The organism is Arthrobacter monumenti, assembly GCF_054511255.1.
This window is the reverse complement of the sequence record NZ_JBTNCY010000003.1, coordinates 55707-286392: the sequence shown is the minus strand read 5'-3', so window position 1 is coordinate 286392 and position 230686 is coordinate 55707. Positions and strand designations below refer to the sequence as shown.

The following is a 230686-nucleotide window of genomic DNA, read 5'->3' as shown; positions in this document are numbered from 1 at the left end:
GCGGTATCTGCAGCAGCGATGCATCCGTCTGCGGCTCCCCATAGGCCTGCGTGAATGAATTGAGTTCCTTGTTGAAGCCACGCTCCATGATCTCGTCACGCAGCGCGTCCACGAGCTTCTGCCACCTCTCCGCCGGCCCCCTCAGGCCATGTTCGCGAACCGCCCGGACGCCGCGGTCGAGCGCAGCCCACATCATCACCCGGGAATGCGTAAAGTACTTCTGCGGTCCACGCATCTCCCAGATGCCGTGGTCCTTGTCGTCGAAGTGTTTCTCCAGGTAGCCAAGCATCGCCCGCTGCAACGGCCAGGAGAAGTTGTCCTCCTTTACGCCGGCATTGCGCAGCTTCTCCAGCGAGACCATGACCTCGCCGACCACATCCGCCTGGTACTGGCTGACCGCCCCGTTCCCGACCCTGACCGGCGTCGACTCTTCATAACCGGACAGGTGTGCCAGTTCCTTCTCCGGCAGGTTCCGTCCGCCGTCAATGGCGTACATAATCTGCAGGTCTTCGGGGTCACCGGCGACGGCGCGCAGCAGCCAGTTGCGCCACTTTTGCGCCTCGTCCTCGTAACCGTGGACCAGCATCGCCTCGAGGGTCAACGCCGCATCCCGCAGCCAGCAGAACCGGTAATCCCAGTTCCGTTCACCACCGAAATGCTCCGGCAACGACGTCGTCGGCGCCGCCACGATGCCGCCGGTATCCTCATGCGTGAGCGCCTTGAGCACCAGCAGGGAACGTTCGACGGCGCCGGCGTACGGTCCCTTCTGGGTGCAGTGAGAGGCCCAATCCTGCCAGAACCGGGTCGTCTCCTTGAGCGTCTTGTCCACGTCCGTCATGGTCGGAGGCTGGCGGTGCGAGGGGAACCAAATCAGTTCCAGATCAACCACTTCGCCGGGCTTCACTGTGAACTTGCCTTTGTGGGAGTGGCCGGACGGCTTCGGCAGGTAGTTTCCATGAATCACGAGCGCATCCGGACCTGCCATGGCCACGATCGCTTCGCCGTCGTGATTCGCCAGGTTTTCGTCCTGGTTCCGGATCCGCTGTACCCAAGGCAGAACGTCACCGTAGCCAAACCGGATACGGAACTCTGTTGCCATGGTGACCTCGCCCTCGAGGCCCTCAACCCGGCGGACCACCGAGGCCCTGCGGTCTCCCACCGGCATAAAGTCCGTGACCAGCGCCGCGCCATCCGGTGTTTCCCAGCGGCTCTGCAGCACGAACGTCGACTCGATATAACTCCATTCAGTCACCTTGCCGCCCTCGGCAGACAGCCGCCAGTGACCGTCGTCGTCATCACCAAGCAGCGAAGCGAAAACCGATTCCGAATCAAATCTCGGGAAACAAAGCCACTCGATGCTGCCCGTCCGGGACACCAAAGGCCCGGTATGCTGATCCGTCAGCAACGCATAATCCTCAATTGGTGATGCCATCTGTCCATCGTAATCACAATGCAGCTGCTGCCAACAGAGACCTCTGATCAAGAGTGGATAAAGCGCCGTCCTCCGCGCTACGCCGACGGCGGGACGAGCTCCGCGAACCGGTCCGCCGTGCGCGCGGGCCAGTCCGTTGTTACTTCCTGGACGCCGAGCTTGATGCACAGGTCCACGTCATCATCGCTGTTGACCGTCCAGACCCGGAACGTCAAGCCGGATTCGGTCCAGGCTGTTACCTGTTCCAGGTGCTGGCGGATGTATTCAATACCGGGACCTGCCATTCCCACGCGCTTGGCATCCAGGTTCAGCTGGCCCTCCACGAGCTTCTGCTGGGCAGCGAGCAGCTTGGTTGGCCCCGTGGGATCCACCATCCCGAGTGCCTTGGCGATCACCGACTCCTTCACATCCTCCAGCAGCTGGCAGACGAAACGCGGGGACACGCGCTCCAGCAACCGCTCGACGGAATCCGGATCGAAACTCATGAAGCTGAAGGAAATATTGCCCAGCATGCAGCTTTGCCCGTCCCAGCCCTCTGCCTCGAGCAGTTCAAACAGATTCGCCTCGAGTTCGGCGCCAAAAGGATCCGGATGCTTGCACTCGACGGCCAGCTTGATCCGTTTTCCATAGTCCCCGAGGATCTCGAGCAGTTGCAGCAGGGTCAGGAACTGGTCATCCGGCGTGCCGAACCCGGGCGGAATTTCAGCACCCTTCCAGGAGTGGAAATCCACCCGGCGCAGCTCCTCGAGGGTGTAATCGGCAACCTGGCCGGTGCCGTCGGAAGTCCTGTCGAGCTTGTGGTCATGGATCAGCACGAGCTCCCGGTCGCGGCTCAGATGGATGTCGCACTCCACCCCATCCGTACCTTCCGCTAGCGCCTGCAGGTAGGCGGCGCGGGTGTGCTCGGCGAACTGGCCGCTGGCCCCGCGGTGGGCATATACGACTGGCCGCACTGTTCCTCCTCTGCGGCGTTTACCACGCCGCGTCTCGATCACCTTGCGTTCACGCTACGCGATTGACACTCCACAGAGGTAGGGCCTGTCCACAGGATCGACGGCGGTGTCGGCACCGATTGGCAGGAACTGGTTAACTTACGGCTACGGGACTATTCGCTTGGAGGGCCCATGAACGCAGCATTCGACGACGGGAACGACGACGGCGGGCCGGCAACCGGCACCAGGACCATGGTGCCGCCGTCGTCCATCAGCCTGCCCACCGACGTCGAACGCGCTGCCGCACTGCGCCGGATGAAACTGTTGGCAACCCTATTGCTCGGCCTGATGGCCCTGATCTTCGTGGTCTCCTTCGCGCTTCAGGATGATTACCCCTGGATGCAGTACGTCCGCGCGGCAAGCGAAGGAGGCATGGTCGGTGCGATTGCCGACTGGTTCGCCGTAACGGCGCTGTTCAAGCATCCGATGGGACTGAAAATTCCCCACACCGCCATCATTCCCCGGCGGAAAGACGCGATCGGTGCGAGCCTGGGCGAATTTGTCGAGAGCAATTTCCTGTCCGAGGACGTGGTCCGCGCCAAACTGGCGACCGTCGGCGTAGCACAAGGGACGGGACGGTGGCTTGCTAAACCCGCCAATGCCGACCGGGTCGCCACTGAGGGTGCCGCTGCCATCCGCGGGGCGTTGCGGATTCTCGACGACGAGGCGGTTCAGGATGTCATCGAATCGATGGCGCGGAAGCACCTGCTCGACCCTCCCTGGGGACCTCCGGTCGGACGGATGGCGGCCCGCATTTTCGAGGACGGCCATCATCACCGGCTGATCGACCTGCTCATCGACCGGGCCGCGGACTGGGTCGCCGACAACTACGACACGGTCACGCACATTGTGTCCGACCGCTCCCCCTCATGGGTACCAGGTTTCGTCGACGGTGCCGTCGGCTACAAGGTGTACAACGAGATGCACCGCTTCGTCCTGGCCGTGCAGGCCGATCCTGAACATGAAGTCCGGCAGGCGATGGACAAGTATCTGAAGGAACTGGCCGAAGACCTGCAGCACGATCCGAAGGTGATCGCCCAGGCCGAAAGCATCAAGGGGCAGATACTGGACGATCCCCGCGTACGGGATCTGGCAGCCCGGACCTGGCTCACCATCAAGTCCGCATTGCTCGAGGCGATCGACGATCCCAGCAGCGAGCTGTGGATAAAGTTCACCGGAGCCGTTCGGGACTTCGGGCAGCGGCTGGCCACCGACGTCGCCCTTGCCGCCAAAGTGAACGGCTGGGTCAGCGACGGAGCGGGCTACCTGGTGCGGACGTACCGGCACGAAATCGCAGCTGTGATCAGTGAAACCGTCGAGCGCTGGGACGCGGATGAAACGTCCCGGAAGATCGAGCTTCAGGTGGGCAAGGATCTGCAGTTCATCCGGATCAACGGCACCGTGGTCGGTGCCCTCGCCGGGCTCGTGATCTTCACCCTGGCACATCTGGTCTTCGGCTGAGACACGAGCAACCCAAGGAAGTCGAACAAAATTATCCACAATCTCCCTAGCCAGCCCTTTTGATCGAATCTATATTCGGATAGACTGGATGCATGGACGTCACCGGCGAGCAGGGCAAAGTTGTGGGAGAACTGTATCCCGCTCCTGACCGGTACCTGCTCGGTCCGCACTACCTCCACCCTCGCGGTGAATGCACCTGGAAGTGCACCGGACGGCAGCTTTTCCAGCTTCAGGAACCGTCACACAGGGACCCGCTCGAAGAGGCGGCCTCAGCTGCAGAATCCTCCGTTGCCGAACGCATCTACCGCGAATACGCGAAGCGTATCGGCCACGAAGACGCCATCTCCGCCCTGGGAGATACAGCATGGATGCTGCCATGGTTCCGCGCCGAGAACACGCCAAAGAAGGCGCGGCTAAAGCGTAAAGCCCGAATGAAAGCCGCACTGCCGCCACGAAAGTACCTCAACCGGAAACGCACCGAACTGGACGGCAGCGGCACTGATACCAGCGGTGGCGCAGGAGTTGACTCCGATGGTCCCGGTCGGGCGCCGGATGCGGAGGCACTCAGCGACCGGGCCACACAATGGGCCGCCGCGACCGGAGCCGAGCTGGCCCCCATGATCGCTGACGTGGAACTCGCTTCCCTCGACGATGTCGAAACGATCGAGTACCTCAAAGCCGCCACCCGACTAGCAGCCTGGGCCGAGTCCCGCCGCATCGGTGCCATGCACCGGTTCACCGAACACCGGCCCAACATGGGAGACGAGTCCGGCAACTTTGAGGCTTTCAGCCGCTACGCCGGCGGTGAGATCTCCGCGGCCCTGAGCATCTCCCCCGGCAGTGGCAGGCACCAGCTGGGCCAATCCTGGTTTATCTACAAACATCTGCCCGCCTCCCACACGGCCTTGAGCGACGGCAAAATCAGCCTCGCCCACGCTCGAATGATCATGCAGAACTGCCCACCGGCCAACGCCGATGACACCGCCCGGTATGAACACGAACTTCTTGATCTCTGCGAAGGACTCAGCCCCGCCCAGCTCGACAAGCAAGCCATGCGGGTCAGCAACGACATCAATCCCACCAGCCTCGAAGACCGCCACCAGAGCGTCCGGAAAAGCCGCAAAGTCACCTTCACACCCCAGCCCGACGCGATGACCGAGATCTACGCCTACCTGCCAGCCGTCGAAGCGGCAGCCATCGAAGACAACCTCGAACGCATGGCCCGCTCCCTGCAAGGACCGGACGAGTTCCGCAACCACACACAACTCAAGGCCGACGTCTTCACCGACCTTCTCCTCGGGAAACAATCCGCCAACGGCACGGTCCCACGCGCCGAAGTCCTCATCACCATCCCGGCACTGACGCTGATGGGCCACTCGAACCAGCCAGGCGACCTGGAAGGCTATGGTCCCGTCCCCGCCGACGTCGCACGCCGCCTCGCCGGAGAATCCAAAAGCTGGTACCGGATCCTCACCGATCCCTTTACCGGATCAGTCCTCGCCTACGGACGCAAACACAAGAAACCACCCGCAGACTTGAAACGGCTGCTCCGTGCCCGCGACGGACACTGCAGATTCCCCGGCTGCAACCGAAGACCAGTCGGCTGCGATATCGATCACACCAAAGCCCGCGAAGACGGCGGACTCACCGACCACGATAACTGCGCCCACCTATGCAAAGCCCACCACAAGGCAAAACATGAAGGCGGATGGAAACTTGAACAACTCGATGCCGGCATCCTCCGCTGGACCGCGCCCACAGGCCACACCTACAAAACCAGACCCGACTACACCAGCAAACCACCCGAACCAGCCGCACTCACAGAACCCGGGAACGCACCACCGCCCTTCTAAGGACCGACCGCCTGCGGTTCATTCCGGTTTCCGGGCGCCCCGTTCCGATTCCGGCCCAGACGCATCGATCTCCTCCAGCAACTCTCCGGGGATTGTCTCAGGCAGCTGACCGAAGGCTTCCCGGGCGGAGGCAATAACCGATCGGCCCATCATTAGGTTGCCTGCACCGCCGACTACCGCACCGACGCCAAAGGGAATGGCGCGGCCGAGAAGGGCCGTACCCTGCTTGGCCAGCAGCTTGCGCATGAACTTCTTCCGGATCCGGGTCCCAATCGTCCTGACCATGCCCTTCGGGAGCCGCTCCCCGATCATCGGCCCCCATTGGGACATGACGTTGCCGCCGCGGCCGGATGCCTGTCCGGCGAAAGCGGTGACCAGCGTGCTTCCTTCCTCGCCGAGCATGATCGCCATGACCATCGTGCGGGCCCGTTCCGGATCTTCGAGCTGGACTCCGTGAAGTTCCGCGATGGACTGGGCGTAGAGGGCACTGGCTTCGAGGAACCCGACAGTGGCAGCGGCGGACAATGACAGCGAGGCAACAGTTCCAATACCCGGAACGACGGCGGTGGCCCCAACTGCCGCGCCGCCGCTTGCGACCGCGGCGAGATAGTCGCGTTCGAGTTTCTTGCTGATCTGCTCGGCGGAGGCGTACGGATAGCGGCGCCGGAGGCGGCGCAGGTTGGCGACCACCAGTGGCCGCTGCACCTCAACGGCGTTGTACATCATCCGGTAGAGGCCCGGCTTCGGGTTGCCCTTCTCGTCGAAGGCGGCTTCACTGGCAATCTTCATGGCCGGCTGGATCCGTTCACGTTTTGGCATCAACCCTCCTGCCGTCGTCGTTACTTCCCTTAACCCTAGGTCACGCTGCTGAGAGAACCCTTGCAGGATCCGGTTTCGGTTGCCGGCCGGTCGCTGGCAATAGCTATGCTCGGAATGTGGTTGAACCTGAACAGGCCCTGACGGGTGGCAACGCGACGGACGAGGTCGTAAGGATTGGCGACACTGTGCGCAAGCCGTGGCACTCCACAACGCCTGCAGTGCACCAGTTCCTCCGGGTGATGCGGGAGCAAGGCGTGGATGCGCCTCAGCCCTTGGGACAGGATGAGCACGGCCGGCAGGTGATGGAATTTGTGCCCGGAACGCTCGCGATAGAGATGCTGCCGCTCAACCCGCAGGACTTGCGGCGGGTAGGTGCCATGGTACGTCGTATCCACGACATCAGCACAGGATTTCCGGTTCCGGACATGGACGAATGGGATGTCCTGATACCCGCTGCTGACGCCGACCTTATGTGTCACAACGATCTTGCGCCGTGGAACCTCATCGTTGGTGAACGGTGGGTCTTCATAGATTGGGACGCTGCTGGACCAAGCACGCGGCTGTGGGATCTGGCCTACTCGGCACAGTCTTTCGCGCTCCTCGTCCAAGGTGAGCCGGTTGATGCTGCGGCAGCACGCTTGAGGGCTTTCATCGACGGATACGGCGCTGGGGACGAATTGCGCGCTGCCCTGCCTGCAGCAATGAGTGAGCGCACGGCCGCCATGCATCACATGCTGCAGTCAGCCAACGAGAACGATGTCCAACCGTGGGGCCGAATGTATGTCGAAGGGCACGGTACCCATTGGCGTGAAGCTGCCGAGTACGTTCAGCATCATCAAAGCGCGTGGGCCGCCGCACTTACCGCACCGTGACATTCCCAGTGCGGGACTACAGCTTTGCCAGCGTGTCATGGAGGTTCCAAAACATCGCCGGAGGCAGTGGTTCTCCCAACGCAGCTGCTTCCAGATAAGTCAGGTGCACACACCAACCCACGCGATACGAGGGAACCAATTCACCCAGACCTCGGTGCACTAGATGGAGCCTGGTCGCGCCTTCCTCGGCTTCGAGGCTGATCCGGACCACGGAAGCCGGCTCATCGGGAAAGTCCCAGGTGAATTCAACGGTTTGAGGCGGATCGCGATGTATCAGCGTCGAGCGGCACAGGTATCCGTCCCCATGGTCGATGACGACATGGTCAGCGGTGCCGAGGTCGCCGTCGATCACCGTCCCGAGCCACTGTGCGGCCAGCCCTGGATCAGTAATGGCGGCCCAGGTCTTGTCCAATTCACAGGCCACCCTCCACGAGAGGACAAGTGTGTCGTCGTCACTGGTGACCGCAATGAGAGGCATGGCGTAATCGTACTGTGGCAGACGAAAAAATTCTGAGACGATGGAACCGTTCAGTGGAGGAGGAAATCGATGGTTGGTAGATGGGTCTTCGCTGCCTCTGCCGCCCTCGTCCTTGCGCTGTCGGCGTGTGGTCCGACGTCGGAATCACCCACTCAGAGCAATGGCTCCAATGGCGCTTCGATGCCGGTCCAGGCGAATGCGGACAACAATGCGGCCGACGTCAGGTTCGCCCTGCTGATGGCCGAACATCACGAGCAGACCATCAAGCTCGCCGAGATCGTCCAGGAAAAGGAAAGCGTGAGCCAGGAGATCCAATCGCTGGCCCTGAAGATTATGTCCGTCCATGAACCCGAGCACGCCCAGCTCGAGGGCATGCTCAGAGCCTGGGGCCAGCTTGATGGCACGTCCGACAGTCAACGTTCCGAGGTTCCCGCAACTGTCGAGATGAAGGGTATGGCCGGACCCGAGCAGATCGAAGAACTCCGCGCAGCAAGCGGAGACGACGCCTCACGCCTGTTTTTGGAACTGCTGATCGCCCACCATGAGGCGACGATCAAGGTGGCGGAAGAGGAATTGGCCAAGGGCGGCAACGCGGAAGCAATGGCACTGGCGCGGACCATTGTCGAAACACAGCGCCAGGAGCTCGACCGGATCCGGACAATGTTGGACCGTCATTCCTCCTTTTAGCTGCCGGGGCAGCCCAGCTGCAGTTCCGTAACGCCGGGCCCAGCGCGCTTGCCGCAGCCGGAGTAAACTAGTAGCGTCCGTCAACTAAGCATGCTGACGAACAGCACGCGGCGGTTACCACTGGCTTAAGGAGTTTGTTGGTTATGAGAATCGGTTCATCCATTGCCCTGATAGCTATCGGCGCCATCCTTGCCTTCGCGGTTCAGGGCGTTGTCATCGACTTCGTCGATCTCACCATGGTCGGCTATATCCTGCTCGCACTCGGGATTTTGGGTCTGATCATCTCGATCATCTTGGCGGCAACCGGCGCGGACAGGCGCGTGACCCACACCCGATCCACTGTGGACCCGCGTACCGGCGAGCGCATCACCCGGAACGAAAGCCGCGACTCGGGGTTTTAGCACCATGTATGGAAAGGGGCCGGCATTGCTGCCGGCCCCTTTCGTTTGTCTTCGCCCATCTCCGCCAGGCTCCTCCGTCAGGGCAGCCCTGTCCGTCAGGTCAACCCTGCTAGAGCACGCTGTCCGAGAGGTGGTCCGGGGTGCCGAACCGGTGCGCCGTGATGGTGACGGCCTGCTCCCGCAGGAACGGCAGCAGCTCGATCCGCCCGGCCGGCGTTACCGGACCTGCGTAGATGGCTACATCCGGACGACCGCCGGTCTGCACGGCCAGCGCCTGAACGTCGCCGCCAATCAACCTGACCCGGACGCCGTCGAGGGTGCCCGCGGTGGTCAGCCACTCGTCGTCGTTCTCCACTGCAACCGCAATGCCGAGTCCGCCGAAGACTGACTGGACCGCTGCCGGCAACTCCAACGCTGTTGAAACGGTGAGGGCAGATCCGGCCAGGATTCCGGCCGCGGCCACGCGAAGCAGCTTGACCAGAGGCTCGCCTTCGGACAGACGGATCGTGACGGGAAGCGGACGGTAGCGGAACACATTCCGTTCGGCGCTGAGGCCGGTCACGTCCTTGGCTGTTCCGAACTCTCCGGCCCACGCGGCGGCGTCACTGCCCAGTGCCCGGCGCAGCAGCTCCGCGTCAGGCTCCGGAACGTCCGCACCGGAGTAAGCAACCGCCGTCAGCAATTCCTGCACATGCGCATTGTCGACGTCGGCTACCGGTCCTTCCAGCTCACCCGGCAGCCAGTTGCCCAGTCCGATCAGGTAGTTGGGACCGCCGGCCTTGGTTCCGGCGCCGACGGCGGACTTCTTCCACCCACCGAACGGCTGGCGCTGGACGATGGCGCCCGTGATGCTGCGGTTGACGTAGAGGTTTCCCGCCTCGATGCTGTCGAGCCAGACATTCAGTTCGCGGGCATCGAGCGAATGCAGTCCCGAGGTGAGGCCGTAATCGATCTGATTCTGGATCGCGATGGCCTCTTCGAGGGTTTCCGCGGTCATGACGCCCAGCACCGGTCCGAAAAATTCGGTCAGGTGGAAGTAGGATCCACGCTTAACGCCCATCCGGACTCCCGGGCTCCACAGGGCACCGGTTTCATCCAGTTGTTCCGGTTCAATGACCCAGGACTCCCCCTCCTGCAGGGTGGTCAGTGCCTCCAGCAGCTTGCCGTTGGCGGGTTCGATGATCGGCCCCATCTGGCTGGTCGGATCAACCGGGTAGCCGACCTTGATGGCCTTGACGGCGTCGATGAGTTGGTTCCGGAACCGAGGCGAATCGGCCACGGAGCCGACCAGGATCACCAGCGAGGCAGCTGAGCATTTTTGTCCGGCGTGCCCGAACGCGGAGTAGGCAACATCCTTGGCAGCAAGGTCGAAATCTGCACTCGGGGTGACGATGATGGCGTTCTTCCCCGAGGTCTCGGCCAGCAGCGGCAGGTCCGGGCGGAAGGAACGGAACAGCTCGGCTGTCTCGTAGCCACCGGTGAGGATGACGCGGTCGACCCGGGGATCGGAAACCAGCTGCCGGCCCAGGTCGCGGTTACCCAACTGAACCATGGCCAGCACCTCACGCGGCACTCCCGCTTCCCACAATGCTTCCACCATGACGGCGCCGCAGCGTCGTGCCTGCTTCGCAGGTTTGATGACGACGGCGGAACCGGCGGCGAGCGCTGCCAGGGTGGAGCCGGCGGGGATTGCCACCGGGAAGTTCCACGGAGGTGTCACCACCGTCAGCCGGGACGGCACGAAGGTGGCGCCGTCGACGTCGTCGAGCTCCCGGGCGCGCTCGGCGTAATAATGCGCGAAGTCGATTGCTTCACTGATTTCCGGGTCGGACTGGTCGATGGTCTTGCCGGTCTCGCTGGCCATCACCTCAACCAGCTGGCCCCGCCGGGCCGCGAGCGCATCGCCGGCGCGGTGCAGGATCTGCGCACGTTCGGCACCGGTCATCGCACCCCACGCAGTGCTGCTGTCGACGGCGGTGGCCACGATCCGCTCCAGCTCACCGGATTCGGTAATGGTGACAGCCGCGACGGTGTCTTCGCCGAGGGTGGAGCCCGGGACGCGTGCCAGGATTTCCCGCCCCCAGGCCCGGTTCGCGGGCAGGGACGGATCCGTGTCGGGGGTGTTGGTGAAGCCTTCGGTCGGCGCCGGTGCTTCCGGCTGGTTCCGGTCCTGCTGGCGATTCGGCGCTGGGATGGAATCATCCAGCTTATGCAGCGAAGCGAGGAAACGCCGCTGTTCCCGTTCGAACAGCGCTTCGTTTTCGGACAACTCGAACACCGCCGACATGAAGTTTTCCTGGCTCGCCCCCTCCTCCAGGCGCCGGATCAGGTAGGCGATGGCGACGTCGAACTCCTCCGGGCGCACCACCGGGGTGTAGAGAAGGAGACTGCCGACGTCGCGCTTGACGGCTTCGGCCTGGCCGGTGGCCATGCCGAGCAGCATTTCGAATTCGATCCCGTGCTGGACGCCGCGTTCCTTCGCCATCAGCCATGCATAGGCGATATCGAAGAGGTTGTGGCCGGCGACGCCGATCCGCACCGCGTCAACCCGGTCCGGCTGCAGGGAGTAGTTGATGATCCGCTTGTAGTTCGTGTCGGAGTCCTGCTTGGTGCCCCAGGTCGCCAGCGGCCAGTCATGCAGCGATGCCTCGACCTGCTCCATCGGCAGGTTGGCGCCCTTGACGACACGCACCTTAACGGAGGCTCCGCCTTCGGCACGCCGGGCCTGAGCCCATTCGGTCAGCTCGACCATCGCGGCCATGGAATCCGGCAGGTACGCCTGCAGCACAATGCCGGCTTCGAGATTCCGGAACTGCGGCTGCTCGAGGATCCGGGTGAAGACCGCGATGGTCATGTCCAGGTCCTTGTACTCTTCCATGTCCAGGTTGATGAACTTGGGATGCGGCGAATCTGCCGCCTGCTGGTACAGCGGGGTCAGGCTTTCCACCACATGCTCAACGGTTTCTTCGAAGGCCCACGCTGAATGCGGTGCAACCGTGGAGGAGACCTTGATGGAGACATAGTCGACGTCGTCGCGCGCCAGCAGCTTGTGCGTTCCCTCCAGCCGGCGGGCGGCCTCGCGTTCGCCGAGTACAACTTCACCCAGAAGGTTAATGTTCAGCCGCACGTCGTCCCTGCGGATTTTGGCGACGGCGGGTCCGAGTTTCGCATCCGAGGCGTCGACGATCAGGTGCCCGACCATTTTCCGCAGTACGCGCTGGGCGACCGGGATCACCAGATGCGGCAGGACCGGTGCGACGGCGCCGCCAAGCCTTACTGCCCCGCGCATGTACCAAGGCAGGAAGGCCGGAACCTTGGACGCCACCCGCTGAAGATTACGCGCGGCAACCTGCGGGTCTTCGGGCCGGATCACACCGTCCACGAAGCCAACTGTGAACTCCAGGCCGTTCGGATCTTTCAGCACTCCGGCCAGTTGCTTGGCCGAGGAATCGGCCGGGTACCGCGCACTTTCCGTCAACCAATGACGGACCAACTTGACGACGTCGTCCGCTGAATCCCGTTTCGATTCGCTGGTCAATTCGTTGCTCGGAAAGTTAGTCAGATCGACTGGGGTCGCGGTGGCCCCCTCAAGTGTGTTCGTCATTTTGTTGATTCTCGTCCTTATCCCGTGTAGTAGGTCTGTCTTGATCAGTATGGGGATAGAGTTCAATTAGATAAAGCGATCTTTTTTGACGGGTATTGGTCAGGTTTGTTGATGAATCGAAAGCCATGATGAATGTGCGCCGGCTCGCGCTTCTGCGCGAGCTGAAAATCCGCGGAACGCTCGCGGATGTGGCCGCCGCGCTGAACTTCAGTCCGTCGTCGGTTTCGCAGCAATTGACCCTCCTGGAGAGGGAAGCCGGCGTCGAACTGCTACGGAAAACCGGCCGCCGGGTCCAGCTGACTCCGCAGGCCGAGATCCTGATCGAACACACCGCGGAGCTCCTGAAAACGCTGGAGAAGGCGGAGTCCGACATCGCCGCGTCGTTGACGACCGTTACGGGGACCGTCCGCCTGGCGGTCTTCCAGTCAGCCGCCCTCGCCCTCATGCCCGGCGCCTTGACCGCCATGCAGGTGGCCTATCCCGATGTCCGGATTGAGATGATCCAGCGTGAACCGGAGACCGCCCTGCATGAAACCTGGGCGCGGGACTTCGACATGGTGATCGCCGAACAGTATCCCGGCCACGCCCCCGCCCACTATCCCGAGCTGGACCGGACCAAGCTCACCACGGACGCCATCCGGCTGGCCGCCCCGCCGGCATCGCTGGACGGGATCACTTCCGTGGATGATGCCAAGCACATGCCCTGGGTGATGGAACCACGCGGCGCGGCCTCCCGCCATTGGGCCGAACAGGCGTGCCGGCAGGCCGGATTCGAGCCGGACGTGCGGTTTGAGACGGCGGACCTGCAGGCGCAGATCCGCCTGGTGGAGTCGGGAAATGCCGTGGCCTTCATGCCGGATCTTGTCTGGTCGGGCAAGGAAACCACCTGCCAGCTGCTGCAGTTGCCGAGCGATCCAATCCGGACGATCTTTACGTCGGTCCGTCTCGCCAGTGCGCATCGCCCGGCGATTCTCGCCTTCCGTTCCGTGCTCGGTAAGACGGCCGAACTGGTCGGCCAGCAAAGCAGGATGGAGCTGCCCGATCTCGAAGCGTAGCGGAACGCGCCGGACCGCCGTCGGACATCAACACCCGGCCCGCGGTAATGCCGCTTTCCGCCGCGGATTTTGTACAGTGTAGCCATGGCACAGCAACGCCCCATCGGATTCTGGCTCACGCTCGTCGACGGATTGATCAACGAGCAGTTCGACAACACCGTGGAAGAACACGGCGTCACCCGCCGGCAATGGCAGATCATGAATGTCCTCGCGGAGAACCCATCCACCGCGGCGGAGCTCGACCAGGCGCTGGCGCCGTTTTTCGCCCAGGAAGATGGCGGCACTTCCGCGGAACACATCGAGGAGCTGATCGAAAGCGGCTGGGTCGCGGCCGACGGCGGGTACTACATCCTGACCGACCTCGGCCGGAAGAGCCTGGAGGCCTTGGGCGAAGTCGTGACCCGCAACCGGGACCACATCACCGAGGGTGTCTCCGAGGAAGAATACGCCGCCACGTTGGACGTCCTGCAGCGGATGGCGCGCAATCTCGGCTGGAGCGAGTAGCCGGGCGCAGTCAGCCGGCTGAAGCTGCCAAGGCGATTATCGACGTCGTGATGCTGAGTACCACTGTGGCGTGCGCCCACGTGTACTCCCCCAGCGTCAGGGTGAATTCCCGCAGCAGGGTCGCTGGCAAGAGTCCCGGTGCGGAGAGCGAGCCCACCACGGCGGCCTTCAAACCCATCCGGCGGCAGATTCCCGCCGTCCTCAGCACATGAAAATCGCTGGTGACAACGACGACGGCGCCGCTGGCAACGCTTGCGCCGGCGGTGGCCACGCTCCCACCACCGCCGGCCTCCGCCTCCAGCAACGATTTGGTGAACTTGATGTTCTGCCTTGTGGTGGCAGCTTTTTCTTCGAGGATCAGGCGCTCCTGAGGCACTCCTTTCGCAGCGAGGTAGCCGGCCATGGCGGCCGCCTCGCTTCGGGTTTCCGCCCTTCCCGGTCCGCCGGAGACGATCAGCAAAGGGCCGGCTCCAGGCTTCGTGGCTTCGCAAATGCTGCAAGCGGCGTCAAGCCTGTCGGCCAGCATGGGGGAAACATTCCCCCTGTTCAATGCCGAGCCCAATACGATCACGACTCCGGCTTTGGGCGGGTGGCGCGGCCTGGAGAAGAAGAGTGAGGAGACCAGGAACACGGCGAACGACACCAGCAGATAAGCGATGACGATAACCAGTCCTGTCGCGACCAGAGCCGGCCCAGGACGCCCGTCCAGAAGCAGAATAACGACGGCGGCGCTTGCCACTGCGAGCGCGGCACCGGTTCCCAGCGAGCGGGCTCTGGCCGGGCCCCTTCCGCGTCGCCTGCCGCTGCCCGTGCTGTTGCCGTTACGCTGGATGCCGCCGGGGCCCGATCTGTTGCCACTGCTGAGCCCACTTGCGACCAGCAGCACGATCAGCGCCAATACCGAGAGGGTGGCCGGACCCAATACGGTCAGCATGAGGAGACTGCCGAATATGGAGTCGAAAAGGGAACTCCCTGCCGGCCCGGAATACATCCAGAGGTTCAGTGGGATCAGGGCGGCAAACAGGAATGCCGCGTTGCCGGGATCGTGGCGGGCGCGGATCAGCCCTGCGGCGAACAGCGCGAGGAAGACCGCACCAAGGATCAGCAGAAACACGCTTCCAGCCTAGAACGCCTGACTGGTCCTGCTGTTAAGGGTGGGCCCCGTGGGGCTCGAACCCACGACCCACGGATTAAAAGTCCGATGCTCTACCAACTGAGCTAGAGGCCCCTCCAGTCTGTACACCACCGCGAGCGCTGCCGTAAGACCGAAACCACTTTATCGCATAAGAGCGAACAGTATCGACTCGCCCCATGGCGGGTGCGGACGGGCGCAAGGGCAGACATTTTTAGGTCCGAGGAGTAGAGTCGCGGCATGAGCGAAGACGTCAGTTCAAACGCACCGCGGCCGCATAAGCCGAAGCCGTTTGCGCCTGCCGACTTTGAGCCATTTGCCGGTGGCGCCGACCCCGCGCGCGTTTCCGAAGCTGCACATCTCGCGGCCCAGGCACTCGTGCACCACGGCCGGGCCAGTGACGATCCGGAGGTAACCGAACGGCTCGTCAAACTCGCCGACGAACAAGGTCTTGAAGCCGTCGCAGAGCTCTGGGCGGAAAGCCCTCCCCGATCCCTGCCGGGTGCGCTGTGGCGGCTGTACGCCCTGCGCACCGCCGCGCAGCAGAATCCGGAGCGAATCTCGGCCTATTTCACGGCCGGCAAGGATGTTGCACAGGTGTCCAACGTTGTTGCCGGGGTTGCGGAACCGCCCGGCGCCGAGGAAGTCAAAACGATGGCCAACACCATCCTCTCCGGCGCTTTCGAAGGAGATTTCGACGTCGCTCTGGAACGGTCGGCCGCATTCTGCCGGGTGGTCGCACTCGGCCAGGCGACCATGGCCGACGACTCCGAGATGTCCAACGAACACCGGGCGTCAAAGCTCACGCGCGAATCCCACCAGCTCGTGAAAACCGCCGAGGACCTGGAGCACGCCGCTGCATCATGGCGCCGCGGAGAACTCGACTAGAGTTTCCCGAAGCCTCTCGCTGGTCCCGTCAGGATCCGGGCTACTAAGGCGTTCTATCCCTGGAGATTGCGAAACCGTGCCCCATAATGGTCCGCCGGCAACCGCGATTCCCCACCCGTAATGGTCCCGCGGAACGTCTCAGCATCGGGAGTTCCCAGCAATCCGCGCCGGCGCAGTTCGGGCGAGACCAACCGCGCGAAGTCCGTCAGATCGGCTGGCCGCACTGCACTTGAAAGGTTGAACCCGTCGATATCGCCGACGTCCTGCCACCGTTCGAGCTCATCAGCGACCGTCCGGGCTGAACCGATAAGGACCGGCCCACGGCCGCCAATACCGATGAAGCGCGCCAGCTCGCGTGCCGTCCAGGTCCTTGATGGATCCATGGTTGTAAAAGCGGCGAGCGCGGACTGATTACCTTCGGTCTTGATGTATTCCAGCGGTGCGTCCAAATCCACGTCACTGAGGTCGACGCCGGTCCAGCCGGCGAACAAGGCCAGCGCCGCCTCCGCATCGATGTATTCGGAGTACTCGTTGAACTTCCCTTGCGCTTCTTCATCGGTTTCGGCCGTAATAACCGTTGCCATCGCGAAAATCTTGACGGCGTCCCGCTGCCGCCCGGACGATGCAAGTCCATCCCGCACAGAGTCCACCCATGTCCGGGTCATTTCCGGTGTGTAGCCGCTGAAGAAGATGGCTTCCGCATGCTTGGCGGCAAATTCCCTCCCGCGGGAGGACGCGCCAGCTTGGAACAGCAGCGGTGTGCGCTGGGGCGACGGCTCGACCAACGCAGGGCCGGGAACCTGGAACGCGCTGCCTTGATGGCCGATACCCCGGACTTTCTCCGGGTCGGTGTAGACATTGGCCTCGGTATCCACGGTGACTGCGTCGTCGTCGAACGACCCCTCCAGCAGCTTATAGACAACGTCCATGTATTCTTCGGCCCGGTCATAACGCTCGTCGTGCGGTATTTGTGCATTCAGTCCGAGGTTGCGGGCAGCGGAATCCTGGTAGGAGGTGACGATGTTCCATGCCACCCGTCCACCGGTCAGATGATCCAGGGTGCCCAGCCGCCGCGCCAGCAGATAGGGATGCTCGTAGGTCACCGAAGCCGTCACGCCGAATCCGATTCTGTGGGTCGCCTGCGCCAGGGCGGAGACCAGCAGCATCGGATCAAGCTGCGGAAACTGGATGCCACCGCGCACGGATTCCTCCGCGGAGCCGCCGAATACGTCGTACTGGCCCAGGATGTCGGCGAAGAAGATGCCGTGGAAGCCGCCTTCCTCCAGGGTTTGGGCCAGTGAGGTCCAATAATCCAGCTCGGTGTAGCGCCGGCCCTCATCCCGGTGATGCCGCCATAGCCCCGGGGATTGATGGGATGGCACGAGCATTTCGAAGGCGTTGAACAGCAGCGGTTTTGGCACGAAGGTGCGCTCCTTAGAATTTGTCGGGAAGGTTCTTGTCCTGCGCGTACTCCCGCGCCGGATCCTTGGCGGCTGCGGCGGCTACCGCCGACAACGCGGCCAGCAGAGTGATGTAAGCGCAAATCAGCCAAGGCCCGCCGTTACCGAGTTGCAGCAGCGACGCGGCGACGAAGGGCGTGAGTCCACCGCCGAGCACCGCACCAATCTGGTACCCGAGGGAAACGCCGCTGTAACGCACGTTCAGCGGGAACTGCTCGGCAAACCACGCCGCCTGGACCCCATACATCGAATCGTGCAGGATACTGACTCCAACAAACATCACCAGCGGCAGCAGGACGAGCGGTCCGTGGTCGAGGAACCAGAAGAATGGCCAAATAAAGATGCAGGTGGCAATCGCGCTGGTCAGGGCGATCCGCCGTCGTCCGATCTTGTCCGAGAGCCAGCCCCAGAACGGCCCCCCGGCCAGTCCGATGGCGGACACGATCAGGATGGATGTCAGGGCCGAACTGTTGTCCCCGCGGCGTTCGGCCAAATACCCGATCACGTAGACGGTCAGCAGAACGTAGAGCCCGATTTGTCCCAGGCGCAGGCCAATCGTTACCAGCACCGCCCGCGGGTGGTTCCGGAGGACTTCCCGCACCGGCGAGCGCTCGACCTTGTTCTGGCTCTGCAGCTGCCTGAATTCCGGCGCATCTTCAACACCAAGGCGGATGTACAGTCCGACGGCGACCAAGACAGCGCTCAGCAGGAAGGGAATGCGCCAGCCGAAGGCGCTGAACTGCTCGGTAGTGAACACCGCCTGACTGATCGCAAATGCCCCCGTGGCCAGCAACATGCCGGCGGACGAGCCGACCTGCGTGAAGCTGCCGAACAGCCCGCGCATCTTTCGTGGCGCGTGTTCGACGGACAGCAGTGCCGAGCCGCCCCATTCGGCACCGGCGGACAGTCCCTGCAGCAAACGCAGCAGCACCAGGCCGACGACGGCGGCAGTACCGGCAGTCGCATAGGTCGGCAAAACACCGATCAGCGTCGACGCGATGCCCATGGTCAGCAGCGAAAAGACCAGCAGCTTCTTGCGTCCGATCCGGTCTCCGAGGTGGCCGGAGATGATTCCGCCCAGCGGCCGGGCCAGGAAGCCGACGGCAAAAGTGGCGAACGAAGCCAAAATACCGGCGACAGGCGAAGATTCCGGGAAGAACTGCTGGTTAAAAATCAACGCCGAAGCCATGCCATAGAGGTAGAAGTCGTACCACTCAATGGTGGTTCCGACGAAAGCCGAAGAGAGCACGCGCTTGTTCTCACGCAATTGTGTCAGTCCGGACGGGCGCTCCTGCTCAAGGGCGGGTTGGTTCAACACCATGGAAGTTCCTTGCATCATCGGGCACTCCGCCACGGAAGCGCCGTACTTGCCGGCGGAGTCCTGTCGCTCCACACCGGCCGAATCCTCACCTGGGGCACCCCACTACAGCGTCAGAGGGTTGCCGTCCAACAAACCAGGGTTTTAGCGTTGGAGCTCTTGATTCTGCGTGTCACGCTATTTCGCTTGGATGGATGAGACAAACTCACAGGAGTAACACAACGCAACATGCGCTAACCGACGCTGCCGATGGCCCACAGCGACTGCGGGGTCGTTCCGTTGACCTCGAAGTCGCCAATCTGTTTGGCCTTGAACACAATCGGATTGTGTGTCGCGGCTGTCCGGGCATTGCGCCAGTGCCGGTCCAGTTGCTTGCTCCGGCTGGTCGCGGAGGCCCCTAAGGTGTCGAATAGCTGATCGGCGGCGTCGAGGGCCAGACGTGGCACCATCAGCTGGGCCTTGTCCACCGCCAGCTCGCCACGTTCGTAGCGTTGCTGGTCGGTGAGGTTACGACTGGGGTCCCGCGCGATATCCAGTTCCCGCGCCGCTTGCAGCACTATCGCCTCAGCGGCGAAGGCCTTCGCTGAAATCTGTCCGACCAATTGGAGAATGAGCGGGTCCTCGCGTACCGGAACGCCGGAGCCGGTATTGAATGTACGCTGACGACTCTCCACCAAGGACCGGGCATCGGCCAGGACGGCCCTCGCGATACCGGCCTCCACAGCCAGGATGATGAGTTGGAAGAAGGATTGCTCATGGCTGGTCTTGCGGCTGCGGTCGAGGACGTGGTCGTCCTCGACCTTGACGTTACGGAACGTCGTCGTGCCTGTCCCTGTCAACCGCTGGCCGAAGCCATCCCAATCGTCGTCGAGGAGGACGTTGGGGTCGGCGGTGCTGACCAGTGCGTAAACCCTTTCGTCCTGCCCCTCCACAGCAGCAGTGACCGCTATCCATTCCGAGAAGATGCTGCCGGTGCTGTAGTACTTCTGACCGTTAAGGGTCGGACCATCGTCGGTCTTGCTGATCAACGTATTCATTGTGCCCAGGGCGTTGCCGCCGCGTTCCGTCGAGGCGTTCCCGACGATTTGCCCCTTGACAATACGCGGATACCACACGTCCTTCACCCGATCCGGGGCAAAGCTCAATTGCTCAACGAAACCATAGTGCGAACGGTAGATATGGGCGACATTCGAGTCCGCCTGGGCCAATTCGATCAGCAACTGGATGAAATCGGTGAAGCTGACTCCAAATCCGTTGTGCTCCCGTGGCACGCGCAGTGCGCCAAAGCCAGCTGCGTTGAGCCTCTTGATGGAATCGAAGGGTAATTCCCGGCTTGCTTCGCGTTGCACCGCCCCGGCGGCGATCTCCTCGAAAATCGGCCGGAAGCGGTCTGCAAGCTCCTCGAAGTCAGTTGCTTCTCCGTCCGGAAACCTGCCGTACGCTGCTGCCATGATGATCCTTTCGCGGCACGGCACCCGCCGGCGGCCGGGAGAACGCCTGCGCGGCAGCCGAAATCTCCATCGGTCCTGGCGGTAGCACCGGCCTGTATAGGTGGTTGCTGCGGCTTCGTCGATCCAGGTCTCTCGGCCGCTCGGGATGGTAGCTCTCATTCGACACCATGGACTTCCCTGAAACGAAACCACTGCCGAAATTTCACGTAATGCTTCGCTGAACACGGGTAGCTGCCGGGCCGCCGCCGTCGGAAAACCGGGCTGAAAGGGCGGCGTGACTGCGTCTCATCGATACGGGTGGGCCGTTCCTGTTGACAGGGTTCGGTCGAAGTAGAAGACTGAAGGTGGTGTCGAACCGTGGCAGCCCCGGGCTCCAACTGATAGCCGCTTCGAGCGGCCTTCCGCCGAGAGGCGCTCCCGGTTCGACACCATTTTTATGCCCTTTCCGGCACTGAAGTAAAGTGGTGCCCGCAGACATTCTGCACGCGTGAGCCCGGCCCGTGGCACCATTTTTCGACAGGTGAAGGTGATGCAAGTGAAGTTACGCCTGTTTCCGCAGGAAAACGCCGGACTGGACCTTCTGTCACAAATGGCCTCCCAGCTGACCCTTGGCGTACAGACCCTATCGGAAATTCTCGGGGCGTCCACTGACGACTTCGAGCGGTTGGCCGAGCAGATGCACCAGCATGAAGCGAAGTCCACCGATCTGCACTACGCCCTGATGACCTCCATGCGCACCAGTTTCATCAATCCCTTGCCGCGCGAGGACATGTACGCGCTGTCGAGATACCTGAACGAGGCGATGGAAAAGCTCGACGGCGCGGCCGAACTGATAGCGCTGTACCGGCTGGACCGGCTCTCGGCCCGAGCCACCGAGCAGCTCGAGGTCATTGGCCGGCAGGCTGAATTGACCGTCCAGGCGATGCAGCAGCTCGGCGAGCTCGACGATCTTGAGGATTACTGGCTGGAAGTCCTGCGCCTTGCCAAACGCGCGGAACGGACCCACCGGATCTACGTGTTCGAGCTGCTCAAGGACCACAAAGCCACCCCCTACGCCCGGCGACGGGACGTGGCCAACCAACTGGTCGACGTCACCAAGGAGATGCGGCGTGTAGCCACGCATGTCGGCAGCATCATCGTCAAGGAATCGTAGGTGGAACTGTTCCTGCTGGTGCTGGTCGTCGGCTTTGCCGGCGCTTTTGCCTTCATCAACGGGTTCCACGACGTCTCAAATTCGGTCACGACGGCGGTCCGCACCAGGGCCTTGACCCCCACCATCGCGGTGTTGCTGGCTGCCATCTTCAACCTGGTTGGCGCCCTGCTGGGCACCACACTTGCCCTGTTGATCAGCGACGAATGGATCAGCCTGCCGTCCGGTGCGGAAGGGCTGGGCATCCTGTTGGCCGGGCTGGCCAGCGCCTGCCTCTGGGGTCTGGGTACCTGGTGGCGGGGGTACCCGTCGTCGTCGACGCACGCTTTGCTTGGAGGCCTGCTTGGCTCCGGTTTCGCCTCCACGCTGGTGGGCGGGAACCGGGTGGGGAATACCGACTTATGGCTGCAGATCGTCCTGCCGCTGCTGCTCTCCCCGGTGGTTGCCTTTGTGCTGGCCTTCCTGCTCGTCTACCCCATCACCTGGCTCGCCCGATACAGCCAACCACGCCGGATTAATCAGCGGTTCCGAATGGCCCAATCGGTCTCCGCTGCGGCGTTCGCCCTTGGACATGGCCTGCAGGACGGACAGCGTTCGATGGCGGTAATCCTGCTGGGATTGATGGCCGCCGGTTTCGCTTCGGGCAGTGGCATGCCGCTCTGGGTGCAGCTGTTCGCAGCGACAACGATGGCGGTCGGGACGCTCTTTGGCGGTTGGCGGATCGCCCATACCCTGGGGCGCAGGCTGGTCCGGATAGATCCCATGCGCGGCAGCGTTGCACAGGGTCTGGGGGCAGTAATGCTCTTCGTCGGCGCCATTGGTCTGCACATGCCGGTCTCGAGCACGCACACCGTCGGTTCAGCCATTGTCGGTGCCGGCGCCAATCAACGATTCGACTCAGTCCACGTTGTCCTGGTGCTGAAAGTCGTGGCCGTTTGGATCATGACCGCTGGCGCCACGGCGCTCATGGGCGGCATCTTTTTCCTCGCCCTGAATCCCATTTTGTAAGCTGAGCGGCAGGGCGGTCAGCGGCCGGTCTTGGGGGCGAAGAAACGGGCAATCAACCGCGCAGCAAGATTCAACAGCATCACCATAATGATCAGGATCAACGCCGCAGCCCACGCCCGCTGAGCACTCGGATCCGGATTCGACGGCGACGTCGGCGTCAAAATCTGCGTATAAATAAACGTCGGCAACGACGCCATCCACCCCGAAAACACATTGAAATTAATCGACGTCGCAAAACCCGCCGTCACCAAAATCGGAGCAGTCTCCCCCACCACCCGCGCAATCGCCAACGTCACACCCGAAGCAATACCCGAAATCGCCGTCGGAATAACCACCTTCATAATCGTCCGCCACTTACGCACCCCCAACGCATACGACGCCTCACGCAACTCATTAGGAACAATCTTCAACATTTCCTCAGTCGAACGAACCACAACCGGAATCATCAACACCGACAACGCCACCGCAGCCACAAAACCAGTCTTCGTCCCCGGCCCCACCACCACGGCAAAAAACGCCACAGCAAACAAACCAGCCACAATCGAAGGAATACCCGTCATCACATCAACAAACAACGTAATCGCCTTCGCCAACCGCGTCCCCTGCCCATACTCAACCAAATAAACCGCAGCCAACAACCCCACCGGAACCGAAATCAACGTCGTCCACAACGTAATCAACAACGTACCCACGATGGCGTGATAGGCACCGCCCAGGACAGCCGTTCCGTTGGCCATGCTGCTTTCGTCATGCTGGCCGGTGATTCCACTCATCGACGTCCAGAAGAGGTTCGACGTCAGCCCGGGCAGGCCGTTCTCCAGCACCGTCCAAAGGACCGAGATCAGCGGCAGGACCGCGATGATGAACGCCCCATAGACCAGGCAGGTCGCCATTCGGTCCTTGGCCTTGCGCGCTCCCTCGACCGTCCACGAGATCCCGGTCAGCCCGGTCACGAAGAACACAGCGGTCAGGACAGACCACCCAAGGATGCTGAAACCGGTAAGGGTCATCACGGCAGAGGCGATAATCAGCGCTGCTGCCAGCACGACCCACGGTGCGTAGTTCGGCAGCTGCCCTTTGGTCAGCCGTGATTTTGTGCGCGTCAGCGTCTGGTTAGCCATTTTGTTGCTCCATGAAAGTGGGCTGGAAAACAGCGCCAGGGTGCTGGCACTGTTTTCCGGCGGTGGTACGTAACTGCGGCACCGCCCGCCCGGTCAAGTCGGGCGGGCGGTGCCAGCGTAGGGATGAATGCGCGGTTTCCCGGCTGTGTGGTTAGCCGGCCGCCGAGATCGAGTCGATTGCCGCGGTTGCCTGCTCGCGCAGCGCCGGAGACAGCGGGGCGCTGCCTGCCGATTCGGAGGCGTCCTGCTGGCCCTGCTTGCTGACGACGTACTTGCCGAAGGCTTTCACGAGTCCGGCTGTGGTCACGTCCTCATACTCGCCGCAGTAGATCTGGTAGGAAATCAGGACGATCGGGTAGGCGCCGCTTTCAGTTGTGGTGCGGTCCAGTTCCAGCGCCATGTCGCTCTCCCCGCGGCCCTCGACCGGAGTTGCCGCCTCCACGGCCGCTGCCGCGGACTCGGAGCTCAACTCGACGTACTCCTCGCCCACTTTTACCTGGACTGTGCCCAGCTCGTCGTTGACGGCGGAAGCGTCGGCATAAGTAATCGCACCGGGAGTGTCCGTGACAACGCTGACGACGCCGGAGGTTCCCTTGGCGTTCTCACCACGGAGGTCGGCGGGCCAGTTGCCGTCGGCCTCGGTGGTCCAGACATCCGGGACGTTCTCGTGGAGGTAATCTGTAAAGTTCTCCGTGGTCCCGGAGTCATCCGACCGGTTGACCGGAGTGATCTCCAGGTCCGGCAGGTCCGCATCCGGATTCTGTTCCGCGATAGCGTCGTCGTTCCAGTTGGTGATTTCACCGGCGAAGATTTTTGCCATGGTTTCCGCGTCGAGCTTCAATTCCCCAACACCCGGCAGGTTATAGGCGACGGCGATCGGCGAAATGTAGGCCGGAACCTCGACGATGTCCTCGGAGCTGCACACCTCCGCAGCCTGGGCGATCTCGTCTTCCGTCATGTAAGAGTCCGAACCGGCGAAGTCAACGGCACCGGCGAGGAATGCCTCCCGGCCAGCACCGGAACCATCCGGCGAATACTGCAAGGTCACACCGGAGTGAATCCCAGCGAAACCGGCCTTCCAGGCGTCCATTGCCGCCTTCTGGGATGAGGCGCCGGAACCGCTCAGCGTTCCTGTGAGCGAAGAGCCTGCGGTAGCGCCCTCACCCTCGGGCGCGGTGCCGGTCGCGTTGTCTGTGCCGCAGGCTGAGAGAGCCAGTGCGCCTGCTGTGAGAACGGCCGCTGCGCGGCCATATCGGAGAGCCTTCACTTAGTTGGTGCCCCTTCCAAGGTCCCGTGGAAACGATGCACGGTTCTGCACCGGTCCAGCTTTGTTCGTACACCTTTGAAGGTATTGAGCCCAGGTAACGGAACCCTCGGGGACAGGAGAACAATGGGTGAACGGCAGCGGTACTTTCGGTTCCGCCCCGTGGTTACCGGCTGGCGCTTCGGATCACTGCCACGATGGCAGCGATGAGCAATCCCAGCAGGAGCACGACAAGGGTCACCGGCGCCAGGAGCAGGATTAAAACCACGCACAGGACCACGATCGCCTTGGTCTTGGTGCTCGCCCCGGACCACCCGGCTTTGAAGGCCGCCCATACCGGGTTCTTACCCGACAAACCCGCCTGCAGGGCTCCGAAACCGGCGTTCATCAGTGGACCACCACCGGCGGCGAGGTCCTCAAGCTTGTCCGCGGCCAGATCACCAAGCGTGCCCCCGGCGAGATCCCCAAGCTTGTCCACGATCTCGTCGACGTCGACCTTTTCCACTATCTCTTCGATCTTATTCAAAGCCGCCGTCGTGAGCCCGGATACCGACGCTTCAAGAAGCTGCTGTGCAGAGGCCTTGAGCACCTCGAACGCCTCACCGACCGAATCATCGATGCCTTGAGTGGATCGGTTCAAGGTTCCTTGTGCTGCCGCCATGAGTGCCACCTCGTCCTTATGACTCCACACGCCTGGAAGGCCGGCTTCCCGGGCGGATCCCGACAAACAGCCATACACAATGATCCCACCCAAAAGGATCCTTAGCCACTGGCTTGTGGCCCTGTTCGGGCAGCGGAGCGGCCCGTTTTTTAGCCGAAGCGGCCGGAAACGTAATCCTCTGTCGACTTTTCCTTCGGATTGTTGAAGATATCCGTGGTGTCCGAGTATTCGATCAAGCGGCCGGGCTCACCGGTGCCTGCAATATTGAAGAAAGCGGTCTTCTCCGAAACGCGCGCTGCCTGCTGCATATTGTGCGTGACGATGACGACGGTGTAGTTGTTCTTCAATTCGTCGATCAGATCCTCGACGGCGAGGGTCGAGATCGGGTCGAGGGCCGAACATGGTTCGTCCATCAGGATGACTTCGGGCTGGACGGCGATCGCGCGCGCGATACATAGACGCTGCTGCTGGCCGCCGGAGAGCCCCGACCCTGGCTTCTCCAGCCGGTCCTTCACTTCTTTCCAGAGGTTCGCGCCGGTGAGCGAGCGTTCAACGATGTTGTCCGCCTCAGCCTTGCCGATGCGCTTGTTATTGAGCTTGATTCCGGCCAGGACATTGTCCCTGATGGACATGGTGGGGAACGGATTGGGCCGCTGGAACACCATGCCGATCTGGCTTCGCACCGTAACCGGGTCGACGCCGGCACCGTACAGGTTGTCGCCGTCGAGAAGGACTTCGCCTTCCACCCGGGCACCCGGCAGTACCTCGTGCATCCGGTTCAGCGTCCGCAGGAACGTCGACTTACCGCAGCCTGAGGGGCCGATGAAGGCCGTCACCGACCGCGCCTCTATCCTGATATTGACATCCTCGACGGCCTTGAAGTTGCCATAGAAGACGTTCAGGTCTTTGACGTCGATGCGCTTGGACATGTAGTTCCTTTACTGGTTTGTTTCTTTGTAATGGCGCGGTCAGCGGCCGGTCTTGGGGGCGAAGAACCGGGCAATCAACCGCGCAGCAAGATTCAACAGCATCACCATAATGATCAGGATCAACGCCGCAGCCCACGCCCGCTGAGCACTCGGATCCGGATTCGACGGCGACGTCGGCGTCAAAATCTGCGTATAAATAAACGTCGGCAACGACGCCATCCACCCCGAAAACACATTGAAATTAATCGACGTCGCAAAACCCGCCGTCACCAAAATCGGAGCAGTCTCCCCCACCACCCGCGCAATCGCCAACGTCACACCCGAAGCAATACCCGAAATCGCCGTCGGAATAACCACCTTCATAATCGTCCGCCACTTACGCACCCCCAACGCATACGACGCCTCACGCAACTCATTAGGAACAATCTTCAACATTTCCTCAGTCGAACGAACCACAACCGGAATCATCAACACCGACAACGCCACCGCAGCCACAAAACCAGTCTTCGTCCCCGGCCCCACCACCACGGCAAAAAACGCCACAGCAAACAAACCAGCCACAATCGAAGGAATACCCGTCATCACATCAACAAACAACGTAATCGCCTTCGCCAACCGCGTCCCCTGCCCATACTCAACCAAATAAACCGCAGCCAACAACCCCACCGGAACCGAAATCAACGTCGTCCACAACGTAATCAACAACGTACCGATCAACGCGTGGTACGCCCCGCCGATTACCGGCGCAGGGCCTTCCGCGGCCAAGTCGTCGAAGTTTCCGGTGACGCCGTTCATGGAGTGGAACAGGAAATGCGGCGTCAGCCCCGGGATGCCGTTGACCAACACCGTCCAGAGAACCGAGATCAGCGGCAATAGTGCCACGAGGAATGAGCCGACCACCAGGCAGGTGGCGAGCTTGTCCTTGGCTTTGCGCGCACCCTCGACCAGCAGCGATGCGAGGGACAACCCAAGGACGAACAGCACTGCGGCGAGCACGCCCCAGCCGAACGCGTTGAAACCGATCAGTGTCATGATGGCGGCACTGAGAATCACAGCGGTTGCCAACACCACCCACGCGGCGTATGACGGCAGCTGGCCTTTGGTGAGGTTTGATTTCCTGCGGGTCATTGTCGTGTTTGTCATTAGTTTGCCCCCGAGAATTCCTTATGCCGGGTAATGACCCAGCGGGCGACCAGGTTCACCGCCAAGGTGATCACGAACAGCACCAGACCGGCTGCAACCAGCTCGCTCAGGCGCAGGCCGTAGGCCTCGGGGAAGTTCAATGCGATCTCTGCCGCGATAGTGGAGTTACCCGTTTGGATGAGGCTGGCAATCAGCGGACCGGTGGAAAGCACCAGGGCCACCGCCATGGTTTCGCCCAAGGCCCGGCCAAGGCCAAGCATGACTGCGCTGATAATTCCGGGCCGGCCGAACGGGAGAACGGCCATCTTGATCATTTCCCAACGGGTTGCACCAAGCGCCAAGGCTGCTTCCTCGTGGAGCTTGGGAGTTTGCAGGAAGATTTCGCGGGAAATGGACGTGATGATCGGAAGGACCATCACCGCCAGCACAATGCCCGCCGTGAGCATGGTCTTTCCTGTAGCCGACGCCGGCCCGGCGAAAATGGGAATCCAGCCGGCGTTTTGCGCCAGCCACTGATAAATCGGCTGGAGCTCGTCCGCGAGGAAGGTAATGCCCCACACACCGTAGATCACCGAAGGAATGGCCGCCAGCAGGTCGATGATGTAGCCCAAACCCTGCGCCAGCCTCTTCGGCGCGTAATGGGAGATGAACAGGGCCACTCCCAATGCGATTGGCGTGGCGATGACCAGCGCAATGGCGGCGGCCATGACTGTGCCCACGACGATAGGCCAGATGTAAGAGAGGAACCCGTCCCCGCCCGTGACTTCCTCGGGGTCGGCGTAGAACGCGGGCAGCGATTGGGCGAACAGGAACACTGCGACGCTGAACAGGACAGCGAGAATCAGGCAACCGGCAACCAGCGCGGAGGTGGAGAAAACCTTGTCACCGGTGCGCCCGGGCGCTCCGGATCCAATCAGTGAATTCTTGGACACGTCACAACCCTTCGCTCATCCCCATTCGTGTATGCCGCTGTGGCAGTATGCATTATTCGACCACCTTCACGGACTCGATGGCTTCCTTTGCCTGCTCCGCGAGCGGCCGGGGCAATGGCGCGCTGTCCGCCGCCTTCGCCGCGTCCTGCTGCCCCTCTTCGCTCAGCACGTAGGATTCAAACGCCTTCAGGAGTTCGACCGTCATTTCCGAGTCATATTCCGTGCAGACTATGTGGTAGGAAACCAGGACGATCGGATAGGCGCCCGACTCGTCAGTGGAGCGATCCAGTTCCAAGGCAATGTCGTGTTCGCCGCGTCCTTCAACCCGCGTCGCTGAATCCACGGCTTCAGCGGCGGCATCGGGTGAGACCGACACGTATTCATCCCCGACCTTGACGCTGAGGGTGGTCATGGAATCATCGACGGCTGAGTCGTCGGCGTAGGTAATGGCGCCTGGGGTGTTGGAGACGACCTTGACTACCCCCGAGTTTCCCTTGGCGTTCTCGCCCTGCAGTTTTGAGGGCCAGGTGCCGCCCGGGTCTTCCGGCCAGACTTCGGAAGCCGCGCTCGATAGGTAGTCGGTGAAGTTTTCCGTAGTTCCTGAGTCGTCACTGCGGTTCACGGCGGTGATCTTCAAGTCCGGGAGGTCTGCGTTGGGATTCTGCTTGGCAATCGCTTCATGCTGCCAATTATTGATCTCGTTCCGGAAAATCAACGCGATGGTCTTTGGGTCGAGTTTCAGATTCTCGACGCCGGGAACATTGAACGTTAGCGAGATGGGAGAAATATAGACCGGGATGTCAATGGCACCGCCAGGGCCACAGACTTCCTTGGAAAGCTCGATCTCTTCCTCGCTGAGGTACTCGTCCGAACCGGCGAAATCCGCAGCACCTGCCAGCAGGGCTCCACGTCCGGCACCTGAACCGTCGGGGGAGTATTGGACGGTCACACCGGGATGTTCCTTGGTGAATCCCGTCTTCCAAGCATTCATGGCTGCGGCCTGTGCCGAGGAGCCGACGCCTGTCAGGATTCCAGTCAATCCGTCACTGCCCGCATCCGGGTTGTCCGCCAAGGGCGTTTGTCCCGTTGGATTATCGGACCCGCAACCGGTGAGGACCAGAGTCGTGGCGGCCAATGCCGCCGCGGCGATGCGCAGGCGGAGTGCCTTCACAAACGTTGCCCCCTTCCAGGGAATAGCCAGAGAGTGCACGCGCAAGCACCCTCGACAACAGTGAATGACTTAAGTGAACGGGAGGTTAACGGTGCCGGGATAGCAGTTAACAATATTGTCGCCTCACGTGCGCAAGCCTACTAGATGAGGTAATGGGCGTTCCTGGACCGTAACGGTCAGGAGTTACTGCGATACCGGCGAAGGTACTGCAATAGAGTGAAAGCATGGCCTCACGCAGCTCCGGCGCCGCCGCACGGTCGGCAGCATTCCTGCGCCGCCGCGGCCGCGTTGGCCTGCACCGCAGCCGTAACTCGATCCTGCCGGCGGTGCAGATCACTGTCTGCAGCGTTGGCGCCTACGCTTTCGCGCAGTATGTGCTAGGCCACGAGGGCCCGCTGTTCGCAGCGACCTCCTCAATCATTGCACTGGGATTCTCACGTGATCCACGTCTGCGCCGCGTGCTGGAAGTCGCTATTGGCTGCACGTTGGGCATTGCCGTTGGCGATATGCTCCTGCATCTGCTGGGCGTCGGGATCTGGCAGGCCGCCGTCGTCCTCTTTCTTTCCATCCTGTTGGCCCGCTTCCTGGACAGCGGAACCATCTTCACCACGCAGCTGGGGCTGCAGTCGCTGTTGGTCGTGCTGCTGCCGGCGCCCGACGGCGGACCTTTCACCCGGAGTCTGGACGCCGTCGTCGGGGGTGTCTTTGCGCTGCTGATCACCATGCTTGTGCCCAGGGATCCAAGGCGGGAGCCAAAGATTAACGTCAAGGAGCTGCTCGATGAACTCAGCCGGGTGCTGCGCGAAACGGCCGAGGCGGTGACGCGCAGTGAGTCGACCCGGGCCTGGCATGCGTTGGTCCGCGCCCGCAGCTGCCAGCCGATGGTGGACCGGCTTAACGCCACCCTCCGGGCGTCGCATGAGGTGGCGACGATTTCCCCGGCCTACCGGCGGCACCGCGATGAGTTGAACCGGCTGGAAAAGTCCCTGCATTTCATCGATCTGGCGATCAGGAACAGCAGGGTCTTCAGCCGCCGGCTCGCCTCCGTCATCAACAACGCAGCGCTCACCGAAGAAGCCGTCGAGAGCCTCGGCGAGCTGATCGAGGATACCGCCTCCGCCGTCGATACACTCGCCACAGCACTCAGCGAGGTCGATGCCGGTTCCCGCGAAAGTTATCTGCGCAAGGCACGCAATGAGCTCGGTGCGGTGGGCACCATCCTGCATCCAAAAATGCTCGGCATTAAGCGGCTCGAAGGCGAAGGCCTGGTCTTGCTGTACCGGCCGATGATTATTGATCTGCTGGAGGCAACCGGGATGAGCCACGACCAGGCACGCCGCTACCTGCCGGAGCTGTAAGCGACTCCCGCAACAAGCTGTAATCCCCTGCACGCAGGAAGAGGCCCTCCGTAGTGGAGAGCCTCTTCATTGATCAGCGGTGGACTATGCGGCCTGGTCCACCGGGGCGCCTTCCTTCAGCACCTCGATCAGCGCTGCCGGACGGTTCGTGATGATTCCATCCACATCCAGCTCAGCCAGCTCGCGCATCCGCGCGGGATCGTCGACGGTGTAGGGCCACGTCTCCATCCCGAAATTGTGCACGGCCTCGACGAATTCCTCCGTGACCCGGTTGTGATTCGGATTGATCTGATCAGCCCAGGTCGACAATTCTGCGATCCGTTCCTCCGACGGCGGTCCGCCCAGCAGCCCGGCGGGCACGGCAGGTGCCAACTGGTTGAATGCCTCCATGAACTCCCAGTCGAAGGACTGGACAACCAGCCGGCCGGACCGGGCGTCGGCATTGAGCCAGCCCTCGCCCTCGAGTTCTGCAACAATCTCTTCGGCAATACCGGGATAGAGGCTGGGGCTCTTGACCTCCAGCAGCAGACCGGCGCGGCCATGCAGGGTATCCAGCACTTCCTGCAGAGTCGGCACCTGGGTCCCGGCGAATTCCGCGCCGAACCAGGAACCGGCATCAAGTGTACGGATTTCCGCCAAGGTAAAATCGCCGACATTCCAAGGCGCACGTTCCGGATACTTCTCCTCGACGTCGGTCGTCCGGCTCAGCGTCGTGTCGTGGATGACGACCAGTTCGCCGTCGCTGGTCAGCTGGACATCGATCTCGACGAAGTCTGACTTCAGATCAGCTCCGACGTCGACGGCCGGCAGCGTGTTCTCCGGAGCCAAGGCGGATGCGCCGCGGTGCGCGACGGTGGTGACGCGCTCGTCGTGGCTCGCATTGCTCTGGGATACCTGCGAAGTCTGGGCCACTGCCCCGGTGGCGCCGGCGGTGAGGGTTGCAGCCACCAGCAAGCCGGTGAGGGCCGCTCGTGGAGCGCCCCGCCTGCTGCTGCGCCGACGGGTGGTGTGGGACGGAATCATAGGTGAGCCTCCTGCATCGGATTGTTCAACTTGTAGTGCGTGACCTGCCACACTCTGGCGTCTGAAGGTGGCGGCAAGTTAACCGGCGCCGGACACCGGGATGAATTGCGCGTAACTTTGTCGGGGCCGTCGGTTAGCCTGATGGCATGAGCACCAAGACCCGTACAAAGACCTCCCGCGCGCCCGGCTACCGTTGCGGCGAATGCGGCTGGACAACCGTCAAGTGGGCCGGCCGCTGCGGCGAGTGCCAGGCCTGGGGCACTGTCGAAGAAATTGGGCAAGTGACGGCGCGTACGACGGCGGCGGTCTCCGTGGCGGCGCCGGCGCAGCGGATAGCCGACGTAGACGCGTCGACTGCCGCTTACCGTCCCACCGGCGTGGAGGAAATGGACCGTGTACTCGGTGGCGGACTGGTGCCCGGCGCGGTGATACTGGTCGCCGGAGAGCCGGGGGTGGGCAAATCCACCCTGTTGCTGGATGTGGCGGCCCGGGTGGCGAATTCCGGCAGTGATGTGCTGTACGTAACCGGGGAGGAATCGGCCGCCCAGGTGAAGCTGCGCGCGGACCGGATCGATGCCACCGCCGACACCCTCTATTTGACCGCTGAATCGGATCTGGGGACCGCGCTCGGGCATGTGGAGCAGCTCAAGCCAAAGCTGCTGATAGTCGACTCGGTCCAGACCTTGAGCAGTTCGGATGTGGAGGGGGCGGCCGGTGGCGTCACGCAGGTCCGGGAGGCAGCGGCGTCATTGATTGCCGCGGCAAAGAAGTACGATATGACTACCCTGCTGGTCGGACATGTAACCAAGGACGGTTCCATTGCCGGGCCGCGGCTGCTTGAGCACCTCGTTGATGTAGTGTGCCAGTTCGACGGCGAGCGGCACTCCCGGCTGCGGCTGCTGCGGGCGGCGAAGAACAGGTATGGTCCCACTGATGAGGTCGGTTGCTTCGATCTGACCGAGGGCGGCATTGTCGGCCTGGCGGATCCGAGCGGGCTGTTCCTGTCCCGGACTGCCGAACCTGTTTCGGGAACCTGCGTCACGGTTACGGTCGAGGGCAGGCGCCCGCTCGTGGCGGAAGTGCAGGCCCTCCTGGCGACGACGTCTAATTCGCAGCCCAGGCGGGCGACCAGCGGGTTGGATAGTTCCCGGGTCTCGATGCTGCTCGCGGTGCTCCAGCAGCGCGGCGGTTACGGCCTTGCCGGTGATGATTGCTACGTCGCGACGGTGGGCGGAATGAAGCTTAGCGAGCCGGCAATCGACCTGGCTGTGGCACTTTCGCTGGCCTCGGCAAAACGGAACACACCCCTGAAAGACCGGCTGATTGCTTTCGGGGAAGTCGGCCTCGCAGGTGAAGTCCGGCCGGTGCCGGGGGTAAACCAACGGATCCAGGAGGCTGCGCGGCTGGGCTTCAAGTTCGCCGTCGTTCCCAAGTCACCCAATGGTTGTGGTCCGATTCCCAAGGGCTTCACCGTCGCGGAGGTTTCCAATCTCCAGGAAGCCCTGAATCTGCTCCTGCCGCAAAGCGAGGAAAGGTCTGTCGTTACGCCAATCCATCGTTGATCGGCTAAATCTCCTGCAACCGCACTAGTATTGGCCCAAGCACTTGAAGCGGGTGGACGCCTGCGCGCAGGAAGGAATGGTCGATGGTACGTACGCCCGAGGACTCGCTGAGGACAACGCTAGCGCGCGTTGCTCCCGGAACGGAACTGCGGGACGGGCTGGAACGTATCCTGCGCGGCCGGACCGGCGCCTTGATTGTGCTGGGCCTGGACCGGACCGTTGAGTCGCTTTGTTCGGGCGGTTTCGACATCGGCATCGACTTCAATCCGACGAGATTGCGGGAACTGGCCAAGATGGACGGCGCGATCGTCTGCGACAAGGATGCCAGCCGGATCCTGCGGGCCGGCGTGCAGCTGGTCCCGGACCCGAGCATCGACACCCAGGAATCCGGAACGCGGCACCGGACGGCCGAACGGGTGGCCAAACAGACCGGCCTGCCGGTGATTTCGGTGAGCCAATCCATGCAGATCATTGCCATCTACGTGGACGGCCTGCGGCACGTGCTCGAAGGTTCCGAACCGGTGCTGGCCCGCGCCAATCAGGCCCTCGCCACGCTGGAGCGCTACCGTGCCCGGCTGGATCAGGTCACCAACTCACTTTCCGCTCTCGAAATTGAAGCGATGGTGACCGTCCGCGATGTTGCCATCACGCTGCAGCGCCAGGAAATGGTGCGCCGGATCGCCGAGGAAATCTCCCAGTACGTGCTCGAGTTGGGAGTGGACGGACGGTTGCTGTCGCTGCAGCTGGAAGAGCTTACAACGGGTCTTGGACCGGGCAGTGAAATGGTCATCAGGGATTACCGGGACCTTGGTGGGGAGGTCAGCGACGTCGATGCCGCCATGAACCGGCTGACCCAGCTCAGCTCGACGGACCTTATCGACCTGGGCAAGATCGCCAGTGTTGTCGGGTTTCAACCGGGAACCGATTCACTTGATGCAGTGGTCCAACCCCACGGCTACCGCTTGCTATCCAGCATCAAGGCGGTTCCGCGGGCAGTGGCAGACCGGCTCGTGGATCATTTCGGCGGTCTGCAGAATCTGATGGCCGCCAATATCGACGACCTCATGGCCGTGGATGGCATCGGCGAACAGCGGGCACGCACGGTCCGCGAAGGTCTCTCCCGGATTGCCGAGGCCAGCCTTCTCGACCGGTTCATGTAACCGTTCGGTCAGTTGAGCTTGAAGATCGTCTCTTCGCTCGTCCACTCGCCGATCTTGGTGACCAACATGTATGTGCCCGGCATCGGGTTCGCATCCACTGTGTCGCACCCCGGAGCGGTCCGGTTACGGTCCCAGATAAAGTTCGCCTTTTCGGACTGTCCCGGTTCCAACGTCTGGAAGTTGTCCGTACCATCAACCTGGCAGTCTGCCGAGGAGAAGATCCTGTCCTCACCGCTGGTGATCAGGAATTCCATTTCCGATGTTCCGAGATTGACCTTGCATTCCGACTCGCCCTCATTCGAGATGGTGAGGGTAAGCACCGGCTTTTCGTCGGGGGTGTAAACGGCCTTATCCGTCGAGGCACTGACGGCGATACTGCTTTCGTCGCAGGTGGAGTCGGCCGCGGCCTCAGTACTGGAGTCGGAAGCAGGCCCATCCTCCCCGTCCTCGTTCGCGGCGTCGTCGTCCTCTTTCGCCTTGGAGTCGTCGCTGTCCTTCGCCGCATTATCACCCTCGCCGGCCGCAGAGTCATCGTCCGTTCCGGCCGAAGCACCATCGCTGTCCTTCGCGGACGAGTCATCATTTGATGCCGGCGCCGGTTTAGGATCTGGTTTGGCTGCCTGTTGCTGACTTGCCTGTCCCGCCGCCCCCTCAGTGGTTGCGGCGCCGAACATGCTGGCAATAACGATGCCGCCTGCAACCAGGGCGGCGACCAGCAGGAGCGCGATAATGCCCGCCACAAGACGGCGCCGCCGATACACCGCCGGGCTGGGCCTGCGCATCGTTGGCGCACCGCCTGGACGGCCAGGTGCGGCGCCGGGACGCGGACCTGGATTGCCCGCTCCCGTATTCGACCTTGGTGTCATGCCTTAAGGCTAGGGAGAATACGACCGATGTCACCCGCACCACGCCGGTCAAGCACGATATGTTCCTTGCCTGCACCTAGAATTGATAACGGTGAAAAACGCAGTTCTACACGGGAAGATCCGTGAATGGTTTGCCCGCGAGGCGCGGGACCTCCCTTGGCGGCACCCCGGATGCACTGCCTGGGGCGTCCTGGTCAGTGAGTTCATGCTGCAGCAAACCCCGGTTGTACGGGTCCTGCCGCGGTGGCAGGAATGGATGGAACGTTGGCCCCGACCGGCGGATTTAGCGGCCGAGCCCAGCGGTGAAGCGGTGCGGGCGTGGGGACGGCTCGGATACCCCCGGCGCGCGCTCCGGCTGCATGGTGCCGCACTCGCGATCGTCGAACGCCATGACGGTGCAGTCCCCGGAAGCTACGATGAGTTGCTCCAGCTCCCGGGCGTCGGAACCTATACCGCCGGCGCGGTAGCCGCCTTCGCCTTCGGCCGCCGTGAGACGGTCGTCGATACCAACATCCGGCGGGTTCACGCCCGGCTCGTCACCGGTAACGCTTTGCCGGAACCGGCCCTGACTTCAACCGAAACGCGACTTGCCACATCCTTACTGCCCGGGGACAGTGCCGAATCGGTGACCTGGAACGCCGGGGTGATTGGGCGCCCTGGTTTGTACTGCGCGATCTCCCCAATGTGGACAATGCCCGCTGCAGGACGACTGCGCCTGGCTCGCCGCTGGACGTCCGGAACCGCACTATGTTCCCAAGGGCCAAGCGTGGGCCGGAACCGACAGGCAGGTACGGGGCGCAATGATGGCGGTGCTGCGGGCAGCCGATGCACCGGTGCTGGCTGATCTGCTGATGCGTCCGGCTGAAATCATGCTGACTCCGGAGCGCCACGGTGTTGGGCGGCATCTAGACAAGCTGCATGCGTTGAACGCGGACACCGCCCAGCTGGAACGTGCGCTGGCGGGACTGCTCAACGACAAGCTGGCCGAGCAGACCGACGCGGGAGTGCAACTGCCAGCTTAGCCTTCTGCACCTGCAGGCTCAGCCTGCTGCAGCTGACGACGCCCCCTGCCCGGGCTGATGCCCCGTGGCCCGCGTCCTTACAATTCCCCGAAACCGTCCGCTGCTTCTGCGAGTACGAAGTCGACGGCCTTTTGCGCCTCGGCACCGGAGGCGTGCACGCTCAGCGTCTGCCCCTGCTTCAGGCCAAGCGTCATCAGCAGCATGACTGATTTCGCATCCACGCCGTTGATCATGATGTCCGCATCCATCGGCGTCAATGCCTGGGCGAGGGCGGCCGCCGGACGCGCGTGCAGGCCCATTGGATTAATCAGTTCGAACTCCCCGGATGGTTCAGCGCCGGAGGTGGCGGCCGGTGCCGGTGTTGGCGCCGGTGGGATGGCCGTCTCGGCCGCCCGGGCCACCGCATCAAGTTCAGCGCCGGTCTGGGCAGAAACGGCGGCGGCTATTGCGCCTTCAACCAGAGGAACGCCGGGCAGGAGCCGGATCCGTTTTTGCTGGTCCTCGTCAAGGAATTCCAGCACCGACTCGGTTGTCATAACTGCCGAGCCAAGGTCGGTGAGGATCAGCAGGCCATCGCCCGAATCCGCGCTTTCGATTCCAGCCTGGATCTTCTCAAAGCTGGTGCCGATGCCGCCGTCGTCGGTTCCCCCGGCGGGTACCAGATCGACGTCGGAGGCCATTTGGGCAGCCAGTTCACAGATGCCCTCGGCTATTTTTTCGCTATGGGAAACGATCAGAAACCCTACGCTCACGCCTTGTCCGTCCCGCCGTTCCCGGTACCAGTCTGCTCAAGCGCGTCCACAGCGGCCTGCAGCAGCAAGGCGCTGGAGACCGCGCCCGGATCCCGGTGTCCGGCACTACGTTCGGCCAGGTAGCTGGCCCTGCCCTTGCGGGCCACCAGTGGATCGGTGGATTCTGCACCCGTCTGCGCAGACTGCGCCGCGGCTTTGAGCACCTCGGCCGCGCCTGCTCCGTTTCCCGCTGCTTCGGCCGCTGCGTCAACGGCCGGTGTCCAGGCGTCGATCATGGTCTTGTCGCCAACCTCGGCCTTGCCACGGGCGACGACACCGTCACGCGCAGCGGCGAGCGCTTCGGCCAGCTTGGCGCCATCGATCTCCTTGGCATCGCCGCAGGTGGTGGCCGCACGCAGATAGGCCGTACCGTAGAGCGGACCGGCTGCACCGCCGACCTTGGACATCAGCGTCATCGCAGCCAGTTTGAAGTAGGCACCGGGAGTGAACAGTGGCGACTCATCGAGCTTTTCCACTATCGCCGCGAATCCACGATCAAGGTTTTCGCCGTGGTCACCGTCGCCAATGGCACGGTCCAGATCGTTGAGTTCCTTGCGGTGTTCCGAGATAACCGCGGCGGCGGCACGCAGCCACGCATCGGCCCAGGCTGCATCAACAATTCCAGTCATACTCACACTCCCCAGCGCAGCGCGGCCGTGTGGACCGGTGAATCCCACAGTTCGGTCATTTCATCGTCGAGCCGCAGGATCGAAATCGAAGCTCCCTGCATCTCCAGGGCGGTGATGTAGTTACCCACCAGTGAACGTTCAACAGTTATGCCCTTGTCAGCCAGCACCTTCGCTGCGTGCCGGTAGGCGATATACAGCTCGCTGGCCGGGGTTCCGCCCATTCCATTGACGAAGAGCAGCACCTTCGCGCCGTCGTCGAGCTTCAGGTCACTGAGGACCGGCTCCAGCAAGCGGTCGACAATTCCGTCGGCGGGTTCCATCGCTATCCTGTGCCGCCCGGGTTCGCCGTGGATGCCGATTCCGATCTCCACCTCGTCCTCGCCGAGTTCGAAACTTGGCTCGCCGGCGTGCGGGACGGTGCAGGAGCTCAGAGCCACACCCATGCTGCGGACGTTGTCGTTGACCCGGTTTCCAATGGCAGTAACGGCATCGAGGTCATCACCACGCTCGGCGGCGGCTCCTGCGATCCGCTCCACCAAGACCGTTCCGCCGACCCCGCGCCTGCCGGCCGTGAACAACGAATCCTCGACGGCGACGTCGTCATTGACGAGCACCGTCCGGACCTCCACGCCTTCGGCCCCAGCCATCTCGGCGGCGGTTTCAAAGTTCAATACGTCGCCGGTGTAGTTCTTCACAATATGCACGACGCCGGCACCACCGTCGACTGCCATCGTCGCCGGGATGATCTGGTCGGGAGTCGGCGACGTGAACACTGGCCCCGGAACTGCGGCGTCGAGCATCCCCCGTCCGACGTATCCGGCATGCAGAGGCTCGTGGCCGCTGCCGCCACCGGAGACCAGTCCGACCTTGCCCTTCACGGGGGCATCCTTGCGGGTTATGTAGGCAGGGTCGGCATTGACTGTCACTAAGTCCTGATGGGCCATGCCGAACCCCTCAACGGACTCCGAGACCACCGATTTTGGATCATTGATGAGTTTCTTCATGCTGTTGCCACTCCCATCAGCTGCGTCGGATCAGCCCGATTGGGCTCACTCTTTAGAACCCTACTCTGCGGCTTCGTCGTTGCCCAGTGGCATTACATGACTGTGGAGGAGGGCTTCAACCCTCCTCCACACGTCCTTCTCAGCGCTTGTCGGTGCCGTCCTTGAACGTATCTTTCACGTCCTCGCCGACCTGTTTGGCATCGGCCTTGACCTGGTCCTTCTTGCCTTCTTGCTTCAGGCTTTCGTTGTCCGTGGCGCCGCCAACGCCTTCCTTAACTTTGCCTGTCGCCTGCTCGGCCTTGTTCTGTGCTTTATCGTCTGCACCCATGATGAAACCTGCTTTCTGCTCAAGTACCGCTCCCATCCAGAACCGGCCGCATCAACCTGATGCTAAGCGTACTTAGTTTATCACCGGCATGCGTCCATCGGCAGCGATCAAAGGTTGCGGATCATACGTGTATTGCCGAGCGTGTTAGGTTTCACCCGTGCCAGGTCGAGGAACTCGGCGACGCCTTCGTCCGTGGAGCGCAGCAATTCGGAGTAGACCTCTGGATCAACGGCGGCCTGGTTGGCCATCACCTCAAAGCCGTGCCGGGCGAAGAAGTCGACCTCGAAGGTCAGGCAAAAGACGCGCTTGACCCCGATGTCCCGGGCATCGGCGAGCAGTTGCTCGAGGAGGGCATGCCCTACCCCGCTGCCCGGCTTGTCGGTGACGAGTGTCCGGACCTCTGCGATGTCGTCCCACATGACGTGGAGGGCACCGCACCCAACGACGTTGCCGTCGTCGTCCTCCGCGACCCGGAACTGCTGGAGACTCTCAAAGTAGGCCACTGCCTCCTTCTCCAGCAGCACACGCTTATCCGCCAGCGGCGCGACGAGCCGCCGGATCTCCGCGACGTCGGAAGTTTGGGCGGGACGAAGTTTGAAAGAGCTCACGCCGCAAGTCTAAGCACGCCGGACCGGTCCTATAAACCGAGCTCCTTGGGCAGCTCTGTCTTTTCGCCGAGCAGGTGCTCGGCCAGGAAGCTGTGCACCACCGAGTACCAGATCTTCGCGTGCTGGGGAGTGAGGATCCAGTGGTTCTCATCCGGGTAATACAGGAACCGGTGCGGGGTCTCGCCATTCTCGTCAGCGGCCAGCGCCGACTTGGACAGCAGTTCGTACCAGAGCCGCAGGCCCTCGCCGATCGGCACCCGGTAGTCCTTGTCCCCGTGGATCACCAGCATGGGCGTACGGATGTTCTCCACATGCAGATGCGGAGAGTTCAGCCTCCCCCGCTCCGGTGTCATTTCCTTCTCCCAGAAGAAGGACGCGTCGGTCGTTGGACCGAACTGGTCAAGTGCCCACAGGCTGGCGTGGGTGACGATCGCCTTGAACCGGTCAGTGTGGCCGGCGACCCAGTTGGCCATGTAGCCGCCGAACGAGCCGCCCATGGCCGCCGTGCGGGTTTCATCGATGTCGGGACGCTGTTCCGTTTCATCCGTGATGGACATCAGGTCCGTGAACGGATTCTCGCCCCATTCACCCCAGCCGCGCTGGATGAACTCCTGCCCATAGCCGGTCGACAGAGCCGGATCCGGCAGCAGAACGGCATAGCCCTTGACGGTCATCAGCCAGGGACTCCAGCGCCACGTCCAGGCGTTCCAGGAACCAAGCGGCCCGCCGTGGATCCAGAGCAGCAGCGGCGCCGGATTGTCCGCAGCCGCGCCTTCGGGCAGCGCGAGCCAGGCACGGATCCTCGAACCATCCGCGGCTCGGGTTTCGACTTCCTCAAGCCTGCCTGGGATTTCAGGGCGTTCCACCGGCGCCGGCAGCCGGGAAACTTCCCCGCTGGCGATGTCGATCCGCACTGCCTCCGCCGGGTACAGATAAGAGCTGCGCAACGCGTAGGCAGTGGCGCCATCAGGGGAAACGGAGACGTCGGTATACGCGGCGTCGTCGTGCGTTATTTGGGTGACCTCGCCACCCCTGATGCTGACCGAGAACACCGGGGCGCGGCCGCCGTCGTCCGCTGTGACCAGGATCGCCGACCCGTCAGGGAGCCAGGCAGCAGGCGAGGCCCAGCGGTCCCATGAACTGGCAACGGGAAGGAGTTCACCGCCGGACAATGGGAGCAGATTGAGCTTGACTTGCGGAGCTGACTCGGCCGTGGATTCCGTTTGGCTGACAACGACGACGGTGCTGCTGTCCGGGCTGACGGGGCCCGGTTCGAAATTCATGCCCTCTTCGTCGAGAAGCACGGTTCGTTCACCGGTGGCCGTGTCGATCCGGACGAGGATGCTGCGCATATCGCCCTTGGCGAGTGGCTTGTTCATGCTGGCGATGATGGTGGAGCCATCCGGGATGACGACCGCGGTCGTCTCGCGCAGGGATTGGCCCGCACCGCCCGTGATGTTCCTGAGCCGGTGGGATGTCTCCGCCTCGGTGGTGCTGGGGCGGCTGTCGCCGGCATTGCGATCGGATTCGAGGGCGAAAATGTGCGTCTCGCCGGGTCCGATATCCGAATCCCAGAACCGCACCGGGTAGCCCGAATGCAGGATGGCGGCGACCTTATTGTCCTTGCGGCCGGACCGGAGTTTGGCGTCCGACTCCTCATCCGTTGAGCCGGGCAGAACCGGGGCGGTGACGAAAACACTGGACGTGTCCTTGGCTGCGAGAATGCCGCCCACTCCCCCGGCACGTGAGATGGCCACGCGGGCTTCACCGCCGCCGGCAGGAAGTTCCCACAGCGCGCTTACCGGCTCGGTTTCATCCTTCTCGGGATCGGGCCGCGCCGAGGTGAACAGCAAATTTCCAGTACCGGAGAAGGCAGCACCAGATTCGCCCTTGGCGCTGCGGGTCAGCCGCGTGGCGGGTTTTTCACCGGCCGGATCCAGTTCCCACAGCGCGGTTGCATACTCCGTGGATTTGGCTGAAATGGTGGTCACCGTGGTGACAAGGCGCTGTCCGTCCGGACTCAACGCCAGTCCGGAAATACGCGGCATGGCGATGTAATGATCCAGGTTATGGAACGGGGTTTCGGCAGATTCTGAGGTTCCGGCGGTGGAGGATCGCTCCGGCGCCAGCGATACGTCTGAGGTCATTGTTCAGTCTTATCACTGTCTGTGGGACAGTTCACAGTTGCTTCTCTGAGGGAGGAATTGCCGTTAACGGCGAAAGACCCCGCACCGAAGTGCGGGGTCTTTCCAAATTCCGCGGCCGTGTCCGTCCTGTCCGGGCCGGCTTCGGAGGTGGTTCTCTGGCCTACGAAGCCGGAATGGTGTCCGGAACCGCAGGGCTGGCGTTGCCTTCGAAAGTGAACTTCGCGTCGTCACCTTCGCCTTCCACGTCCACCACGACCACATCGCCGGCCTTGAGTTCGCCGAAGAGAATCTTCTCGGAGAGCTGGTCCTCGACCTCGCGTTGGATGGTGCGGCGCAGCGGGCGGGCGCCCATGGCCGGATCGTAGCCGCGGGTTGCGAGCAGCACCTTGGCCGCAGGCGTGAGCTCGATGCCCATGTCCTTGTCCTTGAGGCGCGACTCCAGCCGTGCGACGAACATGTCCACGATCTCGATGATCTGGTCCTGCGACAGCTGCGGGAAGACCACGACGTCGTCAACACGGTTGAGGAACTCCGGGCGGAAGTGCTGCTTGAGCTCATCCGTGACCTTCGCCCGCATCCGGTTGTACGAGGTCTGGGTGTTCGTCTCGGAGGCGAAACCGGTGGGGATGCCCTTCGAGATGTCCCTGGTGCCCAGGTTGGTGGTCATGATGATCACCGTGTTCTTGAAGTCGACCACGCGGCCCTGACTGTCGGTCAGGCGGCCGTCTTCGAGAATCTGCAGCAGCGAGTTGAAGATGTCCGCGTGGGCCTTCTCCACCTCGTCGAAGAGCACGACGGAGAACGGACGGCGGCGGACCTTCTCGGTCAGCTGTCCGCCTTCTTCGTAGCCAACATAGCCGGGGGGTGAACCGAAGAGCCGCGACACCGTGTGCTTCTCGGAGAACTCGGACATATCCAGCTGGATCAAGGCGTCTTCTTCGCCGAAGAGGAATTCGGCAAGGGCCTTGGCCAGCTCGGTCTTGCCGACGCCCGTCGGGCCGGCGAAGATGAATGAACCGCCGGGGCGCTTCGGGTCCTTCAGTCCTGCACGGGTGCGGCGGATCGCCTGGGACAGGGACTTGATGGCCTCGTCCTGGCCGACCACACGCTTGTGCAGCTCGTCCTCCATGTGCATCAGGCGCGAGGACTCTTCCTCGGTCAGCTTGAAGACAGGGATGCCGGTGGAGTTCGCGAGGACCTCTGCAATCAGTTCCTCGTCCACTTCCGAAATGTCGTCCATGCCGCCGGACTTCCAGTCGTGTTCCTTCTCGGCCCGCTCGGTCTGGAGCTTCTGCTCCTTGTCACGGAGCGAGGCAGCACCTTCGAAGTCCTGGGAGTCGATGGCCGACTCCTTTTCCTTCTTGACATTCGCGATCTTCTCGTCGATTTCCTTAAGCTCCGGCGGTGCCGTCATCCTGCGGATGCGCAGCCGGGCGCCGGCCTCGTCGATCAGGTCGATCGCCTTGTCCGGCAGGAACCGGTCGGAGACGTAGCGCTCGGACAGATTGGCGGCTGCGGCCAAAGCGGCATCCGTGATGGACACCCGGTGGTGCGCCTCGTAGCGGTCGCGGAGGCCCTTGAGGATCTCGATCGAATGGGCCACGGACGGCTCATTGACCTGGATCGGCTGGAACCGGCGCTCCAGCGCGGCATCCTTCTCAATGTGCTTGCGGTACTCGTCCAGCGTGGTGGCACCAATGGTCTGCAGTTCGCCGCGGGCCAGCATCGGCTTCAGGATGGAGGCCGCATCGATGGCGCCTTCGGCTGCGCCTGCCCCGACGAGGGTGTGGATCTCGTCGATGAACAGGATGATGTCCCCGCGGGTGCGGATCTCTTTCAGGACCTTCTTGAGCCGCTCTTCAAAGTCACCGCGGTAGCGTGAACCGGCAACCAGCGAACCGAGGTCCAGGGTGTAAAGCTGCTTGTCTTTCAGCGTCTCCGGAACGTCGCCGCGGACGATAGCCTGGGCCAGCCCTTCGACGACGGCGGTCTTACCAACGCCGGGCTCACCGATCAGCACGGGGTTGTTCTTGGTCCGGCGTGAGAGCACCTGCATCACGCGTTCCTGCTCATGCTCACGGCCGATCACCGGATCGAGCTTCGTTTCGCGGGCGGCCTGCGTCAGATTGCGGCCGAACTGGTCCAGGACCACGGAGCCGGCGGGAGTGCCTTCCTGCGGATTGCCCGCGGAGACCGGCTCCTTGCCCTGATAGCCCGACAGCAGCTGGATAACCTGCTGGCGGACGCGGCTCAGGTCGGCGCCGAGCTTCACCAGCACCTGTGCGGCAACGCCTTCGCCCTCACGGATAAGTCCCAGCAGGATGTGCTCGGTGCCAATGTAGTTATGGCCGAGCTGCAGGGCTTCACGCAGGGAAAGCTCCAGCACCTTTTTGGCGCGCGGAGTAAAGGGGATGTGCCCGGACGGAGCCTGCTGGCCCTGGCCGATAATCTCCTGCACCTGCTCGCGGACGGCCCCGAGTGAAATGCTCAGGGACTCCAGCGCCTTGGCTGCGACACCTTCGCCCTCGTGGATGAGACCGAGCAGTATGTGCTCGGTGCCGATGTAGTTGTGGTTGAGCATGCGGGCCTCTTCTTGGGCCAGCACGACAACACGTCGGGCTCGGTCGGTAAATCGTTCAAACATTGCGGCACACTCCTAGCTACTGCGTACTTTCGATGCTACGCACTAATCAGCATCTATGGGCATGTGTTCGCCGTGGGCGTGAGGGTCATGCCCAGAGCGAAACTGCGGGTACGACGACGGGCAGTACAGCAGTCGAAACGCCCGGTCTGCGGTTTATCCCCACAATTCTGCCGTTCAGGATTCAATTCAAAAACCCCGGCGGATATTCCGGCCGGGGTTTTTGAGATAGAGATTCAGGGATGGACTTTCAGTCCTGGCCCATGGCTTTGCGGTAAGCGTCCTGGATTTCCGACTGGACACGTCCACGGTCGCTGACTTTATAACCCTGCTCGCGGGCCCATTTACGAATTTCGGCTGCTTCCTGGTTCCTGGCCGGCGTCGAACCCCTGCCCCGCTGGACCCGGCCACTGGAACGGCGGGCTTTTGCGACGAATGGCCGGATTGCTTCCCGTAGTTTGTCCGCATTCTCCGCCGACAAATCAATTTCGTAATTCGCGCCGTCGAGACCAAAGCGAACCGTCTCTTCGGCGCTTCCACCATCCATGTCATCGACAAGGATGATCTTCACCTTCTGTGCCACCGTGGCTCCTCAATATCAAATACGAAATACGGACAAATGAAACAATGTATTTCGAGTATCGCGCATGCACTAATACTGAGTCAAAGGATTTCCTTATTGCTTTTTCCGGCTGGCTTCCTCTTCGGCCCGGGCCAGTGCCTCACGTTCAGAACGGTCGACGTTAAAAAGTGCCCGCATCACAAAGTAAAACAAGGTGCCGACGCCGGCGGAGGGGATCAGAACTGCTAGGTATTCCACGGTTCCAGTTTACTCCTTAGGGCAGGTTGACCGTTACGGTGTGGATTTTCACCGGCCGGTGCCTCTGCCCGGGTTCAGGTTTACTCCGGTTTCATCAACGGAAATAGAATGGTTTCCCTGATGCCTGCATTCGTAAACAACATCACCAAGCGGTCAATTCCAAGTCCGATGCCGCCCATCGGCGGAGCCCCGTATTCCAGCGCCCGCAGGAAATCTTCGTCCAGCTGCATGGCTTCCTCATCGCCAGCCGCTGCACGCCGCGACTGTTCGGTCAGCCTCTCCCGCTGGATGACCGGGTCGATCAATTCGGAGAATGCCGTTCCACGTTCCATGCCGCCAATGATCAGATCCCAGGCCTCAATCAAACGCGGGTCTTTCCGGTGCTGGCGGGCGAGCGGTTGTGCCGATGGCGGGTAGTCATACACGAATGTTGGTTGAATTAGATTCGGCTCAACAATTTCGCCAAAGAGTTCCAGGACGAGCTTTTCCGCGTCCCAGGCATCGTCAACACTAATCTCCAGCTTTTCGGCAATCTTCCGAAGCACATCGGCACTGGTTTCCGGCGTGATTTCCTCTCCCACGGCTTCGGAAAGACCCGGGTAGACAGAAAGCCACTGCCATTCACCGTCAAGGTTTATTTCACCCGCGGTGGTTTCAATAACCCGTGATCCCATCAGGTCGGCACAATTGACGATGATTTCCTGCATTCTTTCGGCCATCACAAACTGATCGCCATACGCCTCGTAACACTCCAGCATGGTGAATTCCGGACTATGCGTGGAATCAACGCCTTCATTCCGGAAAATCCGGCCAATTTCATACACCCGGTCAATTCCACCAACCACAGCACGCTTCAGATACAGCTCAAGCGCGATCCGCATGGTCATTTTCTGGTCGAAGGCATTGAGGTGTGTTTCGAAAGGACGCGCGGTTGCCCCGCCGTGGATCAACTGCAGCATCGGTGTTTCCACCTCGACATAGCCGTGGTTGTGCAGGGTATCCCTGACAGCGCGGGTGATCGCAGCGCGGGTGCGCACCATCTCGCGCGCCTCCTCGCGGACCATCAGATCGACGTACCGCTGGCGTACCCGGGTTTCCTCGCTGAGCTCCTTATGCAGGGTCGGCATCGGACGCAGGGACTTCGACGCCATCTGCCACGAATCGGCCATGATCGACAGCTCGCCGCGCTTGGAGCTGATCACTTCGCCGCGGACGAGGACGTGGTCGCCCAAGTCGACCAGTTCCTTCCAGTCCGCCAGCGACTGCTCGCCGACATTCGCCAGGCTGATCATGGCCTGCAGCCTCGTGCCGTCGCCTTCCTGCAGGGTCGCGAAGCAGAGCTTTCCGGTGTTGCGGACAAACACCACCCGGCCGGCCACGGCAGCCACGGTCCCGGTGCTGTCCCCTGCCTCGAGGTGTCCGTATTTCTCCCGGACCTCCCCCAGCGTGTGCGTCCGTTCGAGCACCACGGGGTACGGTTCCGCGCCCCGTTCCAGAAGGCGGGCACGCTTGTCGAGGCGGATTTGCATCTGCTCGGATACGTCACTGGCCATCGGTTGGGTACTCTTCTCCATGGGAGGGGCGCTTTTGTCGTTGCTCACGGTATTCAAGGTTAGCCGTTGAGGGCCTGCGGCACCCAAGCCGCCGGCGCCGGTGTGCCCAGCACCATATTGTCGATCAGGCGCACGGGCCCGACCCGGGCGGCGATCAACGCCAGCGCAGTACCGGTGAAAGGCGTGTGCCGGCAATTCTCGCCGAGCGGTTCAAGGGTGGCCGGATCCACCACGTCGAGGTAGTCCAGCTCGACCATCGGATGCGCCGCGACAAGATCGACCACCTCGTCCAGTTCGAGCGGTTCGTGCGCATCGGCCCGCTCCGCCAACGTCCGTAAAGCACCAAACAGGGTCAGGGCCGCGGTGCGCTCGTCCTGGTTGAGGAACCGGTTCCGGCTGGACAGAGCCAGCCCGTCCGCCGCCCGGACCGTTGGCACGGCAACGATGTCGACGTCGAAATTCAGGTCCGCGGCCATCCTCCGTACCAGGGTCAGCTGCTGGGCATCCTTTTGGCCAAAATACGCGCGGTAGGCGGTGGGCCCTGCGGCAGTCCGTGCCGGCATGCCGTAATGCAGCAGCTTGGCGACGACGGTCAGGGCACCGTCGAAATGTCCCGGCCGGAACGCCCCTTCGAACTTCTCCCCGAGGTCGCCCGCGCTGATCCGGACCATCGGCATGCCCTGCGGATAGACCTCCTCGACCGGCGGGGCGAAGACGACATCGACGCCGCACCGCTCCAGCAGCGCAACGTCGTCGTCGAAAGTCCGCGGGTAGCGCTCCAGGTCCGCGCCCTCGCCGAACTGCAGCGGATTCACAAAAATCGTGGCGACGACGACGTCGTTCTCCTTGCGTGCCGCCCGTGCCAGAGCCTCATGTCCTTCGTGCAGGGCGCCCATGGTGGGGACCAGCCCGAGGCTGGTGCCCATGGTCTCCTGCAGCAGCCGTCCGCTGGCAGCGTTCAACTCCGCCCGGGTCGTAACGACGAGCGGTTTTGGTTCAGTCATTGTTCTCCCGGCAGATCGAGCGCGCGGTTAATGTCTTTGGCTTGGGCCTCGGTCAGCAGCCCCCGGTTCACGGCCCGGGCGGCTGTCGCCTTGGCAAGCTCCCGGTAGGCTGCGCGGATGTCACTGGTTCCTGGCCCGGATTCCCTTTTCCGCAGTGCGCGCGAATGGGATTCGACCGTTCCGCTGTCACCGCGCGCAACCGGACCGGTGAGCGCACTTTCACCGGAAACCAGCGCATTCTCGAGGCTGGCCCGCAGCAAGGGTCCGAGCATCCGTGAAGGTTCTTCGACTCCAATTCCGCTGAGCAGCTCGGAGGACTGTGCGGCGAGCGTGACCAGGTAATTCGAGGAGTGTGCCAGCGCCGCGTGGTACAGCGGCCGGTCGGCCTCCTCGATGACCACGGGTTCGGCGCCCATTTCCACCACCAGTGCCTGGGCAACCGGAAGGATCGCCCTGTCCGCTGTGACGCCGAAGCTGCAGTCCGGAAGGCGGTTAAGATCCAGGCTCATGCCGGTGAATGTCATCGCCGGGTGCAAGGCCAGCGGCAATGCGCCCTTCGCCCGTGCCGGCGCGAGCACGCCGGTGCCGAACCGTCCGCTGGTGTGCGCAACGAGCTGGCCCTGCTGCCAGGCGCCGGTGGCCGCGAGGCCCTCAACCAGCTCCGGCAGGGCATCGTCCGGAACGGCGAGCAGGACCAGTTCGGCACGTTCGATGATGTCGGGGATTTCGAGAATGGGCACTCCGGGCAGCAGTGATTCAGCGCGGTCCCGGCTTGCCTCGGAGACGGCGGAAACTCCGACGACGGCATGTTCGGCAGCGCGCAGGGCGGCACCCAGGACTGCGCCAACTCTTCCGGCGCCGATGACTCCCACGCCGAGGCGCCCAGGTTTACGGCTTGCCATGGTCGGGCTCCTCTCCACGATCAACCTGCTCCAGCCAGTGTTCCGGCGGGCTGATCCGCCTGGCGCTGGCGGCGCGTTCGGCCTGTTCGTCGAAAAGCCGGCGCGCAGTATCCAGATCGGCATGCCAGATTTTCGCGCTGACCGGACCCGGAGTGGAATGCAGCACGACGTCGGCCAGCCCAAGCCGGCGGGTCAACGGACCTTGGTGCAACGCCAGGGACTGGGTCCGCTCATGCGGGACGACCTGCGCCTGTTTCCACATCCAACCGGACCGGCAGATCAACGCCGTGCGGGTGGCGAGGAAACCATTCCGCCGCCAGGACAACAGGGACAAAATGCGTCCACGCCGGGGCGTGGTGATGAACCCGCAATTCTGATCCTGGCCGGCGATGGCCGCCCCGAAGACCTCGAACGGTTCGTCGACGCCGGGGTCGGGCAGCACGAGCGCCAGCATCTGCATCACTTCATTAGACGTTCCGGCGGGCAACAGGGTGGTTCGGGCACCGCTGGCCTGGGTGTCCACCCCGTAACCGGCTACGTTGACCTGCATCTTGTACCACCCGGCAAAGCGCCACAGCGGCGACTGCACAATCCCGACAGCCTGGACCCGGCCCGGCGGCACGGTCTGCGCGCGGGTTTCCAGCAGCCCGTAGCGCAGCCGGATCCCGTCGGGGGAAATGGCGGCGCGGAAATTGAAGCTGTTGCTGAAGGTGGTCCAGTAGGCGGCGGCCATCGCGAACAGGAACGGCACCGCTCCGGCCAGCACCGCCCCCAACGCCAACGGCTCGTCCAGCACAAGCGACAGGACGGCCAGCGCGACGACGGCCACGAGCACGAAGATGGTGGTTCCGGACAGCAAAGTGGCGCCGATAATTCGCCGCGGCGGCAGTTCGAGCACGGGCTGCTCCGGCGCTTCCTCCACCTCATCGGGATGCTCCGGGTCCTGCTTGACTCCGGCCGCCCTGGCCAGAATGGTGGCCCGCAACAGCTGAGCGTCGGAAAGTTTGAGATAGCTCAGCCGCACGGCCGAACTTCCCGAGTCCGCCACCTCGAACTTGAGCTCTGCCAGCGAGAACAGCCGCGCGAGCAGAGGCTGGACGACGTCAATCGCCTGCACCCGGTCCAGCCGCGCCTGCCGGTGCTGGCGGAAGATCACACCGCTGTTGATCCGCACATGGTCGTTGGTGACCTGGTAACGGGTGAAGTACCAGGACAGGAAGAAGGACAACGCGAACAGCAGCGCGACAACAATTACCAGAACCACGAGGACCCAGAGCGGCAGGAATTGGCCTTCGGAGCCGAACTGCGGTGTACGCCCTTCCACGAGGAGGTCTTCGAAAATTCCCCGGCCGAAGATGACGATAACGGCGATGATTCCGATCCAGCCCTTGACCATGGGGGAAACCGGATGGACGCGGTGCCAGCTGTCTCCGGCGTCGGGATCCGTATATTCCTTGACCGGCAATTCGGTCATAGCCCTGCCAGCTTCGCTTCGCCGAGGGAGGACAGCTGTTCGCGCAGCCGGGCGGCTTCGGCCGCGGGCAGTCCGACAAGGGTGGCGTTCGTCGTCGGCGAGGCGGTGTGCAGCTTGAGCGAAGCCAGCCCAACGGCGCGCTCAATCGGACCGACGGAAATGTCCACGTACTGCATCCGCCCGTACGGAACCACCATCACGCGTTGGAAGAAAAGACCCTGCCGGATCAGCAGGTCCTCGTGCCGCTCCGCGTAACCGATGGCACGGACCTGGCGCGGAATCAGCAGCAGCCGCCAAATACCAATAATCAGTACGACGGCGGGAAGTCCCCACGCGATGAACGCCGGCAGTTGGAACCAGATACCCAGCAATTTGAGCACCAGCGGAATGGAGAAGATCGCCAAGGCAATCAGGAACCCGATCAGCCAGCCGATAATGCGCAGCATGATGAGTTTGTCCGAGACCCGTGTCCATTCGACATTGTCCGGATCGATCGGCTCGCGCGCCTGGCTACGCATATTCTCCCTCACCCTTGGTCTGCTGCTGGCCGCCGCCGCCGGACTCTTCCGTGTCCTCGGGCGGAATGCGGCAGAACCGCTCCACCACCAGTCCAATAATTATCATGATCAATCCACCGGCTGTCATGGCAAAGGCCGTCAGCCCGGTGGTGTGGTCCGAGCGGAACTGCCACAGCGGCAGCTGATCCACCAGAACTCCGACGTGCCAGCCCAGCAACAGCGAGCCGGCATAGGCGCAGGCGTGTGCCAGCACGAGCGTGCGCGCCGCGAGGATCAGGTTAAGCTGTCGTTTCCGTTTGCCCTGCCGCCAGCGCAGTACCCGGATTCCAAGGACGAGGGTGAAGCCGGCGATAATCGCCATGGTGAACAAGGAGCTCAACGGGAGCACCGGCGTCGGCCATCCGAACGAGGTCCCCAGGAAAGTGATGAGGTAGGCGGTCAGCGCCGCCGCGGCGGCGATCACGATCAGCCAACGGGTGCGGATGGTGTTCACACAGCCCCTTCAAACGGTTCCAGGCCCGCCAGGTCGTCGGCCTCCGCCGCGAGTTCGGCCACCGGGCGGCCGGCCAGGACGGCGCTGCCGTCCATCCATGCCCAGGGCTGCAGCACAAACGCGCGCTCGTGCGCCCGCGGATGCGGAAGAGTCAGCTCCGGAGCGTCCATTTCCAGATCGCCGTAGGTGATGATGTCGACGTCCAGGGTTCTTGGACCCCAGCGAACGGTGCGGGTCCGGTGATGCTTCGCCTCGACGGCCTGGCAATGCTCCAGCAGCGCATACGGCTCCAAATCTGTCTCGACCTCGATCACCATATTCAGATAATCCGGCTGCTCCGGTCCGCCCACGGCCTTGGTTTGCACCACCGGCGAGACCTCGCGCAGCCGCATGTGTGGATGATCCATCAAATCGGCGACGGCGTTCGCCAGGATGTCAATGCGTTCGCCCAAGTTGCTGCCCAGGGCCAGAATGACGCGGGTGTTCATGGCCGTTCCCGGTACACGGTTACGGATACGTCGGCAAAGGTCACTTCGATGGGTGCTTTGGGTTTATGCACGGTTACCTCCACGGCTCCTACCTCAAAGGTATCGAGAATGTGCGCCGCCGTCCGCTCCGCGAGTGTTTCAATCAGATTAAAGCGCTCGTCGGTGACGATGGCCTTCACATGTTCGGCGAGCTCACCGTAGTTTGTGGTGCGTTCAATGTCGTCGCTGGCCGCGGCCTGTGAAACATCGGTATACACCACGAGGTCGACGATAAACGGCTGCCCTGCACGCTTCTCATGCTCGAAAACCCCGTGGTATCCAATCGCGGCAATGCCGCTCAAGCGGATAATGTCAGGCCGCGGTACGCGCATTCAGTCGTCCTTGGCGCCGTTTTTGGGCCCGGCCCACGCGGCCGCGACCTTCACAGCGTCCAGGTTTGCTGCGACGTCGTGGACGCGGACGGCCCAGGCACCGTGGTGCACTGCAAGCGCGGAAACGGCCGCCGTCGCGTGGTCCCGTTCCTCAACTGGTGCTGCCTTGCCGGCGCTGATCAGCAAGGAGCCGATAAAGCGTTTCCGGGACGCGCCGACCAGCACCCGGTGGCCGAGTTCGTTGAACCGGTCCAGATTGCGGAGCAGTTCCCAGTTCTGTTCACCGTTCTTGGAAAAGCCGAGACCCGGGTCGACGATGATCTGCTCCGGCGGGACACCGGCGTCGTAGAATTTGCTCCGCACCGAGGTGATTTCCTCGATCACTTCCGTGGCGAGGGCGTCGTAGTCTGTGTGCTGGTCCATGGTCCCGGCATCGCCTCTGCGGTGCGTCAGGACATAGGGAACACCGCGTTCGGCAATGAGGGCCGGCATTTTCGGATCGAAGTTCAGACCCGAAATGTCGTTGACCATGGCCGCGCCGGCGTCGATCGCCTTGGCAGCGGTGGAGGCGTTCATGGTGTCGACGCTGACCAGGGCTCCGGCCTTAACCAGCGTGGCAACGACGGGAAGGATGCGTTTCTGTTCCTCCTCCTCGCTCACGCTGTCGGCGCCGGGACGGGTGGATTCGCCGCCGACGTCGATAATGTCCGCGCCGGCGTAGAACATCCGCAGGCCGTGCCCGATGGCGGAATCCAGGTCCTGGAACTGGCCGCCGTCGCTGAAGGAATCCGGGGTGACATTCAGGATGCCCATCACTACCGCGCGGTCGGTCGGCAGGTCCTCGTACTTGGCGGCCGGCCTCGGAGGGCGTACGACCGGCAGGGGCGAAGTGGCTGGCCCGGTACCGGGTGCTGCAGCGAGTGAATCCATGTGTTATTACCTTCCGAGTATCAAACTCATTGCTTCGGACCGGGTGGCGGGATCATGAAGCTGGCCCCGCACCGCCGAAGTCACTGTCTTGGCGCCGGGTTTGCGTACACCGCGCATGGACATGCACATATGTTCGCATTCGATCACCACGATTGCCCCGCGGGGGGCAAGGTTGGTCATGAGCGCATCCACGATCTGTGTGGTCAGCCGCTCCTGGACCTGCGGGCGGCGCGCATAAATCTCCACGAGCCTGGCCAGTTTACTCAGGCCGGTGACTTTGCCGTCATGGGAGGGAATGTAGCCGATATGCGCCGTCCCGTGGAAGGGCACCAGGTGATGTTCGCAGGTCGAATAGAAAGGAATGTCCTTGACCAGCACCATTTCCTGATGCTCCAGATCGAAGGTGGTGGCGAGCAGGTCCCCGGCGTCCTGGTGCAGACCGGCGAACATTTCCGTGTAGGCCTTGGCAACGCGGTTTGGCGTATCAACCAGGCCGCTGCGGTCTGGGTCCTCACCGATAGCGATCAGGATCTCCCGCACCGCCCGGGCGATCCGGGGCTGGTCCACGGGTGGGTTGCGGCTGTCGGCAGCCAGGCCGCCGGCAGGAACGTCGTCGTCGAAATCCATCACTATGAGAGTCTAACCGTCGCCGCCGCCGGTCCCTGAGGAACCGGCGGCCGGATGGCAGGTCTTAGCTGCCGGGCTGCGATCCGTCGCTGGAACCGGGACCGGAGCGCGGCGCATCATCACCGTGCGGCGGACGGGTGTCCGGCGGCGTCTCGCCCTGGCTCGGTCCGGCACCCGGCTGGCCGGTGGATTCGCCTGCCGGCGGGTCGTACGGCTGCGGCATGTTGGCGTTGGCGGCCTGGTCCTGCGGCGGCACGGTCACCGGGTCGGGTTCGCCGTCGGCCTGGGCCTGGGCGCGCTCGGCCGGGGTGATTACCGGCGGAATGTCCGAGACCGGGCGGCTGTCCTTGGAGAGCCAGACCTCGCGCAGGTCCCGCTTGCGGACATCCCGGAACAGGTCGGCGATCTCTGCCTGGTTCAGCGTCTCGCGCTCCAGCAGTTCCAGCGCCAGCCTGTCCAGTACGTCGCGGTTCTCGTTCAGGATGCCCCAGGCCTCGTCATGGGCGTTGTCGATCAAGCGGCGGACCTCTTCATCGACGACGGAAGCGAGCTCCTCGGAGTAGTTCCGCTCGTGGCTCATATCCCGGCCCATGAACGGTTCGCCGCCGCCGGATCCGAGCTGGACGGCGCCGATCTTCTCGCTCATGCCGTACTGGGTGATCATCTTGCGGGCCATGGACGTGGCCTTCTCGATGTCGTTGGAGGCACCGGTGGTCGGGTCGTGGAAGACGATCTCTTCCGCGACGCGGCCGCCCATGGCGTAGGCGAGCTGGTCGAGCAATTCGTTGCGGGTGGTGGAGTACTTATCGTCCGAGGGCAGCACCATGGTGTAACCGAGCGCTCGGCCGCGGGGAAGGATGGTGACCTTCGTGACGGGATCGGTATTGCGCAGGGCGGCGGCGACCAGGGCGTGTCCACCCTCGTGGTAAGCCGTGAGCTTCCGCTCGAGCTCTTTCATCACGCGGCTGCGCTTCTGCGGACCTGCGATCACACGGTCGATCGCCTCGTCCAGGGCACGGTCGTCGATCAGCTGGGCGTTGGACCGCGCGGTCAGCAGCGCGGCCTCGTTGAGCACGTTGGCCAGATCCGCACCGGTGAAGCCGGGGGTGCGCTTGGCCACCGAGCGCAGGTCGACGCCCTGGGCCATCGGCTTGCCCTTGGCGTGCACTTCCAGAATCTGCATACGGCCCTGCATGTCGGGGGCCTCAACGGTGATCTGGCGGTCGAACCGGCCCGGGCGCAGCAGTGCGGGGTCGAGGACGTCAGGCCGGTTGGTGGCGGCGATCAGGATCACGTTGGTCTTGACATCAAAACCGTCCATTTCGACCAGCAGCTGGTTCAACGTCTGCTCACGCTCGTCATTACCGCCGCCGACGCCGGCACCACGGTGGCGTCCGACGGCGTCGATCTCGTCAACAAAGATGATGGCCGGAGCGTTGGTCTTCGCCTGCTCGAACAGGTCGCGCACACGGGACGCACCGACACCGACGAACATCTCGACGAAGTCCGAACCGGAAATGGAGTAGAACGGAACGCCGGCCTCACCGGCAACGGCGCGGGCCAGCAGGGTTTTACCGGTTCCCGGAGGGCCGTAAAGGAGCACACCCTTGGGGATCTTGGCGCCGACCGCCTGGAATTTCTCCGGCTCCTGCAGGAAGTCCTTGATCTCATGCAGTTCTTCGACTGCCTCTTCGGCACCGGCCACATCGACGAAGGTCACCTGCGGCATGTCCTTGGAGATCAGCTTGGCCTTGGACTTGCCGAACTGCATCACCTTCGATCCGCCGCCCTGCATCCTGGAGAGCAGGAACCAGAAGATCAGGCCGAGGATCAGGATCGGCAGGACCAGTCCGAGGATGCTGGTGAACCAGTTGCTCTCCATCGGTTGGTCGGTGAAACCGTCGACGTCGGAGGAACTGACAGCCTCGACAACCTCGTCGCCGCGGGCGGTAACAAAGAAGAACTGAACGCTCTCGCCCATGTTCTCGCCGTCGACCACGTAGTCATCGCGCAGGGTCAGATCAACGCGTTGCTCGCCGTCGTAAATCTTCGCCTGCTCCACCCGGTCATCTTCGAGCATTTGCAGACCCACATTGGTGTCAACCCGCGTTGCCCCGCCCCCGGAGAAAGTGGGGAAAATGAACAGGAGTACGGCGACACCCAGCACGATCCAGATAACCGGACCTTTGAAGATTTTCTTGAAGTTCATTTGCTCAGGGCTGCGGCCCCGTCCCTCCTGGTAAAAAGTGCGTACATGTGCTCACGTGTACGCATCTAGCTATACACCGTTACCCATGACTCACGCATAGCTGAGCGCAATAGTTCCCTGAAAGCGTACAACCGGCGCGGCCATCGGCGCCCCGGGCCCTGGGAGTTACTCGTAGACGTGTGGGGCGAGGGTGCCGACGAAGTCCAGATTGCGGTACTTCTCCGCAAAATCCAACCCGTAGCCGACCACGAATTCGTTCGGGATGTCATAACCGACGTACTTAACGTCAATGTCGACCTTCGCGGCCTCGGGCTTGCGGAGCAGCGCGCAGATTTCCACCGACGCCGGTCCGCGCGAGAGCAGGTTGGTCTTGAGCCAGGACAGCGTCAGGCCGGAGTCGATGATGTCCTCGACGATCAGCACGTTCTTGCCGCTGAGGTCGGTGTCGAGGTCCTTGAGGATCCGCACCACACCGGAGGACTGGGTACCGGAACCGTACGAGGACACGGCCATCCAGTCCATGCTTACGTGGCTGTGCAGGGCCCGGGCCAGGTCAGCCATGATCATCACGGCACCTTTGAGCACCCCGACAATGAGCAGATCGCGGCCCTCGTAGTCCTCGTCGATCCGCGCGGCGAGCTCGGCCACCCGCTGCTGGATCTCTTCCTTGCTGTACAGAACGTGCTTGAGATCGTCCTGAACGTCGTGTGACTCCACGAATACTCCCGGTGTTTTCAGTAATGGTTGCGATAGCCGCCGCGTCTGGGTTCAGCGTTTGGCCATAAAGATAAGACTGCCATAGCCACGGCCCTGTGCGGGAACGGATTGGCGGTGGACCTGCCGGTGGACGTCCACCTTTCCGGCCAGCTGGACGGGTCCGGCGGATCCCCGGCGCTCCAGCAGCGACTCGACGGCATGGATCCGCTCGAGGCTGGGCCGGTCGGCGCCAAGTCCGACGGCGGCCAGGGCCAGCAGCCGGTGCCGCATCGCCGCGGGCTGCTGGCGCAGGTCGTTCTCGGGCAGCAGGATACGTTCCGGTTCGACGACGGCGAGCGCTCCGAAGAGTTCTGCACTGCGTTGGTCCAGGTAGTCGGCGTCCTCCGCCAGAATCGTCGCCGACCGGTGCAGGGCTTCAGCAATTCCGGGCCCGAGTTTTTCCTCCAGGAAGGGCAGCACCTCGGTCCGGACCTTTGACCGCTTGAACGCCGGATCCGCATTGGTCGGATCGTGCCATGGGTCCAGTCCCTCGGCGTCGCAGATGGCCTCCGTGTCCGCCCGGCGCAGCCCCAGGAAGGGGCGCAGGTAATGTCCGCGTTGTGCCGGAATACCCGACAGTGACCGCGTTCCGGACCCTCTGGCCAGTCCGAGCAGGACGCTTTCGGCCTGGTCGTCGAGCGTGTGGCCGAGCAGGACGGCCGCCGCCTGGTGGCGTTCGGCGGCGGAATCGAGGGCGCGGTAGCGGGCCTCACGGGCGGCGCCTTCGGGACCCAGATGCTCATCATCCACCGTCACCGGCACGACGTCGACCGGGTCCAGTCCCAGCTGGCGCAGCACATCGGCGGCCGCGGCGGCAACTTCCGCGCTGCCATCCTGCAGGCCATGATCGACGACGACGGCTCCCGCGGTGATGCTTCCCCGCCGGGCGAAAAAAGCGGTCACGGCGGCTAACGCGAGCGAGTCCGGGCCGCCGCTGCACGCCACCAACACCAGCGGCATTTCCAGCCGGGGAGCCTCGGCCGGGGAATCGACCGGAATTCCGGCAGACTTCAGCGCAGCCTTGAGCGCGTTGCGGCCGGTGCCGACGACGGGTGCGAGCCGCCGCCGTCGTCCATCAGCGCGGTACCCGGGGCGTCCGCCCACTCTCTAGAGCCCCATTCCTACAGGCCCATACGGGCGATCCACAGGTCCGCGTTGTGGATTTCCTTCTCGGTCGGCAGGCATTCCGCGCTGGCCCAGACCCGGTTGAAGCCTTCCATCCCGGCCTTGTCCACCACGGCACGGACAAAGCGTGCACCATCACTGTACTGGCGCATCTTGGCATCGAGGCCGAGCACGTGCCGGATCCACTTTTCGACGGCGCCGCGGTCCTTGCCACGGGCGTTGAAACGCTGCCGGATGGTTTTTACGGTCGGCACGATGTCCGGTCCGACGGCGTCCATCACCACATTTGCGTGGCCTTCGAGCAGGCTCATCACCGCCGTCAGGTGCGACAGAACCGCCTGATCCTCGGGGTCCTGGATGACGGAGAGCACTCCACCGGGGCCGGCCGGTTCATCCGACTCTCCATTTCCGGCGCTGACCGATCTGGCGGACTTGCCCAGACTCTTGGCGGCTGCGGCCAGCCGCTCGGCCAAGGTGTCCGCCTTGTCCATCAGACCCGAGGTAAGAAGCCCGATCTGCTCCCGCATGTGGTCCTTGAGCCATGGGGCGGCGGCGAACTGCACGCGGTGGGTCTGTTCGTGCAGGCAGACCCAGAGGCGGAAGTCCTGCGGGTCCACGTTCAGCTCGCGCTCCACCGAAATGATATTGGGAGCCACCAACAGCAACCGTCCGCCGGTGCCAAGCGCTCCGGTGGACGTGTCTGCGCCCCACGTGGCGAATGGATCGTACTGACCGAGGACCTTGCTGGAGAGGAAGGCAAGAATGCTGCCAAGCTGCGCGCCGGTGACTGTTCCGCCGAGGGCGGCGGTGGCGGCGGTGAGCTGATCCGCGCGGGTCCGCGCCAGTTCCTCCAACGTCGGCTGGAGCAGCGAACGGAAGCTTTGGGAGCTGGCCTTGGCCCAGGAAGCGCGGTCCACCACGAGCAACTCGGAGTCGCGCAGGTCGCGGGCGGCGTCGAGCTTCGTGATCTCGTGGACGTGCGCGACGGACTTGTCGGCTAGTTCACGCAGGTTTTCGACGGCGCTGGTGATCTCGGTGGACGTCATCTTCGGGCCGGCGGGGGTGAGCTTGGCAGCGGTATTGGCCGCAAGGTCCCAATTAACCAGGCTGGGGACTTTTGAGGACTTATTGGAATCCATAAAAGCCATGAGATCACACAACACTCGGAAGCCGCTGAAAGTGGCCGGCTCCTTTACTTGCCGCAACCGCAGCCGGCAAGAATGGCCGCAGCACGGTCCAGGGCATGTTCGTTGGCAAGGTTGACCGATCCCAGGTCGTTGCCGATGAAGGAGAAGACCAGCAGGCGCCGTTCGTCCGTGACCACATACCCGGACAGAGCGAGCACTTCATTCAACGTGCCCGTTTTCGCCCGTACCAAACCTGCACCGGCCAGCGCGGGGTCCTTCGTGTAACGATCGGACAGCGTTCCGGTCAGGCCGGCGATGGGAAGCCCGTCCCGTACGGCCGCCAGATCCGGGTCTTCGGTGTTCACGATGATCCGCAGCGTTGCCGCAAGCTGGGCAGTGCTGATCCGGTTGGCAGGGGAAAGACCACTCGAATCGGCCAGAGCGAGCCCACTCGTGTCCACGCCGAGGCCGGCGATGGTTTTCTCGATCGTTTTTGTGGATCCATCGAATGACGCCGGACGTCCCTTTGCCACTGCGGCCATCCGGCTCAGCGTCTCGGCCAGGTAATTGTCGGAGGTTTCCAGCATGAGTTCGACCTGCTCGCCGACAGTGGCGGATTGGACGGCCGCCGTTTCTTCGCCGACCTCGCCCGACGTCTTCCGGCTGACCCCTTCGGCCACCTTGATGCCTGCCTCTTTCCCGGCCTTCTGCAACGCAGCGGCAAACGTCCTGCCCGCGTGCAAAGCGGAGTCCTGCGGCCGCGCCCCATACCGTTCTGCCGGCGAATAACGTCCGGAATTCAACGCCATCGGGAAGATCGGCGCCACCTGCCCGGCTTGGAGGTCGCCCGCCAGCCAAACGTCCTCCGCGGGCCTGCCCGTGAACAAGGAATCGTCCACCTTAATGCTGATTTTCCCGGTAACGCCGGCCTGCACGAGGGACGCCACCGTCTCCTCGGCCAGCGTCGCCAGACCTGCGTGGCCCATAACGGCATCCGGATCGGACTCCCCCGCCGCCAGCAGCACATCGCCGCCACCGACCAGGATCAGCTCACGCGGATCTTCGCCCTGCACCACCCGGGTGCTGAACCGGTGCTCCGCACCGAGGGCGTTCAAGACCGTAACGGCGGTCAGCAGTTTGGTGTTCGACGCCGGCACCCGCGGCTGGTTCCCGCCGTCGTCGTAAAGCACTTTGCCGGTGAGCGCATCGACGACGACACCGGTGAAACCGCCCTCCGCGGCGGCAATCAATGCCTTATCCAGTCGTTTGGCGAGAACATCCCGTTCCGGCATAGGCGCAGTTTTGGACAGTTCGGTTACGGCTGTCATGGCGGACACTTCCGACGGCGGCCGCTGGGACTTGGGGATCTTTGGTTCGACGGCGGGAGCGTCAGGCTCGATCGCGTCGACGACCGCCGGCCCAAGGTAAAGCCCGACCGGAACCACCAGCGCCGCCAGTACCACCGCGAGCAGGACCCCGGTGAAGAATTTCCCCACGCTTCGCACTAGGCCCCGTTGCCGGAAATTGCGGAGGTCATGGCTTACGAATTCCTTGGTGTGCGAGACTCGAGTGCTGGATCTGAACTTAGGCACTATATCTTGGATAGTAGAGCGGCGTCTTCTCCGGCGCCGAATTCCAACGCCCACCACGCCTCAAAAGGAGCGCCCACATGAAGTTTGACATCACCATTGAGATTCCCAAGGGCTCGAAGGTTAAGTACGAGATCGATCATGAAACGCACCGGCTGCGCCTGGACCGCATCCTCTTCACCTCCATGCAGTACCCGGCGCACTACGGTTACATCGAAAACTCCCTCGGCGAGGACAATGATCCGCTGGACGCACTGATGCTGCTCGACGTCGACCTTGTTCCCGGCGTGCTGGTCGAAGTCCGGCCGGTTGGCGTCTTCAACATGACCGACGACGGCGGCGGCGACGCCAAGGTGCTGACCGTTCCGGTCGACCCCCGTTTCGACCACATCCAGGAACTCTCGGACGTATCGGACTTCGTGCTCGACGAGATCAAGCACTTCTTCACCAAGTACAAGGATCTGGAGCCAGGCAAGTGGGTGGAAGCCGCCGATTGGGAGGACCGCGCCGCCGCCGAGGCCGAGGTTGAGGCTTCCTTCAAGCGCTTCCACACCGAAGGCGACACGGCCGAGGAAGAAGAAGCACAGGGCCGCGAAACAGACGTCGACGCCGAGAACGCCACCGAGGACGTGCAGGGCCGCAACCGCTGAAATTCCTTGCTGCAAGGATTCAACTGAAGTATTGGAGGGCTTTCGACGATGAGTGAAACCCCGATCGAGTGGACCGACCGAGACATCGAAGCCGCCAGGGCCGTGCTGGCCGTCAGTGGCAACGATGAACAGTCATTGCCGACCCTGACCGACGAGGAGATCGTCGCGCTGGACGGCGTCGGGCGTGACCAGCTGGTGGCGCTGCCATTCCTTGAGGAGCACCAGGACCAGATCCAGCTCGCCGGCAACGTGGCGCTGCGGTCCCTGCTGGTCAAAGGCCTCGCCTATCCAGAAGTGGTGGAAGGCGAGGACGAACCGGCGAAGCTGAACGCCAGCGAGGACATCACCGGCATCATCACGCTGCGCCGGACGGGACAACGCCTTGTCGCCGCGGAGCGGACCACCGGCAACGGCAAATACTGGCTCTACGGTTACGTGCACGGCGATAACATCCTCGAAGAAGAAGTCAACGACGTCGGCATCCACACCTTCAGCGTCTATCCGGCGGAGGAGTTTGCGGACCGGTTGGCAATCCTGGCCGATCCAGCTGAGCAGACAACCGAAGACGGTGAAGGGGTGGAGTTAGACCAGGAGCAGTTCGAGGCCCGGGCCGCGGAACTGCTGGGCGATACCCGTGCGATCACGGTGGTGACGGGTATCGGGCAGGAAAGTGAGTCGGTGGACAACACGACTTTCTATGCCTCCACCGGGAACGTGCATGGCTTGGAAATCCGCCAGCAGGACGAGGAGACGCTTTACCGGATCGCCTCGGTCTCCCGGGATTCGATGATTTCCCGCCTGCAGATGGTGATTTCCGGCTCCGGAACGAAATAGCTTCCGCGGCGCCAACGCGCCAAACAACCTAAATCGGTTGTTTTCGCCGCTGCATTACCCATACTGGTGCTATGTATGTTGTCACCATGGACCAGCGCAATTCGCGCGACGTCGGTGACATGGTGCCGCAGCTGGTCCGCCAGCTGCGGCATATCCCTGCCGTGATCGAGTTCCAACGCTCGGTCAGCGATGAAGTGCAGGGCGTGACCATCGACGCGGCGGACGCCATCGACGCGGCCCTTTCCGCATTGCGCGGCGGCTCCTGGTCGGTGGGCATCGGTGTCGGCCGCGTGGACGATCCGCTGCCCGAAAAGATCGTCGAGGCCACCGGCTACGGAATGGTCTACTCCCGCCGGGCAGCCGAACGGGCGCTGAAGATCCACGACCAGGTTCCGCTGGCCGTTGAGGGGCTGGAGCGGGATCTGGCCGCCGAATCAGAGGCCGTGCTGCGCCTGCTGGGAAGGATTGTCGCGGTCCGCTCCCAGTCTGAATGGAACGTCGTCGACCTGATGATCCCCGGAGTGCGCGGGCAGCAGAAAGCCGTCGCCGCCGAACTCGGAATCACTCCACAGGCTGTCAGCAAGGCCGTGGTGCGTTCACTCTGGCAGGAAGAATGGGCCGCGCGGCCAGCCGCCGCCCGCCTGCTCGGCCTTCTCGACAGCCGGCGCGAAATCTTCGCCTGACCACCGGTCCTCGCCCTGGGCTGCCGGTCTCCTAACGCCTGGCTGCCGGACCCACCCCTGGCTACCGGTCCTCGTCAGGTTCCCGGCCCGCTCCTCCAAGTCCGACGTCGGTCTGCCGCTGCTGCTCGGGCATGCGCTCCCCGCCTTTTCCGGTGGCCAGCACACTGTGGTGCCGGGAGTACAGGAAGTAGACCACCAGTCCGATGACCATCCAGACGAAGAACCGCAGCCACGTGCCGCCGGTAAGGTTCAACATCAGGAAGAGACAGGCGGCGATGGCGAGAATCGGCAGCACCGGAACGAATGGAACCCGGAAAGAGCGGGGCAGGTCGGGCCGGGTGCGGCGAAGGATAATGACGCCGAGCGCGACCAGCAGGAAGGCGAACAGAGTCCCAATGTTGACGAGTTCGGCGAGCGTGGACAGCGGCACGAAAGTGGCCACGACGGCGATCACGGAACCGGCCAGAATAGTGAACCTGTAGGGAGTTCCGAATCTGGGATAAACCTTTCCCAGCCCGGCGGGCAGCAGCCTGTCGCGGCTCATGGCGAAGCCCACCCGGGTTTGCCCCAGCAGAAGAATCATTGACACGACGATCAGGCCGATACAGGCCCCGATGGCCACCAGGTTCCCCATCCACGTGACGCCGACAGAGGTGAAGGCCGTGGCCAGTGGAGCGCCGTCGGCCGGGTCGATATCCTCGTACGATTGCACGCCGGTGACTACCAGCGAGACGGCCATGTACAGCACGGTCACGATCGCCAGTGAACCGAGGATACCGATCGGCATATCACGTTGCGGATTGCGGGTTTCCTCGGCGGTGGTTGCCACGACGTCGAAGCCGATGAAGGCGAAGAAGACCAGGGACGCGGCAGCGAACACGCCTCCCCAGCCGTAGACGGTCGGTTCCAGTCCGAATATTGTCTCGACCAACGGAACGTCGAGCGCCCCGGCCTCGGAACCCACGGTCCCCTCGGCCGGAGGTACGAAGGGCTTCCAGTTGGCAACGTTGATGTAGAACATGCCGACAATGATGACGAGCAGCACCACGACTACCTTGATAGCCGTCACCACCTGGTTGATCCGGCTCGACAGTTTTATACCTGTTGACAATATGACGGTCAAGCCCACGATCAGCAGCCCTGCGGGAAGGTTCATCACGCCGGTCTCCACAGATGCGACTACCGGTGGTATCCCGAACGGTGTTCCTTCCAGCACCACCCCCAGATACTGGCTGAACGACGTCGCCAGTGCAGCGGCTCCGACCGTGAATTCGAGCACAAGGTCCCACCCGATGATGAACGCCACCAGTTCGCCAAGTGTTGCAAAAGAGAAAGTGTAGGCGCTGCCGGCAACCGGTACGGAAGAAGCAAGTTCGGCATAGCAGATAGCACTTAGGCCCGCCACGATCCCTGCTATCAGGAAAGATATCGCGATGGCGGGACCGCCGTTTGCCGCCGCGGCTTGACCCGTCAGCACGAAAATACCTGCACCGATGGACACGCCAAGGCCAAAAACGACCAGATCGAGGGCACCGAGGTTCTTCTTGAGCTGGTGCCCCGGCTCCTCGGTGTCCCGGATGGATTGTTCAATACTTTTGGTTCGAAAAACGCTCATGATGGCGCCCCTAATCAGTCCAAAAACATTTCCCTGGCACTGCAGTTCAATATTGAACTAATTGTAGGACGCATTGGCAATAATGGCGCTGGTAATTTCTTACCGTCTCAACGACTACAGCAGGCCGCGGAGGACCTTTGCTGCGCCGTCGTCGTATACCGAAGCGGTGACTTCAGAAGCAGCGTCGGCAACTTCCGCCGGCGCCTGCCCCATGGCTATGCCGCGGGCGGCCCAGCTGAGCATTTCGACGTCGTTGCGCCCGTCTCCGATGGCGACAGTCCGCGACGGGTCAATGTCCAGGTCCTGGCGGAGGTTCTCCAAGGCACTGGCCTTGGTGACGCCGGAGGCCGCGATATCGAGCCAGGCGGTCCAGCCCACCGAGTAAGTCACCCCGTCCAAACCGGCTGAATGAATAGCCCGGGCAAAATCGTCCGGTTCGGTTTCCGAGCTGAAAACGACGACGCGGACTGCGGTTGCCTCAAGCAGGGTGTTGAAGTCAACGGCCTTGGCCTCGATGCCGAAGCTGGCATCCTGGAACCGCTCCGTGGAGAGAAAATTTCCCTCGTTGTCCTCGAGCGCGTACTTGGCTGCCGGCAGTTTCTCGCGCAGTGCCATCAAGGCTCGTTTCGGATCGAATGTGACCCGCTTGAGCACCTCGTAACCGTCCGGCAGATCCATGTCGATCCGGAGAGTGACGCCGCCGTTGGAGCAGACGCTGTAGCCACTCGTCATCCCGATTTTCTGGATCACCGGCAGGGTAGCGTTCAGTGACCGCCCGGTGGCGATCATGACTTCATGCCCTGCCTCGACGACGGCCTGCGCCGCTTCGCGGACTTGCTCACTCATCCGGCCCTCGTGGTCGACGAGTGTGCCGTCCACATCCAGGGCTATGAGCTTCTTATTGTTGGTGGTCACGCGGGTTTTCTCTGCCCCCGTTCTCATCTGCGTCTTCGTCTGCAGGTCTTCGATGCCTGCCCTTGTATCTGTTGTCATCTACCAAGTGAATCAGACACTTTCCCGATTCGGTAGGATTTCGCTCACACAACGCGCCCCTACAGCACCGGAATGACCTCCACACCACCCATGTAAGGACGCAACGCTTCCGGCACAATGACGGAACCGTCGGGCTGCTGGTGCGTTTCCAGAATGGCGACCAGCCACCGGGTGGTGGCCATGGTTCCGTTGAGCGTCGCGACCGGGCGGGTGCCCTTCGTGGCGGCTCCATCCTCGGCGGGAATGCGTTCGCGGATGTTCAACCGGCGGGCCTGGAACGTGGTGCAGTTCGACGTCGAGGTCAGCTCCCGGTAGGCGCCCTGAGTGGGAACCCATGCCTCGCAATCGTATTTGCGCGCCGCGGAGGTTCCGAGATCCCCCGCGGCGGTGTGGATCACCCGGTAGGACAGTTCCGCCTTGGCCAGCATCTCCTCTTCCCACGCCAGCATCCGCTTGTGTTCCGCATCGGCATCTTCAAGCCGGACATACGAGAACATTTCGACTTTATTGAACTGGTGGACCCGGATGATGCCGCGGGTGTCCTTGCCATGCGAGCCGGCTTCGCGGCGGTAGCAGGAGGACCAGCCGGCATAGCGGGCCGGGCCGTTGGAGAGGTCGAGGATTTCATCCCCGTGGTAGCCGGCGAGCGCCACCTCCGAGGTTCCCACCAGGTATAGGTCGTCCTCTTCGAGGTGGTAGATCTCATCCGAATGCTCGCCGAGGAAGCCGGTGCCTGCCATGGTCTCCGGGCGGACCAACGTCGGCGTGATCATCGGCGTGAAGCCATGCGAGATTGCCTCGTCCAGGGCGAGCCGCAGCAAGGCTATCTCGAGACGCGCGACCATGCCCTTGAGGAAGTAGAACCGGGCGCCGGAAACCTTGGCGCCGCGTTCCATGTCGATCCCCCCGTTCAGCTCCCCAATCTGCAGATGGTCCTTCGGCTCGAATCCTTCGGCGCCGAAGTCCCGCGGTTCACCAACATGGCGCAGTGTCTCGAAGTCGTCCTCGCCTCCGGAAGGTACCCCGGACTCGATAACATTGGACACGCTGCGCACCAATGCGTCCTGCTCCGCCTTGGCCTGTTCCGACTCCGCCTGGGCGGTCTTTACCGAGGCCGCCAGTTCCTTGACCTCGGTCAACAGGGCCTGTCTCTCCCCGCCCTTGGCCGCCGCCACCTTCTTGCCGAAAGCGTTCTGCTCGGCACGCAGTGATTCGAACCGGTTTAGTGCCGAACGGCGGCTTGAGTCCGCGGCAATGATGGCATCAACAACCGACTCATCGGCCATACGGGCGCGTTGGGAAGCGCGGAAGAGTTCAGGGTTCTCGCGGAGTTCATTTACGTCGATCACTGTCCAAGACTATCGAATCGGGGCGGCGATTCCGCCGCGGACGATTGCCTGTGGATTCACAGCTGGGGTTCAGGGCCGGACGGCTATTGTTGTAGGACCATGGATACTTGGATTCTCGCGCTCATAGCGTGCGCCGTCGTCGTCATCGCAGCGGCCAGCTGGTACGGCGTGCGGAAGCTGCGCCAGCCCGAGCCTGATCCGGACCCGGCGGTGCGCTCACTGTCCTCCGACCGCGAAAAGCAACTTGTCGCCGTCGTCATAAATCCCATCAAGACCAACGCCGCCAGGGCCCGCAGGATCATCTCGCGGGAATGTGAGCTCGCGGGCTGGCCGGAACCAATGTTCCTGGAAACCACCAAGGATGACCCGGGCAAAGCGATGACCCAGGAAGCCCTGGGCCGGAAGGCCGACGTCGTTGTTGCCTGCGGTGGCGACGGCACCGTACGTGTGGTCGCCGAAGCCCTGGCCGACACTGATGTGACGCTCGGACTCGTGCCGCTCGGTACCGGCAATCTGCTCGCGCGGAACCTTGAAATGAATGTCACCGACCTGGATGGCAGTATTGCCACCGCCTTGTTCGGCGACGATCGCCTGATCGATACCGGCACGATCACGCTGGAAAGCTCCGAGACCGGAGAAAAAACCGAGCATGCGTTTCTGGTGATGGCCGGCGTCGGATTCGACGCCAAGATGGTCGCCGATACCCGGGACGACTTGAAGAAGAATGTCGGGTGGCTTGCCTACGGTGAATCGGGGGTCCGGCATCTGCCGGGGCGCCGGACCAAGGTCGGCATTTCGCTCGACGACGAACCTGAGCAGCAGCGGCGCGTCCGCAGCGTACTCTTCGGCAACTGCGGATTGCTGCCGGGAGGTATCGATTTCATTCCCAATGCGGTGATCGACGACGGAATTATGGACGTCGTCGTCATGAGTCCGCGCAGCGCCATTGGCTGGCTCGCCATGGCCGGGCAGGTACTCTTCAAACCACGGCGCCCGACCCCGGCCATCGCCTTTTACCGCGCCAAAAAGATCACCGTGCACTGCACCGATCCGATGGAAACCCAGCTGGACGGTGACCCGTCAGGACCGGTCACCTCCCTATCGGTGGAAGTGAACCGCGGCGCCCTGGCCGTGAGGGTTCACCGCAAAGGGAAACAGGGCCAGACGGAAGAGGTACTCAAGTCGGCCGTGGAAGACAAGGCCAGCTAAGCAAGCACCTTGCAATCAGGCCGTACCGATCAGGCTGTGGAACCACCCAGGTGTGCAGGGTCATCGCTGGCGTCGTCCGATGAGGATCCGCCTTCGTCGACATCGCCCATGGCCTCGTCCATCTGCGGCTCTTCGTCCGGAACCTGCTCCGACTTTGCCTCATCCGGGAAGACGCCTTGTGACTGCTCGCCGATCAGCGACTGCTCCTGGGCAAACCGGACGTCGTTGGCCTGGTCACCGGCATCGCCGACGCCGTCATCCAGGTCCGCCGCCATGCCGGGGTTCACGATCTCACCGTCGGTGTTCCCGCCTGAGGGCTGGTTCGGGTTTGGGGGATTAACGATCTTTCCGTCGCCCTGCTGCTGATCGTTCTGATTCTCGCTCATCACGTTCCCTTTCCTCGAAAATTCTGCAACTGCCTTTGGCGTTCAGCCTACTGAGTAGTGTCGCCATGCGAAAGCGCGCTGGAAACCACCGCGCCGTCGAATCAGTGCGAGCCTAGCAAATCGACCACGGAGCGCTCTGAGGACGGGTAACTCGCGATCGGAATCGTGCATCCGCCCATGTACAGGTCCACCACCCGCGGATCCACATACGACGACCGGGCAACCGCCATCGTATTGCCAAGATGCTCGGCAACTTCGCGCATCGCGGCCGTCACCGCCTTCTTCCGGGCCGTCCCACTCGCAGCTCCGGGATCGGCTGCAGCCAGGGACATGGCGGCCCGGACGGTCGCATGCCAGGTACGGAAATCTTTGGCGGTGAAGTTCCCTCTGGCCAGCATCGCGATGTAGGCATTCAGGCCGCGGCTTTCGATGGAATGCCAGCCGTCGCCGTTCCGGTAGGCCAGCGCATCCTCGCCCGCACCGCGCCGCAGCATCGGCTTGAGCGCTGCGGCGAGATCGGCGTCCGGCAGTTCCTCCTGCCACTGCTGTCCGCTCTTGGCCGGAAAATCGAAGCGGACAGTGTCGCCGGAGACGCTGATGTGGCTGCATCTGAGCGTCGTCAGTCCGAAGGAGCCGTTCTGGGTGGCATATTCGGCGTTGCCCACCCGCAGCACGCCGGTATCGATAATGCGTGCCGCGGCCGCGTAGGCCCGCTGCTGGGTCGGCTCCGGCTCCCTCAGCTGCCGGGTTACCGCGGCCCGGACGGGCGTCAGGCTCCTGCCCAGCTCCAGGGCGCGGTCGAATTTCTCCCGGTCCTTATGCTCGCACCACACCGGATGGTACATGTACTGGCGGCGGCCGGCGTCGTCGGTTCCAATGGCCTGGATATGCCCGTTGGGATGCGGGCAGATCCATACGTCCGTCCATGCCGGCGGGATAACGAGCTCCTTGATCCGGCGCAACTCGTCCCGGTCACGCAGGATCGATCCGTCCGGGTTCAGGTAGCTGAAGCCCTTGCCGCGCTTGCGTCTGGTGATTCCCGGCTTGTCAGGATGACTGCGCTTCAACCGCACCATCAGACAGTCCCCTGGTTACTCACCGCGCAGGACCGATTCCACCCAGGAGGACGCTTCGTGAAATGCCTCATCCCGGTGGTGCGGCGGCACGGACGGCGGCCGGCCATCGGCCCTTGGGTAGGACCCCAGGAACCGGATGGAGGGACTGATCCGGTGCAGGCCGGTTAGAGCATCCACCATTCTGGCGTCCCGGGCATGACCCTCGGCGTCGATACTGAAAAAGTAGTCGCCGAGGAATTGGCCGGTAGGCCGGGACTCGATGCGGCTGAGGTTGACGCCGCGGGCGGCAAATTGGTCAAGGATCTCCATCAGCGCGCCGGGATGGTCCTCCGGCAGCGGTATGACGAGGGTGGTCTTGTCCGAGCCGGTGGGCTCCGGAAGTGAACCCGGGCGGCTGACGAGGACGAACCGGGTGACAGCGCCGGTGTTGTCTTCGACGCCGTCTGCCAGGACATTCAGCCCGTGCCGTTCAGCGACGACATGGGAACAGATGGCGGCGTCGTAAGCCGCCCCCGAGGAGGCAGCGCCAGCTGGCAGCACCTGCCCTTCGCCGTCGAGCAGTCCCAAAGCTGCGGCAGCCGTGGACGATGACGGGACATATTCCACACCCGGAATGTTGGCATTCATCCAGTCCCGGCACTGTGCCCAGGCATGGGCATGGGTCGAAATGACATGGACGTCCCCGAGCGTGACCCCCGGCCGGGCCACGAGCACGAAGCTGATGGGCACCACCACCTCACGGACGATCCGCAATTCGGCACCCTCGGAAATGGCGTCGAGAGTTGCGCTGACGCCGCCCTCCACAGAATTCTCGATGGGAACCATAGCCGCCGCCGCCTCGCCGGAGCGAACGCGTTCCAGGGCGGCATTCACGCTCGACGACGGGAGACGATGGGCGGCATCAGCGCCGGGAACCTGGAGCAACGCGGTTTCCGTGAAAGTCCCCTCTGGACCGAGATAGGTGTAGACCGGAGATCCGTTAGGTGATTCAGCAGGCGTACCGCCGACTGACCGCGCCGCTTCCGTGTGGGAAGTGCTCATTTCACATACGGTTCTTCGCCGGTCTCCGAGACCATCGGCTTGTCCGCGTCCATCCAAGCGCCCATGCCGCCCGAAACATTGACGGCGCTGTAGCCATTATGCGCGAGCCACTGAGTCACCCGGCTGGAACGGCCACCGGTCCGGCAGATGACATGGAGGTCTTCGTCCGGGTCCAGTTCATCGATCCGCTCAGGAACCTCATCCACGGGAATATGTACGGCTCCGGCAATATGCCCGGCCTCCCATTCGTAGTCCTCGCGCACGTCCAGGATTCTGGTATTCTCGCTCAACTCGTTGACGCCGACGCTGGGTACGGATTCCATGAAAGGTGTCCTCCTAAATCAGGGCCCACGGACCCGGGTTGCTTCCTAAAAGCCTATAGTCTTCAGCTTAAGACCGACGGCCCAGCCGGCAATGTGACCGGCGGCGTAAATCCCTAAGAACCTCTGGAGGTACCGTTTTTGGCCGAAACAGGAACACAACTGCACGAACTGACGGCGCTTGCGTTACGCGACGCCATCCGGAACGGCGAGGTGGGTTCGCGCCAGGCCGTGTCACATTTCCTCGACCGGATCGAGCGCCTCAACCCCGAATATGGGGCCTTTATCTCCGTTACGGGCGATCAGGCACTGGCGGAAGCGGCCGCCGCCGACGAGCACCAGGCGAACGGTGGTGAACTGGGTCCGCTGCATGGCGTGCCACTGGCGTATAAGGATCTCACCGACGTCGCCGGCGCCGTCACAACACATGGCAGCGCGGCGGTCCCTCACCAGCGGGCGACGACGGACGGTCCACTGGCCGCGGTACTGCGCCGGGAGGGAGCCATCAGTCTGGGAAAGACGCAGGTCCCGGAGTTCGGCCTGACGAGCTACAGCGCGAACGGCATCGCGCCGCCGGCCCGGAATCCGCACGACAACACACTTAGCGCCGGCGGCTCATCGGGTGGCAGCGCCGCAGCGGTAGCGGCCGGCATGCTGCCCTTCGCACCGGGCAGCGACGGCGGCGGCTCGATTCGCATTCCCGCGGCAGCGACCGGCCTCGTGGGGCTGAAACCGAACCGTGGACGGGTTTCGGCGGGGTCCGGGCAAAACGACGCGGGCGGGTTCTCCGTCGCCGGGCCCTTGGCCAGGACGGCCGAAGATGCCGCGTTACTGCTCGACGCTATGGGGGATGACAGGAACCACCGCTCACTCAGTGCCGTGCCGCCGTCGTCCTCCTTCCTCTCCTCCACACTCCAGCGGGGTGGCAAATTCCGGATCGGCGTCAGCACCGCTTCACCTTTCGAGGAATATTTCCCTATTGCCCTGCAGCCGGAGGCGGAAGCTGCCCTGGAGCGCGGCGTCGAGCAGTTGACAGCTCTGGGGCACGACGTCGTTCCGGCCGAGATTAGTTATGACAAGCGGTACCCGGAGGCCTTCACGACGGTGTGGACATCGTCCGTGGCGGCCGCGCCCATTCCCGCTGAGCGCGAGCATGAGCTGATGCCGTTGACCCGGACGTACCGCAGCCGCGCACAGGCCCGCAGCGCCGTCGACCTGCTCGCCGCCGTCGACGTCCTCAAGCGCTTTGAGTGGGAGACGATTGCCCAATATTCCGCCTACGACATGATTCTCACGCCGGCGTTGGCGATGACACCGCGGCCGGTCGGATGGTACACGGAGGACCCGGACGAGGACTACAAGCGGCAGTGCCAGTACTGCCCCTTCAGTTCGATGGTCAACGTGGTCGGGCTGCCAGCCATCACGGCACCGGTCATGGTCACGCCGACGGGCCTGCCGATGGGAATCCAGCTGATCGGACGCCCCAGTGGTGAGGCCGAGTTATTGTCCGTGGTGGCCCAGCTGATGGACTAATGCCGCTTGCGGAATGTGATTAATTGGGCAGGCCCTCGATATGACAGAGCCGTCCGGCGAGTGCGAGTATGACAAATTGTGAATACTCCAGTTGAACCTACTCCACCCACACGTACGCACGCTGGAAGTGACCGGAACCCCTCGGGAAAGACCTTCTTTGGGCAGCCCGGCATGCTCGCCAATCTGTTCAGTGTTGAACTTTGGGAGCGCTTCTCCTACTACGGCATGCAGGTCGTTGTCCTGCTGTACATGTATTCCCAGGTCAGCGAAGGCGGCCTCGGAATCGATTTCAATATCGCTGCCGGTATCATCGGTGCCTACGGTGGCACTGTCTACCTCTCCACCATCCTTGGGGCGTGGGTCGCTGACCGCCTGATCGGTCCGGAACGGGTGCTCTTCTACAGCGCCATCACGATCATGTCCGGCCATATTGCCCTGGCAGTGCTGCCCGGCATATTGGGTCTGGCTATGGGTCTGATTCTCGTCGGCGTCGGAAGCGGTGGTTTGAAGGCCAGCGCCACGTCGCTGGTCGGCTCCCTGTACGACCGGACCGACGACCGCCGCGACGCCGGCTTCTCAATTTTCTATATGGCCGTCAATATCGGCGCCCTGTTCGGTCCGCTGCTCACCGGATTGACCCGCGACTATCTGGGATTCCATTTCGCCTTCGGTCTGGCCGCCGTCGGCATGGCCATTGGATTGTTGCAGTACGCGGCGACCCGCAAGAACCTTCCGGAGGAGGCGCACCGGGTGGCCAACCCGCTGCCGCGCAGCAAGATCAAGCGGGTGGGCGGCATCGCGATCGCCGGACTCGTCCTCATCATCCTGTCTGTGGTGTCGGGGCTGGTGAACCCGGCGAACCTGGCTGCGGTGGTAGCGGGGGTGGCAATTGTCGCCGCCGTGATCTACTTCGCCGTCATCCTGTCCAGCAAGGGAATCGACCACATCGAGCGCAGGCGGGTGTACTCTTTCATCCCGATGTTCATCGCCAGCGCGGCATTCTTCTCGCTGTTCCAGCAACAGTTCACGGTCGTGACTTTGTATGCTGACAAGCGCCTGGACCGGACCATCTTCGGCTGGCAGATGCCGATCGAGTGGGTGCAGTCGTTCAACCCGATCTTCATCATCCTGTTGGCGCCACTGTTCGCCCTCGCTTGGACAAAGCTCGGATCAAGGCAGCCGATCACCCCGCTCAAGTTCGCCATGGGGCTTGCCGTAATGGGTCTGGCCATCCTGGCCTTCATTCCGCTGGCAGGCGGCGGCCCCAACAGCACCCCGCTGATGGCGATCATCGGCATCCTTTTCCTGTTCACGATTGCCGAGCTGATGATTTCCCCGGTCGGGCTTTCGCTGTCCACAAAGCTGGCGCCGCGGATTTTCCAGACTCAGATGGTCGCACTGAACTATCTCTCGGTTTCGCTGGGAACGGCGTTGTCAGGTGTGCTGGCGGGTTTCTACGACCCCACCGATGAGATCCCCTACTTCAGCGTCATCGGAGTAGTCGCCGTCATCATGGCCGTCGCACTTGCCATGTCCGTGAAGCCCATCAAGAACCTGATGAGCGGCGTCCACTAAAACAAGGACAACCAGTACGACGGCGGCTGCCGCCGTTCCAGCGTTCCGCACGTTGGGGCGGTGGCAGTTTGACGTTTTGCACAAACTGCGTCGTATTCTGCCGCCACAGGGCCGATTCTGGCATGCTGGTGCTATGACAAGCCGTGCGGGCACAGTGGCCCTTCCCAGCGACCTGGTGGATCTGACGACACTGTTGGACGCCTATTATGACCTGCAGCCAAGCATGGATGATCCGGCGCAGCGCGTTGCCTTCGGCACATCCGGGCACCGTGGCTCCAGTACCAAGGTCTCGTTCAATGAGGCGCACATTGCCGCCATCACGCAGGCCATCGTGGAGTACCGGGCCTCGCAGGGGATCACCGGCCCGATCTTTATTGGCAAGGACACCCACGCGTTGTCCGAACCGGCCCAGAACACTGCCCTGGAGGTCCTGGCCGGCAACGGAATCCGCGTCCTGGCCGATGCCCGCCGCGGCTACACCCCGACTCCGGCGCTGTCGCACGCCATCCTCCGCTACAACCGCGGACCGGAAAAGCATGACGATGTCGCCGACGGGATCGTCGTCACGCCCAGTCACAATCCGCCAGGCGACGGAGGATTCAAGTACAACCCTCCGCACGGCGGTCCGGCGGACTCAGATGCCACCGGATGGATTGCCGACCGGGCCAATGAATTGCTTGAGGACGGGCTGCGCGGCGTCCGCCGCATGCAGCTGGCGAACGCGCTGGAGGCCGAAACCACAGGACGGTATGACTTTTTGGCTTCCTATGTCGATGACCTGCCGGCGGTACTGGACCTGGCAGCCATCGCCGGTTCCGGACTGCATATTGGCGCTGATCCGCTCGGCGGAGCAAGCGTGGATTACTGGGGTGAAATCGGCGAGCGCCACGGCTTGAACCTGACGGTGGTCAATCCGTCTATCGATCCGCAGTGGGCCTTCATGACACTCGACTGGGATGAAAAGATCCGGATGGACTGCTCCTCCCCCAATGCCATGGCCTCGCTGATCTCCCGGGCCGGCGAGTACGACATTGCCACCGGAAATGACGCCGACGCCGACCGGCATGGCATTGTCACTCCCGATGCCGGGCTGATGAATCCGAACCACTATCTGGCTGTGGCCATTGACTACCTGTACCGGAACCGGCCTGACTGGCCTGCCAGCGCCACGGTGGGAAAGACACTCGTTTCGTCATCGATCATCGACCGGGTCGCCGCGGGCCTCGGACGGGAACTGGTGGAAGTGCCGGTCGGATTCAAATGGTTCGTACCCGGGCTGCTGGACTCGTCCGGCGCCTTCGGCGGGGAAGAATCGGCCGGCGCATCGTTTCTGCGCCGGGATGGCGGAGTCTGGACCACGGACAAGGACGGCATCCTGCTCGCCCTGCTGGCATCCGAAATTACAGCCAGGACCGGCCGCACTCCATCCCAGCACTACGCCGGCCTCACAGACCAGTTCGGCGATCCGGTCTATGCGCGGATCGACGCTCCCGCAACCCGCGATCAAAAGGCCGCCCTGGGCAAGCTGTCGGCGGACCAGGTTACAGCCGACACCTTGGCCGGCGAACCGATCACGTCCAAGCTCACCGAGGCGCCGGGCAACGGTGCGGCGATTGGCGGGCTGAAGGTATCCACGGAGAACGCCTGGTTCGCCGCGCGGCCCTCGGGAACCGAGGATGTCTACAAGATCTATGCGGAATCATTTAAGGGAGCCGGGCATTTGAAGCAGGTCCAGGACGAGGCGAAGGCGCTCGTCGACGGCGTCATCTGAGAAAAGGTCCGTTAAACCGCCGACCCGGCCTGCGTCTTAACGCGGCCGGGTCAACTACCTATCACTCCCCACGCAACCCCCACATTGTGCGCCCCCCGGAAATTCAGGATGGCAAAACGCTATCATAAGAAACCGTCGCGGCGGTATGTTTTTAGGGAAACCGCTTCGTCCGGAAGAAAACCGAGCCCCCGAAACGGGAGGTTTATGGCTGTAAGTCGGCTTCCGTCTGGCGGATTACGCCGGGTAACGTCAGAAACTCCGCCTGCTTTTCCGGCGGGACGATTCCGGGCAGCACCATCTTCCACATTTCCTCCAGCCGCAGAAGGACATCCTCCCGCGCCGGCACCATTCCCGTTACAGTGTCGACGCCGGTATGGGCCGACACCAGGAATCCGGCGAGAACGGACGCGTCAATATCCGGACGGATACTGCCTTCGGCGATCGCCCGTTGGATCAGGTTCTCACAGGTCTTGATCCAGTCCTCGTGCGGAATCTCCTCACCGAAGACCAGCTTGGAGTTTTCCATCGTCAACCGGACTGCTGCCCGGGTGAGCGGATTCTCGGTCAGTTCGGCGACGCCGGCACTGATTCGAACCAGGGACTCGAGGGCACAATACCCACCGCTGAGGACCCGCATGCCTATTGCTGTGGTGGCAGTGAGGTTTTCGTCGATAACGGCCCGGGCCAGCGCCTGCTTGGAGTCGAAGTGGAAATACAGTGCGCCCTTGGTGACGCCGGCGGAAGCGGCCACCTGGGCCATCGTCGTATGGGCATAGCCCACATCCAGGAAAACTTTTGCCGCGCCGTCAATAATGGACTTGCGCGTAATTTGGGCGCGCGCTTGCTGAGCCACTTTGACGCCCCCCCTTCAGGCTAGTACCACCACCATGGTACGACGCCGCGGCTCATTTTGGACCACAGCTGACGGCGGCTTGTTAGACAGTCGTCACGACGTCGTCGTAGTTGAGCCGCGGGAGCCGTTCGCCCCAAGCGCCTTCGGCGGGGTACCCAATGTTGACGACCATGAAGGAGTGGGTGTTTCCCCCGGGGAAGAAGTCAGCATCCAGCGCCTCGGCGTCATAGCCGCTCATCGGTCCGGCGGCCAGTCCGAGCGAGCGCACCGCAATGATGAAATAACCGGCCTGCAGGTTGGCGTTGTTGTTGCCCAGCTTGTGCCGGCCCTCGGCATTATCATCGAACATCGACTTCAGCTTTTGGGCACCGGGGTTGAAGGTCGGGAAATGCTCATGCCAGTCCGCGTCGTAGCTGAGAATGGCGGTCAGCGGGGCGTTGCGCGTCTTTTCCTGATTGCCACCCGCGAGGTGGGAAACGAGACGCTCCTTCGCGTCCTCCGACCGGACATAGGTGACGCGCAGCGGTTGGTTGTTGAACGCCGTCGGGCCCATTTTGACCAGTTCGACGATTGACCGCGCCTGCTCTTCGGAGACCGGCTCGTTGGTGAATTTGTTGGCGGTGCGGCCCTCCCGGAACAGCAGGTCCGCGGCCGCAGGCTCCAAAGCGAGCGTTTCATCCAAAGTCAGTTCAATAGTCATGCTCAGCACTTTCCACGAATTTCCGGCCCCGCAACCGGAGCCCTTTCCAGTGGGTACAACCGGTGGGAAAGCCAGGTTCATTTCCAGCAGCACGGTGACATTACTCACTCGCCCACGTCCGCCGTCGTTCTGAATCCCCGACGGCGGCGGGAGAGTCCACGGGGCGGAGGCACCGGTCCCGGCGGTAGGCTATCGGAGGGTTTTTCGTACAGGAGGGCAGGAAAGAATCGTGAACATGCTTAAGTGGCACCTGCATGGAGATGGGAAGACCATCAGGGCCGGCGAAGTGGTCGCGCCCGGCGAGCGGCTGACCTGGCCGCGGACCATCGGCATCGGGGTGCAGCATGTGGTGGCGATGTTCGGTGCCACCTTCCTGGTTCCACTGATCACCGGCTTCCCGCCCGCGACGACGCTCTTCTTTTCCGGTATCGGCACCATCCTGTTCCTGGTAATCACTGCCGGAAAGATCCCCAGCTATCTTGGCTCCAGCTTCGCGTTCATCGCGCCGATCGCCGCCGCCACCAGCCAGCACGGGCCGGCCGGCGCGCTCGGCGGTGTGGTGATGGCCGGTGCGGTGCTGGCCCTGATCGGCGCCGTCGTCAACTTCGCGGGCACCCGGTGGATCCAAGTGCTGATGCCGCCCATCGTTACCGGGGCGATCGTTGCGCTGATCGGGCTGAACCTGATCCCGTCGGCGAAGGACAATTTCACGGCCGCCCCCGTCACCGCCCTGGTCACGCTCGTCACAATCATTGTCGTCACGGTGCTGTTCAAGGGGATCCTCGGCAGGTTGTCCATCCTGGTCGGCGTCGTTGCCGGCTACCTGGTGGCGATGTTGCGCGGGGAGGTCGACTACCAGGCAATGCGCGATGCCGCCTGGGTGGGCCTGCCGCCGTTCCAACTGCCGGAATTCCACCTCTCCGTCGCAGGCCTGTTCATCCCAGTGGTCCTGGTCCTCGTCGCGGAGAATATCGGGCACGTAAAGTCGGTCGCCCTGATGACAAACCGCAATCTGGATCCGCTGACCGGCCGGGCGCTGATGGCGGACGGACTCGCCACCGTGCTGGCGGGCACCGGCGGCGGCTCCGGAACCACGACGTACGCGGAAAACATCGGGGTGATGGCCGCCACCCGCGTCTACTCGACCGCGGCGTACTGGGTTGCCGCCATCACGGCGCTGCTGTTGAGTTTTTCCCCCAAATTCGGCGCGTTGATCGCCACCGTCCCCGCGGGCGTGCTTGGCGGCGCGGCGACGGTCCTGTATGGGATGATCGGCGTCCTCGGCGTTCGTATTTGGGTGCAGAACCGGGTCGACTTCGCCAATCCCATCAATCTGACGACGGCGGCCGTCTCACTGGTCATTGGAATCGCCAACTACACGTGGATTGTCGGAGCACTGACCTTCGAAGGTATTGCCCTGGGCACCGGTTCGGCACTGCTGATCTACCACGGCATGACACTGATCGCCCGCTGGCGCGGCACCGCGGGAATGGACGACGGCGAACCTCACCATGAGGGCCGGCATGCGGCTGCCACCATGGAAGACGGTGAAGCGGGCGCCGACGGCACGGACGGCGTCGGCGCGAAACCCAGCAAACTCGGCTGACAGCAGCATCATGCCCGATCATCTGTGTTTATTTGGCAAACCTCTTGACACACAGAAATAAACGCAGATAGAGTCACTCAAAACAACATACACGTGATGGCGGTCACCGTCGTTACGGATGAATGTTCCGGTGCTGAAATGGGCACCGGCGAGAGGGAGACTCATGTTCGCCGAAGAGCGCTACACCAAGATTGGCGACCTGGTTGCCGCCGAGGGACGCGTCAGCGTGGCTGCCCTCGCGGAGCGGTTCAACATTACCCAGGAAACCGTCCGCCGGGATCTCGCCGCCCTCGAAGCCGACGGCCTGGTCCGCCGGGTACATGGCGGGGCGGTTCCGGCCGGCAAAATGAGCACGAGCGAGCAAAGCCTGAGCAGCCGGCAGAGCCAGAACCACGAGCAGAAGGCCAGGATTGCCCGCAAGGCCCTCGAACTGATTCCCTCGTCCAGTTCAGTCGTCATCGACGCAGGAACCACCACCGAACTGTTGGCCGACCTGCTTCAGGACTGGCAGCCAGCGAATCCCGGCGACGATCTGCTGGTCATCACCCATGCGGTGCCGATCGCGGCCAAGCTCGCCAATTCGTCGACGGTCCAACTCGAGCTGCTCGGCGGACGCGTCCGCGGACTGACCCGGGCCGGCGTCGGGGATCGAACGATCAGCCAGATTGAAGGCCTCCGGCCTGATATCGCCTTCGTCGGAACGAACGGCGTGCACGCCGGCTTTGGCCTCAGCACCCCCGACCCGCAGGAAGCCGCCGTCAAAACCGCCATCGTCCACGCCGCACGCCGGGTCATCGCCTTGGCCGACTCCTCGAAGCTCGATGAGGAAACCCTGGTCCGCTTCGCCCATCTGAAAGAGATCGATGCCTTGATTACCGACGCCGAACCATCCCCTGAATTGGCCAGCGCCCTCCGTGACGCCGGCACCGAGGTGGTGCTGGCATGATCGTCACCCTCACCGCCAACCCGAGTCTTGACCGGACGATTGAACTGCCCGGCCCGCTCGCCCGCGGAGATGTCCAACGCGCCATCGCGGCGAATCAGGATCCGGGCGGAAAAGGCGTCAATGTCTGCCGCGCCCTGACTGCCTCCGCGGCTGCCTCCCTCGCTGTGCTTCCCGGCAATAACGACGACGCCGTTGTGGCGGCGCTTCGGATGTCCGGCATCGAGTTTGCGAACCTCCCGATCGGCGCCACTTTGCGCAGCAACATCACGCTCACCGAGCCCGACGGCACAACGACGAAGATCAACGAACCCGGGCCGGAACTGACGCCGCAACAGCAGCGCGAACTGATCGACCTGGTGCTGGCAAGCGCCGACGGTGCCCAGTGGATTGTCCTGGCCGGCTCCCTTCCGCCGGGTGTTCCGACGGATTTCTACGCCCGTATCATCCAGCAGGCCCGCCTCCGGTTTGGCTCCGGCTGTCCAGCGATCGCCGTCGACACTTCGGGTGCACCGCTGACCGCCGTCATGTCCGCCGGTTCCGACATTGCACCCGACCTGCTCAAGCCCAACGCCGAGGAATTGGCGGAACTGACAGGTGCGGGAACGGAACAGGACCTGGAAAACGACCCGTCCCTGGCCGCCGCCGCCGCCCGGACGCTGATTGATCAGGGCTGTTCCGCCGTACTGGCCACGCTCGGATCCAAAGGTGCCGTGCTGGTCACCGGCGACGGATGCTGGCTCGCAACACACGCCCCGATCCGGGCCCGCAGCACGGTTGGCGCCGGCGACTCCTCGCTGGCCGGCTACCTGCTCGCGAGCTCGGCCGGTGCGCAACCGCAGGATCGACTGCGCCAGGCCGTCGCACATGGAGCAGCGGCAGCCTCCCTCCCCGGCTCCACCCTTCCATCACTTGAACAAACCACTCCCGCCGACGTCGTTATCGCGCCGCTGGCACTGAATCCATCCAAAGGAGGCTGACCATGTCAGCACTGATTACCCCGGAGCTCGTCACTCTGGACAAGAATCTCGGCAGCAGCCGCGCGGACGTGATCCGCACGCTCGCCCAGGCCGTGGCCGACTCGGGACGCGCCAGCGAATTCGAGGGTCTGTATGCGGACGCAATGGCGCGCGAGGAAAAGACGGCAACCGGCGTTCCCGGCGGCATCGCGATCCCGCACTGCCGTTCGACGGCGGTGACCGAACCGACGCTGGCCATGGCGCGCGTGGAACCGGCGGTCGATTTCGGCGCCAAAGACGGCCCCGCGGATCTAATCTTCTTCATCGCCGCACCTGAAGGCGCCGACCAGGAGCACCTGAAACTGCTGTCCAAGCTGGCACGGTCACTGATTAAGAAGGACTTCACCGCCGCCCTGCGGGAGGCCAAGTCCGAGGCGGAGATCGTGGAACTGGTCGACGGCGCCCTGCATGATCGGCCGGTTTCCTCGAGGACTGCCCAGCACGCTGGTGCTGCTGCCACTAGGTCATCCCCCGGAGCGCCTGCTCCCGCGGGGACTCAGGCGCCAGCGACCGGAACCGCGGAGGCTTCCACCCCGGCGGTCAAACGCCTGGTAGCCGTAACCGCCTGCCCCACCGGCATCGCCCACACCTACATGGCCGCCGACGCACTGGTCGCTGCTGGCGAGCGGGCCGGGGTCGAGGTGCAGGTTGAAACGCAAGGCTCCTCAGGGTCGAAGCCGCTCGATCCCGAAGTTATCGCCGCAGCAGACGCCGTCATCTTCGCCGTCGACGTGGACGTCCGCGACAAGCACCGTTTCGCCGGCAAACCGGTGGTCAGTGCACCAGTCAAGCGTGGCATCGACGAGCCGGACGAAATGGTGAACGAAGCCATTGCGGCGGCTGGCGACCCATCGGCACGGAAGGTCAGTGCCACCGCCGCATCGGGCAGCAGCGACACGGCCGAAAACGGCGAAGGCATCGGCTCGCAGCTCAAACGCGCCCTGCTCACCGGCGTCAGCTACATCATTCCTTTCGTCGCCGGCGGCGGGCTCCTGATGGCCCTGGGCTTCCTGCTCGGCGGCTACGATATTGCCCTTCCCAACGACGACGGCGTCCCGAGGGCCGATGCGATCCTCGGCACCAATTCGCTCGCGAACCTGCCCGACGGCGGTCTCGGCATTTATCTGGGTGCCGTCTTCTTCAAGATCGGCAACCTGTCGATGTCATTCCTGATCCCCGCGTTGGCCGGTTACATCGCCTACGCACTGGCGGACCGGCCCGGCATCGCACCCGGGTTCACAGCCGGTGCAGTCGCAGGTTTCATGGGCGCCGGGTTCCTCGGTGGTATCGTCGGCGGTTTGCTCGCCGGTTACGTCGCCATGCTGATCGGACGGATCCAGGTTCCGCGCTGGCTTCGCGGCCTGATGCCCGTCGTCATCATTCCTCTGCTCGCCTCCGTCGTGGCATCCGGACTGATGCTGCTGGTGCTGGGCGGACCGATTGCCGGACTGACTGATTTGCTCAACAACTGGCTCTCCGGCATGACCGGTGCTGCCGCCGTCGTACTGGGCATTGTGCTTGGTCTGATGATGGCGCTCGATCTGGGCGGTCCGGTCAATAAGGTTGCCTACGCCTTCGCAGTCGCCGGTCTCGCAGCGGGATCGGTAGACAACCAGGCACCGTGGGAGATTATGGCTACGGTGATGGCGGCCGGAATGGTTCCCCCACTGGCGATGGCCCTGGCGACCGTCCTGGACAAGAGGCTTTTCACCCCTGCGGAACGGGAGAATGGCAAGGCGGCCTGGCTGCTCGGAGCGGCCTTCATCACCGAAGGCGCAATTCCGTTCGCAGCGGCCGACCCGCTTCGTGTCATCCCGGCCGGAATGGTCGGCGCCGCCACCACCGGAGCGCTGATCATGGGAACCGGCGTCACGTCCCAGGCGCCACATGGCGGAATCTTCGTCCTGTTTGCGATCGGGAACGTCCTGATGTTCGTCGTGGCGATCCTGGCCGGAACAATCATTTCCGCCCTGACGGTCATCGCCCTGAAGCGGTTCACGACCAAGAAGAAGCCTGCATCCGACGCGGTGAGCGCCGAATACGCTCCGGCAGCGGCCTGAGCGAAACACCAAAGCACCGCACCAAAAGCCCGCACAAAAAGCACCAAGGAGAAACATGCCAGCACGCACCGCCACCATCGCCAGCCGCGTGGGACTGCATGCCCGTCCGGCGTCCATCTTCGTCGAAGCCGCGGCCGATCAGCCCCTCGATGTCACGATCGAGATGGAGGGCGGTGAGGCCCTGGACGCTTCAAGCATCCTGTCGATCATGGGTCTTGGTGCCTCGCACGGACACGTGGTTGTCCTCCGCGCTGACGGAGATGGAGCCGACGAGTCGCTGGACGCGCTGGCCCGCATCCTGGAAACGGACCACGACGCCGAGTAAACCCGGCGCCGCGGTCCGTCTCATGGGCCGCTCAGGATCACCACCGCAGTTTCGGCTCCCGGGCACCCTGCCGGCCACTTGCCTGCCGGGGCTTATGCCCGGAGCCGACACTGCGGCCTCCGGGGAGATCGCCAAAGCCGGTATCCTGGCTGAGCTGATACAACTCGACCCACTGACCGGTATTCAACTCAGCCGCCGGCAGTTGCGGATCGATTGACGACTCAGCGACCCACTTGTGCGCAGGCGCCGGACCGATAATCCGGGCGGCCGTTGCCCGAATGCCTTGCCGCTTGCCTTGCCACACGCGGTCGATCAGCTTCTGGAAGGCATAGTGGTCCGCCCACGGAAGCAGCGGCTCCTCCAGTTGCTGCACCCGCACGGTCAGCCCCTCACCGGCGCCGGCAGTCTGCACCATTTCGATGCTGTACCAGGGAGCCCAGTAGCGCTGCATGGCGGCAAGTCCTGGCGGATGACCGTTGTCGGAGTGCACCAGCACTGGCTGCTCCGGAACGTGTCTTTCCTTCAGCAACTTCTTGAACGTGGATTCGTTTACTTCCCGCAGGTCTGAGACAGACGACGGTTGATGGTTGGTTTGGGCAGTCATGGCATTCCCTTCTGGTTCGGCTTGTTGATTCCTCAACTGCCACCGGGTGCCATTCATGGTGCTCCCGTCGTCGAAAAATGACGACACTTAGGAGCGATCAGGAACCAACAGATTCCGCCGCGTGAACAACCGCGAAGTGCTGGATATGAAGAATGGGAATCGTCCCGGAGGCTCGGCCTCAACAAGAAATTTCGGTTTTTCGGCGCTAAGCCGTTAGCAGTTGGACTGCTCTTACTCGAAAATTAACGTTCCCATGCGCATCAGGTTAGCGCACTCAGCGCTGCATGGCCACAGTCACACCCGTCACTTTCCAACAGATCGGAGGCCGAAGCCGGTCCTCGACGTCGAAAACGGTTCTGCCGACCCCCGTTTTGGCCGCTCAAAACCGTTCCCGGCATTAGTGCGCTGCCCCCAATATGGCCCGCACTGTCGGTGCGGGCCAGTCCAGTCAGGCGGGCCGCAGTCAGCCCTCTTGCTGGGCCTGAGCCGCCGCCAATTTGGCCCGCCGCTCCGGCTTGGACCACTTAACCTTCGTCGCCCAGCCGAGCTTCTCGAACATCCAGATCATCCGGGCGGAAATGTCGATCTGCCCCTTGTCGACGCCATGCCGTGCACAGGTCGGATCGGCATGGTGGGAGTTGTGCCAGGATTCGCCAAACGACGCGATGGCGAGCGGCCAGAAGTTCCCGGCCTTGTCGCGGGAGTGGTACGGCTTCTCCCCCACCATGTGGCAGATGGAATTCACCGACCAGGTGATGTGATGCAGTACGGCCACCCGGGCGAGCCCGGCCCAGAAGAACGCGGTCAGGGCGCCCCACCAGCTCATCGTCACCAGACCGCCGATGAGCGCCGGCAGCAGCAGGGTGACAAGCATCCAGACACCGAACATCTTGTCGATACGCAGGATCATCGGGTCCTTGAGCAGGTCCGGCGCGAAGCGGATCCTGTTGGTGACATCCCGCTCGAACAGCCAACCCATGTGCGCGTGCCAGAACCCTTTGGCCAGCGCCCAAGGTGAATCGCCGAACGCCCATGGCGAGTGCGGGTCGCCGTCGGTATCCGAGAAGGCGTGGTGGCGGCGGTGGTCGGCCACCCAGGTGATGACAGAGCCCTGCACGGAGAGCGAACCGGCAACCGCCAACGCACCGCGCAGCCCCTTGTTGGCCTTGAACGAGCCGTGCGTGAAGTAGCGGTGGTAACCGATGGTGACGCCGAGACCGCTGATCACGTAGAACACCAGGAACAGTGCGACGTCGATCCACGTCAGCCCCCAGCCCCACGCGAGCGGAACGGCCGCGACCAAGGCCGCCAGCGGCAGGAGCACTCCGATGTACACACTGATCTGGCCGGCGGTGTTCCTCGGTCCATCAATCACCGGACGGGGACTTGTCTGCTCCGGATTTTCCCGGGCGTACGTGGTCAGGTCGACCGCCGAATCTGTCTTCGACGGCCGGAATCCCGGCTTCGTCGTCGGACGCGTCTGTGGTTCATCGGTGGTTGTCATGGGGACCTGCCTGCTCGGAATCTCTAACTTACGCCAGAGTAACCTACGCTACCGTAGGGTTCAACGGGGAAACCTAACCCTGCAGGCTCCGCAGCGCCCTGACTGTAGCCTCCCGGACGTACTTCGCAGGTTCTGCCAGCGCTTCATCGACAGAGGGAGCGCATTCCACGGCCGAACACAGAGCCTTCACACCGTGGCTGGAAATTTCCTCCAACTCCAGCGTCGAACGCCCTGCAATCACGACGACGTCGGTCCCGTTGGCGTGGGCGCGGTCCGCCACGGACAGCGGCGCCTTCCCGAACCGCGACTGTTCATCGAGGGACCCTTCGCCGGTGATGACCAGGTCCACGCCGGTCAACGCAGCATCCAGACCAACAAGTTCGGCCACCAGATCGAATCCGGATTCCAGACTGGCGTCCGTAAAGGCCAGGAACGACGACGGGAATCCGCCTGCCGCTCCAGCTCCCGGAATCTGCACATCAACACCGCTGGTTTTCTGCAACAGTTCGCCCCAGTGCCGCAGCGCCTCGTCCAGAATGGAGCGGGCCGCCGCATCGGCGCCCTTTTGTTCACCGAAGATATTCGCTGCACCATCCGGACCGTGCAGCGGATTCGTCACATCGGCGGCGATCCGGATTTTCACATCCTTCAAACGTGGGTCAAGGCCCGAGTCGTCGATCTGCAGTGCGGTCGCCAACCCAGCGCCGCCCAACCTGGCCCGGGCGCCGTCGTCGTTCATGACCCTTAGCCCGAGGGCGCGAAGTGCTCCTGAACCGCCGTCGGTCATTGCCGATCCGCCGATGCCGCAGATGATCTCTTCCGCACCGGCGTCCAGAGCTTCCTTGATCAGTTGACCGCTGCCGTAGCTGTGCGCCGCGAGCGCCGACTGGATCCGCGGCTGCACGTACCGCAAACCGCTCGCCTCGGCCGTTTCGATCACCGCCATCTTACCGGTCAGCACCCAGCGCGCCTCAACGTCCTCGCCGAGCGGGCCCTGCACCGTAGCGGTGCGCTCCTCTCCACCGGCCGCGAGTGCGGCCTCCAAGGTACCCTCGCCGCCGTCGGCCACCGGGACAATCGTCGTCTCCGCGTGGGCGAAGACCTCCATGGCGCCGGAAGCCATCGCTTCGCCTGCCTCACGGGCGGTCAACGTGCCCTTGAACTTGTCCGGAGCAATCAGGATGCGCATACCGCCAGACTACTATTCCGCCAGGGGCCCTGAGCTACAGCCAATTGGTGTCCACCAGTGGCGCACCATCCTTGCCTCGATGCCGAAAAGGGTCAGGCGCCGCCGGATGCTGATGGGGTGGTGATGCGGAGGACAGCTTCTGCCGTAACCGCGCGATCGTGCCGTTCGGTATCCAGCGCCGAATGTAATGCCAGGCCTTCGATCAGGGCGTCCAGCATCCGGCAGGTGACAGGGTCGAAATGACTTGCGAGCGCGGCCCGGCTCTGGCTCATCCACTCGTGGGTGATGGCTCGGTAGTCCGGGTTCCGGGCTGCCAACGTGTAGAGCTCGTAGGTCAGCGCCGACTCCCGGACCGACTGGTTCAGGTCCGAGTGGATGAGGGCCACGACCGCCTCCTGAGCCTGTTCACGTGTCCTCGCCTGGGCCAGCCGCTCTTCGAAACGGGCGGCGATCATGGCGGCGAAACGGGTAAAGGCCACGTGCAGCAGCTCGTCCATGCTTTGGAAGTGATAGGTCATCGACCCCAATGGCACATCCGCCCGGGCAGCGACCTTGCGGTGGGAAGTTCCGGCTACTCCTTGTTCGGCGATCACCTCGAGGGCTGCGTCGATGATCCGGTCCCGGCGATCGGGATCGAAGCGGCGTGCGGCCATCGGGTCAGATCGTCCGTAGAACGCGGGCTGGATTGCCCACAGCGATCACATTCGCCGGGATGTCCTTGGTGACTACGGCGCCAGCTCCAATAATACTGTTCTTCCCGATCGTGACTCCCGGCAGCACGATCGCTCCCCCACCAAGCCATACATTGTCCTCGATGGTGATTGGTTCGGCCGCCTCCAGCTTGTCCCTCCGCGGCTTGGGGTCAACCGGGTGGGTTGGGGTGAGCAGCTGAACGTTGGGCCCGATCTGGCAGTCCCGGCCGATGGAAATTGGACCGACGTCCAGGGCGGTAAGGCCCGAATTGATGAAGGTCTCGTCACCGATCGTAATGTGGCTGCCATAGTCGACGCTCAGCGGGGGCCGGATATGCGCGTTCTCCCCTAAACCGCCCAGTAGCTCTTCCAGTATCGGACGTGCCGAGTCCGGGTCCTCGACGTATGCCGAGGCATAGTGGGCGGTCAGTTTCACCGCACGACGGTATGCCGCCTCGTTGTCCGGATCATCCGAGATGTATAAGTCTCCGGCGAGCATTCGCTCCCGGTTGGTGCGCGGATCGCCGGCGAAGTAATCAGTCATGCGTACGATCGTACACATCACCTCTTCGCACGGACAACCGCGCAGTTACTACCGGAACGACGACTGCGGCTTCATCCTCTTCTGACGCGGTATCTCCGTCCCCCGCAACGATGCGCCAGCGGTTTCGGGCACAAACCAGAGGGCAAGTCCGCCGACGGCACACGCGGCCATCAAGTAGTACGCCGGGACGAGTACATCGCCCGTCACTTCGATAAGCCGTTCGTTGACCAGCGGCGCCGTGCCTCCGAACAGCGCCGTCGAAACGTTGTAGGTAATGGCAAAACCGGCATAGCGGACCTGGGTCGGGAACATGGCCGGGAAGGTGGCGGAAATGGTCGACAGTTGCAACACGTAGAGGATTCCGAGCACCCCGAATCCGATCAGGGCTCCGGTGAATCCGGTTCCCATCAACATGTACATCGGAATGGCGAACACGAACAGTCCGCCAAGGGAAATTGTCCACATCGGCTTCCGGCCCACCTTGTCGGAGATCCGGCCGGAGAAGGGGATGAGGCTGAGCATGACCACTTCGCCGATCAGGATCAGCAGCAGCGAACCGTTGTTCGACAGACCAATCTGCGTCTCCAGATAGGTCGGCATGTAGCTGAGCAGTGTGTAGTTTGTGACGTTCAGCGCGACGACGAGTCCCGCCATCGTAACCAATGGCTTCCAGTACTTGACGCACAAATCCTTAAACTCCGCCGTGACGGTGGCCTCGGATTCATGGTGCTCATCGATCTCGCGGAATACCGGCGTATCTTCAACCTTCGTCCTCAGGTACAGACCAATAAGGCCCAACGGTCCGGCCACGAGGAACGGAATCCGCCAGCCCCAGTCCGTCATGGTCTGCTCCCCCAAAATTAACTGCAAGGCGAGCACCAGTCCGGCGCCCAAAGCAAAACCGAACAGCGTACCAACTTCCAGGAAGCTGCCATAGAATCCCCGCTTCTTATCCGGCGAGTATTCGGCCATGAATGTTGCGGCTCCACCATATTCACCGCCGGCGGAGAAGCCCTGCAGCATGCGCAGCGCCACCAAAAGGATCGGGGCCCAGATACCAATCGCGTCGAAGTCCGGCAGCAGACCGATCGCGAACGTCGATCCGGCCATCAGGATGATCGTCAGGGCCAGAATGGCCTTGCGGCCGAGTTTGTCGCCCAAAGGGCCGAAAATCAGTCCGCCGAAGGGGCGGACCAAGAATGAGATGGCGAAGGTGGCCAGCGCGAAAGCCGTGCCGCCCTGGAAGAAATTCGTCGTGATGTAGCTGACCACGACGGCATAGACACCGTAGTCGAACCATTCGGTGGCATTACCTATCGCTGACGCACCGATGGCCCGCCGGATGGTTTTCCTGCCCTCGGGAGTATCGGCGTCCGGCGCCGCATACTCCGGCTCGGAAGGGCCTGCTTCGCCCCCGGCTTCCGGCTTTGCCTCTCCGTCTCCGGATGTGCGGCCTGCGGCTTCGTTCTCTTCGGGTGCCATGTTCTCTCCGTCCCTGGCAGCGATCAATCGTCATCCAGTGATCCCGCTTCCGGCGTGGACTTCGGCAATCCTGCCCGGCCTCTGGCTCGCACCGAGAAGCAAAGAACGTCAGAAGCAACACTTTATACAGGCATGGGAACAATATCCAGTAGCCTTACTAATCGCGTGTCAGATGCGGATGCTTCAGCCGTTCTGCGGCCAGAAACCGCGTGCCTGCATGAGCTCCGCCAGCAGGTCGGCACGGTCGGTCATGACGCCGTCGACGCCGAGATCCAGCAGTTCTTCCATGGCGGCGGCTTCGTTGATGGTCCAGACATGCATCTGCAGCCCGAGCCGGTGTGCGCGGGCGACGGAGCGGGCGGTGACGATCCGGATCCGCCCGTACTGGATCGGAACCTGCAGGGCGTCGATGCCCCGGAGGATCCACCGCAGCGGCCAGTCCATTCCCAGCCGTCCGAGCAGGACGAACGCCCCGACCCGCAGCATGCCGGCTGAATTGGTAGGTGTCCGATCGCTGAGCAGAGCCTGGAAGGTTAGCAGCCGCTTGTCCGAAAAGGCGGTGATGCAGACCCGGTCATAGGCGTCGTTCCGGTCCAGCACCTCCTTGAGCGGAAGAATGGAGAATGCGTCTTTGATGTCGATATTGATGCAGGTGCCGGGCAGGGCGGTGAGCAGTTCATCGAGGGTCGGGATCGGCTCACGACCGCCGATTTTCACCCGTTGCAGTTCGGCATAGGTGTGATCCTTGATGGCGCCGTGCCCGTCAGTCACCCGGTCCAGGGTCTCATCATGGAACAACACCACCACCCCGTCGGAGGTGGTGTGGACATCCGTTTCGACGTAGCCGAATCCGAGCGCCGCGGCGTCCTTAAACGCCTGGAGGGAGTTTTCGAACCCCTCCCGGGAGAACCCACGGTGGGCGAAGGCAACCGGCCAGCGGACGCCGTCGTGCTGGTTTTTCAGGAAGCCCGAGGACCTGCCACTGCCCCGGCGGCTGCGGTCGGCTTCGCCAGGCATCGGGTTACGCCGATGCCGTTTCGTTCAGCTCGGCCAGCCGGGCCTCCAGAACCTGGGCAACACCGTCCCTTGCAAAAGGAGGAGCCAGCAGGTTGGCCGCCTTGAGCGCGCGGGGGTGACCGCTGGCCATCGCATAACCGTGTCCCGCCCAGTCCAGCATCTGGATGTCGTTGGGCATGTCGCCGAATGCGATCACGTCCTTGGCTTCGATCCCCAGTCCGGCGGCGAACCGCTGGAGCGTGGCGGCCTTGTTCACCTCGGGCAGCGCCATTTCCAACAGCGCCTGGCCCGGGCTGGAATGCGTGACGGAAACAAGGTGTCCGACGGCGGGAGTCACCCTGGCGAGGAAGTCGTCCGGATTGGTGTCTGGGACCTTGGCCAACAGCTTGGCGACGCCGGCTCCCGGATCAGGTGCCGCGCTTCCGGCCTGGCTGGCTTCGTTCTCACCGGCCTCCGCCTCCGCAACCAGGCTGTCGCTCAGATACTGTGGCGTGACGCCGTTCTGGTCCAGGATCGCCTGGCTGGCAAACCCCGGTTCGATATGGAATCCCTTGATCGTTTCGGCGGCGAACGCGGCGGTGGGATACATGTTCTTGATGACCTTGACCGCTTGGAACACGCTGTCGTGCGGCAAAAGCTGGGCGCTGAGGACCTTGTGGTCGGCGAGATGGTAAACCACGGCGCCATTGGAACAGATGACGGTGCCGTCGAAGTCCAGCTGCTCTTCCAGCGGCACCAACCAACGCGGCGGCCGCCCGGTGACAAACACGATCTCAATCCCGGCCTGACGGCAGGCATCGAACGCCCGCACGGTGCGCGCACTGATTCGCCCCGAGTGGTCGATGATCGTGCCGTCCATGTCACTCGCCACCAGCTTCATGAATACAGCTTAAGGCGCGGAACCGCCCAGGCCTTCATCGGGCAGGATTTGTGACCGCATCGGGACAGGATTCCGGCCGGAGCCGCCCCGTTGACGCTACTGCTCGTAGGTGCCGATAATCCTGGCCCGGCCGATGGCGTGCGAAAACAGGTTGAACCCGAGGAACGCGGGGCTGGCGCCTTCGGGAATGTCCAGGGACTCGACGTCAACCGCGTGAACCACGACATGGTATTCATGCGATCCATGGCCCTCGGGCGGGGCGGCGCCCACATAGTTCCTGGTGCCGGCGTCGTTGCTCAACTGGATGGCGCCGCCCGGAAGCTTCGAGCCGGAATCATCACCAGCGCCCGCGGGGAGCGACGTCGTCGATACCGGCAGATTGAAGACGGCCCAATGCCAGAATCCGCTGGCCGTGGGAGCGTCCGGGTCGTACACCGTCACCGCGAAGCTTTTGGTCTCTTCCGGAAAGCCACTCCACGACAACTGCGGGGAAAGGTCTTCGCCGCCGGCCCCCATCCGGCCGCTTGCCTGCGGGCTCTTGAGCGGTGCGCCGTCCGTAATGTACTCGGAGGTCAGCGTGAATTCGGGGACGGAGGGTAAGTCTGCGTAAGGGTCGCGCGAAGCCATGTTGTCCTTCTTTCCTTGCTGGTCGATCGTTCCGTTCTGGTCGTTCCTTGTTGGTCGGTCCATGCGTACTGGTTCAGGTTTCTGCTTGGCCCGCTGCGTCAGGAACTGCGCCGCTGCCTAAGTTCCGTCTTCGACGGCGGGTTGGCACCTGCCCGGGAAACGGTGATGGCCGCTGCAGTCGCCGCCGTTTCGAGGATTCCGCGCAGTTCGCCGGTGCTTATCTGGCGCAACTTTTCGCGACGGCCGGAACCATCCAACTCTTTGTCCACGATAGCCCCGAGCAACGCGGACATAAAGGAGTCGCCTGCCCCGACGGTGTCCACGACCTCGACCGGTGGAACGGCCGCCGTCGCCTCCCCGGCCGCGGCAACGGCCCACGGCTCATCACCGCCGTGAGTGACCACGACAATCGCCGGGCCAAGCTCGAGCCAGGCACGCCCGGAATCCTTCACCGCACGGTCCGGATAGAGCCATTCCAGGTCCTCATCGGAAGCTTTGACGACGTCGGCCAGCCGGACAAACTTTTCCGCGGCCTCCCGCGCGTATGACGGATCGGTGATGATCGTCGGGCGGCAGTTGGGGTCGTAGCTGATCGTGGCCAGCGGGTGGGCATGTTCGACGGCGGTCAGCACAGTGCTTGCGCCGGGTTCGAGCATCGTGGCGATGGACCCCGTGTGGAGAAGTGTGCTGCCTTGGAGGTCGTCGGAAAGCCGTTCCAGCAATCCGTCCAGAGACCATTCAAGCTCAAAGGTGTACGTGGCCGCGCCGGTTTCATCGAGGGTGGCCGTCGCTGTACTGGTTGGTGAATCATCCGGTGGAAGCGGGTTCAGCACAGAGTTGTCGGCCAGGTGGACGGAAACCATCTGGCCGAAGTTGTCCTTGCCATACCGGCCCAGGAATTGCACCGCGTGACCAAGCCTGGCCAGGCCAACCGCAACATTCATCGGGCTCCCGCCGACATGGGCCCGCGGTTTCACGCCGGCGCCTTCGACGACGTCGATCAAGGTCTCGCCCATTACTGTCAGCACGCTTATAAGGTACCAAACCCACCTCCGTTCGTACCGGGAGTATGGTTTTCGGAATATGGGCCATTTCTGCGTCGAACCGGCCGGTTTTACTCCTGGCCCGAACATACGGACCCGCCGTCCCGGGTCACACTCATGCCCACGGCTCCCCCATGGCACGCGCCAGCAATTCCCGGCACTTCGTGAACGCTTCCGAGCCGGGATCAATCAGGTCGAAGTGGCCGCCGCGGACGGGGATGAGATCGGCGGATGCTCCTGCGGCGACCGCGGCAGCGACGTAGCTGGTTGACTGGCTGATCGGGACGGCAGTGTCATCCTCGGCATGGAGTGCGTAGACCGGGATCCGCAGCGGTACTTGGGAGAGCGGGTCTGCCCATTCATAGCGGCGTGGATACTCGGTAGGCGTCCCACCCAGGAGTTCCGCCGCTGCGTTGTTGCTCAGATTGGCGTCGAAAGCCGACCGCAGATCCAGCAGCCCGGCCTGCGACACCACCGCCGTAAGCTTCACGACCGGATCAGGTCCCGGGGCTCCGGCCGGCAACTGATACCGTCCAGCTGCCCAGGTGGCAAGGTGTCCGCCCGCCGAATGGCCTAGAGCGACGACGGCATCCAGATCCAGCCCGTGTTCCGGTGCCAACTCCGCCAGTTTGTCGATCCCGGTGGCGATGTCCTCGAACGTCCCGGGCCAGCCGCCGCCATTTCCCACCCGGCGGTACTCGAGATTCCAGCAGACCCATCCGCGGCGGGACAGGTCCTTGGCCAATGGCACGCCAAGTTCAGCGCCATAGCGGGAGCGCCAGTAGCCACCGTGAATAATGACGACGATGCCGGGATGCGAGCGTTCTTCGGGCAGGTACAGCTCGCCGTATTGACTCGCATCCGGTCCGTAACTGATCCGCTTGCCGTTCATAATGCCTTTCGAAGATTCGAACCCAGCATAATGCCACAAACCGCCTGATCCTTGCGGGATAATAAGCGACCTTATAGTCTTAAATCAAGGTTTCATGCCCGCCGGATTGAAAGGAGAGTGGCGATCATGCCCAAGACCGACAAGAACGGCAACGTCAAGGTGGATGAACTGCCCAGCACGCTGCAGCGCTCGGACAAAAAGGCACAGGAAACCTTTGCGAAGGCGTTGGATTCAGCCGAGGAGGAGTACGACGACGAGCAACGTGCCCATCAGGTGGCTTACGCTGCCTTGAAGCACACGCACGAGAAGGTCGGCGATCACTGGCAGCCCAAGGACAAAAAGGGACCCTCGGATGAGCAGGCCAAGGGAGGCCGGGACACCTCGAAGGATACGGCCGGCGGCGTCGACAAGAACGCCTCCAAGGAGCACCTTTACGACCTGGCCCAGGAGATGGACATCCCTGAGCGGTCGAAGATGAGCAAAGACGAACTCGTCGATGCCCTGCAGAAGGCCAACGACAAGAAGACGCGCGAGTCCCGCGGCGACTGACCGAAGCGGCTGGCGGGCGGCTAATCGGCCACCCGCCACGCAACTGTTATGCCGTCACGGCCGCGGCGAGCCTATTCAAGGTGTCTTCCATCGTTTGTATTTCCTACTTCGCGGCCGGGAGGACCCAGCCGGTGATCTCCTCCGGATCTTCCCCGTGGGTACGGGTGTGCTGCCAGGCTTGCAGCCTCCGGTCCTGTAGTTGCTGACGCAGTCCCGTCCGCCGCGCGGCGAGTCCGGGGATCCGGTCGATGGCGTCGATCGCCAGCTGGAAACGGTCAATGTGGTTGAGCATCGCCATGTCGAACGGCGTCGTCGTCGTGCCTTCTTCGATGTACCCGCGCACGTGGATGTTGTCGTGATTGGTCCGCCGGTACGTCAGCCGGTGAATCAGCCACGGATACCCGTGATAGGCGAAAATGACCGGCTTGCCCGTGGTGAACAGCCCGTCGAAGTCGAGGTGCGAAAGCCCGTGCGGGTGCTCTTTTTCATCCTGCAGGCGCCTCAGGTCTACGACATTAATCACCCGCACTTTCAGGTCCGGCATCGATTCGTGCAGCAATTGCGCCGCGGCCACCGCCTCCACCGTCGGAACGTCCCCGGCACAACCAAGTACGACGTCGGGCTCCTCACCTTCGGTCTCGTGGCTGGCGAACTCCCAGACGCCGATCCCCCGCGCGCAGTGCAGCAGCGCCTGCTCCGGATCGAGCCAGGTCAGCGCGGGCTGCTTGCCCGCCACAATCACGTTGACGTAGTCGCGCGAACGCAGGCAGTGGTCGGCGACGGCGAGCAGGGTGTTGGCGTCCGGCGGCAGATACACCCGCACCACCTCGGCCTTCTTGTTCACGACGTGGTCGATAAAGCCCGGATCCTGGTGCGAGAACCCGTTGTGGTCCTGCTGCCAGACGTGTGAGGAGAGCAGGTAGTTCAGGGACGCGATCGGCTGCCGCCACGGCAGTTCCTGATGCACTTTGAGCCACTTCGCGTGCTGGTTGAACATCGAGTCGACGATGTGCACGAATGCTTCATAGCAGTTGAACGCGCCGTGCCGGCCGGTGAGGAGGTAGCCCTCGAGCCAGCCCTGGCACAGGTGTTCGCTGAGAACCTCCATCACCCGGCCCGAACGCGCCAGGTGCTCGTCGACGTCCTTCAGCTCCGCTTCCCAGACCTTGTCCGTGGCCCCGTAGACCTCCTGCAACCGGTTCGACGCCGTCTCGTCCGGACCCATCAGCCGGAAGTTATCGGGGTTGAGGGTAATGAGTTCGCGGAGCCATTTGCCGAGGTTGATCATGGCGCTGGTGCGCTCCCGGCCGGGGGCTCCGACGTCGACCGCGTACTTTTCGTAGGACGGCAGCCTCAGGTCCTGCAGCAGCCTGCCGCCATTGGCGTACGGAGTGGCGCTCATCCGCAGATCACCCTCCGGAGCCTGCCCGGCGATCTCCGGCTGGAGGCACCCCTCGTGCGTGAAAAGCTCATCGGGCTTGTAGGACTCCATCCACTGCCCGAGCTGCCGGAGGTGCTCCTTGTTGTCATGCATTCCGGCCAGCGGCACCTGATGCGAACGCCACGTTCCTTCAACCTGGTTCCCGTCCACCACCTCCGGCCCTGTCCAGCCCTTCGGCGAGCGCAGTACGATCATCGGCCAGGCCGGCGTTGCATCCGAGCCGCGGTTTGCGTTTCCGGAGCTGCGGCACTGGTCCTGGATTTGTTTGATTTCATCAACGCAGACATCCAGGGCGTGGGCGAACTCCTCGTGGGCCACCATCGTCTCGCGCGGATCCTGCACCGTGACGAAGTGCGGCCGGTAGCCGTACCCCTCCATCAGGCTGGCCAGCCGGCCCTCGGGCATCCGCGCCAGCACCGTCGGGTTGGCGATCTTGTAGCCGTTCAGGTGCAGGATGGGCAGCACCGCGCCGTCGGAAACCGGGTCCAGGAAGGTGTTGGAATGCCAGCTGGCAGCCAACGGCCCGGTCTCCGCCTCGCCGTCACCAATCACGCAGGCGGCAATCAGCTCCGGATTATCGAAGGCTGCACCATAGGCGTGGGCCAGCGAATAGCCGAGCTCGCCGCCTTCGTTGATGGAGCCGGGAGTCTCCGGCGCCGCGTGGCTTGGGACGCCGCCGGGGTAGGAAAACTGCTTGAACAGTTCCTGCAGCCCTGCCTCGTCCCGGCCGACATGCGAGTAGATCTCCGAGTAGGTACCTTCCAGCCAGGCGTTGGCGACATTGGCCGGTCCGCCGTGCCCGGGCCCGGTAATGAAGAGCATTTCCTGCTGCCGTTCGCGGATCACCCGGTTCAGGTGGGCGTAGATGAAGTTGAGTCCCGGCGTCGTCCCCCAGTGCCCGAGCAGGCGCGCCTTAACGTCGTCGACTTCGAGCGGCCGGCGCAGCAAGGGGTTGCTCCGCAGATAGATCTGCCCAACGGACAGGTAGTTCGCGGCGCGCCACCAGGCGTCCACGAGTTCGAGGGTGCCGTTGTCCATCCCGGGCGTGCTGGCTTCTGTGCTCGCTGAATCCGTTGTTGTCATCGCTCCATCAACCTCTTTCTACGACTCCGTTCGGACTTCGTCCGGTTCCTTGTCGGGCCGCCAACCGCGCCAGGCGGGTTGGCGAAGCCTTCCCCCGCCCGTGCGTTCGGCGTAGCGGACCTCGCCAACCAGCTTGGGTGTCACCCAGTGCGCGTCGGCGACGTCAGGTTTCGGCACGTCGTCGAACGGGCTGGTCTTGCGTTCGAGTTTCTTCAGTTTCACGGTGAGGGCGTCCAGCTCTTTCTCGCTGAAACCCGTGCCGACGCGGCCCACATACTCAAGACTGTCGCCGTCGGGAATCCCCATCAGTAGAGATCCGATCTGGTTCGCGCGGCTGCCCTTGCCCGGCCGCCAGCCGCCGATCACGACCTCCTGGGTGAGCTGGTTCTTGATCTTGATCCAGCTGCCGGTGCGCTTGCCGGACGAGTAGGTGGAGGAGCGCTTTTTCGCCATGATCCCCTCGAGGCCCAGTTCCCGGCTGCTCTCGAGAGCCTCTTTGGCGGGCGCGTCGATGCCGGGCGGCAGGTGGATATGGCCGGTCTTGGTGCCCTCGAAAATCAGGTCCAACGCACGACGGCGGTCCCGGTAGCTCTCCTTCACCAGCGAGGTTCCGTTGAAGTACAGCAGGTCGAAAACCATGAACTCGACTCTGGTCTTTTTCGATTCGCGTTCGACGTCGGCTTTCTTCGTCAGCTGCATCCGGGTCTGCAGGAGACCGAAATCGGGACGGCCGGCCTTGTTTATGGCGACAATTTCCCCGTCCAAGACGACGGTGTTGTTGCCGAGGATGTCCGTCAGCTCTTCGAGTTCCGGGTAGGAAACGGTGAGATCGTTGTCGTTGCGGCTGGTGAGGGTGAAGTCGCCCTTATGGACGGTGGCGATGGCGCGGATGCCGTCCCACTTCATCTCGAACCCCCAACCATCCCCGTCGTCGACGTCCCCGACGGTTCCCTGCTTGGCCATCATGGGTGAGACGGTCGGCGGCTTTTTCCCCGGATCATCGCCCGGAAGGGCATCGTCGGAGGACGCCTTGCCCCCCTCACCTGGTTGGTCCTTCATCAGGTGGATCAACCAGTTGTCCTTGGACCCTTCGCCGCCGCCGGTATGGATCAGGGCATACTTGCGGGGACCGCCCAGGCCGCCGCCTTCCTCGCCATAGAGCGTGACGATGACTTCCTTCCCTTCACGCCACTTCTCCAGTTCGTATGTGCCGGCGTCCCAGATGGAGACGTCTCCACCACCGTATTCGCCCTTGGGGATCGTTCCCTCGAAGCTGCCGTACTCCATCGGGTGGTCTTCGGTCTGGACGGCAAGGTGGTTCTTGTCCGTGCTGGTCGGAACACCCTTCGGCACAGCCCAGGAGACCAGGACGCCGTCGTGCTCCAGTCTGAAGTCGTAGTGCAGGCGGCGGGCGTGGTGTTCCTGAATGACGAAAGTATGGCCGGCCTCGGCGCGGGTGATTTCATCCGGAACCGGCTCCGGCGTCTTGTCCGGATCACGCATGCTCCGGTACTTGTGCAGACGGTCGAAGGTGTGGGCTGCCGCAGATTTCTCCTCATCCGGTTTCTCGCCGGCCGGCACGTTAGGCCGCCTCGGTGCCTGCTTTGTGCCCGACTTAGCGGCGCTGATACCGCCACCCTCCTTGGTCTCTTCGACGGCGGCCCCGAGCTTACCGGCGGACAGCTCCGCGAGCGGGTCCTTGCCGCCGTCCATCCGCTCAAGGACCTGCTGGTAGTCCAGGTTCTGCAGATCGTCCGATTCCAGCTCCTCCCAGGTCCGCGGTGCGGCGACCATTGGCCGTGTCCGTCCCCGCAGTGAGTACGGAGTGATGGTGGTCTTCGCCGCATTGTTCTGGCTCCAGTCCACCAACACCTTGCCCTTGCGCAGGGCCTTCTTCATGTCGCTGACAATCAGGTCCGGGTGGTCCGCCTCGAGCGCCCGCGCCAGCTCGTGCGCAACGGTCGAAACGTCCTCGGAAGTCTGGCCCTTCTTGAGCCCGGCATACAGATGGATACCTTTGCTCCCACTGGTGACGGGCATCGGGTGCAGGCCCATATCCTCGAGAATCACGCGCGCCAGCCGGGCAACTTCGGCGCACTCGGCCAGTCCGGTGCCCTCTCCAGGGTCCAGATCGAGCACCATCCGGTCGGGCATACCGCGCCCGCCGCCGTCGTCGTCGAACTTCCACTGCGGCACATGCAGTTCAAGGGCAGCCATCTGCGCCAGCCAGGTCAGCGTGGCCTGGTCATTGACCAGCGGATAGCAATTGGTGCTCGTTTTATGCGACATGGATTGCCGCGGCAGCCAATCCGGGGTCGATTTCTTGTCCAGGTTCTTCTGGAAGAACACCTCGCCGGGCTTCTCGGCCGTGCCGACGCCGTTGACCCATCGCTTCTGCGTGACCGCGCGGTTGGCTGCGTGCGGAATCAGCCACTTCCCTATTTGGCTGTAGTAGTAGAGGACATCGCCTTTAGTGGTTCCCGTTTCCGGATACATCACCTTGTCGAGGCTGGTCAGCCTGATCCGGCGGCCTTCGACGGTGACGACCTGCCGGTTCTCCGCCTGTTTAGCCATACTGTTATCTCCAAATGTCGCCCGACCTCTAGCCTAGTAAGCATGCTTGGTGTTGACTAGGGGTATGCGAGCCATCTGGAAGGGCGCGATAGCCTTTGGGCTGGTCAATGTCCCGGTGAAGGTCTACAGCGCCACGGAGAACCACGACATCCGCCTGCATCAGGTCCATGACAAGGACGGCGGGCGGATCCGCTATCAACGCCACTGCGAGGTTTGCGGTGAGGTCGTCGAGTATCAACACATAGACAAGGCGTACGACGACGGCGAGCGCACCGTCGTCTTGACCGACGAGGATTTCGATTCGCTGCCGGTGGAAAAAAGCCGGGAGATCGACGTCGTCGAATTCGTTCCCAGCGAGCAGGTCGATCCCATCATGTTCGACCGTGCCTATTATCTGGAACCTGATTCCAAGTCGAGCAAGGCCTACGTGCTGCTGCGGCGGACCCTCGAGGAGACCGACCGCACCGCCATCGTTAAATTCACTCTGCGGCAGAAGAGCCGGCTTGCCGCGCTGCGGGTGCGCGACGATGTGCTGATGATCCAGACATTGCTGTGGGAAGACGAGGTGCGGGAAGCCTCATTCCCCTCACTCGAGGAGAAAGTGAAGGTATCCGACAAGGAACTGAAGATGTCGTCGGCTCTGGTTGACTCCTTTTCCAGCGATTTCTCGCCTGAGGAATTCACTGACGAGTATCAGGAGCAGCTGCAGGAACTGGTTCAGGCGAAGCTCGAGAAGGGCGAGGGGTACGACACCGAAGAGACATTCGGCGAAACCGGCGAGGAGGAGGAAGGCGGTGCGAAGGTCCTGGACCTGATGGAGGCGCTGCGCCGGAGTGTGGAGAAAAACCGCGGCTCCTCGGCAGCATCGGATTCTTCGGACGACTCGGACGAGGAAGACGAAGAGGAAGAGGAAGAGGCACCGAAGCGGTCCTCCGGTTCGAAATCGACATCCTCCAGCGGGTCCAAGTCCTCTAAGGCAGCCTCGTCCAAGTCCGGATCATCGAAAGGCCCGGACTCCAAGTCGACGGGATCAAAGGCATCGGGGCCGAAGTCGTCCAAGTCGAAGTCCTCGGATTCGGGTAAGGACAAGGAAGAGAAGGACTCAGATTCCAAGTCCGCGTCCAAGGCCCGGCAGAAGAAGGGTGCCTAAGCGATCTGGAGCGCAAGGGCAAGGACGATGGCTACACCGTTGAAGACCATGTGGGTCACGATGGCGCCGCCCAGCCTCCCTGTCAGAACCGTGAGCGTGCCGCACACAATGCCCATTACGAAGATGGACACCAGTAACAGGACTGTGGACTGAAGACTCGTCACACCACCGAGGTGCACGACCGAAAAAAGGGCGGCGCTGGCAAGAATCGCCGTCATCGTCGCCAGACGGAGAGGTCTGCGGACGGTTGCCGTGCGGATCCGCCGGGACCCGACAGCCTCACCATCGCGCGCTCTGCCAAGCCACACTGCATTCTGGAAAGCCCGCGGGATGAATCCGCGGAAGAACAGCTCTTCAAGAAGCGGAGCAATAACGACGCCGCCGATGAATGCATTGATCACGATCCACAGGACGTCTCCCGTGAGGAAGATACCGATATTGGATTCCAGCAGTTGCCCGTCTTCGGGCGGCCACACCAACAGGATCAGGAATAGGACCAGCAGAACGAGCAGCCGTGCTGCAATCCCACAGGCGAAACCAATCGCCAGGTCGATCCATTTGAAGCGTAGACCGAAATCGCGGGCCAAGGACCCATATCCGCGTCTCTTCGAAACCAACAGACAAACAGCCAGGATCGTTACCCACACCAGGGCCAGGGACGCAAGGATAAGCGGCGGCGTCAGTCCTCCGCCTCCGCGGACCAACTGGATCGCCACCCCGCCGCCAACTGGCACCAGAATGAAGGCCGCCAGCCCCACGACCACGTCCCATAGACCCCATGCAGGACGCGTAATCGTATCCGGTAAAACCTGAACTGGATTGGCCAGCCGGTTGGTGCCGATCTGCCGATAATTGCCCATCACGACTACCTGCCGCCGCCCCGCCGCCGGTTCCGGCCGGCGGACCCCTTGCCGCGGCCACCGCTGCCCCTGCTGCTGTTGTTCGGGGTGCCACTTCGGCCGCCGCTGTTCCGTCCGGCCTTGCTTCCGGTCTTCTGCCCGCCCCCTTTGCCTGGGCTTTTTGCGCGCGCCGCCGGGGAGCCCTTCGGCGGCACTGCGCCTCCCGACGTCGTCGGCTTTGCGCCTTCCCGCTTTAAAGTTTCGGCGGCTTCGGAACGGGCGGAAGGCTGGCGTGAACTGTTGGCGGTACGGCCGCGGACGATGCCGGCGAATTCCTCGGTCAGCTCCGACGTGTTTGCCGCCAGCCAAGCCAGGCCAATCCGGCTCTCCTCCACGCCTGTGACCGGACGGAAGACGATGTCCTTCCGGTTGTGAAGACGCGCAACGGACATCGGCAGGATCACGAGTCCGGCCCCCGAGGCGGCAACCTCTACGGCCATCGCTTCGCCGCCCATGGCATCCGGGTCGAGGAAGGGATCGTCGAGGCTGCCGAGCTCCACCTCATCGAAGACGGAGATTTCATGGTCTTTATGCCCAACCACGACGGGCTGCTCGGAATACAGCGGAATTACATGCAGGGACTCGTCCTCCACAGGCAGCCGGACGAAAGCCATATCCACCCGGCCCGAATGCAGCATCTCAAGCTGGGCACCGACGTCGCACGGAAAGGCGTCAATCGGCACGTCCGGATGCCGCTCCCGCCAACGGCTGAGCCACTTGCCCGGTGTAACTCCCGGAACAAACGCGATGCTTAACGACTCCATAGGGGGCACTCCATCACACTAACCGAACGGCCGTTCAACCGTCCCGGTGCACAGGCCGATACCCTTGTTCCATGAGCACCAATCAATCTTCCCAGTCGATGAAACCGGCGACCGCTGCCAAGAAACTCGGAATCTACCTTCCTGCCACCCCAGCCGGCTTCCAAGAATCGGCCATCCCGCGGGCTGAATTCAACGAACTGCAGGCGAATCCACCCGAATGGCTGGCCGAACTGCGGCGCAACGGACCCCATCCCCGGCCGGAAGTTGCCCGGAAACTGAACGTTTCGATCAGCGGACTCGCGCGCGGAGGAGTTACGGAGGCGTTAACGACGGCGGAGATTACGACGCTGTTGGAGAACCCGCCGCAGTGGTTGGTTGAGGAACGCGCCACCCACGCCAAGGTCCGGGCGGAGGCCAAACGGATCAATGGGGACGGTAAAGCCGCCAACCCCCGGGCGGACGCTTAAGGAAGAATGCCCCGGTCCAAAGACCGGGGCACTTCCCTGGTGCGCGAGGGGGGATTTGAACCCCCACACCCTCTCGGATACTGGCACCTGAAGCCAGCGCGTCTGCCGTTCCGCCACTCGCGCGTGGACATTATTGAAGGACAAAACCCTCGATAACAGCGAGATCCAGCATAGCTGAAACAGTGCGGATATGCATAAACGGCGCCCGCAGGCCCATTGTGAGATAGATCAAGACTCAGCCTGTAAAGAACAAATCCACAGCTCGATTCGTTAGCCTTTAAGGTCAATCGATACTGACCCAAGTAGTATCGGTAGGAAGTCAGGTTCTGGAGAACGTACATCCCGGGTGCCCAAACCCGGTACGTGCCCGGTGCCCGGCTGCAAAAGACAGCGGCGCCGCGCGCCGGACGAGTACAGGGAGGAGGCAATGCAATGGGCCTGTTGGACAATGTGGAACGTGGCATTGAAAAGGTCGTCCGTGGCGCCTTCTCCCACGGTTCCAATGCCGAAGTACAACCCGTCGAAATCGCGAACCGGCTCCGGCGCGAGCTCGACAACAAGGCCATGACGCTGTCCGCCGGACGGACGCTGGCGCCTAATATCTTCGATACGCGTCTTAGCTCTGCTGATTTTGAGCGTGCCCAGGAATGGGGATCATCGCTTGCCGAGGAGCTGTGCGATGTCGTTATCCGCCATGTGAACAGCCAGAACTACACTCTGCAGGGTCCGGTACGGGTCTCCTTCACCAGGGATAGTGAGCTGAAGGCCGGCGTATTCGAGGTCCAGTCGAGAACTGAAAAATCCGGTGACGCACCGTCCGCGGCTCCCCGACCCTCCGGTCCGCCGCGGCCGAGTGCTCCCGCCCGTCCGCCATCGCAGTTGCAGCCGGTGCTCGAGATGGACGGTCAGCGCTACTCGCTGAATGCCGCTTCAGTCGTGCTCGGCCGCTCCTCGGATGCCGACATTACGGTCGATGACACCGGTGTTTCCCGTCGTCATCTGGAAATACGAACTGGAAACGGGCGCACCAGGGCCGTGGATCTTGGTTCGACCAATGGCAGCTATGTCAATGGCCGCAAGATCGACGGCGAAGTTGAGCTGACCGACGGGGCCACCATTTCGATGGGGCGCACCAAAATCACGTTCCGGCTGTTACCGGCGCGGAATGGGGGACGCGGGTGAGCCCTGAGATCAGCGAACTGACCATTACGGCTCTGCGTTTCGGTTTCCTATTGTTGTTGTGGGTCCTTATCTTCAGCATTGTCAGCGCCCTCCGCCGGGATCTGGCCGTGGGACGCAGGACCCGAACCGGCGCACCTACTGCACGGCAGGTCCGGAAGAATCCGGAAATGGCCGAGCACCCGCCTCCACCGGCCAAGCGCCCGCTGCGCGAACTCGTCGTCGCCGAGGGACCGCTCCGGGGCACAACCCTTGACCTTGCCTCCAGTCCCATACTTCTTGGCCGCGCCCAGGAATGCACTCTGGTGCTCGACGACGACTACGCGTCCGGCAGGCATGCACGCCTTTTCCCGCAGGGGAGCCGATGGTTTATCGAAGACCTCGGCTCAACCAACGGGACCTACCTCGCCGACTCGCAGCTGACGCGCGCATTACCGGTTGAACCCGGGGTACCCATTCGGATCGGTAAGACGGTCATCGAATTGAGGCAATGACCGTGGTCAAGATCCTGCGCTACGCGGCGCGATCGGACGTGGGGAAGGTCAGGTCAAAGAACGACGACTCCGCCTACGCCGGCAGGTATCTGGCGGTCGTGGCGGACGGCATGGGCGGTCACGCCGGGGGCAACATAGCCTCGGCTTCAACCGTGCTCGAGCTGATCCATTTGGACGATGACGTCTATCACGGAGACGCCGGAACGGCGCTGGCGGACGAGATCCAGACCGCCAACTCCCTGCTCTCAGACCTTGTCCGCACGAGCCCGCAACTGGCAGGCATGGGTACGACCGTTACCGCCGTACTGCTCTCGGAAGACAAACTGCATTTCGCGCACATCGGTGACTCAAGGGCCTACCGGCTCAAGAATGACACCTTCGAGCAGATCAGTATTGACCACACTTTTGTCCAACGTCTAATCGACGAGGGCAGGTTGCGGCCGGAGGATGCCGAAACCCATCCGCACAAAAACGTGCTGATGCGCGTGCTGGGCGACGTGGACGCCAGTCCCGAGCTGGACCTGATGGCGTTCGACGCCGACATCGGCGAACGCTGGATGCTCTGCTCGGATGGGCTGAACGCGGTGGTCGACGAGCGCACCATCGAACAGATAGTGCGTGGCTATCCGGACTTGCAGGAATGCGTTGACCGGCTCGTGGAGCTGACCCTTGATGGTGGCTCCCCGGACAATGTCACTATTGTGGTCGCCGAAGTTGCGGAAGGAACATCGGACAATATTGCGACGACGGCCCTCGCCGTCGTCGAATCCGATTCCACTGAAGGTGGAGAAAGCGGTGCAACGGCCAGGGCCACGTCTACTGACCGCGACCCGAAGGATGAGTCAACGCCGTACGGCGAAGATACCCCGGACAACACAGACCACCTGAACGCGGAGGTGCTGCGCGAGGAACTGGCCAGCCGACCGCACGTTCTCGTCGGTTCGGCCGCTACCGTTGCCAGTACCGGAGAGATTCCAACCATCGCGCAGCGCACCGCACAGCGCCGCGCTGCCACACTGCTGACCCACAAGTCGCCGGAAACCGTTGAAGAGTTCGAAGAAGAAGAGAGCGTTCCGCGGTCCCGGAGAGGACTCTTCGCCGTTATTGCCGCGATTCTCGTCATCATCATCGCAGGAGGGCTCTGGGCCGGCTACGCCTGGACGCAGACGCGCTACTATGTTGCAGAATACGAGGGCAATGTGGCTGTTTACCGGGGCATATCCCAAGACCTCGGACCTATTTCACTGTCCACTCTGCGAACTAAAACCTTTGTGGAGGTGGAATCGCTGCCGGAGTATGCCCAGCAGCGCCTCGAGCGGACATTGCCGGCTGAGGACCTGAATCACGCATTCCAGATAGTCCGCGACATTCAGTTCCCCGGCCCCGAACCCCGGCAACCGGACTGTCCGCCCCTGCCGCCGTCGCCATCAACGACGGGAACAGCGACGCCTGACCCCACAGACAGTCCATCCGAATCCGCCTCACCTGAGCCGGACAGTACATCTACAGCAAGCCCTGACAGCACCGGGAGTCCGGACAGCCGTGAAGGCCCTGAAGCAGCCGATCCCTCCGGTGTGCCTGCTGAATGCGGAGACTTATCATGAGCCAAGTTGCAACCGTGCCGAAGCCACGGCGGAATGTCGAGGCAGTGTTACTGCTGCTCGCCCTGATAGTGGGCATTGGCGCGAATATGCTGGTCGATCTCGACTCCGGCCGTGCCTTCACACAGGAATTCTTCGTTCAGGCCGGAACTTTGGCCGGCATCGTCTTTGCCTTCCATATCGTGTTGCGGATCAAAGCCAAATATGCCGATCCAATAATACTTCCGATTGTCACCGCCCTGAATGGCATTGGCATCGCCATGATTCATCGGCTGGACCTGTCAACCGGCAGCTCCGCTGCCGCCAGCCAACTGCTCTGGACTGCCGTCGCCATAGTCGTCGCCATAGTCGTGCTGCTGGTGCTCAAGGATCACCGGACACTGCGGCGGTTTACTTACATTTCGCTCGTGGTCAGCGCGGTGCTCCTGGTACTTCCCCTGGTTCCCGGACTCGGTGCCCAAATCAACGGAGCGCAGATCTGGGTTCTGGTAGGCGGATATTCGTTCCAGCCCGGTGAAATAGCCAAGATCACTCTTGCTATATTCTTTGCCGGGTATCTATCTGCAAACCGCGATTTGATCCTGCTTGCGGGCAAAAAATTCGGTCCGCTGCAGTTTCCACGGCTGACGGATATGGGACCCATGCTCGCCGCCTGGGGTGTCAGCATCGGCGTGCTCATCTTCCAGCGCGATCTGGGCTCGTCCATCCTGTACTTCGGATTGTTCATGGCGATGATCTACGTGGCCACCAGCCGGGTCAGCTGGGTGATCATCGGATTCGCGCTGATCGCGGCGGGTGGATATGTCGCGGCTCAACTGTTCCCGCACGTTACACTCCGGATCGACAGTTGGATCAACGCTTTCGACCCGGAGGTCTACAACCGGGCTCCGGGCGGCAGTGGCCAGATTGTCCAAGGTCTATTCGGCCTTGCCAGCGGGGGCCTTACCGGCACCGGATGGGGCCAGGGGCGGCCTGACCTTGTCTCCTTCGCGAACAGCGACATGATCATCGCTGCACTGGGCGAGGAACTGGGCCTGATTGGCCTCTCCGCCATCATCTTGCTCTACGTACTCCTGGTCACTCGTGGTTTCCGTGCAGCCCTCGGCACCCGGGACGGATTCGGCAAGCTGCTCGCCTGCGGACTCTCGTTCGTCATCGCACTGCAGTGTTTCGTGGTCATCGGCGGTGTGACGCGGCTGATCCCACTGACCGGCCTGACCACCCCATTCATGTCGGCCGGTGGTTCCTCCCTGCTGGCGAACTGGATCATTATTGCCCTGCTTCTGCTGATCTCGGATGCGGCAAGGCGGCCCGTAGCGACAGGACCCATGCCGAACGAGGATCTCACGGCTGACACCCAGCCACCGTCGAGCATGACCGGGTCCAGCGGGAAATCAGATGGAACAGCAACCGAGGCGGTGCGGAAACTATGAATCAAGCTATTCGAAACTCCTGGGTTATCGCACTGACCATGTTCGCCTTGGTCCTGGGCTCAGTGACATACGTCCAGTTCTTTGTGGCGGACGAACTGCAGGCAAACGACTGGAACAACCGGCAGCTGTACCAGCAGTTCGGCAGCGACCGGGGCGCCATACTGGTCGATGGGCAGCAAATTGCTCATTCCGTTCCCTCTGACGACCAGTTCAATTACCAACGTGTCTACGAACCCGGAGAGATGTATGCGCATCTGACTGGCTACTTCTCCCTCGTCTACGGGGCGACGGCGCTGGAGGACGTGATGGGTGAGGAGCTCTCGGGCGATGCCAGCGAGTTGTTCATCGATAAGGCCATGTCCCTGCTGTCCGGCAATCAGCCCAAGGGTTATTCAGTGGAGTTGACGATTGACCCCGAGATCCAGCGGTTGGCCTACGAAGCGCTCGGCAATCAGACCGGGTCGATCGTGGTCATGGACCCTGAAACCGGTGACATCATCGCCATGGTTTCCAAGCCGTCCTATGATCCGAATCTGCTGGCCGGACACAGTTCCAGCCAGGTGGTGGAGAACTATCAGCAGATCACGTCGGCGCCGAACAACCCCTTGTTCAACCGCGCCATTGAGGGTGACCTCTATGCCCCTGGATCGGTGTTCAAAATCATTGACACTGTCGCCGCGCTGGAATCCGACGAATATTCTCCGGACAGTACGCTTCCGAATCCTGCCGCAATGGAGTTCCCCGGTCTGGACTACACCCTGCCCAACTTTGCCACTGGCGGTTGTTCCGCCCAGACGGAGGCGAGCTTCGCTTTCGCCCTGGCGCAGTCCTGCAACACGCCATTTGCCAGTATTGCCCTGGAACTCGGCGGTGAAACCATCCAGCAGGAGGCTCAGGAGTTCGGTTTCGGACAGGAACTGAGCATTCCGCTGCGCGTCACCCCGAGCATCTTCCCGGATGGATTGGACGACGCTGCCCTCGCCCAGTCCTCTATTGGCCAGCGCGATGTGCGGGTGACACCGCTGCAGGTGGCGATGATGTCGGCCGCCATAGCCAATGACGGCGTAATTATGAAGCCCCAACTGGTGGAGACGGTCCGCAGCCCGGACCTGCAACCGGTCAGTTCCCCCGAGCCGGAAGTCTTTTCCACCCCGACCAGTCCCGAAATCGCGAACCAGATTACTGACTGGATGGTGGGCGTGGTTGACGAAGGCATCGGTTCGGCGGCCGCTATCCCAGGCGTTGAAGTCGCCGGTAAGACCGGAACAGCGGAACTCGGCACGCCTGGACAGAACAACTCCTGGTTCACCGGCTTCGCCCCCGCTGATGACCCGCAGGCAGTGGTATCGATCGTCGTCTCGGATGTCGATATTGAAACGGGCGCACAATTTACGGGTCCAAACGCTAAGCGACTTCTTGAGGCGGTGTTGAACAGGTGAGGCCAAGTTCTGGAATCACACTCGGCGGCAGATTCCAGCTGACCGATCGTATTGCGATTGGAGGCATGGGCGAAGTCTGGAAGGCACAGGATCAGGTTCTGGGCCGGCTGGTGGCCATTAAGATCCTCAAGGAGGAATACACCGGCGACGACGGGTTCCTGGAGCGTTTCCGCGCCGAGGCACGGCACACCGCATTGCTGAGCCATCCCGGCATCGCGAACGTCTTCGATTACGGCGAAGAGGCAGGATCCGCCTACCTCGTGATGGAACTTGTCCCTGGCGTTCCACTCTCGACCATCATCGAGCGTGAACGGGTCCTCTCACCGGACCGGACGCTGTCCATAATTGGGCAAACTGCCCGCGGACTGGCAGCTGCGCATGCGCAGGGCCTCGTGCATCGGGACATCAAGCCGGGAAACCTCTTGATTACTCCGGACGGCCGCGTGAAAATCACCGATTTCGGTATCGCCCGCCTCGCCGATCAGGTTCCGCTGACCGCCACCGGTCAGGTGATGGGAACTGCCCAGTACCTGGCGCCGGAGCAGGCGACGGGGCAGGTTGCCACTGGCTCCAGTGACATATATTCCCTTGGGGTAATTGGTTACGAATGCGTCGCTGGATCGCGGCCATTCTCCGGTGAGTCACAGATCGCCATTGCCCTGGCCCAGGTCAATGATGAGCCGCCGCCGCTGTCCGAGCATCTGCCGGAACCCGTCCGCGCGCTGTTGATGTCCATGCTTGCGAAATCCCCGGAGGAACGGCCGAAGGACGCAAAATCGCTCGGTGATGCCGTTGATGCCATCCGCAGGGGCGATATCCGCGGCGCCGAAGCTGCCGTACCGGCCATGCTGCTGTTTGGCGCCGGTGCCGGAGGTGCAGTCACTGCCCCGGTTGATGAGCAGCCGACGGCGGCGACGCAGGCTGTCACCGCCCCCGCGACGTCGGCCATGCCGGCCGTTGGCCGCGACGATGATGCGGTCGAAGCCGAACGTGCCTGGGTCGAGGACGAAGAGGTGGTGGAGGAAGAACCGGAGCGCCGTGGCCGCAGTCCGTGGACTTGGCCGCTCCTTGCGTTGCTGCTGCTGATCCTCTTTGCCGTTATCGGCTGGCTGATCCTCACTCCGCTGCTCGCGGACGATGAGGGCCCGCCGCCCACGAGTGAGACCACGACGTCTGAGTCCGCGACGCCAACCGAATCTGAAACCGAACCGGAAACCAGCGAAAGCGCGGAACCGACCCCGCCGGCACCGGCACCCGAACCGGAGACTCCGGCGGAGCCCGAGGAACCCGAAACGGTAAACATCGTCGAGGCCGAATATCAGGGGAGACCTTTCGATCAGGTCGCCGCTGAGCTCGCAAATCTCGGATTCGTTGTTGCGGAAGACCCGGTGCCCAGTTCCGAGGCGGCTGGCACAGTGCTTGGCGTCCGTCCGGTCGGTCCGCTCACGCCGGGCGAGACCATTACCGTGCAGTATTCCACCGGACCGGAACAGGCGACCGTACCGGGTGGATTGATCGGTGCGGATGCACAAACCGCGTCAGCACAGATTGTCGATGCCGGACTGCAGCCTCAACAGAGTGGGTCCCGGTATGATCCTTCGGTCCCCGAGGGGCAGGTCATTGAGGTTTCGCCCGGTGAGGGAACCACAGTTGATCAGGGATCGGTTGTATCTTATGTCGTATCACTCGGGCCCAGCCCGGAACCCGAGGAATCGGCATCGCCTGCGCCCAGTGAATCGACGTCCCAGGGTTTAGGTCCGGGCGTGCCGTAACAGACGCCCCAATTCCGCCCGTCCCATCCACAAGCCCCACACCATAGCCAACACTGACAGGAGAAATTTGAGCCAGCAACGTGTCCTCGATGGACGTTACGAGGTAGGTGAACTGATCGGCCGTGGCGGCATGGCCGACGTTCACCTGGGCCGTGACGTCCGCCTGGGCCGTTCGGTGGCCATCAAGCTCCTCCGCCCCGATTTGGCCCGCGATCCTCAGTTCCAGTCGCGTTTCCGCCGCGAAGCGCAAGCGGTGGCTGGCCTGAACCATCCCAGCATTGTTTCCGTTTTCGACACTGGTGATCAGAGCGTGGTGGACAACGTCGCCGAACCGGTCACGGTTCCTTTTATCGTGATGGAGTATGTCGCCGGCCGGACTTTGCGGGACCTGGTCCGTTCCAAGGAACTCAGTATCGATGAGGCAATCGAACACACCTTGGGCGTGCTCTCGGCCCTGGAATACAGCCATCGGGCCGGTATTGTTCATCGCGACATCAAACCGGCCAATGTGATGGTAACGCCCGACGGCGGCGTAAAAGTGATGGATTTCGGTATCGCCCGGGCGATTGCCGACTCCGCGGCGACCATGACCCAGACCCAGGCGGTCATTGGAACAGCACAGTACCTGTCGCCCGAGCAGGCCAGGGGAGAGACTGTCGACGCACGAAGTGACCTTTATTCCGCGGCCTGCCTACTCTATGAAATGCTGACCTGCCGCCCGCCATTTGTCGGCGACAGCCCAGTCTCAGTCGCCTACCAGCATGTGCGTGAAGTACCGGAGCCTCCCAGCCGGTTCAACCCGGAAATCAGCTCCGCTCTGGATGGAGTGATGCTCCGCGCCCTGCAGAAGAGCAGGCAGGAGCGCTTCCAGGATGCCGCGGCATTCCGCCGGGCGCTGCGTGCGGCGCGGACCGGCGTCGCGCTTACCCCGCCTGCACCCACCGTTCCCGAGCAGGATTCGCAGGCAACTGTGGTTGTCCCCAACGTCGCTGCAGCCGCCGGATCGGCAGGAAGCCACACGGCCGAAACCAGCGTACAGAACGTCGGCGGCAGCACCAGGACGCAGGCAATGCCGCGTCCGCATGACAGCGATCACGGTGGAAAAGGCTACACCGTTGATCCCGGTCCTGGAACCAGGGCGATGGCCAAGGTCCGGACCGATGGCCCTCCACACAACGGGGAAGCATATGACGGTAACCCCGGCGGTCCTGTCGATTTCGACGACGACCGCAACAGGAAGCCGCGGGGCAGGAAGCGCCGCGGCGGCTGGATCGCCGCTTTGGTCGTTGCCCTCCTGCTGGTGCTTGGGGCCGGCGGCTACTTCCTCTACAACACGCTGACAGCCGAACCTCCGCCACCGCCGTTGGTGAAGGTTCCCGCCGTCGAAAATATGACTGAAGCGGAGGCACTCTCTGCCCTGAATGAGCAGGATCTCGACTGGGTGACCGATCGCGTCGAAAATGAGCGGGTCGAGGAAGGCCTTGCCATCGGTACGTCGCCTGAAGCCGGTGCCAGGGTCGAGGTAGGAAGTACCGTGGAGCTCCTGATTTCAACCGGTCCGAGCACCGTCGTTATCCCCGAAAGCCTCAGCGGCCAAAGCGAGGCGACTGTCCGGGACCGGCTTGGACAGCTGGGCCTCGTTGGCGGCACCACGGAGGCGACAAACAGCGCCACGGTACCCGAGGGCGATCTCATCGCGACTGAGCCTGCTCTGGGGTCCTCCGTTCCGGCTGAATCAACAGTCGATCTGGTCATTTCTACGGGAAGTGTCACCATGCCGCAGCTCACGGGCATACCCGTCGAGGATGCCAAGGCCACTTTGGAGGATCCTGCCGTCAATCTCCCGTACAGCGTCGAGGAGGAGGAGAACTCCGTCGTGAAGCCGGGCCTCGTGACCGGGCAGAGTGTTCCCGAAGGAACCGCCGTCGCCCAAGGGACCGAAGTCCTGATCACGGTCGCTGTCGAACCGGAGGAAGAACCGGTCCCGGAAGATAGCCCGTCGTCGGATGCGGAATCGCCGGGTCCCAGCACCAGCCCAAGTCCTGAACCTACGGACTCGGCACCGCCCGAAGACGATTAGTGTCAGGCCAGGGTTTCAGCTGCTGATGAGCGGGCTGAGAGTCGAAGAACGCTCGGCCGCTCCGGTCATGCCCAGAGACTCCAGCCAGTTGCCCAGCATCTGGTAGCCGCCCTCGGTCAAGACGGATTCCGGATGGAACTGCACGCCCCACAGGGGAGCGGTCCGATGGGCGAGCCCCATCACGACGCCGCCGGGTGTCCTGGCGGTAACTTCAAGGACGTCCGGGATACTCTCGCTCACAGCTGCCAGGGAGTGGTACCGCGTGGCCGTCAGCGGGCTCGGCAGACCGGCGAATACGTTTCCATCCCCGTGCTCAATCTGCGAGGTCTTGCCGTGCATCAGCTCGGCCGCGTGCGTCACCACGCCGCCATACGCCTCCGCCAGTGCCTGGTGGCCAAGGCATACGCCGAGCATCGGTTTGCCAACGTCACCGCAGTAGCGGATCAGGTCTACGCAGATGCCTGCATCCGCCGGGGCACCGGGCCCTGGTGAGATCAAGACGCCGTCGCGGCTGGAAGCAAGTTCGATCGCCTCGGCCAGCGTGACGTCGTCGTTCCTCACCACCGTGGTTTCAGCACCAAGCTGCCGGAGATAACCGACCAGTGTGTATACGAAGCTGTCATAATTATCGACAACCAGAATGCGGTTATTCATAACGCGTTTGGGTTCCCAATCGTTGAATCGTTGAGGGGATTGAATTGTCCCAGCCAGGGGAAAACGAACTGCATCAGCACCAGCACCGCCGCCATCAACAGCACGGCGGATAGAACGATCCGCATCCACAGCGGACCCGGAAGGTGGCGGAAAATCCATCCATACATCTAATTATCCCTTACTTTTGTACCGCTGCCACTTGGTCCGCGATGGCGGCGGGCGGACCTGCAGAGAGCGGTCGCCAGGATTCCATCACGGAGTAGGCGATGATGCGTTCCTGTGCTCCGTAACGAGGGTTGCAACTGGTCAAGGTCATTATTCGTTCGGCAGGTTCAGCACCGGGCTGGGTAGGAACCGGCAGCAGGACATCGGCACGGCTCGGGAGGACGATCTGCTTGTTGCGGAATACGTACGTGTAATAGCCATCGGCAGTCTGCACATAAAGTTTATCCCCGGGAACCAACGTGTGGATTGCATCGAGGACCTTTCCATGCGTCTGCCGGTGGCCGGCGAGGGCGAAGTTGCCGACTTCGCCGGGCATCGCAGTCTCGGGATAATGTCCCAGTCCCAGATTGTCCAGAACAGTTGCACCGACGCCGGAGACGATTGGCCGCGTGTAGGTGTCACCAAACCGGGGCACATACATGATGCCGATTGGTTGGCCGGCAGGTACGGACTCCATTACCGGCGGTTCCACTTCTTGCTCCGCCGGCTGCGCCGGATCCGCTGGAGCGGGTGCGGGGGCTCCGCCTCCCGGCTCCGATGGAGGTACCGCAGGTAAGTCGAAGGATTCAGCGAGTGACTCGACGACCTCCTGCTGTTTGGCATTGGCCTCGATGTTCGTCCACCACAATTCCCAGGCAACGAACAGCAGCAGGACGACGCCGGCGGTGATCAATAGTTCTCCACAGACCTGCACGATCGTGCTCAGAATAGGCCGCCGGCGCGGCGGCGCGCTTCGCGTTGAGTGCCGCTGACGGACGGCGGTAGTCTGTGCCACTGCGCCTCCCGGTAGCGTGGACGCTCGGTTTAGGGGCCGCTGGGAAGTTCCGGCGCGAAAAGTCGCTAGAATTGCCTCCAGAACCGCACCGGCCCGCAACGATCGTTTGAGTAACTTCTGCCCCACGGCGCAGAAGCCCTCACAATAGAATACCTTGCGGCGGCGCAACGTTTGAGAGAAGCTGAATGCCATAACGGTCGTTCACCGTTCGCGGTGAACGCGTCAAGGAGGATCCGTGCCCGAGTCGAAGTCCCGCAAGAAGCCGCAGTCGGCCGACCGCCGTCCCCGAGCATCGCGTGAGCCGGGACCGAACCCTGTGTGGTTTAAGCCCGTCATGTTCGGTCTGATGCTTCTCGGACTGGTGTGGATCCTCGTCTTTTACATAACCGAGGCTCTCTGGCCGATCCCGGGCATCGGAGCCTGGAACATCACCATTGGTTTCGGTATCGCCATCGCCGGCTTCCTGATGACTACCCGTTGGCGGTCATAGCCAGAACATGAGAATCGATCCCGATCCCAAGGGTTCTGAGCTCAGGCTGCTCAAACAGTATCTCGACTACCAGCGGGAAACCATGCTCGTTAAAACGAGCGGTCTGACTCAGGAGCAGATGTCACGGGTCCACCCGCCGTCGGAGCTCACGCTCTCCGGCCTGCTCCACCACCTTGCGCTGGTGGAAGAGGACTGGATGGAGGTCCGTTTCTCCGGCCTCCCCGAGCGCGAACCGTGGGCCAGCGCTGACTGGGCCGACGACCCGGACTGGGAATTCCACACCGCTCCAGACTTCCCGCCCGAGCAGCTGCAGAGTCGCTACCGCGAAGCGTGCGAGCGGAGCCGCCGTGTGGTGGACGAAGCAGCGGATCTGGATCAGCGATCAAACAAGTCTCTCCGGGACGGGCAGCACTTCTCACTCCGTTGGGTTCTCCTGCACCTCATCGAGGAGACCGCCCGCCACGCCGGCCACGCGGATTTCCTCCGCGAAGCGATAGACGGCGCAATAGGCGAGTAGCCAACACGGACCGCCGCAGCCGGATCGTTCACTGACTGAATGGCTCGAAGAGCTCGACGAGGTTGCCGGCGGGATCCTGGGCAAGCGCCTGTCTGCCACCGCGACCCGTAATTACGCCGCCCCTGACCGGTGCCCCTGCCTCGCGCAAAGAGGCGACGATGGCCTCCAGATCTGCCACGACTATCTGGATTCGATTCCAGCCGCCTGGTTCCGGCGTGGAACCGTCGGCCAGGTTTTGCCCGGCACCACCTCCGCCACCAGGCGTATTGAGCAGCAGGCGAAGGTTGCCGCAGTGCAGCATCGCGAATCCCGGCCCTGGGTGCAAACCTATCTGGAATCCCAAGTGGGTGCTGTAGAACTCAACCGCCGAATCCACGTCGTCGACGATATAGCGAACACTGACCTCGTCCATGATGGACACCTCCTCAATGTGGGTCCATCTAAATCGTACGATACACTTGTGTTTCATAGCAAGACAGTTGTGTATCATAGTGGAGGAGATGTGGAGTGAGCCCCAGCCGACGGGTCCAAACTGTAGATCCCCGGATCGAACGCTCGCGTCGCGTCATCTGCGAGGCAGCCTTGGAGGAACTCGCGGAAGCAGGTTATGGCGGATTCACCATCGAATCCGTTGCGGCGCGGGCAAACGTTGGCCGCAGCACCGTCTACCGGCACTGGCCAAGCAAGCTCAGCCTCATCACCGATGCATTAGAGGCACTCAACCAGCAGCCGGCCCCCGATCTGAATGCCGATAACCCACGCGAACAGGTCGAGGCTCTCTTGCGTCACCTCACAGACGCCCTGACCCGCACTACGTTCTCAAGCTGCATTCCAGCACTCATCGAGGCAGCCGAGCACGACCGCACCGTGCGCGACTTCCTCTATAGCTACTCAACCCGGCGGAACAGCGCCCTGGTAGACGTCTTGCGGCGCGGCATCGAGACGGGAGACTTTCCTCCAACTCTCGATCCCGAGCTAGCCTCCGCGGCGCTGGCAGGTGCGATCTTCTACCGCCGACTCATGACCAACAGGCCGCTCGGACCCTCCGATGCTTCCGCCCTTGCAGGGTTGATGCTGGACAGCTAAGCAACAACTTCCTTGAGCCGCGATGGAGGCCAAATGGCGGCTCGGTCAGCGCCCCGTAACTTGGGAATCCACAAAGTCCACAAGGAGTGGGGAGAAGTTTTCCACAGCGGTGGATAAAATCTGTGCGGTAATCAGCAAATTTCCCGGCATGGCAGGGATGCGATATATCCACAGCTGTGGAATTACATGTGTGTAAGTTCTCCCCAGTGTGGATATATCCTGTGGATAACTTAGAGCAGCACCCAGATCCGGGCGGCTCCGATAGCGACGAACAAAGCCGCAACACCGGCCAGCCCCGCGGTTTGCACCAGAGTTCTTTTCTTTCCGCGGGGTGCATAGGCAAGGACGGCCGCGGCCAGACCACCGGCCACCAGTCCTCCCAAATGCGCTTGCCAGGCGATACCGCTCACCACAAAGCCCAGGACCGCATTGATAGCGATCAGGATGACCAGTTGGCGCACATCTCCGCCACGCTGGCGCTGGATTACGAAGAGGGCGCCGAACAGGCCGAAGACAGCTCCAGAGGCGCCGATGACGAGCGTATTGAGGGGCGATAGCAACAGGACACCGACCGAACCGCCGAAGGCGGATATAAGGTACAGCGCAAGGAAACGGGACCGGCCGAGCAATGGCTCAAGGGAGTTGCCGATCAACCAGAGGATATACATATTGAAGGCGATATGCAGAAAGAAGCCTTGCGAATGCAGGAACGCAGAGGTCAGCATCGTCCAAGGGTCCGTCAACGTGTACAGCGGCGAATAGCCGAAACTGCGGGTCAGTCCCGGGAGGATGAACTGCAGCAGGAAGACGGCCACACACAAGCCGATGAGAGTGTACGTCACCAGCGGCTTGCCTGGCCGGACCGCTCCGCCGTAAGTGGTCTTCGTTTTAGGGACAGACTTTGACGTCTCCCGAATGCAGTCGACGCACTGAACCCCGACGGACGCCGTCCGCTGACATTCTGGACACGCGGGCCTGCCGCACCGCTGGCACCGGACATAGGAAATGCGGTCCGGGTGACGGGGGCAGACCGGAACGTCTTGGGACGGCTGTCCGGCCGGGGTTCCGTAACTCACAGGCATTTGCTCCTCTGCAGGCCGCCATAGGCCGTTCTGCTCAGGGAACGGCGGTGGAAACGAATGCTTAGAGCTGCTCGACGTCGATGGTCTTGATGAAGGCGTCCTCGCGGGGCTTGTCGCGGCCATCGGTATCGACATTGTTCAGGTTGTCGACGACGGCGCGGGACTCGTCGTCGGCCACCTCGCCGAAGATCGAGTGCTTGCCTTGCAGCCACGTGGTGGGGGCCGTGGTGATGAAGAACTGTGACCCGTTGGTGCCTCGGCCCATCTGGATGCCGGCGTTGGCCATGGCCAGCTTGTAAGGCTCGGTGAAGTCCAGGTCGGGGTTGATCTCATCGTCAAACTTGTACCCGGGTCCGCCGACTCCCTGCCCAAGCGGATCCCCGCCCTGAATCATGAAGTCTTTAATGATGCGGTGGAAAACAACACCGTCGTACAGCGGCGCGTTGGTCTCCTCGCCGGTGGCCGGGTGCGTCCATGTGCGGGCACCGGTGGCCAGGTCCACGAAGTTCTTCACAGTCTTAGGCGCATGGTTGCCAAAGAGGTTCACCACAATGTCGCCGTGGTTGGTGTGGATGGTCGCTTTTGCGGTAGGGATAGCAGTCATAGCTCCATTCTTCCATGCCGGTTCGCAGCATTCTCCGGATTCCGCTCGTTTAGCGGACAGTGAAACTGTGCAGTGCTTTTTCAAACGAATAGCGTGGCATTGTCATAGCACGTAGGCTTACCTCAAGGTTGAGACCATCCTCGGGAGGTAACTGTGAAAAAAACTGAGCACAAAACCCGCGATTTCCAAGAAGGCTTCTACACCGGCGTAGCTACTGCCCGGCAGTGGGCTGCACCGAGAATCGAGGGCGGAAAGAAGTGGGCGATGCCCAAGCTCGAAAAAGGCTATGAGACCGCGTCACCGAAGATCCAGGAGGGAGTCCGCCGGGCTGCCGGCGGGGTCGCCGGGGGCGTCGCAACGGTGACTCCAAAGATCCAGCATGGGCTCGATCGCATGGGCCCGAAGATTTCCCATGCAGTGGACGAGGTAACACCCAGGATCCAGTCGCAGCTTGACCGGGCTGCTCCGGCAATCAACCACGCGCGCGACCGCATGGTGGATGACTACATCCCCCAGGTTTCGAACCGTTTGGGCGTGGCCGCCGGAACCCTGGCCACCCGACTGGACAAGGTGGAGACACCGGAACGCTTCAATGCCGTTGTTACGCGCGTGACGGGCGATAAGAAGGCTCTGGGCAATGCCAAAAAGGCAGCCGTCAAGGCTGCCAGGCAAGCCTCCAAGGACCTGCAGATGAAGCGGAAGTCCAACAACAAGGGCTGGCTCGTTTTCGGTATTATTGCCGCCGCCGTTGTTGCAGGTGTTGCCGCCTGGCGTGCTTCCAAGCCTGTGGAAGATCCCTGGAAGACACCGGCACCAACGAGCCCGGCATTCCGCGACTCCGGCACAGGCGCACCCGCCACTGCTGAAATGGAGTCTCAGGAGCTGGCCGCAGAGGCCAAGGCTGCCGCAAAGGACGTATCCGCAGAGGCCAAGGCGGAAGCCAAAGAAATCTCCGCTGAGGCGAAGCAGGCTGCTAAAGAAGTCTCTGAAGAGGCTAAGGCACAGGCGAAGGAAGTCGAGGCTGAGAGCCGCTCCGCCGCACAGGACAGCAATTCCAGCACCGGCAGCAAGCATACGAAGTAGCTGCCAATAAAGGCTGAGGATTAGCGAGTGCCCCCGGTTGTCCGGGGGCACTCGCTTTTTAACGGGCCGTTCTCCGGGTCCTTGCAACCGGCTTTGCAGGGTCAGGCGGTTGTTGTCCGGTCACCACAACGGCAAGCCCGGCAAGAATGAGGGCGAGCCCCAGATAAGTCCCTGTTGGCGGTGTCTGCCCGAGGAACATCCCGGCAAGCAGGGCAGCGCCTGGGACTTCGAGAAGGATAATCAACGAGACCACCATCGGACTCATGACCGCCAGCAAGTGATTGAAGACGGTGTGCCCAACGAGCTGGGCCACAATGGTGACGCCGACGATTCCAGCCCATGCCCAGACGCTGAACCCCCACAGTGGCTGCCCTGTGGCCAGACAAAGCAGGAGCAACACCAGCGCCGATCCTCCATAGCACAACGCCGCATACGTCGTCGTCGACATTGTCCGGCGCAGCTTAGCCCCTGCCATCACATACAGGGCAGCAAAAATTCCACCGGCGACGGCGAGTAGGTCTCCCACCAGCGCCTCGGTGGAGAGGCTGAAATCGAATCCGGTAATGACAAAAACGCCGGCGATCGCCACGAAGAGTCCGGCAGTAATCCGCCGTGACGTCCGTCCGCCGCCCAGTCTGGTGAGGATGGCAACCCAGGCCACCTGCATGCATACCAGTGCCGTCGCGGAGGCGACAGAGGTAAGTTTGAGGGAGGTGATCCAGCAGGCGAAATGACCGGCCAGGGCCAGCGCCGAGAACGCCGTCCAGCCATAATCCTTGAGCGTCAGCGCCTTGAAATTGGTCCGTTGGGCGGCACCGACATATATACCCAGGGTGGCGGAGCCGAGCGCATTGCGCCAAAAGGCAATGCTCAGGGCAGGAGCCGCCGTCGCGGCCATAATCGGTCCCGACATGGAGACGCCCAAAACGCCGGCCAGGGCCAGGATGTAGTTCACTCATCCAACCCTAGGGCAGAGACGGAAAAACCCGGCCAGCTGATGCTGACCGGGTTTCCTTCCGGTGGAGGCACGGGGACTCGAACCCCGAACCCCCTGCTTGCAAAGCAGGTGCGCTACCAATTGCGCCATGCCCCCTCAAAGGAACCAGTTCAGTCTACCTCAACCCATACGGGCCGAAGAACCAAAACACCGGTTCCGGAGCGTTAGTCGACTTTATCTGTCGATTCACTCCATACGGATTTCTCCGCTTCAGAATCCTGCCACTTCTTATACGCCAGTACTCCAGCAATGGCAGTTGCAACAGCGAGCAACTTCTTCATGATGGTTCTCCTGACCGTAAATCCGTGGCAGTTTCCGTGGGCGTACCAGGACTTGAACCTGGGACCTCTTCGTTATCAGCGAAGCGCTCTAACCGTCTGAGCTATACGCCCGGATGCCGTATCGGGCCGAGATACGACACTACCTTACTGAACCTGTCCGGCTCAAATTAGTCGTCTGTAAGGGTGACGCCAATACCTCCAACAAGGGTTGCGGAGATGTTGTAGAGGATAGCTGAAAGCATCGCGAGGGCGGTCAGCAGCACCACATTCACCACGGCAATAATCGTTGCGAATGATGCCACTTGTCCCAGCGACGCGAATGTCCTCAGGTCGAAGGCCGGTCCCGTCTCGGATCCCATGATCTGGTCCAGTAGACCGTTAACCCGGTCGAAGATCCCGGTGAGGTCTAGAACCGTCCACAACACGATCGACGCCACCACGGTGACAATGCCGAGCGCAACCGACAGCAGAAAGGCCATTTTCAGCACCGACCATGGGTCCACCTTGCTGATCAGGAGCCTGGCACGGCGCACCTTGGCCTTGGGCGCCGGCCGGACAAGCCCGGACTTTGATGCTCCCGTGCGTTGTGCTGATGGCCGCGGCGACGCCGCCGAACTGTAGCGGTTGGACGACGCGCCACCTGGACCTTGTGAAGGACGCGCAGGGGCTCCGGACCGGGGAGCACTGTACGGTTGCGGCCGGTTTGCCTGGCTGGAACCGCCCCGCTGGTTGGAGTTGGTCGTACTCACTCGTTACCTCCGTTTGTGTCAGGCTCGGCCGTTCCCTCAGTTCGGGATTCACCATTTGCCTGCTGATCTGCAGTCAACGGTACTTCATCGGCGGGGGTCGGCGCAGGTCCGGCGCCTTCCTCAACGGCACCTGAATCCTCGCTGACAGGCGGCTCATCGAGATCCTCGGCATCCTCGTCAACGGCTGCCAGGTTCCGTTCACTATTGCGTGCCACTGCGATAATCCGGTCGTTCTTATCCGGTTTGGCGAAGACAACACCCATCGTGTCGCGGCCCTTGGCCGGAACGCCGGTAACGCTGGAACGGACGACTTTACCGCCGTTCATCACCACCAGCACCTCGTCACCCTCCTGCACAATGAGGGCGCCAGCCAGTCCACCACGTTCCTCGACAAGGTTGGCCACCTTAATGCCAAGTCCGCCGCGGCCCTGCAGCCGGTACTGGTCCACGTCCGTGCGCTTGGCATATCCGCCGTCGGTCACCGTGAAGACGAACGAATTCTCGGTGACCACTTCGGCAGCCAGCAGTTCGTCCCGCTCACGGAACTTCATACCGGTCACCCCGGAAGTCGCCCGGCCCATCGGCCGCAGAGCCTCATTCGTAGCGGTAAAACGAAGCGACTGGCCCTTGCGGGAAACCAGCATCATGTCATCCGTTTCCGACACGAGTTGCGCCGAGACCAGCTCGTCGTCCTCACGCAGATTGATGGCAATGACCCCGGCGGAACGGTTGGTGTCATAATCCTCCAGCCTCGTTTTCTTGACGAGTCCGTTCTTGGTCGCCAGGACCAGATATGGGGACTGGTTATAGTCCTTCAGGTCCAGCACCTGCGCGATCTGCTCGTCCGGCTGGAAGGCAAGGAAGTTCGCAACGTGTTGGCCCTTGGCATCCCGTCCCGCTTCGATCAGCTCGTAAGCCTTGGCACGGTAGACCCTGCCCAGGTTGGTGAAAAACAACAGCCAATGGTGAGTGGTCGTGACGAAGAAATGTTCGACGACGTCGTCCCCCCGGAGCTGGGCTCCGCGAATGCCCTTGCCGCCACGGTTCTGCGACCGGTAGTTGTCACTGCGCGTGCGCTTGACGTAGCCACCCCGGGTGATGGTGACGACCATTTCCTCTTCCGGAATGAGGTCTTCCATGCTCATATCGCCGTCGTAGCCGAGCATGATTTCGGTACGCCGGTCATCACCGTGCTTCTCCACCAGTTCGCGCAGCTCGGTGCTGACAATTGTGCGCTGCCGTTCCTGGGATCCAAGAATGTCGTTGTATTCGATGATCCGGCGTTCCAGTTCATCGTGCTGATCCTGGATCTTCTGGCGTTCCAGCGCAGCCAGGCGGCGCAACTGCATGTCCAGAATGGCCTGGGCCTGCTGCTCGTCGATGGACAACAGCTCCATCAACCCATTGCGCGCATCTTCGACAGTCTGGGACCGGCGGATCAAGGCGATAACGTCGTCGAGCGCGTCCAGGGCCTTGAGGTAGCCCCGGAGAATGTGCGCCGCTTCTTCAGCCTTGCGCAGGCGGTAGCGCGTACGCCGGACAATGACATCCAACTGGTGGATAACCCAATGCCGAATGAATGCATCCAGGCTCAGCGTACGGGGTACGTCGTCGACGATGGCCAGCATGTTCGCGCTGAAGTTTTCCTGCAGCTGGGTGTGCTTGTACAGATTGTTCAGAACGACCTTGGCGACGGCGTCGCGCTTGAGCACGACGACGAGCCGCTGACCCGTGCGGCCCGAAGTTTCATCCCGCAGGTCCGCGATGCCCTGCACTTTGCCGTCCTTGACCAGTTCGGCAATCTTGATGGCCAGATTGTCCGGGTTGGTCTGGTACGGCAGTTCGGTGACGACGAGGCAGGTGCGTCCCTGGATTTCCTCCACGTTGACCACTGCACGCATGGTGATCGACCCGCGCCCCGTTCGGTAAGCGTCTTCGATGCCACGGTGTCCCAGGATCTGCGCCCCGGTTGGGAAGTCCGGACCCTTAATGCGGGCAATGAGTGCTTCAAGCAGCTCTTCCCGGCTGGCTTCCGGGTGCTCCAGGTACCACTGCACTCCTTCGGCCACTTCACGGAGGTTGTGCGGCGGAATGTTGGTGGCCATCCCGACGGCGATACCTGAGGAGCCATTTACCAGCAGGTTGGGGAAGCGGGCCGGCAGAATCGTCGGCTCCTGGTTCTTTCCGTCGTAGTTGTCCTTGAAATCGACGGTTTCCTCGTCGATGTCACGGACCATTTCCATGGCGAGCTGCGCCATTTTGGTTTCGGTATAACGCGGAGCGGCCGCGGAGTCGTTACCGGGAGACCCGAAGTTTCCCTGGCCAAGCGCCAACGGATACCGCATGGTCCAGTCCTGAATGAGACGCACGAGGGCGTCATAGATGGCCATGTCACCATGCGGGTGATACTGGCCCATCACTTCCCCGACGACGCGGGCACACTTGTTGAACGAACGGTCCGGGCGGTAGCCGCCGTCGAACATTGCATAGAGCACCCGGCGGTGCACCGGCTTCAAACCGTCGCGGACATCGGGCAGTGCCCGGCCGATGATGACGGCCATGGCGTAGTCCAGGTAGGAACGCTGCATTTCCAGCTGCAGGTCCACCTGCTCCACGCGGTCAGTCATCGTCGCTCCAGCCACCACCTCGCCATCGGCCGGAGTGTTGCCCGAAGGTGTCTCAGGAGTCTCGTCGCTCATACTCTTCCAGTTCCGTTCATCAGTTCATGAGGTTTGATCAGTGGATGGGACACAGCCGCGGTGTCCGGGCGGCTGGATTTTCCCGTCAAGGGGTGTAACTCCACCGCGTCCGGAACGACCGCTCCGGACCGGCTGCTAGATATCGAGGAACCGAACATCCTTGGCATTCTGCTGGATGAAGTTTCGCCGGAGTTCGACGTCTTCGCCCATCAGGACTGAAAAAATCTGGTCAGCGGCGGCCGCGTCATCCATGGTGACCTGCATCAGCGTGCGATGGTCCGGATCCATCGTCGTGTCCCACAGCTCGGTGTAGTCCATCTCACCCAGGCCCTTATACCGCTGGATGCCATTATCCTTGGGGATCCTCCGGCCTGAGGCCAGGCCATCCTGCAATACAGCATCGCGCTCACGGTCGCTGAAGACGTAATCGTGGGGCGCATTCGACCACTTGATCCGGTACAACGGCGGTTGTGCCAGGTACACGTATCCTTGCTCAACCAAGGGCCGCATGTAGCGGAACAACAAGGTCAACAGCAGGGTTGTGATGTGCTGGCCATCGACGTCGGCGTCGGCCATCAGCACAATCTTGTGATACCGCGCCTTTGTGACGTCAAAGTCTTCACCAATGCCGGCGCCGAAGGCAGTAATCATTGCCTGGACTTCCGCGTTGGCCAACGCCCGGTCCAACCGGGCGCGCTCCACGTTGAGGATCTTTCCCCGCAGCGGGAGAATCGCCTGGGTTTCCGGATTGCGTCCGCGGACGGCGGAACCGCCGGCCGAATCGCCCTCTACGATGTAGATTTCGGACTTCGCCGGGTCCTTGGACTGGCAGTCCTTGAGCTTGCCCGGCATGCCACCGGACTCCAACAAACCTTTGCGGCGCGTATTCTCCCTGGCCTTACGGGCCGCCAACCGGGCTTGGGATGCCTGAATGGATTTGCGGATGACGTCCCGGGCCGGACCCGGATTCCTGTCCAACCAGTCACCCAGCAGCTCGTTCACTGCCTTCTGAACAAAGGTTCGAGCCTCCGAGTTTCCGAGTTTCGTCTTCGTCTGGCCCTCGAACTGCGGTTCCCCAAGTTTTACCGAGATAACCGCGGTCAAACCCTCACGGATGTCGTCTCCGGTCAGATTGTCGTCCTTCTCCTTGATGATGTTCTTGTCCCTGGCGTACCGGTTGATCAGGGAGGTCATCGCGGCGCGGAAGCCTTCTTCGTGGGTTCCGCCTTCATGGGTGTTGATGGTGTTGGCGTAAGTATGGACGCTTTCGGAATATGCGGTCGTCCACTGCATCGCCATCTCGAGAGCGATTTCACGTTCTTTGTCCTCTGTCTCAAAGGCGATGACATCCTCATGGATAACATCCACCTTCTTAGAGGAGTTCAGGTAGGTGACGTAATCCAGCAGCCCGTTGTCATAGCGGTAGGAAACGCGCCGGTGCTTGGGAGTCTCGTCTTCTTCCTCGGCAAGCTCATCGCCGTCTTCCTCCATCACCCGCTCGTCGGTCATGGTGATGGTCAAGCCCTTATTCAGGAATGCCATCTGCTGGAAACGGGCCCGCAGGGTTTCAAAATCGTAGTCGGTGGTTTCGAATATGCTCTGATCGGCATAGAAGGTCTGGGACGTCCCTGTCTCCGAGGTTTCCTCGCCCTTGCGCAGTTCACCGACAGGCATTCCGCCATTGGCGAAGGACTGGTTCCAGACATATCCCTGACGGCGTACCTCTGTTTCGACCTGGCTGGATAAGGCGTTAACCACCGAGATTCCGACGCCGTGCAAGCCTCCGGAAACGGCGTATCCGCCACCCCCAAACTTTCCGCCGGCGTGAAGGATCGTCATCACAACTTCGACGGTCGGCCGCTTTTCGGTCTTGTGCATATCCACGGGGATTCCGCGTCCATTGTCGACAACCCGCACGCCGCCATCTGCGAGCAGCGTTATTTCAATGTGGGTGCAATAGCCCGCAAGAGCCTCATCCACAGAGTTATCCACAACCTCATACACCAGATGGTGCAGACCACGGGGCCCGGTTGATCCGATATACATGCCTGGACGCTTGCGAACCGCCTCCAAGCCTTCCAAGACGGTGATGTCGTCGGCGCCGTAGTCCCTCATAACGGCAGTATCAGGTGCAATCTCGTTTTCGGCATGGGCCGGATTGTCATTAACCACAGGCGCTGTCTACTCCTAAAAGAGGGGCTGGAGGGCACAAAGCAACATCCGGGCGCAAAACGGGCCGCACCCGGTGTATCCTCTCTCTATTCTACCTTGTCCCCTGGGCTCAGACCGCACTGAACCGTCCATGCGCGGCCAATAATGCGGCATTTGAGCGATTCCGACACATGTAGCGAAGGTTCCATACGTCCTACGGCCCATACGGAGTCCTACACGGCGTTGTGCCGGGGCGAAAAGTTATCCACAGCTGTGGACATTCCGGTGCATATTCTCACATGGACTCCCAAAAGCGACGACGTTCGACGTTAGCCGTAGGTGTCCCTGGGGCCGCGTCCACTCACCGAACGGTTCCCCTTCCGCCAGCTGGGTGCGGCCGGGCCGATGACATGGATTTTCGTCACGATGCCTTGTCCCAGTTCCGCATCAAATTTTGCCAGCAGATTGGGACTGAGCAGCCGCAATTGTGTGGCCCATGCCGTTGAATCACACCTCACGGCAATCGTTGTGTCGGCAAAACTTTCCGGCTGGCAATGGGCCGAGATATCAGGCCCAACCAATTGATTCCACCGGGCCATGACGGAACCAACTGCCACAGGAGCCGTCCACCCACGTTCCCTGACGAGACGGCCGACGATGTTGCTCAGCCCCTGAGGCTCCCGCCCGAAATCCTCCCGTTGGTGATACCCACGATGCTGCCTCCGCTGGGCGGGTCCTGATGTGCGGCCGGGAGCGGTACGGCGATCTCCCCTCAACAGCGCGGCTTCGCGCATCCGGTTTAGTGCAGAACTGGCGGCGTCGATGTCCTGGCGGGATTCAAACTGCTGACCGTTTTTGTCATCGCGGCCGTCCCCGTCCGGTGGAGTTCCCTTGTTGCTAGTCGCCATCGCTCAACCCGCCAGCCACGACTTTAATCCGGCGGCCATCCAGCGCGGCGGGGATATCCTCCGCCACGGCAGCCGTGACCAAGACCTGTTCGGTGGTGGCAACGATTTCAGCCAGCCTCGCACGACGCTGGACATCCAGCTCCGCGAAGACATCATCAAGGACCAGGATCGGAGCCGCGCCGGCGGCGTCATCGTCGGCTAGGAAAACATAATACGAGGCCAACCGCAGCGACAACGCGACGGACCAGGTCTCACCATGGGACGCATATCCCTTCGCCGGCGCCTCACCGAGCATAAGTTCGATCTCGTCCCGGTGTGGTCCGACAAGTGAGACTCCCCGTTCCAGCTCCTTACGGCGCTGGACCTCAAATGCGGCTAAGTACATTTCCGCCAGCTGGTCCACGCTGAGTGGATACAGGTCCTGGGCCGTTTCGGAGATCTCTTCCTCTGCGGCTCCGTCATCGGCCAGGGCGGTCTGGATGGTCGATTTATACTTGGCGCCCGCCAGTTTGGAACCATCGGTGAGGTCGTTGTAGGCACGAGCGATATGGGGTTGGAGTTGATCGACCAGATCCAAACGGGCCCGTAACAACTGCGCACCAGCCACAGCCATATGCTGGTTCCAGACATCCAAGGTTGCCTGATGCCCTTCGGTGAATTTGCCGCTGGCCCGGGCGGATTTGAGCAGGGCGTTCCTCTGCTTGAGTACCCGTTCGTAGTCGCTTCTGGTGGCGGCATGGCGGGGGCGCAGCGCAACAAGCAGGTCATCCAGGAATCTGCGCCGGTTCGACGGGTCACCCTTGACCAGGGCCAAATCTTCCGGTGCGAAGAGGACGGTGCGGAAAATGCCCAGCGCATCCCTGGCCCGAACAGGGTTGGCCCGGTTGATTCTGGCGCGGTTGGATTTTGCAGCGTTAATTTCCATTTCGACGGCGGTTCCCTGGCTGCCCCGGCGAAGTCGAGCTCTTACCATGGCACGTTCGGCGCCAAAACGAATCAGGGGCACATCGGTGCTGACCCTATGCGACGACATTGAAGCAAGATAGCCAATCGCCTCGACGATATTGGTTTTGCCCAGCCCGTTTGGACCAACAAAGACAGTGACACCGGGGCCCAGCTCCACATCCAATTGGCTGTAGCTGCGGAAGTCGGTCAGGGAAAGAAACTCTACGTACACCGGTCGCTATTCCAATTCTTGCAGTCGAACAGTGCTCTATCAGAAGACAGACTTATTGGTGGTCCCGGGGGTGTTGCAGAAAGCACTATTCCCCGGCCGGTCTGACGGCGTGGCCGCCAAACTGGTGGCGCAAGGCGGCCACCGCTTTCATCGCCGGTGCATCCTTCTGCCTGGATGAGAAGCGGGCGAACAGCGCAGCGGTGATGGCAGGTGCAGGGATGGCATGTTCGATAGCCTCTTCCACTGTCCATCTTCCCTCTCCGGAATCTTCAACGTAGCCACCCGTCCCGGACAGATCCGGGTCTTCCTCCAGTGCCTTCACCAACAGGTCCAGCAACCAAGAGCGTACAACTGTTCCCCTCTGCCACGCCCGGAATGTTCCGTGCACATCCTTGATGATGTCTTTTGAGGCCAGGATCTCGTACCCCTCGGCATAGGACTGCATCAGTCCGTACTCAATGCCGTTGTGAACCATCTTGGCGTAGTGCCCGGCCCCGGTGTCGCCGACATGGACGAAACTTTCTTCCCGTGCCCCATCCGGACGCAAGGCGTCAAAAACTGGCATGATCAATTCAATATGGCCGGCATCGCCGCCGGCCATCATGGCGTATCCCTCTTCAAGGCCCCAGATCCCGCCGGAAACACCGACGTCGACGAAGCCGATTTTCTTCTCTGCCAGCAAGGCGCCGTGTTTAGCATCATCGGTGAACTTTGAGTTACCACCGTCAATGATGATGTCGCCTTCAGCCAACTCCGCGGCAACTTCGGTGATCACACTTGTTGTGATGTCACCGGCCGGAACCATGACCCACACAGCGCGGGGAGACGGAAGCGCGGCGACCATTTTCTGGATCGAGTCGACGTCGGAACGCTCGGGATTGCGATCATAGCCAGTGACTTCGAGACCTTTTCGGCGCATCCGTTCGCGCATGTTAAAGCCCATTTTGCCGAGACCGACGAGTCCAATGTGCACCTTGATCACTCTTTCCTGGAGTTGATTCCTTACTTCAGCCGGCGGTGATCCCGGCTACTAGTTAGGCAACCGAACCGGCATCAGGAGGTAGCGGTACTTGTCGTCATCGTCACCATCGATGTCATCCTGGGCGGACACGACGGCAGGCTTGGGCGGGGTGGTGAATGAGAAGCGCACATACTTGCTGTCAAAAGCGTTGAGGCCTTCACTGAGGTAGTGCGGATTGAAGGCGACCGTGATGTCGTCTCCGGTCAGTGCTGCCTCAATCGCTTCTGATGCCTGCGCGTCTTCGCCGGTACCGGCATCGAGGCTCAGCTGACCATCGGTGAATGCGAGTCGGACGGGCGTATTCCGCTCGGCAACGAGAGCCACACGTCGAACCGCTTCAACCAGCGTGGTCGTCTCCACGGTCGCATGAATTGGAGTGTTCTCAGGAAAGAGAGCCCTGATCTTAGGGTAATCGCCGTCGACCAACAGTGATGTCGTACGCCGGCCGCCACTTTCGAAACCAATAAGCTCACTGTTATCCGACAAGGCAATATTGATGTCGCCAGAGCCGCCCAGGGTCTTCGCCACCTCGTTAAGAGTCTTGGCTTTAACCAGAGCCGACGTGGAAATACCGCTGCTCGCCGGGCGCCAGGAAACTTCCCGCATGGCAAGCCTGTACCGGTCGGTCGCGAGCAACGTGATCAGATCATCTTCGATCTCCATCCGCACACCGGTAAGAATCGGCAGCGTGTCATCCCTGCTTGCAGCAATGATGACCTGCGAAACGGCCTGGGCAAAGGCTTCACCGTCCACCGTTCCGCTGATATCGGGAAGCGCCGGAAGTTCAGGATAATCCGCCTCTGGCATGGTAGCCAGGTTGAACCGGCTGTTCCGACACGTCAACGTGACTTTGGAACCGTCCGTTTGAACTTCAACCGGCGCTGAGGGCAAACTGCGGCAAATATCGGCCAGGAGCCGGCCCGAAACCAGGATTTTTCCCTCTTCGGTTATGTCCGCAGGGATTTCCAAACGGGCCGAGATCTCATAGTCGAAACTTGCAAGGCTGAGGGTGCCGGCCGAGGCTTTGAGCAGCAGCCCGGAAAGAACCGGGACAGGCGGACGCGGCGACAGGGATCGGGCTGTCCATGTAACCGCCTCTGCTAGGACATCCCGCTCGACTCTGAACTTCACGCTTACGTGCCACCTTTCACGATGGGTTTCTCAATCCTTTGATTCCATGCCGCGCGTCAACCCTACCGCTCCACAGGAGGGTTGTGACGCCGGTACAGGAATTACACTCTGTGCCAGCTTAGCCCCAGCAGAGGCATTCTTGCATCGACAGTGTTCCGAAGTTCTCCACCCTCACAGCGAAGCTCATGGGACGCTCTGACGGGAGGGGAAAGTGTTATTTGGAAGAATCCAAATGTTTAAGATTCGTAGTGTTAATAACCCCTGTTGAAACTGTGGATAACCTTATTCAGGACTGGTATGCCACTGATGTCGCCTGTGGATAGTTTGTGGGGCTGGCCGCAGCGGTTCTGTTGATCAATGTGGACAACTTACCCCGTCATTTCAGGGATCCACAGGAGCCCCGGTAGTTTTCCCCCGGAGGAGTGCACTTGTCCACGTAACTGTCCACAATGTTATCCACAGCTGTTAATTACTGCTGGATCCGGTGTTTTGCGAGGGCGTTAGCCTTCCCTTTGCTGATGTTTGATGGCGTTGGTCAGCTCGGTCACCTGGTTGTAGATAACCCGCCTCTCAGCCATGAGCTCCCGGATCTTACGGTCCGCATGGATCACCGTTGTGTGATCCCGTCCTCCCAGTTCCTGGCCGATTTTCGGAAGCGACATGTCGGTTAATTCGCGACACAGGTACATCGCAATCTGGCGCGCAGTAACGAGCGTCCTGGTGCGGGATTTGCTGCACAGTTCTTCCATGCTGAGTTTGAAGTATGCTGCAGTCTGCCCAAGAATCGTCGCCGATGTGATTTCACGCGCATCGTCACTGATCAGGTCTTTGAGCACGGCCTCGGCCAGCGAGACATCGACTTCCTGGCGATTCAGGCTGGCGAATGCCGTAACGCGGATTAGCGCGCCTTCAAGTTCACGGATATTGGTGGATATTTTTGACGCGATGTACTCGAGTACATCATCGGGAGCGGACAACCCCTCACCAGCGGCCTTTTTCCGGAGAATGGCGATGCGGGTCTCAAGCTCTGGAGGCTGGACGTCGGTCAGCAGTCCCCATTCAAATCGGGACCGCATGCGGTCCTCAAACCCGGACAGCTGTTTCGGAGGCTGGTCCGAAGTAATGACGACTTGTTTGTTGTGATTGTGCAAGGCGTTGAACGTATGGAAGAACTCCTCTTGAGTCGCTTCCTTCCCAGACAGGAACTGAATGTCGTCTATCAGCAGAATATCCACATTGCGGTAGATGGACTTGAAGCTCGTACCCTCGTCGTCGCGAATTGAGTTGATGAATTCGTTCGTGAATTCCTCCGAATTGACGTAACGCACACGAACGCCGCTGTACAGGTGCCTGGCATAGTGGCCTATCGCATGCAGCAGGTGTGTCTTGCCCAGACCGGACTCGCCGTAAATGAACAACGGGTTGTAGGCCTTGGCCGGAGCCTCGGCCACTGCTACCGCGGCGGCATGGGCAAAGCGGTTGGAGGAGCCAATCACGAATGAATCAAAAACATACTTTGGATTCAGCCGGCCAAATTCCTGTGGGTCGCTCGGCATCGACGGCTGGCCGGCGGCGTCGGCAGGGGCGGGGACAGGTGAGGGAGCCGGCATCGGACGGGGAGTGGGTTCCGGCTCCTCATCGTGAACCGGAGTGAGATCGGAGTCGATACTGAAGGCACACAGGATGTCTGCAACAAATACAGTGCGGAGTGCCTGATCCAACTGGTTTTTCAGCTGAGTCTGCATGACTTCACGCGTCAACTCGTTCGGTACGGCCAGAAGCAATGTTGTACCGATCAAGCCCAATGGCTGAGCCAGCACGACGAAGGCCCTGTGACGGGGGGTAACTCTGTCATCTTCCTTGAGTATCTGCACCACTTGGCGCCATGAACTCCCGACGTCATTCAATTCGTCAGTGCTCACGCGGACCCCTCTTGGATGATCGGAAGTTGGTTGGCGGCATCATCCACAGAGTTATACACAGCCGGTGGATAAATGATTCATTCGGCAAGCCTAAAGCAAGTGCCGGACAGAACATAGTTGGGATCGGCCTTGTGGAAAAATCACACAGGTGATGTTCTACAGGGTCAGGGAAGCATTGGACACGCCCCGGTTTTCCACAGAAAACGCCAGTCACCTAGTAGGCTGTTCCTGGGCCGCAGTTTGACGTGAGTTGGGCTTCTCGCCTAACGTAATGTAGTCCTTTGTGTCCGTTCATGGCACTTCCGCACGCCCAGGAACCGCTGTTGATAGCACGGTCAAGGGGGATGGAGATGAGCGAACACCCGAATACATAGCGCCAGCCTGTTCTTCCCCATTGTCGTATCGGGTAGGCGCATCCTTGATGTCTTGGAGTTACTACCGTGAGCAAGCGGACTTTTCAGCCGAATAACCGCCGTCGTGCCAAGAAGCACGGCTTCCGTCTTCGTATGCGTACCCGCGCCGGACGTGCCATTCTGTCGGCACGCCGCAACAAGGGCCGCACCGAACTGTCGGCCTAACCATAAACAGCATGTTGATGATGCTGCCTCAGCGGCAACGCAACTGATCCGGCGGTGTTGCCCGTCAGGAACAGACTGCGGACATCAGCAGAGTTTTCCACAACCGTACGTTCCGGGGCCCGTTATGGGCGCCGGAACTTAGTGCTATATGCCGTCCGGACTTCTCCGGCAGAGGCGACAAAAGCAGGTTTTATTGTCTCCAAGTCGGTAGGCAACGCCGTTACGCGTAATCTAGTAAAGAGACGGTTGCGGGAACTCGCCGCTGCGGACGTCCAGTCACATCCAACCGGGTTGGCGTTCGTAGTCCGCGCATTGGCGCCTGCCGCCGGGGCCTCTTGGCACGATTTGTCAAGAGACTATGGGAAGGCCAGGTCCGTTGTTTTCAAGCGGCTTGGCCGTGGTGACCGGGATATTGGTGCAGAGAAAGGACAGGGCGAATGAGAGCATCTGATGTTCTCCGTCGCCCGGGGCTCCGTATCCTCTGGACTCTTCCCCAGAGCGTCCTCATCGCCATCTTGAAACTGTACCGGCGGGTTGTATCTCCGCTCTATGGGCAGGTATGCCGGTTCTTCCCATCCTGCTCTGCCTACGCTCTGGAAGCCATCACGGTTCATGGAGCAGTCAAAGGCAGTTGGCTGGCTGCAAGGAGACTTGCCCGATGCCATCCATGGAATGGCGGTGGCGTCGATCATGTGCCAGGTGGGGGGAAGGTATGGAGCGATCCGGACAGGACCCCCGAGATAGTTGTGCTGAATCACCCCGAGATTCCGTCGGATGTACAGGGCCGTAACGCGGCCTGAGGAGCGTAGAAGATAATGTTCGAATTCTTTAACACCATCCTGTTGCCTTTCCGATGGTTTGTGTCGATCATCATGATCGGCTTCCACGAGGCGTTTACCTTCCTGGGGCTTGATCCGGCGTCGGGCTGGACCTGGACCCTGTCCATTATTGGCCTCGTGTTGGTGATCCGTGCTGCACTGATTCCTGTTTTCGTTAAGCAGATCAAGGCCCAGCGCGGGATGCAGGCGCTTCAGCCCGAGTTGCGGGCGCTGCAGAAGAAATACAAGGGAAAGACCGACCAGCTCTCCCGTCAGGCCATGACGCAGGAACAGATGGCCCTGTACAAGGAACACGGGACCAACCCGTTCTCGGCATGTCTTCCCATGCTTATCCAGATGCCGTTCTTCTTCTCCCTGTTCACTGTCTTGAATGGGATCTCTGATGCTGCTGAAGCCGGAGAAAAAGTCGGAGCGCTGAGCCCGGATCAGGTTCAGGAGTTCGACGCGGCGACCATCTTTGGCGCCCCACTATCGGCAACGCTGCTGCACGGCGGTGGAGGCGAGAGCCAGTGGACCGTTGTTGTCCTTTCCCTGGTGATGATCGTCGCGATGACCGCATCGCAATTCATCACCCAAAAGCAGATCATGTCGAAGAACATGTCCGAAGAGGCAATGGCCAGCCCCTTCATGCGGCAGCAGAAGATGATGCTGTACATCCTGCCGCTCGTGTTCGCAATTGGTGGCATAAACTTCCCAATCGGTGTTTTGGTCTATTGGACAACCACCAATATCTGGACCATGGCACAGCAGTTCTTCGTGATCCGCCGGATGCCGACGCCGGGATCGCCTGCCGCAAAGGCACTCGCCCAACGCAGGGCACGTAAGGGACTGCCCGTCGAGGACGCGAAGAAGGACGAAGCCGCTGTCGAGACGCCTGCGGCACCCCGCGGCCAGCGTCAACAACCTGCACGTAAAAATAGGAAGAGAAAATGACGACTGAGCGCATAGAAGAGACCACGGAAGAGAAGAACGACGGCGTTGCTCCTGAAGAGCCGACGGCGAGTCGTCTCGAAGAGGAGGGCGACGTAGCCGCTGATTACCTCGAGGAACTGCTCGATATTGCCGACATCGATGGGGACATCGACATCGAGATCCGCAATGGGCGTACGTACATATCCATAGTTTCGGATGACGACGAGAACGAAGGGCTTCAGCAGCTTGTAGGCCGGGATGGGGAGGTCCTGGAAGCACTTCAGGAGCTCACCCGGTTGTCAGTTCTCAGCGCGACAGAAAACAGGTCACGGCTTGTTCTCGACATCACGGATTACCGTGAGAAGCGCAGTGCCGTGCTCACAAAGCTTGCCGAGGATGCTGTCGCCAAGGTGAAGGAGAGCGGCGAAGAGTACGCGTTAGCGCCGATGAGCGCCTACGAACGCAAGATCGTACATGATGCCGTTGCGGACCTCGGGTACATTAGCGAATCTGAAGGTGAAGGCTCCAAGCGCCACATCGTAGTATCGATGGCCGACGACTAAGAACATTACCGATGTCCGGGTACCGGATTCAGCGCGATGCATGCTACAGAGCAAGGGTGTCTGGTGGAAATAACTGAGGCGGAGAGGCGTGCTTCCGAGATAGTCTTTGGCGACCGGCTTGGTTTGGCTGAACGATTCGTTAGGCATCTTTCCACCACTGGCATCGAACGCGGCCTTCTAGGGCCACGGGAAGTCCCCAAGTTGTGGAGTCGGCACGTCCTCAATTGTGCGGTCGTTGGGGAGCTCATTTCCGGCAAAGCGCACGTAGCAGATGTAGGCAGTGGTGCAGGACTTCCTGGCCTGGCCTTGGCGATCGCCCGCCGGGACCTGACAGTGACGCTGATCGAACCCCTCGAGCGGCGCGTACAATGGCTTGGCGAAGTTGTCACCGATCTTGAACTGTCCAACGTCACTGTACTCCGCGGTCGGGCTGAGCAAGTGATTGATTCAGTGAATGCTGATGTCGTAACTGCCCGGGCTGTCTCGGCGTTGTCAAAACTCGTTCAGCTGACTATTCCACTTCTTCACGGCCAAGGGGAAGTATTGGCTATCAAGGGTCGCAGTGCCGGTGAAGAGCTGGAGACCGCATCAAAGAGGATCCGCAAGCTCGGCGGGACTGAGACTTCAGTGGTAACGGCCGGCGCTAATCTGCTGGAGGATCCGACGACGGTGGTGCGGATCAGAGTGGGCCGGGCTTAGACCCGGTAGGTGCATCCTGTGCGGCAGGTCATTGCCGGGCGGTCCGTTCCGTACCGGTTACCCTTGAAGAAATGGCTGAATTCATCTCGAAAGTTAGCGAGTCCCAGTGAGCTTTAAAGATTCATCCAAGCGAATACCTCCACTCGGCTCCCTTGGTTCCGCGTTCTCGACCCAAATTGCGACCGGACAACCTGATTCGTTTGTTGACCCCGCAAATATTGGCATAGTTTCACGTGAAACGCCCTCCAGTACTGTGGCATCCAGGAATGGAAACTCTTCCCCGTCGCAGAGTGGTTCATCCGTTGCAGTTGCAGAGGCAGTCGGTAAGGCCCAATCCTCCCCTGTGTTGAACGCACGGCCGCAGGCCCCCAAAGATGGCGCCGACAAGGCTTCCCCCAACGTCATCGATAGCTTGGATGACAGCACGCCCCTTGCCAGGGAACTCGCGAGCGAGAATAAGCGCCGGGAAAAGCTGGCCGGACGGTCCCTTCCCCGACCTGACAAGACACGCGTCTTCACCGTCAGCAACCAAAAGGGGGGCGTCGGCAAGACTACAACCACGGTCAATATTGCTGCGGCTCTTGCAGGGGCGGGGCTGAACGTCCTTGTGGTCGATATAGATCCCCAGGGAAACGCATCGACTGCGTTGGGCGTAGATCACCACGCGGAAGTGACGAGCATCTATGACGTTCTCATCAATGATGTATCCATGTCGGAGGTAGTCAGCCCGTCAGCTGACATTCCCAGTTTGCTGTGTGCTCCGGCCACGATCCATTTAGCCGGAGCTGAAATAGAACTCGTATCGCTCGTTGCACGTGAACAGCGTCTGCGCCGGGCGCTCGATGTCTACGCCAAGGACAGGGAAAAGGCTGGTCAGGAAAGACTCGATTACGTATTTGTCGACTGTCCACCAAGCTTGGGTCTCTTGACGGTGAATGCTTTTGTGGCCGCCGGCGAAGTTCTGATACCTATCCAGTGCGAATACTACGCTCTGGAGGGTTTGAGCCAGTTGCTCAAAAATATCGAGATGATCCAAAAGCATTTGAACGCAGATCTGGTTGTTTCCACGATACTTTTGACCATGTATGACGGCCGCACAAATCTTGCTGCCCAAGTTGCATCCGAAGTACGTGAGCACTTTCCGGACCAGGTTCTAGGGGCTGTAGTTCCCCGTTCCGTGCGTATATCCGAAGCGCCTAGCTATCAGCAGACCGTTATGACATACGATCCGTCCTCCAGCGGTGCGCTGTCGTACTTGGAAGCGGCAACGGAAATCGCAGAACGCAAGACACCCTGAACAACCCGCCCGGTTCTCGTCGCTGAAACCCTTACACTGAGTAAGAATGTTTCACGTAGAACCGCCCCTTCTCGTGGGCGATAGGGAGGACAATTCCGTGGTTGAAAAACGCAGAGGACTCGGTAGAGGCCTGGGTGCCCTTATTCCGAGCGTTCCGCCCGAGCCCGGCGCAGAAGGCGAGACAGTCGAACAAAAGCCGGTAGCGCGGGCAGGCCGGCCGGTTGACGTCTTTTTCCCCGAATCTGCGCCATCGGCCCAGGAACAGCCTCCTGTAGAGCAGCGGCAAGGACAGGCCGAGGTTTCACGTGAAACGCTGGTTGAGGTGCCAGGGACCTCCTTTGCAGAAGTGCCTGTAGGTTCCATCCACCCCAATCGGAAGCAGCCGCGCAACGTTTTCGATGAAGACGACATGTCTGAATTGGTCCACTCCGTTCGGGAGATCGGAGTCCTGCAACCTATTGTCGTTCGTCCATCTTCTGAAGGTGGGGATTACGAGTACGAACTCGTCATGGGCGAGCGGCGTTGGCGCGCCACCAAGGAAGCAGGACTCGAGGCGATTCCTGCCATTATCCGGCACACGACCGATGATGATCTCCTTCGGGATGCTTTACTGGAGAACCTTCACCGCAGCGATTTGAATCCGCTGGAGGAGGCGGCTGCATATCAGCAGCTGCTAGATGACTTTGGATGTACCCACGATGAGCTGGCGGATCGCATCGGGAGATCCCGTCCTCAGGTTTCTAATATGCTCCGACTCATGAAGTTGCCCCCGTTGGTTCAGCGCAGGGTTGCCGCGGGTGTCCTTTCCGCCGGGCACGCACGGGCACTACTGAGTCTTACGGACGCCGCGGAGATGGAGAAGCTGGCGCAGAGAATCGTGTCGGAGGGTCTATCGGTCAGGGCCACTGAGGAGATCGTATCGATGAGTGATGGACTCAAGCGCCCAGTGCGAAGCAACAGGCCAGAAGCCGGGGCGCGGCACGAACGACTTGACTACCTGGCGACCTCCCTCTCCGATCGGCTCGATACCAGCGTCAAAATTACGTTGGGCGCGCGTAAGGGGAAGGTTGCGATCGAGTTTGCCAGCGTGGATGACCTAAACCGCATCATGAGCGTGCTGAACCCTAGCCCGAACTAGGATCTGCCGGGTTTGTTCTGGGGGGTCTGTTTCACGTGAAACAGACCCCCCAGCCGCGTCTGATCTGGTGGTGGCTGAATAGCACGAAGGAGTTTGCCACTATCGACGCAAATATTGTTGGAACCGTCGCTCAATTTTGACGACTTTCCTGGGTTAGGGAAAAAGGGGGCATACGCTCGTCCTCGCCATGTTCACTCCAAGTATTCTTGGTTCGACGCAGCCATTGCTATCAATTTGTCGTGGGATTCCTGATAGTCCTGCGACTTTCTCTGCGTCTCCGACGGCACCGTTGATTGTGGCGGCCGCTCGTAGCGGACAGGCGCCGGTGTCTAAGAGTGCAGCGCGATCTCTCGGCCGGCGTTGCGGATGTTCCACGTGAAACATGGAATGGAGGAAGCGGCCCGCCAAAGCATGCAACGTATTTCTGCGGGTTCCTTGCGGCACGCGATGTGATACTCCGAATGCTTCTATGCCCCCTTCTTTGTTGCTTCTGACAGCTCCGACCAGGAGCCAAGCGACGGGCACATTAGTTCGGGGCCGTGCACTGACCTCCTGTTGTTGCTAGGAAACGTTCAGCTAGTCTTTCCCTGGAAGGATGATGAGCAAAACGTCCGCAGTAAGGCCTTTTCTCAAGGCTGTTGACCCTGAACCTGACGTAGAGCGGGGTCACATCGGCGTTTCACGTGGAACAAGGACGCACTGCGCAACGGAGGTGCATCCCCCCGGAATCCTTCGATGTAAGCGCCCTAGACCCATAGCGTACCCTTAGTCAGGGCGCATCAGTCGGTATCTGTCGGCAGCTACGTCTAGTCCGAGTGAACTGTCTTTACTTCAAACGGGAAATATAGCTCAGTGGTATCCGGGAACAGCGTAGCGCGGACGACTCCGGTGGGGGCTGGTCACAGGTTGCGCGCCACCAGGGAGTGGCCCGTTGTTTACCCCAAGCGTCGTTATAACTATGCGTCAATGAATAGATTTCTATAGGGCACGGGCGCGTATTTTCTATGGTCCGTTACAGATCCGAGTTTGGATATACATATGCTGACGGCATCTGGATCTCTGGGGCGGCGCTTCTTCTAGGTAGGTAACCATCGGTACATTCAAGACGCCGGATGTTCCACGTGAAATCTGCCTGGCCCCGGTCCGAAGGCTTTCAGATGTTCCACGCGGAGCCCGCCGAAGTCGTAAAGTGTGGTCCGCACACGGTCGCTGGCAAGCCGAGGTTCCCAGTCTGATGAGGCGGATCCAGACGTTAGCCTCGGAGCCCATGGGCGGGGCCGGGCGACCCGATGAACACCGCCCGCGGTCCGGAGGTGGACGGTCGCTTGGCGGTAGCGGCTGCGAGGGCATTCTGGGCCAACGTTTCACGTGGAACAGTTCCACCGGCCCGAGATGAGACCGACCGGGAGTCACAAAAATCGGTATAGCTCTGGGAACATTCCCTCCTCCCGGCGAGGGAGGCAGGACCTAGGCCGGGTTGTAGGTCTCTGCCGTCGTGCAAAGCTGCACGCGGTGCACTGCGTATAGGCACGCCCCGTCGCCCTGAGAGCAGGGCTATAGAACCCAGAATGTCACTGCGCGAGAGACTTATCTCGGTAAAGTCCACCGTATTCGGCAGATGTCGCTGCGTCATGTGGGGTGCTTTACAACTTCTCCCTGTCTTCCCGCTGCTTTCGGTCTGAGTTGGTGTTCTCTGTTCGGAACTCTGGGAGAAGTTTGGTGATCCTGCGCCGGCAGGTGTTTCGTGTAAGCTATGGCCGCGCAGGATAGGCTTCCGGAGGACTGGTTCCACGTGAAACATAACGTCGAATCGGCGCACATGGCAGTATGAACGTTCCCATGCTGACGGGGCAGCACGGAATCCGATCTTTTATTGGACTGTTGTGTCTACGTGGAACAGCGGATCGCCAGGATTGGGTTGGGTTTCTCCCCAGATTTGTACGTACTCAGATCCGATAAACCATTATTGGTTGCGGAACGTGCAGACCTCGAAGTTCTACGGTTCACGTTCGGCAACGACGTCATTGAAGCGTCCCACGTCGTCTACACCGAGACTCCCCGTCGGATGGTCGTCTTCTTCGACAAGGTAGAGCCGTTGGATGCCGATTACGATAGCGTCGGCCAGTACCTGGCGGAAGACCGGGGTGGCCAGTTTGGCTGCGTCGTCGTCGTTGCTCAAGTATCCCAGCTCGAGTTGTACCGATGGGATCCTACTGGAGCGCAACGTCTCCCAGGAGCGGGGATGGACACCGAGGTCGACCATTCCTGTGCGCGCTACCACTTCTCTTTGCAGGAGATGGGCGACGCGCTCCCCGATTGGGGACCGTGTCTCGTTGCTTTCGGGTAGTCCCCAATAAAAAGCGGATACCCCGCTGGCAACTGGGTTCGACAACCAATCGCAATGCAATGTGATCGCCAGACTCGCACCGCTGTCGCGAACTGATTCGATCCGCTCGCGTGGTGTCCGATACTGGTCCTCGACGCGGGTGGAAACGACTCTCGCACCGAATCGATCGAGAATGGAGGAAACACGTTGCCCTATATCTGAGGTGATGTGGCTTTCGGCCAAGCGTTCTTGATTCAAGGAGTCCACTGGGAGACCGCCCTCAGGTGCTGGATCAAGAACTATGACCCGCCCCGAAAGCGCCGCGCTCGCCTGATTTAGCCGTTCGTAATCACGAAGTGAAAAGGCCTTGCTCGCGCTGATAGACCGGTTGATCCGGGCGAGAGCGGAAATCGTGGCGCCGGTGCAGGAACCGGTGGCTTCAAGCCCGACATTACGTTGCAGCTCCTCGACCGCGGCTTGAGTCGGCGGACCGAACTCTCCGTCGATATGGCCGTAGAAGAAACCTAAATGCGAGAGCTGGCGCTGCAATTCAGTAACATCGTCCCCACGGGTGGGAGCGTTTCCGGGTCCGTTGTACCCAATGGTTCTGTCTCCCAGCTTGAATTGGGCTTCACTAAGGGAATGGTCTGTCTCTTCACCAACAATGCCGTCGACGATCAGCCCCCTGCTCTGCTGGAAGGCACGTACTGCAGCGTCGACATGGTCGTCGAAGAATGAGGGATTGTTTACATCGGCTGGATCGAGATACGACACGGAAACGCCAGCGCGCAGCAACCTCCGACGGAGAGTGACTACGCGCTGGCTGATGTCGCTTCGTTGCAGGTTGGTTCCTGCCTGCGCCGCGTTCACGTTAATTACTTGAGGAACTCTGCAAATTCCTGCTCAAAGTACTGCTTCGGCCTGGCACCAATCGCCGTTGCCGCGACTTCGCCGTCCTTGAAGACATAAACGGCCGGAATTGAGGTGATTCCGTATTTTGCGGCGATTCCGGGACTGTCGTCCACGTTAAGCTTGACCACATCGATCTTTTCCGAATGCTCAGCGGCAATCTCGTCGAGAATCGGCGAAAGCTTCCGGCATGGTCCGCACCATTCGGCCCAGAAATCGACAATGACCGGCTTGCCGGCGTCGAGAACATCTGCCTGGAATGTCTCGTCAGTTACATCTTTTGCGTTGCTCATATTTTTCTCAATTCTTGGTGATGGGGTCTACTAGACCGTTGCTGCTTCTTCCACAGGAACCGTCTGCGCGGGAACGCCGCCTGGACGCGCCGCCAAGTAGTGCTCGACGTCGATAGCGGCAACACAGCCCGAACCGGATGCTGTGATGGCCTGGCGGTAGGTCGGGTCAATAACGTCCCCGGCGGCGAAAACGCCAGGAAGCGACGTCTTCGAGCTGCGGCCCTGGACGGCAATGGTTCCCTCTGGCGTCAGTTCGAGCTGGTCCTTGACGAGGTCCACGCGCGGGTCATTGCCGATGGCGACAAATACACCGGTGACAGCCAGAACGCTTTCTTCGCCGGTAAGGTTGTTCTTCAGTCGCAAGCCTGAAGCCTTTGCGTCACCGTCGATACCGGTGACGCCGGCATTCCAGACGAAGTTGATTTTTGGATTATCGAACGCCCGGTCCTGCATGATCTTTGAGGCGCGGAGGCTGTCGCGGCGGTGAACCACAGTCACGGAGCTGGCAAATTTGGTCAGGAACAGAGCCTCCTCCATGGCGGAATCTCCACCACCGACGACGGCAATGTCCTGGTCTTTGAAGAAGAAACCGTCGCAGGTTGCACACCAGCTGACACCATGGCCCGAGAGCCGCTTTTCGTCCGCAAGTCCAAGTTCGCGGTAGGCCGAACCTGTGGAGATGATGATGGCCCGGGCCAGATAAGTCTCACCGGTAGCGATAGTGACCGATTTGATGTCACCTTTCAGCTCGAGCCTCGTTACGTCCTCGAATTCGATCCGGGTTCCAAAACGCGCTGCCTGCTTCTCGAACTGTTCCATCAGGTCAGGTCCCATAACACCCTCGGGGAACCCGGGATAGTTCTCCACGTCAGTGGTGTTCATGAGCTCACCGCCGGCCTCTACGGAGCTGGCGAACATCAATGGCTTCAGCGCCGCGCGTGCGGTGTATACGGCGGCGGTGTATCCAGCGGGTCCGGAGCCAACGATAATCACGTCGTGGATGTCGCTGCCGGACCCGTCTTCTGCGAATGCGGACATATCTGTATCAGTGCTCACTGGCAGTGAACCTCTTCCTTGGTAGTGCGCGGCGCCGGAGACTTTGTCTGAAGGGCTCCCGCCCGCCGCCTGTTGCCTCTGACGATCACAACTTATTCTGAACTGTGGATATTCCGGCCGGTCCACGATGCCTCAGCTGATATTGATTTCGGCGAGTTTGATCCCCCACGGGAACGGGCCGTTGCTGTTGGCGAGCTGTGGGAGTTCCGTGAAGTTGATGATCACGTACTGAGCGGTCCGGGGCTCGCCGTTCGACTCTGGAATCGGGAGGGTGATGCTGGGAGCGGTAAAGCTGCCCTGCGCCACCTGCTGGGCCCCTTCAAGGGTTGGCTCATCATTCACAAGGACCTCGAAACTGCCGCCCGAGCCGTTGAGTTGCTCAAGTTGGACCTGAGTAATCGTTGACTGCTCCTGCAGTCCGACGACGAGGGCCAGGTTCGATGCGAACCCTCCGAAGGTGTCGTTCGCGTACAACAGACTGTTCCAGGATGTAGCGGGATTGTCGTCGATCGTCTGCGGCAATGCGCCGTCGTTCACTGCGTCGAGGTCGGGCGCGTCGGGTACCAGACGGGTCACGCTCTGGGCCACGGGCTGGACTCCTGCGTTGGCGGATTCAGATGGGGTTGGTGAGGCCGATGGGGATTCTTCCGGGCTGGCGGAGTTGGAAGAGCCGGAAGTATCCTCCGGCTGGCTTTCCGGGGCACTGGCCTCTTGGCCGGCTCCGCTGGGGTCGGAGGCGGTGGGCTGGAACATTGAACCGAGTTGTCCAACGGCCAGGACGACGGCGGCAATCAGCAATACCGCCAGCACACCCCCGACGAGCCAACGGGTAAAGCGGGGACTCTTCTTCCGGTCGGCTTCGTCGTCGTAGTCCGGCAGGACTCCGCCGGTTCCCCTGGCCGCAGCGGGGAAGTGCGACGCGGCCCGTCCCGAAGCCGCTCCCGCTCCGGCCGCCGCGGCACCATAACCAGGGCGGGGGGTGTCCCGCGGGCCCCGGCGCGGCTCCTCGTCGACATGCCCGTAGTCGTTATCGTCCCAAAGCGTTACCTTTGGCTTTTGTGTCGTTGGCGGTGGTGTTTCCCGATGCTGTTGGGTGGCTCCGGACGCTGCACCTGCTGCGGCGGCCGCGGAAGCCGCCGTCGCAGCAGTTTGGGCGGAATCATTGTCTCCGCCCTCCGGCCGTCTCCCGGCACTGCGCGGCGGCGCGCTTGGTGGAGGTGGAACTATCGGCCGGTTGGTTCTGGCCGGCGGCGTCTGGACGGTCGGCCGCGGCTCATCTTCATACCGGACATGCTGGTAGCGGTCGTCGTAATTTTCCGGTTCCGTGGGACGCGCCTGGCCGAAAATCTCCGTGCCGAGGGTATCTGTGAAAAAGGGTTCAACGTAGGGAGGATTGGCCGCGACCACCAGGTCGAGCAGATCCGCAGCCGACGTGTGGTTCGTGACCAAATAGGTTCGGCCATCAGTTAGGCCGAGGTCCAGGACCTGGACATTGCCCGGGCGTTCACCGGTGGCGATTTCCCTCGCGCTGGTGGCTACTTGTTCTGCATTTTCCGGTCCTGCTACCAGGATGCTGACGCTGCGGTTAAGGACCTGGTCCACCCCATCGAGAACCAGATCCCCTTCTGCAGACGCGGTCACCTCACCGGTGACCTTGTAGCGACCGCCCAATACGGAGCCGACGTCAACGCGTTGTGGCACGGTTACCTCCCAACTAGGCTGTGCTAATTCATTTTGGACACGATCGAATCATTAAGTTGTACAGATCTTACCTTCCGCGACCTGACTAAAGCCTGTCAGCACCGCGGACGCCAATCCAAAACGTCATGCTCCTTGATGCCGCGCCCCGCGCCCGCGGCCCAGCTTTTCCAGCACCGGTTCGAGAAATTCCTTCAGCTCGTCGACCCGGAAGAGTTTCAGCAACAGCAGGTACACGGCAGCCATCGCGGTTCCGCCAATGACCACGACAAGCATGGCCGACAGGATGGAATCCCAGACAAATCCGGCGGGGCTATAGCCGCCAAACAGCCAAACGACGACGACGCCGGCAGCGCCGGAGCCGAGCGCCGCGCACGCTATCCGCAGGTGGGCAACAACGATGCGGCCGCCGTCGTAATTGCCCAACCGTTTCTTGAGGAACCGGTGCGTTATGGCGACTGCCACGATAGTACCGAGCGTGTAACTGGTGGCAAGGGCGAAGATGACCCATTGAGGCGGGAACATGGCGGCACCGACCGCGAGGCCGATTCCGATCGCGGTGAGGATGAGCTGGATGATGAAGGGAGTCCGGGCGTCCTCGAAGGAATAGAAAACGCGGTTCATCATGAAGTTGGCGCTGAAAAAGGGCAGGCCGAGGGCGAGTAATGACAGGACGATGCCGACCAACGCGCCCGCCGGTGCGGAACCGCCACTGAAGAGCATGCCCAACGGTCCGGCCAGCACCAGCAAGGCCACAGCGCCGAAAACTGTCGCGACTCCGACCGTCCGGAGGCCCCGGGAGAGGATGTGGCGCATCGCGTCGTCGTCGTTATTGCTGGCGGCGTGGGACATCCTGTTGAAAAGCACTGTCGCCACCGACAACACCACGATCGAGTGCGGCAGCAGGTAGACCATGGTTGCCGCGGTGAGCGTGTACGGTCCGGCGACTGCCCCTTCGAGCTGGTCGCGGGAGCCCGTGGCGATCGTTCCGATCTTGGTATAAATCAGGAAGGCGCCGTTACCGACAATCATCGTTCCGAGCGTCCAGATGGCGAGTTTTGCCGCCCGTCCCAGACCGATCCCGCGCCAGCCGAACAGCGGACGCAGGCCCAGCCGGAGCTTCTTCACCGGCCAGATCAGTACCAGCGACTGCACGGCTATTCCCAGCGTTGCCGTGCCTGCGACCAGCAGGGTCTGCGCGGTGCTCCAGTTTTCCACGGTGTGCGCAACGGCCTGGCCCTGCTGCATTTCCTGGGCCCCCATCAGCGCGAGGAACATCAGCAGGCCGCCGATCGCCACGACGTTATTGACCACCGGCGCCCACATATAAGGACCGAATGACCCGTAGGAATTGAGGATCTGCCCCAGCGCCGCGTACAGGCCGTAGAAGAAAATCTGCGGCAGGCACCACAAGGCGAAGGTAATCCCCAAAGCGGTCTGGGCGGCGTCGAAATCGGTGGTCAGCAGCGGAATGATCCAGCTTGCGGAGAGCGTGATGACGGCGGCCAGGCCCAGCATGACCAGGACCATCAGGGTCAGCAGCCGGCTTACATAGTCCGCGCCACGGTCCTCCCGCTTGCTGGCACGGATGATCTGCGGCACCAGGACGGCGTTGAAAACCCCGCCGGCGACTGCAAGGTAGATGATGTTCGGGATCTGGTTGGCGACGTCGAAAATGTCGGCCACACCGGTGGCGGTGCCCAGCGCGATGGCCAGCAGCATGGTCTTGAGGAACCCGAGCCCGCGGGAGACGACCGTTCCGGCCGCCATGATGATGCTGGAGCGTGCAGCGTTGGGCGCGGGCCGGTCAGTGGAGGTTGCAGCAGTCATCCGGCAGTTCTAGACATGCTGTGGGAGCACTTCGCGGGCCAGATCGGCAATTCGGCGTTCATTCGGGAACGACAGCCGCTTGGCGAGGTCCGCGATTCCGACCCACGCGACGTCGACGGCTTCATGGTCTGGATCGTTCTCGATGGTGAGCTCACCGCCGGTGGCCCTAAGCAGGAAATGGTGGACCGTCTTGTGGACGCGGTGTCCGGAAACGGTGAACCAGTAGTCAATGCTGCCCAGCGGCGCGAGGACATGGCCGGCAATCCCGGTCTCCTCCTCGATTTCCCGGACGGCGGCTTCCTCGTTGGATTCCTTGTTCTCCGGATGGCCCTTGGGAAGACACCATTCAAGCCGGCCGCCACGGTTCAGCCGGGCAATAATGGCCACCCGCTGCAGGTTATCGGCGGTATCGACGACGACGCCACCTGCCGAAACCTCTTCAACGGTGGGCAGACCAGTATGCGCCGGAGGCATGGAACCGGATCCCATTGACACCGTCAATGGGGTCCGCTTCGGTGCTCTCGGGACTGGGTGCGCCATGCAGACCACTCTAACGATTTTTAGACCCGGTGATGAACGGCACGTGAAAGTCTGGCAGGATTTAAGCCACTATGGTGAAGCTCTTTGATCCCTCGACGCTCGATCCCATTGTTCTGGAGCTCGGAGAGCTGTTCGCCGGTGCCGGACATGAACTCTCCCTGGTTGGCGGGCCGGTCCGTGATCTCTTTCTCGGGCGTGTTTCGCCGGACCTGGATTTCACCTCCGACGCCACGCCGGACGAGATAATCGCCGTCGTACGCAAATGGGCCGACACCTACTGGGAGATTGGCCGCGACTTCGGCACCATCGGCCTGCGCCGGAAGGGACTGACCCTTGAGGTCACGACCTACCGCGCGGATGCCTATGACGCTGACTCCCGCAAGCCCGAGGTTGTCTTCGGCGCGTCGCTGGAGGATGACCTGTTGCGCCGGGACTTCACTATCAACGCGATGGCGCTGCGGCTGCCGTCGATGGAGCTGGTGGATCCATATGGCGGCGTGAAGGATCTGCATGCCGGTGTCCTGCGCACCCCCGGGCCGCCGTCGACGTCGTTCTCCGATGATCCGTTGCGGATGATGCGGGCCGCGCGTTTCGCCGCCCAGTTGAAGGTCCAGGTGGCGCCGGAAGTTTCGCAGGCGATGACCGGCATGGCCGAACGGATTAAGATTATTTCCGCCGAGCGGGTCCGGGACGAGCTGATCAAGCTGATCTGCGGCGCCGATCCGCGGGCCGGGGTGGACCTGCTGGTGGAGACCGGGCTGGCCGGATTCGTGCTGCCCGAAGTGCCGGCACTGAAGCTGGAAGTCGACGAGCACCACCGGCACAAGGACGTCTACCAGCACTCGCTGACGGTGCTGGAGCAAGCGGCGGAGCTGGAAACCGGCGACGACGGCGCGGTGCCCGGCCCCGACTTCATCCTGCGGTTTGCAGCATTAATGCACGACGTCGGCAAGCCGGCAACGCGGCGCTTCGAACCTTCCGGCGGGGTCAGTTTCAGGCATCACGAAGTTGTCGGAGCGAAGCTCACCAACAAACGGATGAAGGCGCTTCGGTTCGACAACGACAGCATTAAGGCGGTTGCGCGCCTGGTGGAACTGCATATGCGGTTCTACGGCTACGGCGAGGCAGGCTGGACCGATTCGGCCGTGCGGCGCTACATCACGGACGCCGGTCCGGTGCTGGAACGGCTGCACCGGCTGACCCGTTCGGATGTGACCACCCGTAATAAACGGAAAGCCGACCGGTTGGCTTTCGCCTATGACGATCTCGAAGCCCGGATCGGAAAGCTTCAGGAAGAGGAAGAGCTGCAGGCCGTCCGCCCTGACCTCAATGGTGAACAGATCATGGGGCTGCTGGGGATTAAGCCGGGACCCGTCGTCGGGCGGGCCTACAAATTCCTGCTCAATGAGCGGATGGAACATGGTCCCTTGGAAGCGTCCGAGGCCGAGCGTAAGCTTCGAGCATGGTGGGCCGAGCAGCCTGAATCCGCGGAATAAAGCCGCATCTGCATCTAAACGAGTGGAGGAAGCCTGTGACCAGCCCGATCAGCGACGTGACGAACCACAAGTCGGACAGAACGCGGCTGTGGCTGCTGCGTCATGGCGAGACGGAGTGGTCGCGGGACGGGCAGCACACTGGGTTGACCGACGTGCCGCTGACTCCTGAGGGGGAAACACTCGCCGGGGAAATAAAGCCGCGGCTGGCTGAAATCTCCTTCGGACTGGTGCTCACCTCGCCCCTCCGCCGCGCCCAGCACACCGCCGGGCTGGCCGGATTTCCCGACGCGGAGGTGGAACCTAGGGCCGTCGAATGGGATTACGGCGATTATGAAGGCCTGAAGACCGACGAAATCCGCCAGACGTCACCGGACTGGTCCATCTGGAGCGACGGTGCACCGAACGGCGAATCCGCCCGGCAGGTTGCGGATCGGGCCGATGCCGTGATTGAACGGGCGCAATCCTCGGGTGTGGAAAGCGTCCTGCTGGTCGCGCACAGCCACTTTCTGCGGCTGCTGACCGCCAGGTGGATTGGACTGCCGCCGGAGGCAGGGCATCACTTCATTATTGGCACGGGCAAGGTCTGTACTCTCGGCTGGGATCGGGAAACGCCTGCCGTATTGGCCTGGAGTGTGTAGGTGCCGGTCTTGAAGATGTTGGCGTGGAAAGTTTTTTAAAAAGTTTCCGCTTTCTGCTGGGAAAACATTACGTACTGCTGTACCGTTATTTTTGTGCGATTGGGAAGGTTCAATCTCGCACATTGTTTCTATTAGCGTTTCGGTATGAAAAGGAGGTGGGGAATGTGAATAATTTTAAGATTTGCCACATGGGCGTCTTTACGCCGTATGCAGCCATGTCTGCTGCCAGCCCCGCCTCCGCAATTTTCCCGCGCTAATTCTTTGCTCAGTCCGGTAATTCGCCCGACAGCACAAGTTTAAGTAATTCCGGCGCATTTCTGCGCGGAGGCCTCAAATCAAAAACTTCTTGAGGAATCCCAGTGCGCACTCTTACATCTTCGCTACCCGGCCCGACGTCCGCCGTCGACAATGCCCCGACGGCCAAACCGGCCTCAGAACTCATATTCTCCGCCCCTGCCGTCATCCAGCGTGAGCCGGTTGTCGACGTCGACGGCGTTGATGACACATCAGAACCACCTGGAAAGGAGGTGATCACCGTGGGAAAGAAAATCCGCGACAGCGTTTCCAACTGGAAGCGAATACGCAGCCAGGACCCGAGCCGAGGGCTGCCGAACGCGCAGGACGTCTCAGCGCGCCACATCTCGCCGCAGCACATCATGTACATCAAGTAAATATGCCGCCCAGATGGGGCACCGAGCAGGAGGTACTGATGTTCTGCCTCAGTCCTGATCCGAGCGAAGCCCGCGCTTCCCTGCGCGGGCTTCCGCCTTTAACGACGTCAGCGCTCCGCGTTGCCGGCAATGAAATCCTCGACCTTGGCGCGGGCGACGTCGTCCACGTACTGCTCCGGCGGCGACTTCATGAAGTAACTCGACGCTGACAGCAGCGGCCCGCCAATCCCGCGGTCCAGCGCGATCTTCGCCGCACGCACCGCATCTATGATGACTCCGGCCGAGTTCGGTGAATCCCACACCTCGAGCTTGTATTCCAGATTCACCGGCGCATCCCCGAAGTTCCGCCCCTCCAGACGGACGTAGGCCCATTTCCGGTCATCAAGCCATTGCACGTAATCGCTCGGTCCAATGTGGACGTTCCTGGTGCCGAGGTCCGCCGTCGTATTCGAGGTCACAGCCTGCGTCTTGGATACCTTTTTCGATTCCAGCCGGTCGCGCTCCAGCATGTTCTTGAAGTCCATGTTGCCGCCGACGTTCAACTGATACGTCCGGTCCAGCACCACACCACGGTCCTGGAAAAGCCGCGCCATGACCCGGTGCGTGATGGTCGCTCCGATCTGCGACTTGATGTCGTCGCCCACGATCGGGAGCCCCGCATCGGTGAATTTGTCCGCCCACTCCTTGGTTCCGGCGATGAAAACCGGCAGGGCGTTGACGAAACCGGCACCGGCGTCGATCGCGGCCTGGGCGTAGAACTTGGCCGCGTCCTCGGAACCCACGGGCAGATAGCAAACGACGACGTCGACGTTGGCCTCGCGCAGTGTGGCGGTAACATCGACCGGCTCGTCATCCGCTTCCTGAATGGTTTCCCGGTAATAGCGGCCGAGCCCATCCAATGTGGGACCGCGCTGGACCTGGACACCCGTGGCCGGCACGTCGGCGATCTTGATGGTGTTGTTCTCGCTCGCCCCAATTGCGTCGGCAAGGTCCAAGCCAACCTTCTTGGAGTCGACGTCGAAGGCCGCTACGAAGTTGACGTCGCTGACGTGGTATTTGCCGAATTCGACGTGCATAAGCCCCGGAATGCTGCTGTCAGGACTCGCATCCTGGTAATACTGAACGCCCTGCACCAGCGATGCGGCGCAATTACCGACACCGACAATCGCTACCCGAATCGGATTACTTCCCACGTGTGCTCCCTATTGTTTGTCATCCTGCTGATTATCCACAGGATATAGCCGGACGGGACCGGGCCGGTACGTTCCAGCCCACTCTTGGCAAGCGCAATCTGGGCAGGGACTGTATCTGCCCACTCGGCGCATGCCCATTCTGGGCTGGAGCAGCAGCCGCCGGGGCATCAACACCGGACACCAACGGCAGTACGCTGGATGTCATGCCAACTCCGGGAGCACGCGGCCGCCGGCGCATCCCCGCGCGCATTGTTGTGCCGTCCCGGAATGACCCGCTGCTGCGCCGGTTTACCGAGCTGATCGGCGGGCCATTGGGGCGCCGCACCGCTCCCGGAATTGTCGATCCGGGCTTTTTCACGATCGAGCGGGTGCTGGTCCTGCTGACCACCCTGGCCGCCGTCGTCGCCGTGCTGGCTAAATCGCCGTGCCGGGCCGAGGGATGGACCACTCCCGAGCATTTCTACCGGGCGTGCTACTCCGACTGGCCGGTGTTATTCCAGAGCAGGGGACTTGGCGACGGCGTTTTTCCGTACTTCAGCGCGGATGCCTTGTTCGAATATCCCGTGCTGCTGGGCCTGATCGCCGGAGTCACAGCGTGGTTGGTCCCGGGTAGTGAGGCCACGGCGGAGAGCGCGGTCGTTTACTTCGACATCAACGCCCTATTCATCGCCGGCGCGTGGATCGTGACCGTGCTGGCGACGGCGCGGATGTCCGGCCGCCGCCCCTGGGATGCGGCGATGGTGGCGGTCGCTCCCGGAATTATCCTGGCTGGAACCGTCAATTGGGACCTATGGGCCGTGATGCTGGCAGCCCTGGCCATGCTCGCCTTCGCCCGGAACCAGGTGGCGCTGGCCGGAGTGCTGATCGGCCTCGGCGCTGCCACCAAGCTCTATCCGTTGCTGATCTTCGGAGCAATCCTGGTGCTGGCCATCCGCACCGGCAAATACCGGCCGTTCTTCGTGTCCCTGGGAACGGCCGTGGCGGCGTGGCTGGCGGTGAACCTGCCCATCGCGCTGATCAACTTCGAGGGATGGAGCTACTTCTTCACGTTCAGCAGCGGCCGGCCGGCGGGTTTCTCATCCCCGTGGTTCGCCTATAACGTGATCGCCGAGCGGCTCGGGCTCCCCGCCCTGGAGGCCGGTGTCATCAACATTTCCGCCCTCGTGCTGTTCGCCCTGGCCTGTGCCGGCATTGCGGTCCTGGCGGTCACCGCCCCGCGTCGGCCGCGGATGGCACAACTGGTGTTCCTGATCGTGGCCGCATTCATCCTGACCAACAAGGTCTACTCGCCGCAGTTCGTCCTGTGGCTTGTTCCGCTGGTCGCGCTCGCCCATCCGCGCTGGCGGGACTTCCTGCTCTGGCAACTCGCCGAAGCGCTGCACTTTTGGGCGGTCTGGCTGTACCTGGCGAAGGACACCAGCGGGGGTGAGAGCCGCAACAATCTGGATGAGCCGTACTATGTGATGGCCATCATCGTGCACATGGTCGCCGTCGGCTATCTGATGGCCCAGGTGATCCACTCGATGTGGCGGCCGCAGGAGGATCCGGTGCGGCGGCGGGACGCGGACGATCCCCAGGGCGGGCCGTTCGACCAGGCGCCGGACCGGTTCAGTTGGCGGAACCCGTGGCGGTCTCCGGTACGCTTGGCAAAGCTGGAGACCACAGAAAGTAGTATGCATGGCCACCTCGACTCTGCTCACCGTCCAGAAGCTGACCGGAGCTGAATTCGAGCAACTCGTCGCGGAATATCCGGACGTCGTTGTGCCGATTGAACAGTCGCCGCACTGGCTTAAAACGGAGGCGCCGGGCCCTGCACGGAAGCCCTACGGACTTTTTGCTTATTACGACGACGACGGCGGGCTGGTAGCGACGGCGTCGCTGATGCTCTTCACGCGCAGGATCCGCCAGTCCCTCGTGGCGATTAATGGACCGGCCTGGTTTGCCGCCAGGACGCCGGAACTTGAGCAGCGGCTGGTCGCAACCATGAAGAACCACGCCGCCGAAGATCCGTCAGTCGATCCGCTCTATCTGCGCCTGCAGGTGGCCAATCCGGAAATCGGTGTGAGCGAGGCATTAGAGGCCGGCTGGTACGAACGGGAAATCGTCGTCGACCTGACGCCCACCGAGGACGAACTATTCGCCAGCTTCCGCGCGAACGCGCGCCAGTCCGTTCGCAAGGCGAACCGCGCCGGCGTCGAAATCCGCTTCATCGAACCCGCGGACCGGGAAGAGGTCTTCGCCCGCGACCTGTTTCCGATCCTGCAAGAGACCGCCGAACGGGATGATTTCGCGGCATTCGAGAGCGCCTATTACGAGCGCTTGCTGCGCGAACTGCCGAAAATGACCAGGCTGGCCGTTGCCTACCATGACGGAACCGCGGTGAGCTGGCTGATCACCACGGAATACCGGAACCATGCGGTCTACTGCTTCGCGGGAAGCTCGATGGCGGCACGCGGAGTGTTTGCCCCGTATCTGCTGTTGTGGGAAACGTTCAAGGTGCTCAAAGAGGCCGGAAACCACAGCTGCGGCATGACAGGCATCGTCAGCGCGAGATACCCCCAGCTGGCCAATGTCACGACCTTCAAGCGCAACTGGTCGAAGAACGAGGTGGACCTGCCTGTCACGTACGACATTCCGCTCCACCGGGCCAAATATGTCGCGCTAAGCATGTATCTCAAGGCGCGCCGCGAAGGGGTTCCGAAGGCGGTCAGCACGTTGAGATCACTCCGAACGGAAGCCCTGCCCAAGCTGCAATCTGCGGGTCTGTCTGTCCGGGCCCGTATATTCCGCAACAGGAATACGCAGCCGTGAGCACCGACGTAGTTGTTGTCGGGGCCGGACCCAATGGGCTCGCCGCCGCCGTGACGATGGCACGTGCCGGTCTGGCCGTGCGGGTCTATGAAACGGGGCACAGGGCGGGTGGCGGAGCCCGGACCGGGGAACTGATCCAGGCCGGGTACCTCCACGATGTCTGTTCGGCCGTGCACCCAATGGCCCTGGCCTCTCCGTTTTTCCGGAAGTTCGGGCTAACCGACCGGGTGGACTTTTCTGTTCCGGAAGTTTCTTTCGCGCATCCCTTGGCCGACGCCGGCGCGGGCATCGGGTACTTGGATCTGGACCGAACCGTCGAAGGACTCGGGTCGGATGGGCCGGCCTACCGGCGGCTGCTCGAACCGCTGGTGAACCGGATCCAAGGCGTCGTGGACCTGACGACGCATGAATTGCTCCGCATTCCCAAGGATCTGCCGGGCACCATCGCCTATGGGCTTCGCGCCCTGGAACAGGGAAGCCCGCTCTGGAACATGAGATTCCGCGGCGATGCCGCGCCGGCGATGCTCTCGGGGATGGCCGCCCATGTTGTCGGGCCACAACCGGCACCCGGTTCGGCCGGGGCGGGATTGTTGCTCGCGGCCTTGGCCCACACCGGCGGCTGGCCGATTCCCACCGGAGGATCGCAGGCCATCATCGATGCCATGGTGGCCGATCTGCAGGCGCATGGCGGCAAGGTCGTCACCGGGCATCGTGTTGAGTCATTGGCTGAGCTCGAACCGTCCCGTGCCGTTCTGTTGAATGTCACCGCATCCGCCCTGGAGCAGTTGGCCCCGGGCAAGTTGCCGGCCGGCTATGCTGCCGCGCTGCGGAAATTCAAGTTCGGCGATGCCGTCTCAAAGGTGGACTTCATCCTGTCCGGTCCGGTTCCATGGGCCAACCCGGATGTATGGCAGGCCGGCACCGTCCATCTCGGCGGCACCCGGCGGCAGATCGCCGCCTCCGAGGCGCAGGTCGCAGCCGGACAACACCCCGACAATCCTGTCGTCCTCGCCTCCCAACCCACCGGGTTCGACCGTTCGCGCCTGCCGTCCGGCTCGCACCGGCACATCCTGTGGACCTACACGCACGTCCCGTCGGGTTCCACCCGGGATATGACCAAGGCGATCACCGCTCAACTGGAGCGCTACGCCCCCGGCTTCACCGACGTCGTCGTTGATTCAAAGGCCACGACGGCGGTGGAAGCTGAGCAGTACAACGCGAACTACATCGGCGGGGATTTCAGCAGCGGCCGGATGACCATGAAGCAACTGCTGGCCAGGCCCGTATTGTCAACAAATCCTTGGAGGACGCCGCTCGACGGCGTATACCTGTGTTCGGCCTCAACGCCGCCCGGCCCGGCGGTGCACGGAATGTGCGGTTACCTTGCTGCCGGGCGGGCGCTGAAGGACGTCTTCGGTCTTCCCTCCCCGGAGCTCGGATTCGATTCCTGAGGATTGACGACCGCCGGGCTACGTTCCGCAGCCCGCCGGACTTAATCAGCCATAGCCGGACACCGGGCGGGAAGGTTTCGGCTTGCGTCTAGCGTCCGGGTTCGCCTTCGGGGCGGCCAACCTGGCCCGGCGGCTGGTGATTATCGCCGGGGATCCGCTCCTTGTCGTATTCGGCGCTGCCTTCGACGGCTTCCGCCTTTTCCTGTGTCTCCCGAGGCGCCTCCCTGGGCAACTCGCCGAAGTAGTCCGCGTTGGCCCATTCCCAGTCCTCAGCCCAGTTGTGGGGAGGATTGTTGAGTAATTCACCTGGTTCGACCCAGTTGTAGATTTTGGCGTAGGAACGTGTTTTCAGGTGGTCCACCCGACGTCGGAGCATCCGCGGCGAGAGCTGGTCCGGTGAGGTGCAGCCCATCGACGCCATGATCTGAACGCCCTCGTCGACCGTGAGTTTCTGGTAATTGAAAACCCGGTCACCCTTCTCTTCAACATTGAGAGCGCGGACCAGCCGCGGATCCTGTGTGGCGACGCCGACGGGGCATTCGTTCGTGTGACATTTCTGCGCCTGGATGCAGCCGGTGGCGATCATCATCGAGCGGGCACTGAGGGTGAAGTCGGCGCCCTCGATCAGCCGCTTCACGATGTCCGAACCGGAGGCGACCTTGCCTGCCGCGCCGATCCGGATCCGGTCGCGCAGCCCTACCCCCACTATGGCATTGTGCACGAGCATCAACCCCTCAGTCAGCGGCGTGCCAACATTGTCCTGATACTCCAGCGGAGCCGCGCCGGTCCCGCCCTCTGAACCGTCGACGACGATGAAGTCCGGTGTGATCTCCTCCTCCAGCATCGCCTTGCACATGGCGAGGACGTCCACCCTGGAGCCGACGCACAGCTTGAAGCCGACTGGTTTGCCATTGGAGAGTTCCCGCAACTGCTTAACGAAGCGCATCAACTCCCGCGGCGTCTTGAAAGCACTGTGGCTGGCAGGGGATACGCAATCCTCTCCCATCGGGACCCCGCGCGCCTCGGAGATTTCCGGGGTTACTTTGCCACCGGGAAGCACACCGCCGAGGCCGGGTTTGGCGCCCTGGGAGAGCTTGATGCTGACACCCTTGACCTCCGGGTAATTGGCCTTCTCGGTGAAGGTTCCGGGGTTGAAATGGCCGGATTCATCGCGCGTTCCGAAATAGCCGGAGCCGATTTCCCAAATCAGATCCGCCCCATGCTCGAGGTGGTATTTGGTCAGTCCACCTTCACCGGTCTCATGGGCAAAGCCGCCCAGCGCCGCCCCCTTGTTCATGGCCAGCACGGCGTTTTTCGACAACGAGCCAAAGCTCATCGAGGAGACGTTCATCAGCGACATATCGTACGGTTGCGTGCAATCCGGCCCGCCCAGACGGATCCGCGGCAGTTCCTTGGGAGGCGGGACCGGCGCTGTGGAGTGGATGAGGTATTCATAGCCCATCTGATTGACATCGCGCTCGGTTCCGAACGCCTTGTGGCTGTTCTCGCCCTTCGACCTGGCGTAGATGAGGGAACGTACATCGCGGTTAAACGGCTTGCCTTCAACGTTCCGTTCAATGAAGTACTGCTGGATTTCCGGACGGATGGATTCCAGCAGGTACCGCATATGGCCCAGGACGGGATAGTTGCGCAGGACGGAATGCTTGGTTTGGATGACATCCCAGACCCCGAGCACCATCAGGGCTACTACGACGGCGGCCAACACGTACCAGCCGGCGGAACCGAAAGCGGCGGCCACAATCGTGGCAAATCCAAGGACCCCAAGGACAACAAGAATGAGGAAGCGCGCCATACTGCGACTATAGTGCCGTGGCCCGATTTGGGAACCTGGGGTAATCGGGAGAACACGCTAGTAACTTACGTAACACGCCGCGGCCTTGTAGCCTAAGAAACTAACGATGGATCCTGGTGGGGATACTGATTGAATATGGATCCATAGGCCAGCTACTCGCAGCATAAGGGAAAAATATGAGCGGTCAGGGGACGGCGGTAGTCATTGAAGACGACGAAGATGTCCTGCACCTCGTCGAGATGCTGCTGAAGCAGTCCGGGTTCGAGGTGCATTCGGGACTTACGGGGTGCGAGGGCGTCGAATTAGTCCGCAGCGAGCGACCCGCCGTCGTGACTTTGGATGTTGGCCTCCCGGACATCGACGGTTACGAGGTTCTGCGGCGCATCCGCGAGTTCAGCGACTGCTACGTCATAATGCTGACGGCCCGTTCTGATGAGCCGGACATGCTGATGGCCTTGCAATCCGGGGCGGACGACTACCTGACCAAGCCCTTCCGGCCGCGTGAGTTGCGCGCCCGAATTGGTGCCATGCTCCGCCGGCCGCGCGCCAGGACAGATAAACACGTGGACATGATCAGTCCAAGTCCGAGCCCGACCGTAGAACTTGAGCCGGTCGTTGATGCTCCGCACGGATCGACGCTCAGCCATAACGGATTGGTTCTTCAAGAGGACACCCGCACTGCAAAACTCTTCGATACGGAGATTCGCCTTACCCGGAGCGAATACGATCTATTGGTCGAGTTGATGCGTGGTGGTGGTTCAGTGCGGACCAAGGCGGACCTGGTTAGAGCAGTGCGCGGGGAACAGTACCGAAACGGCGCCTATGTGAGTGAGGTGGACGAGCGGGCAGTCGAGGTCCATGTCGGAAATTTGCGGCGCAAGCTGGACGAGAATCCCCGTGATCCCCGTTGGCTGCTTACCGTCAGGGGAGTGGGATACCGCATGGCGCCGCCCCGGAGCCAGTAGTCGTACCTCTTTAGCTGGTGGGAAGGACGTAAGCGGACAGGAATTCTTCGATTGTTTGTTCTCCGCACGTTCTGATTCCCGGCAACAGGGCAGCCAAGGTCACATCGCCGTCGCGGATAAGGCGTTCGAGTCCGGCCGCCAGATGGGCAAGACGGGTGGCCCCGGCCATGCTGGAGGAAGCTTTGACGCTGAGGACCGCATCCATCCTTGCTTCCCGGTCGCCCAGTTCGACGGCCTGTGAAAGCCGCGTATACCTTTGGTCCCAGATTTTGATGAAGTCGCGGACAAACGACTGCGCAACGGAGGGGTCTCCCGCCTGTTGCTCGAGTTCGCGAAGCACCGCCAGATCAACCAAGGGCAACTGTTTGCGCAGCGGTGTGGGATCCATGGTCGGTCCTCCTGAATGCCCGGTGTGGAGGCCGTAGCCATACGGTCCGCCCCCGGATGAGGCGGTGCAGGAGAACGACATGTCCATAGGGTACTTTCCGGACATTGGAAAAACCTGCGGAAATGGCGACGTGCGTAAAGATTGCGGATTTCCTATCGGAAAACGGCGGTGGTTAATAACTGCGATGCAATAGCTGTGACGACGGCGGGGTTTCCGCCGGTTATGCCTCCACGAGTTCGGGCGCTGAGAGGCGGCCGTCACGCATGGTGGCAACTGTGTCGGTCAGCGCAACGAATTCCGTGTCGTGGGTGACCATCACCGTTGCGACGTGGAATTCGCGCGTGATTTGGCACAGCAGGCGGACGATCGAGTCGGAGCGGTCATGGTCCAGGGCCGCGGTCGGTTCGTCCACCAGCAGCACCGACGGGCTCCCCATCAGGGCGCGCGCGATGTTGACGCGCTGGCGCTGACCGCCGGAAAGTTGGTGCGGACGGCGGTTCGCGCTGGAGGTGAGGCCGACGACGTCGAGCATCTCAAGAGCGCGGGGTGCGGCTTCCTTGGCGGAAACACCGCGCAGATGTTCGGCGATGACCAGTTGTTCGACGGCGGTCAGCGACGGCAGGAGGTTAGGTTGCTGGAAGATGATGCCGATTTTGTCCCGGCGCAGTTCCGTCCGGTCCTTGTCCCGCAAAGCGTCGACGTCGACGCCGTCGATCATCACCAATCCGTTGCTGGGTGCTACCAGGGTCGCCGCGACGGCCAGCAGGCTGGACTTTCCCGAACCGGAGGGTCCGACCAGCGAGGTGACAGTTCCTGCGGCGGCCCTGAGGCTGACCTCGTCGAGCGCTTTGAGGGTCCCGGTATCGCCGTCGGGATATTCGAGGGTGACGTTGACGAGGTTGAGGGCTGAGGTGTTGCTGCCGGCAATGCTGGAGTTCATGGCGTTTCCTTTGTGGATAAGTGTTTCGATGGTGGAATGTCCCTGGTCGGGGGTTGGCAGGAAGCCGGCCGGACCGGTCAGGATCAGTTCCCGCCGAGGGCGATGAGCGGGTCGACCTTGATTACGCGCCGGACCGCAAGGGCAGATCCGGCCAATCCGAGCAGGACGATCCCGGCGACCGGCACCACGGTGGTGGCCGCCGTCGTCATAAATGGTGCGGCCTGAGCGGCGAAGAATCCGCCGGCCACACCGAGCGCTCCGCCGGTCGCCGCTCCGGCCAGCAGCACGATCGCGGCTTGGGTGATGGCGTCCTTGAGCACGTATCCATTGGAGGCGCCGAGGGCTTTCAGGACGGCGATGTCGCGGGTTCGCTGGACAGTCCAGACAGTCAGGAAGGCGACGATCACCAGCGCGGAAATGCCGTACAGGAATCCCTGCATCATGGTCAGCGAGCCGTTCTCGGAGCTGAACGAGCCGAGGGCGCTGAAGCTTCCGGTCCGGGTGGTGCTGACGGTGTCCGCAGCATCGTTGATAGCTGTCAGCGGGGCGGCGCCCGGGGTATCGCCGTCGTAGGTCGCGGCAATCACCGTGCCGATCACCTGCGGGTCGGAGACGTGGGCGAGCTGATGCCAGTCGGACAGGGCGGTCCAGACGACGGGGGTGTGGCTGTACCACTGGGTGTCGATGATCCCGGCAACTGTCAGTTTGGTGCCGCTGATCTCAACCGTGCCGCCGGTCGAAAGGTCAAGATCCTCGGCCACCTGGGCGCTGATGACGGCGCCGCCCGCCTCCAGTGCCGCGGGAGCCAGTTCGGCGTCTGGCTCGGCGCCGAAAACGGCGACATTGGTGGTGCCGCCGGACTGCAGCCGCGACTGGCTGATCCCCAGCGGTTCGGCATTCGACACGCCGTTGGCCTGCTGCCACTGGTCCACCTGCTCCGCCGTGATCTGCGATTCGGTGTAGGAAGCTTCCGGTTCGTTGCCTTGCGGCGCGCCGAAGGCGATGGTGGTGGCGTCCAGCTTTTCAATGCCCGACGTCGACTGGTTGGCCAGTCCCGCAGTGAGCCCGGAGAGCATCACCAGCAGCAGGCTGATCAGGGCGACGACCGATCCCATCAGGGCGAAGCGGCCCTTGGCGAAACGGATATCCCGTAGCGCTAAATACATTCCTTGTTCCTTCTTTCACGCACCGGAATTGGGCTGCGGTACGGATCCACGGCAGGTGTTTCCCTGTCTCTTCCACTCTCCGGCGAAAGCGGGGTTCGTACATCGGGAGGGTGGTTGATTGCCGGACGGAAGACGGATGAGTTCCCGATCAACCATTCGGTTGATGCCGGGCCGGTGCTGCCCGGCTACTGTGGAGGGCATGCGCGCCCAGAATGACGCCGGAACCGGAGCCGGACCACAGTCTGCGAGTGACGTCGTGCTGCAGGTTCTGCGTATCTCGCTCCATGTCGGCTTCGCCGTTCTGCTCGCGGTCGGCGTTGGCCGGGTCCTGCTGGGTGCACCCCAGGCGGTGAGCAGCTATGTTGCGTTGGCACTCGCGGTCGTACTGGCCGCCTTTTACCTGGCCGGGACGGTTGCGGAGAAGCAGGCGGCCGACGGCGGTCCGGTGCTGCTGCGACTGGATCCGGCGAAGTACGCGGTGGCGTGGCTTGCGGTGATAACCGGGCTGTGGCTGCTGCTGTTGGCCACCGATGCCGATTTCTCCTGGCTGGCGTTTCCGCTGTTCTTCCTGCACATCCACCTGCTCGGCACCCGGCACGCCATTTTCGCCGTCGGGATGATGACCGCCGCGGTGATCGCCGCGCAGTGGTATCACGCCGGTGAGCTGCACGTGGCGATGGTGCTCGGACCGGTTTTTGGTGCCGCTTTCGCGGTGGTGATGGCGATGGCCTACCAGTCTCTTTACGCCGAAGGGGTGAATCAGCGGCTCGCCCTGGATGAGCTCCGCCGGACCCGCGCCGAGCTCGCGCGGACCCAGCATGAAGCCGGTGTCTTGGCCGAGCGGGAACGACTGGCGCGCGAAATCCACGACACGCTGGCGCAAGGCCTGTCCAGTATCGTCCTTGTCTCCCGTGCCGCGGGTTCGGCGCTGGCTGCTGGCCAGACCGGGACGGCTCAGGAGAGGATCGGAACGGTGCAGTCGACCGCCGCGGAAAACCTTGCCGAGGCCAGGCGCTTTGTCCGCGGCCTGAGTTCCCCCGGGCTCGAGGGTGGGTCGCTGGTCCAGAGCCTGCGCCGGGTCTGCGAAGCCACCGAGCGCCAGGCCGTCGGGCGCGGGGAGCGGCTGGAGTGCCGGTTTGAGCTCGACGGCGATCCGGTCCCGCTGCCCGCGCCGTTCGAGGTGGCGCTGCTCCGCGCCGCCCAGTCGAGCCTGTCGAATGTTGCCCTGCACGCTCAGGCTGGCACCGCCGTCGTAACCCTGGGTTTTGTTGGTCCGGAAGTGACCTTGGACGTGTACGACGACGGCATTGGGTTCGATGCGCCGGTGGCCTTGGCGGCCACTCAGCCGCGGGAGGACGGGAGTGGCTACGGTCTGCTCTCGGTTCGTGAACGCGTGTCGGCGCTCGGCGGAACGTTGAGTATTGAGTCTGCTCCGGGCGAGGGGACCGTTCTGGCCGTCAAACTTCCGTTGCCGGACGGGGGTTCGATGGCAGAGCAGAGAGCTGGAGACAAGGGACCTGAACTGGTGGTTGATGAGGGTCCGGAGGTGAGAAACTTTGAGTGACATCCGGATCCTGTTGGTCGATGACCATCCGGTAGTGCGCGCCGGGCTGCGGGCTATGCTCACCGATTTCGAGGGCATCGCCGTTGCGGCGGAGGCGGCCGACGGTGCGGAGGCGCTTGAGTTCCTGCGGCGCTCGAGGACGCTGGGTGAGCCGGTCGACGTCGTACTCATGGACCTGCAGATGGGCGCCGGCATGGATGGCGTCACCGCGACCAGGGAAATCCGCGCCATGGAAGGTGCCCCGCCGGTGCTGATCCTGACCACCTATGACACCGACGCCGACATCCTCGCCGCGGTCGAGGCCGGAGCGAGCGGCTACATGCTCAAGGATGCGCCGCCGGAACAGATCCGCCAGGCCGTCCAGTCCGCGGCCGCCGGCCAGACCGCTCTCGCCCCGGAGGTGGCGGCCCGCCTGATGGGCAGGATCCAGAACCCGCAGCCGTCGTTGAGTACGCGGGAGATCCAGCTGCTTGAACTGCTTGCGACGGGGATGTCCAACCGGGCGATGGCCAAGGAGTTGTTCATCAGCGAGGCAACGGTGAAAACGCATCTGGTGCACATTTACGGCAAACTCGGCGTGGACAACCGCACCGCCGCGATTTCCGTCGCGCGGCAACGCCGGATCATCCGGAACTGAACCGGCTCAACCGCCAGGCTTCGGCACCGGCTCAACCGCCAGGCTTCGGCACCGGCTCAACCGCCAGGCTCCGGCACCGGCTCAACCGCCAGGCTCCGGCACCGGCTCAACCGCCAGGCTCCGGCACCGGCTCAACCGCCAGGCTCCAGCACCGGGCTCAGCCGCCAAGCTCCAGCGCCAACCGTTGCCGGCCAACCTGACCCGCACGGCCGACGTTCAGCCCACTTTCCAGGCCTGAATTGTGGGACAGAACCGTCTGGGCCCACTTTTTAACGCCCAATAATGGGCTGAACGACAGGCTGGAGCCACTACCCTGTCCGTCGGAGTGGCTGGAGCGCACCATTCTGTCTGCCGTGGTGGCCGGGCGCAGCGCACCACCCTGTGCATCCGAAATGGCAACCGGCACGGCGGGTGGCAGACTAGACCCGTGGGCCATATCGACGTCGCAAACATTGACTACTTCCTGCCGGATGGACGGCAGCTGCTCAACGCTGTCTCGTTCCGGGTCGGTGATGGCGCCAAAACCGCGCTGATCGGCCCGAACGGTACGGGCAAAACCACCCTGCTGAGCATCATCGCCGGCGACCTCAAGGCGGACGACGGCGCCATCACCCGGTCCGGCCACCTCGGCGTGATGCGCCAGTTCATTGGGCAGGTCCGGGACGAATCCACCGTCCGCGACCTCCTGGTCTCGGTTGCCCCCGACGCCGTGGCCGACGCGGCCAAGGCGGTGGATGCCGCCGAGCTCGCCATGATGGAGACCGACGACGAACCGACCCAGATGCGCTACGCCCAGGCGCTCGCCGATTGGGGCGATGCCGGCGGGTACGACATGGAAACAACCTGGGATGAAGTGACCATGGCGGCGCTGGGAATACCTTTCGACCGGGCGCAGTGGCGGAAGGTCACCACCATGAGCGGCGGCGAGCAGAAACGGCTGGTGCTCGAGGCGCTCTTCGCCGGCCCGGACGAGACCCTGCTGCTGGACGAGCCCGATAACTACCTGGACGTTCCCGGAAAACGCTGGCTCGAGGGCAAGCTCCATACCTCGGACAAGTCCGTGCTCTTCGTCAGCCACGACCGCGAACTCCTCGCCAACGCGGCGACGCGGATCGTCACCCTGGAGCCCGGTGCGCTCGGTGCCTCCTCCTGGGTCCACGGCGCCGGCTTCCGCACCTATTACCAGGCCCGCGATGACCGCAATTCCCGGTTCGAGGAGCTACGCCGCCGCTGGGACGAAGAACACGTCAAGCTCAAGCAACTGGTCGACATGTACAAAAACAAGGCCGCGTTCCGTTCCGACATGGCCTCCCGGTACCACGCCGCCCAGACCCGGCTGGCGAAGTTCGAGGCCGCCGGACCGCCCGAGGCGATTCCGATGCAGCAAAACGTGAAGATGCGGCTCAAGGGCGGCCGGACCGGCAAGCGCGCCATCGTGGCGGCCAAGCTTGAGCTCACCGGATTGATGAAGCCGTTCAGCACGGAGATCTGGTTCGGCGACCGGATCGGGGTGCTCGGCTCAAACGGCTCGGGCAAGTCGCACTTCCTCCGTCTGCTTGCTGCCGGCGGTTCCGACCCGGACCTTGAGCATGAGCCAGTGTCCGACGTCGTTATTGAGCCGGTGCCGCACGAGGGCAAGGTGAAACTTGGGGCCCGCATCCGTCCCGGCTTCTTCGCCCAGACCCATGTCCGGCCCGATCTGCTCGGCCGGACACTATTGGATGTGCTGCACCGCGGCGACGAACACCGGGCCGGACGTGCCCGCGAAGCCGCTGCCGGGGCGCTCGACCGCTACGGTTTGGCCGCGCAGTCGGAGCAGGAATACGATTCACTTTCCGGCGGCCAGCAGGCACGGTTCCAGATTCTGCTGCTCGAGCTGTCCGGGGCGACGCTGCTGCTGCTCGATGAGCCGACTGACAACCTCGACCTGCATTCCGCCGAAGCACTGGAGAAGGCGATCGATTCCTTTGAAGGCACCGTTCTGGCCGTTACCCACGACCGGTGGTTCGCCCATGGGTTCGACCGCTTCCTGGTCTTCGGCGCCGACGGCCGGGTATACGAATCCGACGAACCGGTCTGGGATGAGAAGCGGGTGGAACGCAGCCGATGAGTAGCGCTCCTTCCCGTGGAGGTACGTTGAAGGCCGCAACGATCGCCACCGTACTGGTCTTCGGCCTGAACGGATTCGTCTTCGCAACCTGGGTGGCCCGCATCCCGTCCGTGGCCAGCACGCTGGATCTGGATAACTCGCAAATGGGCGGGCTCCTCCTGCTGGTGGCCATCGGTTCCATGCTGGCGTTGCCACTGGCCGGTTTCGTCACGGGCAAGGTTGGCACTGCTAATGCCGTGCGGACCGGAGGGCTGATTTGCGCCGTCGGAGCTGCATTAATTGCGACGGCGCTGCTCACCGTCTCCGTGCCGTTGACCGGTGCCGGGTTGTTTCTGTTCGGTACCGGCGTCGCCCTGTGGGATGTCTCGATGAACATCGAGGGCGCCGACGTCGAACGCCGACGGCGGCAAACCATCATGCCGCAGTTCCATGCAGCCTTCAGCGGCGGCGCCTTTGTGGGCGCCCTGCTCGGCGCCGGTCTGGCGTTCCTGGGCGTCGGACTGCCGTTCCACCTGCTGGTGGTCGCGGCCTGCAGTGCGCTGATCGCGCTGCTGCTGCCGAAGTACTTCCTGCCGGCCGCGCCAGCAACGCCTAAGGAACACGAACCGGAGGCCAAGACCCGGATGTTCGCCTGGAGGGAGCCGCGGACGCTGATGCTGGGGCTTGTCGTCCTGGGCGCCGCCTTGACCGAAGGCGCCGCGAACGACTGGATCGCCAAGGCGACCGTGGATGGATTGGACGCCTCGCCGGCAACAGGCTCCATCATGTTCGCAGTCTTTGTTGGAGCGATGACCGCATTCCGGTTCTTCGGCGGCCGGTTCATTGACCGGTATGGCCGTGTTCCAGTGCTGCGGATCAGCCTGGCATCGGCACTGGTCGGACTGCTGATCTTCGTGTTCGGCCCCAACGTCTGGATCGCCGGCTTCGGTGCAGTCCTCTGGGGCGCCGGTGCTGCCCTCGGGTTCCCGATGGGCATGTCTGCCGCCGCCGACGAACCGGAACGGGCGGCCGCCCGCGTCGCCGTCGTCTCCACCGTCGGCTACACGGCTTTCCTCGCCGGACCGCCGCTGCTGGGCTTCCTGGGCGACCAGATTGGAATCCGCAATGCCCTGCTCGCGGTAGGCGTGGCGGTTTTGGCCTCGCTGCTGACCGTCAACGCCGCCCGGGAGCGGGAGCACAGCCACCATGCGTCCGTCGTCGAAACCGGGAAGGGCTAGGCCACCAAGTCCGTATCTACGGCGTCGGGCTCGGCGCCCGGACCGGATCGGGCGCGGCGGGTTACAGCGCCAACAGGCGCCGGAGAATGAGATCAACCTGGGCCAATACAGACTCTTCCGCGTGCCCAAAATGATGGTCGAGCCTGAGCGGTGAAGTAGAGCGGATGTCCTCGCATTTGATGTAGCTGGTCGCCTTTAGCCCTGAAAGTCCTGGCTCGATCTCCACATGGGTGGCACGATGTCTCTGTGAACGAGTCAAGGGGAGGACCGCAAGCACCGGCGGGTTCGAGGCAATCCACGGGGGAGCACTCACTATGAGGACTGGACGACGAAGTCCTTGTTCATGGCCGATGGGCTCACCCAAATCCGCAAAGTAAATGTCGCCTCGGTTCACCAAGCGTTTTCTTTCGTGACTTGCGTATCTATGGGATCCGTCAGGTCGTCCACGCCCGCATGGTTGGATTCATACCCGGCCCTTTCGCCAGCTGAAAGAGCTGCATGTTCGGATCGGACCCTTGACCAGAAGTCCCTCTCTTCAGATTCGTCAAGAGCGCGGGAGATTACGGCTGCGAGTGTGGCATGTTCGCGGCGGGCACGTTCCGCGAGCCGGTCCCGCAGGGGTCGTGGCACCTTGATGGAGGTATGCTGCGTCGGCATACCTGTAAGTATACCCGTGCGCGGACCGCTGCTGTGCCGACAGACGGTGCGCGGTGCCCGCTAGGTCAGACCGGATTTTTGCGCCGGTCCAACATCGCCACAGCCACGCCGAGGATGAACCAAACCAGTCCGATCAGCAGCGCCAGTTGGCTGGCCGAAATCAGTACCAGCAGCAACAGCACCGCACCCGCGGCGGGAATCACGCCATGGGAGAACCAACGCCCCGGCACCGAGGCCTTGCCCTTGACCAGGTAGTAGCCGATGACCGAGATATGCAGCAGGATAAAAGCCGACAGAGCACCGACATTGACAATCGAACTGAGGGTGTCGAGGCCATTGGCCTGTGTTGCCGCCCATACCGCTACGATCACGTTCCCACCGGCGGTGAGCAGGATGCTCCGCGTGGGGACACCGGTCCGTGCTGAAATTCGGGCGAAAGCGTGCGGCAACCGGCGCTCGCGGGCCATGTCCATAATGATGCGGCTTCCCGCCCCCTGCCCGACCATCGCCGCGAACGCAGCACCGGCGGCCTTCGACAACGCGAGCAACCACTGGAGCCAGGTTCCAATGCTGTCCTCGACTGCCGTGTAGTACGCGGCACCTTGGAGCTCCGGGTTGGCTTGCAACTCGTCCGGGGTTTGGGTGGATAAGAGCGACCCCACATAGGTTTGGGCGATGAACAACAGCCCGGCGACGACGAGGCAGATCAAGGTCGCCCGGCCAACCATCCGGACGTTGCCCTTGGTCTCCTCCGCGAATGTGGCCAACGAATCGAAGCCGAGGTACGACAACACCGCGATCGATACCGCGGCCATCACTGCGACGATCGAGAATCCGTCCACTCCGGTAAAGGGGCTCAGCCACGGCCGCGTCGGCCCCTGGGTCGCGAGCACGTATGCGCCGAAAATCAGGACGAGAACCAGGACAAGCACTTCAAGCAGCACGACGGCGGTAATCACCCGCGAAGCGACCCGGATTCCGGCCAGATTCAGAACGGTGGTACCGACCACGGCGGCGGCGACGAAGACCCATACGGGGATGGTCGGAAACAGGGAGTTCAGGGCGATCCCGGCGAACAGGTACGCGACAGAGGGAATCAGCAGGTAGTCGAGCAGGATCATCCATCCGGACACGTACCCGGCACGCCGGCCGATCCCGGCACTGGCATAGGCAAAGACCGATCCAGCCCGTGGAACTTCGCGCGACATCCGCATATAGCTGGACGCCGTGAACGCCATCACCAGTGTGGCAATGACGTAAACGGTGGCGACCGCGCCGCCCGACTCGGCGTCCAACGTTCCATAGATCCCCACGGCCGCCGCCGGACCAATGAAGACGAGCCCGAAAAACACGAGCTGCCCCAGCGAGATGCTCCGCTTTAGCTGGCCCTGGGTATGCGGTGCGGCGTTTTCCTGGACGTTCATGCCAATCATTGTCCCGCAGAACTGCCGCCCTCTGCCGGGAACGCGGAACAGAAATCAATGCCGCGGACCGAAGATGTAATGCCGGTGGCATGATGGGCTCATGAGCGAAAATCCAGATTCCACACTGCGTTCCGTCGAGCTGTCCCGCGTCGCCACCGGCCACTACCGCGCGCGCAACGCTGCAGGTGCTGAGCTCGAATTCGGCCAAGGCGAAGGCCTGCTGACTCCCGTCGAACTTCTTCTGGCGGCAATCGCTGGCTGCTCGTCGATCGATGTGGATACGGCAACGTCGCGCAGTTCGGAACCGACTGACTTTCGGGTCGGTGCAACTGCGCAGAAGGTCGTCGAGGACGGCGCGAACCGGATGGAGGACATCAACCTATCCTTCAACCTGAAGTTCCCCGACGACGACGGCGGGCGCAAGGCTGCCAGCATGGTTGAGCGGTTGGTTGCGCTCTCGCACGACAAATACTGCACCGTCTCCCGGACTGTTGAACGGGGCACGGCGGTGAGCTACGACGTCGGGGGCTAACAGCAGCCGTTGACTTTAGCTGACTTCTTAGCCACTATTCTTTCTCCTGCTGCCCGGGCCTATCCGGCGGTACCCTCAGCGGGGGCAACGCGGCCTGGATTTGTTCGCGGCTCGGTTCCAACCATGGCGGGAGCTTCAGGCTGCGTCCCAACTCCAGCAGTGGCTCATCGACGGTGAAACCGGGCTGGTCGGTGGCGATCTCCAGCAGCACGCCCCCGGGTTCGCGGAAGTAGATGGAGCTGAAGTACTGTCGGTCGATGATCTCGGTTACCCGGGCGCCGGCGTCGACAAGTTGTTCCCGCCAACGCGCCTGGGTCTGTTGGTCCGGGGCCCGCATCGCGAAGTGGTGGACGGTGCCTCCGCCCTGCATACCCACCTCGGATTTTCCGGGCGTCACGTCCACCATGGCGCCGGTACCTCCGCCGGCCATCGCGAACCTGACCCTGTCATTGTTCTCCCCGCTGACGGTCATGCCCAGCAATCCGGCGAGCATTCCGGCGGTAGGATCCAGCGCCCGTTCGGACATGGTCACCGCGTGCAACCCGCGTACCGCATGTTCCATGGGCACACCCGCCGCACCGTCCCACCCGGAACGGTTCTCTCCAGGGGAGGCGACAAGGTCGATGAGCATCCCGTCCGGGTCGTGGAAAGACAGCACGTCTTCGCCATCCCGGCTCACGGGCTCCTCCGCATCGACATCCAGCTCGTGGAGGCGCTGCTGCCACCAACCCAAGGATTCAGCCGGGATGCTGAACGCGGTCGCCGTGACCAGTCCTGCTCCTTGCCGGCCGCCAAGAACCTTGGGCCAAGGAAAAAACGTCAGCAGCGTCGATGGGTGTCCCGCTTCGTCGCCGTAATAGAGGTGATAGCTGCCAGGGTCGTCAAAGTTGACGGTCTGCTTCACCAGGCGAAGCCCGAGGACCCTGGTATAGAAGTCGACATTGCGTTGCGGGTCAGTGGCGATCGCGGTGACATGATGCAGGCCGTGTGGAGCGATATCAGTCATGACACTTTCAGCCTTCCTTTGGACCCGGCGTGGCCGTGACAAGGAGTTTCGTCCTTACGGTACGCCCAGTGGCGTCCCCTTGTCACGGGTCATCAGTGTCAAGAAGCGGATACGGTTTCACGGAACGGGATTGCCCCACTGTGGCTGGGTACGCCTCCCCTGACCTAATCTGAGGACGTGACCACAAAGCGCACGCGGACCAAGGAACAGACCAGCCGCCGCCAACTGTCGGGACAGCTCTCCGGGCCTCTGCGCCGGTTCCTGGCCACGGAATCCGGCAGCGCGGTGTTGCTGGTGGCCGCGACCGTCCTTGCCCTGTTGTGGGCCAACTCGCCATGGTCGGGTACGTATGAGGCCCTTTGGGACACCGGCGCCTCGGTGGGAATCGGTGAAGTCGGGCTTGAGATGGATCTGGGTCACTGGATCAACGATGGCCTGATGGCCGTGTTCTTCTTCGTCATCGGCATGGAAGTACGCCGGGACCTCGCGGTCGGGGAACTTACCGATCGCCGCCGCGTGATCTTGCCGGTTTTCGCCGGAATCGGCGGGCTGGTGGTCCCCGCACTCCTGTACCTGCTGATCGCTCCGGGAGGAGAATCAGCCCAGGGCTGGGGGATCGTGATCGGCACGGACACGGCTTTTCTGCTCGGCACGCTGGCGTTGGTTGGTCCCGCCATTTCGACACAGCTGCGGGTCTTCCTTCTGACCCTGACTGTCCTCGACGACATCGTCGCCGTGACGGTCATCGGTGCCGTGTACTCGGATGCGATCGACGTCGTCGCGCTGCTCATTGCTGTGGCTGCCACCATCGTGCTGGCCGCACTCGGGCGGATCGGCGTGTGGCGCACCTGGCCGTACGCGTTGATCACAATCACCATTTGGACAGCGACGGTCTACTCCGGCCTGCACGCCTCGATCGCCGGCATGATCGCAGGCCTGCTCATTCCGGCCTTCGCTCCGGGAAGGGATGCAGTTGAAGGGGCAGCTACCCGGTTTCACGCCTTCCGCCAATCGCCGATGGCAGAGGTAGGACGCTCGGCCAAGGACGCGCTCGTGCGGGCGGTGCCGGTGAACGAGCGGATGCAGCTGGTGCTGCACCCGTGGGTCAGCTATGTGATTGTGCCGGTCTTTGCACTGGCGAACGCCGGGGTCGATCTGCGCGGCGGGCTGCTCGCCGAGGCTTTGGCCTCTCCCGTTACGTGGGCCGTGGTCATCGGGTTGGTGGCTGGCAAGTTCCTGGGCATCGGGAGCTTCGCTCTGGCTGGTGCAAGATTTGGATTGGGCCGGCTCCCGCAGGGAGTGGGTCCGGGCCAGGTGCTCGGCGGCGCCGCATTATCCGGAATCGGCTTCACGGTCTCGCTGCTCATCATTAGTCTCGCTTTTGAAACGCCGGAACTGCAGGACAAGGCGACCGTTGGCGTCCTGATCGCCCTCATCATTTCCGCGGGACTGGGTTGGTTGGTGTTCCGGTTGGCCGCCATCCTGCTGGGGGAGACGTCTGCCGGCCTGCCAACCCTCCTCTCACGCCCCATCGACCCGGAGCGGGATCACATTCGCGGCCCAGTTTCCGCACCGTTGACCCTGGTCGAGTATGCGGATTTCGAATGTCCCTTCTGTGCGCGCGCCACTGGCATGGCCAAGGAAATCCGGGAACATTTCGGGGAGGATCTGCGGTACATCATCCGCCACTTGCCGTTGCCCGATGTGCACCCGTATGCCGAGCTTGCCGCTTCCGCCGCCGAGGCAGCTGCCGCGCAGGGACGGTTCTGGGAAATGCACGACCTGCTCTTCGCCCATCATGATCAACTAGAGTTCGAGGATTTGGCCGGGTACGCCGGGCGCCTGGGTCTCGACGTCGAACAGTTTCTCCGCGATGTCGACGAGCAGCGCCATGGCGCACATATTAGGGAAGACGTGGCCGACGCCGAGGCAAGCGGCGCGAGGAGTACCCCGACTTTCTTTATTGGAACCGAGCGTCATGTCGGCCCTTACGACGCCCGGAGTCTCATCGCCGGGCTGGAGGCCTCGCGGCCCAGTGGGACCCGGGAAGGACAGGCGGGCGGAACGACTCTTCCTTGAACGAACGTTCAGGGCGTGCTTGGCCAGTGTTCCCTGCTTCCTGGGGACTACTCCTGGTTGTCGGTCTTAGCCGCCGGTCCCGAAGGACTGGGACGGACGGGATGGCGGCTAAGGATGGAGACCCGGTTGAAGGCGTTCATGGCGATTGCCGCCCACTGAAGTGCTGAATATTGGGCATCGCTCAGTACTGTCCGCGCGGCGGCCACTTCGTCAAACAGGTTCCCGCGCACGGGAAGTTCCGTGACTGCTTCGCCCACCGCCAGTGCGGCCCGCTCGGTCTCGGTAAACACTGCAGCCGCCTCCTGCCAGGCGGGCAGGACGGCCAGTTGCTGTTCGCTGCTCCCGGCTTCGCGGGCGCGCCGGACATGCATATCCAGGCAGAAGGCACAGCCGTTCAGCTGCGAGATGCGCACGTTGACCAATTCCATAACCGATTTGGACAGCCCGGCGTTCTCTGCGGCGTCGGCGACCTTTAGCGCCAGTCCGTTCAGCGCCCGCCAACTGGCGGGGTCGGATTTGTCCAGGAAGAAATTACCGCCCGACATGTCGCTCCTTGCAATCTACGGCCGGGGCAAGGGAGCGCGCCACGTCCGTGGACGCGCCCCTGCCCTTGCTTGTGGTTACCTCGACTGGCACCACTGTGCCAGTCCAATTAGTTGCTGGGAAGCACGAAGGCCGAGTCGACCGTGATGGTGACCTTGTCGCCCACGAGTACGCCGCCGGCTTCGAGGGCCGCGTTCCAGGTAATACCGAACTCTTTGCGGGAGATCTGGGTGGAGGCGGAGAATCCGGCGCGCGTTGCACCGAACGGGTCAACGGCCACTCCACCGAACTCGACGTCGAACGTGACCGGCTTGGTGGTTTCCTTGATGGTCAGGTCGCCGCTGACACGGAAGTCTTCCGGAGTGCCGTCGACCTCGGTTGCCTTGAAGGTCATGTGAGGGAACTGCTCGACGTCGAAGAAATCCGCACCCTTGACGTGGGCGTCGCGGTTGTTGTCATTCGAGTCGAAGGACGCGGTCTTCACCGTGGCCTCCACCGAAGATGACTCCACCGACTCGCCGACCACCAAGGTGGCGTCTGCCTGGGTGAACTGGCCGCGGACCTTGCTGATGCCGGCGTGGCGGACAGAGAATCCTACTTCGGTATGTGCCTGGTCGAGGGCCCAAGTGCCGGGGGTGAGTTCAATCGTGGTCATGGAATACTCCTAATTCAATCAATGGGACCGGCAGGTTGCCCCTGCACGGCTGATGTATATGCAAATGCATCTACCTCTTAAAATATTCCCGCGGGTCCAAATTTCGTGCCGATGATTTTTCGGGTGCTGTCCCGTCTGTGTTTCGACAGCATCCGCTCACGGATCATCCCAAACAAGGAAATCACCATGGACAGAAGTAAGCGCGGCAATTTCCACAGATCTATAGCGCCTCATCGTGGGCGGTGGAATAATATCCAAGTCTGTTGCGCTTCTTCTACACGCCCGGTGCCGGCGGCGGACTATTTCTTCAATTCAATGCGGACCATAACTGGCCTGAATGTCGCGGGTTTAGTGCCCGCACGACCCTAGGATCAAAGTATGAATATCATCGAGGCAAGCGGCCTCAAGAAGATCTACTCGCCCAAAGGCACCGCGAAAGTCCATGCTCTGGACGGGTTGAACCTGACTGTTCCCAAGGGGACAGTCCAGGGTTTGCTGGGTCCGAACGGTGCTGGAAAGACGACCGCCGTGAAGGTGCTGACGACACTCATCCAGCCCACTGAAGGCAGCGCCACGGTGGCCGGGATCGACGTCATCCGTGATCCGAAATCAGTGCGCCGGGTTATTGGCGTCTCCGGACAATACGCGGCGGTGGATGAGAACCTCACTGGCTTCGAGAACCTGGAAATGGTTGGCCGGCTCTACCACCTTGGCAAGGCAGAGTCGCGCCGCCGGGCCACCGAACTGATCGAGATGTTCGAGCTGACCGCGGCCCAGAATCGCCCGGTGAAGGGTTTCTCCGGAGGTATGCGCCGCCGGATCGACCTTGCCGGTGCGCTGGTGACGCGGCCGGAGGTGCTGTTCCTGGACGAACCCACCACCGGACTGGATCCGCGCAGCCGGCTTGGCATGTGGGATGTGATCAAGAATCTGGTCTCCGATGGGACCACTGTCCTGCTCACCACCCAGTACCTGGAGGAAGCGGACCAGCTGGCCGATGACATCGCCGTCATCGACGGTGGCAAGGTGATCGCCGAAGGCACCGCCGATCAGCTCAAGGCAAGGATCGGCGGCCACCGTATCGAGGTCACGCTAATAGACGCTTCCGACGCCGGCGCGGCCCGCGAAGTGCTTGGCCGGCACGGCGAGGGGGAACCGCGTATGGACGACGACGGCCGCACCCTGGAGGTGCCGGTGATCGACGGTCCGCGGGCACTCCAGTACGTTTTGGCGGAACTGCGTGAAGGCAGCATTGAGCTGCACGACGCCGGAATCCGCCGGCCAACGCTGGACGATGTGTTCCTGCAGCTGACCGGTCACGTGGCCGAGGAAGACCAGAAGGCCGGCACGGAAGAGATGGAGACTGCGAAATGAGTGCGGTAACAGAGCAACCTGTCAGGACCGGGGACGGGGCTGTCACTTCACCAATGGGACAGTGGTTCTCCGACGGTTGGATCGCCACCCGGCGGAATCTGATCAAGATCAGGCGCGTCCCCGACATCCTGGTCTTCACCATCCTGCAGCCGATCATGTTCGTGCTGCTGTTCAGTCAGGTCTACGCCGGTGCGATGGCCATCGACGACTACACCTCGTTCCTAATGGCAGGCATCTTCGCCCAGACGGTCATTTTCGGATCCACCTTCTCCGGGTCCGCTATGGCACAGGACCTCAAGGACGGCATCATCGACCGGTTCCGGACGCTGCCCATGAGCACGTCGGCGGTGCTGATCGGCCGGACCAACGGGGACTTGATGATCAACGGGATTTCGATGCTGATCATGATGGGCACCGGTTACATCGTCGGCTGGCGCGTGACCACCAGTATTTGGGGATTCATCGGCGGCGTCGCGTTGCTGTTGCTGTTCTCTTACGCGTTCTCGTGGGTGATGGCGCTGCTGGGAATGAGCGTGCGGAGCCCGGAAGTCATTAATAATGCCTCGTTCATGATTCTCTTCCCGTTGACGTTCATTTCCAATGCGTTCGTCCCGATTCACACCCTGCCTGATGTGCTCCGGAATATCGCCGAGTGGAACCCGGTCTCCGCATTGGTTCAATCCGCCCGGAATTTGTTCGGCAACACGAATCCGACCTTTCCGCCGCCGGAATCCTGGACGTTGGAGCACCCGTACATCACCGTGCTGGCCGGCATCATCCTGATGCTGCTGATCTTTGTGCCACTCTGTGTGAGGAAGTTCGGCTCGGTCAGCAGCCGCTAGTCCTGCTTGCGGGCGCGGCTGGGCTGTACGCGGGGAGGTTCGCCGGGCATCTTGGGGTAGTCCGGCGGAAAGGGCATCTCCCCGAGTCCGTTGGCGCAGTCGCGGTCCCACCAGCCAAGCAGGGTTTCGATCGTGCCCGGTTTGGCATGCATATCGGCCCATGGGTCGCCGACGTTTTTCAGCCGATCGGGCACTGTGGCGATGGTGAAGTCCTTCGGGCTGACGCGCTCGAGTTCGTCCCACTCGATCGGGCAGGAGACTGATGCGTGCGGGAGCGCCCGTGGACTGTAGGCTCCGGCGATCGTCCGGTCCCGGTTCGCCTGATTGAAATCGAGGAATATCCGTTCTCCGCGCTCTTCCTTCCACCAGGCTGTCGTCACCTTGTCCGGCATCCGGCGTTCGACTTCCCGGGCGGCGGCGATCACGGCATGGCGCACATCCAGGAACTCGTGTGCCGGCTTGATCGGTGCATAAACGTGCAGCCCCCGGTTTCCCGATGTCTTGATGAACCCCGTCAGGCCCACCTCATCGAGGACGGACCGCAACTCCTGCGCGGCGGGGATAGCGTCGTCGAAATCCGTGCCCGGCTGCGGGTCAAGGTCGATGCGGAGCTGATCCGGATTGTCAGAGTCCTCGGCCCGCGACGGCCACGGGTGGAAGACAATGGTGTTCATCTGCACGGCCCAGACGGCGGCCGCCGGCTCATCGATCACCAATTGCGGGTGCGACCGCGCGCTCGGGTAGCTGACCATCACCGACCGCACATAGTCGGGAGCGCCCTTCGGCGGATTCTTCGAGAAGAACTGCTCGCCCTCGATGCCGCCCGGGAACCGCTGCAGGGCCAAGGGGCGGTCGCCGTTGGCAGTGACAAAAGCCTGTCCGACGTCGGCCATGTAGTTGGCGAGATCGAGTTTAGTAATTCCGGGCTCCGGCCAAAGGACCCTGCCCGGGCTGGAAATCCGCACCTCACGTTCGCCGTTCGGTCCTTGGACGGGAAAGACAACTGCTTCGCTGGCCATAGGAACAACCTACTTCAGGTGTTACGGCGGAGGGGAGAAAAAATCGAGAAATGATGCAATGGTCCCGACAATTGCCATCCCGGCACCGACCGACGCGAGAACGAGGGTGTGGCCGTGGGGCTTTTTCAGCGACCAGTTTGATGGCTTGCGCGGCTGGTAGAAGACGGTGAGTTCTGTTCCCGGAACGCTGCTCTCGAGTTCGTCTTCGTTAACATAGACTTCCCGGATCTCATTGCGCTGATTGTGCCAGCGCAGACCGGTATGGGCGCCGGCGGTGTAGACGACGGCGCTGGTTTTGACCCACGATCCCTTCGACCAGTGGATAATCGCCGCGGAAATCAGGATCGCCAGCCCCAAATAGATGAGTGCTGATGTGACCAGCTCCGCGATGACTGCGGGGTCAGCGTCCATGATGTGGCGGCGCTGCTCGGCGGGTGTGGGGCATAAGGGAAAATTTACCGTAGAGACGTCACTGGAACACATTGAATGTCATCTGTACCCTGATTCTCCCCTGAGCCGACCCTGACTGACCCTTGCGCGGGTACACCTTTAGGAGGATGCCCGGTGGTTCCCAAGATCATCCCCAGGAGCGAAGCATTAGCGGCCCTGTTTCCGTAGCGTTAGTGCTGTAATCGCAAGCCATGTCAGAGCCAAAGGAAATGATCAGATGATCGAGGCACGCAACCTGGCCAAGCGCTATGGTGCCAAGACCGCCGTCGACGGGGTGTCTTTTACCGTTCAGCCTGGCAAGGTGACCGGATTTCTCGGACCCAACGGTGCCGGTAAATCGACGACGATGCGGATGATTGTTGGCCTGGACCGGCCTACAACCGGTGATGTAACGGTCAACGGGAAACACTATTCCCGGCACAAGGCGCCGTTGCACGAAGTCGGCGCCTTGCTGGATGCTAAAGCCGTCCATACCAAACGCAGCGCCTACAACCACCTCCGCGCCATGGCTGCCACGCACGGCATTCCAGACAGCCGGGTCCGGGAAGTTATCGAGATGACCGGCCTCGCCGCCGTCGCGCGGAAGCGGGTTGGCGGCTTTTCGCTGGGCATGGGACAACGGCTCGGTATCGCCGTCGCACTGCTCGGTGACCCGCAGACCCTGATCTTCGACGAGCCGGTCAACGGTCTCGATCCCGAAGGCGTGCAGTGGGTCCGCCATCTGGCCAAGGGGCTGGCGGCCGAGGGAAGAACGGTATTCCTCTCCTCGCACCTGATGTCGGAAATGGCGCAGACCGCCGACCACCTGATCATTATCGGCCGCGGACGTATTATCGCCGACGCGCCGATGCAGGACATCATTTCCGGGCAGGGACAGGCCCGGACACGCGTACGCACCGAGCAACCGGATCAGCTGGTTCAGGCATTGGCCGGCGACGGCGTCAGCAGCAGGGCCCTCGAGCCGGAGCTGCTGGAAATCACCGGCGTCGATGCCAGGCGGATCGCTTACACCGCCCTGCAGAACCAGGTTCTGATCTATGAGCTGACGCCGCTGCAGGCATCGCTCGAAGAGGCATACATGCAGCTGACGCAGGACGAAGTTGAGTATCACTCCGGTGATTTGGCCGCAGAGCCGGCTATGGCCGGGGAGGGGAAGTAACGATGAGCGCTGTAACGGCAAATGCGGCCGGTTCCACGGGACACGCCGCAGCAAAGGGCAGCGGCATTAATTTCGCCCGCATGGTCAGGTCCGAATGGATCAAGGTGCGCACGCTCCGGTCCACCACGATTCTGCTGATTCTCACCGTCATTGTCATGATCGGATTTGGTGCCCTCAACGCCTGGGGCACCACCATCACGGCCGAGTTCAGCAGCGACGTTCCGCCGGAGGCCCAGGCGCAGATGGCGGAGACCGGCGGACCTCAGGGGATGGCGTACTCAATTCCACCCTCGGGCGTCGCCTTCGGCCAGTTGCTGCTCGGGTCCCTCGCCGTGGTGCTGATTGCCTCCGAGTACGCCACCGGAATGATCCGCTCCACCCTGGTCGCGGTTCCCCGGCGGATCCAAGCGCTGCTGGCCAAGGTCCTGGTCATCAGCATCATTGCTTTCGTCGTCGGTGCCATCTCGGCTCTGATCACCTACTTCGTGGCGCAGCCGATTCTGGCCACCGAGGACCTGGACTTCGCGCTCAGCGTGGAAGGAGTGGTTGCCAGCATTATCAACACAGGCACTTTCCTCGCACTGGTCGCGATCATGGGCATGTCCATCGGAACACTGCTCCGTAATTCCGCCGGAGGGATCGTGACGATTGTCGCTCTGCTGATGGTGCTGCCGATCGTTTTCCAGCTGATTCCGAACGACTTCTTCCAGGAGACGATGCAGTACCTGCCTTCCAGCGCCGGCACGCAGCTTGTTTCCGTCCAGATAGCCGGCGATGCGCTGACCCAGTTGCAGGGCGGTCTGGTCATGGGCGCTTGGGCACTCGTGCTCCTGGTCGCGGCAAGCATCGCGATCAAGTTCCGGGACGTCTAAGTTCCGCAACTGGAATATAAGCTCATCCCATGAGTGAAAAGGTTTCGGTGGGGGAAGCGGCGGCGCGAACGGACGCCGCTTCCCTCGCCGAATTTGCTGCCCGGCGCCGCGGACCGGTGCGGCGCTTTTTCCTGGACCACCCGGTCCTGATGGACATCGCAGTGGTCGGCATCTTCCTGCTGATCAGCCTGACGGGGGCCATCCTGACGATGGTGGAAACCAAGGACAGCCGGGGGATCCCGCTGGTGCTCGCCGCCGCAGGTGTGTTGATGTTCCGGCGCCGCTGGCCGGTCGTAGTCCTCTGCATCCTCGCCGTGTTGGAGCCGCTTACCGTCCTCATCGGCAATGGCAGCACCAGTGTAGGGGTGGGACTGTGGTTCGCCTTCTACTCAGTTTCTGTCCAGCATTCCTGGCGGTTTTCGTTCGCCGCGATGCTCATGGCGAGCACTCCAGGAATTATCGCCCTGTGGTTTCTGCCACCCGAGGTCTTTGAAGGCGCCGCGTTTCTGGTCTGGGTCACGGCGGCCATCCTCCTGTTGACGAACATCATCGCCACCGGAATCGGGGTGACGATCCGCCGGGACCGCCACCACGCCAAGGAACTGCTGTCCCGGGCGCTGGAAAATGCGGAGCTGGCTTCAGTCACCGAACGAACCAGGATCGCACGGGAGATGCACGACGTCGTCGCCCACTCGTTGTCGGTGATGATCGCACTGTCCGATGGTGCCGGCGTCGTTATCAAGCGCGACCAGGTCCGGGCCAGCGAGGTACTGGAGGAATTATCCAAAACCGGCCGGACAGCCCTGGCGGATATGCGCCGCGTTCTCGGGGTGCTGCGCGAGACCGATTCCGACAGCGCACCGCGACTGCCATTGCCCGCCGAAAGGTCCTTGACCTCGTTGCTGGAAGGTTTCCGGATCGCTGGTCTGCCCATCCGCCACATTAGTTCAGGGCCGTCGTTGCCCGAAGACCCGGCATTCCAGCTGACTGTTTACCGGATTGTCCAGGAGTCGCTGACCAACGTTCTGCGCTACGGAAACAACGTCACGGTGGTTGAGGTGACGGTAAGCCGGGCAGATGACGTGGTGCGGATCAAGGTGTTCGACGACGGCCGGGGCACCATGGACGGCGGTCCGGCCCAATCCGTCGGTGCCGGCCTGGGGATTGTGGGAATGGCCGAGCGGGCAAGCATCTATTCTGGAACCGTGCACGCCGGACCGGGAGCCAATGGCGGCTGGCTGGTCGAAGCCAAACTGGTGTGGGCGGAAAACGGGGGGAACAATGACTGAGCAGCCTGGCGGGACGCCGGAACGAACGAGGATTCTGCTGGTGGATGACCAGCCGCTGCTGCGGATGGGCTTCCGGCTGATCCTCGAGGGAGAACCGGATCTGGAGATCGTGGGGGAGGCGTCCGACGGCGGCGAGGCAGTTGCCGCCGTCGCTGAACTGGCCCCGGACATCGTCTTGATGGACATCCGGATGCCTGTCCTGGACGGGATCGAAGCCACCCGCCGGATCACGGGTTCGGGCTCCTGCACGCGCATCATTATCCTGACCACCTTCGACCTGGACGAGTATGCCTTCTCCGGACTGCAGGCCGGGGCCAGTGCCTTCCTGCTAAAGGATGTCGCCCCCGCCGAACTCGTGCAGGCGGTCCGCCTCGTTGCCAGCGGGGACGCCGTCGTCGCGCCCCGGATCACGCAGCGTCTGCTGGAGACGTACGTGCGCTCTCGGCCTGTGGAGGAAAGGCCACCGGCCCAGCGGGATCCATTGCTGGACGACCTCACGCCCCGTGAGATCGAGGTCCTCGGTGCCATCGCCGAGGGGCTGTCCAACGCCGAGATTGCGCACAGGTTCTTCCTCGCGGAGGCGACGGTCAAGACTCACGTCCGGCGGATCCTGACCAAACTGCATCTGCGGGACCGGGTCCAGGCGGTTGTGTACGCGTATGAGACCGGACTCGTCACTCCCAGCGCCGGGCTGGACTACTGATGACGACGGCGGCATGGCGGCCGGCAGGTATCTGGTCCCGGATCTTCGCAGCACTTTATGACCCCATTACCGCCGGCGCCGAGCGGAGGGTATTGGGGCGGCACCGTGAATCGCTCCTGGCCGGCGCTGCCGGTGTGGTGGTGGAGATCGGCGCAGGTACCGGGGCGAATCTGCGGCATTACGATCCGGTGCGGATTGGGCGCCTCATTCTGATCGAGCCGGACCCTTCCATGCGGCAGCGGCTTAAGAGAAAAATCGACGACTCCGCTCCGGATTTGAGCGGACGCACGGAAATTGTCGACGGTACGGCCGAGCGAATAGACCTGCCCGCTGCCAGTGCCGACGTCGTCATCTCCACCTTGGTGCTCTGCAGCGTTGCGGATCCCGCGGCCGCCGTTGGCGAAGTCCTCCGGGTGCTGAAGCCGGGCGGTTCCTTGCTCTTTCTGGAGCACGTCTGTTCGGAGCGGGCATCCGTGCGCCGGTGGCAGGACCGCCTGACGCCCATCCAGCGCCGCGTTGCCGGCGGCTGCCACCTGAACAGGGACACGCTGGCCGCTCTGCGCGACGCCGGCTTGGAACTGGAGGGTGTGATCCGGTGGGAGATGCCGGGAGCCGCCGGACGGCTTCTGCCCATCACCGAAGGCACCGCCCGTAAGGCCGTCTGATCGTCAGCCCCTCTCACAACTTCCACGTAATGATAGAAAGGGTGTGAGTGGCGAGGAAAGGAACTTCAGAATGCACCTTGCTGTGCTTTTGCTTGTGTTCTCACTGGTGCTGGTGGTGGTTGTCGAGACGTCAATTTTGAGTGCGAATCGAGGACGAAGGGTGTCGCCATGGCGCAATCCGGAATGCGATCCCGCCCGGGACGGGATCGTAGTCGCGGTGGCGGCCGGGATGGCTGCGGCGGGCGCCGTTGAGCTGGGAGAGGCGATGGGCTACTGGTGGACGTTTGCCCTCATGGCTGCCGTCCTCCTGGGCCCGCGTATCCTGCGCCTGAGACACAACAAGTCGGTGCGCACGGCGGAACGCGTCAGCTGACCAGGCGTTGCCGCTCCGCCATATCACGGTAGAGTCCGCCTTCCCTCATCAGGTCCGAGTGCCGTCCGGTCGCGGCCACGCGGCCCTTATCCAGCACGATGATCTGGTCGAAATCGGCGATCGTCGACAGCCGGTGCGCGACAACCAGTACGGTTTTGTCTTCCGCTGCCGCCGTCAAGGCCTGCTGCAGCTGGTGCTCCGTCCTGGAGTCGACGGAGGCGGTGGGTTCGTCCATCAACAACACCGGCCGGTCGGCCAGCAGGACTCTCGCCCACGCCAATCTCTGCCGCTGGCCGCCCGAGAGCCGGACGCCGTCTTCACCGAGGTTCAACTCGAGTCCGCTCGCGGAGCGGCCGGCAAGGTCTGACAGTCCAACGGCGTCGAGCACGTGCAGCATCTGCTCCCCGGTGGCCGCTGGAGCGCCGAGCCGCAGGTTATCGGCCAAGGTACCGCTGAGTCCTGGAGCTTCCTGCTCCACCAAACCAAACTGGGATCGCAGATCGTTCCGCGGCAGGCTGGATAACGGCGTTCCCCGGTAGTGGATTGTCCCGCCGGTTGGCTCATAGAAGCGTTCCAGCAAGGCCAGCAGTGTGGACTTTCCGGCACCGGACGGACCGACGATCGCTGTCCGTTGGCCGGCCGGCACCTCGAAGCTGAGCCCGTCCAGCACCCACGCGCCGTCGTCGCCGTCGTCGGTTTCATAGCGGAACCGCACATTCTGGAACTCGAAGGCCGACCGGTGGTGACCATCCAGCTGCGGCGTGACGGCCGGTTCGCCCTCCCGCTCCGGAGCCAGCCGGGCAATCTCCTGGATCCGGTCCAGCGCCGCCAAACCCGCCTGAATCTGGACGAACGCGCCCATCGCTGCCGCGATCGGGAGGACCAGCAGGAAAAGATAAAGGATAAACGCCATCAAGTCGCCCAAGGCCAGCGTTCCATTGGCAACCCGCACGCCTCCCACAACCAGCACCACGATGAACGCGCCTTGAATGCAGATGGACATCAACGGTCCGACGGTGGCCTGCAGCTTGGCCATCTTGATCCCTGCCCGGAACGCCGTCAGGGACTCCCGGTCGATGAGCGCCGATTCCCGGTCCTCGGCGACGGCCGCCTTGATCGTCCGGATGCCGGTCAGGCCACGTTCCACCGCGGCGGACATCGAACCGACGGCGTCCTGAGCCTCCTTGCTGGTGTTCCGGATCAGGGAGCCCAGCAGGAGCACCCCGCCTGCTCCAACCAGGACGGCGGCCAGCGTGATCCCGAACAAGACCGGGTCGAGCAGGACCATCAGGACCACGGCGGCGCCAAACATCAGCACCGACGAGAGCACCTCGAACAGCCCTGACGTGATCACCGTCCGGACCAGGGTGGTGTCGGTGCCCACCCGGGACATCAAGTCGCCGACCCGCCGCCGGTCAAACTCGCTGATGGGCAGGCTGAGCATCCGGCCGATCAGTGAGCGCCGCAAACCGAGCACCACCGATTCGGCCGTGCGCTGCAGGAGGTAAGATTGCCCGGCGCTGAAGACCGCTTGCGCCAAGGTAATCCCGACCAGCAGCCACACGAACAACGTTGCCGGCTGATTGGCGCCGACCGCGTTGACCAGTTGCTGGACCATCAAAGGTTGAGCAACGGCCAGGGCGGTGGCAATCAGGGACACAACGACGACGGCTGCCAGCACCCGCCCGTGTCCGCGCAGATAGGGGAAGAACTCCCGCAGTGTCGCCCGTCGTTCCGGCGGGGTCATTTCCGCCGTCCCACAATTCCCACGCCACCATATTTCTTGTGCACGGCCTGGCGGCTGACGCCGAGGACCGTTGCAATCTGCTGCCAGGTCAGTCCCCGGGAACGGGCCCGGCGTACCTGGATTACTTCCAGCCTGTCCAGCTGTTGGCGCAGCTTCGCCACCGCGGTCAGGCCCGAACCCGGATCCTCATCCGAGCCGATCGAAGTCCGCAACAACGCCACCATCTCCTCCACGTCCATGATGTCAACTTACGTTGACGACATGAGCGTGTCAACCTTGGATGACAGGCAGTACCGCTTCACCGATGGCGGCTCGGTGGTGCGATCGTGGCCCTTTCGCCGGTCTCCCGCCACCACCTCACCGTCGCAGCAGCGGCTTCGCCCAGCGACGTCGGCTTTAAGTCCAGCAGTGCCTCGGTGTGGCTGGAGTCCATCACGAACGGCGCCTCGAATTGATACAACATTTCGGTCAGCTCACGGATATCAGCTGAAGCCACGCCGAGTGCACGCAGCAGCCATCCGGGAAGGACGGAGACTTTCGGCGTCGGCGCACCTGCCGCCCCCGCGTACGCCTCCGCCATCTCCCGCTGCGTGACGGCTGGACCTGTGGGGGCGTGCAGCACCATGTTCCACGCCGCGGGAGTATGCGCGGCCGCGATCATCGCCGCTGCCAGGTCCGGGACATACGTAAAGGAATGCGGCACACCGGCACTACCGAGCACCCGGACAGTGTTTCCGGCCAGGACCCGCGGAACCATGCGCTCGCCGGCATGCGCGTTCCGCACCCGGGGGCCGAAGAAGTCCGAAGCCACCACGCTGACCGTCGGAACTGAGGAAGCTTCCCGTGCTGCCAGCAGTCCGGTCCGAACACCCCGTTTCCCGCCGGCCGCTGTCCGTGGACCGTCCTCTGTCATGATTTCCTCCGGGCGGCTGTAGGAGTACAGACTTTCAGGAAAAACGACGACGGCGCCGGCAGAGCGGGCGGCCTCGAGGACCACCTGTTCGGCTTTGGGAAGCTCCCGCTGCCACGCCTCCGCGCTGTAGGCGGAACCATGGATGCAGTGGAAAACAGCGGTGGCGCCCTCCATGGCCGCCGACAACTGCACCGGGTCGGATACGTCGGCCCTGATCCTCTCCACCAGTGGGTGGTCCGGCCCGCTGCCCGACCGGGTCAGAATCCGTACCCCGTGCCCCTGGCTGGCGAGTTGTTCTGCGACGGTCCATCCAACCGGACCGGCTCCTGTTACTACGTGCACTTCGGACATGGCTGCCACTTTCTCGAAAACGGATATTTGAGAGCAGTGCTCACACTTAGAGAATGAACCGTCGAGGAAGCAATGTCAAGAGCGGTGCTCTCCTTTGTTGATTGCGCTCTCGAAATAGGGCACGCTGGACGGATGGACAACACTCCGCGACAACGGGCACGTCAACAGACCATGGCTGACATCGTCGTTATAGGAAGGAAGCACCTTGCCACTGACGGTGCTGCCGCGCTGTCCCTGCGCGCGGTGGCGCGTGACTTAGGGGTGGTGTCATCCGCCATTTACCGGTATGTCCGCAACCGGGACGAACTCCTGACGCTGCTCGTGGTCGATGCCTACACCGAGCTCGGCGACGAAGTGGAACACGCGGTCGCGGCGGAGGACGATACGGATTTCAGCGGCCAGTTCCGCGCGCTGGGCCGAGCCGTCCGCGGCTGGGCACTGCGCGAGCCGGCCCGCTATGCGCTCCTGTTCGGCAGCCCGGTACCCGGTTACCACGCACCGGCAGAACAAACGACGACGCCGGGTACCCGGGTGATCACGGCCCTGACCACCATCTTCGTCCGCGCCTACCAGGCGGGGGCGATCCGCGCGGACGACGGTTCAGGCCAGACGACGGCAGCGGAGGGGATAGACGGGCAATTGGCCCGCGATATCCAAGCCGTGCGCGAAGAGACGAACCTGGACCTGCCGGACGAAATGCTGGCCCGCGGCGTCCTGGTGTGGGCGGCGTTGTTCGGAGCGGTGAACTTCGAGGTGTTTGGCCAATATGGTGAAAACACGTTCACCGCTCCGGAACAGTTGTTCGAGCATCACCTCACCGCCCTGGCGGGCCTCATCGGCCTGCGCTGATCGTCGTCGGGTACGTGACGTCCAGCCTCCTACTAATCGTGCTGATTCTGGTAGGGGTCAGGCGTTGGGCAGCGCTGCGAAAGCCTTCTTGGTGTCGCGGTACCACCCAATGCCCTTGACCGGGTTCTTCCACCGGCCCTTCATCGCCTCGTGGGCCTGCTGGTGAGCGGAGTCGCCGGACTTGACGGCGTCCCGGAGGTGCCGGTCCTGGGCCTTGATGATGTCGTCCGCGGTGTCGCCATGATGCGTCAGATCACAGGGGCCGCCGAGTTGCTTGCAGGTCATGGTTTTCATTTCTGGTTCCTTCTGCTGTGGTTCATTGAGTAGGGGAGTTAATTGCGAGTCCCATCTGTATGACGGATGCCGGGCCGCTAATGTGACCGCCGGCTGCCAGCAGTTGGAGACTGGTGGGGTTCACGCTATTTGTGTTCAGCTGCAGCCCTCCGGCTGAGTGATGCCAGCACGCCCGGCTGGGCGCGGAAGGTGATCTGCCGGACAACACCGTTCGTGACGGCGAAGTCGAATGCCACGCGGGGTTGGCCCCGATGGAACCAGGCCGCACCAGGGCGGTCCCCGACGAACACCGGCAGCGCGGCCTTCGCGGCGCCGTCGAACATTGCGGCGACCTGGTCGCGTCCCTCGAGCCGCTGTGGAGTACCGGCGGCGATGGCTTCGATATCGGCGGTGACCAGGACATCGGGTGCGAGGAGGTGGACAAGACGCGCGAAGTCACCCCCTCGGGCGGCTTCGAGGAAGGCGTCGACCACTTCCCAGTCAGCTGGCGTTCCCTCTGGCGCGACAGCCGAGACCTTGGAACGCGCTCTCGAAGCCAGCTTGCGTGCCGCACCCGACGAGACGGCGAGGACTGTCGCGATGGTGTGGAAATCGACGTCGAACGTGTCATGCAGTACGAACGCCACCCGTTCCGCAGGCGACAAACGTTCGAGGAGGACCTGCAGGGCCACCCCTACCGAGTCTGCAAGAATCACCTGCTCGGCCGGATCCGGTGCCGCCTCTATGTCCGGCAGCTCCACCGGTTCCACCGGCTCGGGGATCCTGGAACGGAGACGATCCAGGCACAGCCGGGTCGTGACCACGGTCAGCCACCCGGGTAGGTTCTCGATCACGGCGTCGGTGCTGTGCAGCCGCAACCAGGCCTGTTGGACCATGTCCTCGCCCTCTGCGCGGTCATTGAGCAGGCTGGCGGCAATGCGTACGAGCCGCGGGCGCTCCGCTTCGAATGGCTCAGACAGGTCCATAGAGTCACACCATACTCCGGGAGCGCGCCGTGTACCTCTTGAGCTGCGGTCACCTGCTGGGTACGGTGTGGTTCATGTACCTGGAGAACCTCGTCATGGACGCAGTTGAACCGCAGCGCTTGGGCCGGTTCTGGGAGGCGGTGGTCGGTGGTGAACGGCTCACCGACGAGATTGATATCTTCGAGACGCGGCTCGCTATAGAGGGTGGTCCGGAGCTGGACCTGTGCTTCCAACGCGTCTCCGGGCCGCCACCGTCCGGACCCCGGCTGCATTTCGACCTCCTCGGCGGGGATCGCCAAACCGGGGAGGTGGAGCGGTTGCTCGGGCTGGGCGCACGGCACCTCGACGTAGGTCAGGGGGACGTGCCCTGGGTGGTGCTCGCCGATCCTGAGGGCAATCCCTGCTGCGTGATGGAGGACCGGGGAGCGTACACCGACACCGGACCGATCGCCGCCCTTCCGCTCGACTCCGCCGACCCGGACCAGGCCGCGCAGTTCTGGTCCTGGCTGACCGGCTGGACCAACGTCACCGGTTCGCCCCGCTCTCTGCGCCATCCATCATTGCGGGGTCCGCTTCTTGAGCTGTGCCCTGAGCCGGCCCCAAAGGGAGCGGCAAAGAACCGGCAGCACCTCGATATCCGGCTTGAGGCCGGGGAGGACCCCGACGACGTCGCGGCAGGCATCGCCGAACGCGGGGGCCGCGAGCTCCGCCCGGACTGGGGCGACCTGCCTTGGCGGGTCTTCACCGACCCGTCGGGCAACGAGTTCTGCGTGTTGCCGGCGCCGTCGTGAGGTATGGCCATACCCCAGTCGTTCGCCGATCGAGCATCAGGCAGCACCGATAGTCAGGTTGGTAGGCTCAAAAGCATGTCTGCCGCCGTCGAACACATCCATGACCTTGGAAAATACATCACCGCCTCGCCGTCGAGTTTCCACGCTGTACACGAGGCCGCCCGCCGGCTGGATGCGGCGGGTTTCACACAGTTGGAGGAGACCGAAGCCTGGGGAGGCGGACCCGGCAAGCACTACGTGATCCGCGACGGCGCCATCATCGCCTGGAACGCGCCGGCCAACGCGACGCCCACCACCGGGTTCCATATCCTCGGCGCACACACGGATTCGCCGTCGTTCAAACTCAAGCCCAAGCCCACCACCGGCCGGTTCGGCTGGCTGCAGGCCGGCGTCGAAGTTTACGGTGGACCGCTGCTCAATTCCTGGCTGGACCGTGAACTGGCGCTCGCCGGACGTCTGGTGACGGTCGACGGCGTCGAGAAGCTTGTTGCCACCGGACCGTTGCTGCGTTTTCCACAACTCGCCATCCACCTCGACCGGAACGTCAATGAGGGGCTTAAACTGGACAAGCAGCAGCACATGAATCCGGTCTGGGGAACCGGCGACCCGTCCGCCGAAGACCTGCTGGGCGTGCTGGCGGAACAGGCCGGACTTCGTGCGGAGGACATTGGCGGGTACGACGTCGTTATCGCCGATACGCAGCAGCCTGCGGTTTTTGGCGGGAAAGGCGAATTTTTCGCCTCGGGGCGCCTGGACAATCTGTCCTCGGTGCACGCCGGCCTGACTGCCCTGATTGCGACGGCGGAAGCGGGCGCCGCGGATGGTCCTGTTTCGATCGTGGCCGCGTTCGACCACGAGGAGATCGGCAGCGAATCCCGCTCCGGCGCCTCGGGCCCTATCCTGCAGGACATGCTGACTCGGATCTCGGACGGCCTTGGCGCCTCGGCCGAAGACCGGGCACGTGCGTTCGCGGCGTCGTTCTGCGTCTCCGCCGACGCCGGACATGCCGTTCACCCGAACTATCCGGAGCGGCACGATCCGGCGAACCACCCCGTTCTCGGCGGCGGTCCTCTGTTGAAGATCAATGCCAACCAGCGCTACGCCACCGATGCCACCGGCGCCGCCTTGTGGGCTCGACTCTGCCGCGACGCCAGCGTCCCCTACCAGGAGTTCGTCTCCAACAACGTGATGCCCTGCGGTTCGACGATTGGGCCGCTGACCTCGACCCGCCTCGGGATCCGGACCGTAGACGTCGGGACGCCCCTGCTGTCCATGCATTCCGCGCGGGAAATGTGCGGCATTGAGGACCCCTATCGCCTGGCGGCTGTCACGGAACGGTTCTTCGCCGGCTGATTGGTGGCGCGGGGGCCTCTTCTGTAAGATAGGGAAGTCTGTGTTGGCACATCAGTGTGCCTGCGGATACTCGGAACCTCAGTGCTCCGAGGCGCAAAAGAACCTCCTGTTACGGAAATACCGTAGCCGCTTAGCCCAAAGGAGGTGGGTTCACATATGCGTCCTTACGAATTGATGGTAATCATCGACCCCGAGGTCGAAGAGCGTACCGTTGAGCCGTCCCTCAACAAGTTCCTCAATGTCATCCGCAATGATGGTGGCACCGTCGACAACGTTGATATTTGGGGACGTCGTCGCCTGGCTTACGACATCCAGAAGAAGTCTGAAGGCATCTACGCAGTGGTTAACTTCACCGCGACCCCGGATGCCGCGAAAGAGCTTGACCGCCAGCTGTCTCTGAACGAGACCATCATGCGCACCAAGATCATTCGCCCCGAAGAGCAGAAGGTTTCCTCCGAGTAATCCACAACGTGGAACCGCCGGGTGTTGCACATTGGCGCCGGGTGGTTGACTTGGAAGCAAATCAGCTGTTCACACGAACGTGCTGGCCGCAGTGAGCGGCCGGCGACACCTCAGGAGGCATTAGATGGCAGGCGAGACCGTAATCACCGTCGTTGGAAATTTGACCAACGATCCGGAACTGCGTTTCACCCCGTCCGGCTCGGCCGTGGCTAACTTCACCGTTGCCTCGACTCCGCGTACCTTTGACCGCCAGTCCAATGAGTGGAAGGACGGCGAAACGCTGTTCCTGCGCGCATCGGTATGGCGTGAGGCCGCGGAGAACGTCGCGGAATCCCTCACCAAGGGGATGCGCGTTGTCGCCAACGGCCGTCTGAAGTCACGTTCATTCGAAACAAAAGAAGGCGAAAAGCGAACCGTTTTTGAGCTTGAGGTCGACGAGATCGGCCCCTCGCTGAAATACGCGACCGCCAAGGTTAACCGCACCCAGCGCAACAGCGGTGGCGGCGGCAACTTCGGTGGTGGCGGCGGAGGCGGCAACTTCGGAGGAAACTCCGGCGGCTTCGGAAACCAGGGCGGTCAGTCCGCACCGCAGGAAGATCCCTGGGCAGCGCCCGGTACATCGTCCGGCGGTTGGGGCAACGGCCCTGATAACAACGAGCCACCCTTCTAAACTGCAAAACCACCATCCCGCAGAACCGTTCTGCGGGCTCCATCAACTAAAGGAGCTCCACGATGGCTAAGGCTGAACTACGTAAGCCCAAACCAAAGTCCAATCCCTTGAAGGCCGCTGACATCACCGTCATCGACTACAAGGACGTAGCATTGCTGCGCAAGTTCATCTCCGACCGCGGAAAGATCCGTGCCCGTCGCGTCACCGGTGTGACCGTGCAGGAGCAGCGCAAGATCGCCCAGGCAATCAAGAATGCCCGCGAAGTTGCACTTCTGCCCTACTCCGGCGCAGGCCGCGGCTAAGGGAAAGGGAACTACACATGGCAAAGCTCATTTTGACCCACGAAGTAACCGGCCTCGGTGCTGCTGGCGACGTTGTCGAGGTGAAGAACGGTTACGCCCGTAACTACCTTCTGCCCCGCGGATTCGCCCTGACCTGGACCAAAGGCGGCGAGCGGCAGGTTGAGTCCATCAAGGCTGCCCGCACCGCCCGCGAGCACGCTTCCCTTGAGGACGCCCAGAAGCAGGCTGCAGCACTCTCGGCCAAGCCGGTCACGCTGACCGTCAAGGCCGGCGAGTCGGGACGTCTCTTCGGAACCGTCAAGCCCGCCGATGTTGCCTCCGCCGTTGAGGCGGCCGGCCTTGGCCAGATCGACAAGCGCAAGGTTGAACTGCCGACTCACATCAAGTCGACCGGTTCCTACCAGGCGAACGTCCGTCTGCACGAAGATGTCGCCGCTGTCATCGACCTTGAGGTCGTTGCCAGCTAGCACGTCCGTTGGACAGAGAAAAGGGCCCCACCTCCGGGTGGGGCCCTTTTCGTGCCCGCACAGCTATCCGGCCAGGTCTTCCAGGACTCTGGCCAGGCAGTCGACCCCGTGAAGGATCTCCGCCTCAGTGGCCACCAGGGGCGGGGCGAACCGAATAGTAGGACCGTGGGTGTCCTTGGCAAGCACACCATAATCAGCCAACCGCCGGCACACCTCGCGTCCCGACCCCAAGGCAGGGTCAATGTCTATCCCGGCCCATAGACCCCGGCCACGGACGGCCGTGACACCTTTAGCGCGCAACTGCTCCAGACCGGTATGCAGAGTCCCGCCCAGCGTTCTGGCGCGTTCCTGGAACTGGCCGTCGGACAGGAGTGAGACGACGACCCGTCCTACCGCGCAGGCCAACGGGTTTCCACCGAAGGTGCTTCCATGCTGCCCGGGCTGCAGGACACCGAGCACATCGGTGTCCGCAACGACGGCCGATAGCGGCACAACGCCGCCGCCCAGGGCCTTGCCCAGCAGGTAGACGTCCGGGACCACGCCTTCGTGTTCGCACGCCAGTGTGCTGCCAGTGCGTCCCAATCCGGACTGGATCTCGTCGGCGATGAAGAGAACATTATTCGTTTCAGTCAATGTGCGCACGGCCGGAAGATACCCGGCAGGAGGCACGACGACGCCGGCCTCGCCCTGGATCGGCTCCAGCAGCACGGCGACGGTATTCTGATCGATGGCGTCCTCCAGGGCAGCGATATCCCCAAAGGGAACCGTGACAAATCCGGGAGTATAGGGACCGTAGTTGCGGCGGGCGTCCTCGTCGTCGGAAAAGCTGATGACCGTCGTCGTGCGGCCATGGAAATTACCGGCCGCGACAATGATGTTGGCCTGGTCCGGTTGTACACCCTTGCGCTCGTAGCCCCACTTGCGGGCGACCTTTATGCCAGCTTCGACAGCTTCAGCGCCGGTGTTCATCGGCAGCATCATGTCTTTGCCGACCAATCCACAGAGTTCGCGGGCGAACGGGCCAAGTTGGTCATTGTGGAAGGCACGGCTGGTCAGCGTCACGCGATCCATTTGGTTGTGGGCGGCCTCAAGGATAGCAGGATGGCCGTGTCCGAAGTTCAGTGCCGAATAGCCGGCAAGGAAATCGAGATACTCCTTCCCCTCGGCATCGGTGACTGTTGCCCCTTGGGCCTTCGTCACGACGACCTCCAGGGGGTGGTAGTTGTGGGCAACGAACCGTTCCGTCACCTCCAAAACCTCGCTGGCGGTATGGCCGGTGCCGAACGGGGCAGCGGCATCCAGTTCATCTGAGTTTGTGGTTCGAGTCGTCAAAGTACTCGCCTTTCGTCGGCGGTTGGGCTATGCCCCAAGGGTACGGGTGCAAACGCACCGTGACTATGGGCGGGAGAATAAGGGCGGACGGATCTGCGGCCGGAGGACGTCCAGGGCACCGCAACTTCTCCCGAAGGTCGGTGCGAACTAATAGCCAGCTGGACATGAATCGGCATCCTGGACATTCCTTTTGTGGAATACGGCCACGTCAGGCGCTTGCCGAGGACAAGTGTTCCAGATCACTAAAGGCATATGTTCTGTTGTGGAAAACCTGTGGGAATGGGTGCCGTATCGGCTCTTTCGCGGCCTGTCAACACCAAAGCTGTGGATGAATGTTGACGGCAAATTTCTTTTCCTCCACAAGCTCAAACTGATGTTTACGCAGGTCAGAGGCATATTTCTTCCTAAACTGTTTTTCTATCCACACCCTTCTCCCCAGCCTGTGCACAAGACACGCCGCACTATCCACACGCTATCCACCGGGGTTGTGGATAAAGGAATTGGTGGGGGACTCTGGACGCATTAGCGTTACGGGGTAACTCCCAAGCAACGTCGCATGCTTGTGCTCGGCGCCAGTAACTGAAGAAGGGATCAAAACGTCTTTGTCGGAGGCGGCTGATAGACCGGAATCAAAGCACAAGAAGCGCAGCGACGCTGCTATGGGAACAGGCCGAGGGCAGAGGGAGAAGTGCACATGTCACTGACGCACATGGATCCAGCGGAAGCCTCATCACGCGAACCGGAGTTCGCCCGGACACCTCCTCAGGACCTTGTCGCCGAGCAAAGCGTGCTCGGTGGCATGATGCTTTCGAAGGACGCTATCGCGGACTGTGTCGAGGTGCTGCGTGGTAATGACTTCTACCGCCCGGCACACGAGAGCATCTACGAGGCAATCTGCGACCTCTACGGCAGGGGAGAGCCGGCCGACGCCGTCACCGTTTCCGATGAGCTGACCAAGCGGAAGGAAATCTCCCGCGTCGGGGGACCCGCTTACCTGCACACCCTCATCTCCTCCGTTCCCACCGCGGCGAACGCCAGCTTCTACGCTGAAATCGTCCGTGAACGGTCAGTGTTGCGACGCTTGGTCGACGCCGGCACCAAGATTGTGCAGCTTGGCTACGGCAACGATGGAGAAGTTGACGACATCGTTAACGCTGCCCAGGCCGAAATCTACGCCGTCTCCGAACGCCGCACGACCGAGGACTACGTTGCACTGAAGGACGTCATCGAGGGCACGGTCGATGAAATTGAGGCATCCGGTCACCGCGGAACCGAGATGGCAGGTGTCCCGACTGGTTTCTACGAACTCGATGATCTGACGCACGGTCTGCATCCCGGTCAGATGATCGTCATCGCGGCCAGGCCGGCAATTGGCAAGGCATTGGCCCTGGATACGCCCATCCCGACCCCCACGGGTTGGACCACTATGGGACAGATCCAGCCGGGCGAACAGGTGCTGGCTGCCGATGGAACAGCCACCGACGTTGTAGCAGCCACTGAAGTGATGATCGACCGTCCTTGCTATCAGGTGACTTTCGACGACGGGACAACCCTTGTCGCCGACGAAGAGCACCAGTGGCTCACAGATACACGTGCCTCCCGGAAATCCGCTCAGGCGGCGGTGGGTTACAACCGTTCCAAGAATCAGCAAACATTTGCCTCCGTCAAAACGACGGGCGAAATCGCGGCGACCTTGCGTTGCCCCACCAAAGACACGCGCCTGAACCATTCCGTCAACACCACCAAAGCCTTGGAGCTGCCTGAGGCTGATCTTCCAATAGGGCCCTATACGCTTGGCGCCTGGCTCGGCGACGGCCATACAAAGGCCGCACGGGTGACCAATGAGGACGACGAAGTCCTGATGCGCATCTCGGGAGAAGGATATCGCCTGAAGCAGGTAGCAGCCGAAATCACTTGGGCAATAAGCCTTGAACAAGAGTACTTGAGTGAAGGCGACGACAGCCGCGATCTCAGTGGCTCATTCCAGGCCATCTTGCGCCGTGAATCCCTTCTCGGAAACAAGCACATACCCGGTATCTATCTACGAGCCAGTGTGAAGCAAAGGCGGGAATTGCTGGCAGGCTTGCTGGATACAGATGGGACGGTAACCGGCGTCGGCTGCGTGCAATTCTCCGTCACGCACCGGAGGTTGGCCGACGACGCCCGGGAATTGATCCACAGCCTGGGGTACCGTACAGGATGGTCTGAAAAGCCGGTACGAGGTCGAAGCGACGATTCCTCGACGGCGTATACGATAACTTTCTCGACTGACGATGAAGTATTCGGGCTTCACCGGAAGAAGGTTCTTCACAAGGAGCGGAATTGCAAGGCGACGCCGAAACGGACAAGCCGTTTCATTAAGAGCGTTGAGCGGATTGATTCCGTGCCTGTCCGGTGCATCCAGGTAGCCCATACAGAGCACCTGTATTTGGCCGGAAAATCGTTTGTTCCGACGCACAACTCAACACTTGCACTTGATATCGCCCGGTCTGCCGCCATTAAGCACAGTTTGACGACCGTGGTTTTTTCACTTGAGATGAGCAGAAACGAGATCGCTACCAAGCTTCTAGCTGCGGAAGCGACCATTAATCTGCAGGATCTCCGCAAGGGAACGATCCGGGATGAACAATGGAGCAAGATCGCCACGACCATGGGTCGCATGAACGACGCCCCACTCTTCATCGACGACAGTCCCAACATGTCCCTCATGGAGATCCGTGCCAAGTGCCGCCGGCTGAAACAGCGGCACGACCTTAAGCTCGTCATCATCGACTACCTCCAGCTCATGTCTTCGGGCAAGAAGGTCGAGTCGCGGCAGCAGGAAGTCTCCGAGTTCTCGCGTGCACTCAAACTTCTCGCCAAGGAGCTGGGCGTTCCGGTTATCGCTCTCTCCCAGCTGAACCGTGGATCTGAACAGCGTCCCGACAAGAAACCCATGGTTTCCGACCTTCGTGAAAGCGGATCGATCGAGCAGGATGCCGATATGGTTGTGCTCCTCCATCGAGAGGATATCTACGACAAAGAGTCCGCCCGCGCCGGTGAAGCCGACGTGATCGTAGCGAAGCACCGTAACGGTCCTACCAAGACCATCGTCGTCGGATTCCAGGGGCATTACTCACGGTTCTCAAACATGGCGGTGGAGCAGTGACCGCCGCCGTGAGCGGCTGCGCCGCGGTCGCAGGGTTGAGGAGGGGATCCTTGTGAAGGGGCCCAAGGCTCCGCGCATGCCCACGGCGCCGCCGTCATACACCGACGGCAGATTCGACGAAGTTGAACCCGACGCCAGGCTCGAGGCGCTCGACTTCGAGCGTGACGACGCTGAGGGAGCGGATCTCTCCGAGGTCACTTTCACGGAGTGCCGGCTCCGGCATGTCTCACTGCACGAGGCGGATCTGAAAAGCGCGACCTTCGCCGAGTCCTCGCTGTCCGACATTAATGCTCCGGTATTTTCCGCGCCGCACAGCAGCTGGTGGAACACCGCCGTCGAAAATGCGCGGGTTGGCTCCGGTGAACTGTACGACTCCGTGTTCCGTTCGGTTACCTTCACCGGAGGCAAACTCGACTACCTCAACTTCCGGTACGCAAAACTAACCGACGTGCTGTTTTCCGGCTGCATCATTGACGAGCTCGACTTTTCGCACGCAAAACTGGTCCGGGTGGCGTTCGAGGACTGCCGGATCGGAACCTTGCACGCGTCTGGCGCCATGATGCAAGGAGTCGACCTCCGTGCCAACGAACTCAGCCGCATTGTCAGCCTGGCTGGCCTGAAGGGCGCCTCCATCGACGAGTACCAGTTGCAACTGCTCGCGCCGGCGCTCGCCCGGGAACTCGGGATAAACGTCGGCTGATCCTCGACTGGCGGGGCGGCAGACGACCACCAACGCCAGGAACGGAAAAACCTCACATGGCGCGAGGAAATGCGGAACCACCGCCAGCGCCAGGAACGGAAAAACCTACTCGGCGTCGTGATCCGTTTCGAGAACTTTGACCAGCGAGTCGAGTGCATCCTCAGCGCCATCTCCCTCGGCGCGCAGCACCACGACATCGCCGTGTTCTGCGCCGAGGCTCATCAGCCCCAGCATGCTCGCCGCATCCATGGCCTCATCAACAGGCGTTCCCACTTTTGCGATGGTGACCTCAACGGGTACATCGCTTGCGGCTTCCACGAAGATGGAGGCAGGACGGGCATGCAGACCGACGCGGCTGGCAATAGTGGCTTTACGTTCTGGCATGTTTCCTCCTGGTGGATGCCCGCCGGCTCCAGTGAGCGTGGCGGCCGAAGTGGTTAAAGTCCAAGCTCTTCAAGTATGCCCAATTTGCTCCGGACACGGTCGCGGGCCTCACTCGCGCTCGGGGCAGCAAGGGCCAGATCAGCCAGCTCTTTCGCCTGTTGCAAGGTCACGGTGTTCAGCACCGCGCCCACTGCAGCCAGCGAACGTGCGGTCATTGATAGCGAGGTAACCCCCAAACCCACAAGCACGACGGCGAGAGCAGGATCCGCCGCGGCTTCACCGCAGACGCCCACCGGCTTTTGGCTTCCCTCGGCCTCGGAACCTGCGACGGTGAGCCGGATCAGCTGCAGCACAGCTGGTTGCCATGGGTCGTTCAGCGCGGCAAGGGGCCCCAGCTGTCGGTCTGCCGCCATGACGTACTGCGTGAGGTCGTTGGTTCCGAGGCTGGCAAACTCGACGCGGCGAAGAATCGCCTCGGATACCAGTGCCGCGGATGGAACTTCGACCATTACGCCGGGGGTTTTCAGCCCTTCAAGGGAGCACAACGCGGCAAAGCCCGCGGCTTCTTCCGCGGTGGAAATCATGGGGGCCATGACCCACACGTCGGCTTCGGAGCCCTCGGCCGCTGTGGCGATGGCTTTGAGCTGGCGTTCCAACACCCCGGGCGTCACCATGTCGGTCCGGAAGCCGCGGACACCCAGGGCAGGGTTTGGTTCGGTGGCGTCGGTGAGAAACGGCAAGGGCTTGTCCGCGCCGGCATCGAGGGTCCGGACGACCACCTTGCAGCCGGGGAACGCATCGAACACGCCACGGTACGCCTCGACCTGCTCGTCCACCGATGGCTCCGTGTCCCGGCCAAGGAAACAAAACTCGGTCCGGAGCAGGCCAACTCCCTGGGCGCCGGCATCTGCCGCCTTTACGGCATCTTTAGCGCCGCCGACATTGGCCAGCAGGGGGATCAGATGCCCGTCCGCTGTACTGCCGTTTCCGTCAAAGACACTCAGCATGGAAGCCGTTGAGGCCCACGCTTCCGCCGCGGCCGTTTGCTCGGGTCCCGGGTTTACGGTGACGGTTCCGGCCGCGCCGTCGAGGTAAATCCGCGTTCCGTCCACCAAAGCTTCAACTCCTGCCGCGGCCACGATTGCGGGCAGTCCGAGAGCACGGGAAATGATGGCGGTGTGGGACTGCGGTCCGCCTCCGGAAGTGATCAGGGCCTGGACTATCGACGGGTCCAGGGTTGCGGTGTCAGCCGGTGCGAGATCTTCGGCAACAAGGATGAACGGCGTATCGGAAGCGGGTATGCCTGGGGCTGGAACGCCGCGCAGTTCAGCGACAATCCGGGACCTGACATCGAGAACGTCGGTGGCCCGTTCGGCCATGTAGCCACCTAGGCCCCGGAGCATTTCGGCGGCAGAGGAACCGGCATCCCAGACGGCCCGCTCGGGCGAGGATCCGTTGTTAACCCGCTTAACAGCATCCTTGATCAGCATCGGATCGGCCGCCATCTGGGCTGTGGCCTCGAGGACGGCCTTGGCGTCGCCCTTGGCTGCTCCGGCACGGGCTTTCAGCTCCGCTTGCACTGCCTTCGACGCCGACTTGATGCTGTCGGCCGCCTCTTCCGCAGTTACCGATGACGCGGGTTTTTGACCGGCGGGTGGCTCCGTAACGGCATGAGGCATTTGCCTGATCGTGCCGACAATCCGTCCGGGCGTTACGCCGACTCCTGAAAAATTCTGCATTGACGTCCTCAATTCCCTAAAGGCAGCCGGGCCGCGGGCCGCCCCTGTAGTGTATGTGACGGGGTTCATATAGTGAAGCTATAGATGGTACTGTAGCGTCCATGGAAACAGACGTCGAACTGCCAGCCAAGACGCGCCTGCTGCGAGCAGCCGCGTCATTGCTGGCAGATTCAGGCGGCGCGCCGGTGTCCACCCGGCAAATCACCGACCGTGCAGGCGTCACGGCGCCTACCTTGTATCACCACTTCGGTGACAAGGAAGGGTTGTTTGACGCCGTCGTCGCCGCCGGTTTTGAGGAGTACTTGGCCGGAGAACGGGATTTGGTGCATTCCGGCCAGCCAATCGAAGACCTGCGCCGGATCTGGGATAACCATGTCCAGTTCGGACTTAAGCAGCCTCAGCTCTACCTGGTCATGTTCGGCAACATCCGTCCGGAGCGCCGTCCGGCGACCGTCGGTGATGCCGAAGCGTTCCTGCAGGAAGTGTTGGAGAAGGCGGCTGCTGCGGGGCGGTTAATGGTGCCACCGCAGGAAGCCGCACGCAGCATCCTCGCCGCCAATGTCGGCGTCACCCTGATGCTTATTGCCGAACCGGCAGCGGGCCGGGACCTTGAATTGTCGGCCATGACACGTGATGCAGTCATTTCCGCGGTAGCAACGACCGACGACTCCGACCCTGTGGAGGACAAGTCGGGAACGCCCTCCGTGGTGGTCGCTGCCATTGCGCTGAACGCCGCATTGCAGTCATCGCACCCTGAACAACTGTCGACCTCCGAACTCAAAATGTTCCTTGAATGGCTGAACCGGATCACTAAAAGCCCTTCCAGCTAACCGCCCTACACAAAAATCTCCCCGTGACGCAGCGGGGAATCACGGTAAGGAAAATCAATGGCCACAGAAGCAGCAGCGACGCCGCGCACCGGTCTGAGGGTCCGCGTCCAAAAATTTGGAACGTTCCTCTCCGGCATGATCATGCCCAATATCGGGGCGTTCATCGCCTGGGGAATCATTACTGCTCTGTTCATTCCGGACGGTTTCCTGCCGAATGAGTCCCTGGCGGCACTGGTTGGACCGATGATTACCTACCTGCTGCCGCTGCTGATCGGTTACACGGGCGGCAAAATGATCCATGGTGTCCGCGGCGGCGTCGTCGGCGCCACAGCCACCATGGGTGTCATCGTGGGTACGGATATCCCGATGTTCATTGGTGCCATGATCATGGGCCCGCTCACCGCGTTCATCATGAAGAAACTCGACAAGATCTGGGAGGGCCGGGTCAAACCCGGCTTCGAGATGCTGATCGATAACTTCACGGCAGGAATCGTCGCCGCGGCCATGGGTGTTATCGGGCTTCTCGGCGTCGGACCGTTGGTAACTTCCTTCAGCAATGCGGCCGGGGCAGCGGTGGAATTCCTGGTCAATAACGGGCTGTTGCCGCTGACGAGTATCTTCATCGAGCCGGCCAAGGTGCTGTTCCTGAACAATGCGATCAACCACGGAATTCTCACGCCGCTGGGCACCGAGCAGGCCCTGGCACAGGGTCAGTCGATGCTCTTCCTGCTTGAAGCCAACCCGGGTCCCGGTTTTGGCATCCTGCTGGCCTACTCCATCTTCGGCCGCGGACTCGCGAAGGCATCGGCTCCAGGCGCCGCACTGATCCAGTTTGTCGGCGGTATTCACGAGATTTACTTCCCGTACGTACTGATGAAGCCGCTGATCATCCTCGCCGCTATCGGTGGTGGCATGGCGGGTATCTTCACCCTCGTGCTGACCGGCGCGGGACTTCGTGCACCTGCGGCGCCTGGCAGCATCATCGCCGTCTTTGCCTCCACAACCGCAGGAAGTTACCTCGGCGTCGCCCTCTCGGTCCTCTTTGCGACGGCGGTCTCCTTCGTCCTTGCCTCCATCATCCTGAAAACAACCAAGGCCACCGACGAGGACGGTTTGGGCGAAGCCACCAGCCGGATGGAGGGCATGAAGGGCAAGAAGAGCTCGGTTGCCTCCGCACTCGCGGGACCGGCTGCAGGATCGGCCACCGGTCCCATCGAGAATATCGTCTTCGCCTGCGACGCCGGAATGGGCTCGAGCGCGATGGGCGCCTCAGTACTGCGCAACAAGGTCCGCAAGGCCGGGTTCCCCGATGTAAAAGTCACCAACTCCGCTATTGCGAATCTCAGCGACAGTTACGACGTCGTCGTCACCCACCAGGATCTGACCGAGCGGGCACAACCGGCCACGGCCAGCGCCGTCCATGTATCTGTGGACAACTTCATGAACAGCCCGCGCTACGACGAGATTGTCGAGCTGGTACAGAAGCGCAATTCAGGCGATGCGGGAGATGCCGGGGAGAATCCGGCGGCAGGTTCGACGGCGGAGGCGCGGCCCTTGGCTGCCGGGGAAGTGGCAGCAACGACGGCGGGCACGGCGCCTGCCGCGGGCGCAGCCACGACGGCGGAAGCGGACACCGCAGAGGATTCCGGCGAGATTCTGGCCCCGCAAAGTGTGGTCCTCACCGGGTCCGCCACGACGCGTGATGCCGCGATTGACGAGGCCGGCCAGCTGCTCGTTGAACGGGGCGCGGTCAACGCCAGCTACCTTCCCTCCATGCACGAGCGCGAAGAATCCGTGTCCACTTACATGGGCAACTCACTCGCGATTCCGCACGGGACCAACGCCGCCAAGGAGTCCATCAACCAGTCCGCGATTTCCTTCGTCCGCTATCCCGAAGGCATCGACTGGAATGGCAAGCAGGCCAAGTTTGTGGTCTGCGTGGCAGGCGTCAATAACGAGCACCTGAGTATCCTGTCTTCCATCGCCCGGGTCTTCTCCGACAAGGAACAGGTCGCTAAGCTCGAACAGGCTGAAACGGTCGACGAAGTGCTTGCGCTGCTGCAGAAGGTGAACGGATGATGCGGGCGGTTCACTTCGGGGCCGGAAATATCGGCCGCGGTTTTGTCGGACTCTTGCTCCACGACGCCGGATATGAGGTGGTCTTCGCCGACGTCGCGGAAGCGCTGATCGACCAACTGGCCACGACGCCGAGCTACACGGTTCACGAGGTGGGCGAACATCCGGCGGACCGGAAGGTGGACAACTACCGCGCGCTGAACTCCAAAACCCAGGAGGCCGATGTCGTCGCGGAGATTGCGGCGGCGGATATGGTGACCACCGCGGTGGGACCCAACATCCTGAAATTTGTCGCGCCTGTCATCGCCAAGGGGATCGACGCCCGGCCCGCGGGCCTGCCGCCTCTGCAGGTGATGGCGTGCGAGAACGCTATCAACGCCACGGACATGCTGGCCGCCGAAATCGAAAAGGCCTTTCCGTCCGGTCCGGCGGAACTGGCGACGAAGGCGCTGTTCGCGAATACCGCCGTCGACCGTATTGTTCCCAATCAGGGGCAGGACCAGGGTCTGGACGTCACCGTCGAGACGTTCCACGAATGGGTCATCGACCGGACGCCGTTTGCCGGGCAGGAACCGCACATTCCCGGGGCGACATATGTCGACGCGCTCGGTCCGTACATCGAACGCAAGCTCTTCACGGTCAATACCGGCCATGCTGCCTGCGCCTACTTTGGCTATGCTGCGGGCTGGGAGAAGGTCGCGGAGTCGATGGCGGATCCCAAGGTCAGCGCGGCGGTGCGGGCAGTGCTGGAGGAGACTAAGGCGCTCCTGGTAGCCAAGCATGGATTGGACGCGTCCGAGCAGGAGGCCTACGTGCAGAAGATCCTGAAGCGCTTCTCCAACCCGCACCTGCCGGACACCGTTGCCAGAGTCGGCCGCGCCCCGCTGCGCAAGCTCGGCCGACACGAACGGTTTGTCGGCCCGGCGGCGGAGCTGGCGGAGCGGGGGATGCCGACGTCGGCGCTGTTGGCTGCGATGGAAGCGGCACTGGGCTTCGATGCCCCGGACGACGCTGAAGCGGCCGAACTGGCGCAGATTATCCACGACAATTCCGCCGCGGAGGCCACAACGATGATCACCGGCCTGCCCCAGGACCACCCGCTGTTCGAGCCGGTTCAAGCCCTCATAAAAGCGCGGGTTTAGTTCCCCAACGGGATTTTTCCCCGCGAAACCGTTGCAGGATAGCCAGACCGGTGGTCGAATAAGTACATGTCACCCACCGAACAGACGGTCCTGGCGATCGGGACGAAGAAAGGGCTGTGGCTGGCCACCAGCCATGACCGCAGAAACTGGTCGCTTTCGCAGCCGCAGTTTCTGATGGAGGAGGTCCCCAGCGTCAGCATCGATACGCGCGGCGGCCGGACCAGGATCATGGCAGGCGTCCGGTCCGAGCACTGGGGCCCCACCGTGATGCATTCCGACGATCTCGGGCAAACATGGACCGAACCGGAAAACGGAGCGATCCGCTTTCCGGAGGACGCCGGTGCTGCGCTGGAGCGGATCTGGCAAATCCAGCCCGACACCGGCGACCGCCCCGGAGTGGTCTGGGCCGGCTGTGAACCCATTTCGGTATGGAAATCCACAGACGGTGGCGAGCACTTCGAACTGAACCGCGGGCTGTGGGACCATCCGCACCGGTCGGAATGGGGCGCAGGCTACGGCGGCCCGGCCGCTCACTCCATCCTCTCCAGCCCGGTGGACGACACGGTCCACATCGCGATGAGCACCGGCGGCGTCTACCGCTCAACCGACGGCGGCACCTCCTGGGAGGCGCGGAACAACGGCATCTCCGCCTACTTCATGCCCGACCCCAATCCGGAGTTCGGCCAGTGTGTGCACAAAATTGCCCGGGACTCCAAAGACCCGAAACGGCTGTACGCGCAGAATCACCACGGTGTTTATAGGTCCGACGACGACGGCGACACCTGGGTCTCGATCGCCGACGGGCTTCCGGCGGACTTCGGATTCGTGATGATGACCCATCCGGCCCGCAGCGGCACGGCCTGGGTGATCCCGATGAAGGCGGACGGCGAACGCATCCCACCGGACGGACGACTTGCCGTGCACCGTACCGACGACGCCGGTCAGAGCTGGATGCGGCTCGATACCGGGCTGCCCGACGCGGAGTACAACGTGGTCCTCCGGGATGCGGCCGCCGTCGATACGTCCGAACCTGCCGGCGTGTATTTCGGCACGCGCGGCGGGTCGGTTTATGCCAGCGCGGACGAAGGCGAAGTCTTCACCGAAGTGGTCTCCCACCTGCCCGATGTGCTCTGCGTCCGGGCGGCGCCGGTAGGAGTCTGATGGAAACAGTGTCGGTCATGCTCCCGCCGGTGCTCGCGGCCTTGGCGGGGGACAGCAGGGTGCACCAGGTTTCACTGCCCGACGGCGGCACGGTCGCCACGCTGCTCGACGCGCTCGCGGCCGACTACCCGGTTTTCGGACGGCGGGTTCGGGATGAGACCGGTTCGGTCCGGCGCTACGTGAATATCTTCGTCGACGGCGAGGACATCCGCGGCCTCGACGGCGCCTCAACTGTGGTCCGCCCGGGACAGGAACTCCTGATCATCCAGTCGGTCGCCGGAGGCTAGTCCGGCACCGGGAGTGCCTAAACTGAGGAATATGGCCATATTTATTGACCCGCCGCTCTGGCCCGCACATGGAACCCATTTCGCCCACATGATCTCCGATACGTCGCTGGCCGAGCTGCACGAGTTCGCCGCAACGGCGGGAGTGAACGAAAGGGCTTTCGACCGCGACCACTACGACATTCCGGAGGGCCGGTGCGCCGAACTGGCACGGCTGGGCGCGCTAAGGGTCGACGGCAGGACACTCGTCCGCACGCTTGTCGCCAGCGGACTGCGGGTTCCGGCGCGCGAACGAAGCGGTGCCTTGGTCCGCCCGCTGATGCAGCGGTGGAACGACATCCTCCCCGACGACCCGGAACTGGGAGCGGAGCTGCTCAAACGCTGGGGCGAAGACCACCGGCGGTACCACGACCGCGCCCACCTGTTGAATGTCCTGGAGTCGTTGGAGAGCTTGACTGAAGCCTCCAATCCACCCCGCGCCGTCGTGCTTGCCGCCTGGTTCCACGACTCCGCCTACAACGGCATCGCCGGAGAAGATGAGGAAGCCTCCGCCCGGCTGGCCGAGGACCGGCTCGCGCAGGCCGGTCTGGATCCAACCGAAGTGGCAGAGGTGGCGCGGTTGGTCCGTCTCACCATCACCCACGATCCGGAGGCCGGTGACGACCCCGGGGCGCTGCTGTGCGACGCGGATCTATCCGTCCTAGGCCGTTTTCCGTCCGGCTACCGCCGGTATTTGGACGCCGTCCGGGCGGAGTATTCGCACGTCAGCGACAGCGATTTCAAGGCGGGCCGTGCCGCCGTCGTCCGCGGGTTGCTTGCCCTTGATCCGCTGTTCCGGACTCCTGCCGGCCGGCGGATGTGGGAGGAGACGGCGCGCAGGAACCTGGAAGCGGAGCTCGCCTGAGGTTAGGGCGTCAATAGGTGTTTGGCTGCACCGTCCGGATGCCGATGGTGGCGCCACTCCATCACGCCGACGTCGCGGGCAAACGAGGCGGTCAGCAGCAGGAGGGCCAGCGTGACGACAGTTGCTCCAATCGCGGCGGGCATTCCGGGTGCCAACGCGACCAGCAGCGCGAACGCCTGAGCAGCGCCGATAAACTTCCGGACCATGCTCGGCTGCAGCGGTGCTTTCAGGGCGGGCCGGATCCAGGACGCAGCCACAAACGCATAGCGCATCAGGCCAATGGCGAGTGTCCACCAGCCGAGCGCTCCCACCGCCGCCCAGCAAAGCACGAGCAGCAGGGCGGCATCGACCTCCATGTCCAACCGGGCTCCATCCTCCGACGCGCAGCCAAAGTGCCGGGCAATCCGGCCGTCGACGGCGTCGAGCACGAACGCCACCGTGCCGATCGCGATCAGCAGCCAGCCCGGTTCCAAGGCTGTGCCGAGGGTGGGGACGACAATCGTCGCGCAGCAACCCACCAATACGGCCCGGATCAGCGTGACCCGGTCGGCCGGCGTCGAGAAACGGGGACTGCGCCGCAACACGAATGCCGCCAGGACAATGGTGATTGCTGCGCCGGTGGCGAGCGCGAGGTAGCGGGACCCGGTAAAGGCGGAGGAATCGGCCGCCAACAAGATACCCGCAGGGAAAAACACCGCGATGGTGCCCATCGCGTCGGCCGTCGCGCGGCGTGCGGAGCTGGTTCCCATCACTCCCCCCTTATATATATGGTACTAAGTATGGTTGCAGATTCCTTGGGGGAGAAGGCGTGTGCTTTTTGGGCCGTCGCTCCCGGAAAAGGTGAGCTGCGCCAGGAGGATTTGAAGGCGCCGGGACCGGGCGAGGCGCTGGTCCGCACACTCCATACCGGCATCAGCCGCGGCACCGAAATGCTGGTGTACAACGGGCAGGTTCCGGCCTCGGTCCGCGACCAAATGCGCAGCCCGTTCCAGGAGGGCGACTTGCCAGGGCCGGTGAAGTACGGGTACCTCTCCGTCGGTCTCGTCGAGCAGGGTCCGCCGGAACTCGAGGGGCGCACGGTGTTCTGCCTCTACCCGCATCAGGACCGCTTTGTGGCCCCGGCCGATGCGCTGGTTCCGGTTCCGGAAGGCGTTCCGGCCCGGCGTGCTGTACTGGCCGGAACTATGGAAACGGCGATTAACGCCGTCTGGGAAGCGGGTCCGCGGCTGGGCGACCGGGTCGCGGTGATCGGCGCCGGCATGGTGGGCCTGCTCGTCGCGGCGCTGTTGAAACGGTTTCCGCTAGGCCGGCTGCAGTTGGCTGATATTGACCTGGCAAAGGGTACGACGGCGGCCGCGTTCGGCATCGATTTCGTCGCACCCGGCGAGGCTGCGGACAACTGCGACATCGTCATTCACTGCTCGGCGTCAGGTGAGGGGCTGGCCACCGGGTTGGGGCTGCTCGGCGTCGAAGGTGAACTGATCGAGATGTCCTGGTACGGCGAACGAGAGGTTCAGGTTCCGCTCGGGGCCGAGTTCCATTCCCGCCGGTTGAGCATCCGCGCCAGCCAGGTCGGCGCCGTCGCCCCGGTGCGCAGGGCACGGCGGAGCAACCGCGACCGGCTGCTGCTGGCTCTGGAGTTGTTGAAGGATCCCGCTTTCGATGCCTTGTTATCGGGTAACAGCGATTTCGCCGATCTGCCGGCCGTGATGGAGCGGCTCGCGTCCGGCGAGCTCAACGCGTTGTGCCACGTCATCGACTACCCGGACCGGTGAAAGATCTGAAGGAAGTTTGCGGGACCGCAGTTTCCAGGAGCAACCAGCAAGGAGAATAGATGTATTCGGTGGGCGTTTCGGACCACATCATGATCGCGCACAGCCTTCCGCGGCCGACCTTCGGGCCGGCGCAGGGCCTGCATGGAGCCACCTACGTCGTCGAGGTCAGCTTTCAGCGGCGCGAACTGGATGAGGACAATGTCGTTATTGACATCGGCAAGGCCACCGGCGAATTGTCCACCACATTGGAAGGGCTGCGTTACAGGAATCTGGACGAACATCCCGACTTCGCCGGTCAGCTCACCACCACGGAGGCGCTCGCCCGCTACATCGCCGACCGGCTGGCTGGTACTGACCTGGTCGAGGGGCTGGCCGGTCTGGAAGTGACGTTGCGTGAAACCCCCAACGCGTGGGCCTCGTACCGGATCGACTTTGAAGCCGCCGGATAACGACGCCGGCCCGGCACCGGCGCTGGTGCTGCCCGGAAACGTCGATACTGTCGTCAGCGGAGGCAATATCTATGACCGCCGCCTCCGTGACGCGCTCCGCGAGGCCGGTGCCGACGTCGAGGTCGCCACGGTGGATGGAAGCTGGCCGCAGCCCGACAAGGCCAGTGAGCAGGAACTTGCCCAGGCGCTGCGGCGGGCCGGGCATGGCACCTCCGGAAGCAACGACGTCGAACCCCATTTGCGCTTGGACGGCGGGCAACGGCTGGGATCAGGTGGCGGACCACCGAGACACGGCGGCAATGAACCACCGAGCCGGCCCGTGATCGTCGACGGCATGATAGCCGCCGGTTGCCCTCGCGTTGTCCAGAATGCGGTGTCTTCCGGGATCGATGTCCGGGTTCTTGTGCACATGCCTCTGGCGCTGGACACCGGTCTGGACGCCGACACGGCCGCCGCCCTCGACCGGTTTGAGCGGGAAGCTTTGCATGCCGCGCGGGGGGTAATCGCCACCAGCAATTGGGCGGCGAACGAGCTGCGCCGTCGTCATGGTTTGTCCGATGTGGCCGTCGCCGCACCAGGCGTGGATCCGGCCCCGCTGGCGCAAGGCTCCACCCCTCCACTCATCCTGCAGGTGGGGACCATCAGTCCCGTAAAGAACCAACTCACCACTGTCGCGGCTTTGGCCCGCCTGACGGAATTCGACTGGACGGCGCGGCTCATCGGTCCGTCCGGTCCCGACGCCGGCTACCTTGAGCAGGTGCGATCCGCCATCCGTGAAGCCGGGTTGGGAGACCGGGTCGAGTTGATGGGGGAGTTGACCGGAACCGATCTCGACGATCAGTGGCATGCCGCCGACATATCGGTTCTGCCATCATGGGCCGAAACCTACGGGATGGTGGTCGCTGAGTCGCTGGCCCGCGCGGTGCCGGTGGTGGTTCCGACCGGGACCGGGGCAGAAAACACCTTGGGTTGGGACAGCGAGGGGCGCCGCCCAGGTTTCGTCGTCGATCCCGGATCCGCCGACGATATGGCCGCGGCGCTCGCAGGTTGGCTGGCTGACGCCTCTGTCCGGCAGAGTGTGCGACTCGCAGCTGAAAACCGCCGAGCTATGCTGACGGGATGGGAAAACACCGTGCAGTCAGTACTGAGGACACTGGAATAAGCGGCGCCGCGATGGCCGGCATGCCCGAACGGCCGGAACGCCCCGCCGATGCCGGATGGTTGTCCTTGCGCATGCCCGCGGATGACAAGGCCCGCGGCTACACCATCGAACCGCTGATCGGACCGCTCGTCGAGTGGCTGCGACCATCTGCCCAGGGCGATCAGGTTAACGTCGTCGACCTCGGCGCCGGTACCGGTTCCAACGCGCACTGGTTGGCTCCCCGCCTGCCCTTTGCCCAGCACTGGACCCTGGTCGACCACGACGCGCATCTGCTCTCCCGAGCCGATCCGCCCGCAAGCTTCACCGGCAGAACCGGAAAAATGGAGGACGTCGGACGGATACTGGCTGAAGCATCGGCTGATGGCCGGCACCCGCCCGCCTTGGTCACCTGTTCGGCGCTGCTCGATGTACTGACCGACGCCGACATCGAGGCAATCTGCAGCGCGGCGACGGAGGCCTCCTGCGCCGTGTTGTTCAGCCTGACCGTGACCGGACAGGTGGAGTTCACACCGGCCGAACCACTCGACCTGGAACTGGCCAAGGCCTTCGACGATCACCAACGCCGCGAAGGCAGGCTCGGACCGGACGCCGCCGCAGCCGCCCACGCCGCCTTGGCTCGCCACGGATTATCCGTAACCTCCGTTGACACTCCCTGGGAATTGGATAGTTCGACGCCGGACCTGTTCAGCACTTGGGTGGATGAGTGGGTCGAAGCCGCGCTCGAGCAGGAACCCGCCCTGGCCAGCGAAGCTGACGCCTGGCTTGGCCGCCGCCTAGCACAGCTGCGGCAGGGGGAGCTGTCCGTCCGGGTAGAACATCAGGACCTACTCGCTCTGCCTAGATAGATCAGAGGACAAGGCCTATTGAGCTTGACTTACCGCTTAGACGGCGGTTGACATATTCGCCCGTTATCGGAGTCACGGCGGCTTACGGCCGCCACTATAGCTTAGGAAGAGAAGCCACGGGGAAGAAACTACGTCAGTCCAGCTTCAGCTGTTCTGTGACGTAGACATATGGATGACCGGGAGTGTGGGCATTAGAGCTGCCTCCGCGCCCGGTACAACCCCGACCAACGCCGACCCCAAAGAGTATCCTTCGCGGGACCGGACGTTGCTCCCGATCCCGGCGCAGTCTCACCAGTGCTCGCTGTCGGTGTGCTCGCCGTGACGGCCTTGGACGAGCCCCGGATTGGCGGGTAACGGTGAGGGGTATGAATATCTAGCGGACCCTAAAGGTGCGGGATTCGTTCGTTACAGTCAGGTAACCGGGTTTTGTGCCGGTGACAAGGACGGAGACGGCTTTGCCCCGGTCTGCCGAGCGCAGGGTGTAGGTCCTGGCCGTCGCGCCCGAGATCCTCGTTCCGTTGCGCAGCCACTGATATATCAGGGCCGTTCCGGACGTCCAGATCCCGGGGTTCACTGTCATCCGGTAGCCGACCCGTTGCGTCCCGGACAGGCTGGGGGATGTGTTGGAGAGGATGCCGTAACCCGGTTTCCGGACGGCTGAGTACCGGGTCGCCGTTGTGTATCCGGTTTGGGAACCTGTCACGCGGATGCGGATCTGCTGGCCTCGGTCGGCGGCTGACAGCGCGTAGATGCGGCCGGTAGCGGCCGTGATATTCCTGCCGTTGCGCTGCCATTGGTATTTGAAGACGGTGCCGGGAGTCCAGGCGTAGGGCAATGTGGCGGTGACCCGCTTTCCCACCCGCATGGTTCCGTCGATACGGGGAGTGGTGGTGCTGAGTCTGCCGGTCACCGGACGCTGTGACGGGGAGATTCTGATGACGGTCGTGTAACCAGCTTTGGAACCGGCGACCCTGACCTGCAGGACCTGATTCAGGTCGGCTTTGACCGAGGTATAGGTTTTCGCTGTGGCCCCGGTGATCGGCTGTTCATTGCGAAGCCATTGATACTTTAACGTGGTGCCGCTCGTCCACGCCCCCGCTGAGGCTGCGAATAGACTGCCGACTCCTGCTTCCCCGCTGATCGCCGGGGTCGGCGCCTTCAAGGTACCTGCAGCAATAATGACAGCGGCGGATTCAGTGGTTTCACTAGCGTATCCGGGAGCCTGGGAGCGGACCCGGACACTGACCTTGTGTCCACGGTCCGCGGCGGCGGGTGTATAGGTTTTCGCGCCCTCGTTTTCGATCTGCTGGCCGTCACGGAGCCAGGTATAGGCGTGATACGCGGCAACAGGGCTGGGGTGGCTGGCCGGATCGATCTGCCGGTGCCCAGCCGTCAGCGTGGAGCCCACGGCACCGGTGCCGTGGATGGACACGGTTCCGATCCCGAGGCTGCCGGGGCGCACCGGGTCGCTCAGAACAGTGCGGTGGCGTATGGTTCCGTCCGGCCACGTGGCTTTGACCTGCAGGACTATGATCCCGCCGGCGTGCTCAGGCAGCAGCCGGAAAGCCGTCCCGGTCGGCGACGCTGTCTCATAGCGGCTGCGGGCCCAGGCGTATTCCAGTGTCGCTGCCGTATCCGGCCAGGAGGAATGCGCGTTGAGGGTTTTGCCGACGACGGTTTCCCCCATGATGTGCGTGGCTCCGACCGGGTGCGCCGGGTCCTGGATGCGAATAGCTGCTCCGCTGTCCACGGTGGTGAAGTTGTCCCGGTAGTCGTAGAGCCATATATCGCCCAGTGGGTAGTCCCCGTAGGGGGTGGCGTCATCGGTGTTGTATCGGTGGACGATGGTGTGGGTTCCGTCCCCGTTGACGCGTTCTTCGCTATATTGGGGATCAAGGCCGGGCCCATCACTCGGGGACAGGACACGCCTGGCAAGCTCATAATCCGTCTGGAGGATGGATGACTCCTCACGGACGCGCATTTTCACCGTGATGTCCTCACCGGGAACGGCGACGGCCGGTTCGACGGTGATCGATTCAAGCACGGGGACATCGCCGTCATAGTTCGGATTCTCGATACGGTAACTCAACGGGTCCAGAACCGCACGGTCGGTCACCTCTGTGACGTTGTCCCAACTGTCCGTAAGGATGAGTTTTTCCACCACCACAGTGGAGGGACCAAGGTTGGAGGAATAAAGGCCGCAGAGCGATAGCTTCCAAGTGCCCGTTTCCTGCACAAACCAACCGGAAATGTAGGATCCGCACCCCCCGCTCAACGTGGGCGGTCCATCACGACGGATCACCGCGTCAACGGCCCGGACACCGCTTGGGTCAACCGCTTCGATGTCTAGCGATGTCCAATCGCCGTGTCGGGTGATCACCTCGGACCCGACCCGCTCAACTGAAACAAGTTCCGGACCCGAAGTGTCCTCACCTGCCACAGCCAGGGCCGCCGGCGGCGCGCCCGTCAGCACGAGCGCCACAATGGCCCAAAACACCCCGAACTTCAAAAGCGTTGCACGCATGCGTTCCCCCAAGCCAGCGGCCGCATCAACGCGCCCAGTTCCAGCATCTTATGCGAATGCCATAGCAACTCCTAACACCGATATTCCTCCCACCTCATGGATCAAAATTATTTCCCCCCGGAGGGCTGAATTACCGCTGACGGCCAAGCTGCGAAGCCTGAAAGAGCTTGACGTATGCGACGCGTTACCGGTAATCAGCTCGTAGGCTCCTTGACCTTGATAAGGGCGGATGGGGGTTGGCTATTGGCGGAGGGCGCGCCGAGTAAGATGCCCGTAATTAGCGCCACTTGGCGTGGGAACCCACTGGCTAGGAGGTGTTCGTGCCGGGCGTGGGGGCCGGCGCCGATGGCGCCGAGTCCGTCGATTACAGGCAGGCCCAGGGCGGCAATGAAGTTTGCGTCACTGGCTCCGCCTACGGCGACCTGCTGTAGTTCCGTTCCGCTTTCTGCGGCCACAGATTTGGCCAGTTCTATGAACGGTAGTGACGCTGTATTCGGGTTCATGGGTGGTCGGTTCCAGTCCGTGTCCATGTGGATTTTTACTCTGGTGTCCGGAGATACAATGGCCTGCAGGCCCTGTCGGAGGCGGTCCTGTTCGGCTGGCTCCTGTATGCGGATATCCACTTGGCAGGACGCAGCGCCGGCAACAACGTTGCGTGTGCTCCCGCCGTGGAATGTCCCTACGTTGACTGTCGTTCCTATCTCAGGTTTAGCGAGTTCCGTTATTTTCGGAACGAGCCGGGCCAGTGCGTGAATGGCGCTTGCCCCTTCGAGAGGGTTCAAGCCGGCGTGGGATTCCACTCCAATGGCGTGGATATCGACCAGTAGCATGCCTTTCCGCTGGGTTTTGATGTGCCCGTCCACACTCGGTTCTGTGACGAGTGTCAGCAGGGTCCGTTTGGCTGCGGCTTCAATGTGAGGACGGGAGGCGTGACTGCCGATTTCCTCGTCACCGTTGAGCAGTATCCGTACACCTGGGTGTTCCAGTCCGAGGTGCCGAGCGGCGAGGAATGACCACACCGCCTGCACCAGCCCGGCCTTCATATCAAAGGTCCCGGGCCCCGAAACGTGGTCGCCATCGATTGCCATCGGCCACTCGTCGATTGTGCCTTCGGGCCATACTGTGTCGTAATGGCACACGAACAGGACTTCTCCCTCATCGGTGCCCTCCCACGCAATTTCCATGATGTCACCGTAATTTCCACCATCATGTATCTGCGCTTGGCTTGGTTCGCCAAGCCGCTCCAGCAGCCATGCGTGGGTGGCCGCGAGGGCGGTGGCCAGCAGGTCTTTTCGGGAACTCGGGCTTTCGAGGTGGACCAGATGACGTAGGTCCTCCAGCATGCGGTGCAGGTTTTCTGTGGCGAAAGCTTCGACGTCGGTGGTGTGATGCAAAAGGATCTCCTGATCTTAGTGGGCTTGGGGGTGGCTTTTTGCCTGTGGCCGGGTTTACCTCACTGGGACACCAGGGCCCAGGGGAAGGCCGGTGGCGTACCAGAGGATGAAGAATAGGAACCAGCCCACCAGTAGAGAGATGGATATGGGCAAGGTCAGCGAGATGAGCGTGCCAATTCCGGCTGAGGATTTGTATTTCTGTATGTATCCCAGAGCCAATGCGAAATACGGGCTCATTGGACTGATGACGTTCGTCGGGGAGTCGCCCATCCTGAAGAGCACTTGTGTCACTTCCGGGTCGGTGCCAAGCAACATAAGCATCGGTACCAGAACCGGCGCCATGAGCGCCCACTGCGCAGAGCCGCTGGTGATAAATATGTTCATGGTACAGACCAGCAGTACTACGGCGGCATACAGGACCAGTGTTGGGACTTGGGCTTGTTCGATGAGTTCGGCACCCTTAATAGCGATAATTGGTCCGAGCTCCGACCACTTGAAGTATGCGATGAACTGGGCGGCAGCAAAGAACAGCACGATGATGGGACCCAGTTCTTTAACGCCTCTGGCCATGAACGGGGGTATGTCCCTTGGTGCCGTAATGGTTCCGACGGTGAGTCCATAGACGGTACCCAGAGCAAGGAAAACCACCCCGATAACGACAGCGATGCCTGTCATCAATGGTGACGTCAGGACGCCGCCATCTTCCCCCAGGAACGGTGACGATGGGATGGCAAGCGCAGCAGTAAAGAGGGCGGCCATAATCACAAGAGCGATAGCCGTGTTGCGCAGGCCCCTGCGCTCTATCACTCTGGGAGTCAGCGACTCGCTGATCTGATCGTCAGAGCCGTCCTCGGCGGGATCTTCTTTCATATTCTTCGTAGTCTTGACTAGGACAGTCTCAGTGACCAAGGTGACAATCAGAGCCAGGACCACTGCGGAGGCGGCAGTGAAGAAGTAGTTTGAGATGGGACTGACCACATATTCTGGGTCGATGAGATTGGCCCCGGCCGTTGTCAGGCCCGCCAAGAGAGGATCCGACGCGGTAATGAGCAACGAGGCGTTGTAACCAGCCGAAGCCGATCCAAAGGCGACGATAGCACCGAGGATGGGACTGCGTCCCACGCTTTTAAAGATTACGGCTCCGAGGGGAATCAGCACCACGTAGATGGCGTCGGAAGCCACTGACCCCGTGATGCCGGTTAGAGCGAGGGTGAAGGTCAGCCACTTGGGGGAGACCTTCGTAACCACGCCCCGGATGGCCGCTGCGATGAGGCCGCTGTTCTCCGCGACCGCGACACCGAGCATCACGACGATGATGATGCCCAGAGGGGGGAAGCTCACAAAATTCGGCACGGCTTCCGTAATGATCCGGTGCAGGCCTTCTGCCGTGAGCAGGCTCTGCACTGCTATTTCAGAGCCATCGGCAGGTGAAGTAGCAGAGACTCCAAAGTAGGCGAGGATTCCGCTCAATGCGAGCACGACCCCAGCGATAATGATGAACAACCAGAACGGGTGCGGTAACTTATTACCTACTCTTTCGATACCGCCAAGCAAGCGTAGAAGAAAGTTATCTTTCTCCGCCACGGCTCCATCCCGCACAGGCGACTTCTGCTCGTTTTTCATAGTGCATCCCTACATATCGCATTGTTTTCAACCGGCGTGGGCAAATCATTCGTCAGTTTCGTGGTCAGAATCAAAGAAAAGAAGGACGGCGGCTTGCGCACTGCCCTTCCCTCGTTAGGAACGGCCGGGCTGGACCAATGAACGGCCTCGCGCACCCGGTCCACGTGGCCCCCGGCAAGCCGGCCCGCTTTACTTCCATGGCTGAACATCACTGGTCTCCGCGGCGTGCCCGCTGGACCAGCATGGCCACAAGCCATCTTGGCACCGGTGATCTAGCTCTCATGGTCCAACAACTTAGGCCATATCTTTCCATGTAGCAAACGTTGATGACGTTTTCGTTCATTATCAGGTGCAAATATGGTTTCTTAGACCTACAAATGGGGTTCTTATGGCCTGTATTGTTTTCTCTATGACGAGTCCAGTTCCAGCAAAACCTTTACGGGCCCCCCCTGCTATGGATTCGGCTGATCTTGACATCGTCGCCGCTCTTCAAATTGCGCCCCGTGTGCCGGCCAATGCCCTGGCCGGCATCCTCGATGAGCCAGCAAGTACAGTCACCCGGCGCTTGAAACGTCTACAGCAGGAAAGGCTTGTCCGCGTTATCGGAAGTTTCGCCTGGCCGCTTGTCACGTCCGGCAACCCCCGGCAAATGTGGTTTCGCTGCCGCCCGGGAGAAACCTTCGACGTAGCGGAGCGGCTCAAAGACTTTCCCGAAATCCAGTTTCTAATGGCCACCTCGGGCAGCGCGGACATCTACGCCGACGTATACCCTTTGCTGGGTTCCGACATAACTGAAATCATCAGTAGCCGCATCCCTTCCATATCCGGAATCGTGTCAACTGAAAGCCAACTCATCCTTAAGTCTCAACGAGTCGGGCAATCATGGCGGCTCCACCGACTAACTCCCCGACAAAACGAAGCGCTTGCCGCTTTCGCGGTTCCGGTCAACCGTCCTCCTTTCGCAACCATTGGCGATCTCAATGAGATAGAGTTCCAAACCCTGCTTGAACTAGGACGAAGTGCCCGCGTATCAGCAGCCGAGGTTGCCCGGAAGCTTAATGTCAGCAGATCCTCCGCCTACAGGACTATTCAAACCTTGCTCGCCACTGGTGCCATATCACCCCGCGTTGAAATAGAACCCGCGGTGGCCGGCTATCCCCTCAACGCAATAGTTTCCCTGCAAGTCGACCCACCCGCGATCGCGACAGTGCTGGATGAACTTAGTCGACACACATCGGCGCGAACGGTCTCTATGGTTGCCGGTAAGGCATCGGTAATCCACAACGGAGTTTTCGCTGGGCCCGAAGAGCTGGCCCGATTCATCACCGACGACATCGGTGCCCTCGAAGGTGTTCGATCCTTGGACACATGTGTCGGACTGAGCGTGCTGCGTCGCTACTGGATGGACCGCGATGGAATTCGTATCGGAAACCAGGTCGACGGTCTGATTCGCCGCTAGTACCACCTGATGTCGCTGCTGCGGCGCTACCGGCTCATGCCGTCGCATCGAGCGACGGCCATAGCCCATCGCCGAGAACAACATCAGGAGGAATCATGAAGCCCATAGTCTCGGCATCTAGGTTGCTGTTTGCCGCGGGGTGGCCCTTGACTTTGGCTAGCTGGCAAGCCTTCACGTGACTTGTCGCGGATCGGGTCTCATTCAAATTCAGTGAGCATGAGCAGCACATTACGGAGGAGCCGGCCGACAGGGCCGGTGGTATCGTGAACGTTGCCGCCGATGCTTAGCTTGATGTTTCGCTTTGGTGAGGTCTTCAACGATATCGCGGGCATCGGGGCTGGATCACCCGAGCCGATCCAGTTTCGCGATGACGGAGGTGTCGCTGGCTCGGCATGCAGCGACGCTTTCCACGTCCTGGCCGTTCGCGGTTTGCCCCGGGCAGCCCATGGGCAACCGAACGAGATTTGCAGGGACACCCAGCGCCGCGAGGACATGCGCTGCGCAGCCAGTGTCCTGTTCGTTGGGTGACGCACGCGCATACGATGACGTGTCCGTCCATGAGAGCGATTCTAGCGGTTGAGCGGCCTTCATTGGGCTTTTTCTCGGGCGGGGTATACGCGAATAGGGGGAGCCAGCGTCTATATGGGGTTTCTCAACTGTAGGGGAGTGGCGGAAGTTGTTGCGCTGGAGGTTCGGCTTACGGAACAGCCCCGCTTGCTTGCTGGGCACTTCTCTTTGACTTGGCCCTATACGGGCCGCCAGTCCGTCCACCCGTAGCAGCGTCATCTTCCGCGGTCGGAGCTGAGACGCTGGATGCGGCTGGCGCGTGGCCCTCTCTTTCCCTGTTTGATTTCAAACTGCACTTTCTGGCCGGCGTAGAGGAGGCGGTAACCGTGACCGGTGACGGCTGAATAATGCGCGAACACGTCTTCACCGCCGTCGTCCGGCACGATCAGTCCGTAGCCCTTCGAGGGGCTGAACCACCTTACGGTTCCGGTCGCCATTGCTTGATCCACTTCCCGGACCGGCAGCCTGTGTCGCGGCGCCAACTCCGGGACGCCGGAGCGGGCCAGAAGGGAAGCGGTGAGCAGGAAACGTCCGATTCACGCCGTAGGGCCCTTGCCTCCCGGAACTGAGGAGGTAAGGGCCCTACGGCGGTCATTTATACAGGACCTAATTCTGAGAGCGGCGGCGCAGGGCGTAGGCACCACCGGCTGCGGCCAGCAGGCCACCACCGAGAGCGATCATGCCCATCTCGTTTCCGCCGTTGCCACCATTGTTGGAAGCTGCGGCGGTAACACCGGTGTCAGCTCCACCTGCGGGCATCATCTCCAAGGAACCACACAGGGCCGGAGCCGTGGCTGCCAGGGGCAGTTCCGGAACCAGGTTGGACTTGGCGTTGGCCGCTGCGTCGCTCAGGCCGGCAGGGTCAATGCCGTGGACGACGATGACGCCGGTGCCTTCAGCCAGGGAGTCCTGGGTGGCATCGCTCAGCTCGAAGGTCTCTTCATAGGTGAACGATCCACCGGACGGGGCAACGCTGATGTCGGTGGCGGCTGCCGGGCTCTTATCGGCATCGCCGAGGGACAGGGTCGTGCCGATTTCACCGTAGGAGGGCACACCTTCGACCGTGTCGACGATTCCGTCGCCATTGGCGTCGTCAGCGGCGATGGTCGGGCAGGTTCCCTGCGCGGCGATGTGGATGTGCTGCACGTGGGGGAATGCGCCTTCGCCGAACATTTCGGCCAGGCCGGCAGCCTCAACCGTGACGGTCGCGGTGGAGCCCTCAACGTTGATCCAGGCGCCACCGCTGGCACCGGTCTCGTTGATGTCCTGGAACGTCGTCGAGTAGGTACCCGAAGCGTGGTCGGCCATTGCGGGCGCACCGGCCATAGCAGTCAGGCCCAAAGCAACGGCGGGGGCCAGCAAAAGTACTTTTTTCTTCATCTCGATCTCCTCATCAGGGATGCGGGCCCAAACCTTTTTGGACGCCATTCATACATCTAATTCGTTGTGATCGTCATCATGGATGGTTTTATAGGGCGCCTTTTCAAGGGTTTTCGCAGCTGTCATCTGTTGGACGGTGCCCACGACCAGCTCGTAGGCGGGCCTGGCAATGGTTTGTTGCTTTTGCCTCAAGCATTTACGACTCCAGCGGTGGTGGGGGCCTCGGTCATGGGCAACTCCAACGATGAAGCAAGTCGTCCACACGGACGGTGCGGTTTGCAGGGTGCTTCGCGACCGCATCTTAAGCGAAGGCGCCGATCAGAAAGCTTTATGCGTAATCTGGTTCACCACACATAAATACAATCCTGATGCGGGAGGTCCCATGATGTGGCTTCTGATGACACCGCCGGGCCGTGGACAGGGTCCGCACCTAACAGCGGTTCACCGGCAGCAGCATCGAATAAGACACACGGTCGGCTTCCAGCGGCCATGTGGACCGGTCCCTGTTGGCATACAAACCCTGCCGACTATGGCCGTATGGTGTTGAAGCCGATGATAGACCCGGGTTCTGGACCCGCTGGCGCGGGCAGCCTCCTCTTACTCTTAGAGGCTTCTGGTGGTTTGCTGTCACAGTATTTGCCCTTGGAGCAGGAAACGGTGCGAATGGGCAGTGAAAGGCCCGTCCCGGCTGATCCTGTCGTGCAGGGTCCGCAGCTGGGGCAGGTAGTTGTCGATAGTGAAACCGGGGATCTGCCATCCGACCGCCTGGACAAAGCTGATGACGGCGCCGACGTCGGCGAATACGGTGGGAATCATCGCTTCGGACTGACTTTCGATGACCAGCCCGGCGCCACGGAGTTCCTGTGAGGCGTAGTCGAGGTCCCACTGGGCGAAGGCCAACGGTGGGGCGCCGAGGGCCGCGTTGAGTTCGGCCAGGTCCCGGCCGCCGATCTGCTGCGTCAGATACGTGCCGCCGGGGGCCAGCACCCGGGCCACTTCACCGGCGTGGTAGAACTCGTGACTGTTGATGACCAGATCAAACTGGCCATCGGTCAACGGCAAATGCGCATCCTCGCTAAAGGCCACCACACTTACCCCGTAGGGTTCCAAAGCGGCACGGGCGACCGACAGATTGGGTTCCCACCCCTCGGTAGCAGTGATGTACGGCGGGGCCTCACCTTCGACATCTTCAAGGATGTCGACCAGCACCTCGCCACCGCCGGTACCCATATCCAGCATGGAGGTGGCATCGCGGGCGGCGGAGGCTGCCAGTGATTCATAATTCCATGGAGTCACGCCACCTTGAACCCGGTTACCGTAGACCGAAAAATCCCAGCCATCTGCAGCAACCGCCTGCTCGACCAGCGCCTCGAAATCCATACCGTTACACTACACAGCCCCGTTCCCGGCCCGCCGAACAAGCCGCGGCACCGGGTGCAGTCCAGGTGCCGCAAGGCTGACTGTCAGGGAGCGGACGCCGTCGTTGCGGAGGCGGTCTATCCGCGGGGTCCGGTTCAGCCACCTCTGGCGGCGAGCCGCGCCCGCTGGCGCAGCGACGGCAACCGGCCGTTGCTGGACTCGCGGTGGGCAGCGATAGTGTCGGCCGTTCCCACCACGCCCCACGCGGTTGCGTAAAGATACACCTGGCTGAGCAGGTAGAACCAAACGAACAGCCCGAGTATCACCGCAAAGGACGCCAACAGCGGATTGCTGCCGGCCGTCCCGAGCAGCTGGGTACTGAACGTGCGCAGCACGGTGCTGCCGATGGCCGCCAACAGGGACGTCTGGAACATCACTGTCCGCGGCATCCTGATCCCGGAGGCGAGTCGGAACATGATCACTGCGACCACCATGTCCAGCACCAGCGTCACCAGGGTTCCGGCGATCATGGTCAGGTATTTGGCCAATGCGCCCAGATTGAGCAGGTCGATCATTGCTCCCAGGACAGTGTTGGCCAGCACGCCGACGCTGAAGGTAACCACCATGGCCACTGCCAGGATGAGCAGTGTGCCAAAGTCTTTCACCTTAACCTGTACCGGGTTGCCCTGCAGCGGCAGCAGGTCGAAGATTCCGCGCATCCCCTCCCGCAGGCTGCCGATCCAACGCAGGGCGGTCAGCAGCATGGTTGCCGTCGAGATAATCAACGTGATGCTTAGCGCCCCGTCGGTGTCAAACAATTGTTCCGGGGTCACCAGCCCGCCGGATCCGGTGTCAATGAGATTGGGCACCTGCTGGCTGACGCCATCGACGATCAGTTGCTGCAGTCCGCGGTTGCCGACCACGACCAGTCCAAGAATGGAAAATCCGGCCACCAGCATCGCCGTGACGGCGAAAAACATGTTGTAGGAGATGCCGGCGGCCATCAACGGGCCATGGCGGCGGGTGTACACCTGAAAGGCACGCATCGGTTTGACGGTATTAATTCGGGCCAGAAACCACATCATCGTCGCAAGCGAAACGGCGAGAGATCCCTTGCGCTGACGCCGTACCTTGGCGATCTCACGCCGCTTGTGCAGGGACACCACCTTCAGTTTCGCCAGTTCGGTCGGAGAAGGCTGCTCCCCGCTTGCCGGGGCGCGGGAAGGGCCGACCGGATTCCTCGTAGTTGCTCTAACCACCAAAGCTCACCCGGCTGCCGCCCAGATTCTCTGGGAGGGAAGAAGGTAGTTCTGCAGGACTGGTCGGACCGGGTGCCGGCGAGGGCGTGGTTTCTCCCGCCCCAGAGGTGGGGGAGGGCGCGGGCGCACTGGGCTGGGGTTCCGGTATTGGGGTGGTCTCAGTTTCGGTTGGGGCAGGTTCGGCTGCGGGAGTGGTCACCGTTTCGCTGGGCTCGGGTTCTGGTGCAGGTGGTGTGGGTGTGGGCGGGCTGGGTTCCTGCGCCGGGGTGGTCTCAGTTTCAGCCGGCTCGGGTTCGGGGACGGGAGTTGTCGCAGTTTCTGTGGGCTCGGGTTCTGGTGCCGGCTGCGGTGCAGGTAGCTGCCCGCCATTCTCTGGCGCCGGGATGAACGTGGAGTTTCCTGGGCCCGGAGCGGGCGGAGCGGGGGCGGGCACGGGCCCGTGCGGTTCCGGGGCAGGTGCGGGAGCGGGGGCCGGTACGGGATCGTGCGTTGGCGTGGACATGGAATCCGGTTCAGGCTTCGGCCGGGGCGGTGTTTGTTCTGCGGCTTTGGCTTGGAGCTCGGTCTGAACAGTGGTGATGGCCTCTTCTATGCGCTCGATCCTATCGGAGCCGACGGAACCGTTTGCCGCTGCGGCGTCTACAGCGCTGCTGAGTTCAGTCAGGGCGTCCAAAGCCTGAGCATAGTCCTTTTCGGCGGCCTGTTGCGTGACGTTCAGTACGCCCGATTGCAGCCGGGCAGCCGCACCCGGCTCGTAGCTGGAAGTGATTGCGCATCCATTGAGAAGCGGCAGACTGAGCGTGGCTGCAGTTAAGAAGAGGCCGGCTTTTCTTGTGGTTTTCATTACCGTTGAACACTTTCCTGCAGGTTCTCAAGGTGAGGTCCCAGCTCACCGGGCACTGCCGGGTAATCGACCGGACTGCTGCCGGTATCCGGCGTGAGGGTCAGAGCCGTTGCTCCCGCCATGAGTGCGATTGCCACTATCAACGCTATGATGAGCCACCGTACGGGGCGGCGACTCCGTCGTTTGGCCGGCGTTCGCCCAGGATGATTGCGGCGGTGCTCATCTTCTTCGGGGAGGTCCAGGCGTGAACCGGTCCAGCCGGAAGCGGGTTGTAAGGCATTTGTACCCGAGACCGTGGGCATGGACGAGGTCTGTGGGCTCCGGTTTTCCGAAGGCGAGCCACCGGTTGGTGTGGCTCCAACAGAGCCGGAATCCGGAATGGTCCGCACCAGCTCTGTTGGAGCGGACATTGCCATGGCGCGGTCACCATCGTCTGCCTGGTGGCCGGAAAATGCGCGTAAAGCTGCTGCAACTTCAACAGACGTCGGACGCGCAGCCGGGTCACGGTCCGTCATAACCGTGAGCAATTCAACCCACTCATGACCGAGTGTCGCGGGGATATGCGGCCGGCCGTGAGGACTCCCCGTGGCGGAGGGCACAGCCTCACCGGTGTAGGACACCTCACCGGTAAGGCATTCAAACAGCACCAGCGCCAGCGAATAGATGTCTGCTGCCGCGGTGATCACCTCTCCGGCGGCCTGTTCCGGGCTGAAGTAGGCCGCTGTGCCGTTGAACTCGCCTTTTTGCGGCCCTCTGCGCTGTGTGAGTGCTGCGATGCCGGCGTCGGCGAGTTTTGGTTGCATGGCCCGCTGGCGGTTGCCGGTCCCGCCGATGAGGATATTGGCAGGTTTAACGCCACGGTGCACGGTTCCGTGGCGATGAATATGAGTTAGAGCCGTAGCAATGCCCAGGCCGATGGCTGCAGTCTCCGCCCCGCTTAACCGGCCCTGCCGGCTGGAACTGTGCAGGGACAATTTCCGGTGCAGATCGGGGCCGTCAACGAGTTCCATGATCAGGTAGGCGCGCCCGTCAAGGACATCGGTTTCCACTCCCGCGTCAAAGACAGTCACCAGGTTTGGGTGGTTCAGGCCGGCCGAGACGCGGACCTCCTGGCGGATCCGTTCGGCTTCAACACCGTCATCGAGAGCCGGGCGAAAGAGTTTAATGGCCACATCCCTGCCAAGAACCTCATCCCGGCCTCGGTATACGGTGGCCATGCCACTCTGCCCGATCAGTGCTCCCAGCCGGTATCGTCTGCCCAGCAAGCCTTCGGAGGTCATTGAAGAGGAATGGTCAGGGGAGGTTGCTTTAGGCGTACGGGCCGGTCTTTCCATCTCTGTTTGGGTCTTCATCCCTTCCACCACTTTCATCGAATTCCCTTCCCCGTAAAAAGTAAGTGCCACTGCATCTGAAATCTCTGTCCCGTTGCGGATCCCGGCATTGGTTCTGATCACAACGGCCGTTTTCACAACCTCAAGATGCCATCACGGATTCCTTGCCGCGAAGGCAAGTGGTTTCGGCCGTGCTGGGCGGGCTTCAGTGGGACTTCTCAGCTCTGCGGGTCGTACGCGGGCCCAAATGCGAGGCCCAAAGCAGCCATACCGAGGCCCAGACCAAGATGCAGCCAATTGTCCGCCACATTCAGCCGGACAAAATTCGCGGTTGACCCGCTATCGGTGAGAACACCGTAGAGCCACAACAAGAGGTAAATCACGCCACCAGCCGTCAAGTAGGTACGGGCGGAGGATGCCGTCTTTGCCAGGGCAATCCCGGCTGCGCCATAGAGCAGGTGAACAATATTGTGCAGAACGGAAACCTGAAAGAGCCCGAGCAGCATGGCTTCGGACCCGTGACCGGCAAACTGCAGGGCCGCATAGTTGGTCGTGATGCCCGGGATGAATCCCAGAACACCGACGAGTACAAAAACAGCACCGGCTGCCAGAGAAGCCTTTTGTACAGCGGTTCGGTCGCTCTGCAAATGTCTTGACGTTGACACAGTGATGGTTCTTTCCTCCTGAAAGTTTGCCCTAGCCATGAAACGGGAAGATCGTAGGTATGGGGATGTTTTGCCCACGTGTGTGCGTAGCCAGTTGGCCGTTCATCTTTGCTGACAGCCGCTGGTTTCGGGCATGTAAGCCTCAATAGCGTTGGCCGGTATACGGAATGAGCGGCCAAACTGAATGGAATTCAGTTCACCTGAGTGCACCTTGCGGTAAACAGTCATTTTGGACACGCGCAATGCGGCGGCGACTTCAGCCACCGTCATGAGCTCGACCGGATTGAATTTTCCATCCATCAGACAGTCCGCAACCGGTGGTGACCAGTGCATGGCAATGTGCGGTTCATGGGATCCCCCCCATTAATGCGACCGATAGGGCAACTGCTTTACCCGCGATCACTTTCTATACAATATTCGGCCAGAACACCCGACCGGATTGGTCGTTGCCCAGCGCGTAACGGTTACCAGGTCAGATCAGGCAGGAAAGAAATGTGCTACGACCTATCCGATTGCACTTCCAGGCCCCTTCTGTGAGGCCCTCGATGAAGTATTCGAAATCCCCGTCACGGCAGGAGTTTGAGATGAAGCCTTTCCAGTTCTTGGTCCCCCAGCGTCTAGAGGTGGCTGATGTTCTCTGCCTGCAGCCCCTTGGAGCCTTGGGTTATGTCGAACTGGACTTTCTGGTTTTCGTCCAGGGAGCGGTATCCGCCGCCGGTGATGGCTGAGTAGTGCGCGAAGACGTCGGCGCTTCCATCATCGGGGGCAATGAAACCAAAGCCCTTTTCGGCGTTGAACCATTTCACTGTTCCTGTTGCCATGCTTATTCTCCTTCAGTTGGTGCGGTTTTCAGCTATCGAAGTGTGTGTGCGGCGGGGCGTTTGTTCCCGTTCCGGCAACGATTTGTCCGGCAAGGGTGCGGAGTTTGATGTTGCGGTGTGAGGACGCTTTTTTGAGGAATTCGAACGCCTCATTCTGGCTGCAGCGGCTCTGGCACATGATGATTCCGATCGCGATGTCGATGACAGTGCGCGTGGCCATGGCAGCGTGCAGATCGGCAGCGATATCGCTGTGATGGGCCACTTTCACGGCCAGCCGCAGGGATCGTGATGCCTCATCGGCAAAGGTGGTGGCTTTAGCCGTGACTTCGTCCGTGAACTTGCCAACGGTGTTGGAGTATAGGTTCAGCGCCGCCCGTCCTTCTCCCTCCAGGTTGAAGGACACGGCTAGGACCGAGTGCATGCCGTGGCCGGTGATTGCCTCGATATAGTCTGGCCAGCGCTGCTCCTGGCCGAGGTCCGGAACCCGGATAGTGCTTTGTTCTCTGGCTGCGGTCAGGCAGGGACCGTCGTTGAAGCTGTATTGAACTTCATCCATCTTCCGGGCGTATTCGCTGCTGCTGGCCACCGTCGCGGCCCTCTTTTGGCGCAGCAGGGTGATACCGCACAGTACTTCTTCGCCGTCACTGAGTTCCTGCACAGCGTGCCGGCAGAGTTGGTCGAGGAATTCCTGCACATCGGCCGAGTCGAGGACAGCGTCCTGGAGATAGTCGTTGGTGGTTAAATCGGTCAGTTCGCTGCTCATGTGCAGCCCCCGTAGTCTGTGATGCCAAGAGCGGCATTGGAAGACAATTTCAGCGCCCGGAGCACCATCGGGCATGCAAAGGGAAAAAGAGATCAGCCACCAAGTCGGCGTAGCTATGAACGGCACTCTGCTTGACCGTACTAATAATTCTACCGGGCGGGTCAACCAATGGGGCTGGCCGGAATCAGGGACGGAACATCCGGGGCAGGCCTCGACCGGTTTAGCTCGTCCGGACGTGGAAGCCCGAACCGGTGCCTCCGGTCAACCGGCACCAGGGGAAGATAGCCGTGATGAGTGGCGATGAAGTACCGCATCAATGGGCAGAAAGGTAATACCTCGATCCGCCGGCGCTGTGCATCATTGAGGACGGCTCGGATCAACGCTTCGCCGAATCGGATATTCCGGAAATCCCGGCTGAGTTGTGTCAGCGTGAAACGGAACTGCCCATCATCCATCTCATACGCCACGAAACCTGCCACCGCCCCGCCCTGATAAGCCTCGAACCGGTGAAGCTCACGATTAATATGAACAGCCACCACCGGCTCCGCAACCTCTTTGACCGCAGCGGTCAAACGTCGCCCGCTCACGCCGCCAACTTATGACCAGCGTGGGATACAGGACAGCCAAGGAGAACAGGCGGAGCGATGACGCTCACGTTCCCATCAAATCCCCGTACCCGCCAGGGGTCGTTATCGACGGCTTGACCGGCCGCAAACGCATGCAGCCGGTCCAGGCCCGCCGGCTCAATGTGGTGTGCGGCCGAAAGATCGACCGTGACCATCAGCCCGTCTTTCAGCGCGTGGGCGCGCCGGATTAAAGGCAATAATGAAGTGCAGCTGGAGGCGGTCAGGCATCCGCCGACTTCGAGACAAACGGTGCTTTGATCAATGTCAACCCGGACGGTGACACGCAGTTTGTGGTCCACAGTTTCGCTTCCAAAAACGAGAGATCCATGGGCTAACTGCTCAACCGGCAAACAGATTATCGTAAGTGTACTGATAGTTGCAAAACTTTCGCGCGGTTGAACCGGTCGGCATACCTGAAATGACAGTTACGCGACGCTACAGCCGCTACCAGGGGAAACCCCATCCTGTGCCGGGGCGGCATGGCATTTGCTTGAACGGCCATCGAAGAACACGGTGCCGAGGCGATGCCATGGTGCATCGTTGGGCGAATCGTACGCGGAATGCGCTTGTCCGTGAGTGATATTGGGCGGCCGGGCAATCGATGGGACGGTCTGTGACGAATAGCATAGTAGCGGTGGGTCTGTGTGCAATCCGCGCCCCGGAGCGTGGCGAACGAGAAGAAAAAATTCACCCGAAGGGTCCGCCGCGGGAAGGCACCATCATGAACACCAGCAAGAAAGCTCTCAGCATTGCGTTCTTGGCCACACTGGCCAGCGGCGCGACTCTTGGTTCCGCCTCTATCGCAGCCGCTTCAACTCCGGCGGTCAATGCCCCGGCGATGACCCAGGCGGCCGAAGTCACCATCACTATCGACGATTTCTCGTACGCGGTCTCCGGACCGGTCACCCCCGGCGCAACGGTCACCGTCATCAATAACGACGACGTCCCGCACACCGCCACCGACGCCAATGGCGCAGTCGATACAGGGATCATTGAAGCAGGAGCGACGGGGACGTTCACAGCGCCGCAGGAGCCCGGCGAATACACCCTGATCTGCACACTTCATCCGAACATGTCCGGTTCGCTGATGGTCGAAGCCGCCGGCGGCTCGATGGGCGGCGGTTCAATGGATGATGAGTCCATGGGCGGTGGTTCCACGGATGACGGCGCCGCGGGATCGATGGATGATGGTGCCGGGATGGAGCAACAGGTCAGCCCGATGCCCGAAGGTGGCGCGGACACCGGTGTGACGCAGCCGGGCAACGCCGCCAACCTCGGCGTCCTTGCCCTCGGCGGTGGCCTGATACTGGTTGCCGCAGCCGGTGGAACCTATGTAATACGCCGCAAGGCAACAGAACGGTCATAAGGGAAAAGCACTTTCCCCGTATTGAGTAAATAGAAACGGCCCCCGGTTAGCCACGGAATCGATTGGTTCCACGGTAAACGGGAGCCGTTTCTTGTGCCGGTGGGATGTTTGGCGCGGGTCGGTCGGACTGTACATCCAGAGATCCGCCCCCGTGGTTCTGATGAGCCGCCGCTGGTCTCTGGGATTGGTTGGGATTCTTATAGGAGAAGCGTTCCTCTGCTTTTAAACGCTCTGCGCTGTTAGGAGCCGGGATGTTGTGCGGTATCTTGGTTTCTATGAGCGGCCTCGGTTACCGCTCCTTGATTAATCGTTTCTTTACCGTCTGACCGCACGGCGAGCTACCGCAAAGGCAACCCGTCATTAACAGACATGACCGCGCGCAGTTCAATACTGCCGACCAGAAAGATCCGCTGCCGGCACAGAATACTGTGCCGAGGATCAGTGCGGATCAGGGCACGTTGGCCGCACTTTTGCTGCGCACGGGTCAAGGAGACAGCGAAGCGTTCGCGGCGTTTTATAGATTGACTTCAAAGCGGGTGTACGGTTTTGCGCGAAAGACTATCGTCAGCGCTGAAATCAGCCAAGAAACCACGCAGGAAATCTATCTGATGGTGTGGCAGAACGCATCCAAAAATAACTCCGCCGCCGGCAGCGCCATGACATGGTTGATGACCATGACGCACCGCAGGGCCGTCGATAAAGTCCGCGCGGAGCAGAACCGCATCAATCGGGAAGCGCGCTGGGGCGCCAAAACGCACAACATTGAATACGACGTCGTAGCCGAAACCGTCACCGCCAGGATCGACGCACAGACTGTCATGAGGTGCCTGCACACCCTTTCGCCCATTCAACGCGAAGCGATCAGCCTCGCCTACTACAACTGCCTGACCTACCGCGAAGTGGCCGAACAGCTATCAACGCCGCTGTCCACAGTCAAAACCAGGATCCGAGATGGGCTCAAACAACTACGGGCCTGCCTGGACGAGGCATAAACTCAGCCCCCAGAACCAGGATCAAACCTTCTGCCCGACCAACCGCATGAATGCGGGAGCTATCCAGTCGATTTTTTTGGGTGTTCGGATATTGGAAGGAGCCCCCGCATCCACTCATCCACTCATCCGTGCACCGTCACGCGCCAGGGGTAGGGTGGGTATTTAGTCATAAAACTCATAGGAACAATCAAACTCACAAGATACATAGCTACTCACAAGGACCATGCCGTATGGAGAACCCATTTCGACCCTCGGCCGGCGCAACACCGCCGCACATTATCGGCCGCGCCGGGCTGCTCGATGAGTTCGACTACGGCCTCCGTCTCGGCGCCGGCGCTCCGGGACTCCTCACTATTTTCACGGGTGCCCGGGGCATAGGCAAGACCGTCATGCTCGGTACCGCACACGATATGGCCCGCGAACACGGATGGGCCGTGATCTCGGAAACCGCAACCAGCGGGTTTATGGGGCGGATCGGTGAATCCATGAAGCGGCTCGCCGAAGAACTCGGAGACGGGCCACCGGTCCGCCGTATCACTGCGATCTCGGCTGCGGGCTTCAGCCTCACGACGCAACTGCCGCCTGAACGCCAGGTCGCCTGGCGCCATATCGCCACCGAACTCCTCGGACTCCTCCGGGACCGTGGTACTGGATTGGTCATCACCGTGGATGAAATCCACGCGGCTGACCGTGCTGAACTGGCGCAGCTGGCGGCCAGCGTTCAGCACCTCATCCAGGAACGGCTTCCGATCGGACTGGTCTTTGCCGGACTGCCGGCTGCGGTCTCGGACCTGCTCAACGAGGGCGTGGCCACATTCCTACGCCGGGCCGACAAGATCGACCTGCACGCGGCCACGGTCCGGGACGTGGAAGGATCATTCGCCGAGACATTCACTATGGCGGGCTTCAGTATCGAACCGGAACTGGTCCATCAGGCCGCCGAAGCGACCGGCGGGTATCCGTTCCTGATCCAACTCGTCGGCTATTTCCTCTGGCGGGAGGCCGAAAACAACAGGGGAGCTCTCGAGCCGGAGCTCGTATCCAGGGCCATTGAAGCCGCCAACCGGCGCAACGCACGCACCGTGATCGAAGCCGCCCTTGCCACAGCATCCCCAAAAGATCTGGAATTTCTGCACGCCATGGCCGAAGACGATGGTCCGTCGGCTGCCGGTGACATCGGGCAACGGCTGGTCGCCAGGACGAACCTTGTCGCCAACTACAGGACCAGGCTCATCGCCGCTGGTCTCATCGAAACGGCAGGATACGGCAAGGTCGACTTCGCCATCCCCGGCCTGCGCCAATACCTCAGGGCCAACCCACCAGCTTAAACAGCGGCCACGTTCGGTGACATAATTGATATTACGTAAGCTTTCGAGCGGCGCAGGCAGAAACCCTCACATGACCTTCCTTAGGGCGCTTTCCGGATGGAGGCGAGGTCGAATTCCATGCAGGTGTCGGCGCCGAAGAGGAAGCGTCGGGCGGGGGCGCGCAGGGCGTCGGATAGTTTGTCGCTGCCGCTGAAGCGCAGGCCGGGAACGCCGTCGCCAATCAGCACCGGCGCGGTGGTGAGGAACAGTCGGTCCAGCACGCCGGCGGCGAGGAATGCGGAAACGATCCGGCCGCCGCCTTCGACCAGGATGCGGCCCAGACCACGTTCGGCGAGGGCAATCAGGACCACCGCGGGGTCGAAGCGGGTTCCCGACGACGTCGTTTTAACTGGCAGCCGGACGATTTCCACTTGGTCCGGCATTCCTTCCGGCGCCTCCGCGTCGGGGCCGATGAACCACATCGTCGGTGCGGCTCCGTCGGTGAAAACCACCGAGCCGACTGGCGCGCGGGCGGCGGGATCGAGCACAACCCGGACAGCGTTGGGCCCCTCCACGTCGCGCACCGTCAGGCGGCAGTCATCGGAGCCGACAGTGCCAACGCCGACGACGACGGCGTCGACCAGGGCGCGGAGCCGCTGCAGGTGTTCCCGGTCGGCAGGTCCGGTGACGAAATTCGAGTCCCCGGTGCGGGCAGCAATGAAGCCGTCGGCACTCTGGCCGAGTTGGGCCAGCACCAGTTGGGAACCGGCCGCGAGGAGCGGTCCGTAGCGGCCGACGAGTTCCTGTGCATCGGGGGTCAGCGCGTGTTCAGGGCTGATGCGTCCTTCAAGAAGTTCCGCCCAAGCCTGCTCGGTCTCCAGCGGGCGGTCGTGGCCCATCCGTTCGCGTTTGGTACTGAGGTAGTGGACGTTTTCGGGGTGTTCGGCGACGATCAGCGGCACCCGCGACACGACGTCGACCCCTAAGTCTGTCAGCGCATCAAACTTGGCGCGGTTGGAACTGAGCAGCCGCAGCTGCGGCACATTCAGCTCGGCCAGGATGGCGGCCACGGCGGCATAGTCCCGCGCATCCACGGGGAAGCCGAGCCGGTGGTTGGCGTCCACGGTGTCGAGGCCGGAGTCCTGCAGTTCGTACGCCTTCAGCTTGCCGGTCAGACCGATGCCGCGCCCTTCATGCCCGCGGACGTATATGATGACGCCGCGTCCTTCTTCCGCGATGGCGCGTTGGGAAGCCCGCAGCTGGTCACCGCAGTCGCATCGGCGCGATCCGAGGGCATCGCCGGTGAGGCACTCGGAATGCACCCGCACCAACGGGGGGCGGGTGCCGGCGGGTGCGGAAACGGCGTCGACGTCGCCAAGCACGAGGGCAACGTGCTCATGGCCGTTTTCCTCGTCCACGAACAGTTGCATGTCGAACTGGGCATATTCGGTGGGCAGGATGGTTCGCGCCTCTCTGCGGATGCCCGGATTCACCGCGAGGCGTCCCGGCGTAACAAAAGTCTCGTCAG

218 protein-coding genes, 4 tRNA genes, 1 pseudogene and 2 riboswitches (2 of these 225 only partly in view) are annotated in these 230686 nt (G+C 62.2%); of the genes and pseudogenes, 93 read left to right on the top strand and 130 right to left on the bottom strand.

All coding sequences use genetic code 11. The annotated features are described in order from the left end of the window. Positions 1-1432, bottom strand: the 5' portion of a protein-coding gene (locus tag ACX80B_RS06100) for a glycoside hydrolase family 15 protein (protein ID WP_459294114.1). It extends 392 nt beyond the left edge of the window; only the first 1432 of its 1824 coding nucleotides appear in the window; the start codon lies at positions 1430-1432; its stop codon lies off the left edge, out of view. A gap of 77 nt (positions 1433-1509) precedes the next feature. Beyond that, positions 1510-2385 carry a glycerophosphodiester phosphodiesterase gene (locus tag ACX80B_RS06095; RefSeq protein WP_459294112.1) on the bottom strand — a complete coding sequence of 292 codons (876 nt, stop codon included), beginning with the start codon at positions 2383-2385 and terminating at the stop codon, positions 1510-1512. A 231-nt stretch (positions 2386-2616) separates the two neighbouring features. Here ACX80B_RS06095 and ACX80B_RS06090 point away from each other — a divergent pair, with 231 nt between their 5' ends. Both ACX80B_RS06090 and ACX80B_RS06085 read left to right on the top strand, forming a co-directional pair. Then, entirely contained in the window at positions 2617-3885 is a 1269-nt protein-coding gene (locus ACX80B_RS06090; protein ID WP_459294314.1) for a DUF445 domain-containing protein, read from the top strand. A 92-nt stretch (positions 3886-3977) separates the two neighbouring features. After that, on the top strand, positions 3978-5738 hold the full coding sequence (locus ACX80B_RS06085) for an HNH endonuclease signature motif containing protein (protein ID WP_459294110.1): 1761 nt from the start codon (positions 3978-3980) through the stop codon (positions 5736-5738). An 18-nt stretch (positions 5739-5756) separates the two neighbouring features. Here ACX80B_RS06085 and ACX80B_RS06080 read toward each other — a convergent pair whose 3' ends face one another. Continuing rightward, on the bottom strand, positions 5757-6557 hold the full coding sequence (locus ACX80B_RS06080; RefSeq protein WP_459294108.1) for a hypothetical protein: 801 nt from the start codon (positions 6555-6557) through the stop codon (positions 5757-5759). Positions 6558-6673: 116 nt separating this feature from the next. On the opposite strand from ACX80B_RS06080, the gene ACX80B_RS06075 reads away from it, so the two are divergent. Next, the gene (locus ACX80B_RS06075) at positions 6674-7429 is read left to right on the top strand and encodes a phosphotransferase (protein ID WP_459294106.1); all 756 of its coding nucleotides are present in this window, start codon (positions 6674-6676) and stop codon (positions 7427-7429) included. Positions 7430-7445: 16 nt separating this feature from the next. Here ACX80B_RS06075 and ACX80B_RS06070 read toward each other — a convergent pair whose 3' ends face one another. Continuing rightward, entirely contained in the window at positions 7446-7907 is a 462-nt protein-coding gene (locus tag ACX80B_RS06070) for an SRPBCC domain-containing protein (protein WP_459294104.1), read from the bottom strand. A gap of 69 nt (positions 7908-7976) precedes the next feature. Between ACX80B_RS06070 and ACX80B_RS06065 the strand changes: the two genes are divergently transcribed. Together ACX80B_RS06065 and ACX80B_RS06060 are read left to right on the top strand one after the other, a co-directional pair. Continuing rightward, positions 7977-8594, top strand: coding sequence for a DUF305 domain-containing protein (locus tag ACX80B_RS06065; RefSeq protein WP_459294102.1), 618 nt, complete (start codon positions 7977-7979; stop codon positions 8592-8594). A 143-nt stretch (positions 8595-8737) separates the two neighbouring features. Then, positions 8738-8995, top strand: a complete 258-nt coding sequence (locus ACX80B_RS06060) for a DUF6458 family protein (RefSeq protein WP_459294100.1) — start codon at positions 8738-8740, stop codon at positions 8993-8995. 109 nt (positions 8996-9104) lie between these two features. On the opposite strand, the gene ACX80B_RS06055 is transcribed toward ACX80B_RS06060, so the two are convergent. Next, entirely contained in the window at positions 9105-12599 is a 3495-nt protein-coding gene (locus ACX80B_RS06055) for a bifunctional proline dehydrogenase/L-glutamate gamma-semialdehyde dehydrogenase (protein WP_459294098.1), read from the bottom strand. A 125-nt stretch (positions 12600-12724) separates the two neighbouring features. On the opposite strand from ACX80B_RS06055, the gene ACX80B_RS06050 reads away from it, so the two are divergent. Both ACX80B_RS06050 and ACX80B_RS06045 read left to right on the top strand, forming a co-directional pair. Further along, the gene (locus tag ACX80B_RS06050) at positions 12725-13654 is read left to right on the top strand and encodes a LysR family transcriptional regulator (RefSeq protein ID WP_459294096.1); all 930 of its coding nucleotides are present in this window, start codon (positions 12725-12727) and stop codon (positions 13652-13654) included. An 84-nt stretch (positions 13655-13738) separates the two neighbouring features. Continuing rightward, the gene (locus tag ACX80B_RS06045; protein ID WP_459294094.1) at positions 13739-14158 is read left to right on the top strand and encodes a MarR family winged helix-turn-helix transcriptional regulator; all 420 of its coding nucleotides are present in this window, start codon (positions 13739-13741) and stop codon (positions 14156-14158) included. A 10-nt stretch (positions 14159-14168) separates the two neighbouring features. On the opposite strand, the gene ACX80B_RS06040 is transcribed toward ACX80B_RS06045, so the two are convergent. Together ACX80B_RS06040 and ACX80B_RS06035 are read right to left on the bottom strand one after the other, a co-directional pair. Then, on the bottom strand, positions 14169-15272 hold the full coding sequence (locus tag ACX80B_RS06040) for a YdcF family protein (RefSeq protein ID WP_459294092.1): 1104 nt from the start codon (positions 15270-15272) through the stop codon (positions 14169-14171). 41 nt (positions 15273-15313) lie between these two features. Further along, positions 15314-15386, bottom strand: a tRNA-Lys gene (locus tag ACX80B_RS06035). A gap of 144 nt (positions 15387-15530) precedes the next feature. On the opposite strand from ACX80B_RS06035, the gene ACX80B_RS06030 reads away from it, so the two are divergent. Beyond that, a complete protein-coding gene (locus ACX80B_RS06030) occupies positions 15531-16178 on the top strand; it encodes a hypothetical protein (RefSeq protein WP_459294090.1) in 648 nt (215 codons plus the stop codon). Positions 16179-16231: 53 nt separating this feature from the next. On the opposite strand, the gene ACX80B_RS06025 is transcribed toward ACX80B_RS06030, so the two are convergent. The 3 genes from ACX80B_RS06025 to ACX80B_RS06015 form a co-directional block, all read right to left on the bottom strand. Next, entirely contained in the window at positions 16232-17599 is a 1368-nt protein-coding gene (locus ACX80B_RS06025; RefSeq protein WP_459294088.1) for an LLM class flavin-dependent oxidoreductase, read from the bottom strand. Between the two features lie 13 nt (positions 17600-17612). Beyond that, positions 17613-19031 carry an MFS transporter gene (locus tag ACX80B_RS06020; protein WP_459294086.1) on the bottom strand — a complete coding sequence of 473 codons (1419 nt, stop codon included), beginning with the start codon at positions 19029-19031 and terminating at the stop codon, positions 17613-17615. Beyond that, a riboswitch (SAM riboswitch) is annotated at positions 18997-19121 on the bottom strand. It overlaps the preceding gene by 35 nt. 68 nt (positions 19122-19189) lie before the next feature. Further along, on the bottom strand, positions 19190-20407 hold the full coding sequence (locus tag ACX80B_RS06015; RefSeq protein WP_459294084.1) for an acyl-CoA dehydrogenase family protein: 1218 nt from the start codon (positions 20405-20407) through the stop codon (positions 19190-19192). 63 nt (positions 20408-20470) lie between these two features. Continuing rightward, positions 20471-20559: riboswitch (SAM riboswitch) on the bottom strand. 383 nt (positions 20560-20942) lie between these two features. Here ACX80B_RS06015 and ACX80B_RS06010 point away from each other — a divergent pair. Together ACX80B_RS06010 and ACX80B_RS06005 are read left to right on the top strand one after the other, a co-directional pair. After that, complete coding sequence (locus tag ACX80B_RS06010) at positions 20943-21560, top strand: DUF47 domain-containing protein (RefSeq protein ID WP_459294082.1); 618 nt, start codon at positions 20943-20945, stop codon at positions 21558-21560. Then, positions 21561-22565, top strand: coding sequence for an inorganic phosphate transporter (locus ACX80B_RS06005; protein WP_459294080.1), 1005 nt, complete (start codon positions 21561-21563; stop codon positions 22563-22565). Positions 22566-22582: 17 nt separating this feature from the next. Here the strand turns inward: ACX80B_RS06005 and pstA (ACX80B_RS06000) are convergent, their stop codons facing one another. From pstA (ACX80B_RS06000) to pstS (ACX80B_RS05970), 7 genes are all read right to left on the bottom strand, one after another. Beyond that, positions 22583-23686, bottom strand: coding sequence for a phosphate ABC transporter permease PstA (gene pstA / locus ACX80B_RS06000; protein WP_459294078.1), 1104 nt, complete (start codon positions 23684-23686; stop codon positions 22583-22585). Between the two features lie 151 nt (positions 23687-23837). Further along, entirely contained in the window at positions 23838-24953 is a 1116-nt protein-coding gene (gene pstS / locus ACX80B_RS05995) for a phosphate ABC transporter substrate-binding protein PstS (RefSeq protein ID WP_459294076.1), read from the bottom strand. A 163-nt stretch (positions 24954-25116) separates the two neighbouring features. Further along, on the bottom strand, positions 25117-25611 hold the full coding sequence (locus tag ACX80B_RS05990; protein ID WP_459294074.1) for a hypothetical protein: 495 nt from the start codon (positions 25609-25611) through the stop codon (positions 25117-25119). A 149-nt stretch (positions 25612-25760) separates the two neighbouring features. Then, positions 25761-26540, bottom strand: a complete 780-nt coding sequence (pstB, locus tag ACX80B_RS05985) for a phosphate ABC transporter ATP-binding protein PstB (protein ID WP_459294072.1) — start codon at positions 26538-26540, stop codon at positions 25761-25763. 39 nt (positions 26541-26579) lie between these two features. Then, the gene (gene pstA / locus ACX80B_RS05980; RefSeq protein ID WP_459294070.1) at positions 26580-27683 is read right to left on the bottom strand and encodes a phosphate ABC transporter permease PstA; all 1104 of its coding nucleotides are present in this window, start codon (positions 27681-27683) and stop codon (positions 26580-26582) included. After that, complete coding sequence (pstC, locus tag ACX80B_RS05975) at positions 27683-28615, bottom strand: phosphate ABC transporter permease subunit PstC (protein ID WP_459294068.1); 933 nt, start codon at positions 28613-28615, stop codon at positions 27683-27685. Before pstC ends, pstA (ACX80B_RS05980) begins: the two co-directional genes overlap by 1 nt. Before the next feature lie 52 nt (positions 28616-28667). Then, positions 28668-29786 (bottom strand): phosphate ABC transporter substrate-binding protein PstS, encoded by a 1119-nt coding sequence (pstS, locus tag ACX80B_RS05970; RefSeq protein ID WP_459294066.1) that lies wholly within the window; start codon positions 29784-29786, stop codon positions 28668-28670. A gap of 224 nt (positions 29787-30010) precedes the next feature. On the opposite strand from pstS (ACX80B_RS05970), the gene ACX80B_RS05965 reads away from it, so the two are divergent. After that, positions 30011-31144, top strand: coding sequence for an FUSC family protein (locus ACX80B_RS05965; RefSeq protein WP_459294064.1), 1134 nt, complete (start codon positions 30011-30013; stop codon positions 31142-31144). 84 nt (positions 31145-31228) lie between these two features. Here the strand turns inward: ACX80B_RS05965 and ACX80B_RS05960 are convergent, their stop codons facing one another. Then, entirely contained in the window at positions 31229-32167 is a 939-nt protein-coding gene (locus ACX80B_RS05960) for a glycerophosphodiester phosphodiesterase (protein WP_459294062.1), read from the bottom strand. 146 nt (positions 32168-32313) lie between these two features. On the opposite strand from ACX80B_RS05960, the gene radA reads away from it, so the two are divergent. Together radA and disA are read left to right on the top strand one after the other, a co-directional pair. Continuing rightward, positions 32314-33729, top strand: a complete 1416-nt coding sequence (gene radA, locus ACX80B_RS05955; protein WP_459294060.1) for a DNA repair protein RadA — start codon at positions 32314-32316, stop codon at positions 33727-33729. An 83-nt stretch (positions 33730-33812) separates the two neighbouring features. Then, positions 33813-34889 carry a DNA integrity scanning diadenylate cyclase DisA gene (gene disA / locus ACX80B_RS05950; protein ID WP_459294058.1) on the top strand — a complete coding sequence of 359 codons (1077 nt, stop codon included), beginning with the start codon at positions 33813-33815 and terminating at the stop codon, positions 34887-34889. An 8-nt stretch (positions 34890-34897) separates the two neighbouring features. Here the strand turns inward: disA and ACX80B_RS05945 are convergent, their stop codons facing one another. Beyond that, positions 34898-35755, bottom strand: coding sequence for a hypothetical protein (locus ACX80B_RS05945; RefSeq protein ID WP_459294056.1), 858 nt, complete (start codon positions 35753-35755; stop codon positions 34898-34900). A 205-nt stretch (positions 35756-35960) separates the two neighbouring features. Here ACX80B_RS05945 and ACX80B_RS05940 point away from each other — a divergent pair. After that, positions 35961-36777, top strand: a pseudogene (locus tag ACX80B_RS05940) (HhH-GPD family protein). Between the two features lie 77 nt (positions 36778-36854). Here ACX80B_RS05940 and dhaM read toward each other — a convergent pair. The 24 genes from dhaM to dacB form a co-directional block, all read right to left on the bottom strand. Continuing rightward, on the bottom strand, positions 36855-37529 hold the full coding sequence (dhaM, locus tag ACX80B_RS05935; RefSeq protein WP_459294054.1) for a dihydroxyacetone kinase phosphoryl donor subunit DhaM: 675 nt from the start codon (positions 37527-37529) through the stop codon (positions 36855-36857). Continuing rightward, positions 37526-38197, bottom strand: coding sequence for a dihydroxyacetone kinase subunit DhaL (dhaL, locus tag ACX80B_RS05930; RefSeq protein WP_459294052.1), 672 nt, complete (start codon positions 38195-38197; stop codon positions 37526-37528). The genes dhaM and dhaL overlap by 4 nt, the downstream gene beginning before the upstream one ends. Before the next feature lie 2 nt (positions 38198-38199). Continuing rightward, complete coding sequence (gene dhaK / locus ACX80B_RS05925) at positions 38200-39201, bottom strand: dihydroxyacetone kinase subunit DhaK (protein ID WP_459294050.1); 1002 nt, start codon at positions 39199-39201, stop codon at positions 38200-38202. A gap of 139 nt (positions 39202-39340) precedes the next feature. Further along, on the bottom strand, positions 39341-39529 hold the full coding sequence (locus ACX80B_RS05920; protein WP_459294048.1) for a CsbD family protein: 189 nt from the start codon (positions 39527-39529) through the stop codon (positions 39341-39343). A gap of 107 nt (positions 39530-39636) precedes the next feature. Continuing rightward, on the bottom strand, positions 39637-40137 hold the full coding sequence (locus ACX80B_RS05915) for an amino-acid N-acetyltransferase (RefSeq protein ID WP_459294046.1): 501 nt from the start codon (positions 40135-40137) through the stop codon (positions 39637-39639). 29 nt (positions 40138-40166) lie between these two features. Further along, positions 40167-42284 carry a prolyl oligopeptidase family serine peptidase gene (locus tag ACX80B_RS05910; protein WP_459294044.1) on the bottom strand — a complete coding sequence of 706 codons (2118 nt, stop codon included), beginning with the start codon at positions 42282-42284 and terminating at the stop codon, positions 40167-40169. Between the two features lie 160 nt (positions 42285-42444). Then, the gene (locus ACX80B_RS05905; RefSeq protein ID WP_459294042.1) at positions 42445-44928 is read right to left on the bottom strand and encodes an ATP-dependent Clp protease ATP-binding subunit; all 2484 of its coding nucleotides are present in this window, start codon (positions 44926-44928) and stop codon (positions 42445-42447) included. Between the two features lie 247 nt (positions 44929-45175). Continuing rightward, on the bottom strand, positions 45176-45508 hold the full coding sequence (locus tag ACX80B_RS05900) for a histone-like nucleoid-structuring protein Lsr2 (RefSeq protein WP_026536410.1): 333 nt from the start codon (positions 45506-45508) through the stop codon (positions 45176-45178). Positions 45509-45601: 93 nt separating this feature from the next. Next, positions 45602-45745 (bottom strand): hypothetical protein, encoded by a 144-nt coding sequence (locus tag ACX80B_RS05895; RefSeq protein WP_459294039.1) that lies wholly within the window; start codon positions 45743-45745, stop codon positions 45602-45604. An 80-nt stretch (positions 45746-45825) separates the two neighbouring features. Then, positions 45826-47319, bottom strand: coding sequence for a lysine--tRNA ligase (lysS, locus tag ACX80B_RS05890; protein ID WP_459294312.1), 1494 nt, complete (start codon positions 47317-47319; stop codon positions 45826-45828). Between the two features lie 38 nt (positions 47320-47357). After that, positions 47358-48302: a pantoate--beta-alanine ligase gene (gene panC, locus ACX80B_RS05885; protein ID WP_459294037.1), complete on the bottom strand. Its 945-nt coding sequence runs from the start codon at positions 48300-48302 to the stop codon at positions 47358-47360. Continuing rightward, entirely contained in the window at positions 48299-49204 is a 906-nt protein-coding gene (locus ACX80B_RS05880; protein ID WP_459294035.1) for a Rossmann-like and DUF2520 domain-containing protein, read from the bottom strand. The genes panC and ACX80B_RS05880 overlap by 4 nt, the downstream gene beginning before the upstream one ends. After that, positions 49191-50678, bottom strand: coding sequence for a PH domain-containing protein (locus ACX80B_RS05875; protein ID WP_459294033.1), 1488 nt, complete (start codon positions 50676-50678; stop codon positions 49191-49193). The genes ACX80B_RS05880 and ACX80B_RS05875 overlap by 14 nt, the downstream gene beginning before the upstream one ends. After that, positions 50675-51196, bottom strand: coding sequence for a PH domain-containing protein (locus ACX80B_RS05870; RefSeq protein ID WP_459294031.1), 522 nt, complete (start codon positions 51194-51196; stop codon positions 50675-50677). Before ACX80B_RS05870 ends, ACX80B_RS05875 begins: the two co-directional genes overlap by 4 nt. Then, positions 51189-51689 (bottom strand): DUF3180 domain-containing protein, encoded by a 501-nt coding sequence (locus ACX80B_RS05865; protein ID WP_459294029.1) that lies wholly within the window; start codon positions 51687-51689, stop codon positions 51189-51191. The genes ACX80B_RS05870 and ACX80B_RS05865 overlap by 8 nt, the downstream gene beginning before the upstream one ends. Further along, entirely contained in the window at positions 51686-52177 is a 492-nt protein-coding gene (gene folK / locus ACX80B_RS05860) for a 2-amino-4-hydroxy-6-hydroxymethyldihydropteridine diphosphokinase (protein WP_459294027.1), read from the bottom strand. Before folK ends, ACX80B_RS05865 begins: the two co-directional genes overlap by 4 nt. Next, positions 52174-52548 (bottom strand): dihydroneopterin aldolase, encoded by a 375-nt coding sequence (gene folB, locus ACX80B_RS05855; RefSeq protein ID WP_459294025.1) that lies wholly within the window; start codon positions 52546-52548, stop codon positions 52174-52176. The genes folK and folB overlap by 4 nt, the downstream gene beginning before the upstream one ends. Then, a complete protein-coding gene (gene folP / locus ACX80B_RS05850) occupies positions 52549-53478 on the bottom strand; it encodes a dihydropteroate synthase (protein WP_459294023.1) in 930 nt (309 codons plus the stop codon). A 6-nt stretch (positions 53479-53484) separates the two neighbouring features. After that, positions 53485-54108, bottom strand: coding sequence for a GTP cyclohydrolase I FolE (gene folE / locus ACX80B_RS05845; protein ID WP_459294021.1), 624 nt, complete (start codon positions 54106-54108; stop codon positions 53485-53487). A gap of 61 nt (positions 54109-54169) precedes the next feature. Continuing rightward, positions 54170-56314 carry an ATP-dependent zinc metalloprotease FtsH gene (gene ftsH / locus ACX80B_RS05840; RefSeq protein WP_459294019.1) on the bottom strand — a complete coding sequence of 715 codons (2145 nt, stop codon included), beginning with the start codon at positions 56312-56314 and terminating at the stop codon, positions 54170-54172. Positions 56315-56479: 165 nt separating this feature from the next. Beyond that, the gene (hpt, locus tag ACX80B_RS05835; RefSeq protein ID WP_459294017.1) at positions 56480-57031 is read right to left on the bottom strand and encodes a hypoxanthine phosphoribosyltransferase; all 552 of its coding nucleotides are present in this window, start codon (positions 57029-57031) and stop codon (positions 56480-56482) included. Positions 57032-57082: 51 nt separating this feature from the next. Beyond that, on the bottom strand, positions 57083-58174 hold the full coding sequence (gene tilS, locus ACX80B_RS05830; protein ID WP_459294015.1) for a tRNA lysidine(34) synthetase TilS: 1092 nt from the start codon (positions 58172-58174) through the stop codon (positions 57083-57085). 17 nt (positions 58175-58191) lie between these two features. Then, positions 58192-59334, bottom strand: a complete 1143-nt coding sequence (locus ACX80B_RS05825) for a zinc-dependent metalloprotease (RefSeq protein WP_459294013.1) — start codon at positions 59332-59334, stop codon at positions 58192-58194. A gap of 53 nt (positions 59335-59387) precedes the next feature. Beyond that, positions 59388-60818: a D-alanyl-D-alanine carboxypeptidase/D-alanyl-D-alanine endopeptidase gene (gene dacB / locus ACX80B_RS05820; protein ID WP_459294011.1), complete on the bottom strand. Its 1431-nt coding sequence runs from the start codon at positions 60816-60818 to the stop codon at positions 59388-59390. Between the two features lie 173 nt (positions 60819-60991). Here dacB and ACX80B_RS05815 point away from each other — a divergent pair, with 173 nt between their 5' ends. From ACX80B_RS05815 to ACX80B_RS05805, 3 genes are all read left to right on the top strand, one after another. Next, positions 60992-61561 (top strand): inorganic diphosphatase, encoded by a 570-nt coding sequence (locus ACX80B_RS05815; protein WP_459294009.1) that lies wholly within the window; start codon positions 60992-60994, stop codon positions 61559-61561. A gap of 48 nt (positions 61562-61609) precedes the next feature. After that, positions 61610-62395, top strand: coding sequence for a hypothetical protein (locus ACX80B_RS05810; RefSeq protein WP_459294007.1), 786 nt, complete (start codon positions 61610-61612; stop codon positions 62393-62395). 71 nt (positions 62396-62466) lie between these two features. After that, a complete protein-coding gene (locus ACX80B_RS05805; protein ID WP_459294005.1) occupies positions 62467-63078 on the top strand; it encodes a hypothetical protein in 612 nt (203 codons plus the stop codon). Positions 63079-63139: 61 nt separating this feature from the next. Here the strand turns inward: ACX80B_RS05805 and ACX80B_RS05800 are convergent, their stop codons facing one another. The 3 genes from ACX80B_RS05800 to serS form a co-directional block, all read right to left on the bottom strand. Then, the gene (locus ACX80B_RS05800; protein WP_459294003.1) at positions 63140-64693 is read right to left on the bottom strand and encodes an amino acid permease; all 1554 of its coding nucleotides are present in this window, start codon (positions 64691-64693) and stop codon (positions 63140-63142) included. A 114-nt stretch (positions 64694-64807) separates the two neighbouring features. Continuing rightward, positions 64808-65635, bottom strand: a complete 828-nt coding sequence (locus ACX80B_RS05795) for an HAD family hydrolase (protein ID WP_459294310.1) — start codon at positions 65633-65635, stop codon at positions 64808-64810. A 110-nt stretch (positions 65636-65745) separates the two neighbouring features. Then, complete coding sequence (gene serS / locus ACX80B_RS05790) at positions 65746-67035, bottom strand: serine--tRNA ligase (protein WP_459294001.1); 1290 nt, start codon at positions 67033-67035, stop codon at positions 65746-65748. A gap of 99 nt (positions 67036-67134) precedes the next feature. On the opposite strand from serS, the gene ACX80B_RS05785 reads away from it, so the two are divergent. Beyond that, positions 67135-68244 (top strand): diacylglycerol/lipid kinase family protein, encoded by a 1110-nt coding sequence (locus tag ACX80B_RS05785; protein ID WP_459293999.1) that lies wholly within the window; start codon positions 67135-67137, stop codon positions 68242-68244. Positions 68245-68273: 29 nt separating this feature from the next. On the opposite strand, the gene ACX80B_RS05780 is transcribed toward ACX80B_RS05785, so the two are convergent. The 4 genes from ACX80B_RS05780 to ACX80B_RS05765 form a co-directional block, all read right to left on the bottom strand. After that, positions 68274-68630 (bottom strand): hypothetical protein, encoded by a 357-nt coding sequence (locus tag ACX80B_RS05780; RefSeq protein ID WP_459293997.1) that lies wholly within the window; start codon positions 68628-68630, stop codon positions 68274-68276. Positions 68631-68731: 101 nt separating this feature from the next. Then, the gene (locus ACX80B_RS05775) at positions 68732-69706 is read right to left on the bottom strand and encodes a DNA topoisomerase IB (RefSeq protein WP_459293995.1); all 975 of its coding nucleotides are present in this window, start codon (positions 69704-69706) and stop codon (positions 68732-68734) included. Positions 69707-69721: 15 nt separating this feature from the next. Then, a complete protein-coding gene (gene pheA, locus ACX80B_RS05770) occupies positions 69722-70747 on the bottom strand; it encodes a prephenate dehydratase (protein ID WP_459293993.1) in 1026 nt (341 codons plus the stop codon). Beyond that, on the bottom strand, positions 70744-71070 hold the full coding sequence (locus tag ACX80B_RS05765) for a rhodanese-like domain-containing protein (protein ID WP_459293991.1): 327 nt from the start codon (positions 71068-71070) through the stop codon (positions 70744-70746). The genes pheA and ACX80B_RS05765 overlap by 4 nt, the downstream gene beginning before the upstream one ends. Positions 71071-71208: 138 nt before the next feature. Between ACX80B_RS05765 and ACX80B_RS05760 the strand changes: the two genes are divergently transcribed. The 3 genes from ACX80B_RS05760 (at position 71209) to pgm (ending at position 75946) form a co-directional block, all read left to right on the top strand. Further along, a complete protein-coding gene (locus ACX80B_RS05760) occupies positions 71209-72600 on the top strand; it encodes an amidase (RefSeq protein ID WP_459293989.1) in 1392 nt (463 codons plus the stop codon). A 78-nt stretch (positions 72601-72678) separates the two neighbouring features. Further along, positions 72679-74175: a peptide MFS transporter gene (locus ACX80B_RS05755; RefSeq protein WP_459293987.1), complete on the top strand. Its 1497-nt coding sequence runs from the start codon at positions 72679-72681 to the stop codon at positions 74173-74175. Between the two features lie 133 nt (positions 74176-74308). Beyond that, positions 74309-75946, top strand: a complete 1638-nt coding sequence (gene pgm / locus ACX80B_RS05750) for a phosphoglucomutase (alpha-D-glucose-1,6-bisphosphate-dependent) (protein WP_459293985.1) — start codon at positions 74309-74311, stop codon at positions 75944-75946. 202 nt (positions 75947-76148) lie between these two features. Here the strand turns inward: pgm and ACX80B_RS05745 are convergent, their stop codons facing one another. Next, positions 76149-76799 (bottom strand): ScbR family autoregulator-binding transcription factor, encoded by a 651-nt coding sequence (locus ACX80B_RS05745; protein ID WP_459293983.1) that lies wholly within the window; start codon positions 76797-76799, stop codon positions 76149-76151. Positions 76800-76881: 82 nt separating this feature from the next. Then, the gene (locus ACX80B_RS05740; RefSeq protein ID WP_459293981.1) at positions 76882-77499 is read right to left on the bottom strand and encodes a malonic semialdehyde reductase; all 618 of its coding nucleotides are present in this window, start codon (positions 77497-77499) and stop codon (positions 76882-76884) included. Positions 77500-77734: 235 nt separating this feature from the next. Here ACX80B_RS05740 and ACX80B_RS05735 point away from each other — a divergent pair, with 235 nt between their 5' ends. The 5 genes from ACX80B_RS05735 (at position 77735) to ACX80B_RS05715 (ending at position 83452) form a co-directional block, all read left to right on the top strand. Beyond that, positions 77735-79105 carry a uracil-xanthine permease family protein gene (locus tag ACX80B_RS05735; protein ID WP_459293979.1) on the top strand — a complete coding sequence of 457 codons (1371 nt, stop codon included), beginning with the start codon at positions 77735-77737 and terminating at the stop codon, positions 79103-79105. A gap of 163 nt (positions 79106-79268) precedes the next feature. Beyond that, complete coding sequence (locus tag ACX80B_RS05730; protein WP_459293977.1) at positions 79269-80051, top strand: DeoR/GlpR family DNA-binding transcription regulator; 783 nt, start codon at positions 79269-79271, stop codon at positions 80049-80051. Beyond that, a complete protein-coding gene (locus tag ACX80B_RS05725; protein ID WP_459293975.1) occupies positions 80048-81028 on the top strand; it encodes a 1-phosphofructokinase family hexose kinase in 981 nt (326 codons plus the stop codon). The genes ACX80B_RS05730 and ACX80B_RS05725 overlap by 4 nt, the downstream gene beginning before the upstream one ends. Before the next feature lie 2 nt (positions 81029-81030). Continuing rightward, positions 81031-83127: a PTS fructose transporter subunit IIABC gene (locus ACX80B_RS05720; RefSeq protein WP_459293973.1), complete on the top strand. Its 2097-nt coding sequence runs from the start codon at positions 81031-81033 to the stop codon at positions 83125-83127. Between the two features lie 55 nt (positions 83128-83182). Continuing rightward, positions 83183-83452 carry an HPr family phosphocarrier protein gene (locus ACX80B_RS05715; RefSeq protein WP_459293971.1) on the top strand — a complete coding sequence of 90 codons (270 nt, stop codon included), beginning with the start codon at positions 83183-83185 and terminating at the stop codon, positions 83450-83452. 37 nt (positions 83453-83489) lie between these two features. On the opposite strand, the gene ACX80B_RS05710 is transcribed toward ACX80B_RS05715, so the two are convergent. The 11 genes from ACX80B_RS05710 to ACX80B_RS05660 all read right to left on the bottom strand — a co-directional run bounded on the left by ACX80B_RS05710 (position 83490) and on the right by ACX80B_RS05660 (position 93926). Next, positions 83490-84056, bottom strand: coding sequence for a hypothetical protein (locus ACX80B_RS05710; RefSeq protein WP_459293969.1), 567 nt, complete (start codon positions 84054-84056; stop codon positions 83490-83492). A gap of 463 nt (positions 84057-84519) precedes the next feature. Next, entirely contained in the window at positions 84520-85560 is a 1041-nt protein-coding gene (locus ACX80B_RS05705) for an acyl-CoA desaturase (RefSeq protein WP_459293967.1), read from the bottom strand. A 73-nt stretch (positions 85561-85633) separates the two neighbouring features. After that, complete coding sequence (locus tag ACX80B_RS05700) at positions 85634-86749, bottom strand: glycerate kinase (protein ID WP_459293965.1); 1116 nt, start codon at positions 86747-86749, stop codon at positions 85634-85636. 92 nt (positions 86750-86841) lie between these two features. After that, positions 86842-87402 carry a TetR/AcrR family transcriptional regulator gene (locus ACX80B_RS05695; protein ID WP_459293963.1) on the bottom strand — a complete coding sequence of 187 codons (561 nt, stop codon included), beginning with the start codon at positions 87400-87402 and terminating at the stop codon, positions 86842-86844. A 4-nt stretch (positions 87403-87406) separates the two neighbouring features. Next, positions 87407-87985 carry a sugar O-acetyltransferase gene (locus ACX80B_RS05690; protein ID WP_459293961.1) on the bottom strand — a complete coding sequence of 193 codons (579 nt, stop codon included), beginning with the start codon at positions 87983-87985 and terminating at the stop codon, positions 87407-87409. Positions 87986-88033: 48 nt separating this feature from the next. Next, positions 88034-89467, bottom strand: a complete 1434-nt coding sequence (locus ACX80B_RS05685) for an MFS transporter (protein WP_459293959.1) — start codon at positions 89465-89467, stop codon at positions 88034-88036. A 183-nt stretch (positions 89468-89650) separates the two neighbouring features. Continuing rightward, positions 89651-90484: a glycerophosphodiester phosphodiesterase gene (locus ACX80B_RS05680; protein WP_459293957.1), complete on the bottom strand. Its 834-nt coding sequence runs from the start codon at positions 90482-90484 to the stop codon at positions 89651-89653. Between the two features lie 4 nt (positions 90485-90488). Next, positions 90489-91364 carry an HAD family hydrolase gene (locus ACX80B_RS05675; protein ID WP_459293955.1) on the bottom strand — a complete coding sequence of 292 codons (876 nt, stop codon included), beginning with the start codon at positions 91362-91364 and terminating at the stop codon, positions 90489-90491. A 96-nt stretch (positions 91365-91460) separates the two neighbouring features. Beyond that, a complete protein-coding gene (locus ACX80B_RS05670) occupies positions 91461-91991 on the bottom strand; it encodes a YbhB/YbcL family Raf kinase inhibitor-like protein (protein ID WP_459294308.1) in 531 nt (176 codons plus the stop codon). 98 nt (positions 91992-92089) lie between these two features. After that, entirely contained in the window at positions 92090-93019 is a 930-nt protein-coding gene (locus tag ACX80B_RS05665; protein WP_459293953.1) for a carbohydrate kinase family protein, read from the bottom strand. 130 nt (positions 93020-93149) lie between these two features. Beyond that, positions 93150-93926 (bottom strand): alpha/beta hydrolase family protein, encoded by a 777-nt coding sequence (locus ACX80B_RS05660; protein WP_459293951.1) that lies wholly within the window; start codon positions 93924-93926, stop codon positions 93150-93152. Between the two features lie 126 nt (positions 93927-94052). Here ACX80B_RS05660 and ACX80B_RS05655 point away from each other — a divergent pair, with 126 nt between their 5' ends. Next, the gene (locus tag ACX80B_RS05655; RefSeq protein WP_459293949.1) at positions 94053-94475 is read left to right on the top strand and encodes a ChaB family protein; all 423 of its coding nucleotides are present in this window, start codon (positions 94053-94055) and stop codon (positions 94473-94475) included. Positions 94476-94578: 103 nt separating this feature from the next. Here the strand turns inward: ACX80B_RS05655 and ACX80B_RS05650 are convergent, their stop codons facing one another. Next, positions 94579-96999, bottom strand: coding sequence for a phosphoketolase family protein (locus ACX80B_RS05650; protein ID WP_459293947.1), 2421 nt, complete (start codon positions 96997-96999; stop codon positions 94579-94581). Positions 97000-97017: 18 nt separating this feature from the next. Further along, the gene (locus tag ACX80B_RS05645) at positions 97018-99573 is read right to left on the bottom strand and encodes an ATP-dependent DNA ligase (RefSeq protein WP_459293945.1); all 2556 of its coding nucleotides are present in this window, start codon (positions 99571-99573) and stop codon (positions 97018-97020) included. 64 nt (positions 99574-99637) lie between these two features. On the opposite strand from ACX80B_RS05645, the gene ku reads away from it, so the two are divergent. Continuing rightward, positions 99638-100723: a non-homologous end joining protein Ku gene (gene ku / locus ACX80B_RS05640; RefSeq protein ID WP_459293943.1), complete on the top strand. Its 1086-nt coding sequence runs from the start codon at positions 99638-99640 to the stop codon at positions 100721-100723. Here the strand turns inward: ku and ACX80B_RS05635 are convergent. Next, complete coding sequence (locus ACX80B_RS05635) at positions 100720-101583, bottom strand: CPBP family intramembrane glutamic endopeptidase (RefSeq protein WP_459293941.1); 864 nt, start codon at positions 101581-101583, stop codon at positions 100720-100722. The two genes, ku and ACX80B_RS05635, sit on opposite strands and share 4 nt — an antisense overlap. 5 nt (positions 101584-101588) lie before the next feature. Further along, on the bottom strand, positions 101589-102386 hold the full coding sequence (locus ACX80B_RS05630; protein ID WP_459293939.1) for a LysR family transcriptional regulator substrate-binding protein: 798 nt from the start codon (positions 102384-102386) through the stop codon (positions 101589-101591). A gap of 98 nt (positions 102387-102484) precedes the next feature. Between ACX80B_RS05630 and ACX80B_RS05625 the strand changes: the two genes are divergently transcribed. Then, on the top strand, positions 102485-102853 hold the full coding sequence (locus tag ACX80B_RS05625) for a DUF5997 family protein (RefSeq protein WP_459294306.1): 369 nt from the start codon (positions 102485-102487) through the stop codon (positions 102851-102853). 37 nt (positions 102854-102890) lie between these two features. On the opposite strand, the gene ACX80B_RS05620 is transcribed toward ACX80B_RS05625, so the two are convergent. Beyond that, a tRNA-Leu gene (locus tag ACX80B_RS05620) sits at positions 102891-102976 on the bottom strand. 309 nt (positions 102977-103285) lie between these two features. On the opposite strand from ACX80B_RS05620, the gene ACX80B_RS05615 reads away from it, so the two are divergent. From ACX80B_RS05615 to pknB, 7 genes are all read left to right on the top strand, one after another. After that, complete coding sequence (locus tag ACX80B_RS05615; protein ID WP_459293937.1) at positions 103286-104035, top strand: FhaA domain-containing protein; 750 nt, start codon at positions 103286-103288, stop codon at positions 104033-104035. A gap of 8 nt (positions 104036-104043) precedes the next feature. Continuing rightward, a complete protein-coding gene (locus ACX80B_RS05610; protein WP_459294304.1) occupies positions 104044-104526 on the top strand; it encodes an FHA domain-containing protein FhaB/FipA in 483 nt (160 codons plus the stop codon). Next, positions 104523-106130: a PP2C family protein-serine/threonine phosphatase gene (locus ACX80B_RS05605; RefSeq protein ID WP_459293935.1), complete on the top strand. Its 1608-nt coding sequence runs from the start codon at positions 104523-104525 to the stop codon at positions 106128-106130. Before ACX80B_RS05610 ends, ACX80B_RS05605 begins: the two co-directional genes overlap by 4 nt. Continuing rightward, entirely contained in the window at positions 106127-107560 is a 1434-nt protein-coding gene (locus ACX80B_RS05600; protein WP_459293933.1) for an FtsW/RodA/SpoVE family cell cycle protein, read from the top strand. The genes ACX80B_RS05605 and ACX80B_RS05600 overlap by 4 nt, the downstream gene beginning before the upstream one ends. Next, the gene (locus tag ACX80B_RS05595) at positions 107557-108999 is read left to right on the top strand and encodes a peptidoglycan D,D-transpeptidase FtsI family protein (protein WP_459293931.1); all 1443 of its coding nucleotides are present in this window, start codon (positions 107557-107559) and stop codon (positions 108997-108999) included. Before ACX80B_RS05600 ends, ACX80B_RS05595 begins: the two co-directional genes overlap by 4 nt. Then, entirely contained in the window at positions 108996-110771 is a 1776-nt protein-coding gene (locus ACX80B_RS05590; protein WP_459293929.1) for a protein kinase domain-containing protein, read from the top strand. Before ACX80B_RS05595 ends, ACX80B_RS05590 begins: the two co-directional genes overlap by 4 nt. A 67-nt stretch (positions 110772-110838) precedes the next feature. Further along, the gene (gene pknB, locus ACX80B_RS05585; RefSeq protein WP_459293927.1) at positions 110839-112851 is read left to right on the top strand and encodes a Stk1 family PASTA domain-containing Ser/Thr kinase; all 2013 of its coding nucleotides are present in this window, start codon (positions 110839-110841) and stop codon (positions 112849-112851) included. Between the two features lie 15 nt (positions 112852-112866). On the opposite strand, the gene ACX80B_RS05580 is transcribed toward pknB, so the two are convergent. From ACX80B_RS05580 to ACX80B_RS05570, 3 genes are read right to left on the bottom strand one after another with little or no spacing between them, the layout of a single operon-like run. After that, the gene (locus ACX80B_RS05580; RefSeq protein ID WP_459293923.1) at positions 112867-113505 is read right to left on the bottom strand and encodes an anthranilate synthase component II; all 639 of its coding nucleotides are present in this window, start codon (positions 113503-113505) and stop codon (positions 112867-112869) included. Then, positions 113502-113672 (bottom strand): hypothetical protein, encoded by a 171-nt coding sequence (locus ACX80B_RS05575; protein WP_459293921.1) that lies wholly within the window; start codon positions 113670-113672, stop codon positions 113502-113504. The genes ACX80B_RS05580 and ACX80B_RS05575 overlap by 4 nt, the downstream gene beginning before the upstream one ends. 11 nt (positions 113673-113683) lie before the next feature. Further along, positions 113684-114505, bottom strand: coding sequence for a class E sortase (locus tag ACX80B_RS05570; RefSeq protein ID WP_459293919.1), 822 nt, complete (start codon positions 114503-114505; stop codon positions 113684-113686). Between the two features lie 235 nt (positions 114506-114740). On the opposite strand from ACX80B_RS05570, the gene ACX80B_RS05565 reads away from it, so the two are divergent. Both ACX80B_RS05565 and ACX80B_RS05560 read left to right on the top strand, forming a co-directional pair. Then, on the top strand, positions 114741-114995 hold the full coding sequence (locus tag ACX80B_RS05565) for a cell division protein CrgA (protein ID WP_026535923.1): 255 nt from the start codon (positions 114741-114743) through the stop codon (positions 114993-114995). A gap of 7 nt (positions 114996-115002) precedes the next feature. Next, positions 115003-115512: a DinB family protein gene (locus tag ACX80B_RS05560; protein WP_459293916.1), complete on the top strand. Its 510-nt coding sequence runs from the start codon at positions 115003-115005 to the stop codon at positions 115510-115512. 28 nt (positions 115513-115540) lie between these two features. Here the strand turns inward: ACX80B_RS05560 and ACX80B_RS05555 are convergent, their stop codons facing one another. Further along, positions 115541-115924 (bottom strand): VOC family protein, encoded by a 384-nt coding sequence (locus ACX80B_RS05555; RefSeq protein WP_459293914.1) that lies wholly within the window; start codon positions 115922-115924, stop codon positions 115541-115543. A 95-nt stretch (positions 115925-116019) separates the two neighbouring features. On the opposite strand from ACX80B_RS05555, the gene ACX80B_RS05550 reads away from it, so the two are divergent. Further along, positions 116020-116598: a TetR/AcrR family transcriptional regulator gene (locus ACX80B_RS05550; RefSeq protein WP_459293912.1), complete on the top strand. Its 579-nt coding sequence runs from the start codon at positions 116020-116022 to the stop codon at positions 116596-116598. A 230-nt stretch (positions 116599-116828) separates the two neighbouring features. Here ACX80B_RS05550 and ACX80B_RS05545 read toward each other — a convergent pair whose 3' ends face one another. Next, on the bottom strand, positions 116829-117440 hold the full coding sequence (locus ACX80B_RS05545) for a rhomboid family intramembrane serine protease (protein ID WP_459293909.1): 612 nt from the start codon (positions 117438-117440) through the stop codon (positions 116829-116831). A 301-nt stretch (positions 117441-117741) separates the two neighbouring features. Next, positions 117742-118284, bottom strand: a complete 543-nt coding sequence (locus tag ACX80B_RS05540; protein WP_459293907.1) for a peptidylprolyl isomerase — start codon at positions 118282-118284, stop codon at positions 117742-117744. 153 nt (positions 118285-118437) lie between these two features. Between ACX80B_RS05540 and ACX80B_RS05535 the strand changes: the two genes are divergently transcribed. Then, positions 118438-119367 (top strand): hypothetical protein, encoded by a 930-nt coding sequence (locus tag ACX80B_RS05535; protein WP_459293905.1) that lies wholly within the window; start codon positions 118438-118440, stop codon positions 119365-119367. 58 nt (positions 119368-119425) lie between these two features. On the opposite strand, the gene ACX80B_RS05530 is transcribed toward ACX80B_RS05535, so the two are convergent. The 12 genes from ACX80B_RS05530 to dnaA form a co-directional block, all read right to left on the bottom strand. Further along, positions 119426-120322: a DMT family transporter gene (locus tag ACX80B_RS05530; protein ID WP_459293903.1), complete on the bottom strand. Its 897-nt coding sequence runs from the start codon at positions 120320-120322 to the stop codon at positions 119426-119428. A gap of 65 nt (positions 120323-120387) precedes the next feature. Beyond that, positions 120388-120460, bottom strand: a tRNA-Ala gene (locus ACX80B_RS05525). 68 nt (positions 120461-120528) lie between these two features. Continuing rightward, complete coding sequence (locus tag ACX80B_RS05520) at positions 120529-120645, bottom strand: DLW-39 family protein (RefSeq protein ID WP_216699280.1); 117 nt, start codon at positions 120643-120645, stop codon at positions 120529-120531. A 37-nt stretch (positions 120646-120682) separates the two neighbouring features. Beyond that, positions 120683-120756, bottom strand: a tRNA-Ile gene (locus tag ACX80B_RS05515). A 56-nt stretch (positions 120757-120812) separates the two neighbouring features. Continuing rightward, positions 120813-121394, bottom strand: coding sequence for a DUF3566 domain-containing protein (locus ACX80B_RS05510; RefSeq protein ID WP_459293900.1), 582 nt, complete (start codon positions 121392-121394; stop codon positions 120813-120815). Further along, positions 121391-124093: a DNA gyrase subunit A gene (gyrA, locus tag ACX80B_RS05505; RefSeq protein ID WP_459293898.1), complete on the bottom strand. Its 2703-nt coding sequence runs from the start codon at positions 124091-124093 to the stop codon at positions 121391-121393. The genes ACX80B_RS05510 and gyrA overlap by 4 nt, the downstream gene beginning before the upstream one ends. A gap of 135 nt (positions 124094-124228) precedes the next feature. Continuing rightward, entirely contained in the window at positions 124229-126208 is a 1980-nt protein-coding gene (gyrB, locus tag ACX80B_RS05500) for a DNA topoisomerase (ATP-hydrolyzing) subunit B (protein ID WP_459294302.1), read from the bottom strand. A 365-nt stretch (positions 126209-126573) separates the two neighbouring features. Beyond that, complete coding sequence (locus ACX80B_RS05495) at positions 126574-127152, bottom strand: DUF721 domain-containing protein (RefSeq protein ID WP_459293896.1); 579 nt, start codon at positions 127150-127152, stop codon at positions 126574-126576. Continuing rightward, the gene (recF, locus tag ACX80B_RS05490) at positions 127142-128329 is read right to left on the bottom strand and encodes a DNA replication/repair protein RecF (protein ID WP_459293894.1); all 1188 of its coding nucleotides are present in this window, start codon (positions 128327-128329) and stop codon (positions 127142-127144) included. The genes ACX80B_RS05495 and recF overlap by 11 nt, the downstream gene beginning before the upstream one ends. An 85-nt stretch (positions 128330-128414) precedes the next feature. Continuing rightward, positions 128415-129302 (bottom strand): phosphogluconate dehydrogenase (NAD(+)-dependent, decarboxylating), encoded by an 888-nt coding sequence (gene gnd, locus ACX80B_RS05485; RefSeq protein WP_459293892.1) that lies wholly within the window; start codon positions 129300-129302, stop codon positions 128415-128417. A 57-nt stretch (positions 129303-129359) separates the two neighbouring features. Beyond that, a complete protein-coding gene (gene dnaN / locus ACX80B_RS05480; RefSeq protein WP_459293890.1) occupies positions 129360-130481 on the bottom strand; it encodes a DNA polymerase III subunit beta in 1122 nt (373 codons plus the stop codon). A gap of 500 nt (positions 130482-130981) precedes the next feature. Next, positions 130982-132403, bottom strand: coding sequence for a chromosomal replication initiator protein DnaA (gene dnaA / locus ACX80B_RS05475; protein ID WP_459293888.1), 1422 nt, complete (start codon positions 132401-132403; stop codon positions 130982-130984). Between the two features lie 440 nt (positions 132404-132843). Here dnaA and rpmH point away from each other — a divergent pair, with 440 nt between their 5' ends. The 8 genes from rpmH to ACX80B_RS05435 all read left to right on the top strand — a co-directional run bounded on the left by rpmH (position 132844) and on the right by ACX80B_RS05435 (position 138429). Next, positions 132844-132981, top strand: a complete 138-nt coding sequence (gene rpmH / locus ACX80B_RS05470; protein WP_459293886.1) for a 50S ribosomal protein L34 — start codon at positions 132844-132846, stop codon at positions 132979-132981. A 54-nt stretch (positions 132982-133035) separates the two neighbouring features. Then, complete coding sequence (gene rnpA / locus ACX80B_RS05465) at positions 133036-133422, top strand: ribonuclease P protein component (protein ID WP_459293884.1); 387 nt, start codon at positions 133036-133038, stop codon at positions 133420-133422. After that, a complete protein-coding gene (gene yidD, locus ACX80B_RS05460; protein ID WP_459293883.1) occupies positions 133419-133781 on the top strand; it encodes a membrane protein insertion efficiency factor YidD in 363 nt (120 codons plus the stop codon). Before rnpA ends, yidD begins: the two co-directional genes overlap by 4 nt. 15 nt (positions 133782-133796) lie before the next feature. Further along, positions 133797-134753: a membrane protein insertase YidC gene (yidC, locus tag ACX80B_RS05455; RefSeq protein ID WP_459293881.1), complete on the top strand. Its 957-nt coding sequence runs from the start codon at positions 133797-133799 to the stop codon at positions 134751-134753. After that, entirely contained in the window at positions 134750-135295 is a 546-nt protein-coding gene (locus ACX80B_RS05450; protein WP_459293879.1) for a Jag family protein, read from the top strand. Before yidC ends, ACX80B_RS05450 begins: the two co-directional genes overlap by 4 nt. Before the next feature lie 60 nt (positions 135296-135355). Then, entirely contained in the window at positions 135356-135994 is a 639-nt protein-coding gene (gene rsmG / locus ACX80B_RS05445) for a 16S rRNA (guanine(527)-N(7))-methyltransferase RsmG (protein ID WP_459294300.1), read from the top strand. Positions 135995-136100: 106 nt separating this feature from the next. After that, positions 136101-137291, top strand: coding sequence for a ParA family protein (locus ACX80B_RS05440; protein ID WP_459293877.1), 1191 nt, complete (start codon positions 136101-136103; stop codon positions 137289-137291). Between the two features lie 97 nt (positions 137292-137388). After that, on the top strand, positions 137389-138429 hold the full coding sequence (locus ACX80B_RS05435; protein ID WP_459293875.1) for a ParB/RepB/Spo0J family partition protein: 1041 nt from the start codon (positions 137389-137391) through the stop codon (positions 138427-138429). Positions 138430-140425: 1996 nt separating this feature from the next. Here ACX80B_RS05435 and ACX80B_RS05430 read toward each other — a convergent pair. From ACX80B_RS05430 to ACX80B_RS05405, 6 genes are all read right to left on the bottom strand, one after another. After that, positions 140426-141625, bottom strand: a complete 1200-nt coding sequence (locus ACX80B_RS05430) for an N-acetylmuramoyl-L-alanine amidase (protein ID WP_459293873.1) — start codon at positions 141623-141625, stop codon at positions 140426-140428. Positions 141626-141630: 5 nt separating this feature from the next. After that, positions 141631-141957 (bottom strand): thioredoxin, encoded by a 327-nt coding sequence (gene trxA / locus ACX80B_RS05425; protein WP_459293871.1) that lies wholly within the window; start codon positions 141955-141957, stop codon positions 141631-141633. Between the two features lie 30 nt (positions 141958-141987). Next, positions 141988-142995 (bottom strand): thioredoxin-disulfide reductase, encoded by a 1008-nt coding sequence (gene trxB / locus ACX80B_RS05420; protein ID WP_459294298.1) that lies wholly within the window; start codon positions 142993-142995, stop codon positions 141988-141990. A gap of 150 nt (positions 142996-143145) precedes the next feature. Then, positions 143146-144714, bottom strand: a complete 1569-nt coding sequence (locus tag ACX80B_RS05415) for an ABC transporter substrate-binding protein (protein WP_459293869.1) — start codon at positions 144712-144714, stop codon at positions 143146-143148. 123 nt (positions 144715-144837) lie between these two features. Beyond that, positions 144838-146541, bottom strand: coding sequence for a murein biosynthesis integral membrane protein MurJ (murJ, locus tag ACX80B_RS05410; protein ID WP_459293867.1), 1704 nt, complete (start codon positions 146539-146541; stop codon positions 144838-144840). 9 nt (positions 146542-146550) lie between these two features. Then, positions 146551-147081 (bottom strand): NUDIX hydrolase, encoded by a 531-nt coding sequence (locus ACX80B_RS05405; protein WP_459293865.1) that lies wholly within the window; start codon positions 147079-147081, stop codon positions 146551-146553. A gap of 71 nt (positions 147082-147152) precedes the next feature. Here ACX80B_RS05405 and ACX80B_RS05400 point away from each other — a divergent pair, with 71 nt between their 5' ends. The 3 genes from ACX80B_RS05400 to ACX80B_RS05390 all read left to right on the top strand — a co-directional run bounded on the left by ACX80B_RS05400 (position 147153) and on the right by ACX80B_RS05390 (position 149886). Beyond that, positions 147153-148577 (top strand): CCA tRNA nucleotidyltransferase, encoded by a 1425-nt coding sequence (locus tag ACX80B_RS05400; RefSeq protein WP_459293863.1) that lies wholly within the window; start codon positions 147153-147155, stop codon positions 148575-148577. Positions 148578-148633: 56 nt separating this feature from the next. Then, on the top strand, positions 148634-149215 hold the full coding sequence (locus ACX80B_RS05395) for a histidine phosphatase family protein (RefSeq protein WP_459294296.1): 582 nt from the start codon (positions 148634-148636) through the stop codon (positions 149213-149215). Between the two features lie 359 nt (positions 149216-149574). Further along, complete coding sequence (locus tag ACX80B_RS05390) at positions 149575-149886, top strand: hypothetical protein (RefSeq protein WP_459293861.1); 312 nt, start codon at positions 149575-149577, stop codon at positions 149884-149886. Positions 149887-149993: 107 nt separating this feature from the next. Here ACX80B_RS05390 and ACX80B_RS05385 read toward each other — a convergent pair whose 3' ends face one another. Then, positions 149994-151079: an inositol-3-phosphate synthase gene (locus ACX80B_RS05385; RefSeq protein WP_459293859.1), complete on the bottom strand. Its 1086-nt coding sequence runs from the start codon at positions 151077-151079 to the stop codon at positions 149994-149996. Positions 151080-151282: 203 nt separating this feature from the next. On the opposite strand from ACX80B_RS05385, the gene ACX80B_RS05380 reads away from it, so the two are divergent. From ACX80B_RS05380 to ACX80B_RS05370, 3 genes are read left to right on the top strand one after another with little or no spacing between them, the layout of a single operon-like run. Next, positions 151283-152803, top strand: a complete 1521-nt coding sequence (locus ACX80B_RS05380) for a glycosyltransferase family 87 protein (protein WP_459293857.1) — start codon at positions 151283-151285, stop codon at positions 152801-152803. Next, complete coding sequence (locus tag ACX80B_RS05375; protein ID WP_459293855.1) at positions 152757-153890, top strand: lipid II:glycine glycyltransferase FemX; 1134 nt, start codon at positions 152757-152759, stop codon at positions 153888-153890. The genes ACX80B_RS05380 and ACX80B_RS05375 overlap by 47 nt, the downstream gene beginning before the upstream one ends. Beyond that, positions 153887-155341 carry a phytoene desaturase family protein gene (locus ACX80B_RS05370; RefSeq protein WP_459293853.1) on the top strand — a complete coding sequence of 485 codons (1455 nt, stop codon included), beginning with the start codon at positions 153887-153889 and terminating at the stop codon, positions 155339-155341. The genes ACX80B_RS05375 and ACX80B_RS05370 overlap by 4 nt, the downstream gene beginning before the upstream one ends. 88 nt (positions 155342-155429) lie before the next feature. On the opposite strand, the gene ACX80B_RS05365 is transcribed toward ACX80B_RS05370, so the two are convergent. Next, entirely contained in the window at positions 155430-157154 is a 1725-nt protein-coding gene (locus ACX80B_RS05365; protein ID WP_459293851.1) for an FMN-binding glutamate synthase family protein, read from the bottom strand. A 176-nt stretch (positions 157155-157330) separates the two neighbouring features. Here ACX80B_RS05365 and ACX80B_RS05360 point away from each other — a divergent pair, with 176 nt between their 5' ends. Further along, on the top strand, positions 157331-158119 hold the full coding sequence (locus tag ACX80B_RS05360; RefSeq protein ID WP_459293849.1) for a response regulator transcription factor: 789 nt from the start codon (positions 157331-157333) through the stop codon (positions 158117-158119). Between the two features lie 10 nt (positions 158120-158129). Here the strand turns inward: ACX80B_RS05360 and ACX80B_RS05355 are convergent, their stop codons facing one another. From ACX80B_RS05355 to ACX80B_RS05345, 3 genes are all read right to left on the bottom strand, one after another. Further along, the gene (locus ACX80B_RS05355; protein WP_459293847.1) at positions 158130-158507 is read right to left on the bottom strand and encodes an Hpt domain-containing protein; all 378 of its coding nucleotides are present in this window, start codon (positions 158505-158507) and stop codon (positions 158130-158132) included. Positions 158508-158727: 220 nt separating this feature from the next. After that, positions 158728-159447: an ABC transporter ATP-binding protein gene (locus tag ACX80B_RS05350; RefSeq protein WP_459293845.1), complete on the bottom strand. Its 720-nt coding sequence runs from the start codon at positions 159445-159447 to the stop codon at positions 158728-158730. 83 nt (positions 159448-159530) lie between these two features. After that, on the bottom strand, positions 159531-160613 hold the full coding sequence (locus ACX80B_RS05345) for an ABC transporter permease (protein ID WP_459293843.1): 1083 nt from the start codon (positions 160611-160613) through the stop codon (positions 159531-159533). Between the two features lie 199 nt (positions 160614-160812). Between ACX80B_RS05345 and ACX80B_RS05340 the strand changes: the two genes are divergently transcribed. Further along, a complete protein-coding gene (locus tag ACX80B_RS05340; RefSeq protein ID WP_459293841.1) occupies positions 160813-162177 on the top strand; it encodes a sensor histidine kinase in 1365 nt (454 codons plus the stop codon). Further along, a complete protein-coding gene (locus tag ACX80B_RS05335; RefSeq protein ID WP_459293839.1) occupies positions 162170-162814 on the top strand; it encodes a response regulator in 645 nt (214 codons plus the stop codon). The genes ACX80B_RS05340 and ACX80B_RS05335 overlap by 8 nt, the downstream gene beginning before the upstream one ends. 157 nt (positions 162815-162971) lie before the next feature. On the opposite strand, the gene ACX80B_RS05330 is transcribed toward ACX80B_RS05335, so the two are convergent. Further along, on the bottom strand, positions 162972-163220 hold the full coding sequence (locus ACX80B_RS05330) for a hypothetical protein (RefSeq protein WP_459293837.1): 249 nt from the start codon (positions 163218-163220) through the stop codon (positions 162972-162974). A gap of 21 nt (positions 163221-163241) precedes the next feature. Between ACX80B_RS05330 and ACX80B_RS05325 the strand changes: the two genes are divergently transcribed. Next, a complete protein-coding gene (locus ACX80B_RS05325; RefSeq protein ID WP_459293835.1) occupies positions 163242-164924 on the top strand; it encodes an ABC-F family ATP-binding cassette domain-containing protein in 1683 nt (560 codons plus the stop codon). Then, complete coding sequence (locus tag ACX80B_RS05320; protein ID WP_459293833.1) at positions 164921-166141, top strand: MFS transporter; 1221 nt, start codon at positions 164921-164923, stop codon at positions 166139-166141. The genes ACX80B_RS05325 and ACX80B_RS05320 overlap by 4 nt, the downstream gene beginning before the upstream one ends. Before the next feature lie 61 nt (positions 166142-166202). Here the strand turns inward: ACX80B_RS05320 and ACX80B_RS05315 are convergent, their stop codons facing one another. The 3 genes from ACX80B_RS05315 to ACX80B_RS05305 all read right to left on the bottom strand — a co-directional run bounded on the left by ACX80B_RS05315 (position 166203) and on the right by ACX80B_RS05305 (position 168222). Next, positions 166203-166535: a type II toxin-antitoxin system PemK/MazF family toxin gene (locus ACX80B_RS05315; protein ID WP_459293831.1), complete on the bottom strand. Its 333-nt coding sequence runs from the start codon at positions 166533-166535 to the stop codon at positions 166203-166205. Further along, entirely contained in the window at positions 166532-166798 is a 267-nt protein-coding gene (locus ACX80B_RS05310) for a hypothetical protein (RefSeq protein WP_459293829.1), read from the bottom strand. Before ACX80B_RS05310 ends, ACX80B_RS05315 begins: the two co-directional genes overlap by 4 nt. Positions 166799-166863: 65 nt before the next feature. Further along, entirely contained in the window at positions 166864-168222 is a 1359-nt protein-coding gene (locus ACX80B_RS05305; protein ID WP_459293827.1) for an APC family permease, read from the bottom strand. Between the two features lie 100 nt (positions 168223-168322). Between ACX80B_RS05305 and ACX80B_RS05300 the strand changes: the two genes are divergently transcribed. After that, entirely contained in the window at positions 168323-168754 is a 432-nt protein-coding gene (locus ACX80B_RS05300) for an OsmC family protein (RefSeq protein ID WP_459293825.1), read from the top strand. A gap of 34 nt (positions 168755-168788) precedes the next feature. Here ACX80B_RS05300 and ACX80B_RS05295 read toward each other — a convergent pair whose 3' ends face one another. Then, positions 168789-169760: a ring-cleaving dioxygenase gene (locus ACX80B_RS05295; protein ID WP_459293823.1), complete on the bottom strand. Its 972-nt coding sequence runs from the start codon at positions 169758-169760 to the stop codon at positions 168789-168791. A 177-nt stretch (positions 169761-169937) separates the two neighbouring features. Between ACX80B_RS05295 and nhaA the strand changes: the two genes are divergently transcribed. Continuing rightward, positions 169938-171839, top strand: coding sequence for a Na+/H+ antiporter NhaA (gene nhaA, locus ACX80B_RS05290; RefSeq protein WP_459293821.1), 1902 nt, complete (start codon positions 169938-169940; stop codon positions 171837-171839). Between the two features lie 47 nt (positions 171840-171886). Here nhaA and ACX80B_RS05285 read toward each other — a convergent pair whose 3' ends face one another. Both ACX80B_RS05285 and ACX80B_RS05280 read right to left on the bottom strand, forming a co-directional pair. Next, positions 171887-172384 (bottom strand): carboxymuconolactone decarboxylase family protein, encoded by a 498-nt coding sequence (locus ACX80B_RS05285; protein WP_459293819.1) that lies wholly within the window; start codon positions 172382-172384, stop codon positions 171887-171889. A 107-nt stretch (positions 172385-172491) separates the two neighbouring features. After that, positions 172492-173037 carry a YceI family protein gene (locus ACX80B_RS05280; RefSeq protein WP_459293817.1) on the bottom strand — a complete coding sequence of 182 codons (546 nt, stop codon included), beginning with the start codon at positions 173035-173037 and terminating at the stop codon, positions 172492-172494. A 378-nt stretch (positions 173038-173415) separates the two neighbouring features. Between ACX80B_RS05280 and ACX80B_RS05275 the strand changes: the two genes are divergently transcribed. Further along, on the top strand, positions 173416-174411 hold the full coding sequence (locus tag ACX80B_RS05275) for an ATP-binding cassette domain-containing protein (RefSeq protein ID WP_459293815.1): 996 nt from the start codon (positions 173416-173418) through the stop codon (positions 174409-174411). Next, positions 174408-175253: an ABC transporter permease gene (locus ACX80B_RS05270; RefSeq protein ID WP_459293813.1), complete on the top strand. Its 846-nt coding sequence runs from the start codon at positions 174408-174410 to the stop codon at positions 175251-175253. The genes ACX80B_RS05275 and ACX80B_RS05270 overlap by 4 nt, the downstream gene beginning before the upstream one ends. Here the strand turns inward: ACX80B_RS05270 and ligD are convergent. Continuing rightward, positions 175250-176272, bottom strand: coding sequence for a non-homologous end-joining DNA ligase (gene ligD / locus ACX80B_RS05265; protein ID WP_459293811.1), 1023 nt, complete (start codon positions 176270-176272; stop codon positions 175250-175252). The two genes, ACX80B_RS05270 and ligD, sit on opposite strands and share 4 nt — an antisense overlap. A gap of 21 nt (positions 176273-176293) precedes the next feature. Further along, positions 176294-176683 (bottom strand): hypothetical protein, encoded by a 390-nt coding sequence (locus tag ACX80B_RS05260; protein WP_459293809.1) that lies wholly within the window; start codon positions 176681-176683, stop codon positions 176294-176296. Between the two features lie 256 nt (positions 176684-176939). On the opposite strand from ACX80B_RS05260, the gene ACX80B_RS05255 reads away from it, so the two are divergent. The 6 genes from ACX80B_RS05255 (at position 176940) to ACX80B_RS05230 (ending at position 181783) form a co-directional block, all read left to right on the top strand. Continuing rightward, positions 176940-177881 carry an ATP-binding cassette domain-containing protein gene (locus ACX80B_RS05255; protein ID WP_459293807.1) on the top strand — a complete coding sequence of 314 codons (942 nt, stop codon included), beginning with the start codon at positions 176940-176942 and terminating at the stop codon, positions 177879-177881. Between the two features lie 2 nt (positions 177882-177883). Further along, positions 177884-178753, top strand: coding sequence for an ABC transporter permease (locus ACX80B_RS05250; RefSeq protein WP_459293805.1), 870 nt, complete (start codon positions 177884-177886; stop codon positions 178751-178753). Between the two features lie 29 nt (positions 178754-178782). Beyond that, positions 178783-180042 (top strand): sensor histidine kinase, encoded by a 1260-nt coding sequence (locus tag ACX80B_RS05245; protein WP_459293803.1) that lies wholly within the window; start codon positions 178783-178785, stop codon positions 180040-180042. Next, positions 180035-180745: a response regulator gene (locus ACX80B_RS05240; protein ID WP_459293801.1), complete on the top strand. Its 711-nt coding sequence runs from the start codon at positions 180035-180037 to the stop codon at positions 180743-180745. Before ACX80B_RS05245 ends, ACX80B_RS05240 begins: the two co-directional genes overlap by 8 nt. Next, positions 180745-181410 (top strand): class I SAM-dependent methyltransferase, encoded by a 666-nt coding sequence (locus tag ACX80B_RS05235; RefSeq protein WP_459293799.1) that lies wholly within the window; start codon positions 180745-180747, stop codon positions 181408-181410. Before ACX80B_RS05240 ends, ACX80B_RS05235 begins: the two co-directional genes overlap by 1 nt. A 160-nt stretch (positions 181411-181570) precedes the next feature. Further along, positions 181571-181783, top strand: coding sequence for a hypothetical protein (locus tag ACX80B_RS05230; RefSeq protein WP_459293797.1), 213 nt, complete (start codon positions 181571-181573; stop codon positions 181781-181783). On the opposite strand, the gene ACX80B_RS05225 is transcribed toward ACX80B_RS05230, so the two are convergent. The 3 genes from ACX80B_RS05225 to ACX80B_RS05215 are packed head-to-tail and all read right to left on the bottom strand — an operon-like array spanning position 181776 to position 184794. Next, positions 181776-183530: an ABC transporter ATP-binding protein gene (locus tag ACX80B_RS05225; protein WP_459293795.1), complete on the bottom strand. Its 1755-nt coding sequence runs from the start codon at positions 183528-183530 to the stop codon at positions 181776-181778. The two genes, ACX80B_RS05230 and ACX80B_RS05225, sit on opposite strands and share 8 nt — an antisense overlap. Beyond that, positions 183527-183769 carry a helix-turn-helix domain-containing protein gene (locus ACX80B_RS05220; RefSeq protein WP_459293793.1) on the bottom strand — a complete coding sequence of 81 codons (243 nt, stop codon included), beginning with the start codon at positions 183767-183769 and terminating at the stop codon, positions 183527-183529. Before ACX80B_RS05220 ends, ACX80B_RS05225 begins: the two co-directional genes overlap by 4 nt. A 59-nt stretch (positions 183770-183828) precedes the next feature. Continuing rightward, positions 183829-184794: an NAD-dependent epimerase/dehydratase family protein gene (locus ACX80B_RS05215; RefSeq protein ID WP_459293791.1), complete on the bottom strand. Its 966-nt coding sequence runs from the start codon at positions 184792-184794 to the stop codon at positions 183829-183831. A 132-nt stretch (positions 184795-184926) separates the two neighbouring features. Between ACX80B_RS05215 and ACX80B_RS05210 the strand changes: the two genes are divergently transcribed. Next, complete coding sequence (locus ACX80B_RS05210; protein ID WP_459293789.1) at positions 184927-185643, top strand: TetR/AcrR family transcriptional regulator; 717 nt, start codon at positions 184927-184929, stop codon at positions 185641-185643. Positions 185644-185700: 57 nt separating this feature from the next. Here ACX80B_RS05210 and ACX80B_RS05205 read toward each other — a convergent pair whose 3' ends face one another. Then, positions 185701-185937 (bottom strand): hypothetical protein, encoded by a 237-nt coding sequence (locus ACX80B_RS05205; protein WP_459293787.1) that lies wholly within the window; start codon positions 185935-185937, stop codon positions 185701-185703. A gap of 125 nt (positions 185938-186062) precedes the next feature. Continuing rightward, positions 186063-186902, bottom strand: coding sequence for a sigma-70 family RNA polymerase sigma factor (locus tag ACX80B_RS05200; RefSeq protein WP_459293785.1), 840 nt, complete (start codon positions 186900-186902; stop codon positions 186063-186065). 29 nt (positions 186903-186931) lie between these two features. On the opposite strand from ACX80B_RS05200, the gene ACX80B_RS05195 reads away from it, so the two are divergent. From ACX80B_RS05195 to rplI, 6 genes are all read left to right on the top strand, one after another. Next, a complete protein-coding gene (locus ACX80B_RS05195; protein WP_459293783.1) occupies positions 186932-187693 on the top strand; it encodes a VOC family protein in 762 nt (253 codons plus the stop codon). A 75-nt stretch (positions 187694-187768) separates the two neighbouring features. After that, positions 187769-189046, top strand: coding sequence for a M18 family aminopeptidase (locus ACX80B_RS05190; protein WP_459293781.1), 1278 nt, complete (start codon positions 187769-187771; stop codon positions 189044-189046). A 156-nt stretch (positions 189047-189202) separates the two neighbouring features. Continuing rightward, the gene (gene rpsF, locus ACX80B_RS05185; protein ID WP_459293779.1) at positions 189203-189508 is read left to right on the top strand and encodes a 30S ribosomal protein S6; all 306 of its coding nucleotides are present in this window, start codon (positions 189203-189205) and stop codon (positions 189506-189508) included. A gap of 124 nt (positions 189509-189632) precedes the next feature. Next, on the top strand, positions 189633-190178 hold the full coding sequence (locus ACX80B_RS05180; protein ID WP_459293777.1) for a single-stranded DNA-binding protein: 546 nt from the start codon (positions 189633-189635) through the stop codon (positions 190176-190178). A gap of 62 nt (positions 190179-190240) precedes the next feature. Continuing rightward, complete coding sequence (gene rpsR, locus ACX80B_RS05175) at positions 190241-190480, top strand: 30S ribosomal protein S18 (protein ID WP_003800144.1); 240 nt, start codon at positions 190241-190243, stop codon at positions 190478-190480. Between the two features lie 17 nt (positions 190481-190497). Continuing rightward, complete coding sequence (gene rplI / locus ACX80B_RS05170; RefSeq protein WP_459293775.1) at positions 190498-190947, top strand: 50S ribosomal protein L9; 450 nt, start codon at positions 190498-190500, stop codon at positions 190945-190947. 63 nt (positions 190948-191010) lie between these two features. Here rplI and rocD read toward each other — a convergent pair whose 3' ends face one another. After that, the gene (gene rocD, locus ACX80B_RS05165) at positions 191011-192249 is read right to left on the bottom strand and encodes an ornithine--oxo-acid transaminase (RefSeq protein ID WP_459294294.1); all 1239 of its coding nucleotides are present in this window, start codon (positions 192247-192249) and stop codon (positions 191011-191013) included. Positions 192250-192508: 259 nt separating this feature from the next. Here rocD and ACX80B_RS05160 point away from each other — a divergent pair, with 259 nt between their 5' ends. The 3 genes from ACX80B_RS05160 to ACX80B_RS05150 all read left to right on the top strand — a co-directional run bounded on the left by ACX80B_RS05160 (position 192509) and on the right by ACX80B_RS05150 (position 196127). Beyond that, positions 192509-192805 (top strand): hypothetical protein, encoded by a 297-nt coding sequence (locus ACX80B_RS05160; RefSeq protein ID WP_459293773.1) that lies wholly within the window; start codon positions 192509-192511, stop codon positions 192803-192805. Positions 192806-192973: 168 nt separating this feature from the next. Beyond that, complete coding sequence (gene dnaB / locus ACX80B_RS05155; RefSeq protein WP_459293771.1) at positions 192974-195427, top strand: replicative DNA helicase; 2454 nt, start codon at positions 192974-192976, stop codon at positions 195425-195427. 76 nt (positions 195428-195503) lie between these two features. Continuing rightward, positions 195504-196127, top strand: a complete 624-nt coding sequence (locus ACX80B_RS05150; RefSeq protein WP_459293769.1) for a pentapeptide repeat-containing protein — start codon at positions 195504-195506, stop codon at positions 196125-196127. A gap of 105 nt (positions 196128-196232) precedes the next feature. Here ACX80B_RS05150 and ACX80B_RS05145 read toward each other — a convergent pair whose 3' ends face one another. Both ACX80B_RS05145 and ptsP read right to left on the bottom strand, forming a co-directional pair. Then, on the bottom strand, positions 196233-196511 hold the full coding sequence (locus tag ACX80B_RS05145; protein WP_459293767.1) for an HPr family phosphocarrier protein: 279 nt from the start codon (positions 196509-196511) through the stop codon (positions 196233-196235). Between the two features lie 53 nt (positions 196512-196564). Then, on the bottom strand, positions 196565-198250 hold the full coding sequence (gene ptsP, locus ACX80B_RS05140; RefSeq protein WP_459293765.1) for a phosphoenolpyruvate--protein phosphotransferase: 1686 nt from the start codon (positions 198248-198250) through the stop codon (positions 196565-196567). A 101-nt stretch (positions 198251-198351) separates the two neighbouring features. On the opposite strand from ptsP, the gene ACX80B_RS05135 reads away from it, so the two are divergent. From ACX80B_RS05135 to ACX80B_RS05110, 6 genes are all read left to right on the top strand, one after another. Then, the gene (locus ACX80B_RS05135) at positions 198352-199080 is read left to right on the top strand and encodes a TetR/AcrR family transcriptional regulator (protein ID WP_459293763.1); all 729 of its coding nucleotides are present in this window, start codon (positions 198352-198354) and stop codon (positions 199078-199080) included. A 57-nt stretch (positions 199081-199137) separates the two neighbouring features. Continuing rightward, positions 199138-201159, top strand: a complete 2022-nt coding sequence (locus tag ACX80B_RS05130) for a PTS mannitol transporter subunit IICBA (protein ID WP_459293761.1) — start codon at positions 199138-199140, stop codon at positions 201157-201159. Then, positions 201159-202298: a mannitol-1-phosphate 5-dehydrogenase gene (locus ACX80B_RS05125; protein ID WP_459294292.1), complete on the top strand. Its 1140-nt coding sequence runs from the start codon at positions 201159-201161 to the stop codon at positions 202296-202298. The genes ACX80B_RS05130 and ACX80B_RS05125 overlap by 1 nt, the downstream gene beginning before the upstream one ends. 66 nt (positions 202299-202364) lie before the next feature. Next, positions 202365-203459 carry a WD40/YVTN/BNR-like repeat-containing protein gene (locus ACX80B_RS05120; protein ID WP_459293759.1) on the top strand — a complete coding sequence of 365 codons (1095 nt, stop codon included), beginning with the start codon at positions 202365-202367 and terminating at the stop codon, positions 203457-203459. Beyond that, on the top strand, positions 203459-203746 hold the full coding sequence (locus tag ACX80B_RS05115; RefSeq protein ID WP_459293757.1) for a MoaD/ThiS family protein: 288 nt from the start codon (positions 203459-203461) through the stop codon (positions 203744-203746). Before ACX80B_RS05120 ends, ACX80B_RS05115 begins: the two co-directional genes overlap by 1 nt. A 31-nt stretch (positions 203747-203777) precedes the next feature. Beyond that, complete coding sequence (locus tag ACX80B_RS05110) at positions 203778-204647, top strand: DUF4031 domain-containing protein (RefSeq protein ID WP_459293755.1); 870 nt, start codon at positions 203778-203780, stop codon at positions 204645-204647. Positions 204648-204649: 2 nt separating this feature from the next. Here the strand turns inward: ACX80B_RS05110 and ACX80B_RS05105 are convergent, their stop codons facing one another. Next, positions 204650-205396, bottom strand: coding sequence for a CDP-alcohol phosphatidyltransferase family protein (locus tag ACX80B_RS05105; RefSeq protein WP_459293753.1), 747 nt, complete (start codon positions 205394-205396; stop codon positions 204650-204652). A 30-nt stretch (positions 205397-205426) separates the two neighbouring features. On the opposite strand from ACX80B_RS05105, the gene ACX80B_RS05100 reads away from it, so the two are divergent. From ACX80B_RS05100 to ACX80B_RS05085, 4 genes are read left to right on the top strand one after another with little or no spacing between them, the layout of a single operon-like run. Continuing rightward, positions 205427-206422, top strand: coding sequence for a zinc-dependent alcohol dehydrogenase (locus ACX80B_RS05100; RefSeq protein WP_459293751.1), 996 nt, complete (start codon positions 205427-205429; stop codon positions 206420-206422). A gap of 59 nt (positions 206423-206481) precedes the next feature. After that, complete coding sequence (locus tag ACX80B_RS05095; protein ID WP_459293749.1) at positions 206482-206871, top strand: 6-pyruvoyl trahydropterin synthase family protein; 390 nt, start codon at positions 206482-206484, stop codon at positions 206869-206871. After that, entirely contained in the window at positions 206855-208033 is a 1179-nt protein-coding gene (locus ACX80B_RS05090) for a glycosyltransferase family 4 protein (protein ID WP_459293747.1), read from the top strand. The genes ACX80B_RS05095 and ACX80B_RS05090 overlap by 17 nt, the downstream gene beginning before the upstream one ends. Continuing rightward, the gene (locus tag ACX80B_RS05085) at positions 207991-208878 is read left to right on the top strand and encodes a class I SAM-dependent methyltransferase (protein ID WP_459293745.1); all 888 of its coding nucleotides are present in this window, start codon (positions 207991-207993) and stop codon (positions 208876-208878) included. The genes ACX80B_RS05090 and ACX80B_RS05085 overlap by 43 nt, the downstream gene beginning before the upstream one ends. 373 nt (positions 208879-209251) lie before the next feature. Here the strand turns inward: ACX80B_RS05085 and ACX80B_RS05080 are convergent, their stop codons facing one another. From ACX80B_RS05080 to ACX80B_RS05070, 3 genes are all read right to left on the bottom strand, one after another. Beyond that, positions 209252-211402, bottom strand: coding sequence for a hypothetical protein (locus ACX80B_RS05080; protein WP_459293743.1), 2151 nt, complete (start codon positions 211400-211402; stop codon positions 209252-209254). 194 nt (positions 211403-211596) lie between these two features. Then, a complete protein-coding gene (locus tag ACX80B_RS05075; RefSeq protein ID WP_459293741.1) occupies positions 211597-212796 on the bottom strand; it encodes a M20 family metallopeptidase in 1200 nt (399 codons plus the stop codon). 54 nt (positions 212797-212850) lie between these two features. Continuing rightward, the gene (locus ACX80B_RS05070) at positions 212851-214419 is read right to left on the bottom strand and encodes an AbgT family transporter (protein WP_459293739.1); all 1569 of its coding nucleotides are present in this window, start codon (positions 214417-214419) and stop codon (positions 212851-212853) included. Between the two features lie 454 nt (positions 214420-214873). Here ACX80B_RS05070 and ACX80B_RS05065 point away from each other — a divergent pair, with 454 nt between their 5' ends. Then, entirely contained in the window at positions 214874-215878 is a 1005-nt protein-coding gene (locus ACX80B_RS05065) for an Lrp/AsnC family transcriptional regulator (RefSeq protein ID WP_459293737.1), read from the top strand. Positions 215879-216660: 782 nt separating this feature from the next. On the opposite strand, the gene ACX80B_RS05060 is transcribed toward ACX80B_RS05065, so the two are convergent. The 11 genes from ACX80B_RS05060 to ACX80B_RS05010 form a co-directional block, all read right to left on the bottom strand. Beyond that, positions 216661-216882 carry a cold-shock protein gene (locus ACX80B_RS05060; RefSeq protein ID WP_459293735.1) on the bottom strand — a complete coding sequence of 74 codons (222 nt, stop codon included), beginning with the start codon at positions 216880-216882 and terminating at the stop codon, positions 216661-216663. A 169-nt stretch (positions 216883-217051) separates the two neighbouring features. After that, entirely contained in the window at positions 217052-217825 is a 774-nt protein-coding gene (locus ACX80B_RS05055; protein ID WP_459293733.1) for a hypothetical protein, read from the bottom strand. 627 nt (positions 217826-218452) lie between these two features. Next, positions 218453-219205, bottom strand: a complete 753-nt coding sequence (locus ACX80B_RS05050) for a class I SAM-dependent methyltransferase (protein WP_459293731.1) — start codon at positions 219203-219205, stop codon at positions 218453-218455. Positions 219206-219339: 134 nt separating this feature from the next. After that, positions 219340-220443: a YihY/virulence factor BrkB family protein gene (locus ACX80B_RS05045; protein ID WP_459293729.1), complete on the bottom strand. Its 1104-nt coding sequence runs from the start codon at positions 220441-220443 to the stop codon at positions 219340-219342. Between the two features lie 843 nt (positions 220444-221286). Next, entirely contained in the window at positions 221287-222639 is a 1353-nt protein-coding gene (locus tag ACX80B_RS05040) for a serine/threonine-protein kinase (RefSeq protein ID WP_459293727.1), read from the bottom strand. Positions 222640-222836: 197 nt separating this feature from the next. After that, positions 222837-223283: a DUF4383 domain-containing protein gene (locus tag ACX80B_RS05035; RefSeq protein WP_459293725.1), complete on the bottom strand. Its 447-nt coding sequence runs from the start codon at positions 223281-223283 to the stop codon at positions 222837-222839. A 102-nt stretch (positions 223284-223385) separates the two neighbouring features. Next, on the bottom strand, positions 223386-223583 hold the full coding sequence (locus tag ACX80B_RS05030) for a helix-turn-helix domain-containing protein (RefSeq protein ID WP_459293723.1): 198 nt from the start codon (positions 223581-223583) through the stop codon (positions 223386-223388). 317 nt (positions 223584-223900) lie between these two features. Then, complete coding sequence (locus ACX80B_RS05025; RefSeq protein WP_459293721.1) at positions 223901-224104, bottom strand: cold-shock protein; 204 nt, start codon at positions 224102-224104, stop codon at positions 223901-223903. Positions 224105-224132: 28 nt separating this feature from the next. Next, on the bottom strand, positions 224133-224867 hold the full coding sequence (locus ACX80B_RS05020) for a GAF and ANTAR domain-containing protein (protein ID WP_459293719.1): 735 nt from the start codon (positions 224865-224867) through the stop codon (positions 224133-224135). Between the two features lie 161 nt (positions 224868-225028). Then, positions 225029-225454: an N-acetyltransferase gene (locus tag ACX80B_RS05015; RefSeq protein ID WP_459293717.1), complete on the bottom strand. Its 426-nt coding sequence runs from the start codon at positions 225452-225454 to the stop codon at positions 225029-225031. Next, a complete protein-coding gene (locus ACX80B_RS05010; protein ID WP_459293715.1) occupies positions 225451-225792 on the bottom strand; it encodes a hypothetical protein in 342 nt (113 codons plus the stop codon). Before ACX80B_RS05010 ends, ACX80B_RS05015 begins: the two co-directional genes overlap by 4 nt. A gap of 422 nt (positions 225793-226214) precedes the next feature. On the opposite strand from ACX80B_RS05010, the gene ACX80B_RS05005 reads away from it, so the two are divergent. From ACX80B_RS05005 to ACX80B_RS04995, 3 genes are all read left to right on the top strand, one after another. Next, positions 226215-226859, top strand: a complete 645-nt coding sequence (locus ACX80B_RS05005; protein WP_459293713.1) for a cupredoxin domain-containing protein — start codon at positions 226215-226217, stop codon at positions 226857-226859. 428 nt (positions 226860-227287) lie between these two features. Then, the gene (gene sigK / locus ACX80B_RS05000) at positions 227288-227851 is read left to right on the top strand and encodes an ECF RNA polymerase sigma factor SigK (RefSeq protein ID WP_459293711.1); all 564 of its coding nucleotides are present in this window, start codon (positions 227288-227290) and stop codon (positions 227849-227851) included. A 230-nt stretch (positions 227852-228081) separates the two neighbouring features. Continuing rightward, on the top strand, positions 228082-229179 hold the full coding sequence (locus ACX80B_RS04995) for an ATP-binding protein (RefSeq protein WP_459293709.1): 1098 nt from the start codon (positions 228082-228084) through the stop codon (positions 229177-229179). 80 nt (positions 229180-229259) lie between these two features. Here ACX80B_RS04995 and ribA read toward each other — a convergent pair whose 3' ends face one another. Further along, positions 229260-230686, bottom strand: partial view of a GTP cyclohydrolase II gene (ribA, locus tag ACX80B_RS04990; protein WP_459293707.1) — the 3' portion only. 4 nt of this gene lie beyond the right edge of the window; 1427 of the gene's 1431 nt are visible here — the last part of the coding sequence; its start codon lies beyond the right edge, outside the window; it ends in the stop codon at positions 229260-229262.

What these genes read in the sequence shown, in the direction of transcription:
- ACX80B_RS05630 (WP_459293939.1), bottom strand. Translation starts at nt 102,386, where the DNA reads ATGGAGTCGTTAAGCATCGCGTTTGTTCCGGGAGTTACACCGGGCAAG.
- yidC (WP_459293881.1), top strand. Translation starts at nt 133,797, where the DNA reads ATGTTCGAATTCTTTAACACCATCCTGTTGCCTTTCCGATGGTTTGTG.
- ACX80B_RS06065 (WP_459294102.1), top strand. Translation starts at nt 7,977, where the DNA reads ATGGTTGGTAGATGGGTCTTCGCTGCCTCTGCCGCCCTCGTCCTTGCG.
- ACX80B_RS05095 (WP_459293749.1), top strand. Translation starts at nt 206,482, where the DNA reads ATGTATTCGGTGGGCGTTTCGGACCACATCATGATCGCGCACAGCCTT.
- disA (WP_459294058.1), top strand. Translation starts at nt 33,813, where the DNA reads ATGGTACGTACGCCCGAGGACTCGCTGAGGACAACGCTAGCGCGCGTT.
- ACX80B_RS05190 (WP_459293781.1), top strand. Translation starts at nt 187,769, where the DNA reads ATGTCTGCCGCCGTCGAACACATCCATGACCTTGGAAAATACATCACC.
- ACX80B_RS05965 (WP_459294064.1), top strand. Translation starts at nt 30,011, where the DNA reads ATGGCCTCACGCAGCTCCGGCGCCGCCGCACGGTCGGCAGCATTCCTG.
- ACX80B_RS05960 (WP_459294062.1), bottom strand. Translation starts at nt 32,167, where the DNA reads ATGATTCCGTCCCACACCACCCGTCGGCGCAGCAGCAGGCGGGGCGCT.
- ACX80B_RS05625 (WP_459294306.1), top strand. Translation starts at nt 102,485, where the DNA reads ATGAAACCGGCGACCGCTGCCAAGAAACTCGGAATCTACCTTCCTGCC.
- ACX80B_RS05785 (WP_459293999.1), top strand. Translation starts at nt 67,135, where the DNA reads ATGGATACTTGGATTCTCGCGCTCATAGCGTGCGCCGTCGTCGTCATC.
- ACX80B_RS05025 (WP_459293721.1), bottom strand. Translation starts at nt 224,104, where the DNA reads ATGGCAACAGGAACAGTGAAATGGTTCAACGCCGAAAAGGGCTTTGGT.
- ACX80B_RS05685 (WP_459293959.1), bottom strand. Translation starts at nt 89,467, where the DNA reads ATGGCACCCGAAGAGAACGAAGCCGCAGGCCGCACATCCGGAGACGGA.
- ACX80B_RS05870 (WP_459294031.1), bottom strand. Translation starts at nt 51,196, where the DNA reads ATGCGTAGCCAGGCGCGCGAGCCGATCGATCCGGACAATGTCGAATGG.
- trxB (WP_459294298.1), bottom strand. Translation starts at nt 142,995, where the DNA reads ATGTCCGCATTCGCAGAAGACGGGTCCGGCAGCGACATCCACGACGTG.
- ACX80B_RS05690 (WP_459293961.1), bottom strand. Translation starts at nt 87,985, where the DNA reads ATGACTGATTACTTCGCCGGCGATCCGCGCACCAACCGGGAGCGAATG.
- ACX80B_RS05350 (WP_459293845.1), bottom strand. Translation starts at nt 159,447, where the DNA reads ATGAACTCCAGCATTGCCGGCAGCAACACCTCAGCCCTCAACCTCGTC.
- ACX80B_RS05305 (WP_459293827.1), bottom strand. Translation starts at nt 168,222, where the DNA reads ATGAACGTCCAGGAAAACGCCGCACCGCATACCCAGGGCCAGCTAAAG.
- ACX80B_RS06080 (WP_459294108.1), bottom strand. Translation starts at nt 6,557, where the DNA reads ATGCCAAAACGTGAACGGATCCAGCCGGCCATGAAGATTGCCAGTGAA.
- ACX80B_RS05080 (WP_459293743.1), bottom strand. Translation starts at nt 211,402, where the DNA reads ATGCGTGCAACGCTTTTGAAGTTCGGGGTGTTTTGGGCCATTGTGGCG.
- ACX80B_RS05130 (WP_459293761.1), top strand. Translation starts at nt 199,138, where the DNA reads ATGGCCACAGAAGCAGCAGCGACGCCGCGCACCGGTCTGAGGGTCCGC.
- ACX80B_RS05650 (WP_459293947.1), bottom strand. Translation starts at nt 96,999, where the DNA reads ATGACAACAACGGATTCAGCGAGCACAGAAGCCAGCACGCCCGGGATG.
- rpsF (WP_459293779.1), top strand. Translation starts at nt 189,203, where the DNA reads ATGCGTCCTTACGAATTGATGGTAATCATCGACCCCGAGGTCGAAGAG.
- murJ (WP_459293867.1), bottom strand. Translation starts at nt 146,541, where the DNA reads ATGACTGCTGCAACCTCCACTGACCGGCCCGCGCCCAACGCTGCACGC.
- ACX80B_RS05945 (WP_459294056.1), bottom strand. Translation starts at nt 35,755, where the DNA reads ATGACACCAAGGTCGAATACGGGAGCGGGCAATCCAGGTCCGCGTCCC.
- ACX80B_RS05450 (WP_459293879.1), top strand. Translation starts at nt 134,750, where the DNA reads ATGACGACTGAGCGCATAGAAGAGACCACGGAAGAGAAGAACGACGGC.
- ACX80B_RS05675 (WP_459293955.1), bottom strand. Translation starts at nt 91,364, where the DNA reads ATGAAGCTGGTGGCGAGTGACATGGACGGCACGATCATCGACCACTCG.
- ACX80B_RS05280 (WP_459293817.1), bottom strand. Translation starts at nt 173,037, where the DNA reads ATGACCACGATTGAACTCACCCCCGGCACTTGGGCCCTCGACCAGGCA.
- radA (WP_459294060.1), top strand. Translation starts at nt 32,314, where the DNA reads ATGAGCACCAAGACCCGTACAAAGACCTCCCGCGCGCCCGGCTACCGT.
- ACX80B_RS05720 (WP_459293973.1), top strand. Translation starts at nt 81,031, where the DNA reads ATGTCAGCACTGATTACCCCGGAGCTCGTCACTCTGGACAAGAATCTC.
- ACX80B_RS05880 (WP_459294035.1), bottom strand. Translation starts at nt 49,204, where the DNA reads ATGGCAAGCCGTAAACCTGGGCGCCTCGGCGTGGGAGTCATCGGCGCC.
- ACX80B_RS05815 (WP_459294009.1), top strand. Translation starts at nt 60,992, where the DNA reads ATGAAGTTTGACATCACCATTGAGATTCCCAAGGGCTCGAAGGTTAAG.
- rpsR (WP_003800144.1), top strand. Translation starts at nt 190,241, where the DNA reads ATGGCTAAGGCTGAACTACGTAAGCCCAAACCAAAGTCCAATCCCTTG.
- ACX80B_RS06060 (WP_459294100.1), top strand. Translation starts at nt 8,738, where the DNA reads ATGAGAATCGGTTCATCCATTGCCCTGATAGCTATCGGCGCCATCCTT.
- ACX80B_RS05050 (WP_459293731.1), bottom strand. Translation starts at nt 219,205, where the DNA reads ATGGATTTCGAGGCGCTGGTCGAGCAGGCGGTTGCTGCAGATGGCTGG.
- ACX80B_RS05765 (WP_459293991.1), bottom strand. Translation starts at nt 71,070, where the DNA reads ATGGAATCCGTACCCAGCGTCGGCGTCAACGAGTTGAGCGAGAATACC.
- dnaB (WP_459293771.1), top strand. Translation starts at nt 192,974, where the DNA reads ATGTCACTGACGCACATGGATCCAGCGGAAGCCTCATCACGCGAACCG.
- ACX80B_RS04995 (WP_459293709.1), top strand. Translation starts at nt 228,082, where the DNA reads ATGGAGAACCCATTTCGACCCTCGGCCGGCGCAACACCGCCGCACATT.
- ACX80B_RS05245 (WP_459293803.1), top strand. Translation starts at nt 178,783, where the DNA reads ATGAGTGAAAAGGTTTCGGTGGGGGAAGCGGCGGCGCGAACGGACGCC.
- ACX80B_RS05125 (WP_459294292.1), top strand. Translation starts at nt 201,159, where the DNA reads ATGCGGGCGGTTCACTTCGGGGCCGGAAATATCGGCCGCGGTTTTGTC.
- ACX80B_RS05645 (WP_459293945.1), bottom strand. Translation starts at nt 99,573, where the DNA reads ATGGCTAAACAGGCGGAGAACCGGCAGGTCGTCACCGTCGAAGGCCGC.
- ACX80B_RS05250 (WP_459293805.1), top strand. Translation starts at nt 177,884, where the DNA reads ATGAGCGCTGTAACGGCAAATGCGGCCGGTTCCACGGGACACGCCGCA.
- ACX80B_RS05780 (WP_459293997.1), bottom strand. Translation starts at nt 68,630, where the DNA reads ATGAGCGAGAATCAGAACGATCAGCAGCAGGGCGACGGAAAGATCGTT.
- ACX80B_RS05615 (WP_459293937.1), top strand. Translation starts at nt 103,286, where the DNA reads ATGGGCCTGTTGGACAATGTGGAACGTGGCATTGAAAAGGTCGTCCGT.
- ACX80B_RS06085 (WP_459294110.1), top strand. Translation starts at nt 3,978, where the DNA reads ATGGACGTCACCGGCGAGCAGGGCAAAGTTGTGGGAGAACTGTATCCC.
- ACX80B_RS06015 (WP_459294084.1), bottom strand. Translation starts at nt 20,407, where the DNA reads ATGGCAGCAGCGTACGGCAGGTTTCCGGACGGAGAAGCAACTGACTTC.
- pstB (WP_459294072.1), bottom strand. Translation starts at nt 26,540, where the DNA reads ATGTCCAAGCGCATCGACGTCAAAGACCTGAACGTCTTCTATGGCAAC.
- ACX80B_RS05070 (WP_459293739.1), bottom strand. Translation starts at nt 214,419, where the DNA reads ATGAAAAACGAGCAGAAGTCGCCTGTGCGGGATGGAGCCGTGGCGGAG.
- folK (WP_459294027.1), bottom strand. Translation starts at nt 52,177, where the DNA reads ATGAACACCCGCGTCATTCTGGCCCTGGGCAGCAACTTGGGCGAACGC.
- pheA (WP_459293993.1), bottom strand. Translation starts at nt 70,747, where the DNA reads ATGAGCACTTCCCACACGGAAGCGGCGCGGTCAGTCGGCGGTACGCCT.
- folB (WP_459294025.1), bottom strand. Translation starts at nt 52,548, where the DNA reads ATGCGCGTACCGCGGCCTGACATTATCCGCTTGAGCGGCATTGCCGCG.
- pgm (WP_459293985.1), top strand. Translation starts at nt 74,309, where the DNA reads ATGACAAGCCGTGCGGGCACAGTGGCCCTTCCCAGCGACCTGGTGGAT.
- ACX80B_RS05910 (WP_459294044.1), bottom strand. Translation starts at nt 42,284, where the DNA reads ATGACCTCAGACGTATCGCTGGCGCCGGAGCGATCCTCCACCGCCGGA.
- ACX80B_RS05260 (WP_459293809.1), bottom strand. Translation starts at nt 176,683, where the DNA reads ATGGACGCTGACCCCGCAGTCATCGCGGAGCTGGTCACATCAGCACTC.
- ACX80B_RS05235 (WP_459293799.1), top strand. Translation starts at nt 180,745, where the DNA reads ATGACGACGGCGGCATGGCGGCCGGCAGGTATCTGGTCCCGGATCTTC.
- ACX80B_RS05020 (WP_459293719.1), bottom strand. Translation starts at nt 224,867, where the DNA reads ATGAGCAGCGAACTGACCGATTTAACCACCAACGACTATCTCCAGGAC.
- ligD (WP_459293811.1), bottom strand. Translation starts at nt 176,272, where the DNA reads ATGGCCAGCGAAGCAGTTGTCTTTCCCGTCCAAGGACCGAACGGCGAA.
- ACX80B_RS05270 (WP_459293813.1), top strand. Translation starts at nt 174,408, where the DNA reads ATGAGTGCGGTAACAGAGCAACCTGTCAGGACCGGGGACGGGGCTGTC.
- ACX80B_RS05555 (WP_459293914.1), bottom strand. Translation starts at nt 115,924, where the DNA reads ATGGACGAGGTCAGTGTTCGCTATATCGTCGACGACGTGGATTCGGCG.
- ACX80B_RS05495 (WP_459293896.1), bottom strand. Translation starts at nt 127,152, where the DNA reads ATGGCGACTAGCAACAAGGGAACTCCACCGGACGGGGACGGCCGCGAT.
- ACX80B_RS05360 (WP_459293849.1), top strand. Translation starts at nt 157,331, where the DNA reads ATGAGCGGTCAGGGGACGGCGGTAGTCATTGAAGACGACGAAGATGTC.
- ptsP (WP_459293765.1), bottom strand. Translation starts at nt 198,250, where the DNA reads ATGCAGAATTTTTCAGGAGTCGGCGTAACGCCCGGACGGATTGTCGGC.
- ftsH (WP_459294019.1), bottom strand. Translation starts at nt 56,314, where the DNA reads ATGAACTTCAAGAAAATCTTCAAAGGTCCGGTTATCTGGATCGTGCTG.
- ACX80B_RS05220 (WP_459293793.1), bottom strand. Translation starts at nt 183,769, where the DNA reads ATGGACGTGGAGGAGATGGTGGCGTTGTTGCGGACTTCGATCGGCTCG.
- ACX80B_RS05240 (WP_459293801.1), top strand. Translation starts at nt 180,035, where the DNA reads ATGACTGAGCAGCCTGGCGGGACGCCGGAACGAACGAGGATTCTGCTG.
- ACX80B_RS05225 (WP_459293795.1), bottom strand. Translation starts at nt 183,530, where the DNA reads ATGACCCCGCCGGAACGACGGGCGACACTGCGGGAGTTCTTCCCCTAT.
- ACX80B_RS05710 (WP_459293969.1), bottom strand. Translation starts at nt 84,056, where the DNA reads ATGACTGCCCAAACCAACCATCAACCGTCGTCTGTCTCAGACCTGCGG.
- ku (WP_459293943.1), top strand. Translation starts at nt 99,638, where the DNA reads ATGCGAGCCATCTGGAAGGGCGCGATAGCCTTTGGGCTGGTCAATGTC.
- ACX80B_RS05365 (WP_459293851.1), bottom strand. Translation starts at nt 157,154, where the DNA reads ATGGCGCGCTTCCTCATTCTTGTTGTCCTTGGGGTCCTTGGATTTGCC.
- ACX80B_RS05145 (WP_459293767.1), bottom strand. Translation starts at nt 196,511, where the DNA reads ATGCCAGAACGTAAAGCCACTATTGCCAGCCGCGTCGGTCTGCATGCC.
- ACX80B_RS05695 (WP_459293963.1), bottom strand. Translation starts at nt 87,402, where the DNA reads ATGGCCGCACGCCGCTTCGATCCCGATCGCCGGGACCGGATCATCGAC.
- ACX80B_RS05320 (WP_459293833.1), top strand. Translation starts at nt 164,921, where the DNA reads ATGAGTAGCGCTCCTTCCCGTGGAGGTACGTTGAAGGCCGCAACGATC.
- ACX80B_RS06030 (WP_459294090.1), top strand. Translation starts at nt 15,531, where the DNA reads ATGAGCGAAGACGTCAGTTCAAACGCACCGCGGCCGCATAAGCCGAAG.
- panC (WP_459294037.1), bottom strand. Translation starts at nt 48,302, where the DNA reads ATGACTGAACCAAAACCGCTCGTCGTTACGACCCGGGCGGAGTTGAAC.
- ACX80B_RS05380 (WP_459293857.1), top strand. Translation starts at nt 151,283, where the DNA reads ATGCCAACTCCGGGAGCACGCGGCCGCCGGCGCATCCCCGCGCGCATT.
- ACX80B_RS05060 (WP_459293735.1), bottom strand. Translation starts at nt 216,882, where the DNA reads ATGGCGACCGGAACCGTAAGGTGGTTCAGCCCCTCGAAGGGCTACGGA.
- ACX80B_RS05725 (WP_459293975.1), top strand. Translation starts at nt 80,048, where the DNA reads ATGATCGTCACCCTCACCGCCAACCCGAGTCTTGACCGGACGATTGAA.
- ACX80B_RS05655 (WP_459293949.1), top strand. Translation starts at nt 94,053, where the DNA reads ATGCCCAAGACCGACAAGAACGGCAACGTCAAGGTGGATGAACTGCCC.
- ACX80B_RS05580 (WP_459293923.1), bottom strand. Translation starts at nt 113,505, where the DNA reads ATGAATAACCGCATTCTGGTTGTCGATAATTATGACAGCTTCGTATAC.
- pstA (WP_459294070.1), bottom strand. Translation starts at nt 27,683, where the DNA reads ATGACAAACACGACAATGACCCGCAGGAAATCAAACCTCACCAAAGGC.
- ACX80B_RS05660 (WP_459293951.1), bottom strand. Translation starts at nt 93,926, where the DNA reads ATGAACGGCAAGCGGATCAGTTACGGACCGGATGCGAGTCAATACGGC.
- gyrA (WP_459293898.1), bottom strand. Translation starts at nt 124,093, where the DNA reads ATGAGCGACGAGACTCCTGAGACACCTTCGGGCAACACTCCGGCCGAT.
- ACX80B_RS05105 (WP_459293753.1), bottom strand. Translation starts at nt 205,396, where the DNA reads ATGGGAACCAGCTCCGCACGCCGCGCGACGGCCGACGCGATGGGCACC.
- ACX80B_RS05085 (WP_459293745.1), top strand. Translation starts at nt 207,991, where the DNA reads ATGGGAAAACACCGTGCAGTCAGTACTGAGGACACTGGAATAAGCGGC.
- ACX80B_RS05400 (WP_459293863.1), top strand. Translation starts at nt 147,153, where the DNA reads ATGGTGAAGCTCTTTGATCCCTCGACGCTCGATCCCATTGTTCTGGAG.
- ACX80B_RS05135 (WP_459293763.1), top strand. Translation starts at nt 198,352, where the DNA reads ATGGAAACAGACGTCGAACTGCCAGCCAAGACGCGCCTGCTGCGAGCA.
- ACX80B_RS05375 (WP_459293855.1), top strand. Translation starts at nt 152,757, where the DNA reads ATGGCCACCTCGACTCTGCTCACCGTCCAGAAGCTGACCGGAGCTGAA.
- ACX80B_RS05680 (WP_459293957.1), bottom strand. Translation starts at nt 90,484, where the DNA reads ATGCCTGGCGAAGCCGACCGCAGCCGCCGGGGCAGTGGCAGGTCCTCG.
- ACX80B_RS05540 (WP_459293907.1), bottom strand. Translation starts at nt 118,284, where the DNA reads ATGACTGCTATCCCTACCGCAAAAGCGACCATCCACACCAACCACGGC.
- ACX80B_RS05735 (WP_459293979.1), top strand. Translation starts at nt 77,735, where the DNA reads ATGCTTAAGTGGCACCTGCATGGAGATGGGAAGACCATCAGGGCCGGC.
- ACX80B_RS05285 (WP_459293819.1), bottom strand. Translation starts at nt 172,384, where the DNA reads ATGTCGGGCGGTAATTTCTTCCTGGACAAATCCGACCCCGCCAGTTGG.
- ACX80B_RS05115 (WP_459293757.1), top strand. Translation starts at nt 203,459, where the DNA reads ATGGAAACAGTGTCGGTCATGCTCCCGCCGGTGCTCGCGGCCTTGGCG.
- ACX80B_RS05825 (WP_459294013.1), bottom strand. Translation starts at nt 59,334, where the DNA reads ATGGATTCCAATAAGTCCTCAAAAGTCCCCAGCCTGGTTAATTGGGAC.
- ACX80B_RS06055 (WP_459294098.1), bottom strand. Translation starts at nt 12,599, where the DNA reads ATGACGAACACACTTGAGGGGGCCACCGCGACCCCAGTCGATCTGACT.
- ACX80B_RS05355 (WP_459293847.1), bottom strand. Translation starts at nt 158,507, where the DNA reads ATGGATCCCACACCGCTGCGCAAACAGTTGCCCTTGGTTGATCTGGCG.
- ACX80B_RS05205 (WP_459293787.1), bottom strand. Translation starts at nt 185,937, where the DNA reads ATGAAAACCATGACCTGCAAGCAACTCGGCGGCCCCTGTGATCTGACG.
- dhaK (WP_459294050.1), bottom strand. Translation starts at nt 39,201, where the DNA reads ATGAAGAAACTCATCAATGATCCAAAATCGGTGGTCTCGGAGTCCGTT.
- ACX80B_RS05275 (WP_459293815.1), top strand. Translation starts at nt 173,416, where the DNA reads ATGAATATCATCGAGGCAAGCGGCCTCAAGAAGATCTACTCGCCCAAA.
- ACX80B_RS05990 (WP_459294074.1), bottom strand. Translation starts at nt 25,611, where the DNA reads ATGGCGGCAGCACAAGGAACCTTGAACCGATCCACTCAAGGCATCGAT.
- ACX80B_RS05040 (WP_459293727.1), bottom strand. Translation starts at nt 222,639, where the DNA reads ATGAAGACCCAAACAGAGATGGAAAGACCGGCCCGTACGCCTAAAGCA.
- ACX80B_RS05670 (WP_459294308.1), bottom strand. Translation starts at nt 91,991, where the DNA reads ATGGCTTCGCGCGACCCTTACGCAGACTTACCCTCCGTCCCCGAATTC.
- ACX80B_RS06050 (WP_459294096.1), top strand. Translation starts at nt 12,725, where the DNA reads ATGATGAATGTGCGCCGGCTCGCGCTTCTGCGCGAGCTGAAAATCCGC.
- ACX80B_RS05730 (WP_459293977.1), top strand. Translation starts at nt 79,269, where the DNA reads ATGTTCGCCGAAGAGCGCTACACCAAGATTGGCGACCTGGTTGCCGCC.
- ACX80B_RS05255 (WP_459293807.1), top strand. Translation starts at nt 176,940, where the DNA reads ATGATCGAGGCACGCAACCTGGCCAAGCGCTATGGTGCCAAGACCGCC.
- ACX80B_RS05340 (WP_459293841.1), top strand. Translation starts at nt 160,813, where the DNA reads ATGCGCGCCCAGAATGACGCCGGAACCGGAGCCGGACCACAGTCTGCG.
- ACX80B_RS05810 (WP_459294007.1), top strand. Translation starts at nt 61,610, where the DNA reads ATGAGTGAAACCCCGATCGAGTGGACCGACCGAGACATCGAAGCCGCC.
- ACX80B_RS05595 (WP_459293931.1), top strand. Translation starts at nt 107,557, where the DNA reads ATGAATCAAGCTATTCGAAACTCCTGGGTTATCGCACTGACCATGTTC.
- ACX80B_RS06090 (WP_459294314.1), top strand. Translation starts at nt 2,617, where the DNA reads ATGGTGCCGCCGTCGTCCATCAGCCTGCCCACCGACGTCGAACGCGCT.
- ACX80B_RS05200 (WP_459293785.1), bottom strand. Translation starts at nt 186,902, where the DNA reads ATGGACCTGTCTGAGCCATTCGAAGCGGAGCGCCCGCGGCTCGTACGC.
- ACX80B_RS05310 (WP_459293829.1), bottom strand. Translation starts at nt 166,798, where the DNA reads ATGCCGACGCAGCATACCTCCATCAAGGTGCCACGACCCCTGCGGGAC.
- ACX80B_RS05635 (WP_459293941.1), bottom strand. Translation starts at nt 101,583, where the DNA reads ATGGGCAATTATCGGCAGATCGGCACCAACCGGCTGGCCAATCCAGTT.
- ACX80B_RS06045 (WP_459294094.1), top strand. Translation starts at nt 13,739, where the DNA reads ATGGCACAGCAACGCCCCATCGGATTCTGGCTCACGCTCGTCGACGGA.
- folP (WP_459294023.1), bottom strand. Translation starts at nt 53,478, where the DNA reads ATGGATTCACTCGCTGCAGCACCCGGTACCGGGCCAGCCACTTCGCCC.
- ACX80B_RS05180 (WP_459293777.1), top strand. Translation starts at nt 189,633, where the DNA reads ATGGCAGGCGAGACCGTAATCACCGTCGTTGGAAATTTGACCAACGAT.
- trxA (WP_459293871.1), bottom strand. Translation starts at nt 141,957, where the DNA reads ATGAGCAACGCAAAAGATGTAACTGACGAGACATTCCAGGCAGATGTT.
- ACX80B_RS05795 (WP_459294310.1), bottom strand. Translation starts at nt 65,635, where the DNA reads ATGAGAACGGGGGCAGAGAAAACCCGCGTGACCACCAACAATAAGAAG.
- ACX80B_RS05700 (WP_459293965.1), bottom strand. Translation starts at nt 86,749, where the DNA reads ATGCGCATCCTGATTGCTCCGGACAAGTTCAAGGGCACGTTGACCGCC.
- ACX80B_RS05560 (WP_459293916.1), top strand. Translation starts at nt 115,003, where the DNA reads ATGAGAATCGATCCCGATCCCAAGGGTTCTGAGCTCAGGCTGCTCAAA.
- ACX80B_RS05600 (WP_459293933.1), top strand. Translation starts at nt 106,127, where the DNA reads ATGAGCCAAGTTGCAACCGTGCCGAAGCCACGGCGGAATGTCGAGGCA.
- ACX80B_RS05905 (WP_459294042.1), bottom strand. Translation starts at nt 44,928, where the DNA reads ATGTTTGAACGATTTACCGACCGAGCCCGACGTGTTGTCGTGCTGGCC.
- ACX80B_RS05055 (WP_459293733.1), bottom strand. Translation starts at nt 217,825, where the DNA reads ATGAAGAAAAAAGTACTTTTGCTGGCCCCCGCCGTTGCTTTGGGCCTG.
- ACX80B_RS05715 (WP_459293971.1), top strand. Translation starts at nt 83,183, where the DNA reads ATGCCAGCACGCACCGCCACCATCGCCAGCCGCGTGGGACTGCATGCC.
- yidD (WP_459293883.1), top strand. Translation starts at nt 133,419, where the DNA reads ATGAGAGCATCTGATGTTCTCCGTCGCCCGGGGCTCCGTATCCTCTGG.
- ACX80B_RS05120 (WP_459293759.1), top strand. Translation starts at nt 202,365, where the DNA reads ATGTCACCCACCGAACAGACGGTCCTGGCGATCGGGACGAAGAAAGGG.
- ACX80B_RS05295 (WP_459293823.1), bottom strand. Translation starts at nt 169,760, where the DNA reads ATGACTGATATCGCTCCACACGGCCTGCATCATGTCACCGCGATCGCC.
- ACX80B_RS05215 (WP_459293791.1), bottom strand. Translation starts at nt 184,794, where the DNA reads ATGTCCGAAGTGCACGTAGTAACAGGAGCCGGTCCGGTTGGATGGACC.
- ACX80B_RS05705 (WP_459293967.1), bottom strand. Translation starts at nt 85,560, where the DNA reads ATGACAACCACCGATGAACCACAGACGCGTCCGACGACGAAGCCGGGA.
- ACX80B_RS05065 (WP_459293737.1), top strand. Translation starts at nt 214,874, where the DNA reads ATGGATTCGGCTGATCTTGACATCGTCGCCGCTCTTCAAATTGCGCCC.
- ACX80B_RS05405 (WP_459293865.1), bottom strand. Translation starts at nt 147,081, where the DNA reads ATGGCGCACCCAGTCCCGAGAGCACCGAAGCGGACCCCATTGACGGTG.
- ACX80B_RS05100 (WP_459293751.1), top strand. Translation starts at nt 205,427, where the DNA reads ATGGTTGCAGATTCCTTGGGGGAGAAGGCGTGTGCTTTTTGGGCCGTC.
- ACX80B_RS05800 (WP_459294003.1), bottom strand. Translation starts at nt 64,693, where the DNA reads ATGAGCGTTTTTCGAACCAAAAGTATTGAACAATCCATCCGGGACACC.
- ACX80B_RS05210 (WP_459293789.1), top strand. Translation starts at nt 184,927, where the DNA reads ATGGACAACACTCCGCGACAACGGGCACGTCAACAGACCATGGCTGAC.
- ACX80B_RS05300 (WP_459293825.1), top strand. Translation starts at nt 168,323, where the DNA reads ATGAGCGAAAATCCAGATTCCACACTGCGTTCCGTCGAGCTGTCCCGC.
- ACX80B_RS05520 (WP_216699280.1), bottom strand. Translation starts at nt 120,645, where the DNA reads ATGAAGAAGTTGCTCGCTGTTGCAACTGCCATTGCTGGAGTACTGGCG.
- dhaL (WP_459294052.1), bottom strand. Translation starts at nt 38,197, where the DNA reads ATGACTGGAATTGTTGATGCAGCCTGGGCCGATGCGTGGCTGCGTGCC.
- ACX80B_RS06070 (WP_459294104.1), bottom strand. Translation starts at nt 7,907, where the DNA reads ATGCCTCTCATTGCGGTCACCAGTGACGACGACACACTTGTCCTCTCG.
- ACX80B_RS05345 (WP_459293843.1), bottom strand. Translation starts at nt 160,613, where the DNA reads ATGTATTTAGCGCTACGGGATATCCGTTTCGCCAAGGGCCGCTTCGCC.
- rplI (WP_459293775.1), top strand. Translation starts at nt 190,498, where the DNA reads ATGGCAAAGCTCATTTTGACCCACGAAGTAACCGGCCTCGGTGCTGCT.
- ACX80B_RS05875 (WP_459294033.1), bottom strand. Translation starts at nt 50,678, where the DNA reads ATGACCGAATTGCCGGTCAAGGAATATACGGATCCCGACGCCGGAGAC.
- ACX80B_RS05605 (WP_459293935.1), top strand. Translation starts at nt 104,523, where the DNA reads ATGACCGTGGTCAAGATCCTGCGCTACGCGGCGCGATCGGACGTGGGG.
- gyrB (WP_459294302.1), bottom strand. Translation starts at nt 126,208, where the DNA reads ATGAGGGACTACGGCGCCGACGACATCACCGTCTTGGAAGGCTTGGAG.
- ACX80B_RS05775 (WP_459293995.1), bottom strand. Translation starts at nt 69,706, where the DNA reads ATGGTGCGGTTGAAGCGCAGTCATCCTGACAAGCCGGGAATCACCAGA.
- ACX80B_RS05805 (WP_459294005.1), top strand. Translation starts at nt 62,467, where the DNA reads ATGTATGTTGTCACCATGGACCAGCGCAATTCGCGCGACGTCGGTGAC.
- ACX80B_RS05920 (WP_459294048.1), bottom strand. Translation starts at nt 39,529, where the DNA reads ATGGGTGCAGACGATAAAGCACAGAACAAGGCCGAGCAGGCGACAGGC.
- ACX80B_RS05030 (WP_459293723.1), bottom strand. Translation starts at nt 223,583, where the DNA reads ATGGATGGAAAATTCAATCCGGTCGAGCTCATGACGGTGGCTGAAGTC.
- pstA (WP_459294078.1), bottom strand. Translation starts at nt 23,686, where the DNA reads ATGGCTAACCAGACGCTGACGCGCACAAAATCACGGCTGACCAAAGGG.
- lysS (WP_459294312.1), bottom strand. Translation starts at nt 47,319, where the DNA reads ATGGAGAAGAGTACCCAACCGATGGCCAGTGACGTATCCGAGCAGATG.
- ACX80B_RS05110 (WP_459293755.1), top strand. Translation starts at nt 203,778, where the DNA reads ATGGCCATATTTATTGACCCGCCGCTCTGGCCCGCACATGGAACCCAT.
- ACX80B_RS05005 (WP_459293713.1), top strand. Translation starts at nt 226,215, where the DNA reads ATGAACACCAGCAAGAAAGCTCTCAGCATTGCGTTCTTGGCCACACTG.
- ACX80B_RS05150 (WP_459293769.1), top strand. Translation starts at nt 195,504, where the DNA reads ATGCCCACGGCGCCGCCGTCATACACCGACGGCAGATTCGACGAAGTT.
- ACX80B_RS05740 (WP_459293981.1), bottom strand. Translation starts at nt 77,499, where the DNA reads ATGACTATTGAACTGACTTTGGATGAAACGCTCGCTTTGGAGCCTGCG.
- ACX80B_RS05575 (WP_459293921.1), bottom strand. Translation starts at nt 113,672, where the DNA reads ATGTATGGATGGATTTTCCGCCACCTTCCGGGTCCGCTGTGGATGCGG.